Annotated in this window: 156 protein-coding genes and 2 riboswitches (1 of these 158 cut by a window edge); of the genes, 50 read left to right on the top strand and 106 right to left on the bottom strand. The window is 49.3% G+C overall.

Annotation, left to right across the window (positions count from 1 at the left end):
• From P2H89_RS27980 to P2H89_RS27905, 16 genes are all read right to left on the bottom strand, one after another.
• Positions 1–174, bottom strand: partial view of an SGNH/GDSL hydrolase family protein gene (locus tag P2H89_RS27980; RefSeq protein ID WP_275833374.1) — the start only. It extends 1,233 nt beyond the left edge of the window; the window shows 174 of its 1,407 coding nt (coding positions 1–174); it begins with the start codon at positions 172–174; its stop codon lies beyond the left edge, outside the window.
• A gap of 67 nt (positions 175–241) precedes the next feature.
• Entirely contained in the window at positions 242–1,339 is a 1,098-nt protein-coding gene (locus P2H89_RS27975; RefSeq protein WP_275833371.1) for a DUF5005 domain-containing protein, read from the bottom strand.
• A 16-nt stretch (positions 1,340–1,355) separates the two neighbouring features.
• Positions 1,356–4,391, bottom strand: a complete 3,036-nt coding sequence (locus tag P2H89_RS27970) for a TonB-dependent receptor (protein WP_275833369.1) — start codon at positions 4,389–4,391, stop codon at positions 1,356–1,358.
• Positions 4,392–4,416: 25 nt separating this feature from the next.
• Positions 4,417–6,123, bottom strand: coding sequence for a RagB/SusD family nutrient uptake outer membrane protein (locus P2H89_RS27965; RefSeq protein WP_275833367.1), 1,707 nt, complete (start codon positions 6,121–6,123; stop codon positions 4,417–4,419).
• A 12-nt stretch (positions 6,124–6,135) separates the two neighbouring features.
• Positions 6,136–9,276 (bottom strand): SusC/RagA family TonB-linked outer membrane protein, encoded by a 3,141-nt coding sequence (locus P2H89_RS27960; RefSeq protein WP_275833365.1) that lies wholly within the window; start codon positions 9,274–9,276, stop codon positions 6,136–6,138.
• 47 nt (positions 9,277–9,323) lie between these two features.
• Entirely contained in the window at positions 9,324–10,295 is a 972-nt protein-coding gene (locus P2H89_RS27955) for a DUF4961 domain-containing protein (protein ID WP_275833363.1), read from the bottom strand.
• A gap of 15 nt (positions 10,296–10,310) precedes the next feature.
• Positions 10,311–10,748: a DUF5004 domain-containing protein gene (locus P2H89_RS27950; protein ID WP_275833361.1), complete on the bottom strand. Its 438-nt coding sequence runs from the start codon at positions 10,746–10,748 to the stop codon at positions 10,311–10,313.
• Positions 10,749–10,771: 23 nt separating this feature from the next.
• The gene (locus P2H89_RS27945) at positions 10,772–12,463 is read right to left on the bottom strand and encodes a RagB/SusD family nutrient uptake outer membrane protein (RefSeq protein ID WP_275833359.1); all 1,692 of its coding nucleotides are present in this window, start codon (positions 12,461–12,463) and stop codon (positions 10,772–10,774) included.
• Positions 12,464–12,617: 154 nt separating this feature from the next.
• Positions 12,618–14,903 (bottom strand): GH92 family glycosyl hydrolase, encoded by a 2,286-nt coding sequence (locus tag P2H89_RS27940; RefSeq protein WP_275833357.1) that lies wholly within the window; start codon positions 14,901–14,903, stop codon positions 12,618–12,620.
• Between the two features lie 110 nt (positions 14,904–15,013).
• Positions 15,014–16,021: a FecR domain-containing protein gene (locus P2H89_RS27935; protein WP_275833355.1), complete on the bottom strand. Its 1,008-nt coding sequence runs from the start codon at positions 16,019–16,021 to the stop codon at positions 15,014–15,016.
• A 45-nt stretch (positions 16,022–16,066) separates the two neighbouring features.
• Positions 16,067–17,557 (bottom strand): RagB/SusD family nutrient uptake outer membrane protein, encoded by a 1,491-nt coding sequence (locus P2H89_RS27930; RefSeq protein WP_275833352.1) that lies wholly within the window; start codon positions 17,555–17,557, stop codon positions 16,067–16,069.
• Between the two features lie 9 nt (positions 17,558–17,566).
• On the bottom strand, positions 17,567–20,923 hold the full coding sequence (locus P2H89_RS27925; protein WP_275833350.1) for a TonB-dependent receptor: 3,357 nt from the start codon (positions 20,921–20,923) through the stop codon (positions 17,567–17,569).
• Positions 20,924–21,160: 237 nt separating this feature from the next.
• Positions 21,161–21,661, bottom strand: a complete 501-nt coding sequence (locus tag P2H89_RS27920; protein WP_275833348.1) for a DUF5063 domain-containing protein — start codon at positions 21,659–21,661, stop codon at positions 21,161–21,163.
• 62 nt (positions 21,662–21,723) lie between these two features.
• Entirely contained in the window at positions 21,724–22,107 is a 384-nt protein-coding gene (locus tag P2H89_RS27915) for a VOC family protein (RefSeq protein WP_275833346.1), read from the bottom strand.
• The gene (locus P2H89_RS27910) at positions 22,074–23,354 is read right to left on the bottom strand and encodes an erythromycin esterase family protein (RefSeq protein WP_275833344.1); all 1,281 of its coding nucleotides are present in this window, start codon (positions 23,352–23,354) and stop codon (positions 22,074–22,076) included. Before P2H89_RS27910 ends, P2H89_RS27915 begins: the two co-directional genes overlap by 34 nt.
• A 24-nt stretch (positions 23,355–23,378) precedes the next feature.
• Positions 23,379–24,893, bottom strand: a complete 1,515-nt coding sequence (locus tag P2H89_RS27905; protein WP_275833342.1) for an SMP-30/gluconolactonase/LRE family protein — start codon at positions 24,891–24,893, stop codon at positions 23,379–23,381.
• Positions 24,894–25,070: 177 nt separating this feature from the next.
• Here P2H89_RS27905 and P2H89_RS27900 point away from each other — a divergent pair, with 177 nt between their 5' ends.
• Complete coding sequence (locus P2H89_RS27900; protein ID WP_275833340.1) at positions 25,071–26,162, top strand: prolipoprotein diacylglyceryl transferase family protein; 1,092 nt, start codon at positions 25,071–25,073, stop codon at positions 26,160–26,162.
• A gap of 137 nt (positions 26,163–26,299) precedes the next feature.
• Here the strand turns inward: P2H89_RS27900 and P2H89_RS27895 are convergent, their stop codons facing one another.
• The 6 genes from P2H89_RS27895 to P2H89_RS27870 form a co-directional block, all read right to left on the bottom strand.
• Positions 26,300–27,919, bottom strand: coding sequence for a DUF5005 domain-containing protein (locus tag P2H89_RS27895; protein WP_275833338.1), 1,620 nt, complete (start codon positions 27,917–27,919; stop codon positions 26,300–26,302).
• A gap of 123 nt (positions 27,920–28,042) precedes the next feature.
• Positions 28,043–29,461: a DUF5005 domain-containing protein gene (locus P2H89_RS27890; RefSeq protein ID WP_275833336.1), complete on the bottom strand. Its 1,419-nt coding sequence runs from the start codon at positions 29,459–29,461 to the stop codon at positions 28,043–28,045.
• Positions 29,462–29,603: 142 nt separating this feature from the next.
• Positions 29,604–30,842, bottom strand: a complete 1,239-nt coding sequence (locus P2H89_RS27885) for a DUF2264 domain-containing protein (protein WP_275833334.1) — start codon at positions 30,840–30,842, stop codon at positions 29,604–29,606.
• Between the two features lie 36 nt (positions 30,843–30,878).
• A complete protein-coding gene (locus tag P2H89_RS27880; RefSeq protein ID WP_275833331.1) occupies positions 30,879–32,096 on the bottom strand; it encodes a glycoside hydrolase family 88 protein in 1,218 nt (405 codons plus the stop codon).
• Between the two features lie 75 nt (positions 32,097–32,171).
• Positions 32,172–33,518 (bottom strand): BNR repeat-containing protein, encoded by a 1,347-nt coding sequence (locus P2H89_RS27875; RefSeq protein WP_275833330.1) that lies wholly within the window; start codon positions 33,516–33,518, stop codon positions 32,172–32,174.
• 70 nt (positions 33,519–33,588) lie between these two features.
• Positions 33,589–34,050: a hypothetical protein gene (locus P2H89_RS27870; RefSeq protein ID WP_275833327.1), complete on the bottom strand. Its 462-nt coding sequence runs from the start codon at positions 34,048–34,050 to the stop codon at positions 33,589–33,591.
• Between the two features lie 258 nt (positions 34,051–34,308).
• Here P2H89_RS27870 and P2H89_RS27865 point away from each other — a divergent pair, with 258 nt between their 5' ends.
• The 6 genes from P2H89_RS27865 to P2H89_RS27840 all read left to right on the top strand — a co-directional run bounded on the left by P2H89_RS27865 (position 34,309) and on the right by P2H89_RS27840 (position 44,098).
• Positions 34,309–34,878, top strand: a complete 570-nt coding sequence (locus tag P2H89_RS27865) for a sigma-70 family RNA polymerase sigma factor (RefSeq protein ID WP_275833325.1) — start codon at positions 34,309–34,311, stop codon at positions 34,876–34,878.
• A gap of 118 nt (positions 34,879–34,996) precedes the next feature.
• Entirely contained in the window at positions 34,997–35,839 is an 843-nt protein-coding gene (locus P2H89_RS27860) for a FecR domain-containing protein (RefSeq protein WP_275833323.1), read from the top strand.
• A gap of 93 nt (positions 35,840–35,932) precedes the next feature.
• Positions 35,933–39,379, top strand: coding sequence for a SusC/RagA family TonB-linked outer membrane protein (locus tag P2H89_RS27855; RefSeq protein WP_275833320.1), 3,447 nt, complete (start codon positions 35,933–35,935; stop codon positions 39,377–39,379).
• Positions 39,380–39,391: 12 nt separating this feature from the next.
• The gene (locus tag P2H89_RS27850; protein WP_275833318.1) at positions 39,392–40,945 is read left to right on the top strand and encodes a SusD/RagB family nutrient-binding outer membrane lipoprotein; all 1,554 of its coding nucleotides are present in this window, start codon (positions 39,392–39,394) and stop codon (positions 40,943–40,945) included.
• 65 nt (positions 40,946–41,010) lie between these two features.
• Positions 41,011–42,534, top strand: coding sequence for a DUF5689 domain-containing protein (locus P2H89_RS27845; protein WP_275833316.1), 1,524 nt, complete (start codon positions 41,011–41,013; stop codon positions 42,532–42,534).
• Between the two features lie 82 nt (positions 42,535–42,616).
• Positions 42,617–44,098 (top strand): calcineurin-like phosphoesterase family protein, encoded by a 1,482-nt coding sequence (locus P2H89_RS27840; protein ID WP_275833314.1) that lies wholly within the window; start codon positions 42,617–42,619, stop codon positions 44,096–44,098.
• Between the two features lie 58 nt (positions 44,099–44,156).
• Here P2H89_RS27840 and uxuA read toward each other — a convergent pair whose 3' ends face one another.
• From uxuA to P2H89_RS27820, 4 genes are all read right to left on the bottom strand, one after another.
• Complete coding sequence (gene uxuA, locus P2H89_RS27835; RefSeq protein WP_275833312.1) at positions 44,157–45,308, bottom strand: mannonate dehydratase; 1,152 nt, start codon at positions 45,306–45,308, stop codon at positions 44,157–44,159.
• Between the two features lie 222 nt (positions 45,309–45,530).
• On the bottom strand, positions 45,531–47,147 hold the full coding sequence (locus P2H89_RS27830) for an endo-1,4-beta-xylanase (protein ID WP_275833310.1): 1,617 nt from the start codon (positions 47,145–47,147) through the stop codon (positions 45,531–45,533).
• A 28-nt stretch (positions 47,148–47,175) separates the two neighbouring features.
• Positions 47,176–48,999: a RagB/SusD family nutrient uptake outer membrane protein gene (locus P2H89_RS27825; RefSeq protein ID WP_275833307.1), complete on the bottom strand. Its 1,824-nt coding sequence runs from the start codon at positions 48,997–48,999 to the stop codon at positions 47,176–47,178.
• A gap of 21 nt (positions 49,000–49,020) precedes the next feature.
• Positions 49,021–52,218, bottom strand: coding sequence for a TonB-dependent receptor (locus P2H89_RS27820; RefSeq protein WP_275833305.1), 3,198 nt, complete (start codon positions 52,216–52,218; stop codon positions 49,021–49,023).
• Between the two features lie 546 nt (positions 52,219–52,764).
• Here P2H89_RS27820 and P2H89_RS27815 point away from each other — a divergent pair.
• The 6 genes from P2H89_RS27815 to P2H89_RS27790 all read left to right on the top strand — a co-directional run bounded on the left by P2H89_RS27815 (position 52,765) and on the right by P2H89_RS27790 (position 64,014).
• Positions 52,765–53,796, top strand: coding sequence for a LacI family DNA-binding transcriptional regulator (locus P2H89_RS27815; protein ID WP_275833303.1), 1,032 nt, complete (start codon positions 52,765–52,767; stop codon positions 53,794–53,796).
• 36 nt (positions 53,797–53,832) lie between these two features.
• Positions 53,833–55,980 carry an alpha-glucuronidase family glycosyl hydrolase gene (locus tag P2H89_RS27810; RefSeq protein WP_275833301.1) on the top strand — a complete coding sequence of 716 codons (2,148 nt, stop codon included), beginning with the start codon at positions 53,833–53,835 and terminating at the stop codon, positions 55,978–55,980.
• A gap of 105 nt (positions 55,981–56,085) precedes the next feature.
• Entirely contained in the window at positions 56,086–56,838 is a 753-nt protein-coding gene (locus P2H89_RS27805; RefSeq protein WP_275833299.1) for an SDR family oxidoreductase, read from the top strand.
• A 51-nt stretch (positions 56,839–56,889) separates the two neighbouring features.
• Positions 56,890–59,442, top strand: coding sequence for a glycosyl hydrolase 115 family protein (locus P2H89_RS27800; RefSeq protein ID WP_275833297.1), 2,553 nt, complete (start codon positions 56,890–56,892; stop codon positions 59,440–59,442).
• Positions 59,443–59,449: 7 nt separating this feature from the next.
• A complete protein-coding gene (locus P2H89_RS27795; RefSeq protein WP_275833294.1) occupies positions 59,450–61,471 on the top strand; it encodes a sialate O-acetylesterase in 2,022 nt (673 codons plus the stop codon).
• Positions 61,472–61,629: 158 nt separating this feature from the next.
• Positions 61,630–64,014 carry an endo-1,4-beta-xylanase gene (locus P2H89_RS27790; RefSeq protein ID WP_275833291.1) on the top strand — a complete coding sequence of 795 codons (2,385 nt, stop codon included), beginning with the start codon at positions 61,630–61,632 and terminating at the stop codon, positions 64,012–64,014.
• Between the two features lie 119 nt (positions 64,015–64,133).
• Here P2H89_RS27790 and P2H89_RS27785 read toward each other — a convergent pair whose 3' ends face one another.
• The 10 genes from P2H89_RS27785 to P2H89_RS27740 form a co-directional block, all read right to left on the bottom strand.
• Entirely contained in the window at positions 64,134–66,059 is a 1,926-nt protein-coding gene (locus tag P2H89_RS27785) for a glycoside hydrolase family 97 protein (protein ID WP_275833289.1), read from the bottom strand.
• Between the two features lie 201 nt (positions 66,060–66,260).
• Positions 66,261–69,455 (bottom strand): multidrug efflux RND transporter permease subunit, encoded by a 3,195-nt coding sequence (locus tag P2H89_RS27780; RefSeq protein ID WP_275833287.1) that lies wholly within the window; start codon positions 69,453–69,455, stop codon positions 66,261–66,263.
• Between the two features lie 55 nt (positions 69,456–69,510).
• Positions 69,511–70,671: an efflux RND transporter periplasmic adaptor subunit gene (locus P2H89_RS27775; protein WP_275833285.1), complete on the bottom strand. Its 1,161-nt coding sequence runs from the start codon at positions 70,669–70,671 to the stop codon at positions 69,511–69,513.
• An 18-nt stretch (positions 70,672–70,689) separates the two neighbouring features.
• Positions 70,690–72,042, bottom strand: coding sequence for a TolC family protein (locus tag P2H89_RS27770; RefSeq protein ID WP_275833283.1), 1,353 nt, complete (start codon positions 72,040–72,042; stop codon positions 70,690–70,692).
• A gap of 384 nt (positions 72,043–72,426) precedes the next feature.
• Complete coding sequence (locus tag P2H89_RS27765; RefSeq protein WP_275833281.1) at positions 72,427–74,088, bottom strand: ATP-binding protein; 1,662 nt, start codon at positions 74,086–74,088, stop codon at positions 72,427–72,429.
• A gap of 229 nt (positions 74,089–74,317) precedes the next feature.
• A complete protein-coding gene (locus P2H89_RS27760) occupies positions 74,318–75,301 on the bottom strand; it encodes an aldo/keto reductase (protein ID WP_275833279.1) in 984 nt (327 codons plus the stop codon).
• A gap of 249 nt (positions 75,302–75,550) precedes the next feature.
• Positions 75,551–76,675 (bottom strand): efflux RND transporter periplasmic adaptor subunit, encoded by a 1,125-nt coding sequence (locus P2H89_RS27755; protein ID WP_275833276.1) that lies wholly within the window; start codon positions 76,673–76,675, stop codon positions 75,551–75,553.
• Between the two features lie 27 nt (positions 76,676–76,702).
• Positions 76,703–79,921, bottom strand: coding sequence for an efflux RND transporter permease subunit (locus P2H89_RS27750; RefSeq protein WP_275833275.1), 3,219 nt, complete (start codon positions 79,919–79,921; stop codon positions 76,703–76,705).
• Between the two features lie 17 nt (positions 79,922–79,938).
• The gene (locus P2H89_RS27745; protein ID WP_275833273.1) at positions 79,939–81,336 is read right to left on the bottom strand and encodes a TolC family protein; all 1,398 of its coding nucleotides are present in this window, start codon (positions 81,334–81,336) and stop codon (positions 79,939–79,941) included.
• 145 nt (positions 81,337–81,481) lie between these two features.
• Positions 81,482–82,417: a helix-turn-helix domain-containing protein gene (locus P2H89_RS27740; protein ID WP_275833271.1), complete on the bottom strand. Its 936-nt coding sequence runs from the start codon at positions 82,415–82,417 to the stop codon at positions 81,482–81,484.
• Positions 82,418–82,612: 195 nt separating this feature from the next.
• Here P2H89_RS27740 and P2H89_RS27735 point away from each other — a divergent pair, with 195 nt between their 5' ends.
• Together P2H89_RS27735 and P2H89_RS27730 are read left to right on the top strand one after the other, a co-directional pair.
• Entirely contained in the window at positions 82,613–83,149 is a 537-nt protein-coding gene (locus tag P2H89_RS27735) for an AraC family transcriptional regulator (RefSeq protein ID WP_275833269.1), read from the top strand.
• Positions 83,150–83,293: 144 nt separating this feature from the next.
• On the top strand, positions 83,294–84,721 hold the full coding sequence (locus P2H89_RS27730) for a hypothetical protein (RefSeq protein ID WP_275833267.1): 1,428 nt from the start codon (positions 83,294–83,296) through the stop codon (positions 84,719–84,721).
• Positions 84,722–85,519: 798 nt separating this feature from the next.
• On the opposite strand, the gene P2H89_RS27725 is transcribed toward P2H89_RS27730, so the two are convergent.
• From P2H89_RS27725 to P2H89_RS27645, 17 genes are all read right to left on the bottom strand, one after another.
• Positions 85,520–87,442, bottom strand: a complete 1,923-nt coding sequence (locus P2H89_RS27725) for an STN and carboxypeptidase regulatory-like domain-containing protein (RefSeq protein ID WP_275833265.1) — start codon at positions 87,440–87,442, stop codon at positions 85,520–85,522.
• A 19-nt stretch (positions 87,443–87,461) separates the two neighbouring features.
• On the bottom strand, positions 87,462–88,445 hold the full coding sequence (locus tag P2H89_RS27720; protein ID WP_275833263.1) for a FecR domain-containing protein: 984 nt from the start codon (positions 88,443–88,445) through the stop codon (positions 87,462–87,464).
• An 11-nt stretch (positions 88,446–88,456) separates the two neighbouring features.
• A complete protein-coding gene (locus P2H89_RS27715) occupies positions 88,457–89,029 on the bottom strand; it encodes an RNA polymerase sigma-70 factor (protein WP_275833262.1) in 573 nt (190 codons plus the stop codon).
• Between the two features lie 194 nt (positions 89,030–89,223).
• Positions 89,224–89,778 carry an RteC domain-containing protein gene (locus P2H89_RS27710; protein WP_275833260.1) on the bottom strand — a complete coding sequence of 185 codons (555 nt, stop codon included), beginning with the start codon at positions 89,776–89,778 and terminating at the stop codon, positions 89,224–89,226.
• A 417-nt stretch (positions 89,779–90,195) separates the two neighbouring features.
• A riboswitch (SAM riboswitch) is annotated at positions 90,196–90,340 on the bottom strand.
• Between the two features lie 169 nt (positions 90,341–90,509).
• Positions 90,510–91,643, bottom strand: a complete 1,134-nt coding sequence (locus tag P2H89_RS27705; protein WP_275833257.1) for a helix-turn-helix domain-containing protein — start codon at positions 91,641–91,643, stop codon at positions 90,510–90,512.
• Between the two features lie 118 nt (positions 91,644–91,761).
• The gene (locus P2H89_RS27700) at positions 91,762–92,895 is read right to left on the bottom strand and encodes a helix-turn-helix domain-containing protein (RefSeq protein ID WP_275833255.1); all 1,134 of its coding nucleotides are present in this window, start codon (positions 92,893–92,895) and stop codon (positions 91,762–91,764) included.
• 250 nt (positions 92,896–93,145) lie between these two features.
• The gene (locus P2H89_RS27695; protein WP_275833253.1) at positions 93,146–94,279 is read right to left on the bottom strand and encodes a helix-turn-helix domain-containing protein; all 1,134 of its coding nucleotides are present in this window, start codon (positions 94,277–94,279) and stop codon (positions 93,146–93,148) included.
• A gap of 98 nt (positions 94,280–94,377) precedes the next feature.
• Entirely contained in the window at positions 94,378–94,911 is a 534-nt protein-coding gene (locus tag P2H89_RS27690) for a LytTR family DNA-binding domain-containing protein (RefSeq protein WP_275833251.1), read from the bottom strand.
• Between the two features lie 415 nt (positions 94,912–95,326).
• Positions 95,327–96,838 (bottom strand): RagB/SusD family nutrient uptake outer membrane protein, encoded by a 1,512-nt coding sequence (locus P2H89_RS27685; protein ID WP_275833250.1) that lies wholly within the window; start codon positions 96,836–96,838, stop codon positions 95,327–95,329.
• 22 nt (positions 96,839–96,860) lie between these two features.
• Complete coding sequence (locus tag P2H89_RS27680; RefSeq protein ID WP_275833247.1) at positions 96,861–99,977, bottom strand: TonB-dependent receptor; 3,117 nt, start codon at positions 99,975–99,977, stop codon at positions 96,861–96,863.
• A gap of 501 nt (positions 99,978–100,478) precedes the next feature.
• Positions 100,479–101,192, bottom strand: coding sequence for a hypothetical protein (locus tag P2H89_RS27675; RefSeq protein WP_275833245.1), 714 nt, complete (start codon positions 101,190–101,192; stop codon positions 100,479–100,481).
• Positions 101,193–101,385: 193 nt separating this feature from the next.
• Positions 101,386–103,515, bottom strand: a complete 2,130-nt coding sequence (locus tag P2H89_RS27670) for an alpha-ketoacid dehydrogenase subunit alpha/beta (RefSeq protein WP_275833244.1) — start codon at positions 103,513–103,515, stop codon at positions 101,386–101,388.
• Between the two features lie 85 nt (positions 103,516–103,600).
• The gene (locus P2H89_RS27665) at positions 103,601–104,212 is read right to left on the bottom strand and encodes a fumarylacetoacetate hydrolase family protein (protein WP_275833242.1); all 612 of its coding nucleotides are present in this window, start codon (positions 104,210–104,212) and stop codon (positions 103,601–103,603) included.
• A 145-nt stretch (positions 104,213–104,357) separates the two neighbouring features.
• The gene (gene pth, locus P2H89_RS27660) at positions 104,358–104,936 is read right to left on the bottom strand and encodes an aminoacyl-tRNA hydrolase (RefSeq protein WP_275833240.1); all 579 of its coding nucleotides are present in this window, start codon (positions 104,934–104,936) and stop codon (positions 104,358–104,360) included.
• Positions 104,937–105,061: 125 nt separating this feature from the next.
• On the bottom strand, positions 105,062–105,700 hold the full coding sequence (locus P2H89_RS27655) for a 50S ribosomal protein L25 (protein ID WP_275833238.1): 639 nt from the start codon (positions 105,698–105,700) through the stop codon (positions 105,062–105,064).
• A gap of 23 nt (positions 105,701–105,723) precedes the next feature.
• Complete coding sequence (locus P2H89_RS27650) at positions 105,724–106,662, bottom strand: ribose-phosphate pyrophosphokinase (protein WP_345799379.1); 939 nt, start codon at positions 106,660–106,662, stop codon at positions 105,724–105,726.
• A gap of 206 nt (positions 106,663–106,868) precedes the next feature.
• Positions 106,869–107,090 (bottom strand): hypothetical protein, encoded by a 222-nt coding sequence (locus P2H89_RS27645; protein WP_275833234.1) that lies wholly within the window; start codon positions 107,088–107,090, stop codon positions 106,869–106,871.
• A gap of 123 nt (positions 107,091–107,213) precedes the next feature.
• Here P2H89_RS27645 and radC point away from each other — a divergent pair, with 123 nt between their 5' ends.
• Complete coding sequence (radC, locus tag P2H89_RS27640; RefSeq protein WP_275833232.1) at positions 107,214–107,906, top strand: DNA repair protein RadC; 693 nt, start codon at positions 107,214–107,216, stop codon at positions 107,904–107,906.
• Between the two features lie 36 nt (positions 107,907–107,942).
• On the opposite strand, the gene P2H89_RS27635 is transcribed toward radC, so the two are convergent.
• The 11 genes from P2H89_RS27635 to P2H89_RS27585 all read right to left on the bottom strand — a co-directional run bounded on the left by P2H89_RS27635 (position 107,943) and on the right by P2H89_RS27585 (position 128,391).
• Complete coding sequence (locus P2H89_RS27635) at positions 107,943–108,257, bottom strand: DUF3467 domain-containing protein (protein WP_275833230.1); 315 nt, start codon at positions 108,255–108,257, stop codon at positions 107,943–107,945.
• A gap of 118 nt (positions 108,258–108,375) precedes the next feature.
• Positions 108,376–109,854 carry a SusD/RagB family nutrient-binding outer membrane lipoprotein gene (locus P2H89_RS27630; RefSeq protein ID WP_275833228.1) on the bottom strand — a complete coding sequence of 493 codons (1,479 nt, stop codon included), beginning with the start codon at positions 109,852–109,854 and terminating at the stop codon, positions 108,376–108,378.
• A 31-nt stretch (positions 109,855–109,885) separates the two neighbouring features.
• Positions 109,886–113,176, bottom strand: coding sequence for a SusC/RagA family TonB-linked outer membrane protein (locus P2H89_RS27625; protein WP_275833226.1), 3,291 nt, complete (start codon positions 113,174–113,176; stop codon positions 109,886–109,888).
• Positions 113,177–113,467: 291 nt separating this feature from the next.
• A complete protein-coding gene (locus P2H89_RS27620; RefSeq protein WP_275833224.1) occupies positions 113,468–114,139 on the bottom strand; it encodes a hypothetical protein in 672 nt (223 codons plus the stop codon).
• A 105-nt stretch (positions 114,140–114,244) separates the two neighbouring features.
• Positions 114,245–115,144 (bottom strand): DUF1735 domain-containing protein, encoded by a 900-nt coding sequence (locus P2H89_RS27615; protein ID WP_275833222.1) that lies wholly within the window; start codon positions 115,142–115,144, stop codon positions 114,245–114,247.
• Between the two features lie 17 nt (positions 115,145–115,161).
• Complete coding sequence (locus P2H89_RS27610; protein WP_275833220.1) at positions 115,162–116,730, bottom strand: SusD/RagB family nutrient-binding outer membrane lipoprotein; 1,569 nt, start codon at positions 116,728–116,730, stop codon at positions 115,162–115,164.
• Between the two features lie 100 nt (positions 116,731–116,830).
• Positions 116,831–119,974 (bottom strand): SusC/RagA family TonB-linked outer membrane protein, encoded by a 3,144-nt coding sequence (locus P2H89_RS27605; protein WP_275833218.1) that lies wholly within the window; start codon positions 119,972–119,974, stop codon positions 116,831–116,833.
• A 468-nt stretch (positions 119,975–120,442) separates the two neighbouring features.
• The gene (locus tag P2H89_RS27600; protein ID WP_275833216.1) at positions 120,443–121,933 is read right to left on the bottom strand and encodes a SusD/RagB family nutrient-binding outer membrane lipoprotein; all 1,491 of its coding nucleotides are present in this window, start codon (positions 121,931–121,933) and stop codon (positions 120,443–120,445) included.
• 19 nt (positions 121,934–121,952) lie between these two features.
• Complete coding sequence (locus P2H89_RS27595) at positions 121,953–125,093, bottom strand: SusC/RagA family TonB-linked outer membrane protein (protein WP_275833214.1); 3,141 nt, start codon at positions 125,091–125,093, stop codon at positions 121,953–121,955.
• Between the two features lie 392 nt (positions 125,094–125,485).
• Positions 125,486–127,546, bottom strand: a complete 2,061-nt coding sequence (locus P2H89_RS27590; protein ID WP_275833212.1) for a helix-hairpin-helix domain-containing protein — start codon at positions 127,544–127,546, stop codon at positions 125,486–125,488.
• Entirely contained in the window at positions 127,543–128,391 is an 849-nt protein-coding gene (locus P2H89_RS27585) for a hypothetical protein (RefSeq protein ID WP_275833210.1), read from the bottom strand. Before P2H89_RS27585 ends, P2H89_RS27590 begins: the two co-directional genes overlap by 4 nt.
• A 71-nt stretch (positions 128,392–128,462) precedes the next feature.
• On the opposite strand from P2H89_RS27585, the gene folD reads away from it, so the two are divergent.
• The 4 genes from folD to dprA all read left to right on the top strand — a co-directional run bounded on the left by folD (position 128,463) and on the right by dprA (position 133,682).
• Entirely contained in the window at positions 128,463–129,338 is an 876-nt protein-coding gene (gene folD / locus P2H89_RS27580; protein ID WP_275833208.1) for a bifunctional methylenetetrahydrofolate dehydrogenase/methenyltetrahydrofolate cyclohydrolase FolD, read from the top strand.
• Positions 129,339–129,456: 118 nt separating this feature from the next.
• Complete coding sequence (locus P2H89_RS27575) at positions 129,457–130,080, top strand: 7-carboxy-7-deazaguanine synthase QueE (protein WP_275833206.1); 624 nt, start codon at positions 129,457–129,459, stop codon at positions 130,078–130,080.
• Between the two features lie 103 nt (positions 130,081–130,183).
• Positions 130,184–132,103 (top strand): OmpA family protein, encoded by a 1,920-nt coding sequence (locus P2H89_RS27570; RefSeq protein ID WP_275833204.1) that lies wholly within the window; start codon positions 130,184–130,186, stop codon positions 132,101–132,103.
• 424 nt (positions 132,104–132,527) lie between these two features.
• Positions 132,528–133,682 (top strand): DNA-processing protein DprA, encoded by a 1,155-nt coding sequence (gene dprA, locus P2H89_RS27565; protein WP_275833202.1) that lies wholly within the window; start codon positions 132,528–132,530, stop codon positions 133,680–133,682.
• A gap of 9 nt (positions 133,683–133,691) precedes the next feature.
• Here dprA and P2H89_RS27560 read toward each other — a convergent pair whose 3' ends face one another.
• The gene (locus tag P2H89_RS27560) at positions 133,692–134,231 is read right to left on the bottom strand and encodes a hypothetical protein (RefSeq protein ID WP_275833200.1); all 540 of its coding nucleotides are present in this window, start codon (positions 134,229–134,231) and stop codon (positions 133,692–133,694) included.
• A 215-nt stretch (positions 134,232–134,446) separates the two neighbouring features.
• Between P2H89_RS27560 and guaB the strand changes: the two genes are divergently transcribed.
• From guaB to P2H89_RS27530, 6 genes are all read left to right on the top strand, one after another.
• The gene (gene guaB / locus P2H89_RS27555) at positions 134,447–135,943 is read left to right on the top strand and encodes an IMP dehydrogenase (protein ID WP_275833198.1); all 1,497 of its coding nucleotides are present in this window, start codon (positions 134,447–134,449) and stop codon (positions 135,941–135,943) included.
• 158 nt (positions 135,944–136,101) lie between these two features.
• Positions 136,102–137,256, top strand: a complete 1,155-nt coding sequence (locus tag P2H89_RS27550; protein ID WP_275833197.1) for a DUF4105 domain-containing protein — start codon at positions 136,102–136,104, stop codon at positions 137,254–137,256.
• An 86-nt stretch (positions 137,257–137,342) separates the two neighbouring features.
• Positions 137,343–138,149 (top strand): alpha/beta hydrolase, encoded by an 807-nt coding sequence (locus tag P2H89_RS27545; RefSeq protein ID WP_275833194.1) that lies wholly within the window; start codon positions 137,343–137,345, stop codon positions 138,147–138,149.
• 38 nt (positions 138,150–138,187) lie between these two features.
• The gene (locus tag P2H89_RS27540) at positions 138,188–140,854 is read left to right on the top strand and encodes a PKD domain-containing protein (protein WP_275833192.1); all 2,667 of its coding nucleotides are present in this window, start codon (positions 138,188–138,190) and stop codon (positions 140,852–140,854) included.
• A gap of 90 nt (positions 140,855–140,944) precedes the next feature.
• Positions 140,945–141,709: an SDR family NAD(P)-dependent oxidoreductase gene (locus tag P2H89_RS27535; protein WP_275833190.1), complete on the top strand. Its 765-nt coding sequence runs from the start codon at positions 140,945–140,947 to the stop codon at positions 141,707–141,709.
• Between the two features lie 127 nt (positions 141,710–141,836).
• Positions 141,837–142,346, top strand: a complete 510-nt coding sequence (locus P2H89_RS27530; RefSeq protein ID WP_275833188.1) for a hypothetical protein — start codon at positions 141,837–141,839, stop codon at positions 142,344–142,346.
• 171 nt (positions 142,347–142,517) lie between these two features.
• Here the strand turns inward: P2H89_RS27530 and P2H89_RS27525 are convergent, their stop codons facing one another.
• From P2H89_RS27525 to ruvA, 3 genes are all read right to left on the bottom strand, one after another.
• The gene (locus P2H89_RS27525) at positions 142,518–143,108 is read right to left on the bottom strand and encodes a porin family protein (RefSeq protein ID WP_275833186.1); all 591 of its coding nucleotides are present in this window, start codon (positions 143,106–143,108) and stop codon (positions 142,518–142,520) included.
• A gap of 153 nt (positions 143,109–143,261) precedes the next feature.
• A complete protein-coding gene (gene sprA, locus P2H89_RS27520) occupies positions 143,262–150,443 on the bottom strand; it encodes a cell surface protein SprA (RefSeq protein WP_275833183.1) in 7,182 nt (2,393 codons plus the stop codon).
• Between the two features lie 48 nt (positions 150,444–150,491).
• Positions 150,492–151,076, bottom strand: a complete 585-nt coding sequence (gene ruvA, locus P2H89_RS27515; protein ID WP_275833181.1) for a Holliday junction branch migration protein RuvA — start codon at positions 151,074–151,076, stop codon at positions 150,492–150,494.
• 436 nt (positions 151,077–151,512) lie between these two features.
• Between ruvA and P2H89_RS27510 the strand changes: the two genes are divergently transcribed.
• The 3 genes from P2H89_RS27510 to P2H89_RS27500 all read left to right on the top strand — a co-directional run bounded on the left by P2H89_RS27510 (position 151,513) and on the right by P2H89_RS27500 (position 154,285).
• Entirely contained in the window at positions 151,513–152,505 is a 993-nt protein-coding gene (locus P2H89_RS27510; RefSeq protein ID WP_275833179.1) for a beta-ketoacyl-ACP synthase III, read from the top strand.
• A gap of 67 nt (positions 152,506–152,572) precedes the next feature.
• Positions 152,573–153,793 carry a PLP-dependent aspartate aminotransferase family protein gene (locus tag P2H89_RS27505; protein WP_275833177.1) on the top strand — a complete coding sequence of 407 codons (1,221 nt, stop codon included), beginning with the start codon at positions 152,573–152,575 and terminating at the stop codon, positions 153,791–153,793.
• Positions 153,794–153,817: 24 nt separating this feature from the next.
• Positions 153,818–154,285: a GNAT family N-acetyltransferase gene (locus P2H89_RS27500; protein WP_275833175.1), complete on the top strand. Its 468-nt coding sequence runs from the start codon at positions 153,818–153,820 to the stop codon at positions 154,283–154,285.
• 32 nt (positions 154,286–154,317) lie between these two features.
• On the opposite strand, the gene P2H89_RS27495 is transcribed toward P2H89_RS27500, so the two are convergent.
• From P2H89_RS27495 to P2H89_RS27475, 5 genes are all read right to left on the bottom strand, one after another.
• Entirely contained in the window at positions 154,318–154,737 is a 420-nt protein-coding gene (locus P2H89_RS27495; RefSeq protein WP_275833173.1) for a hypothetical protein, read from the bottom strand.
• Between the two features lie 108 nt (positions 154,738–154,845).
• On the bottom strand, positions 154,846–155,736 hold the full coding sequence (gene fabD, locus P2H89_RS27490) for an ACP S-malonyltransferase (protein WP_275833171.1): 891 nt from the start codon (positions 155,734–155,736) through the stop codon (positions 154,846–154,848).
• 165 nt (positions 155,737–155,901) lie between these two features.
• Complete coding sequence (folE, locus tag P2H89_RS27485) at positions 155,902–156,498, bottom strand: GTP cyclohydrolase I FolE (protein ID WP_275833169.1); 597 nt, start codon at positions 156,496–156,498, stop codon at positions 155,902–155,904.
• A 45-nt stretch (positions 156,499–156,543) separates the two neighbouring features.
• The gene (locus P2H89_RS27480; protein WP_275833167.1) at positions 156,544–156,960 is read right to left on the bottom strand and encodes a 6-carboxytetrahydropterin synthase; all 417 of its coding nucleotides are present in this window, start codon (positions 156,958–156,960) and stop codon (positions 156,544–156,546) included.
• A gap of 63 nt (positions 156,961–157,023) precedes the next feature.
• A complete protein-coding gene (locus P2H89_RS27475) occupies positions 157,024–157,434 on the bottom strand; it encodes a 6-carboxytetrahydropterin synthase (protein ID WP_275833165.1) in 411 nt (136 codons plus the stop codon).
• 123 nt (positions 157,435–157,557) lie between these two features.
• Here P2H89_RS27475 and mqnB point away from each other — a divergent pair, with 123 nt between their 5' ends.
• Positions 157,558–158,211, top strand: coding sequence for a futalosine hydrolase (gene mqnB, locus P2H89_RS27470; protein WP_275833162.1), 654 nt, complete (start codon positions 157,558–157,560; stop codon positions 158,209–158,211).
• On the top strand, positions 158,208–159,038 hold the full coding sequence (locus tag P2H89_RS27465) for a 1,4-dihydroxy-6-naphthoate synthase (protein WP_275833160.1): 831 nt from the start codon (positions 158,208–158,210) through the stop codon (positions 159,036–159,038). The genes mqnB and P2H89_RS27465 overlap by 4 nt, the downstream gene beginning before the upstream one ends.
• 51 nt (positions 159,039–159,089) lie before the next feature.
• Here the strand turns inward: P2H89_RS27465 and P2H89_RS27460 are convergent, their stop codons facing one another.
• The 4 genes from P2H89_RS27460 to P2H89_RS27445 form a co-directional block, all read right to left on the bottom strand.
• Positions 159,090–160,406, bottom strand: coding sequence for a deoxyribodipyrimidine photo-lyase (locus P2H89_RS27460; protein ID WP_275833159.1), 1,317 nt, complete (start codon positions 160,404–160,406; stop codon positions 159,090–159,092).
• 151 nt (positions 160,407–160,557) lie between these two features.
• Positions 160,558–161,400 (bottom strand): aminotransferase class IV, encoded by an 843-nt coding sequence (locus P2H89_RS27455; RefSeq protein ID WP_275833157.1) that lies wholly within the window; start codon positions 161,398–161,400, stop codon positions 160,558–160,560.
• Between the two features lie 81 nt (positions 161,401–161,481).
• On the bottom strand, positions 161,482–162,150 hold the full coding sequence (locus P2H89_RS27450) for a response regulator transcription factor (protein WP_119053687.1): 669 nt from the start codon (positions 162,148–162,150) through the stop codon (positions 161,482–161,484).
• Positions 162,151–162,947: 797 nt separating this feature from the next.
• Positions 162,948–164,234: a T9SS type A sorting domain-containing protein gene (locus P2H89_RS27445; RefSeq protein ID WP_275833155.1), complete on the bottom strand. Its 1,287-nt coding sequence runs from the start codon at positions 164,232–164,234 to the stop codon at positions 162,948–162,950.
• A gap of 204 nt (positions 164,235–164,438) precedes the next feature.
• Here P2H89_RS27445 and P2H89_RS27440 point away from each other — a divergent pair, with 204 nt between their 5' ends.
• The 7 genes from P2H89_RS27440 to P2H89_RS27410 all read left to right on the top strand — a co-directional run bounded on the left by P2H89_RS27440 (position 164,439) and on the right by P2H89_RS27410 (position 169,504).
• Positions 164,439–164,969: a GNAT family N-acetyltransferase gene (locus tag P2H89_RS27440; RefSeq protein ID WP_275833153.1), complete on the top strand. Its 531-nt coding sequence runs from the start codon at positions 164,439–164,441 to the stop codon at positions 164,967–164,969.
• Between the two features lie 36 nt (positions 164,970–165,005).
• Positions 165,006–165,509: a hypothetical protein gene (locus tag P2H89_RS27435; protein WP_275833151.1), complete on the top strand. Its 504-nt coding sequence runs from the start codon at positions 165,006–165,008 to the stop codon at positions 165,507–165,509.
• 17 nt (positions 165,510–165,526) lie between these two features.
• Positions 165,527–166,060 carry a hypothetical protein gene (locus P2H89_RS27430; RefSeq protein WP_275833148.1) on the top strand — a complete coding sequence of 178 codons (534 nt, stop codon included), beginning with the start codon at positions 165,527–165,529 and terminating at the stop codon, positions 166,058–166,060.
• 67 nt (positions 166,061–166,127) lie between these two features.
• Positions 166,128–167,408 carry a replication-associated recombination protein A gene (locus P2H89_RS27425; protein WP_275833145.1) on the top strand — a complete coding sequence of 427 codons (1,281 nt, stop codon included), beginning with the start codon at positions 166,128–166,130 and terminating at the stop codon, positions 167,406–167,408.
• A 38-nt stretch (positions 167,409–167,446) separates the two neighbouring features.
• Entirely contained in the window at positions 167,447–167,908 is a 462-nt protein-coding gene (locus tag P2H89_RS27420; RefSeq protein ID WP_275833143.1) for a GNAT family N-acetyltransferase, read from the top strand.
• A gap of 149 nt (positions 167,909–168,057) precedes the next feature.
• On the top strand, positions 168,058–169,002 hold the full coding sequence (locus tag P2H89_RS27415) for a DUF6089 family protein (protein ID WP_275833141.1): 945 nt from the start codon (positions 168,058–168,060) through the stop codon (positions 169,000–169,002).
• Positions 169,003–169,093: 91 nt separating this feature from the next.
• Positions 169,094–169,504 carry a T9SS type A sorting domain-containing protein gene (locus P2H89_RS27410; RefSeq protein ID WP_275833138.1) on the top strand — a complete coding sequence of 137 codons (411 nt, stop codon included), beginning with the start codon at positions 169,094–169,096 and terminating at the stop codon, positions 169,502–169,504.
• 249 nt (positions 169,505–169,753) lie between these two features.
• On the opposite strand, the gene P2H89_RS27405 is transcribed toward P2H89_RS27410, so the two are convergent.
• Positions 169,754–170,278, bottom strand: coding sequence for a 5'(3')-deoxyribonucleotidase (locus P2H89_RS27405; protein WP_275833136.1), 525 nt, complete (start codon positions 170,276–170,278; stop codon positions 169,754–169,756).
• A gap of 93 nt (positions 170,279–170,371) precedes the next feature.
• Complete coding sequence (gene uvrA / locus P2H89_RS27400; RefSeq protein WP_275833134.1) at positions 170,372–173,257, bottom strand: excinuclease ABC subunit UvrA; 2,886 nt, start codon at positions 173,255–173,257, stop codon at positions 170,372–170,374.
• 165 nt (positions 173,258–173,422) lie between these two features.
• On the opposite strand from uvrA, the gene P2H89_RS27395 reads away from it, so the two are divergent.
• From P2H89_RS27395 to P2H89_RS27375, 5 genes are all read left to right on the top strand, one after another.
• Complete coding sequence (locus tag P2H89_RS27395) at positions 173,423–174,094, top strand: OmpA family protein (RefSeq protein WP_275833132.1); 672 nt, start codon at positions 173,423–173,425, stop codon at positions 174,092–174,094.
• Between the two features lie 49 nt (positions 174,095–174,143).
• Positions 174,144–174,809: a porin family protein gene (locus P2H89_RS27390; RefSeq protein ID WP_275833130.1), complete on the top strand. Its 666-nt coding sequence runs from the start codon at positions 174,144–174,146 to the stop codon at positions 174,807–174,809.
• A gap of 234 nt (positions 174,810–175,043) precedes the next feature.
• Positions 175,044–175,158, top strand: a riboswitch (SAM riboswitch).
• Between the two features lie 281 nt (positions 175,159–175,439).
• The gene (locus P2H89_RS27385) at positions 175,440–176,621 is read left to right on the top strand and encodes a PLP-dependent aspartate aminotransferase family protein (RefSeq protein ID WP_275833128.1); all 1,182 of its coding nucleotides are present in this window, start codon (positions 175,440–175,442) and stop codon (positions 176,619–176,621) included.
• Positions 176,622–176,652: 31 nt separating this feature from the next.
• Positions 176,653–177,105 carry a preQ(1) synthase gene (gene queF / locus P2H89_RS27380; protein WP_275833126.1) on the top strand — a complete coding sequence of 151 codons (453 nt, stop codon included), beginning with the start codon at positions 176,653–176,655 and terminating at the stop codon, positions 177,103–177,105.
• 87 nt (positions 177,106–177,192) lie between these two features.
• Entirely contained in the window at positions 177,193–178,449 is a 1,257-nt protein-coding gene (locus P2H89_RS27375) for a homoserine dehydrogenase (RefSeq protein WP_275833124.1), read from the top strand.
• Positions 178,450–178,553: 104 nt separating this feature from the next.
• On the opposite strand, the gene P2H89_RS27370 is transcribed toward P2H89_RS27375, so the two are convergent.
• From P2H89_RS27370 to thrA, 4 genes are all read right to left on the bottom strand, one after another.
• Positions 178,554–179,513: a DUF2167 domain-containing protein gene (locus tag P2H89_RS27370; protein ID WP_275833122.1), complete on the bottom strand. Its 960-nt coding sequence runs from the start codon at positions 179,511–179,513 to the stop codon at positions 178,554–178,556.
• Positions 179,514–179,608: 95 nt separating this feature from the next.
• On the bottom strand, positions 179,609–180,910 hold the full coding sequence (gene thrC / locus P2H89_RS27365; protein ID WP_275833119.1) for a threonine synthase: 1,302 nt from the start codon (positions 180,908–180,910) through the stop codon (positions 179,609–179,611).
• A gap of 38 nt (positions 180,911–180,948) precedes the next feature.
• Entirely contained in the window at positions 180,949–181,914 is a 966-nt protein-coding gene (locus P2H89_RS27360) for a homoserine kinase (RefSeq protein ID WP_275833117.1), read from the bottom strand.
• Positions 181,915–181,990: 76 nt separating this feature from the next.
• Positions 181,991–184,435 (bottom strand): bifunctional aspartate kinase/homoserine dehydrogenase I, encoded by a 2,445-nt coding sequence (thrA, locus tag P2H89_RS27355; protein WP_275833115.1) that lies wholly within the window; start codon positions 184,433–184,435, stop codon positions 181,991–181,993.
• A gap of 441 nt (positions 184,436–184,876) precedes the next feature.
• Here thrA and P2H89_RS27350 point away from each other — a divergent pair, with 441 nt between their 5' ends.
• Positions 184,877–187,456, top strand: coding sequence for a phosphoenolpyruvate carboxylase (locus P2H89_RS27350; protein ID WP_275833113.1), 2,580 nt, complete (start codon positions 184,877–184,879; stop codon positions 187,454–187,456).
• A 625-nt stretch (positions 187,457–188,081) separates the two neighbouring features.
• Here the strand turns inward: P2H89_RS27350 and P2H89_RS27345 are convergent.
• The 5 genes from P2H89_RS27345 to P2H89_RS27325 all read right to left on the bottom strand — a co-directional run bounded on the left by P2H89_RS27345 (position 188,082) and on the right by P2H89_RS27325 (position 198,423).
• Complete coding sequence (locus P2H89_RS27345; RefSeq protein ID WP_275833111.1) at positions 188,082–189,182, bottom strand: outer membrane beta-barrel protein; 1,101 nt, start codon at positions 189,180–189,182, stop codon at positions 188,082–188,084.
• 82 nt (positions 189,183–189,264) lie between these two features.
• A complete protein-coding gene (locus P2H89_RS27340) occupies positions 189,265–190,668 on the bottom strand; it encodes an ammonium transporter (RefSeq protein WP_275833109.1) in 1,404 nt (467 codons plus the stop codon).
• Positions 190,669–191,104: 436 nt separating this feature from the next.
• A complete protein-coding gene (locus P2H89_RS27335) occupies positions 191,105–192,610 on the bottom strand; it encodes a glutamate synthase subunit beta (protein ID WP_275833107.1) in 1,506 nt (501 codons plus the stop codon).
• A 45-nt stretch (positions 192,611–192,655) separates the two neighbouring features.
• Positions 192,656–197,179, bottom strand: coding sequence for a glutamate synthase large subunit (gene gltB / locus P2H89_RS27330; protein WP_275833105.1), 4,524 nt, complete (start codon positions 197,177–197,179; stop codon positions 192,656–192,658).
• 413 nt (positions 197,180–197,592) lie between these two features.
• Positions 197,593–198,423 (bottom strand): hypothetical protein, encoded by an 831-nt coding sequence (locus P2H89_RS27325; protein WP_275833103.1) that lies wholly within the window; start codon positions 198,421–198,423, stop codon positions 197,593–197,595.
• A 177-nt stretch (positions 198,424–198,600) separates the two neighbouring features.
• Here P2H89_RS27325 and P2H89_RS27320 point away from each other — a divergent pair, with 177 nt between their 5' ends.
• The 3 genes from P2H89_RS27320 to P2H89_RS27310 all read left to right on the top strand — a co-directional run bounded on the left by P2H89_RS27320 (position 198,601) and on the right by P2H89_RS27310 (position 202,143).
• Positions 198,601–200,049, top strand: a complete 1,449-nt coding sequence (locus P2H89_RS27320; protein ID WP_275833101.1) for a circularly permuted type 2 ATP-grasp protein — start codon at positions 198,601–198,603, stop codon at positions 200,047–200,049.
• A 69-nt stretch (positions 200,050–200,118) separates the two neighbouring features.
• Entirely contained in the window at positions 200,119–201,054 is a 936-nt protein-coding gene (locus tag P2H89_RS27315; protein ID WP_275833099.1) for an alpha-E domain-containing protein, read from the top strand.
• Between the two features lie 114 nt (positions 201,055–201,168).
• On the top strand, positions 201,169–202,143 hold the full coding sequence (locus P2H89_RS27310) for a transglutaminase family protein (protein ID WP_275833097.1): 975 nt from the start codon (positions 201,169–201,171) through the stop codon (positions 202,141–202,143).
• Positions 202,144–202,280: 137 nt separating this feature from the next.
• Here P2H89_RS27310 and ilvA read toward each other — a convergent pair whose 3' ends face one another.
• From ilvA to P2H89_RS27260, 10 genes are all read right to left on the bottom strand, one after another.
• Positions 202,281–203,537, bottom strand: a complete 1,257-nt coding sequence (ilvA, locus tag P2H89_RS27305; protein WP_275833095.1) for a threonine ammonia-lyase — start codon at positions 203,535–203,537, stop codon at positions 202,281–202,283.
• Positions 203,538–203,628: 91 nt separating this feature from the next.
• Positions 203,629–204,711 carry a ketol-acid reductoisomerase gene (ilvC, locus tag P2H89_RS27300; RefSeq protein ID WP_275833093.1) on the bottom strand — a complete coding sequence of 361 codons (1,083 nt, stop codon included), beginning with the start codon at positions 204,709–204,711 and terminating at the stop codon, positions 203,629–203,631.
• 80 nt (positions 204,712–204,791) lie between these two features.
• Positions 204,792–205,382 (bottom strand): acetolactate synthase small subunit, encoded by a 591-nt coding sequence (gene ilvN, locus P2H89_RS27295; protein WP_275833091.1) that lies wholly within the window; start codon positions 205,380–205,382, stop codon positions 204,792–204,794.
• 69 nt (positions 205,383–205,451) lie between these two features.
• Positions 205,452–207,194: a biosynthetic-type acetolactate synthase large subunit gene (gene ilvB, locus P2H89_RS27290; protein ID WP_275833089.1), complete on the bottom strand. Its 1,743-nt coding sequence runs from the start codon at positions 207,192–207,194 to the stop codon at positions 205,452–205,454.
• 80 nt (positions 207,195–207,274) lie between these two features.
• Positions 207,275–208,957 carry a dihydroxy-acid dehydratase gene (ilvD, locus tag P2H89_RS27285; protein ID WP_275833087.1) on the bottom strand — a complete coding sequence of 561 codons (1,683 nt, stop codon included), beginning with the start codon at positions 208,955–208,957 and terminating at the stop codon, positions 207,275–207,277.
• 42 nt (positions 208,958–208,999) lie between these two features.
• The gene (locus P2H89_RS27280; RefSeq protein ID WP_275833085.1) at positions 209,000–209,941 is read right to left on the bottom strand and encodes a branched-chain amino acid transaminase; all 942 of its coding nucleotides are present in this window, start codon (positions 209,939–209,941) and stop codon (positions 209,000–209,002) included.
• A gap of 363 nt (positions 209,942–210,304) precedes the next feature.
• Entirely contained in the window at positions 210,305–211,420 is a 1,116-nt protein-coding gene (gene leuB, locus P2H89_RS27275) for a 3-isopropylmalate dehydrogenase (protein WP_275833083.1), read from the bottom strand.
• 33 nt (positions 211,421–211,453) lie between these two features.
• Positions 211,454–212,050 (bottom strand): 3-isopropylmalate dehydratase small subunit, encoded by a 597-nt coding sequence (gene leuD / locus P2H89_RS27270; RefSeq protein WP_275833081.1) that lies wholly within the window; start codon positions 212,048–212,050, stop codon positions 211,454–211,456.
• 67 nt (positions 212,051–212,117) lie between these two features.
• The gene (gene leuC, locus P2H89_RS27265) at positions 212,118–213,515 is read right to left on the bottom strand and encodes a 3-isopropylmalate dehydratase large subunit (protein ID WP_275833080.1); all 1,398 of its coding nucleotides are present in this window, start codon (positions 213,513–213,515) and stop codon (positions 212,118–212,120) included.
• Positions 213,516–213,607: 92 nt separating this feature from the next.
• Entirely contained in the window at positions 213,608–214,780 is a 1,173-nt protein-coding gene (locus P2H89_RS27260) for a 2-isopropylmalate synthase (RefSeq protein ID WP_275833078.1), read from the bottom strand.
• A gap of 213 nt (positions 214,781–214,993) precedes the next feature.
• On the opposite strand from P2H89_RS27260, the gene P2H89_RS27255 reads away from it, so the two are divergent.
• Complete coding sequence (locus P2H89_RS27255) at positions 214,994–216,565, top strand: hypothetical protein (protein ID WP_275833076.1); 1,572 nt, start codon at positions 214,994–214,996, stop codon at positions 216,563–216,565.
• A gap of 481 nt (positions 216,566–217,046) precedes the next feature.
• On the opposite strand, the gene moeB is transcribed toward P2H89_RS27255, so the two are convergent.
• The 4 genes from moeB to P2H89_RS27235 form a co-directional block, all read right to left on the bottom strand.
• The gene (gene moeB, locus P2H89_RS27250; protein WP_275833074.1) at positions 217,047–218,210 is read right to left on the bottom strand and encodes a molybdopterin-synthase adenylyltransferase MoeB; all 1,164 of its coding nucleotides are present in this window, start codon (positions 218,208–218,210) and stop codon (positions 217,047–217,049) included.
• Positions 218,211–218,280: 70 nt separating this feature from the next.
• Positions 218,281–218,559 (bottom strand): MoaD/ThiS family protein, encoded by a 279-nt coding sequence (locus tag P2H89_RS27245; RefSeq protein WP_275833072.1) that lies wholly within the window; start codon positions 218,557–218,559, stop codon positions 218,281–218,283.
• 48 nt (positions 218,560–218,607) lie between these two features.
• Entirely contained in the window at positions 218,608–219,045 is a 438-nt protein-coding gene (locus P2H89_RS27240; RefSeq protein ID WP_275833070.1) for a M67 family metallopeptidase, read from the bottom strand.
• Position 219,046: 1 nt separating this feature from the next.
• Complete coding sequence (locus P2H89_RS27235; protein WP_275833068.1) at positions 219,047–219,985, bottom strand: cysteine synthase family protein; 939 nt, start codon at positions 219,983–219,985, stop codon at positions 219,047–219,049.
• 645 nt (positions 219,986–220,630) lie between these two features.
• Here P2H89_RS27235 and P2H89_RS27230 point away from each other — a divergent pair.
• Complete coding sequence (locus tag P2H89_RS27230) at positions 220,631–221,524, top strand: DNA glycosylase (protein WP_275833066.1); 894 nt, start codon at positions 220,631–220,633, stop codon at positions 221,522–221,524.
• A gap of 172 nt (positions 221,525–221,696) precedes the next feature.
• Here P2H89_RS27230 and P2H89_RS27225 read toward each other — a convergent pair whose 3' ends face one another.
• From P2H89_RS27225 to P2H89_RS27210, 4 genes are all read right to left on the bottom strand, one after another.
• Positions 221,697–223,043: an OmpA family protein gene (locus tag P2H89_RS27225; protein ID WP_275833065.1), complete on the bottom strand. Its 1,347-nt coding sequence runs from the start codon at positions 223,041–223,043 to the stop codon at positions 221,697–221,699.
• Between the two features lie 47 nt (positions 223,044–223,090).
• Positions 223,091–224,062: a type IX secretion system membrane protein PorP/SprF gene (locus P2H89_RS27220; RefSeq protein WP_275833063.1), complete on the bottom strand. Its 972-nt coding sequence runs from the start codon at positions 224,060–224,062 to the stop codon at positions 223,091–223,093.
• Positions 224,063–224,125: 63 nt separating this feature from the next.
• Positions 224,126–228,925: an Ig-like domain-containing protein gene (locus tag P2H89_RS27215; protein WP_275833061.1), complete on the bottom strand. Its 4,800-nt coding sequence runs from the start codon at positions 228,923–228,925 to the stop codon at positions 224,126–224,128.
• Between the two features lie 243 nt (positions 228,926–229,168).
• A complete protein-coding gene (locus P2H89_RS27210) occupies positions 229,169–229,294 on the bottom strand; it encodes a hypothetical protein (RefSeq protein ID WP_275833059.1) in 126 nt (41 codons plus the stop codon).
• Between the two features lie 835 nt (positions 229,295–230,129).
• Between P2H89_RS27210 and P2H89_RS27205 the strand changes: the two genes are divergently transcribed.
• Complete coding sequence (locus tag P2H89_RS27205) at positions 230,130–230,540, top strand: hypothetical protein (protein ID WP_275833057.1); 411 nt, start codon at positions 230,130–230,132, stop codon at positions 230,538–230,540.
• Positions 230,541–230,686 lie beyond the last annotated feature (146 nt).

Raw genomic sequence — 230,686 nt, 5'->3', positions numbered from 1 at the left:
ATACAACCATACATACGAGTGGTAATGGCCACCATCGGTGATGCTGTTGCCGACAAACACCACCCTATCGCCTGTCTTAAAGGGCGCTACCTGGGCTTTGGCTGCCATGGGCTGGGCCACCAGACCGCAGAGGGCAGTAAACGCCGCCAATGTCTTTTTATGGAAGTTTTTCATATGCATGCAAGTATGTAACCCAAAGGCATTAATACCGCTATCGAAGGTATCCGCCTGGTTGGCTTTTTTATTGAATGCCCAATTCTTTGAGGGGTACGCGGATGCCCTGCGGACGGTAATAATTGGGGTTGGCCCTTCCATCTACACAAAAGGGTACACATTTTCCATATCCATTGATGCAATAAGTGATGAGCAGTTCGTTGCTGCTGTTGAGGAATTGCGGATGGATGGCCGGTGTATAGAAGAACGGATAATGACCCTGCACGGTGTCGTTGATCGTCCAGATACGTTTGTTGACAGTAAAAGGACCAAAGGGCTTATCGGAGATAGCGGCGTATATTTCTTTGCCTCCGTCGCAATCGATGCTGAATTCAGTCGTGACCATCAGGAATTTGTTGCGTACCCGGGTAATATACATGGCCGTTGATGGCGCCTCACCGATGACGGCTGCTTTAGCTACCTCTTTGTTCCAGCCCTTTCCATCCCAGAACGTCCAGGCTGTGGATGGTGCATCCGCCCGAAAGCGGGCTACATACACATTGCTTTTGATGAAGGTTTGTTTGTTGCCCCAGGTATATACATAACCGTCCTTACTTTTCCAGGTACCCATGCCGAAGGCTATGCCGCCCATTTCGGGCAGGGTATCGTAATCGACTACCTTCACTTCGGGCAGTTTCAGTTTCATCATCATATCGCGACCGCCGCTTCCAAAATCAAGCGCGCCGGTTCCCTTCATTTCAATATTGGCGCCGTAAACATACAGGGTGTCGCCGTGCTGGTAGCCGTGACCCGGCCAGAGGAGGAACTTATTGTCGGGATGATTCTTAAAGAAGCTTCTCTTATTGGCGCCCAGTAAAGTACTCGTATGCCGCCAGTTCCAATCGCCTTTTGGCTGAAGCACGGCACAATTGCGCACCTGGAAGAGACAGGGCATGGTTCCGGTGGCCGCATCGTAATGGTCGATATAACTATCGCCCATCAACCACAGCACCCGGCCATCGGCCAACTGCACCGAATAAGCGCCATCGCTGGCGATCCATCCTTCGGCACGATTGAAAAAAGCAGTAAAGGCAGTGTCTTTGTAGACACTGCCTTGTTTGATCGCTTGCGCTTGGGAAACAATATGCTGTAGGGTCAGTAGTATGAATAGGACCGGTTTCTTCATGCCTCAAAGTTCTTGTTTATAACCCAATCTGTAAACCCAGGTTCAACACCCGCTGATTGAGGTACGAGTCGCCGATAGAGCCACTCGCCACTTCGGGATCCTGCTGGTATTTTTTGTAGTTGGTCCATGTAAACAGGTTATACCCGCTCACATAGAAACGCGCATTGTTCACTTTCAGCGGCAGCCACTTGTCGGGCAATTGGTAACTGAGTTCCACGGTTTTCAGGCGAACGTAATGCGCATCGATCAGCCAGAAATCCGATGGATAATTGCTGCCACTGTTCACGCTGCCGGCATCGGTAGTGAGACGTGGAAACGCGGGATTGATGGTATTATCGGGTGTCCAGCGTTGTAAGTGTATAGGCTGAAACTGACTTTTGAAGGGCTCGATACCACTGCCTACAATGCTGAAGCTATAGTCGTATGCTCCCTGGAAAAGTATGTTGGCCCCAAATCCCTTGTACCTTACGCCGAGGGTGAGGCCTACGTTGGTGGTATGCAGGTTAGGCTTGCCGATGGCCGTCATATCGTTTTGATCGATGACCATATCGCCATTGAGGTCTGCATATTTGAGATCGCCGGGCTTTACGGCACCGGTGATCGGCTTGGCGCTTTTGTTGATATCGGCTTCACTTTCGTAGAAGCCTACCCATTTATATCCAAATGGCTGGTTGATGGGGTGACCGGTGGCGGCCAGCCAGGGGTATCGCTGTGATGCTTCGTCCTTATATAGCACCTTATTCTTTGCATAGGAGAAGGTGGGGGTGATATTGAATTGCACATCGCCGATCTTATCCTGGTAAGTAGCGATCAGTTCCCATCCCCTGTTCTGCACGCGGCCAATATTGACCGGTGCAGTTCCTATACCTAATACATTGGGTATAGAACCGCGGTACACCAGCTGATCGACCCGGAGATCGCGGAAATGCTCGAGGGTAAAGGACAATTTATCATTCCACATGTTCACATCGATGGCGTAGTTCTGCGACCGCTTGATCTCCCAGGTCACGTTGCTGTTGCCCAGCATACCTTCACGAATGCCATTGGCGCCGCTGTGGGTTTCGCCAAATGAATACCCGCCACCATTATTGTACACCTGTTCGAAGATATACCGGTTGCCATATACGGCATCAGACCCCACCATGCCATAACCTGCACGGAACTTGAAGAGCTTGATGAAGGGTAATGCTTTTTCGAAGAAGGGCTCAGCAGCGAGGTTCCAGCCGGCAGATACAGCCGGAAACAACCCATACCGCTTGTCGCTCTGGAAACGATCGGACCCATTATAACCAATATTAACATCGAGTAGATACTTTCTCTGGAAGTTGTAGCCAGCCGAAAGGCTGTAGCCACGGAAGTTCTCCGGCACATTATTCTTGAAGGTGTAGCTGTTCTGGTTAAAGAGTATCATACTCTTTACCTGGTGATCACCGAATACGCGATCGTAATTGAGGATCGCCTGGATATTGACCCGCTTGTCGGAGATATCGCTCCCTGCACTCACCGCATAAGTAGGCATGCTGTAGCGGCCTCTGGGATCGATGGTATGCAGCTTCGTAACCGGGTCGTAGTGATAGCTGGGTGGCAGATCGCGCAACAGCCTGCGCCACACATCCCAGGTACTTGCGTAGGCAACCCGACCGGTTAAGGACAATCCACGGGTAATGGCATCCAGTTTCTGCGTACCACCCAACAGGATATTCAGGTCGTTTTGTTTGGTGCGGGTATAGCCCGAAAGCGCCAGTCGTGCATTGAGCGTTGGCAAACTCTCTTTGGTATTGTAGGCGTATGCATAGCTACCGTTCGGATTGATGATCGGGGCCGCATAGGGCGTTATTCGGTTGAAATCGTATAGCTCGCCCATGATATTGTTGGTATTGGGCGTGTTCACCATGCCGAAACGGCCAGTTACATCGAGGCGCAGGCTAAGCGTACGGGTAGCCTGGATATCGAGGTTGGTGCGAAAGTTGAAGCGGCGGAAGAAATAGTTGGTATTGAGGTTTTCACCACCGGCTTTCGAGAAATCGCGGATCGATCCGTTCTGCGTAAGGGCACCGAAGGAAGTGAAGTATTTAACTGTGCTGGTACCACCCGATATATCCACGTTGGTATTGGCCTGGAGCGAATTGGTCTTAAAGATCGCATCGTACCAGGTTACATCCGGATGCCCATATGGATCTTCACCATTCCTGAACAACTCCAGGTCTTGCTGGGTGAACTGCAATGGCAGCCCATCGTTGGCCCTGGCTTCATTGACCAGCGTAGCGGTTTGATAGGCATTGAGGAATTTAGGCTTGATGGTTGGCACCTGCACACCAGCTTCGGAGCGAACGTTAACCCGTGGGCGTCCGTTTTGTCCGCGGCGGGTGGTCACCACCAGTACACCGTTGGCGCCTTTGATACCATACACCGCCGTCGTAGAGGCATCTTTCAGGATGGAAATACTTTCTATCTCATTCACGTTGATCTGTGCCAGCTGCACATACGTGTATTCGATATCATCTACTATAATAAGCGGTTTGTTTCCATCGGCATTAAGCGAACTCACACCACGTATGAAATAATCGGCCGCATCACGACCAGGTTGTCCGGACCGCTGCTGCGAATAGAAGCCTGGCAAACGACCGGTAAGCGCATTTTGCACGTTGGCAGTAGGCACCAGCCTGATCTCTTCGGCTTTGATGGTGCTTACGGAACCGGTATTGGTGATCCGCTGCTTTTTGCCAAAGCCTACTACGATCACATCTTCCATCGAGCCACGGCTGGCCTGCAGTACAATTTCAACGGTATTGGTATTGCGTACGGACACCTCCTGCTCAACATAACCCACATTCGTGACCACAAGCATGTTGGATTTGCCCCGCAGGGTAATGCTAAAGCGGCCATCGGTACCGGCGGATACTCCATTGGAGCGCACATCCCTTTCGGTGATCGAAGCATTGGCAACGGGCCCGTTATCGTCTTTCACGATGCCGGTTATGGTTCGCTGCGCCAGCGTGATGACCGGCATAACGAGGATACCTATAATGAGCCCTATCGTTATTTTGTTCATATAGATCAATTAGTAGTGGTTGTAATTATTGCCAGCCGGGGTTTTGTTTCATTTGGGGGTTCTTGGCCACTTCATCGTACCGTACCGGATAGAGGTACATGGACGGTGCCTTGAATTTGGATTGCTGGATCGAAACGACGGTATAGGTCTTAGCTCCGGCACTCGACACATCGATGCGCATGCCATGCAAAGGACTGTTCATCACCTGCTCTGCTATCTTCCAACGGCGGATATCCCAGTAACGATGTTCTTCGAAAGCCAGTTCAACGCGACGCTCGTTGCGTATGATGGTCCGCATTTGTTCTTTGGTGAGGCCGGCAGCCAATTGGAAAGGCTTGAGACCTGCGCGCTGACGGACGGCCTGTACGGCATTGTACACATCCTGATCGGGCCCTGCATATTCATTCTGTGCTTCGGCGAAATTCAACAGTATCTCTGCATAGCGGAACAACAATACATTGTGCGACACATCGCTGTAAGCCGACTGCGCTTCATATTCACCCATAAACTTGCGCATATAGTATCCGCTGCGTGTTTGCTGCACATTGGTATTGGGCTTGTCAAGTCCGCCTTCGAAGGTTTGAATACTTCTGTTCAACCACGATGCTCCGTTGTAAAATATTGTGTAAGTAAGACGGGGGTCGCGATTGGCGTAAGGAAATGCAGGATCGTAACCAGATCCAGATTCCGTGATCGCCATTCCATTGCTCATAGGGAATGCATCTACCAGTTCCTGCGTGGGGCTGGTGCGGCCCTTGGCATTGGCTGCCGCGTAGCCGATGGGGCCATTGTCGGTCTCCACATTCTTATTTCTGCCGCCAACCTTGGCAAAGATCACTTCGCGGCTCTCGGCCTTGATGAACAGCTTTTTGAATTCTGTTTCCAGGGAGAACTTTCCATAAGTGATCAGCGCCTTATTGGCATCGGCTGCCAGCTTCCATCTTTCTGCATCGAAATTGGTATAACCTGTCAGCGTATTGCCTGTTTCGATGTTTTCCCCATTGTAGAGCGGACTGGCTGCATATAGCAGTGTGCGTGCTTTGAGCGCCAACGCCGCACCTTTGGTTACATACCCAAGTTTTGAATCTTCAATAGGGTCGGGCCACAAGCTGTCGGCAGCCTTGTCGCATTCCGCCACGATGTAGTTGACCGTTTCCTGAAAAGTATTCCTGGGCAAACTGACATTGTCATTGACCTGACGCACTTCATCGCCCATGAGAGGAACACCACCATATCGCTTCAACAGTTCGAAATAAGCAAGCGCACGCATAAACCTTGCTTCCGAACGCCAGGCCTTCTTGGCCGAACTGCCGTCGGGCATCTTGATATTGAGCGGTACCACATCAAACTTATTGAGGAAAAGGCTGGTCCTGCGTATCGTGTTGTAAGCGTTATTCCAACTATCGTCGGGATTCGTGAGCGAGGTGTAACTGCCGGTTGCCAGTCTTTGCACATCAGTAGCGCCGGTGGCGGATGAGATCGCGTCGTCAGCAGCCGCATCCAGCAGGTCACTCCCTACCCGGTTATAGCCGCCGGGCAACAATTTATAGACCTCCGCCAGGAAGCCCCTTGCCTTGGTGCCCAGCGAATCTTCCACATCCCACACATATTCTTCCGTGAATTGTTCCAACGGCACGTCTTCCCAGGTTTTTCTGCAACCGGAGGCCGCGGCCAGCACCAGCACGAATGCAGCCAGTGCTTTGAACGTATATTTTTTATTGTGGCAAACCATAGTTCGTTGTTCTTATAATTTGATATTGATACCGGTATTGATCACTTTTTGCATGGGATATTCTTTGCCGTTCACTTCGGGATCACCTCTTTCGAATTCGGCCCAGGTAAGCAGGTTCTGTGCATTGACAAAAACACGCACACCGCCCAGCTTGAGTCGTTTTGTCCAGCTATAGGGCAACGAGTACCCCAGTTCTATATTCTTGAGGCGGAGGTAATCGCCCGAATGTTGCCAGAAAGTAGATCCACCGAGATGGTTGTTGGGATTTAATCCGTAAGTAAGGCGTGGATAGGTGGCGGTGGCTGCATTTTCTGGTGTCCAGCGGCCGAGGTGGTGATTGTAAAGCGTACCATTACGGTTCATGGCGCCAAACTCGAACTCGGTCTCCCAGGAATTGAGGTACATGATCCTGTTTTGCACGCCCTGTAATAGCACGCTGAAGTTGAAGCCCTTGTATTGGAAACCGCCGGATATGCCGTAAAAGAACAAGGGCTTGTTGCCATCGATATTGGTTTCATCAAACTGATCGATGATGCCGTCCTGGTTAAGATCGCGGTATTTAATATCGCCGGGCTGCAGGGTATAGCCTGGCACCGTTGCTGAACTGGCCGCTTCTTCCTGTGTTTGAATAAGGCCGTCGGCAATATACCCGAAGGTAGCTCCCACTTTTTGACCAGTGCGTACATTCCAGTCGTACCGGCGCCCGATCTCGTCGCTGAAGAGTATCCTTGAATCGGCGAAGTTGGCATTCGCTGTGATATAGTAATTGAAGTCGCGCACATTGTCCTGCCAGGTCACGGTCAACTCCGTACCTGTGAATTTGTTGCGCCCGATGTTTTCGGCTGGGTAACCATTGCCCATCAGTGCAACACTGCGTCCACGTCCCTGCATCAGGTCATAATATTCATCGCGGTAATATTCAGCCGTTACCTGCAGGCGGTTCCGCAGTACGGCTACATCCAATCCGAAGTTCAGTTTGTGTGCCTTCTCAGGCTCAGCATTTACATTCACGAGCGGACGTTCATAGACGCCGTTTATCCCTACGTTGTTGACGCCCCATCCATAGCTCAGGAACTGATCCTGGTAGGCGGGCCTCCAGGTAAAGTAACCTACGTTAGCATTACCCGTTTGACCATAATTGGCGCGCAACTTAAAAGTGTTGAGCCAGGGAAGATTGTTCTTTACAAAATTCTCTTCTGCGATATTCCAACCGAGGCTGGCCGCATAAAATAAAAAGAAGCGGTTGCCTGGCTTGAACCGATCGTAACCACTATAAGTCAAAGCGCCTTCTACCAGGTATTTCTGGTCGAAGTTGTACGCTACTTTGCCGGCTACATTCGTGTATTTGGAAGGCAGATCGAAATTGTAGGTGGTTTGCAGCTGATCAAGCAGGGTAACGGCTTCAATGTTATGACGGCCAATTTGTTTATTATATCCCAGGGATGCCTGGTAAAACCAGGATTGGCCGCTGGAGGTGATGCTGAATTTATTATCCTGGTCGCTGATATTTCCATAGCGTACATAACTGGTATCGGCTCCGCTCACATTCATTTTGTATACCGGCGACAGCTTGCTGCGGTTTACCACCGAAGAGGTAAGCACCGACACGTTGGCCTTACCTTTAAAATAAAGCCCGGGCACCCAGTTATCGAGCTTGTAGGTAAGATCGACTGTGGAGAGGAGCTCCTTATCGTTGTTCAGGATATAACCTGAATTGGCCAGCTGTGCATAGAGATTGGTTTGATAGGTGGTGGAGCCGCCAAAGGTCTTATTCGGATTGAGTGCAGGATAGGCATTGTTGGGCAACAACAGCATGTTCTGGTAAATATTGAGATAGCCGGCGCCAGGCTGGTTACCATCCTGGATACGCCCGAAGATCTGCAGGGCGATATTCAGGTTCTTATTGAGGTCAACATCCACCTTGGTATTGATGAGGTAGCGTTTCAATTGCAGTTGTGTACTGTAAGAGTTGTTGCCACCTTCTTTGAACATACCCTGTTGATCGGTGTAATTGAGGTTGACCAGGTAGCGGGCTACGGATGAACCACCGGAGATATTGAGTGAATACCGGCTCAGCATGGAATGCTTGTCGATCAGTTCATCTTTCCAGCTCACGTTGGGATAGAGGTAAGGATCCTTATTGGCACGGTATCCTTCAAATTGCTCCTTGGTATAGATGGGCGATTGTCCGCTGTTGACCAATGCTTCATTCAGCAAATAGGCATACTGATACGCAGGCAGCGGATCCAGCAAGCCCAGCGGTGTTTGAACCCCGGTTTGCGCTGTTAGTGAAATATGCGGCGCACCCTGTAATGGCTTTTTTGTGGTAACGAGCAATACACCGCGCGAGCTTCGCTGCCCCAGCAGGATCGAAGACAACGCATCTTTCTGAACAGAGATGGATTCGATCGTTTCAGGATCGATGGCGTAGATATCGCGCTGAATACCGTCTATCACGGTAATGGGCGACTGGCCACGGAGCGACAATCCCATTTCATTATTATCGGAAGTACCGGTAGCACCTACGAGCGACTGGTTGGGTATATCGAACAATAATTCGCCCTGTGTGATACTTGCACCCGAAGTGGCGGCCCATCCGTTCCACTGTTTGGTATAGAGTCCGGCAAGGCGGCCGGGCAACGCATATGCATACAGAGAAGCCGGGGTGGTAGTAAGCTGGTCATTATAGATGGTGGCGGTGGCGCCCAACGCTGTTTTGACGTCCTTTTCGCCATACAATACCCGCATTTTACTGCCGGGTGTTTTACCTACGTACACGAGCGTGTCGGAAATCCCGTTGGCCGCAGCTCCCTGCAATGGCAATGGACGCGGCACCAGGCGAATGTTGGTTTGCGCTGCTGCGTTAATCTTTTGTTCGATCACCAAAAACGAGGGATGAGTTACTACAAGCACATTACCCGGCACGGCATTGATCTCATACAAGCCTTCGGGACCTGTGATGGTGTAGCTGCCTGTTTGCCGCACGGACACCCGGGCGCCTGCCAACGGATGCCCAAAATTGTCGAGCACCCTGCCTTTTATTTGCATTGCAGTATTGGCGGCCGATTTGTCCTGCGCCCACGTTGCCGCGGGAAGCATCAGGAGCAGGCAGCACCATACCTGTAAGATATTTTTACAATACCTGGCCAACATATTATTTGTTTTAGCGGAACTAATGATTGTGTTGAAGCGAACCTGTTTTACCGGCAGATGAATTTGAATACAAATGGATCGCCGGTATTGCCAAACTTAAAGACCTTGATCGTACCCGTTTTGTCGGTATAATAGTATTCCATCCTTTCGAGCGTCTGATTGTCCTGCAGGTTAAAAAACTTACGAGGCCAGAGATCCAGCTGCCATTTTTTACCCCCTAGCGGCACGAGCGCAGACGACGCATCCTGGCTGCACACTTCGATCACTTCATTATTCGTGGTCCAGGCTTTTGCACAAATGAATACTTTGTCGGCACCGCTGAGATTCGTAGCTATAGCGTCTTCATCGTACTTTATGGTGATGATATCATTATCGGTGGCCGAAGCAGGCTGGATGGCGCTGATCTGCGGACTGCAGAAATCGATGAGATCGCCGGCGCCATCGGTCACTTCAAAACAATCCGAAAACTGCTTACCGTAGAATTTGGATTCGCTGAGTTCCTGCTGGCTGGAGGCATTGAAGTATCCCAATTTAACACGAAGATTTTCAGGACCGGTCTTTACCTTGATCGTGACGACCGCATTGATCTCGGGCAGGTCGCTCATATCGTATGCCTGGTCGGACTGGAACACGACCCATTCCACATCGTTGATATAGTTGCCGCCAATACCTACCCGTTCCTGTATGGCTTCGGACCAAGGCTGGCTGGATCCTTTGGGTGTTGCATTAGCCGGTACCGGGCTCATGGTTCCGTTGCCGATGCCACTGGTATAGGTCATGCGCATATTGTTGCGTGCATCCCAGCTGCGGGGGGCCAGGAAGCCGATGACCATGCGGGATTGGGGCTGGCTCCAATAAGGATCCATCCACGCTTTCACCACGGCGGTGAGGGTGTCGCCCGCCTTAACGGAAGTGGGTTGTGTGAGGCCGCGTATTTCGATACAGTTGGCTACCACAATGGCTACCACCAACAGTAAGAATATGGTGCGCAGTCTTTTTTTGCGAAGCAGTCGTTTCATGATGGAGAGTTTATGCTATTGGGGCAGTGGTTCAAGTGTGTATTCATATTTACTGGAGGTGCAACCCGGACTGAATGTAAGAATGAGGCTGCGCTTCCCTTTTACGACCGGGTATTTAAATACCGGTTTGGTAGCATTTCCTCCCTCGGGCTGAAAAGTGAGCTCCAGGGGATACTGGGGATCATCGAAACGCCACTTGCCATTTTTATTCACAACAAAGGGTACCGGATCGGTAATGGTATAAGAGCTATCCTTGAAGTTGATGCGGAAAGCGGTAAAGTCAAAACGGCTTGTCATATCTTCTCCGTTACGCAGTGCTTTCACGATCTTCCAGCTTCCGGTAAGCGGTTTATTCGACTCTGTAAATACCAGTTCTTTTTCTTTTTGGCAGGCGGCCAGTACCAATATGGTAAGGGCGAGAACGGCCAATGATAGATTGATCCACTTTTTCATGGTGTTGTCTTTATGCGGTGCTTTTACCAACCAGGGTTTTGTAAGAGTTCGGGCGACTTGGACAGTTCCGACTGTCCCAATGGCCACAGGTACATAGCAGGGCGGAAGGTGTGCGGGCGTACAACAATGGTCTCGTAGGTGTACACCGATCCGTTCTTCGTGATCTGCGTGCCGTGCATAGCTTTATTGTCGGTTTGCTCGGCGATCTTCCAGCGACGCACATCCCAGAAACGATGTTCTTCAAAAGCCAGCTCAATACGACGCTCCTGCTGAATGGCCTTGCGCATTTCGTCTTTGGTGAGCCCGGCGGGCAATGTGAATGGAGTAAGCCCCGCCCGCTTGCGGATCGATTCTATAGCGGTATACACTTCAGCTGTAGGCCCATCTATTTCATTGGTAGCTTCGGCATAATTGAGTAGTATTTCTGCATAGCGGATGAGCGGGTAACATCTTTCGGTTTCACCGAAGTTGTTGGGCACAATGTCATCCTGCAACATCTTATTGATGTAAAAGCCTGTAGCCGTACCGACATAGATGCCATCCTGCGGTACACCAACGTAGGTGTAAGCAGCCTGTTTGGGGCCACTGTTGATCCATACCAGCGACTCGTTGTGGATGATGGTATAGTTGAAGCGCGGGTCGCGGTTAGCATAAGGATTGTTGGGATCGTATCCCGAAGCCGGGTCGGTGATGGCCAGTCCATTCTTCATGGGGAAGGCATCTGCCAGCTCTTTGGTGGGGTTGGCGCCATCGCCCGCACTGCGGCTGGGTGGCAACCACATGCCTTCCAGTTCCCGGTTCTTGGGACGCATGGCCTGGAATATATGTTCATCGTTCTTGCGTACGGTAAATACCTTATAGAATCCGAATCCCGGCGCTGCTGTAGGATCATCATGCAGCTTATACATGTTCAAATCCATTACCGCTTTCGCAGCATCGGCAGCCAGCCGCCAACGTTGCGGATCGGCCGACGGATAACCGGTAATCGAACGCAGTGGTTCTGTAGTGGCTACCTGTCCGCCATTGAAGAGCGGGCTGGCGGCATATAACAACACGCGCGCCTTCAAAGCACGGCTGGCGCCCGAAGTGATACGACCATAATTAAACGCGAATTGTGTAGGTGGCAGATCGGTCGTGGCGGCATCACACTCTGCAACGATGTATTTGATACAATCATCAAAGGTGTTTCTCACCACCTTGAAAGGCGTTTCGCCCGAGTAAATAGTATCTCCAATAAGCGGTACACCACCGTAGTGCTTTACCATATTGAAGTAATACCAGGCACGCAGAAAACGTGCTTCTGCCTTGGAGGTAACCTTAAGGGCTGGTGTAAGTGGTGTTTTGGGAAGGTTCTTAAAGAATACATTCACCCTGCGGATGTTGGCGTAGCCTGTATTCCAGGGGTCCTGCGATACAGAGTTGGCGTTGATGGACCCAACAGCCCATTGAATGTATTGACTGGAACTATTGGTGCCGGGACCTTCTGCTTCGTCGCAGGAAGCTTCGAGGCCGGCGCCACCAAACCGGAAGGGATTAAAGCTGAAGCCAACGTCGGAATAAATGCCGGTGAGGAATTCCATCGTACGGGCACTGTCGGCAAATACAGATTGCTCGGTGAGGTCGGTAGTGGCTGTCTTATCCAGAAAATCTCCTTTGTTGCAGGCCACAGCTCCGGCCAGCATAGCAACACAGGCAGCTAGTTTCATTTTTGTCATAAGCAAGCGATGATTCGTATTTGATAAGTCACCTTTAATTGTGTGGACCGCTATTGAGAATAGAAAAAACGACTTAAGTCAAGAAAAAGGGCATACTGGAAATGATGAGACGTTGTACCGCCGGTTGGCAGTGCAACGCCTCGTCATTGTACTTCTATTGCTTTGTAAGCGAAAAAGGTTTATCGGCTGCACCGACGCCCCTGCCGGTAGCGGGCTGGCTGCCCATTTCAAACAACAGATGGCCACCACCGGACAGATCGGAATAGGTGATATAATTCTTTGAGTAGGCAGCACCATTCAACGAGGCCGATTGGATATATACATTCTCCTTGTTATTATTCCTGGCTTCGATCACGAACTTCTTTCCATTCTCCATGGTAATGGTCGCTTTTGGGAAAACCGGGCTACCTAATACATATTGATCGGTGCCGGGACATACACTATAAATACCCAGGGCGCTCAATATATACCACGACGACATGCCTCCCTGATCCTCATCGCCCGGATAACCTTTCTCCGTAGCGTTGTACAGCTTGTCCATGACCTGGCGTACATGGTATTGGGTTTTCCAGGGCTGACCAGCATAGCTATAGAGATAAATCATGTGCTGAATAGGCTGGTTGCCGTGGGCATATTGTCCCATGCCAGACAGTACCATCTCTTTCATTTCATGGATCATGCCACCATAAGTACCATACTTTACCGTGTTGGGTGCTGTGAACACCGAATCGATCTTCGTGACGAACTTTTGATCGCCGCCCATCAGGTTGATCAATCCCTGCACATCATGAAACACCGACCAGGTATAATGCCAGGCATTGCCTTCGGTATAAGGACCACCCCATACGTAAGGATCGAAGTCGGGCTTCCAGTCTCCATTGTTCTGGCGGCCGCGCATGAAGCCAACGGAGGGGTCGTATACGTTGCGATAATTGTACATGGTGCGCGCAAAGATCTCTTCATAGAATTTATTGCCGGTCATGCGGGCAAGCTGCCAGGCGCAGAAATCATCGTATGCATATTCCAGTGTTTGTGCAGTTGAACCTTCGGATTCCGGATAAGGAACATAGCCAAGTTGCCAATAGGGCTTCCAGCCCGCACGGCCATTGGCGCCACCCCAAGGTCCTTTGTTCATCGACTCTTTGGCATAAGCCTTCAGCGCAGAATCGGGACTGAAGTTGCGGATACCCTTTACCCAGGCATCTGTAAGCAGGGAGATGGCATGATTGCCCAGCATACCACCGGTTTCGCCAGGGAACGACCAGGCTGGCAGCCAGCCGCATTGCTGCTGCGCATCGAGGAGGGCCTGCATATAACGACCCTGCATAGTGGGGTGCAATATATTGGTAAGGGGAAACTGAGAACGGAAGGTGTCCCAGAAGCCATTGTCGGTGTACATGTACCCTGCGTGCACCTTGCTATCGTAAGGGCTCCAGTAATAAGGTTTGCCTTCTTTGTCGTATTCGAAGAATTGCCGGCTGAACAGATTGGCGCGGAACAGGCAGCTATAGAATGTTGCCTTTTGCGCTTCCGTACCACCCTCTACCAATACACGATTGAGCAATTGGTTCCAGACGTTAGACGCGGCCAATTTGGTTTGCTCAAGTGTTTTATGGCTACCCAGTTCGCGCTGCCAGGTGATGGCCGCCTGCTCTGGACTGATATAAGAGGACGCTACACGCGCCTGCACCTTTACCCCTTTTTTAAATTGCAGGTAGGCCCCTACCCCTTTGCCTTCCGCTGTTAGTTGCGAAGGCTGTGTGGTATTGTCTTTATTCTCCCAGGTACCAAAAGCAGTAAAGGGTTGATCGAACTCAATGACAAAATAACTCTTGAACGATTCCGGCGCAAAGCGCTGGTTGTTGACATAACCGATGATCTTCCGCTCGGCCGGAATGATCGTTACCTGACTTTGCTTCGTATAGCCATCCAGTACCAGGAAGGCCTCTTTGCCGGCAGGAAAACTGAAACGCAGGTGAGCCCCTCTTTCGGTAGGCGACAACTCGGTCGTAATACCGTTATCGAACTTTACTTTATAATAGTGTGGCTTGCCGGTTTCGTTGGCGTGGGAAAAAGCAGCAGCTCGTTTATTTTCATCTACCACCAATTCATTGATCACGGGCATCAGGGAGAATACACCGTAATCGCTTACCCAGGGGCTACATTGGTGCGCCTGTTGAAAGCCACGGATAGTATTGACCGAGTACTGGTACTTCCAGCCTTCACCATTTTTACCGGTTTGCGCTGCCCAGGTATGCATGCCGTAGGGCAAGGCTGTAGTGGGATAAGTATTACCCCAACTCAATTCGTATTTGGAATCGGTGCCCTGTAAAGTGTTTACATATTGTACGAGATCGGCCTGCTGCGCAAAGGCTCTGTTTCCGAGGCAAGTGATCAATAGTAAGCGGCGCAGCCATGGTGTGCGTGGAAATTTAATCATACGTGGTTATAGTCACGTAAGGTGGTAGCAACCGCTATTGAAGAGACCACGAGGCAATCCTGCATTCATCAGCATTGCGAAGCACCTGGACAGCCCAAAGCAAGCCCCTGCTATTTGCACTTCTTCGTGCCGGTAATTATATATTGATTGGAAGTTCCGTCGCGGGTGATGGTACTGCCATTGGTGAGAGCGATCATTTCGAGGATATCTTTCAACTGAACCGTGGGTTCGAAGCTGGCAGTGACGGGACAATCCGCAATATCGGCATTCCTGAAAACGAAGGTAACTCCAAATTTGCGCTCGAGCCTTTTAGCTACTTCCCTAAACTGCATATCACGGAATACGAGCTGACCGGCAGACCAGGCCATGTAGTCGCCCGCAGCAATGGTATCCTGTTGAAAACTGCCATCTGCCCGGCAAATGATCCGTTGGTCGGGCAGCAGCTGTCCAAGCTCTTTGGTCGAATCACTGACCGATACCTTGCCCCGCCTTACCGTAACCGTAATATCTTTAGAAAGATCGTAAGCATCGATATTGAAGGCCGTACCCAACACGCGCGTTGTAATGCGGCCGGTATGCACTTCAAACGGTTTACCTTCCAGATGCGCCACATCGAAATAAGCTTCGCCTTCGAGCCATATTTCTCTTTTGCCGCTCGTAAAAGCCGTATCGAAGCGGATGGAGGAACCCGCGTTGAGCCAAACAGTCGATTGATCGGGCAGGTGTATTTCCTCTACATCGCTGGTCGTATTGTGTTGAGCCCATACCGCCGCAGTCACCTGCGGAGCTGCGGGCTTTTGATTAAAGAAATAAAATCCGCCGGCCGCCAGCAGCACCAACACTGCCGCCGCTACCAACCATTTGGAATAACTGCGGGCAGGCAATTCGTAAGCGGGTGTTACAGTCGCTTCCTGCTCCTGCTCTTCCTGCAAACGCCCTTCAATGTTTTGGAACAATTGCTTACCAAGCGCCTGCTTCTTTTCACCAGATAATTCGTTGGTAAAACCCTTTTCCTGGCCCTGCATTGCATACCATTCGTCGAGCTCCTGCTGTTCCTGCACAGAGGCGCGGCCGCTGAGTACCTTTTCTATCAAATGCTGTAAACGCTGTTTTTCCATGCAGGTATGTATTATCAAAACCTATGCAAAAGTATCCGAAGATGTCTATTTAAGCAAGGGGTTTTTCTGGACCTCGCTGAGCGGAATCGGCAGCCGCAGGTCCTGTTCCGTAAATGCTCTTACGTGATTGGGCGCCTGGTAGCCGATCAACTCCACGATCTTACCCGTTGAGGTATTCAATGCTTTACGCGTGCGCAGCATATCGTACCAGGTTTGCCACTCGAAACACAACTCCAAAAACCGTTCCTTCAATACCTCCGCTGAAGCTACCTGCACCGGTTTAGTACTGGCCGGGAAGGCCCTGTGCAACACCTGGTGATAGGCATCGACCGCGGTGGCATCGCTGGTTGTGCCACCATCCACCTGCGCTTTCGCCTCTGCGCACAGCAGCAAAACATCCGCATAACGGAGGTAAGAAAAGTTCAATCCCGCCTTTCCGGTCTGTTCTGCCAGATCGTCCCAATACTTGTAAATGAGCGGTCCGGGTAGTGTAATAATACTTGACGGTTTGTTGAATTCAGGATGACTGGTGTAAAAAAATACCCCTTCCTGCCGGCGCTTGTCGACAGCGGCAAAGGCATTGTAAAATTCTACCCGGGGCGCCAGTCCGCCGCCATAGGCCGGCTGAATGGTGATGGGCAGATCAGGGAACGGCATTAAATAAAAATGCAGGATGTTGCCAGCCGTTAACCGTTCGCGTTGCAACATGAAGATATGCTCACCGGTATTCTGCAGCGATTGCTGGCGGAGGTCGGCATAATCGGCAAACAGCGAAAAGGCTTTGCTGTCGATCACTTCCTTCGCTTTGGCATAAGCCAATTGGTAATGCGATGTTCCTTTTTGTAAGGGATAGCCAGCCATCGTGATGTACACTTTTGCCAGCAGCGACTTCACCGCGCCCATGGATACATGGCCCGAACCATCGGTCCAGGGAAGGCCCGACTGCTCGGCCCGCTGCAGATCGGACACTATCTGATCATATAGCTGAGCGATGGACGCTTTCGGAATACGCGTTTCACTGAGATCGGTGGTAGGCGTAGTTTTGAGGGGTATCTCACCATAGAGACGTACACCCATGAAGTAGTACCAGGCACGCAGGAAATACACTTCACCCAGATACTTGTTTTTGGCTGCTTCCGGCAGTATAGTGGTGCGTGTTAGATTATCAATGGCACTATTGCAATTCTCCAACGGATAATAGATCGCCTTCCACCAGTTCTCCACGAAATTATTGGCGGGGTCTACATAATCGAGCCGCAGGAACTGGTTATCTTCCAATCCCGACCCACGCAGGCGGGTACTGTAACCGGTAAGGTACTCCAGCATAAAGCAGGGGCTATTGGCTACGCCGATACCGGTAGAAAAAATATCATCGAGCCCGGCATAGGTGCCATTAACGGCCGCCCGCACCTGCCCTTCGGTGGCGTAGTATTTATCTGGACTGATGAACCCGGCCTTATCTTCCTCCAGGAACTTATGGCAACTGCTGGCTACCAGCATCACCACACTCCCTATTATGATTATCAATTGCCTCATCCGATCGCTTTAAAGGGTTACCTGTAATGTAAATGAAATTGTTTTCGCTTTGGGATACTGGTATACATCCACCCCCTGGTTGAGGTCGCCGTCGAAAGAGGTGGTTTCAGGATCGAATCCCTTGTATTTTGTGAACAGGAAATAGTTCTCTGCATTGACTCCGATGGTGCACTTTTCCATATGCAGCTTTCTCAACAAGGTGGGCTGCAATTCGTAATTGAGCGCCATATTTCTAACACGCACAAACGACCCATCTTCGATGTAATAATTATCCATTTCATTCTCGCCCCGGTCGGTTTGCAGCCGCAGTTGCGCCTGACTGGTTTGTTGATTTTCGGGCGTCCAACCATTTAAGATACCGCTATAGCTGTTTACGCTGGTGGTGGAGCTCTCCATGATGAACCGTGGAAAATTGGCGAGCTTATGGCCAAACATACCGCTTATGTCCACAAAAAGCGAGAAGGCACCTTTACTGAAGGTGTTGGTAAGATCGCATTGGTAGCGGGGCATTTTGCTGCCCAGGGGCACGCGATCACCGGCATCCTTCATACCATTGTTGTTGTTATCGGCCCATTTGATATCGCCGGGCTTGCGACCAAAGGCGGCCGCTTCCTGCGACTCTTTACTGCTCCAGGTACCGGTGCGGTAATAACCAAAGTATTGATCGATGGGCTGTCCTTCCTTGATGCGGCCCGCCCAGTTGTAAATGATATCGCCATTGAGGTGCAGCACCTTGGAACGGTTGAGGTAGAAATTAAAACCGGTTGTCCAACTGAATTTATTCCCCGTAATGTTCCGGCTGCGGATGCTGAGCTCGATGCCCTGGTTGCGGATGGAACCGATATTGTCATAGATGCCGGTAAAGCCGGTCGTTGAGGGCAGCTGTTTATTATACAGCAGGTCGGAAGTGAGTTTGCGATAAGCCTCGGCCGTGATCTGTATACGATCATTCAGGATACTGGCATCCACCCCTATATTCCACTGCTTGCCCCGCTCCCACTTAAGGTCCTTGTTCCCAGGGTTGGACAATACCACAGCAGGCTGCTGCTGACCATTAAACACCACCTGGGTAGGATTCAGTCGGGAAAGGGTGGCGTAATTTCCAATCTCCGAATTGCCGGTAACGCCCCAGCTTACCCGCAGTTTAAAATAATTAACGGTATTCAACAACGGAGCAAAGAACTTTTCGCCCGACAATAGCCAGGCCGCCCACACCGCCGGAAAGTAGCCATATTTGTTATTGGCCCCAAAGCGGGATGAGCCATCGACACGAAAGGAGGCGCCGGCCAGGTAGCGGCTATCGTAATCGTACTGAAGCCGGGTATAAAAAGAGTTCATTTGGTTTTGCTGACGATTCGATACCGGCCCCTGGGGTAATGTGCCCGCCTGCAGACTATTGTATCCAAAAAGGTCATCGAAAAAATTCTCGGAGCCGGCGAAGGTGCCTGTACCTACATTATAGTACCAGCTTGCTCCGACAACAGCATTCAATTTATGCTTACCGAAGCGGTCATTAAAAGTAAGGTAATCTTCATTGGTCCAGGCTCCTGCATTGCCATTCATTCTTTGCGCTACACCGTGCTGCACATCGGAGAAACCAAATACGCCGATTCCCGAGTAATAATTATTGTAGTTACCTCCCAATTGTCCACTGAAGCTGGTAACGAGATCGACCTTTTTACCCAGGTGGATGGTACCGGTCATATTGCCCATTACATAGGTTTGGCCCGTCACCGACTTCACATCATTGAGCAAGCGGTTAGGATTCTCCGACTGCTCGGCGCCGGGATAATCGCCCTTGCGCGACCAGGTACCATCACTGTACCGGGCGGGAATAAACGGCAGGTATTCATACATTTCACGAATGGCATTGAAGCCAAGGGCATTGAGGTCCACATTGCGCGATTGCAGTCCGCCTCCATTGATAATGGTCTTGAGGTGGAACCAGGGCTTAACATCCCAGCCTATATTGGCAAACAGGTTTATCTGCTGCAGATAGCTGTTTTCGAATATACCTTCCTGCTTTTTATACGACACACTCACAAGGCTGGTTAAATTGTCGCGGCCGCCGGTAAAGGTCAACCCTGTATTGGTAGAAAAGGCGGGGCGGGTAGCTTCTTTTTGCCAGTTTACATTGTAGCGGGGCGTACCATCTGCGTTAAAGAGTTCGGCCTTGCGGGAAAAATTATTGTTGGGGTCTTTATGTGGCGCGAGCCGGCCGGGCACATACGCGTATTGCCGCTCGATCATGTCAAGAGCGCCCTGCGCATCGAGCAGGTCGATCTCGCGGGCTAGCGTACCGACACTGATGCGGTTGGTGAAGATGATATTGGAACGGTTCTTTACGCCTTCTTTGGTGGTCATCAGGATAACGCCATTGCTGCCGCGCGAACCATAGATAGCTGCTGAAGCTGCGTCTTTCAATATATCGACGGACTGGATAATATTGGGATCGATGAGCATGGGATCAAGGCCTACAATGCCATCGAGTACAAACAACGGCGCATTGGAGGCGTTGATGGATCCGGTGCCCCTGATCTTAATGGTGGGACTGCTGCCGGGCTTACCGGAATTGAGCATGATGCTGGCGCCCGGAACTTTGCCTGCCATGGCTTCGACGATGTTGATTGACGCGGAACGTTCGTTGAGCTGCGCTGCCGACACGGTGGATATGGCAGTAGATAATTTCTTGCGTTGCAGGTTACCGTATCCAATGACGATGACCTCATTGAGCGCCTGGCGTTGGTTGGGGTTGAGCAGGATGGTCATGGGCCGGGGTTGCACGGCGATCACCCTGTTGGCGAAACCAACAGAACTGAGTTCGAGGCTATCGTTGCGGGTGGCATTGATCATGAAATTGCCCTGCTCGTTGGTAACGGTTGCCCGGTTGCTGCTTTTGACAGTAACAGTGACGCCGGGAAGCGGCTGCTGATTCACATCGATGATACGGCCGGTAACCAGGAAGGGGGCGTTGGGGTTTGCCTGGACCGGCTCTTCCTTTACGAGGATGAGGATATTGAGCCCCCGCTGGCGGAACTCGAGGCTGGCCGGTAGTAGTTCCTCCAGCGCCTCATCGACAGAGATCATACGCCGGTTGACAGACACGGTGCCGGCGGCTTTGAGTTCGGCCGGATTGTATACAAAGCGGAATTGTGTTTGGGATTCAATGTCTTGTAATATTTTGTCGAGCGGCTTGTTGCGGGCAGCCAGGTTAATGAGTACTTGTTGCAGCCGGGGTGTTTCCTGAGCAAAGGTTGGCCGGCCAAGGCAACAGGCAATCATCAGCAGGATCAGGTATGCAAAGGTCTTCCCGGAAAAGGCAGGAGGTGGTTGGGTAACAGCGCAGTCAGTCAGCTTATCCTTCATATGCAAGTCATTTGGCTACAACCGGTTGTTACCGGCATTCGGGTCGGCTCACAGGAGGAATGGTTAATGACGGGAGATAAGGTAAATGGGCGCCCAATATACATAAAGCTTTTAATCTGGTGGCGGTATATTCTGTGTAGTCACTCATGGCGTGGCCGCCTGCTATGGGAGTGGGAAAAAAGATCGTAATCGAAACGGGATATTCAAGCCCCTGTCCCGGGCGGAGCATTCGATGTATTAAGCGTGTGAATTGAGGGAGTGATGGATAATCTGGAGGGCGTCTATGCAATGTTGCCCCCAGTGGTGAGTATAATGGAACCGGAAGTACCAAACGGCGTATTCCCGGGCCAATGTATCAGAGGTATCGAAAAGGACCAGTCCGCGTTTGAGATCGAGGTAAATATCGCCCAGGTCATCTACCAGGTCGCCGGTGCCTATTTCTGTGGGGTTTACAAAATCGAGCGGGGTCAGGGTCACCCAGTAAGATTTTACGGGCACCCGGTCGCGGATCAATCGCAGCACCCTATCCAGGTGTATCTTATCATCCGTATGGCTCATATCCACCTCTCCCGGCGCTTCTATCTGCGGCAGATCGAGTCCGAACCGGTACAGCATCAGCAGGTCTTTTTGCACCGTGCGCAGGAACTGCCGGGGATTGTGGCCCTGATCGGTTTCGATAAAGGTGCAATAGGCCCGCGCAGTAGCTACAAAGTCCTTGATGGGTTGTGATGTGAGCATTCGATTGTTGTGGGTAAAACTGATGGATGAGAAGAATGTTTAGTAAAGAACAATGTAAAACCCTACCCCATCGAGTGCAGGTAAATATGATTTCCTTCCGAATCCTGCAGTGCAGCAAAATACCCCAGTTCCGGTGTAACCACTGTTTTGGGGAATATCACTTTACCGCCGGCTGCCTCCACCCGGTCTAATACCACCGAGAGGTCGGCTCCTGCATTGAGATAAACTTTGGCGCCTTTAGCAGTAGGCTCATATCCCTCGCCGGCCACGATGGCGCCGCCTACACCTCCACCCTGTTGGTCGTGCAGCAAAAAGCCCCTGTGGACAGGGCCCATTTGTGTTTCGGGCATTTCGTAATCAAATATCTTGCTGTAAAATGCTTTTGCCCTTTCGAAATCGGCAACCGGGATCTCTACCCAGTTGACGGCATTTTTAGGCATTTCCATAATGGCTGTTTTAATTGAATGGGAAATCTGGGAACTGCTGTATTAAAGATAATCAATCCTTTGCTTTGCAGAACAACCATTGACCTGCCAGCGGCTGGGGGAGCTAACATCAACCTTACTACAGTAAGTCCTGACTTTTCAAGGTAGCCTGGCGCAGAAACGCCGTTCACCAATATTACAGCATCAAAACTTTTATTGATCTCCATACGTTGTTTTTCCTTTCCCCAATGCCAGGTTGGTACCGGCTTACGGAAAAAAGGATCACTACTCTCTGCGAATGTTATTCTATAGCCGCTTTGCAGCATATATGCTTCCAATGAACCTTTTAAGGGAGGCTTAACAGCTATTACATTATTGGGATACAGGGCAGTTGATCCGTTGGCCATAAAAAGGCCTACGCTGTATAGCTGATCCTTAAAGTGATCTGTCAGCATTTTGCCCATAATTCGCCGGGGAGTTGTGGCGACCTTATCGATGTGCGTGTTGTGCGCCCAGATGATTATCTTCTCCTTTTTATACAGGTTATCCGCCAGCCAGATGATGTTGTCAGCCATACAATGATCTCGTTCTTCGCCTTTCGTGATGCCTGCATAATAATGGCTATTGACAGCCATCAGCTGATGTACCCATTGCTGCAAGGGCGAAAGCGGCATCTGCTCCATTTGTTTCGCTATCTGCGAATAGGCAGTAGAAAAACTATCACGCAATGAAAGGTAAAGTTTGGGATTGGTATAAGTTTCATCCACCCTCGTTTCAAGGTGATTGATGGCGGCAACCAAGGATGGTTGCGAAGCCATTGCTGCTTCATAAAACAATTTGGGGTAAGGAGATCGCACAAACTGCGGATCGAAGCCCCCTATCATCAGCCCTCGTTGTTGGGCATACCGGAACAAGGTTACGATGGTTTGCGTATGCCAGAAGGACTGCAACGATGCTTTTACCCGAAGTGCTGCTGAAGTATCTTTTGTAATCGGCAAATAACTACAGGCGGCCATGGGCGATTCGAACAACAGTACTTTGTATCCAAGTTTCTCCTGTAAGTATCGAACCAGCTCCACCTTCACCTGGCTGTATTGTTCTGTACCATGACTGCTTTCTCCCAGCATTACAATCCGCTTGCCTTGCAGGAGCGTATCGAGAAAGGAGAGTCCGCGAAACGATACTCCTGCTGCATCTATCTCCCGCAATGGTTGTGCAGCGGCAACCTCAACAAGTAAAGTACAGCAGATCAGGAGTAGTTTGCGCATGGACCTGAATATACAACCTATACACTATTTAAGGACAACTTTCCGGATGGCCAGGTTTTGCGCATCTGCCACCAGCAGCACATGATCTTTCGTCAACATCAACCCAACAGGTATATTGAAGGCCGCTTCGGTTCCAATACCATTGGCAAAGTCCGCTACCCCGCTGCCCGCCAGGGTGCTCACCACCTGTGCCGTACTGATCTTCCTGATGCGATGGTTATTTTGATCGGCAATGAAGAGCGTACCCTGTTCATCCACTGCAATGCCCGAAGGGTTCTTAAACCGGGCCTGATCGATGGTCCCTTCCTCGTAGCCACCCATATCTTTTCCCGCCACCAATATCACCTCTTTGTTTCCATCCACCTTAAATACCTTATGCCCATTTATGGACGACACAATCACCTCACCATTCTTCCCCAATGCCAGACGATAAGCAGAAGGCACCGCCACAGGTGTACCATTTTTACTCAGCGTAGTAACTCCCCCTGCAGGACTCACGATCCTGATATGGTTGTTGCCAAACTCAGCTACATATACATTACCCTGTTCATCAATGGCTACATCGGCCGGATGCGCAAACCGGGCCGCCTCTCCCGTTCCATCACTATTACCAATCTCTTTGCCTGCCAGTGTTGTCACATTCCCGTTTACATCGATCTTGCGAATGAGATGATTGGCCAGATCGGCTACGTATACGTTACCCTGCTTGTCGACGGCAATACCATCGGGGTCATTAAAACTGGCACCAGCTCCGTTGCCGTTCTGGTTGCCGGCGTCCTCACTTCCCGCTATCCATAGCACTGTACCATTGGCACTTATTTTTTTGATCTCGTTGCCATCCACCACATACACATTACCCTGTGCATCCATTTCTACATCTTTGATCTTACTGAAGCTGCTGGCACCGGGGCCACCCAATATCGTAGTCACCTCAGCAATCCAGTCGTAGGTAATATCCGTAGTACTGGTATAAAACTGCTCACCGATGCTGATGGTCAGCTTTCCGTCGCCGGCACGTTGCGGCATCGTAACCTCCAGTTTGTCAAATGCAGCCTGGGTTACCGTCGCAGCCTTTCCGTTGATCGTAACAATATTACCGGCCTTTACCGCCGAAAAACCGGCTCCCGTTATCACGATCGTTTCATCGCCTTTTGCGTGGCTTGTAAAAGCAGTAACCTTCAACGAAGCCTTGCTTTGCGTTAGGCGCACCACTTGCAGTTCCCTGCCAGTCTGAAATTCTTTGAAGGCCAACCGAAGTGTTCGTACATCCGCAGTAGTATTGGCCGTTACCAGCAATATCACCCGCGACTGGCCGGGGCCTCCCTCGCGGGTATCGGTCTGTAACCAATCGCCTCCGGCCGGCTTTTCAAGCTGCCAACTGGTATTGGAGCTCACCAGCAAGGTGTCGTAATAAGTCGTAGCCGGGCCAGATAGCTCCGTTTTGTTCACACTGATAAATGCCTCCTTTTCACGATTCTTTCTACAGGCTGTTATCAAAACCGCGCCGGCCATTGCGACAACTCCAATTGCTTGTTTCATTCTTCAAGGTTGTATGCTGCGCAAGGTAACAGGCAGAAAGCGACTCCCTTACCTCAAAGCGTGCCTATTGCCATTTTTGCTTCCCTAACCGTATTATTGATTACATCATTTTGAAAACCTTTATACGGGCAGCAGCCATCATATGGCGGTTAATCCGTATTCAAGTGACATGCCGGTATGTTTCCTGCCCTTTCGGACCTGGTTCGCTGGCTCACCGGCCTGGACATCCTGCTGCCATTACAAACTTTTGGCACCCTGATCGCTATTGCTTTTGGTGCAGCCTATTGGGCCTACCGGGAGGAATTGAAGCGCAAGGAACAGGAAGGATGGTTAAAGCCGATAGTACGGCTGACACGCCCCGGTACGTATACATGGTATACCATTGCGGGATACGCTTTACTCGCCGGATTGATGATTGCCAAGGGCATTGCAGCGCTGGTACATTATCGTTCTTTTGCTGCCCACCCTACACGCATCCTGTTTTCGGGTGTGGGATACTGGGGGGCGGGGCTACTGGCTGCCCTTGTTGCTGCGGCCTGCCTATTCTATAAGCAAAAGGAGGCGCGCCAAAAGCCCCCGATAAACGAAACGGTGCACCCCTATCAAATCATGCCTTCTATGTTATGGTGGTGCGGGATTGCCGGACTATTGGGTGCTGTACTTTTTCACAAGCTGGAACACCTGCCCGAGCTCGCGGCAGGCCCCTGGCAAAACTGGTTGGAGATAGACGGCTTTACTTACTATGGTGGTTTGCTGCCGGGCATTGCCGTAGCACTACTCATTGCCCGTCGCCACCGCATACCCATTATACACATGCTCGATATGGGAAGCCCCGCCATGTTACTGGCCTATGGCATCGGGCGTCTTGGCTGTCATTTGTCTGGTGATGGCGATTGGGGGATGATCAATAACTTACCCCAACCGGCAGCGCTTTCTTTTCTACCCTCCTGGACCTGGGCTTACCACTATCCCCAAAACGATCAGCCGGTGTTTCCTACCTCTCTGTATGAAGGATTGCTGGGTATTCTTCTGTTTGCCTTGTTGTGGTTGTTGCGCCGGCGCATCACCACGCCGGGCCGGCTTTTTGCCATTTATGCACTGCTCAATGGTACAGAACGGTTGTTGATGGAGCAGATCAAGATCAACCCGTTTGTGCTCTTCGGACTTACACAAGCTTCGCTGATCGCCTTGCTCTTTATCCTTACAGGTTTTGGATTCTTCGTTTATACACTAAAAGCGATCCGTAGTCCACAGGTCGTTTCTTCTTAAACAGGTTTAACGGAAGCCACGACAACAAGCATCATGGCTCCCGAACCTGGTTATCGATCATTAAACGGAATTACTGCGCTGATTTAACCTCTACTCATCAGCGGCACCTCAATCGGGTGACCTTCCTGCAGCAGTTATTATTTCCAATTATAAATACGTACGAAATAGGGCCGGTATTTATCGGCACTGCCGGGTGCATTGAAATTGTCCCAGAAACTGGTGGGATTGGTATTGTACGACAGCACGAGCTCACCTTCGCGCGAGAGTTCCTGGTGCAGGCTGGCATTGTAGGTAACCACATTGGTGATGGGAGGTTCTACATAGATGGTGCGTTTATTGGTCCACGGGCCTATCGGCGATGTAGCTTCATAGATGTACACGTCCTTACTGAGGTAGATATTGGGGTTTCGGGTAACGAAGTAATATTTGGTTCCTTCCTTGAATACATTAGGGATCGAAGCATTATCGGTCATGATGACACGGCTATCGGGCGTATTTTGCCATCCACTGTTGGTGTAGAACTGCCAGGTTCCCGTAAGATCATTGTTGGCCACACGAGCCACCTTCACGCCATTGCCATCACCACCATACATATAAGTATAGCCGTCGGCATCAGTAAGCAACCCGCCATCGTAGGTAGTGTTGCCAACAAACTTATTCTTGATCACCTGGGTAAGCGTCATATTGGGCAGGGAGAATACGGCTACATCAGTTCCCGGATGATCGAGACCTCCGCTGGTATTGTACACGAGGTGACTGAGCAGCATTTGCACCGTATTGTTCTTTACCTGTGCATCGCCGGGCCAATACAGCTCATGATCGTCATTGGATGGCAGATTATCATATTGCACCCAGGTTTGAGCATTCTTGCCGGTACCACTGTTCAGCTGTACAAAGCTCGAAAGTGACTTATTGTTTTGCAGGATACCGGCATTACGGCGGAAGGAATTGTTGTTGGCGTTCCTGTTGCGATTGGCATCTACATCGCCGAAGAAACTATCCTGGAATGTCCAGAGCACGTTGTTATTGGGCAGCAACAGTGAATAACATCCGTCACCGCCATTCCAGCCACTGAAGCGCGTGAGGTAATTGTTGTACTCGAGGTCGGTAAACACCTGGGCACCGCTCACCCATCCGTTATTGGCCTGGTAACTGCTGCGCGTATCGAGGGTAAAGATCCACTTCTGCGCATTGCTGCCGGTATAAGTTTCCTGGGTAATGGCTGTGCCACTACCGGTGGCGCCGTTGTGGTTGGTAACGGCCAGTCCGTTGCCGCGATTGATGATCTTGTAGGCACCGCTGCCTACATCTACAATACTCCACTGCTGCGCATTGGAAGTATTCCAGGTATACTGCTGCAGCTGGGTGCCGGATACCGTAGTACTGCCAGGCACATCCAGCACTTTACCACTGTAACCGTTTTGCAGGGAAAAGTATCCGCTGCCAATATCCTTCACTACCCACTTCTGGTTCTGAAATCCGAAATTGGCATATTGTACAACAGCTCCGCCGTTGGCAGTGGAGCTGGCGAATACTTCCATAGCATGACCGCTGAGCACATTGGTGATACTATAGAAGCCATTGGTACCGGGAGCGATCACCGCATTGGCGGCAGCCACAAAAGTTTGAGAAGCTGAAGAGGCTGGTGTAGATTGTTCCTGTTGAGGACCGGCCATTTTGATACAGCTGGCCAGACTGAGCATAGCGAGGAGGATACCCGTCAGGGAGCGACGGGCAGACAGCAATCGTCTTTTCATAATTGTAAAGTTTATATGGTTGGTAATTGAATACCTGTTTGTCACCACATCACCTTACTCCCCGGTTCGTGTTGCAAAGCTCATTGGCCGGAGTCGTTACCCTCCGGCCTGAGCCAATTCAACTTATTGCCAATTGAACACACGTACAAACCAGGGGCGGTACCTGTCGGCACTGCCGGGTTTATTAAAGTTGCTCCAGAAATCGCCCGGATTGATGTTGTAAGAGATCACCAGCTCCCCATGCCTCGACAAAGAATGATGCACTACTGCGTTGTAGGTGATAAACTCAGGCAGCTGATACTTTTCCGGTATCTGGTATAAAGTTCTTTGGTTGGTGAAGGGGCCTACCGGGCTACTGGCTTCCCAGATATCGATATTAAGCCCGTAGCAGGATGTTTGGGATACGAGGTAATATTTGCCGTTTCGTTCAAATACATTGGGCTGCGTGGCATTGGCAGTAAGGATAGATTTAAAGTCTTCGTTGGCCGGTATGGTCTTGGCCCAACCGGTTTTGGAATAGTACTCCCATTCGCCGGTGATATCATTGTTGGCAGCCCGTGCCACCAACACATCCGAACCGCAGATGGGGAACGAACGAGTGGTATACATATATGTATAGCCATCAGATCCCTTAAACAAGCTGGCATCGAATGGATGCTCACCGGTATAACGGTCCCGAACGATCTTTTTTACCTGCATATCCGGCAGAGAGAACACGACAGCATCGGTGGCTTTGTGGTGCAATACACCGGCTTCGTCCACCAGATGGCCCATCACCATTTGTACTTCGTTGCCCACTACCTGCGCAGGACCACCCCAGTACAATTCTTTATTGCCATCTTCAACGCCGGGCACGGTAACCCAGGTCTTGGCCTTACCATCGATGCCCAACGGATTTAATTGTATATAGGAGGCAGCGGTGGTAGAGTTACCTACCTGTATAAAGCCAGCGTTGCGAACGAATACGTTATCGATGCGGGAGCGGTCTTGCGTTACCTGTCCGAAAAAGCTATCCTGGAACGACCACACTACGTTGCCGTTGGGCAGCGGTATGGACACACAGCCATCGCCTCCATTCCAGCCGGAAAAACGTGTGAGATAGTTATTATATACTGTATCGTGGAATACCAGGAATTTCTCGTTCCACTTGCCGGTATTGGGTATCAGCACCAGGCTATCGTAGGTATTGTCGATCACTTTGATCTCCACCAGCCAGTTGCGGGTGGCACCATCCTGCGCGGTTACCTTATAGGTGAATTTATTATTATTGGTAGCAAAATTGACGGATTCGCCGGAGGCAGGAAAAATGGATGCTCCGTCAGAAACGGTGATCCTTGGTTTGATCGCCGTCATATCAGTACCCGTGGGCATGGTGAGCCTTACGCGGCTGGTATCGACGGTTCGGGTGATCTCTGTTTTTCCAATCTGGTTAGGTACGGTGAAGAAGAGGATCGCTTTTTCATGAGGCTGGTTGTTGAGGTCCTTTTTCTGGCATCCGGCCAATAGGATCACGCCCAGCAGTACTGGCAGCAGCAAACGCATAGCAGACATTAGTTTATTTACTTGATTAGAACACTAAAGTCACCCCTATGCCGGTCTACCGCCATACGGCCTCCAAAAAGGCCCACATAACAAAAGCCACCCCGCAAGAGGTGGCTTCGCTTATCGATAATGTTGAATATTCTTACTTTATTTCCACGGCATGATCGGCTTGCAGATCCTGACCATTCCACACTTTTACGGCGGTCCATGGCTCGGCTGGGGCGGCCCAGAAATCATCGGTTTCCGGCAGACCGAGCGGAAGGAAAATGAACGTACAGAGGTAAATGCTACCGGTGTTGATATATCCCTCCGACAATCCGGGTTGATGACCAGCCAACCCGATATTGAGCCAGCCATCTTTTGTGAATGTGGAAGGTGCTTCCAGTGTTTTCTTTACAACTGCCGTGAGTGCGCCTCTCACCTGGGCCGGCTTTAACTCCTGTGGCAATTGCTTGCGCAGGCTCATATCGGCCAGGTGATGGAAAGCACCGCCACGGTACGTGATAGAGCGTCCCGTAACCGGAAAACTTCCATCTGTATTGATCATCCGCTCCTGCAAAACAGCATAGCGCTTACTGATCTGATCGAACTTAGGCGCATACCAGTCATAGGCACGTGGATTGCGTTGTCTTAACACCGCCAGTATATTCCCAAGGTATGGCTGAATCACATAGCTATTGTAATAGTCCCAATGATATTGGGCACCATCAGAATAAACACCATCACCCACATACCAGTTGTTGGCAAACTCGCGGATACCATAGTCGATCCGCACCCCATCATACTCTATGCCATACTTGCAGAAAAAAGCTTCGATCATGCCCGAAAACAGTATCCAGTTATTGTAACCGGGAACGATGCTGCGGGTAGCTTTGAAAGCTGCTACCACATCTGCCTGCACTTTGGGCGACAAGTGTGCCCACAACCAGGGGCAGCGCACAAGACCGAGGGCCATAAAGGATGCATCTACGAGTGGCTGCCCGCCGGTAAAACGCATATAGTCTTTGCCGGCAGTATCGACCGCTTGTGCCACTCCTTTAACAGCCCAATCACGGTACTGCTGACGCAATGCTTTTTCTTCCGCATTGCCCGCTTCGCTTTCCATCCAGGGAGCAATACCCGCCAGTACCCGGCCAAATGCTTCGAGGTAGGCTACCTGCGCACGATTGCCTGCATTGTCTACTTTAGGCGAAAGAGTTACCGGCATGTTTTGCCGCAGGGTACCGGCTGCCAGATTCGACATTACGGGTCTGGCCACTTTATCGAGTTGCGCCAGCCAATAGGACCGGTCGTTGATGGGGGCAGGCTGCGCTTTCTTTGATTGCGATAATGCACCAAAGCCGCTCGCTAACATACCTATGACGATGAGATATTTTTTCATATGGTTCTTTTTGTGCTTGATGATTGAAATGCCAGACTATTTAGCCAGGTCTTTGTAGCGCTTCATCGCTTCTACATAATAATAATCCGCATAAGTAAGTGGCACATCTACTTCCGACTTGGCAGGCAGGTGACCAACACAATGTTCGATCAGGAAACCACCATTTGCACCGGGTGCTGCTTTATAGGCTGGCGATGACAGGGAACGCAACATCGCTTCCGCTACACCGAAATACTCTTTTGACTGGGCAGGTTCAACATAACCCTGCAACTCCAACAAAGCGGAAGCCATAATGGCAGCCGCCGATGCATCGCGCAGGGCATTGGGTAAACCCGGTGCATTGAAATCCCAATAAGGCACTTTATCCGCCGGCAGGTTGGGATGCGAGAGGATATAGCGGGCGATATGATTGGCCTGGTCGAGATATTGTTTGTCTTTGGTAGCGCGGTACATGACGGTAAAACCGTAGAGTCCCCAGGCTTGTCCGCGTGCCCAGGCCGATTCATCGGCCGCACCTTGTGCCGTACGCTTTTGCTGAACGGCGCCCGTTTCGGGATTGTAATTGATGACGTGGTAGGAACTGTAATCGGGGCGGAAATGATTCTTGATGGTGGTATTGGCGTGCGTAACCGCTATTTTATAATAGGAGGAGTCGCCGGTAGCTTCTGTTGCCCAGAAAAGCAGTTCGAGGTTCATCATATTATCGATGATCACCAGGAACTCGGGTTTCTTTGAATCCCACGACTTGATGCAGCCCACTTTCGGATCGAAACGGGTACAAAGCGATTTAGCGCTGTTGATCAATATCTCTTTATACTCCGGCTTTGGCTGCAACCGGTTGGCATTGCCAAAGCTGCAGAACATCATGAAACCAAGATCGTGCGTAGACTTATTGAATTGTTCCTTCTTCAGCGGCTCGAGGATACGCATAGCCTCTTTATAAAGCGCTTCATCCTTTGTTTGTTCAAACGTATATAACAAAGTGCCGGGATAGAAACCAGAGCACCACCAGCCCGATCCGCTGTATTCGTGTTTAGCGGTTGTGGGAAAATAGGTCTTGGGAAACTTATCGGCCGGCAGGTCTTTCATCAATATCTTATACTGTGCGCCGGCGTCGGCAAATCCTTTGTCGAATGACTGGGCCAATGCTTTGTCGGCCTTGCTGGTCGATTGCTTTTGTGTACCGCAGGCTACAGCAAAGACCAGGGTCGTGGCGGCAGCGCATTGTTTCCAGGATATTCTTTTTTTCATCATTGCGATCGTCTTGTTTTGTGTTGAGGGTATGTTTAGGTATAGTAAACAGGCAGCTGGCAAGTTACAGCAGAAGCCTTAGCGTTGGCGCACTGGCTTCCATTCTAATACCGAAATCGTTTGCGGAGGCAAATTGGCTTTCCCTTCTCCATCAACCTGTTCTACCCGTTGTACAAAAAGCTGCAATACCTTTTTCTGCTTCCACCATTCGGTATCATAGGTAGGTTCCCAGGAACCTACCGGTTCCGTGGTAAGGTCCTGGAGTTTCCATGCTCCTGAGGCCAGATCCTCAATGGTGGCAATGGATACCCTATCCTGCCTTTCCGCATCCCTGAACACCAGGGCGGCAGCTGTCATACGCCCCTGCTTCCACACCATGATCTGCGGACGAGAGATGGGAATACGTTTGGTACCGCCCCCTTTTAAGCTGAAGGGAGTTGTACGAAATGCGAGGTTACGATCATGCCAGCCGGCTTCATCATTGTATACAACGTGGTATTGAGGTATATCCGATCCCTCCTCGCGCCAGTAGGTAGCGATATAAGGATGGCCCTGCTCGTCGGCATACATGGAGGTTTGATTGATCAGCTCACTATTCTGCGGTATGCGGCAGGCATATTCGGCAGTGGCAGCCGTAATGGGCAACACATACTGTACCCCTTTCGAAGTTTCCCAGGTCTTTCCCCCATCTGTTGAACGGGCATAGGCCAGGTCGTGGTTGCTGGCTACATCGGGACTTTCGCGCCATACCCACGACACATGCAGGATACCTTTGGTATCGACGCACGCCTGCCAGTAAGCATTGCGCTGCGACTCACCATCGATGAGGTTATGATGAAGGGAGGTCCATTGTTTCGTTTTCCGGTCGTACCGGTTAATAACAAGGTTACCCTGGCCCGATTGCCCGTCGCGATACAGGAACAGCAGGTTCCCATCGGGTAACTGGTAGAATTCCGGATAACTTACGCGTTGCTCCGATTGACCGGTCATGGGCATTTTGTTGGTAAGCTCCAGCGAACCGGGCGCTACACTTTGGCAATAACGCAAAGGATGATTGTGGTGATCCCATGCCAGATGCAGGTATCCATCTCCATCCACCATGAGACTGATGGTATTGTGGGCATCTGTTACATTTCCTTTGTAAGGAGTGGTTTTCAACTGCCATTGCGCAGTTCCCTGTTTACGTTTTCCAAGTACCACAAACCCTTCCTGGTTGTAGAATGCCGTGTATTGCCAGTTCTTATGTGTTACCAGGGCATTTTTGCGGAATATGACCGTATTGACAGAATTACTGGCCCAGCCTTCGGCAATGGGAATGGTGCGAACAGGCTGCTGTGCAGGGGCAGCGATGGATAGACACAACAATACAAAAAATATCCCGGCTGCTCTGGCCGGGATAAAAGGGGATATATTAAGTTTAATCATGTTCACCGGCAAACTTTACAATCGCTAATGTAAGATTACCGGAGCAAATAAGTGTAATAAATACGATTTATCAACGATCGTCCAATGCATCGATCGCCTCCTGTACTTTCTCGCGGATCAGTGATTCGGAGATCTGGTCCATATCCACCCGCGTAGCATCCTCATAATTCCAGGCATTGTTCTTATGAATGAGCGTGCGCAGGGCGATCTTATCTTCCGATTCCATGGGTGAAAGCAGGAACATACAATAGTTCTGTCCGTCGAACCGGATATCGAGTGATATATTGGGATGTACCCGGTCCATCCGGTCTATCTGCTGTGCGGTGATGCCGTAGCGATTAAGGGACTGTACACATTTGCCGAAGGCGGGGGCGATGACCTGCTCCATTTTTTCGCGGAAGTGCTTCAGGAAAAGTGCCTTATCGGCCTCATTGCACATCACCTGTTTAGCCGCCGGTTCGTGCGATTGTTGTTCGAGGCGTTGCTGCTCAAGTCGTTTTCTCCGACAGGCTAAAAAGTCATCCCACAACATACATTCAGTTATTATTGGTTAAAAAAGGTGGAAAAGAAACCCACTGTGCTTTTCGCAGAGGATAGGGGAAAACCTACGCAATCGTTTGCAATTTCGTATGCCTTAAGTTACGCAATTTTTCTGACTTCAAAGAAGGTGCTTACAGCGCTCAAATGTCCCACTTTAGCTTGCAGAAACCTGCAACAATATAAAAACTTAAACATTTGGTAAAATACCTGCTGCCACATCGTTACATTTGGTAACTAAGTTTGCCGCCATATGAACTATCAGGAATTAACCCCCGATGAAGGGTCATTACTGTTGCAGTTGCGCGCGGGGGACATAACTGCTTTTGATGAGATATTCAACCGCTATGCCGGTCCGCTGCATACTTATATCAGTATGCGATTGAACGGATCGGAAGAAGCGGATGATGTTCTGCAGGAAGTATTTATCCGCCTGTGGAACAAGCGTACTGCTATCATTATTCATTCCTCTTTCCGTAATTACCTGTACACCATAGTTCAACACTGTATCAGCGACCATATCCGCGCATCGAAAAGAAGAAAATACATTCTGCGCGAAGAAATGCCCGACCAACAGGAGATCACACCGCTTCCCGATGAGCAATACCAATATAAACAGGTATATTATATATGGCGGGGCGCCATGGACACCCTTCCCGGGCAAATGCGCCGCATCTATGCCATGAAGATCGAAGAGCAACGTTCGGTCAAGGAGATCGCCGCCGAACTTCGCCTGAGTGAGCAGACCGTCAAGAACCAACTGCATACTGCCGGACAACGCATTGTGAAACTCCTCCGCCAGGTTCAGTTGTTCTTTCTGTAGTCTTACAGCATCCTCCATAACCTTTCCAATATGACCAAATCGTTAACTCCACGAATTTCTCCCAAAAGGTATAGTACCAGATTTTAACATCGAGCGTCTATTGATCAAAGACGTTTTCATGCCCCGTAAATCAAGACGAAACAAAACACCTTCAGACGATCAGCAATGGCAGCAGGCATGGGAACAGCCAGATGCTTTGGACCCAGCCCACAAGGAGCTCCTGCGTCACAATATCCATCAAAAACTGGCTCGCAGCCGGCAACAGAAAAAGCAACTATTTTATATAGGGCTAAGTGCCGCCGCTGCCATCCTGGTAGCCGTATTCTTTAAAATGCCGTGGTCGCAGCAGGAGCCGGTACAGGAAGCCTGGACAGAATTGCATTCAAACGACAGTGCCCGCCAGGTGACCCTGCAAGATGGCTCTGTACTTTGGCTGGCGCCCCGTTCCACGGTTCGCATTCATCCCGATTTCAGGATGGCCCGCAACACTGAACTCACAAGGGGAACGGTTTTCTTCAATATCGCTAAAGACAGTTTGCACCAATTTTCTATTTCGGTGAACAAGCATTCTGTAACAGTGCTGGGTACTCAATTCACGATCAACAAGATCGACTCCCAGGACATCCGTTTAACTGTCAAGGAGGGTAAGGTATCGTTGAAGAATAACAGCGGCCAACTATTGGTAACAACAGGCATGCAGGTACAAACAAGCGGGGGCAGAACCGGCAAGGTTGCCATGATCGATCCGCTTGTTGCAGACTGGTGGACGCGGTCCGAAATCAGGCTCTACGACATCTCCCTTGAAACCTTAATTCGTTGTATTGAATCGTATTATGGCGTGAAACTATCGACCAATCATATAGACCCGAAGATGAAAATAAGTTTGACCTGGAACTTGACAGTACCTCTAAATGACAACCTAAAGGTGTTGAATGCACTGACGGGATTTAATATCCACTAACATATCATAGAAACAACCAATCACAATGACGCTGCATCCACGGCTGGTGGAGCGGATAGCTAACTTATTGTCCTTACTGTAATGTACAAAAAAATGGAAAACGTAAAACGCAGAACACCATTCTATCTACTTGTGCTGCTTTTAACAGCAGGCATGTTGCATGCTCAGGCGCAAACAGCCGGGCTGCATTTCCGGCACGCGGCCAATAACCTGGCCCGGATCGCGGAAGACTTTGGCAAGCAGTTTAAAGTTCGGCTGGCTTATGCGAATGAAGAGCTTTCGGCCGTAAAGGTACCGGCAGCCAGCTTTGAAGCAGCTTCTATCGGCGAACTTCTAAACAAGGTACTGGCCCCGGGGCATTTCAAAGCGATCGTCAATGGCGATAGCTGGATCATCCGCAAGGACGAAACGCCCCGTACCCAGGCTACCATGACCTTGCGTGGCCTTATTCGTGAAGGTGACAATGCGGTACCCAGCGCTACCGTGATCATCAAGCAAAACGGTACGCCAACTGTGATCGCCGTGGCAGACGAGAACGGATCATTCAGCAAAAAGCTTCCTTTACTGGAGGGTACCGTTGAGATTTCGGCTGTCGGCTACTTGCCCGCCAGGAGGAAATTTTCTGCGTCTGAGCAGCAAAGCCTGAAGATCGATCTGACCAAAGACGAGCAACAAATGCAAAACGTGGTAGTAACAGCCCTCGGCATCAAACGTGCTGAAAGAGCATTGGGTTACGCCACTACAACTATAGAAGGCAAACAACTCACCGATGCAATGAGCGGCAACTGGACCGATGCCCTTTCTGGTAAAGTGGCGGGCTTGAATCTCGTTCGTTCAAACGGCGGTCCCGCCGGTTCAAACAAGATCATTTTGCGTGGAGAGAACAACCTGACCGGTAACAACGAAGCCCTCATTGTGGTAGATGGTGTGGTGATCAATCGCAGCGGCGGCGTTCGTACCGGTGTCGGCGGAGAATCAGCCTACGGCACCAGCAGCGAAAACATGCCTGCCGACTATGGCACCAGCCTCAACGACATCAACCCCGAAGATATTGAATCCGTAACCGTATTGAAAGGCCCCGGTGCGGCAGCCCTGTATGGACAGGATGCCGCCAACGGCGCCATCATCATTACCACCAAGGCCGGTAACAGCAAGAAAAAAGGATGGGGCGTTACCCTCAACTCGAATGTTAACTGGGAACAGGTGAACCGCTGGCCCGACTTGCAATTCGAATATGGTATCGGCCTCGATGGGCAGGCTGATTATGATTATGGCAAATCTGCCAACTCAACTTCGAGCTCCGCTTATGGCCCCCGCTTCGACGGCCAGATGTTCTATCAATACAACAATGGCTTGCAGGGGCGCGATACCGTCGCTACCCCCTGGGTTCCTTATAAGAACAAGATCCGCGAGTTCTTCGATGTAGGTAGTACCATTACCAATACGATCAGCGTAGATGGTGGTACCGATAAGACTACTGCGCGTTTCTCCGTAACCAACGTAACCAACAAATGGATCATCCCCAATACGGGATATAAGCGCAATACGATTTCTTTGTCGGTCAACTCCAAGATCAACGACCGCCTTCAGATCAGCTCCAGGATCAACTACACTAATAAATGGAGTGATAACCTGCCCGGCAGTGGATATGGCAACCAGTCGATCATGTACTGGTACATATTCTGGCAACCCAATGCCGACATTGACTGGCTGAAGAACTATTGGGTGAAAGGTCAAAACAATACCAAAATCTTCTACCCCTACAGTAGTTTCCCGGAAAACCCGTATGCTGTAGTGAATGAGTTCATCAACAGAACCAATCGCCATGGCGTAACCGGCAACGTGCAGGCTACTTACAATTTCACTAAAGAGCTGAGCCTGATGTTACGCACGTCGATGGACCTAGGTTACGACCAGCGTGCGCAAGAACGTCCTTATGATGCGGGTTCCAAATTCCCTTACGGTAGTTATCGCACGCAGAATATTTTCACCCTCGAAGCCAGTTCCGACTGGTTGCTGAAGTACAGCAAGCGTATCAATTCCGATTTTGATTTCTCCATCACCGGTGGTGGCAGTGCACTGCGCAACAACTATAACCGCGACGAAACACGCGCCGACTCGCTCACCAATCCAGGCGTATATTCATTTGCCAATGCAGCTGGCCCGCTCGTGACGCTGCCTTACAAGACGAAATTGTGGATCAACAGTTTCTACGGCGTATTTACAACATCTTTCCGTGACTACCTCTACCTCGATATCACCGGCCGACAGGACTGGAACAGTGCGCTGGCCACTCCCAAACGCACGACCAATGCAGGTTTCTTCTACCCCTCTGCCAACGTCAGTTTCGTAGCTTCGCAAGCTTTCAAGTTACCGAAGGATATCAACTTCCTGAAGCTCCGCTTCTCGGCTTCGAATGTAGGTAGCGGACAAACGATCCCTTACCGTACTTCTCTCAACTATCCCTCTGCCGGTAGCTTATACAATGGAGGATTAGAAAACAGCACTTCACTCAACAACCCTGACCTGAGGCCCCTGCGCACCATTACCTACGAAGGTGGTGTTGCTATGAAGATGTTCAAAGACAGGCTGGGTGTGGATGTAGCGGTATATTCCGGCTTTACCAAAGACCAGATCCTGTACCGGCAGCTGGACCGCTCTTCGGGTTATGCAACTGCTATCATCAACGTGGGTAAGGTTGCCAACCGCGGTGTGGAAGTAGCCCTGAATGGTACGCCTGTTGTCACCAAGAGTGGTTTCAAATGGAGCACCAATATCGTTTTCTCAGCGAACGAGAACACCGTTAAGGAATTACCCGATAGTTCGATCGTATTGCAAACCGGCCCTGTAGGTGGTGGACAGATCGTTGCCAAAGTAGGCGGCAGCATGGGTGACCTGTATGGTCGCGGCTATGTACGCTCCCCCGACGGCCAGATTGTGTACGACGCCTCTACCGGCGTGGCCCTGATCTCTCAGGATGTACAATACCTCGGAAATACGATCCCTAAATGGAAGGTTGGCTTTACCAACGATTTCACCTTCCAGCAATTTCATCTTGGGTTCCTGTTCGACGCCCAATACGGCGCGGTAGCACACTCCCTCATGCATTATAAACTTGCAGAACAAGGCAAACTCACCAAAACCTTACCAGGCCGTTATGCCGGCATCATCGGTAACGGTGTGATCCAAGGCACTGATGGCAAATACAGGAAGAACGATGTGATCTCGATGGACATCGACGAGTATTACCGTTCTCACTTTGGTGTGGACAATGCTGAAGGCAGCACTTTCCGTACTGATTACATCAAGTTCCGGGAAGCAAGACTGGATTATACGCTGAAGCCCTCCCTCGCAAAGAAACTGGGCATGCAGAAAGCCACGATCGGTGTATATGGCCGTAACCTGTTCATCTGGAGCGACTGGCCCATGTTTGACCCCGAATTTGGAACCCTGCAGGGCTCGGACATTGTTCAGGGCTTTGAGATCGCCCAGTTCCCTTCTACCCGTTCTTTTGGAGTAAACCTTGTTGTTGGATTTTAATTATTGAGAAACATGAAAACGAACTTCAATAAAATAATTATAGGAATTGTATTACTTGGTTTGGTACTCTCTGCCTGCACCAAGGATTTTACAGAGGTGAATTCGGACCCCAATAGCACACCGTCTGCCAAACCTCACCAATTGATGGCGCCTGCGCTGGTAGGCATTATGGGTTATAACCAGCTCCGAAACCGCAATTTCAACAATGAGCTGATGCAGGTAACGGTCGACATGGGCGATGGTGAAGGGAAGGTATTTCGCTATGACTATCGCTCTACCTGGGCCGATTATTTATACAATGGATGGTTCCTGGAAATGACCAATATCAAGGACATGTTAAGGATCGCAAAGGATACCCCAACACTGAATAAATCATACCAGGGTATTGCGCTGATCATGCAATCATGGGTTTACTCGCTGCTGACTGATACCTATGGCAATGTGCCTTATTTCTATTCCAACCAGGCAAAGGATTCGGCCAACTACGAACCAACATTCGACAGCCAGAAAGATATCTACCTGGATATCTTCAAGAAACTAGAGGAAGCCAACACTTTGCTGAATGGCGGACCGGCCATCGTAGGATCGAGCGATCCTGTTTACAATGGCGATGTTACAAAATGGCGCCGTTTCGGCAATTCGCTGTACCTGCGTTTATTGATCCGCCTATCGGGCAAAGCAGAAGTTGCTGATCAGTGCATTGCCAAGATCAAAGAGATCATAGAAACCAAAGCATCTACTTACCCCAAGATCTCCCGGAACGAAGAATCTGCGATCCTGCGCTGGACAGGTGTAGGTCCTTATGTTTCTCCGCTCATGACAGTGCGTGAGCAGGACTTCAGGGCTCCTTCTATGGCGAGCTTCTTCATCGACAACCTGACTGCCTGGAACGATCCGCGCATCAACATTCCAACGTATGGTACCGGCACCCCTACCAAGACCAACCGTTGGGCCATTGCACCCGCCAGCGGCGCTTTCGTAGGCATACCCAGCGGCTATACTCCCGGCCAATACACCAGCAAGAAAGCTTCGTTCTATTCCATCACCAATAACACAAATACAGGTCCCACCCTAATGAACGACCCGTTGACCGGTCAGATACTCAACCTTGCAGAAGTTGATTTTATGTGTGCCGAAGCGGTAGTAAAGGGTTGGGTGAGCGGATCGGCCAAGAACTATTACGACAGTGGTGCCTTGCACAGCATTCGCCTGTGGCTGCCGAACTGGCCCGATACCTCTACCAAGATCTATAATATCACGGATTACCTGACTGCGGCCGATATCGATTTCAACGAAGCCGGCACTGCAGAAGAAAAAATGGAACAGATCCACTTGCAAAAATATTATGCCTTATTCCTTTGCGATATGCAGCAATGGTTTGAGTATCGCCGCACCGGCCACCCGAACCTGCCCAAGGGACCAGGATTGAGGAACGGTGGTGTGATGCCTGCCCGGATGACCTATCCCGTGTCGGTGCAGTCGACAAACCCCACCAATTACAAGAAGGCGGTCGAAGCCCAGGGCCAGGACCTTATCTCCACCCAGGTATGGTGGCAGAAACCTTAGGAAAGAGCCGCAACATTGTAACGATTATTGATATTAAGTTTTGTAGTCTGTAATAAAACACAAAAATGAAAAAGATCATTTTATATACTACCCTTTTGCTGTCGGTGGCCGCTATGAGCGGGTGCAAAAAGGATAGCTATCCTGGCGGAGAGATAAGTCCATTTATCGCCCTGTACGACCTGCGGAATATTTACCGGGGCAAGGATGTAACACTCACAAAAGAAAACATGCTGGGCTCAACTACCATTACCGGTATGGTCGTTTCGGATCATTCGGGTGGCAACCTGCCCGAAGGGATCCTGGTGGTGCAAGACAAACGCCGCCTGGACCAATTGCGCGGCATTGCCATTCCCATCGGCGCTGAGGCAGCCAGCTACAAACCGGGCGACTCCGTAGTGATCTCTGTTGAAGGCAAGACGCTGTCGAGAGTCGATGGCATGTTGCAACTAAAAGGTGTAGAGCCCGCTTCAATTAAAAAAGTATCATCAGACAATCCCTATCTGGCCATGGTTGTTCAGGCCAACAGGATACTGGACAACCCCGACCAATACGAGTGTATCCTGGCGGCCATCGTGGAAGGAGGGTTCGATCCGCTGCCTTCACCCGGCGAAAAGTTATCGGGCGATAAACTGGTGAATGACGGCTATGGCAATATCACTTTGCATACGGAAGCAAAATCAGAAATCGCCGGCGTGGATGCCCCCGTTCTGGCTAACTTTTACGTTATTCCTTTCAACAAGTTGGATGGAGAAAGCAAACTGGTGCCCCAACTTAGGATGCGTACCAAAAAAGACCTGGACTTATTGAGTTCGGTGATCGAGATCCCCGCTGTGGTGATAACCGGCATCATGAGCGATGCCGACGGTGGTGACGGGAATTATGAGTATGTGCAGTTGATGGCTACAAAGGATATTGATTTCTCCGTAACACCATTCTCTGTAGTCACGACCAATAATGCCGGAGCTTCTGCTCCCGGCGGTTACCCGGCCAATGGATGGGCAACGGGTACGCAACGTACCTATAAGATTAACCTGAATTCAGGTACTGCTAAAAAGGGCACTTTCTTCTACGCTGGCGGTACCGGTAAAAAGATCAACGGTTCTGCTTCAACCAGCATCAGCACTTCCAACTGGGTGAAAGCTTACGACTATGTAGCCAAAGACGGTGAAGGATTTGGATCCAAAACAGGCGGTTGGCTGGCCAACAGCGGTAATGCCTGCGGCGTAGCCGTATTTGATGGTACCACCGTAACAGTCAATACCAAACCGGTAGATGCGCTGTTCATCTCAAGCGGCGGCAGTTTGTACACGCCCACTCCTACTCCACAGGGATATAGGATACCCAACAATGATTGGTATAGGATTAAGCATCCCATAACGAAGGTAGAGCAACCTTACTACCGGCAGGGTAGTAATACACAGTTTCTTCCTTATCCTGCAGGACAGGGATACTTCTACCTGCTGGGTGGTGAGTACAACCTGAAGCTGGGCCGCTGGACAAAGGCCAGAACCACTTCCACCATATTGTTGTCGAGAACTTCGGTACTCACCGACATCGAGGGCGAGGGTTCTTTCAGAATTAAAGAATAATTGACACATCATCTTCCGGCATTCGAAGGAAAGCTACTTACTTCGGATGCCGGAATTTATTTCATACTACAACCAGATAATCATGCTCAACAGAAGAAGCTTCCTGAAAAACTTCGGACTCGCAGGCGCTGCTTTCACTACACCTGCTGCTATTGCTCATGCTGCACCAATTTCCTACAACACCGGACTGGTCATTAAAGGCCGCGTACAAAGCAATGGCAATGGCATTGCCGGCGTAGCAGTAACCGATGGGTACACCGTTACCACGACCGATAAAAAAGGCAACTATTCCATCAACGCGCATTCGGCGGCAGAATTTGTTTATATCAGTATCCCCGCTGGACATGCATTTCCCAACGAGAAAGGCATCGCACAGTTCTACCAACCTATTACCAGCAAAGAAGGTTCGGTGAAGGCAGACTTCACCCTGGAGAAACTTGCTGCCGATGATACCAAACACCAGTTTGTTGTATGGGCAGATACGCAGATCATTTCTGAAAAAGACGGCGAACTCCTCAAGAAAGAATCGGCGCCCGACCTGAAGCAACTCGTAGCCAGCTATCCCCAGGGAAGCCTGTTTCATGGTATCGGATGTGGCGACTTAGTGTGGGATCACTTTGAACTGTTCGATGATTACAAAGAAGCGGTAGGCATTAGCGGTGTACCCTTCTTCAATGTGATCGGCAACCACGATATGGACATCGATGGCGGCTCGGATGATGTATCGGCAAAGACCTTCAAGAAACAGTTTGGCCCCACTTACTATTCCTTCAACAGAGGAAAGGTCCACTACATTGTACTCGACAATGTATTCTTCATCGGCACAGCCAAGAAATACATTGGTTACCTAACCGAAGCCCAGTTGAGCTGGCTGGCGCAGGACCTGGCACTGGTGAAGCCCGGCTCTACCGTGGTAGTAGGCAACCACATCCCCACTGATACCGGCAACCAGCGTCGCAACAAACTGACCGAAGAAGCGATCGGCGGCACAGTAGCCAACAGGAATCAACTGTACAAATTATTGAAGCCCTATAAAGTGCACATCATGTCGGGCCACACCCACGTTAACGAGAAATGGGAGAAGGACAACATGATCGAGCACGTGCATGGTACCGTTTGCGGCGCCTGGTGGACAGGCCCCATCTGCAGCGACGGAACACCCAATGGCTATGGCGTGTATGAGGTAGATGGCGACGATATCAAATGGTATTACAAATCGACCGGTAAAGAAAAAGACCATCAGCTACGCGTATATAAAAAAGGTAAACTGGCCAATGCACCGGATGAAGTGGTAGCCAACGTATGGAACTGGGATCCCAAATGGAAGATCGAATGGTGGGAAGATGACCAGGCAAAGGGACTCATGGAACAAAGGGTTGAGTTTGATCCCTGGTCTGTTGAATTGCACGGCGGGCCACAGCTACCGAAGAAACACAAGTTCGTGGAGCCTACCCTGACTGACCACCTCTTCTTTGCCAAACCATCAGCGGCGGCTAAGAAGATCACCGTACAAGCAACCGACAGGTTCGGCAACGTGTTCAAAGAAACCATTCAGTTGGTATAAAATAAAACGGGTGGGCCGCTGGTGGGCCACCCGTTTTGCTTTTAACCCCCAGCCCCAATTACTCCACCATACCCTTACTGATTCCCAATTCCAATCCCCGCAACTCCGCCAACCCACGCAAACGGCCGATGGCCGAATAACCAGGATAGGTTTTCTTATGCAGGTCGTCGAGCATCTGATGACCATGGTCGGGGCGCATGGGGATCGACACCCCCCTTCGCTGCATGATGTTCAATGCTTCCTTCACGATCTCGTACATATCCGTATCGCCGGCCAGGTGATCCGCCTCATAAAAATTCCCTGCTGAATCCCGCTTTGTATTACGTAAATGCAGAAAATGTACCTGGTCGCCGAATTGCTGCAACATACGCAGCACATCATTATCGGCCCGCGCCCCATAAGAACCAGTGCAAAAGCAAAGCCCGTTGGCAGGTGACGGTGCTGCTGCCAGCAGGTCCCGCGCATCCTTTTCGGTGCTTACTATACGTGGCAATCCAAGTATGGAATAAGGAGGATCATCCGGATGAATGGCCAGCTTCAATCCACACTCCTCCGCCACCGGCACCACCTTATGCAGGAAATAATACAAATGCTGCTTTAGCCGCTGTGCATCGATGCCTTCATACGTCTTAAGCGCGGTCAATACCTGCCCGGGGGTAAACGCATCATCACTACCCGGAAGTCCCAGCATCGTATTCTTAAACAAAGTTGCTCTGGCCGCATCGTCCATACTATCGAACTTTGCTTTGGCTTTTTGGATGTCGGTATCCGAATAATCTTTTTCAGCACCAGGCCTTTTCAACAGAAACAGGTCGAACGCAACAAAAGCCGCCCGTTCGAAATACAAAGCACTGCTTCTGTCGGGCATTTCATAATTGACGTCTGTACGCATCCAATCGAGGATCGGCATAAAATTATAGGTCACCACCTTCAGTCCGCAGGCAGCCACATTCCTCAAACTCACCTGGTAGTTCTCGATGTATTGCTGATAATTGCCTGTCTGCTTTTTGATGTCTTCGTGAACCGGCAGACTCTCAATGACTGTCCAGCTCATGCCCACTGCTTCGATCAGAGCTTTTCGTGCATTGATCTCCCCGACGGTCCATACTTCCCCTACCGGTATATGGTGCAAAGCGGTCACTACGCCCGTACAACCAGCCTGCCTGATATCCCATAAACTCACCGGGTCATTGGGACCGAACCATCGCATTGTTTGCTCCATTAAGATCATATCGTCGAACATTTATTGAGGGAGTTGCCAAGAGGTCCCTCTATTGAAAATTGATTACCGGTACAAAATAAAGGAAGGACGAAGTTAATCATCCTTCCCTTGGTGCATTAATCTGAACCCATGTGTAACGAGAACCTGTTGCTATCATTCGGGGCCGGCGGCCAACCCATCTAAAAACCAGCCAGGTTGCGCCAATCCGGACTATTGTCCCTTCAATGCCTTCAGCACGCCACCGTAGGCCTTCTTCTTATTGTAGTCATTGTCGTACAACAGCGGGAATTCTTTGCCACTATTGTACAGCCAGCTGTTCTTGTCGTTGATACCCCAGATGGTAATACCAGCCCGCTGTGCCGCAGGGATGTACTTGATGTACGATTTCACGACATACTCATACATCTGCGCCTGGTATCCTGCCAGTTCGGGTGTGAGGGCGGTAGCTGAGCTGCTTTGCATCACTTTCACATCCAGCTCCGATACACGGATCTTCAGGCCGGTGGCCGCGAGTTTCCTGAACATATTGTCGATACCGGCATAGCTCATATTGGTGCGGCCAATGTGCATTTGCGTACCGATGCCATCGATCTTCGCGCCCTTGCCTTTGAGCTCGGCCACATACTTGATCAGCGAATCAAGCTTGGCCCCGTTGGTTTCGAGATTATACTCATTGATGTACAGGTCGGCAGTAGGGTCGGCCGCCTTCGCCAGGTTGAAGGCCTTCAACGCAAAATCTCTTCCCAGATAGTTCGACCAAACCAATACATCGCTGCCTGTGGTGGTGGTATTGCCATTGTCGCGGATCGCCACCGGATTGTCGGCAAAAGGCTCATTTACTACATCCCAGGCCTTCACCTTGTTCTTGTACCGGCCTACCAGGGTATTTATAAAATCTGCCATGGCGATATCGAGTTTAGCTACAATCGCTGGTCCGCCTGGCGGCACAATTACTTCCTTAAAGCTAGCATCGTCTATATAGAACGTATTGGCCGATTCACCGGCATCGAACAGGAACCTTGTTTGATTCGAATTGGCTGTGATGGTCCAGGATATCTGTGCATAGGTAGTCCCAATCGTTTGATTACCCTGGTACTGGGCATTGCCATTGTTTTCATCCTGCGTCGACAAGCGGATGATACCACCCGCGCTGGCAGCCCTTGCCCAATAAGAGAACATGTATTGCTTACCCGGTACGGTAGGAACGAGGATACTGGCAATTTGCACCCGCCATTGGCTACCGGGGTAACCGATGGGATTATTGATCTTCATCGCGCTGGTTCCCGTACGTACTTCACCCGTCGCCGCAGTAGACGTTACGGTGGTTGTACCGGCAGGATTACCGGTATTGAAAGTGCTCCAGCCGGTTAACCCATTCTCGAATCCCGGATTACCCAGGTTCTCAACAGCAGCGGGAACTGTAATGCCCGAAAAATTCTTCAGGTAAGTAGCATTCTGGTTTTGATGCCATACCAGTGTATGCCCAAATATGCTGACGTTACCCAGGGCAGCTACCATCGCATCCGGCCTTGTAAAATCGAAGGTCCCATTGTCTTTCACCACCGCGCCGTGCTTCATTTCATAACCGAAGGTCACGATATCGAAATCACGTTTGGTGATCTCTGCAAACTTAGGCTCGGCAGTCAGTGGGGTATAGTTGACAGCCGTACCGATGGGAAAGTCGTTCGTAGCGTCCTTGAGCGGCGCTTCTGTATCCGTATAGTTGCCGGTATTCAAAATGCCTACCTCGGGAGTCTTGGTGCAGGAACTTCCTCCTATGGCAGCAATGGTTAGGAGTACCAGGGCTGATTTATATGTATTGTTCATAAACAGTTTTTTGAATGGAGTTCATGGTTTAATAACCCGGATTTTGGTATTTACCCTTATCGGCATCGGTCACCCTATCCAGCTGTTCTCTCGGAATAGGCCTCAATTCATGTTTGTTTGCGGTGATCTTCGGAGCGGCATCTGTGTTGTATAACTTTGCCCGCTCGATCAATTTACCCCGCGCGGCAAGATCTGGCCAGCGGATGCTTTCCCCACAAAGCTCTCTCGTACGTTCGTCGAGGATATAATCGAGCGTTACCTGGTTGGCATCGGTTAATTTGATCACATTGTACCTATTGGTAACTTCTGCAGGAGCTAAACCCGGGCGGTATGCCGCACGCAACTTGAGGATATTGATAAAGTCCATCGCCTGGGCTTTATTGTTGAGGATCATGCCCGCTTCGGCTGCCATCAGGTAAGTTTCACTCAGCTTCGCCACCACGAATGGACGCGAACCGGGGTTATTGGCGAGGCCCTTTCCGGGATCTTCATACTTGCTGAGACTGGGGTACATGTTGGAAGTAACGAGATCACTTTGATCTACCGAACCACCTACAAAGTAGAACTCCCGCGGAGCAATCACCCGGTATGGTTTCAGGCGCGGGCCTGCAGGCACGATACCGTTCAGAGAATCAGCTATACGGTTGCTCAGCGCCATCACAAAACCAGTGTCGGTATTGGCCGTGAAACCACCTCCTGTTACAGATGCTATATATACCGTACGGAACGATCCTTCATAACGGCTGTCATTGAACTTATCGGCAAACGCTACATTGAATAACCAGGGTGTGGGGCACATCCGGCGGATAGGACGGCCATATTGCACGGTTCTGGTGTTGACGGGTTTGGTACCCGACTGGATCGTCGGAGACCGTACCGAAGTATAGTCGCCGCAGAAATCATTGGCAGCATCAACACCCTTACCGCCACCAATGGTATTGGGTGGGTCACCTACTTCATCTGCTGCAAAATTGCCCGGTATACGTTCTATAGAGAGTAAGATCTCGCTATTGTAGTCATTATTGGGCTTGTGTACATCCGCGTAATTTGCTTGCAGGGCTACGCCATACTTCGCCTGGTTGTTGATGAGCTCCATGGCGGCATCGTAAGCACTCTTCGTATCGGTAGGTTGTTTGGCTGCCGAATATGACCTGTGCAGGTACGCCTTGGCCAGCATATGGAAAGCTGCCGACTTGGAGAGCTTGAACGCATCTGCGGGTCTTTTGTCGGGCAGGTTCTGTGTAGCAAAAGTGAAGTCTTCGAGGATCAGTTGGTAATCCTTTACAAAGATCTCAGCTGTCGGTAAACGGTTGAAGCCCTGGAATGGCTTCTGGTTGAACTTCAGATCGCCGCTACCCAGATCCAGCGGTACAGCTCCAAAATACTGTACCAGGTTGAAATAATACAAACCGCGCAAAAACCTGATCTCGCCAAGCAGTGTATTTTTCGCTGCATCGGGAATCGCTACATCCTTTGCATACTCAACGAGCCCGTTGGCAAGGTTGATATTGTTGAAACTTCTGTTCCAGGGTGTCAGGATAGCACCGGATGTATTATCCATGCTGTAATCGCACAGCGTATACAGGTCACTGCCTACCTGCCTTCTTACCTCACCTCCCATGCTCCACTCATCCGTACCGGCACAACCGATATTAACGGCTCCCTCGGGACCATACAGGAACCGCATACCAGAATACAGGGCATAGACCCCATTCTGAAAACCGGAAGGCGTTTTAAAATAATCCACTGTAAAAACAGTATACGGCTGTTCTTCCAGCTTCTTGCTGCATCGTGGCAGCAGCATGACCAGGGCGGTCAGCGCAACGATGAAGAATTTATTACGAGACTTCATGATCATAAGAATTTATTAGTACTAAAACGATAAGTTTACTCCAAGGGTGAACGTTCTGCGGGGAGGCGTGCTTAAGCCTACCACCAGGGCGCCATTGCCCCGGTCATTTTGACGCAGGTTGTTCAATACACCACCTACCCCGCGGTCGCCGGAGGCAGTTGCCTGCGGATCGAGCCCTGTTTTATCGAAGTAGGGAGAATACAGGATACCTACGTTGTCAATCGTAAAGTACAAGCGGGCACCCTGCACATTCATTCGTTTCAACAGGTCTTTACCAAAGGTGTATCCCAGGTTGATGCTCCTGATGCGCACATAGCTGGCATCGTAATAGCCCAGTGTACGCCAGGTATCGCCGCTGGTAGTGGCCTGCGGAATGGGGAACCAGTTGGTGGGATTGTTGGGTGTCCAGTAATCCACCTTGATCGCATTCCTTCTGCCATCGAGAATGCTGATATAGGAAGCCAGCGGCTGGTGTACCTGGCTTACTAGTAAACCGCCAAACCTGGCAGTAATAACGGCCGACAGATCGAATCCTTTGTAGGAGAAACGGTTGGTGATGCCTCCCTGGAAGTCGGCGTCCATGTCACCAATGACGTGGCGGTCATATGTTGTGTTGATAACACCATCGGGTTTGCCATTGGGACCACTATAGTCAAGTATTTTCAACTGACCAGGAGAGCTACCGGCAGCAGCAGCCTGCTCAGCCTCCTCCAGTTGCCAAACACCCAGCTTCTTGAAATCGTACAAGGCGGTCATCGACTGACCAACAAACAGCTGACTGCCGATATCCTGCGTAACATTATCGCTGATCTTTACCAGCTTGTTATTGTTCCAGAAGAAGTTAAGGTCTACACTCCAGTTGAAACCCGACCGGGAATTAATCACATCGGCAGAAGCAGCGAACTCAAATCCCTTGTTCTCCATCTCGCCGATATTGGTAGCAAAACCACCAGCCACACCCGATGTTACAGGCAGGTTCACATTGTACAGGATATCATTGGTCTTCGAGATATAATACTCCATCGAACCGGTAATGCGGTTGTTCAACAAGCCGAAGTCAACACCGATATTGGTGGTGCTGGTGAACTCCCACGAGAGGTTTGGGTTAGGCAGCGTAACTACATTGTAGCCGGTAACGATGGTGGGACCAAAGTTGTAACGGGTTATGTTACCGCCCGTGTTACCCGCTGGCAATCCATTGGAGTTGTTCACCAACCCTTTGGAATCATAGGGATTGATGGCCTGGTTGGAGGTTCTGCCCCAGCCTACGCGTAATTTGAGTAAAGAGAGTTGCTTCACGTTTTGCAGGAACGATTCTTCCGACAACATCCAGCCTGCAGAAACCGCCGGATAGTTGAACCATTGGTTACCCGGTGCCAGCCTGGATGAGCCGTCCCTTCTGAAAGTAGCGGTAAGCAGGTAACGGTCTTTGTAGGCGTAGTTCAATCGCGCCATATAAGAGATCAAAGCCCAGCGTGATTCTGCACCACCAACAGAGGTATTCTGCGAATTCACCGGCGTAGACAAAGCGAGGTTATAGAACTTCACGAAATCTTCGGTGATAGAGTCCTTCTGGATAAAATTGCTGAAACTCTGTGATTCCTGCACACTGTACAAACCCGTAAAATTGATCTTGTGATCACCGATCGTCTTGTCATAGTACAACAGGTTCTCCAGCGTATAACCCCAGGCTTCTCCGTTAGCTACGCGCGCCAGGTTACCCTGTGAAGGACGGAAATAGCTGGGTCGTCCGGCTGCTGTATCGTCATGATTCCGGAACTGACCGCCAAACTCCTGCGCAAAGCTCAAGCCCACATTGATGCGGTATTTCAATCCTTTGATGAACTCATATTCTGCATAGAGGGAGTTAAATGTGCGGATACGTCTTACGCGATCGTCCCAGGTTTTGTCGCCTTTCAGCAACAGGGGGTTGTACACACCGGCATTGTTATCATCCACGTTCGAGTTGGGCAGCAGGTAAACACTCCCATCGGCCTTATAGGCAGGCATCAACGGGCTGTTGGCCAGCATGCGGAAGATCGCCGATCCGGAAACGAATTGCGATCCACGTGCATAGCTCATCGAGTTCATGGTATTCAAACCCGCCTTTAAGCGTTTACCGACCTTAAAGTCGATGGTGGCGCGCAAAGAGCCGCGGGTAAAGTCTTCGCCCGGCATCAGGGTTGTTTCTTTATAATAACCTCCGCCGAGTGAATAAGAGTTGCCATCGCGGCCACCCAGAATGCTGATGTTGTGATTGGTGCGCATGGAGTTCTCGTACATGAGATCCTGCCAATCGGTATTACGGCCCAGGCTGATGCCGTTCTGCTCTTCGGGCAGGTAACCGGTAGCCCAGCTCGATGCATTACGCATGGCCTGGTATTCCTGCGCATTGTATACCGGAAATTTATTGGTAGCTGAACCTATACCATAGTAACCATTATAGGAAAGGCGGGTCTCCCCGGTACGGCCCTTTTTGGTGGTGAGCAGGATAACGCCGTTGGCGCCCCTGGAGCCGTAGATGGCCGTGGAAGAAGCGTCTTTTAAGATATCGACAGAAGCCACGTCATCCGGGTTGATATCATTGAGGTTTCCATCCCAGGGAATACCATCCAGTACATAGAGCGGCTCGTTGAGGCCGCTGATGGAGCGCGTACCGCGGATGCGGATCTGCGCACCGGCGCCTGGCTGATTTCCTACCTGTTGTATTTCCAGGCCGGCAGCCCTGCCTATGAGCGCCTGTTGAATATTGGGAACCGGCACATCACGCAGGGCTTTTTCACTCACGTTCACCGTGGCGCCGGTTACATCTCTTTTTCTTTGCGTACCATAACCTACTACTACCACTTCGCCAAGGTCGGTCGTAGCAGCCAGTGAAACGTTCAGGGTGGTTTGACCATTAACAGCCACTTCCCTGGCTGCAAAGCCAACGGATGAGATCACCAGGGTCCCGTTGGACGCTACCGTGATCTCAAAATTACCCAGATCGTCACTGCTGGTTCCTACCGTGCTGCCCTTAACGGTAACGGAAGCACGTGGAACGGGTTGTGCGCCGGGCCCGGTGATACGGCCTTTAACGCGGATGTCAGTTTGTGCATACACTGGAACGGCCAGCGTGATGGCAGCCAGCACAGACAGTACGATCGCTATCACCTTTCCCGGATACAGCCGGGAAGAGACAGCCATTTTGTGAAGATGGTGCGTAACCAAAAATGTCATAAAAAATCGTTTTAAAAAATGAAAGAGCCGTAGCCAACTCTAATTGAACATTGATCCCGGATGCGATCGGGCGAACATTGGATCGTGAGCCTATTATGCTCCACATTCACCAGGTACGAAGCGCCGGTAAGGTCCCGGCTGTGCAGGAAACGGACTATACAGCGCCTTTTCGGGACGCCATATTATTAGCAGAAAACGTTGATCGGGGAACGGGCTGCAAGCCTCCGGAAGGGGCCTGCATCACAAAAAGCCTGACTGCGCACAAAATCTCACAAAAATGATGGGAAAAGACTGCCCGGAGCGAGGGGAAAAATAGAACGGGAAACAGTCGCCTGAAGCTATCGGCATAGCCTGAAAGCCTTATCAGTTCTGGTTTTGGCTGCATATAAACAATCGTTTTTTAGGGTTATGGCAAGTATGCAGTTACACGTTTACTAGGCTAATATCGAACTATTTTCCTAAAATTGTAACCGATTACATAAATATTTTAAAAAAAATATTGCTTAGCTTTACCTACAGCTACTTACAGCGATGTAAACGATTGTAATGGAAAAGGAGAAAGAAGTTACTATATACGACCTTGCCCGCAAGCTGAATATCTCGATAGCGACCGTAAGCCGCGCGCTGAAGGATGACCCCGTAGTGAGCAAAAAGACCAAGAAGAAGATATTCGATCTCGCGGAAGAAATGGGCTACCGTTCCAACCATTTTGCCCGCAACCTGCGCAACCAGCGTACCGATACCATCGGCGTTATTGTTCCCCGCCTCAACAGTTATTTCATGAGCACAGTGATCGCAGGTATCGAAAATGTGGCCAATAACGAAGGCTATAACCTCATCATCAGCCAGTCGTCCGAATCGGCGCAGAAAGAAATGAACAGCGCCAAAACGATGTTCAACAACCGCGTGGATGGATTGCTCGTTTCATTGGCCTATGATACGGAAGACATTTCACACTTCGACACCTTCTACCGTAAAAATATCCCCATCATATTCTTCGACCGGGTAGCCGAAAAGGATATGTGCACCAATGTACTCATCGACAACCGGAAAGCCGCCTACGAAGCAACGAGGCATCTTGCTCAGGAGGGTTGCAGGCGCATCGCCCATATTACAGCCACGCCAAAGCGTAACGTATATATAGAACGTCTGGAGGGATACAAGAAAGCGCTGGCAGAATTCGACCTGCCTTTCTCCGACGACCTGCTCATCATCGGCAACCTGAGCCAGGAAGCCGGCACGCTGGCCGCGGAGAAGATACTGGCTATGGATCCCCGGCCCGATGGCGTATTCGTAGCCAACGACAACTGCGCCGTAGGCTGTATGCTCGCCTTAAAACAGGCCGGCATCAGGATACCCGAGGATATAGCGTTTGTAGGGTTCAACAATGACCCTGTATCGAAGGTCGTGGAGCCCAACCTTACCACCATCAATTACCCCGGTTATGAGATGGGAGAAGTAGCCGCCCGCAACCTCATCAACCACCTGAATGGAATAGCCACTATTACAGCTACCAATACCATACTCCTGCGCTCGGAACTGATCGTGCGGGGTTCTTCCAAAAAATCAAAAACCTGACGATAGCCCATCCAACACTCAACGACAAAGCCCCATATGAAAAGAACGAGCTGTACACTACTGCTTTTATTGTTATTCCACTGCCTGCTGGCAGAAGACGGGTATCGCTTGTGGCTTCGTTACGATAAGATCGACAATAATTCCCTGCTGCAACAATACCAGTCAGCCATCCGGTCAGTACATATCGCCGGCAACAGTCCGGTGCTGATGAACGCCCGCAAGGAACTCCTTACAGGCTTGCAGGGCCTGCTGGACACGCGGATCTCAGACAAAACATCCCTGGAAACCGGCACGCTGCTGGTAGCTACCTACAATAACCATGAAACGATCCGGTCCCTGATTGATCAAAAAGACCTGAACACGCTCGGCAACGAAGGATTTATCATCCGTACCGTAAACAGCCAGCAAAAAAAAATGCTGATCATCACCGCCAACGACGATGCCGGCTTGCTCTATGGCGTATTTCATTTGTTGCGGCTCATGCAAACCCGGCAACCCATTCAACAATTATCCATCACTACAGCCCCCGCCATTCAGCACCGGCTGCTGAATCACTGGGATAACCTCAACCGTACGGTAGAACGCGGCTATGCCGGTTCTTCTATCTGGGACTGGCACCGCTTGCCCGGATACCTCGATCCCCGTTACACCGACTACGCACGCGCCAATGCCTCCATCGGCATCAACGGCACGGTGCTCACCAACGTAAATGCGAATGCCCGCATCCTCAGCAAAGAATACCTGGAAAAAGTAGCCGCCCTGGCCAACGTGTTCCGGGCTTATCATATCAAAGTATACCTCACCGCCCGCTTTAGCGCACCCGTGGAATTAGGTGGCCTAAAAACAGCCGATCCGCTCGATCCGCAGGTCCAGGACTGGTGGAAGAAAAAAGCGGCAGAGATCTACTCCTACGTGCCCGATTTCGGCGGCTTCCTGGTAAAAGCCAATTCGGAAGGACAGCCCGGACCGCAGAATTACAACCGCACCCACGCCGACGGCGCCAACATGCTGGCCGATGCCGTTGCCCCACATGGCGGTATCGTAATGTGGCGCGCTTTCGTATACAGCAGCGAAAAACCCGACGACCGCTTCAAGCAGGCATACGATGAATTCAAACCGCTGGACGGAAAGTTCAGAAAGAATGTAGTGGTGCAGGTCAAGAATGGACCTATAGACTTTCAGCCACGCGAACCATTCCATCCCTTGTTTGGCGCCATGCCGGCCACGCCACTGATGATGGAATTCCAGATCACCCAGGAATACCTCGGATTTGCCACCAATCTCGTATACCTGGCTCCGCTCTTTAAAGAATGCCTCGATAGCGACACGTATGCAAAAGGCAAAGGCACAACCGTGGCTAAAATAGTCAACGGCTCCATCGATAACCATTCCCTGTCCGGCATCGCCGGTGTATCGAATATCGGCAACGACATCAACTGGTGCGGACATCCATTCGCCCAGTCAAACTGGTATGCCTTTGGACGCCTCGCCTGGACTCCCTCGCTTGATGCCGCACAGATCGCCAATGAATGGATACGGCAAACGTTTAGCAACAACCCATCATTTGTCAACCCTGTACAGGAATTCATGCTGGCATCGCGGGAGAACACGGTACAATACATGACACCGCTGGGCCTTCATCATATCATGGGCAATAGCCATCATTACGGCCCCGCCCCCTGGACCAATCACGCCCAGCGAGCCGATTGGGACCCTGTATACTATCACAAGGCAGACACTACCGGTATTGGATTCAACAGAACTACCACCGGCAGCAATGCCCTCGCCCAGTATTTCCCGGAAGTGAGGCGCCAATATGAAACGCTTTCCAGTTGCCCCGATGATTACCTGTTGTGGTTTCACCGCGTACCCTGGAGCTACCGCCTGTCGTCGGGCAAAACCGTGTGGCAGGCTCTGTGCGCACAATACTATGCAGGGGTGGATGCTGTAAGAAGGATGCAGCAAACCTGGAACGGATTGGAAACTTACGTCGATGCCGAAAGGTATAACCAGGTGAAACAATTGATGGCCATGCAGGAGCAGGAAGCAGTATGGTGGCGCAATGCCTGCCTGCTGTATTTCCAAACCTATTCGCGCATGCCCCTGCCGGATGGGTATGAGCCCCCCAACCAAACCCTGGAGTACTATATGAACCTGCGGTTCCCGTTTGCTCCGGGTATTTAAAGAAAGGAAGAAAAATGATACGATAAGACGAAAGGTTGAAGGCCACGATAAACGATTCACCTGTTTGAATCACGATCTTCGCAAAAAAGAAATACAAAACGACCCATGCAATCAACCAACCAACAGAAGATAGCTATAGTAACCGGCGGAGGATCTGGTATAGGATTGGCCATAGCACAAAAGTTTGTCGAGAACGAGATCCTGACGATCATCGTAGGCCGCGATCCGCAAAAGCTAACCCAGGCAAAGGAGAAACTGGGCAACCTGTGCGTCCCCATATCCTGCGACCTTACCAACCTGGCCGCCATACCCAAACTGGTACAGCAGATACTCAAAGAGCATGGCCGCATCGATATCCTGGTCAACAATGCAGGCATCAACATGAAGAAGGAATTCACGGAAGTATCGGATGAAGATTTCCAACGCATTATACAAACCAATGTAACGGCCGTATTCGCCTTGTCGAGGGAAGTGGTGAAATACATGATGAGCAATGGCGGCGGTTCGATCATCAATATCAGCTCGATGGCCTCTCAGTATGGCATCCCCAAAGTGATCGCCTATACAGCTTCCAAATCGGCCATCGAAGGCATGACCAAAGCAATGGCAGTAGAACTATCGCCCAAGGGCATCCGGGTGAACTGTATAGCCCCTGGTTTCATCGCCACCGACATGTCGGCCAAAGCACTCAATGATGACCCTGAACGGAAACACAAGGCCCTCGACCGTACGCCCATGGGCGAACTCGGCACCCCGGCGGATATTGGCGATGCAGCCGTGTTCCTGGCATCAGATGCAGCACGCTACATCACGGGCGTCATACTCCCGGTAGATGGCGGCAATTCCATCGGGTTTTAAGGAGAGCGCCGGCAAAGGCGCAACAGCTCCCGGTGCTACCAACGATTACATATGAAAAAGCTGATACTGTTACTGTGGCTCACGGCAGCCGCCATGGTTCCTGCATTTACGCAAAACTTCATTACCGGTAAGCCGGTTGCCAACTCATTTCCTATTGCAGACAGCAAAAGCATCACTGCCATTTATGTCGACATCAACGATGATGAACTGGTACAAAAGGCTGCGACGCTCCTGTGCGACGATATCGAACGCGTCACCAGCCGCCGGCCATCGCTGATCAACACGCTTCCCGCAAGTGCCGCGCAACTCATTGTAATCGGGTCGCTCGGTAAATCAACGATTATACAACAGCTGACCGCATCACAACAGATCAAGACAAGCGACCTCTCAGGCAAGTGGGAAGCCTACCGCTGGCAACTGATCAAAACACCTGCACCGGGCATCCGTCGTGCGCTGGTTATTACCGGCAGCGACCGCCGCGGCGCAGCTTACGGCACGCTCGAACTATCCAAACAAATAGGCGTATCGCCTTGGTATTGGTGGGCCGACGTACCGGTACAGAAACGTTCTACTTTATACCTGACTAACACCAATTATTCCGCCAACGCCCCGGCCATCAAATACCGCGGCATCTTCATCAACGACGAAGCGCCCGCCCTTTCCGGCTGGAGCAAGGAAAAGTTTGGCGGCTTCAACCACCAATTCTATGAGAAAGTATTTGAGCTGATGCTGCGCCTCAAAGCCAATTACCTGTGGCCCGCCATGTGGGGCAATGCCTTCTACGACGACGACAGCCTCAACATCAAAATGGCCGACACCTATGGCATCGTGATCGGCACCTCGCACCACGAACCGCTCATGCGCGCTCACGATGAATGGCGGCGTTATGGTACCGGCAAATGGAATTACGACAGCAACCAGGTTAGGCTGCAACAATTCTGGCGCACCGGCATGCAGCGCGCCACCAATGAAAAGATCGTCAGCGTCGGCATGCGCGGAGATGGCGATGAACCCATGAGCCGGGAAACCGCTACCGCCCTGCTCGAAAGGATTGTAAAAGAGCAGCGAAACATCATTGAAGAAGTAACCCAACAACCTGCCAGCGAAACTCCCCAGCTATGGGCCCTGTATAAAGAAGTGCAGGATTACTACGACAAAGGAATGCGTGTGCCCGATGATGTAACCCTCCTGCTCTGCGACGACAACTGGGGCAATATCCGCCGCCTGCCTAAACCCGATGAAAATCCCCGTAAAGGAGGTTATGGCATCTATTATCATTTCGACTACGTAGGCGGACCGCGCAATTACAAATGGATCAACACCAATGCCATCTCCCGCGTATGGGAACAGATGCACCTGGCCTGGGAGTATAAGGCCCGCGAGATATGGATCGTGAATGTAGGCGACATCAAACCCATGGAGTTTCCCATCTCCTTCTTCCTCGACTATGCCTGGGATCCTACAGCCATTGGGCCGGCAGACCTGCAGCGCTACACGGAAAAATGGGCCGCACAACAATTCGGAGCCACCCAGGCGAAGTCCATCGCAGACATTATATCGAAGTACACCAAATACAATAGCCGGCGCAAGCCCGAACTGCTGGATGCCAATACCTACCACTTCGACCATTATGACGAAGCCGGCCGCGTAACCAGGGCTTACGACGAACTGTTGAAAAAAGCAACCCAGATCAATCAGCAATTACCCGCCCGATACCGCGACGCTTACTTTCAATTGGTACTGCACCCCGTTAAAGCCAGCAGCAACTTATACAATCTGTACCACGCTATTGCAGAAAACAACAAAGCTCACCGCAACCAAAATCACTCGCTGGTAGCCAGAACGGCAAAAGAAGCCGATCAATATTACCTGCAGGACTCTCTTATTACCCGGGAATACCATACGCTCCACCACGCCAAATGGAACCATATGATGAGCCAAACGCATATCGGGTATACCTACTGGCAGCAACCACCATTTAACAACATGCCGGCTGTATATAGAGTTGACCCCGACAATTCGACTTTTTCTTCTTCCATACTGCCTGCAGCTACTACCCATAAAGAGCACTCCAATACTACTTTCCATGCACCAGACGACTATGTTTCTATTGAAGCCGCTCACTATACCAAAGCTGTCAATGCCCATGGGATTACCTGGACCGTATTACCCGACCATGGCAAAACGGGTGATGCTGTCACCACCTTTCCGGTAACAGCGTCCATCCAACAGTTAACCACCAATAGTCCTCATCTTCAGTATGAGTTTAAGACAACGATTAATGGACCTGCTACGGTAAACGCCTACTTCTCGCCTACCCTTAATATTCAGAACGCGCCAGAGGGTTTGCAATATGCCATCTCCATCGACGATGAAACACCACAAGTGATCAGTCTCAATAAAGAAGATAGCAACGTGCGGACCTGGGAACAATGGGTCGCCAACAACATCATCATAAAAACCTCCACCCACAAAACCCTGCAACCTGGCAAACACGTGCTGAAGTATTGGATGGTGAGTCCGGCTGTAGTATTGCAAAAGTTGGTGATCGACCTTGGAGGAGCGAAGGAGAGTTATTTAGGTCCGCCCGAAACACGCAGATAATATACGTATGAAAAAAACTACTGTCATTCAGGATACCAAATCGATCACCCCGCAACATCAGTTGCAAACTACCATTGAAGCCGCTAAGCCACGTGGAAGCCAGGGTTATGTCCTTGCGATACTGACATTGTTCATCCTCACAGCACTGAGCTCTACAGCACAGCTTAAGCTACCGCGCCTCGTGAGCGATGGCATGGTATTGCAACGCGACAAGCCGGTAAAAATATGGGGCTGGGCAACCGCCGGAGAAAAAGTCACCGTGCGGTTCAACAACAAGGTTTATTATACTACCACCAACGAAGCAGGCCAGTGGCAACTCCTGGTGCAGCCCACCAAATCCGGTGGACCCTATACTATGGAGATATCAGCCACCAACACAATCACCCTCAACAATATCCTGATGGGCGATGTATGGGTATGTTCCGGTCAATCGAATATGGACCTGCCCATGGCACGCGTAGCCTGGAAGTATCCGGAAGAGATGGCCAACGCCGGCAATCCGCAGATCAGACAGTTCCTCATTGCCACACGGTATAATTTTCAGGCGCCACAAGATGACCTGCCGGGCGGAGCCTGGGAGGCGTTGACGAAGGAAAGTATTGGCCGTTTCACGGCCGCTGGTTATTTCTTCGCCAAAAGCCTGTACGAAAAATACCAGGTGCCTATCGGACTCATTAAGGCGCCCGTAGGCGGCTCACCAGTAGAAGCCTGGCTCAGCGAAGAAGCGTTGCAGGCATTTCCGGCGCAACTCAGCGTGGCGCAAAAATGGAAAGACGACAACCTCGTAAAACAAACCATGCAGCGCGACCGAGAAACGGATATCAACTGGTATACAAAAGTATGGCAGGGCGACGCCGGCCTCCACGAAAGCAACCCCTGGTACGCCGCGGCCTACGACGATGCACAATGGCCTACGATGAATATTCCGGGCTATTGGGATGAGCAGGGATACCGGAACATTTATGGTACCATGTGGTTCCGCAAATCGATCGAAGTACCGGCCAGCATGGCCGGCAAACCAGCCAAACTCCTACTCGGCACCATGATCAACCGGGACTCTGTTTACATCAATGGCCTATTTGTGGGTACTACCGGCTACCAATACCCACCCCGGCGGTACGAAGTGCCAGCCGGTATATTAAAGGCTGGTAATAATACTATCACCATCCGGTTGTTCAATAGTTCGGGCCGGGGAGGTTTCACCAAAGACAAAGATTATCTGCTCGCAACACCCGGCGACACCATTCAACTCACCGGCGCCTGGAAATACAAACAGGGCGCATCCGCCGAAGCGATGGCAGGCTCTACCACCTTCCAATATCAACCCGGCGGCCTGTTTAATGGTATGATAGCCCCCATCACTCCATACGCCATAAAAGGGGTGATCTGGTACCAGGGCGAAGCCAATGCCTCCCGGGCCAAAGAATACCAGCAGCTCTTCCCGGCCCTGATCAGCAACTGGCGGCAACAATGGCAGCAGGGAGACTTTTCTTTCCTCTATGTTCAACTCGCCAATTTCATGGCCACCAAACCACAGCCTGCGGAGAGTCAGTGGGCCGAACTGCGCGAAGCACAACTGCAATCACTCTCAGTACCCAATACAGCCATGGCAGTGATCATCGATGCGGGAGAATGGAACGATATCCACCCGCTCAATAAAAAGGCCGTAGGACAAAGATTATCCCTGGCGGCCCAGCGCGTCGCTTATGGCAACAAGAAACTGGTTTATTCCGGACCGCTATACCAGTCTATGCAAATAGAAGGGAATAAGGTCAGGATCATATTCAACAACACGGGCAGCGGACTGATCGCGAAAGACGGCAAACCATTACAACAGTTTGCCATTGCCGGTGCCGATAAAAAGTTTGTGTGGGCTAATGCTACGATCAAAGGCAAAGAGGTCATCGTATGGAGCGATGCTGTAGCAAACCCGGTAGCCGTGCGTTATGCCTGGGCCGATAACCCGGAAGGCGCCAACCTGTACAACAAAGAAGGCCTGCCTGCTTCACCGTTCAGGGCGGGTGAGTAAGACGTTCACGCCCAATCCTGGAAGGCCTTCAATGCACGCGGGTCAAAGTCGGGGCGTTGCACCGACAAGTACGACTGGTCCCCAGGGCCAGCGAATAACACGTTGACGATCATGTACAACCTTGAACACACCATTTTTTACCAATAAATCGTTCCTCCATGAAGTCGTCCCTTATCTGCTTCCTGGTAGCCTGGCTGCTCTCGGCCAACACCTATGCGCAAACACGCCGGCTTTCTTATGCTGATAGTGTGCGCATAGACAGTATCAAAAAATTAACGCAGCTTGATTACAACCGCACACTGCAATCACTGAACATTACCACTGTTCGTCGCGGCCCCTCCGGCAACCCACAAGCTCCCGATGCTGCCAATACCGACGAATCGAAAGCCTCTCCCTATACCTCCCTGCCCGACCCGCTACTACTGAACAACGGACAGCCAGTAACCGATGCTGCCATCTGGTGGAGCAAACGCCGCCCCGAACTCGTTGAACTATTCGACCGCGAAGTATATGGCCGCACACCCGCCAGCACCCCAACCGTTCAATGGGAGGTGGTAGAAACCATCCGCGAACAGCAGGGAGCATTTGCAGCCATCACTAAAAAGCTGATTGGCCATGTAGACAACAGCGCCTTTCCATCCATCAAGGTAGATATTCAACTTACACTTAGCATCCCCGCTGATGCTAAAGGCCCCGTACCCGTGGTCATGGAATTTGGCTGGCAGCTACCGCCGGATGTTGCGCCGCCCCGCGATACCTCCAGGAACGCACCAGCCAGCTGGCAGGAACAACTATTGGCCAAAGGCTGGGGTTATGCCGTCATCATACCCACCAGCTACCAGGCCGACAATGGTGCAGGATTAACACAAGGCATCATCGGACTCGTCAACAAAGGGCAGCCCCGCAAACCGGACGATTGGGGTACCCTCAAAGCCTGGGCCTGGGGCGCCAGTCGTGCACTCGATTATTTCGAAACAAACAGGTCAATAGATGCAAAACATGTAGCCATAGAAGGATTATCGAGGTATGGCAAAGCCGCCCTGGTAACCATGGCCTACGATCACCGCTTTGCCGTTGGCTGCATCAGTTCATCCGGCGCAGGCGGCGCCAAGATACTCCGTCGTGTATTTGGAGAACAGGTAGAGAACCTCGCGTCTTCCGGAGAATATCATTGGTTTGCCGGGAACTTTATCCGGTATGCAGGTCCGTTAACACCGAACGACCTGCCGGTAGATGCCCACGAACTCATTGCCCTTTGTGCACCCCGCCCCGTGTTCATCAGCTCGGGTTCACCGCAGGTAGAAGGCAATTGGATCGATGCCAAAGGCATGTTCCTCGGCGCCGCTCATGCAGGACCTGTTTACACTTTACTGGGAAAAAGATCCCTTGGCACTACCCAAATGCCGCCACTCGAAACGGGCCTGCTCGATGGCGAACTCGCCTTCCGGCAACATGCCGGCGGCCACACTACCGGACCCAACTGGCTTTTCTTCATTCAATTTGCCAGTCGCTATATGGGAACTAACACCGCCAGCAATACGAAAGGATTGAAAGATTACTACAACAACTACTTCCCTATAGGCGTAGCCGTATCGGCCAGGGCGCTCAAAACCGACGAAGCAGATTTGATATTACACCAATTCAATAGCCTCACTGCCGAGAATGCCATGAAGATGGGCCCCATTCATCCACGCGAAAAAGAATACAACTGGAAAGATGCCGACTCTATCGCCGCATTTGCCAAACGCCATGGCCTAAAATTACGCGGTCATACTTTGTGCTGGCACAACCAAACACCCACCTGGCTCTTCGTAGATGCCGATGGAAAAGCAGTCAGCAAAGAAGTATTACTGCAACGGCTCAAAGACCATATCAATACCATCGTAAGCAGGTACAAAGGCACCGTCTATGCGTGGGATGTCGTGAACGAGGTCATATCCGACAAGCCGGGCGAATACTTACGTCCATCACCCTGGCTGCAGATAGCCGGAGAAGAATACATCACCAAAGCCTTTCAATGGGCGCATGAAGCCGATCCTGCAGCACAACTATTCTACAATGATTACAACGAGATCAGCAGTGATAAAAGAGCAAAGATCATCCGGCTCATCCGGTCACTGCAACAAAAAGGCATACCTATACATGGCATCGGCCTGCAGGGCCATTGGGCTACCAACGAACCATCCAAAGAACAACTCGACAGCACCCTAAAGGATTTTGCCTCCCTCGGGCTGCCATTACAAATCACCGAGCTCGACATATCGGTGTATCCCAAAGAACATAACGCCCGCGCCAGAAAGCCCGAAGACGCCAACAGCGATTTCACCGCCGACCGCGAACAGGCACAGGTAGCGAAGTACAGCATGATCTTCGAACTATTCAGGAAGTATGCAAAACATATCACCAGTGTCACCTTCTGGAATATATCCGACCGGCATAGCTGGCTCGATAATTTCCCGGTTACCGGCAGAAAGGACTACCCTCTTCTGTTCGACCGCAACGGGCAACCTAAAAAAGCCTTTGAAGCAGTGACGAACTTTTGAGCACTCTTAAGCCATACCAGTTAAAGGTTAACCAATAGATTCACACGAGCGCTCAAACGCTTACCAAAAAAAGAAAGGCCCCGCAAGGGGCCTTCTTCATTAATACCTATAGAAAGATCTTATTCAAATACCATTACAAAACCTCCTTGTGGTAACATTTCTACTGTGGTTGCAACACTCGCCACCAAGTCCTTTTGCTGAAAAGAAAGCGGTTCACTGCCATCGGTGATCAGCGTTCCCTTTTTTCCACGAAGGAAGCCAAGGTTGAGATCGATCTTCTTTGCAGTAGCTTCTCCATTGAGGCCGGCTACATACCATTTATTGCCAGCCCTCCTGGCCACCACATAAAGCTTACCAGGAAAGCCATCGAGGAACTTCACATCATCCCAGTGCGTTGGCAACACCTGCAGAAATGATTTCACATAACCGGGTACATGCCCCATCCCCTCCGGCGTTTCGGCAAAATGCTGAATGCCCGACAGGAATGCCACCGACAAAGCCAGCTCAAAGCCGCTGGTAGTCTTTCTTTCAATATTAGGGATCTTGTATAAACACATCGGCGTAAAATCCATCGGGTCAAAAGCATTGCGCGTAAACGGCAACACGGTGCAATGATTCGCCGCTGCATTGGCATCCTGCTGACCGAAGGTGATCATCTCAAAACCCTTCACCGCTTCCATACTCATCAGGTGCGGGTAGGTGCGCTGCCAGCCGCGTGGCAAAGTGGCGCCATGGAAATTCACCAGCAGCTTATATCGTGCCGCATCATCGAGAATGCTTGTATAATACTCCATCATCGAACGGCCATCGCCGGCAAAGAAATCGATCTTCACACCTTTGATGCCCATGCCTTGCAAACGACTGAAAACAGCCTCCCGCGCTTCACGCGTCAACAGCTCACTCTTCGGATGATACTTCGTGGTATTCCAATCGCCCGAAGAATTGTACCACACGATCAAGCCCACATTCTTCGAGTTGGCATATTGAGCCAGCTCCTTCATCTTATCATAACCGATGCGGGTATCCCAGTCAACATCCACCAGGCAATACTGCCAGTGCATATCCGCTGCATAATCGATAAACCGTTTCTGCACATCATACACAACAGAATTGTCTTTCAGCAAAGCCCAGCTCCACGAAGCTTTGCCCGGCTTCACAAAGGCAGCATCTATTTTCACGGCAGGTTTGGCCAGGTCCGTGCCCAGCGTGGATTCAGTTACAGCTGCCAGACTGCCGATCGTAATGATGCGCCAGGGCGAATACCAGGGCAATTCCGACTCGGGCAGAAAACCTTTACCCGTAAATACCTCACGCGGATCGGGGAAATTGATGGCATATTCACCATTGGGCGAAGTACCCTTCAAATTGGTAGCACAGTAAGCACCATCTACCGCCGCTTCCGTCAGCAACAACCAGGTATCCTGCTTCTTAAACAAAGCCGGGTAGATCCAGCCTGCCTTGGTAGGCGATGCAGTCGCAGGCGATATACCTTGCCTATAATGCTCCTCATAGCTGGGGAAAGTATGCTCCCACCCACCCTGTGCATCCTGCTTGGGCTGCAACCAGGCCTGCACTTCATTGCCCAGGGCCCAGGATGTATACTCGGCTGTAATGGTTTTCTTATCAGAAGAAGCACCCGGAAAATAATAGCGGAATGCCACGCCATCATTCGACACCTGGAAGATGAGATCCATTTTGTTACCGGATGCATTCTGCAAATGAATGGCTCCTTTATTGGCAGTATAAGCTATACGGCTTTTCTTCGCGTTGACCATCGTATAACTATCTTTCACCAGCACTACTTTATCAACACCCGCGAAGCGCAGATCGCTGCTAAACGATTCATCCCGACGGTCAACGCCCAGTCTGGAGGATGCGATCAACTCTTTTCCTTTATACTGCACGTGATACCAGGCATGCCCATCTGTAACACCAGTAGTAACGCGTATCTGATTGTCGGGACTCGAAATAGCGGCCGTCTTTTGTTGGGCAAAAGCAGCAGATGCGCTGCAAAGCAGGATCAGGCAAAATAATCGTAATCTCATATAGCTGTATTTTCAATAATGGCAGGTTGGGTTGCCAGTCAATAAGCCCAGAAAGATATATTATTATTGTCAATTCTACACTATTTAACCCCAAAACAAAACAGGAAGGGTGGAAGCCCTTCCTGTTCGTCAGTTCCGGCCCGGCCGGAGCTAAAAGCATGATCACCTTTTCATCAGGCGATCAGCCGTTTATATTCTTTATCAGCTTTCGCCGGTCGCAATATTCTTATCCACCTCTTCTACCAACTGCTGACTGTCCCTTAACTTCTTCAGCTTGTTGCCATAAGCAATCTTGGTAATGAGCACGAACAACACCGGCACCACAAAGATGGCCAGCGTGGTCGCAGCCAGCATACCGCCAAACACCGTCCAGCCGATCGTATTACGCGATACCGACGCTGCACCTGTTGCAAAGGCCAGCGGCAACACCCCTAGGATGAAGGCCAGCGAGGTCATCACGATCGGTCGGAGACGCAATTGAACCGCCTGCAAGGTAGCGTGCACCACGTCGATGCCCCTGTCTACCCGCTCTTTGGCAAACTCCACGATCAGGATGGCGTTCTTCGCCGCCAAACCGATCAGCGTGATCATACCAATTTGTGCATAGATATTGTTCGACAACCTGGGAATCAATACCAGCGTCAGGATAGATCCAAACAAACCGATCGGTACCGCAAACAATACCGAGAACGGGATCGACCAGCTCTCGTACAGGGCAGCAAGGAAGAGGAACACGAACACGATCGAGATGGCAAAGATGGTGGTGGTAGCATCACCCGCCTTGATCTCCTCACGGCTCATACCCGAAAACTCGTACGAGTAACCCACTGGCAATACCTGGGCCGCCACTTCACGCAGTGCCTGGATGGCCTGACCACTACTATAACCCGCTTTGGGTGAACCATTAAATTCAATGGAACGATAAATATTATAGTGCGAGATCACCGCCGGGTTTTCCACCAGCCTCGAGCTCACCAGTGAATTCAGCGGGATCATATTACCCTGACTATTGCGTACATAATAGTTCTGGAAATCATTCACCGAAGTACGGAAACTACTGTCGGCCATCGCCATCACGCGGAAGTTACGGCCATACAGGTTGAAGTCGTTCACGTAACTACTACCCAGCAGCGTCGACATCGTTGCATATACATCCGATACCAGTACGCCCAGTCGCTTCGCCTTCTCTTTATCTACATCTACCTGGTAGCTCGGCGTTTTGGTAGAGAAGAAGGTATAGGCGACACCAATTTCCGGACGCTGCATCAGCGCACCCCAGAACCTTTGTCCCACCTTTTCAAACTCCTGGATATTGTCCGTACTGGTCGTTTGTTGCAACTCGAAGGTGAAACCCGAAGTTTGACCCAGACCGGGGATCGCTGGGGGAGCGATCGGCAGGATACGCGCTTCTTTGATATCGCCCGTCCGCTTCCGAATCTCGGCTATGATACCTTCCAGTTGCATCCCTTTCTCCTTCCGGTCATCCCAGGGATCGAGACTCACGAACATGGTACCCGAGTTGGACTTGAACGAGAAGTTGATGATGTTCAAACCAGCCAAACCACCCACGATGCGCACACCGGGAATAGCCTGTACCCTGGCCATTACATCTTTCAGCATAGCCACGCTACGCGTAGTGGAAGTACCTTCCGGCATTTCATAGGTCACATACAAGCGGCCTTCATCTTCCGTTGGAATAAAGCCCGTAGGTTTCGACCTGAACATATAGAACAAGCCTACGAACAAACAGATCATCATGATCACTACATAAGGCGAGGCCTTGATCCACTTACCTACACCTCTTGTATACGAACTGGTGATGCGGCCAAAAACACGGTTGAACCAAGCGAAGAATTTCTCAAGGATATTCTTTCTGGCCCCCTCCTCTTTCGAAGGTTTCAGCATGATGGTACACAAGGCCGGCGTAAGTGACAGGGCCACAAAGGCCGATATCACCACCGACACCGCAATGGTGATCGCAAACTGCTGATACAAGCGCCCTACGATACCCGGAATAAACCCTACCGGAACAAACACCGCGGCAAGGATCAGGGCGATCGCTACTACCGGGCCCGAGATATCGGCCATCGCTTTCTGCGTGGCCTCTTTCGGCGATAGCTTTTCATGGTCGATATAATGTTGAACCGCTTCCACCACCACAATGGCGTCATCCACCACGATACCAATGGCCAGTACGAACGCGAACAGAGTAAGCGTATTGATCGTAAAATCGAAAGGCAGGAAGAAAATGAAGGTACCGATCAGCGAAACCGGGATCGCCAGTACAGGGATCAACGTAGCGCGCCAGTTCTGGAGGAACAGGAATACCACGATCACCACCAGGATCAACGCTTCCACCAGGGTATGCATTACCTCACTGATAGACACTTTCACCACCGAGATCGTCTCCAGGGGCACAGCGTAGTCAACATCTTTGGGGAATTGCTTTTTAAGCTCTGCCAGGGTTTTCTGCAAACCATCCCAGGTATCGATCGCATTGGCGCCCGGCGCCTGGTAGATGAGGATGAACGCAGCCGACTTTCCGTCTACAAAGGCATTATTGCCATAGTCAAACTTACCCAACTCCACACGTGCCACGTCCTTTAAATGCACGATGCTCCCATCTGCCGGACGCGTACGCACCACGATCTGCTCAAATTGAGCAACCGTGTTGATACGGCTATTGGTCAGTACACTGTATTCAAAAGCCTGTAAATTGGGCTGCGGGTTACCACCAATGGTACCGGCAGCTGCCTGCAGGTTTTGTTCGGAAAGTGAACTCAACACCTCGGAAGTGGTCATATTGAGCGCTGCCAGCTTCTTGGGATCGAGCCAGATACGCATACCAAAATCATCACCGCGGGTTACGATATCACCCACCCCTTTTACACGCAACAAGGCATCCTTAATATAAATATTGGCATAGTTGCCGAGAAACACCGGGCTTCGGGTGCCATTGGGCGAATAGAGCGCCAGCGCCACCATGATGCTGGGATTGCGTTTCCGTACGGTAAGTCCCAACCGCTTTACCGCATCGGGCAAAGTAGGTTCTGCCACACTCACCCGGTTCTGTACATCGAGCGTAGCTATATTGATATCAGTACCTACTTCGAAGTTCACGGTAATGCTGCTCTGTCCGCTACTGGTACTGTTACTGTTGATGAAGGTCATACCCGGCGTACCATTCACCTGTGTTTCGATGGCCGTGGTAGTGGTTTGCTCCACCGTCTGCGCATCGGCCCCGGTAAAGATGCCCGATATGGAAACCGTGGGCGGCGTAATATCCGGGTACTGTGCGATCGGCAGGGCATTCATCGAGATCAAACCCACCAGCACGATCACGATCGATATTACTATGGCCGTTACCGGGCGTTTTATAAAAGTATCTGCTATCATTAGTTATCTTCTTTATTGGTCCTCAGTTCAAATAATACGCGCTGTAAACCTTTGCTTATTTCTTAGCGGGTGCGCCACCGGCCGCAGGAGCCCCGGGTTGCTGTGGCGGAGCCGTTGTGATCTTCGATCCTTCACGCAGGTTTTGTACACCCTGCACCACGATCGTTTCACCGGCCTGCAAACCGTCGCGGATAATCACATCCGTTCCTATCTGGCGGCCCAGTGCCACTTTACGTTGCGTAACCTTGCTGCTATCACCTTCCACATACACGAAGAAATCGCCCAATTGCTCGGTAACTGCTTTATAAGGTATCACTACCGATTGAGTGGCAGAAGCATTCTTCACCCGTACTGTTGTCGTCATGCCCGAACGGAGCAGGTGTTGGGGATTGGGGAATACCAGCCTGGCTTTGATATTGCCGGTTTGCGGATCAACGGCTCTGTCGATCATACTGATGGAACCTGGTATGGGATATACTTCTTTGCCGAAGGCAATGGTGAACAAGGAATCCTTAGGTTTGGCTTTGCCCATCTGCAACTGACTGTAGCGATACAACTCCTGTTGATTGACCGCAAAGTCGACCGCGATCGGATCGTCGGACGATACGGTATTCAACACCGTGGTACCGGCATAAATAGGGCCGCCCACCTTTACCTGCGAGATACCGATGGTACCGTCGAACGGCGCCAGGATAGACGTATACCGTACATTGGTTTGCACCGCACGGATATTGGCCTTGGCAGCTTCTACCTGCTTTTTAGCCGCTTCAAGCGCAGCATCCGCATTATCGACCTGCTGTTTGGCGATCGCATCCTGCTTGTCGAGCTCATGGTAGCGATCTGCATCTTTTTGCGCCTTGATCAGGTTGGCTTCCTGTACGGCGAGGTTCGCCTGCGCCTGTTGATAGGTAGCCTCGTAAGCCTGCGGATCGATGGTGTACAGGCGTTGTCCTTTCTTTACCCGGTCGCCATCTTTGAAAAAGACCCCTGTTACATAACCGTTAACCTGGGCACGCAATTCAACCTCGTTGAGCGCGGTAACGGTGCCGGGGTATTCATCGAAATAAACGGCATCGGTAGTCGTCACTTTAGTAGTGGTTACCGGAACGGCCTGCGGCGCCATCGCGCCGGGTTGCTGTTGATTACCGCCACCACAGGAGGCCATAGCCGCCAGGCAACTTACGCTTGTATAATATCCTATCCTTTTGAACAACATATGCTGAGATGTTTGAGATTAATAATTGATTTGCCCCAATGCCTTTTGAACATCGATCTTGGCCGATAACAACAGGTTCAGTGCATTGAAATAATTGATGCGCGCAGTGCGCAGGTCCGACTCGGCCGTGATAACTTCCAGGTACGTTTTTACACCATTGCGGTACTGCAGGTTGATGACATCATACACCTCCTTCGCCAGTTCCATATTCTCCTTCAATGCCAGGTAAACCGCCAGGCTCCCTTTGTATTGGGCCAATGCCTGTGCATATTCCGAGTTGATCGAGTTCTTTAAGCCGATCTCCTGCCAGTTGATCGATTTGAGGTCCCACTCAGCCTGCTGGATATTATATTTACGTTTACCGCCCTGAAACAGGGGTAACGATAACGTGAGGCCCGCAAAAGAGTTGGGATAGTTGGTATTGTACAACTTGCTGAACGAATCGTTCTGAAAGTTGAAATTGTAAGCGCCCGTTGCATACACATTCGGCAGGTAGGCCCACTTATTATACTTCACATTCGCTTCCTGTAATCTGCGTTGGGTTTGCAACAATTGAAATTCGATACGACTGGTATAACTTACCTGTTGCGTCGTGTCGAGCGGAATCTCCTTTTCCATTTGCAGGGTATCGTAAATGATGTCGATGGGCTCGCTGATGGGATACCCCATTAAAGCCTTTAGGTATTCGCGCCTCGCCTTCAAAGCCTCTTCCTGCCCCTTCAACAATCCTTTGGCATTGTTCAAAGCGATGGTGGCCCTTTTGTAGTCCGTCTTATCCGCCACACCCGCATTGTACTGCGCGGTCGCATCTTTCAGACTCCGCTCCAGGCGCAGGATATCTTCGTTCGACACCCTGATCTGCTGCTCGCTCGTAAGCACATCATAAAACGCCTTGGCTACATTCACGGCCACATCGATCTTGGTATTGGCGGTAGATTGCTTCGCCAGCAACCGTACATCCTTTGCCGTACGGCTGGCCAGCATGACATCACGGTTGAAAAGATTTTGCGTTGCCTGGAACTGTAGGGAGGATGTATTGTTCACCCCGAGTTTCCTGGCCTCGCCGCCGATCACGGCCGTTTGCACTTCGAAATTGTGCTGCAACAGGTAATTGAAATTCAGTTGCGGATACCACTCGGCCAGCTTACTCCGGATCTGGGCCTCGGTGGTTTGCTCATCGATCAGCGATTGCTGTATCAATGGTTGCCGTCGGATCGCGTACTGAATTACATTTTCCAGTGTTGCGTTCTGCAGAATGCTGTCGCCGCTCTGTTGCTGTGCCGGCAACAGGAATGGCATGGACAAAGCCAATAGGCTTGCCAGGAGGATCTTCTTCTTTTGAGAAAGCCTTTCTTTATTTAAGTTGCTCATATTGCACTTTTATTTTCGAATAAACCGGAACCTGCAAAATAGATTGCATAGATGATCTGGGCTGCTTTTGTTTAAAAGCAGGGATGACAGGGGCGTCAATCCTGGATAATACCTGCCTGAGAGTTGCAGGGACTTTTCCTGAGATGGTGCAAAATTATTAAAGAGCATCGTAACCTTGGAATTAATTTTACGCATTTGCACTTTAATTTGTTTGGTTACAATATTTTATTAAAGGGCGAACCAATTTTGCAACACGTTGTATAAGACGCTTTCCTGCCAACGAAATGCAAATTTGTCCCCCTTAGTGGCACCAAACAATGGCCAGATTCAGGGATATGTAGTCAATATCAGGGTATAGAACAGCCTTATCGCTGGTTCAACAATTTACAGGCTTACCGGCTGCCGGGATGGCTGCGGTTTCAGGTCCTCCGACTGCAAAGGCATTTCCGCGATCGTAAAATAAAATGTACTGCCCTGCCCGGGAACAGAGTCCACCCAGATGGAACCACCATGCAGCTCCACGATCTTTTTACAATGCGCCAGGCCAATACCCGACCCTTCGTAGTCCTGCCGCGTATGCAGCCTTTGGAAGATGATGAAGATGCGGTCCTGGTAGCCCGGATCCATGCCGATACCATTGTCTTTGACGGAGAATTTCCAGCTGGCCTTGTCCGCCTGTACATCAATATGGATAACAGGCGCCACGCCGGCCCGGCGGAATTTTATGGAGTTACTGATGAGGTTTTGGAATAACAGCTTCAATTCGGTGGGCAGCGCATGCACTACAGGCAATTCCCCTACGGTAATGACGGCTTTGCTTTCCTGGATCACCGTATCGAGATCAGCCTTCACTTCTGCCAGCAGGTTGTTGCAGTGCACCGGCACAAAAAGTTTTTCGCGACCGATCCTCGAATAGTCGAGCAGGTCTTTGATCAACGTTTTCATGCGCTCGGCCGATTGGGCAATATAATCGAGGTATTTGTCGGCATGATCATCCAGTCGTCCTTTGTATTGTTTACGCAGCGCTTCCACAAAACCGGTGGTGGTACGCAAGGGTTCCTGCAGATCGTGAGAAGCCACATAGGCAAACTGCTCCAGCTCCTTGTTCTTTCGTTCGAGCTCAGCCGTACGGTGCTGCACTTTACGCTCCAGCGTCACATTGGTTTCCTGGATCACTTCGGTCATCCGCTCCAGCTCGGCCGTCATCTTATTGAAATCATTCGCCAGCTTGCCGATCTCGTCATTTGAAAAAGATTGCGCACGGCTACTCAGATCGCCCTGCGTAACGGCCTGTGCAGATCGTAATATTTCATCCAGCCCTTTTTGAATATTACGGCTCACCCAAAACGCAAGCCCCAGCCCCGTTAGCTCTACCGTAAGTGCGATAAAGAAAAGTATCTTCAGCACCAGGTTTTCCAACCAGCGCGACCCCTCCCCCATGGTATAAGAGAATTTATCTTCGAAGGGCGTTATTTTCCTGTTGAGCGGATCGATCTCGGCCAGGATGGCCTGTATGCGTTCGTCCGACGGATTGACACTATTGATCTCCTGATGCAATTGGTCGCCAATAACAATAAAGCCGGGTACCAGGCTGTCGGCCGCCGTCCAGGCGCCAATGGCTTTGTTGATATACCGGTTCTTGTGAAAACGGCGAAACAACGTGATCATGCCATCCACGTCATCTGGATGGTTGCGGCCAGCAATCAATCCCTCGCGTGTAATCTCATTATCGGGTTCTGGCTTCTGCATCTCTACCAGGGCACGGTGGTCGCCCAATGGTACTTTCATGAATTCCTGGAACTGCACGTAGTCGCTGTCATTGCGGGTACGACCGTACTTGAGCAACTGGTACATGGCGTCCTTCTGGGCCTTCGACCATAAGCCTTCGCCATTTACATAGGCGCGTACCGAAGAAAGTGTATTGATGGAGAAAAAAAGCGCGCACAGTTCAATCGCGATCAGGAGGGCCATGATGCCCACGGTGAAATACAGTTTCTTTTTGATCGAGACATCCCTTATCCGGCGGACAATGGAGATTCCTTTCATGTTGAGTGATTTAGGCGTGCAGCTATATCAGACCCCAAACCGTACATGCGCGCCACAGGCAGCACTAATAGTAGAAATGTACGAATATTTTAGTGAATGAGTTGCTGCAAAAAACGGCCGGTCAACAGCTGCCCGGTAAGGCAGCCATCGACCGGCCGCTAAATTAGATCACGCAACGTCAACTTGCAAAACGATACGCTATACATCTACCCCATACCGTCAAAGCACCTTAGTGATTGACCAGCTTCATCGCACCTTCGCTATACCGTTCACCCGCAGTGGGGTATTTCTTCAACAGTTCTTCCACCGCCTGCAGATCAGCAGCAGTCAGCACCACCTCCACAGCACCTGCATTCTCTTCGAGGTATTTGCGTTTCTTGGTACCGGGTATCGGAATAATATCATCACCCTGTGCCAGTACCCAGGCCAGCGCCAGTTGTGCCGGCGTAATGTTCTTCGCCTGGGCCAGACCGGCAAATTCCGCCACCATCTTTTGATTATCTTCCCAATTGCCTTCCTTAAACCGGGGCAGTGTTCTGCGGAAATCGTCGGCAGCCAGTTGCTCCGTGCCCTGCATGGTGGCCGTGATCAGGCCACGCCCCAGCGGACTATAAGGCACCAGCGTAATACCCAGCTCTCGCACCACAGGCAGTATTTCCTTTTCCACTCCGCGGGTCACTACTGCGTACTCACTTTGCAGGGCAGCAATGGGGTGCACCGCATGGGCCTTGCGAATGGAAGCAGCAGAGGCTTCAGACAAACCGAGGTAACGCATTTTGCCTTCCTTCACCAGCTGAGCCATAGCGCCCACCATCTCCTCTACCGGTACGTTCGGATCAACGCGGTGCGCATAATACAGATCGATCGTATCGATCTTCAGGCGCTTCAAACTGGCTTCTACTGCCGTTTTCAAATGCGCTACCGATCCGTCGAAATAAGTGGAACCATCTTCGCGTTGACGGAAACCAAATTTAGTGGCGATAAATACCTTATCCCGGTTGGGCACCAGGACCTTCGAGATCAACTCTTCATTCTTACCGACCGCGTACATATCTGCCGTATCCCAGAAATTGATACCCAGATCGAGCGCGCGGTGCAGGGTAGCGATCGATTCGTTATCGTCTACCGGGCCATACGCAAAGCTCATGCCCATGCAACCCAAACCAACAGCCGAAAGCTGTTCTCCTGTTTTTCCTAAAGGTCTATACTTCATAGCTAAGTAATTTATACCCTAAAGGTACAGCTAAGCACCGGGGCATTTTTACACAGATCAAACCATTCCTTATGAAATTCAAACAGCGCTGCAACTTGCCGCTCAGCACACCAAACCGACCGCAGCGTTTCGACCGGCGCCCCCTCTACCCCAAAAAAACAGCCGCCGGATGCCCGGCAGCTGATCACAGATAACCTTTATGTTGCAGAGCTGGCTTACATAAACCACACTTCCAGCCCTCCTTCTCCTTTAATATCCCGCCACGGTCTTAACATTTTTCAAGTCCGAACCATCGCGCACTTCTTCGCTGGCCTTCTTCACCAACTGATCGCCGGGCTGCAGCTTATCACTGAACACCTCGATCTTCCCGCCCGTTTCACGCCCCTTCTTCACATCCACCCACTCGGCTTTGTTGTTCACCACTCTTACTACAAACAATCTTTCGGGCGAATTGACCAGGGCCGATTTAGGCACGATCAAGGTACTGTCCTTCGCCGGGAAAGGGATCTTCACCTCGGCAATCATACCCGGCAGTAATCTCTTGCTGTTATTGTCCACATCGATCTCGATGCGCTCCGAGCGCAGCCTTGTATCCAATGCACCGGCCTGGCGGTTCACCGTACCCTTGAACAGTTCATTGGGCATTGACTTCACCGTAAACTCCACGGGATGTTTTGCATCCAGGTATCCCGTATAAGCTTCGGGCACAGCCACTACCAGTCTCAGCTTTTTTTGCGCCTGCAAGGTGAACATTGGAAATTCCGATCCTTTGCCCGAAGGTCCCACATAACCACCCAGGTTGGCATTACGTGCACTGATCACCCCATCAAACGGCGCCCTGATCTCGAGATAACCCTGCAGCACCGTGATCTCGCGATGCGCAGCGCGGGCAGCATCCAGCTGCGCGAGGTCCGAGTTCTTGCGGGCCGCCGCCTGGTCCAGATCATTCTGCGAAATAGTACCCGGCGTTTTGCTCGTTTCATACAGGCGGTCGTATTGCGACTTGCTCGCGGTATAGATCGCTTCCTGTGCTTTCAACCTCGACTCAGCAGCCGCCAGCCTTGAATTGAGTTCCGGTGCTTCCAGCGATGCCAGCAGTTGACCTGTCTTCACTTCCGAACCAACATCCACAAACAGTTTGCGTACAAAACTATTTTCCTTCGCATACAGATCCACCTGTTGCCAGGCGATCAGTTCTGCCGGTGTTTGAAAAGCAGTAGATAGTTTGTCCTTCTGCAGCGCAAAAGCCTCCACCACGGGTGGAGCCACGGCAGCAGCCGGTTCCCCTTTCTTCTCTCCGTGAGAAGAATTACAGGCCGTGTTCACCAATCCGTAGCCTGCCAGTAAAAAGAGCACTATATGTTTTGATGTCATATGCATTGTATAAAAGAACCCGTTTATTTATTCGCCAACATAGAATTTACTTTCCTTATCCTCGGGATCGAGCGATACCGACGCCGTCGAAGCCTTACCCTGCATCCAGGCAAATACCAGCGGCAGCATCAGCAAGGTAGCAAAAGTAGAAGCGATCAGCCCACCGATCACCGCACGCGCCAGTGGCGATACCTGGTCGCCCGCTTCGCCCAAACCGGCTGCCATAGGCACCATGCCCACCACCATCGCCACACTCGTCATCAGGATGGGGCGCAAACGCAAAGCCGCCGCTTCCCGCGCACTTTGCAGTGCATTGCCATTGTGCTTACGCAACTGCTCTGCATTCGTGATCAGCAATACGGCATTGGCGATTGACACCCCTACCGACATGATGATGCCCATATACGATTGCAGGTTGAGCGTTGAGCCCGTAGCCAGCAACATCAGCAAAGCACCCAGCAATACAGCCGGCACCGTAGTCAACACCACCGCCGATACCTTGAACGACTGGAAGTTGGCCGCCAGCATCAGGAAGATCACCACGATCGCCACGAGCAAACCTGTTTGCAAACTATCGAGGGTTTCCGTAAGCACCTGCCCCAAGCCAATGGGCTCTACCGTGAGGCCCCGCGGCAACTCGCCCAGCGAAGCGATCGCCGCTTTCACATCAACCGTCGCAACACCAAGATCTTTATCCATCAGGTTGGCCGTTACCGAAACGATCGGCATGGCGCCCAGGTTATCATTTTGTCCGTAAGTAGTATCCGTTTCAATCGTTGCCACATCGCTCAATAACGGCCTCGGCGCATTTCGCAATACCGGAATTTCACCGATGCTGTTGATGCTGGCCATCTTGCTTTCCGGGATCTGCACCTGCACGTTATAACTTAAACCAGCTTTTTCATCGAGCCACACGTTCTTTTCTGTATAGCGCGAAGAAGAAGTAGAAGCAACCACCGAGCGGGAGATATCCGACATATCAACACCCAGCTGTGCCGCCTTGATACGATCAATATTGATATTAAGGGCAGGATAACGAATAGGTTGTGCGATCTGGATATCGCGCAGGTAAGAGATCTGCGCCAACTTATCCATGATCTTGTGCGCATAAGCTTCATTGAGTTTCTTATTACGGCCTGCAATGCGCACTTCTACCGGTGTAGGTGAACCCTGACTCAATATCTTATCAGTAAGTTCGATCGGCTCGAACGACAATTTCACTTCGGGCATGGCCTTCGCCACTTCTGTACGCAGCTTCTCTTTGAGCTCGTCCATGTTCACCTTATAATGCTCCTGCAAAGCTACCTGTAATACGGCTTCATGCGGACCACCGGTAAACAAATAGATAGGCGCAATGGAGAATTGGGCCGGGTGCTGACCCACAAATGCCGAGCTGATCGCAATATTATCTTTCCCAACAAGCGTATCCAGTATGTGCAGCATGCGTACCACTTTTTCTTCGGTACGTTCGATACGCATACCTTCCGGCGCTTTCAGGCGCACCTGGAATTGTGCACCATTCACCTTGGGCAACACATCGCGCCCGATATTCGACAGCAACAATACCACCGCACCAATGGCAAGTACCAGGTAAACCCCTACCACCACCTTGCGGAAACGCAGCAGCCTGTCGAGGAAACGCATGAAGCGGGCCCGGAACTTTTCAAACCGGGTGAGTTTTCCATCACTATTGGTATCGGTTCGCTCGGCCATCGCTGCTTTCAACTCCCAGTCGTCCTGGTGAGCACCAGCTACCGCATGCACCTTCTTGTGCGATTTCATGATCCAGTTGGCCATGATGGGTACGAAGGTCTGCGACAGGAAATAAGAGACGATCATCGAAAAGCCGATCGCCAGCGACAAGGGCAGGAAGAGCGAACCCGGAATGCCCTGCATGGTAAACGCCGGTGCAAACACCGCCAGGATACAGAACAGGATCAACAGCTTTGGAAACGCAATTTCCTTACACGCATCCCAGATGGCCTTGGCCTTCGGCTTGCCCATATCGAGGTGCTGGTGAATATTTTCTATCGTTACCGTCGATTCATCGACGAGGATACCAATAGCCAGTGACAGACCGCTGAGGGTCATGATATTGATGGTTTGTCCAAACAGTTGCAGGAACAACACACCGGCAATGATGGAGGTAGGGATCGTGAGGATCACGATCAACGCGCCCCGCGCATCGCCCAGGAACATCAATACCATCAGGCCTGTAAGGATAGCGCCGATGGCGCCTTCACTCAACAGACTCTTCACCGCATTCATTACATAAACAGACTGGTCAAACTCATACGACAGTTTCACATCTTCGGGCAGCTGTGCCTGAAAGGTTGGCAGGGCCGCTTTCAGCTTCTGCACCACTTCCCAGGTAGAAGCGTCCGACGATTTGGCGATGCTCACATATACCGAGCGCTTGCCGTTCACCAGGGCATAACCCATGGTGATATCGGCGCCATCTTCTACCGTGGCCACATCGCGCAGGTACAGGTTTTGTACGCCGCCTTTATACAAAGGAATATTTTCAAAGTCTTTTACACTCTTGATCACCGTATTGGCCGGTGTGAGGTAATTATAATCACCCACCCGTACATTACCACCCGGCGATATCTGGTTGTTGAGGCGCAGGGCTTCCACCAACTGATCGGGCGTTAGCTGATGCGAACGAAGTAATTCGGGATCGGCCTTGATCACAATGGTACGGATATTGCCACCAAAGGGAGGCGAGCCGATAAGGCCGGGAATGGACGTGAAAGCGCTGCGCACATACACGTTGGCCATATCCATCAGTTCGTTGTTGGTACGCGAGGGACTGCTTAGCACCAGCTGACCAACCGGCAGTGTAGATGCATCGAAGCGAATGATAAAAGGAGGTTGAGATCCCGGCGGAAAGATGGCCTGCGCCCGGTTACAAAAGGCGCCCAGTTCGGCAGCCGCCTGCGCCATATTGGTACTGGGGTAAAAAGTGATCTTCATGAGGGTAAGCCCCTGTGCGTTCTTTGTCTCGATCGACTTGATACCATTCACATACAAGAGAATATTGATGTACTGCTTGCCGAAGAAGGCCTCCATTTGAGAGGGTGTATAACCACCAAAGGGGTGCGAAACATAGATCACCGGCAGGTTCATCTGCGGAAATATATCGACCTTGATCGTGCGTACAGCGCCAATGCCAAAGAACAAGAGCCCTGCTACCAATACCAGGATGGAGATAGGTTTCCTTAAAGCTGTTCTGATCAATCCCATGACTACGAAAGGTTCAGTTAAAACTCATTAATAAATAAAGCGAAATCACCTGAGGCAGCTGCTTTCAGCAAGAGCGCCTGCCATACATTGTTATAGGTAATAGCCCGATCGGTCTCGGCACGGTTCAACGCATACAGGGCCTGCGTAACATCTACCATATTCGTCAACCCATTCTTATACAACACCGATTTCTGCAGAAAAGCATCGGAAGCAGCTTTCACCTGCACCGGTACTTCCCGGTAATTATCGAGCGCATTTTTGATCTTGTTGTCCGACAAAGCCAGCTGCGCTTTCAATCGCTGATCGGTGAGTTCATATTCTTCTTTGAGCGCCTGCGAGATGAACTTCTGTGAAGTGACCTGCTGCTGCACGCGCAAGGGTGTTGTAAGATTCCAGATCATGCCCACCCCAAAGAGGTAGTTGGCGCGCACCGGATCGATGCCCTTTAAATAACTCCGGGAAAATTTATTCAGGTCATTGATACCATATTCCGGATCGAAGCCAGAGCCGCGCCCCTGGAAAACACCAAACAGGGTGAACGTGGGATAGCTGAGGGTTTTGAAATATTTAGCCTGTTCATTGCTGAGGTCGATCCTGCGTTGATAAAAGGCCAGCAAGGGATGCACCTGTTTGCTGCTGCCCGAATCGTACAGGGCCGTCGGTATCCTGGCTACGAATACCGAATCGAGTGTAAAGACCTGGTGCTGTACACCCATCAGTATCGCGAGTTGGTTGGCCTGCTCCTGTTCATAATCCCGCGCCCGCGTCAACACGATGCGCGCATTGGAAACCTCTGCATTGGCAAGCGACGAATCGACACCGGCATTGAGACCATTCTTTACGCGGGTGGTTACGATGCCCTGCAGCGCCACCGCGCGGTCGAGGTTGTTTTGCCAGGACTGTGTGAGTCGCTGCGCTGCCAGCAGGTTGAGATAAGCTGCCGCTACCCGCACTTCATGCTGAAACTGCTCCTGCACCAGGTCGCTCTCGTCGCGCGCTACCACGGCCTGCGCCGTTTTGATCTTTTCACGCGCCCGGCCAAAGGAATAAAAATCCCAGTTGATATTGGTAAGATACAGCGCACCGAATGCGGCATTCCAATTTTGATCGGCCAGTGGTTGCCCCGAAGAGGCGGTACCCAGGCCGCGGAATCCGTATAACGGCCCTGTTTGGCCGTTCACCGTTCCATAGTCATGCTGGAACGAAACACTGAGATCGGGATAATATTCTTTCACACTTTGTTTCACAGAAGCTTTGGAAGCACTTACATAACTCGCCTTTGCCTTGATGGCATTGTAGTTCTGCAAGCCGGTTTGCACCGCTTCCTTAAGGGTTAGCACCTGCGCCTGAGCGACGGTAGTACCGAAAACAATAGCTATGATCCCTGATAAGGGAAGAGAAAATTTCTTTAACATGCTGAGCGAATGAATGAATGGCATTCCTTTTTTGATGTCCTTAACCTCGGGCAAGCGCGTTAGTGCGAGAGTTTTATTAAGCAGGTAAAATTACCTGCTGTCATAGGTACAGGCATTATAGATTTCAAACAAATAACTATAAAATTCAAACAACCGCTCCGCGGAAGGTGCGGGGCGTTTGCAAGGTTTGTTTCTTGAAGAAGTTATTGAAGTAAGCGGGATACTCAAAGCCCAGGCTGTAAGCGATCTCCGACACATTCCAATTGGTATGCATCAGCAGTGCCTTGGCTTCCTTCACGATACGATCGGCAATATGCTCGGTGGTCGTTTTGCCGGTCATCTCTTTCACTACCCGGTTGAGGTGATTGGCATGCACCGAGAGGTGCAGCGCATAATCGCCGGCCGTTTTTAATCGCAGCACATGATCGGGCGAATCGATGGGGAACTGCCTTTCGAGCAATTCAACGAACAAAGCAACTATTCTTGAAGAAGCATTGGTATGTTGAAAATAACAGTCGGCCGGTTTCGACTTCAACGCTTCATGAATGATCAGGTTCACATAATTGCGCAGCAGGTCGTACTTATGAATATACTCCGAGGCAAGCTCTACCTGCATTTTAGCAAATATATCATAGAGAAAATCGACCTGTTGCGGCGTCACGAAATAAATGGGATCGCCACCGATCTTGAACAGGGGCGATTCCATGATGCCTTCGCTGCGCTGCTGCGTACGATCGGCAAACTGCTGATCGAAGAGACAGAAATAACCATCCTGTTGCGGCGATGAAGCCTCCCAGGCATACGGGATCGTCGGGTTGGAAAACAACAGGGCCGGCCGGTCGATCCTGATACCTTTATCCGCATAGTACAACATGCCTTCACCGATAATGAGGGAGATCTTGTAAAAATCGCGTCTGTTGTAGGGGGAATAAGTTTTGCAGCCGTATTCACCACGCTTGTACACATTCAGGTGTCCGAGCTCCTGTCGTTGCTGATGTTTATCATAGATCACACAACTGGCGTCGGCCGCCGGTGCGCCAAGCCTTTTATAGAATTCGCTGATGGATTCCGCCTTGCCCATTCTGTGAAATTATGAAAATCAAACAATGGCCAGATTAAAATGTTTATAAAATTAGACGGATGCCCCGCACCCTGCGACAAACAGCGGGCGCTTTTCGACGGTTGTCATTCAGTAGCATCGCTGACCGGCAGATAGTTGCAGGCCGCTTAACAAGTGGTTAACGAAAGCAAAAGCATAATTACTACATTGCACCCGATGGAACTTTATATCAGGAACATGGTATGTAACCGCTGCATCATGATCGTGCGGCAAACATTGGAAGAAACAGGATTGCACCCATTGAACATAAAACTCGGCGAAGTAGAACTGGCGGAAGCGCCTGCAGCGCCGGTACTCGACACCCTGAAGTCGAAATTGGAGGCCCTCGGTTTTGAGCTGCTCGATAACCAGCGGCAAAAGACCATCGAACAGATCAAGTCAACCATTCAGCGACTGATCGGCCAGGCCGATCTGGAAGACAACCATAAATTCTCTGCCCTCTTGTCGGATGCGTTACAAAAAGAATACTCCTACCTCAGCAAATTGTTTTCGGAAGTGGAAGGCATCACCATAGAGAAATATGTCATCAACGAAAAAATAGAGAAGGTAAAAGAATTGATGATCTACGACAAACTTTCGCTGAATGATATTGCTTTCAAAATGGGTTATAGCAGTGTGGCCCACTTATCGGCCCAGTTTAAAAAAGTAACCGGTTTCACGCCTTCGGCCTTCCGCCAATTAAAAGAAGATTAAAGGTTGCAGTCGTACGGTTAGGTCCCATCTTAGAATTATATAACTCTCCTTCCGAAAGATGTAACAGGCGGGCAGCAAGCTGGCAATAGTTTTGTGCCATCATCAACCGGTGCGGTAAAGGCCGCACCCACAAAACTGATCAATATGTCAAGAGTATTCATCACCCTTCTTGCACACCTGCTTACCGGCGCAACCGCGTTTGCTCAACACGAACACCATACAACAGATACAATAAAACCGAAGGCTGCCCAACATCAGCACGATACACCCGCGCAAAAGAAACAATCGGCTCGTCAGCAACGGGCTGGCATGGATCATATGGCTCATGGTGCACAGCATGACTCTGCCACGCACCCCACGCCGCCGATGAGCCACGCTTTTTCGCTCAACCTGCCCATGAACCGCAACGGATCGGGCACCGGCTGGTTGCCCGATGCATCGCCCATGTATGGCGCCATGTTGCATGCGAAGAAATGGATGTACATGATCCACGGCAGTGTGTTCCTCCGTTACAACAAACAGGATATCGGCAATAAAGGAGTTCGTGGCGGAGAGAAATGGGATGCGCCCAACTGGCTGATGGCAATGGGGCAGCGCAAAGTAGGCAACCGCGGGCTCTTCCGCTTCAGCGCCATGCTTTCGTTCGATGCACCGATTGCCGGCGGCTCCGGTTATCCGCTGTTGTTTCAGTCGGGCGAGTCCTGGAAAGGGCAACCTCTGGTCGACCGGCAACACCCGCACGATCTTTTCTCTGAACTATCTGTCGGATACACGCATAGCATTTCGAAGAACATAGACGTATTTGGATATTTCGGTTATCCCGGCGAGCCGGCCCTTGGCTCGGTAGCGTTCATGCACCGGCCCTCGGCCCTGCCCAATCCCGATGCACCGCTCAGTCACCACTGGAACGATGGCACGCACATTACATTTGGCGTAGCCACGCTGGGTGTGCGCCTGGGTAAGTTTAAAATTGAAGGTTCTTCCTTTACCGGTCGCGAGCCCGATGAGGACCGATACAATTTCGATAAAGCCCGTTTCGATTCCTGGAGCGGCCGTCTTTCGTACAACCCTACCGCCAACTGGGCCTTACAGGTATCTCATGGATATATCAAAAGCCCGGAGGCCCTGCACGACGACGAGGATGTGCACCGCACCACGGCTTCTGCTGTGTATAGCCTGCCTTTGCAGAAGGATCGTTTCCTGAATGTGACCACCTTGTGGGGTGTTAACAAAACAGCAGGACACGATGGAGAGCATGCGGTATTGGTAGAAGGCGCTTTGCAATTGAAGAAGCTGGCCCTGTACAGCCGTTATGAATGGGTACAAAAATCGACCGAAGAGCTGCACCTCGATGAGTCAGAATTTGGCCACGATGCCATATTTCCGGTCCACGCATTCACCGCTGGTCTCAACTACCAACTCCTGGTCCTGGGGCCGGTTAACATTGCTGCGGGTGGACACCTGAGCTTCTACCGGCCTGCAAAGGATTTAGAAGTGCTTTACGGCCGCAATCCGGTGGGCGGTCAGCTCTACCTTCGTTTTTATCCCAAGCTGATGAAAATGGGCCGCTAATGGCCTTAAACGCGATGAAGGATTTTGCCCAAACTGATTCGCCCTGCCGTTGCGGGGCTTTTCTTTGCGGCTGATGCCGGCAACATGGGTTGCACTTCTCCGCATATTGTCTGCATATTGCCTGCACATTGCCTGAAAGGCCTGTTCTTTCATTGACAATATGTTGGCTCTATGCAGGCCATGTGCAGGCTATGGGGCGCGGATTCAATACCCTTGGTCTATGGTTGGGCCGCCCCAGGCAGGCCGTTAGCATGCAAAACCCTGTGGCAGAGGGACTACTGTAAAGCTCTCCCGGTAATAGACTACCCACCTGTAAAGTTTTTTCAGTACAAGACACGAAAACTTGTATAGTTATTTTAGCAAAGGACATCGTGCTTCATTCGCTCCTCGCTCGTAAACCGTTATGTCCTTGTTCGGTATTTGTTCGCTTCTTATTCGTACCTCCTTCGGTATTTTACGGTGATTTACCAATGAAATACCGAACAAATACCGAACAAGGACCGAAGAAAATAATAATAAAACCCCTCTCAGGCACGTCGAAAAAACCGGCAACAGGTGAGATTGTTTAGGAATGACTAAACATCGGGAGCCGAAGATTAAACAGCGACAATGGTCGTGCTGAATGCGGCGAACCTGCCAGCATCCAGAAAACAAACCCGGGCTAAGACCCGCGCTGAATCCACGAACATCACAGAGCCTGGCCGACCAAAATGGCGGTCTGGCCAGGGCCTCTTGTCAGAACCAGTCAGGCCATCCGGGCCTTCACCAGGCAAACCAAAAATTCCAGAAAACTTAGAATTAGAACAAGTGCATACCCACTGTGAAGCCCGACCATACGGCCAGGTTCTTTCCTTTGTCGAGCGAGCGGATATTTTGTTTGTAACCCGTGAATTTGGTCTCCTGATCGGAGTAATAGAGTGACACCGACGGACCAGCGTAGATCGAAAACCATTTGGCCAGCTTGAGATGCACGTGCGCCTCCAGCCGCGTTAGCAGGTTGAGGTAGTCCCAACTGCCCAGGTATACATGCTGCGTAGTAGCTTCTATATTGAGTGCCAGCTTTCTGTTGAACTTCCTTTCGTGTCCTAAACCATATCCGAAGGTGTAGGCCTTTTCGTCTTTGGTAGGTTCTACACCCGCCAGCAGAATGCTATACAATTTGGAATTGCCCGTTTTGAAAGCCGCGTTGAACGGAAACTCCTCGTTACCATACAACGCCAGCTTATGATATCCTTTGAAGATGATGTTGACCAACCCGATACTGTAGCCGTCGGAAGTATCGGCGATATTGATCAACCCGATCTGCACGCCCGACAGCTTTTTGGTATAGTTGATAATGCTCGCAATTTGCGCGCCTTTTACCTCCCCCAGGTTTACGTTCAGCAGACCGGCTACCTGGGCACCCCGCATATTCTTGAAGTTGGCATTGACCACCCCGGCAATCTGCGCTCCATTGAACGACCGGCTGTTTACGTTGAATATGCCGCCCACTTGCGCACCCGTAGTACCGCTATTGGTATAGTTGCCTATACCACCAGCCTGTACGCCATTCAATCTGCCACCCACGTGGTTGTAGATGCCGCCCAATTGCGCGCCCGTAAAGTTTCTCCGCACGTGGTTGGATATACCACTGCCCTGCACCCCGTTCACACTATCCATGACCGTATTGTGAATACCTGCTAATTGCACGCCCGTCATGCGCCCGCCTACCACATTAAACCAGCCGGCGAACTGTACCCAGCGAACATCTTTGTTGTCGATATTGAACCAGCCACCGAGCTCTACCCCATTCACCCCGCCCGAGTAGCCGCCCCATACGTTGAGCGACACATTGTTGATCACCTGGCTATTGAGCGGACCGTTCGTACTGAGGCCGGGCAGCAGCGATAGCTGGTAGGGACGCACAGTGAAGAATTTCTTCATGTTGATGGCCTGCACCTTTTGCCAGGTGGACAGGAACCATCGGCCGATATTCGTTTTGTCGACCATGGCCGAATCGGCTTTGCGATATGTATAGATCCAGTGTGTACTATCGGCCTTGCGCACGGCCACCACGATCGAATCGGGCACCTCGAAGGTATACGGTGTAATGGTGATAGTCTTGTCCGACACTTCCACCGGCATGATGGCAATCGACATCTGCTGGTTGTATTTGGGTTGCACAGCGATGGTGGTATCGAGGTACAGATCTTTGCTCACTGTAAGGGATGCCCGGCTGTACCGGCTCTTCAGTTTCAGTTTGAAATAGCCCTGCCCATCACTCATCGCGGAAGCCAGCTGACTTTTTTCATAGATACTGGCATGGGGGATCGTTTCGCCCGTTTGATCGTCCAGGATATAACCGCTGATGAAGTAATATTTCTCTTCCGTCTCCGTACGGCTGGTAACAGCCGGTATTTTGATCGGCGTTTTACGGAGGATGATATAATTGCCGCTCTCACGGTATTCATACCCGTTGGGAAACAATTGCTCCATCACCTGCTTTACAGTCTTGTTATAAACAGTAAGCGTAACGAGGCTATCCCCCTTGATGATATTGCTGTTGTAGGAGAAATAGAAATTGGCCTTGTTACTCAGTATCTCCAGCACCTGATCCAGTTGCTGACGGTTCACGACAAAGGAAACGTTTCGGCCAAGGATGCTCTGTGCGGTAGAGGCGGTGGAAAACAATAAAAGAATAGTGAGTAAGGCGGCGCTTACCAATCCTGCTAACTGCTTCATAACTTAATGTGTAGTATAACTATTTCAACACGATCGTGGAATTGGTACGTTCAATGGTGCAACCAAATGTTTCCTGGAGTACGACTAGTATCTGATCCAGCGACTGATTGTGAAAAGTAGTAGAGAGTGGCTGCTGTGCCAGCTCTTTCGATCCAATAACAATATTGGCATCGTAAGCTTCATTGATCACTTTCACTACTTTCCAAAGGGGTGTTTTATCGCAAACGAAGGTTTTGTCGCGGTAATACCTGTACAGGTCGTCGGTGTTTTGTTCTTTGTTGAGGGTTGAATCGGGATCGGCTACGATCACCTTTTCCTTTGGCGTAAGGGCAATGGTTTCGTGGCCATTGCTTACCAGCACCGTACCGGTTTCAACGATCACTTCTGTTTGGCGGCCCGTGGTCTTGATGTTGAAAGAAGTACCGGTTACTGTAACTGTGATGCCATTCACCTCCACCACAAAGGGTTTCTTTTTGTCGGGTACGATGCTGAAGAAAGCCTCGCCTTTCAGGGCTACGGTTCTTTTCTTTTCATTGTAGCCACCGGCATAGCTGAGGGAGGAATGGCGGTTGAGGGTGATCACCGATCCATCGGGCAAGGTATCGACCTGGGCGATTTCCGCGGCCGCCAGCACTACCGGCGTTTTTCCAAGGCGCCCAAAATAGTAGATCATGGCCACTATGCCCACCAGGCCCGCCAGGATGGCGGCCACCTGCCAGCTGCTCGTGCGCCTGTTCATAGTGCGCACGATACCGCGCGACGGCGTTCCATCTTCGATCACCCGTTGCTGAAAACGCTGCCACGCCATTTCTTCATCTACGCTGCTGGTGGCAGCAAGCTCGCGGCTGCGGTCCCAGATCAACTTAAAGTGATCGAAATACCGCTGGTTGCCAGGAGTGGCCCTGATCCAGGATTCCACCGTTCTGCTTTCGTGCAGCGTGGTTTCCTGCAGCAGGTATTTTACCAGCAGGTCATCGTTCATATCGTGTACATGTTCTTTCAATCTTTACGGGTTTACAGGTTTAACAGGGACAGGATCAGAAACGGTAAAAAATCGATCAGTTTCAATCGCATCAACTTAAGGGCCTTCCCCATCTGGTTTTCTACCGTCTTGATGGATAAGCCCAGGCGGTCGGCGATCTCCTGGTATTTCAATTCTTCGAACCGGCTCATCTGAAATATGGTGCGGCACTGTTCGGGCAACTCCTGCAAGGCGGTACGCAAACGCGCTTCCAGCTCACCCAGCAAAACTTTCTTCTCGGCGTTATCGGCTTGTTGATTCATGCGCGCTGTTGCATAGGACTGGTAGGCGGTTTTGACCTTGAGGTGCTTGATGTAATTGAGACTTTCGTGGTACACAGCGCGGTACAGGTAGGCAGTCAGGGAGGTTTGAATATTGAGATGCGCCTTGCGTTCCCAGATCTTGTAGAACACGTTTTGCACCATCTCTTCGGCCATGATATCATCCTTAACGATCGTGCAGGCATACGCATGCAGGTTCTTAAAATGCGATTTAAAAACATCCTCAAAAAGAGTCGTGCCGCTCTCAGTCCTTAGCTGAATGCTGCCCGTATCGTTAACTGCCATTCGAACGGTTTGATATCTGCCTCCAAATATAACTGCTTCTCCCAATTGCGCTTTATTAATTGACAACCGGCGGGAAGCTTACCCCTATGCGGGGCACGAAATACGGCAATAAAAAGGGTTCATGAAGCTGCCCCCTGCATCCATTACATTATCTGTAGGTTAAATATCAATACACTACGATCGAAGTGACGCCACTAATTAGTCATGCGCTGCAGCTGCCGCTGTACGTATTCCATATACCGTTCGCGGGCAATGATGGACGCTACCAGGTGGTCGTGCGACGTAGTGGCTTCGGGGGCAATATCGTAGGCCTTGGCGGCAGGCACCAGCGTAGGATCGTTGTTGGCGCGTACAAAGTAAATGGTGTCCATTTCGGTAAGACCTGCCTTATAATATTTATAGAACGTTTCATGTTCGGCAAAAAAGCGCCGGGCCAGCTGTAGTTCATTTTGCCAGAAACGGTTGATATCACGGGCATCGTCATCGGGCAGAAACAGGGCAGCCTTGTATACGAGGGCATAGTATTCGATGAGGCCGGTAAATTTGGGCTTGATGGTCTTGAAGAACCAGGCTTCTTCGGCTTCACTTTGAAACCGGTAGGTGTGTAGTAGGGTCTGAAGCTTTTTCCAGTTCATTTCGCAGGTGCGAAAAGCACATTCGATCTGCTCTTTCTCGGATGTATGCTGTTGCCTGCATTGCTCCATTTCGGAAAGCATTGCATCGTACAGGCGTTGGCATTGATCTTTCATAGACGGTCCAGGGGGTTATAGGGATTTTGAATAAACGGGTTTCAAAAAAAAGCAGGGAAAGTAAAAACAATCCCTGGTTAACCAAAAGGTCACATGAGAAAATCTACTATTTGAAACAAAGGTTACTGTCAATTTTTAGTTCTTCCTGCTTTTGCCCGTGTCCCATCCCGGCTTAACCGGGATAAGGACAAAGCGGACATTGACATATAAGAAGAAACAAAACCCTCCTGAATGTTCCCGGAAAACCATGGGCGAAGCATTACTGCAAAGCCTGGTAGCTGATCGGGAAGTTTTTTAAAATGGTTACTGAATGATTCCTGAAGTGTGGGCAAAAAAATAGCTCACCTGCAAATAAGCCAGGTGAGCCTGAAAATATTTATACAATGCCAATGGCAGTGCCTTTCAAAGCTGTACACAGACTTATCTACCTCCACCTTTCGATGGAGCAGGAATTGGCACCTTCATCCTCAGCATCATGCACAATGTCTATACAGCATGAAACATAAGAAGGGTTGCCAAGGCGTCATCGGGCCCGTTTTCCCTCAGCCTTTCTTGATAAGCAACACATAAAAAAGAACGTAGCAAATATATAGAATCCATCTGTTTAAACAGAAATAGAATGTGTAAATATTTTGCCAAGGGATAAGAAAAAGTCAGAAAACCGGAAATCTACGCCACAGAACTGTCATAATTGCCTTATATCAAATGCGTAGCCGTTACATATCCCGGCCTTACTGGAGGCTTGCATCCGCAGCTTCATCCGTAAGGCGCCGCATTTTGTATTGGGAAGGAGTAGTTCCTGTAAACTTCTTAAAGGCTTTGTTGAACGATACCTTGTTATTGAAGCCGGTATCGAGGGCGATGGATTCGATCTTGCTCTCGTCGCCGCCCGCCAGCAGACGGGTAGCTTCTTCAATACGCAGTTTGTTGACGAAGTCGGGAAAGCTAACGCCCATTCGTTCATTGAGCACCTGCGATAAATGGTGCACGGTGGTGTTTAAACGGTCAGCAACCCCCTTGAGCTTGAGGTCGCGCTGCAGGTAGAACTTCTCCGCACCAACCAACGCCATCAACTGCTCTCGGATACTGTTGGCGGTATCGTCATCGAGTGAAGAATAGCGGTATTTTTCAGCCTGTTCAACCGGCAAGTCCATCCTCACCGGCGCCACCTGGTGTGCATGCTGCACATTGAGGTAAGCAATGGCATAGATACCGACAGTAGAAAACAGCTTTATCAATATGGCAATGTAGAGGGAGATCTCAAAGGGTACAAAAAACCAGAGTATGGCCCTGATGAGCTGCACACCAAAGTACGTTGCAAAGAATAACAATATCCAGCGCAGGTATTGCCGGGTCTTTTGACTCCGTTGCGCCATGGTACCCCATTGAGAAAACTTATAGAACTTGTAAAAACAAACACAGGTTATGGTCAGGACATACACAAGTCCAACCCATCCAAATTCCCCAAGACTTGCGCCATCCCTGTTGGGGTCGGCATAAAACACCACCATCAGCCCTGCAAAGAAGGCGGTGGGCAACCAGTACAGCCAGGCCATCGGGGGACTGGCCGGCAATCCAAAGCAGGTCCTTACATACATCAACAGCAAGGTGACACAGGCGGTACCCAGCCCCCAACCGGTCACGATGCCTGGAAATAAAGGATGGGTATTAATCGCTTTGGTATAGATGGCGATGAAGTAAAACAAGGACAAGGAAAAGGCCAGCACGATCAAACTCAGCAATCTATTCTGTTGCCGGTTGCTTTTATGACGCCACAACACAATTGACAAAAAGACGCCCTGCGCCCCCGCCATCAAAAAAAGCCACTTGAAAAAGTCGGGCAATATGAACATTGAATCCTTCATACACTCAATACTAACAATGCTGCCAGAAAATATTTGCCAGGCGATAATATTCAGAATGACGATCAGGTGCCTACCCGTCAAATACAATTTTTTATTCACCTGCGTTCAGGGGAAGTCTTCAATGGTGGTGCGCATCGATAGCTGCATCTGCCAGGTGCTGTATTTTGTATTGGGAGGGCGTAGTGCCTGTAAACTTTTTAAAGGCTTTGTTGAACGATACCTTGTTGTTGAAACCGGTGTCGAGGGCAATGGATTCTATCTTGCTGTCGTCGCCAGCGGCCAGCAGGCGGGCAGCTTCCTCAATTCGCAGTTTGTTGACGAAGTCGGAGAAACTTATGCCCATCCGCTCATTAAGTACCTGCGACAGGTGATGCACCGAGGTATTCAACCGGTCGGCCACCTCCTTGAGCTTGAGGTCGCGCTGCAGATAGATCTTCTCCGCTCCTACCAACGCCATCAACTGCTCACGGATACTGTTGGCCATATCTTCATCGAGCGAAGAGAAGCGGTATTTTTCAGCCTGCTCAACCGGCAACGCCATCATCACCGGCGCCACCTGGTGCGCATGCTGCACATTGAGGTAGGCAATCACATAAATGGCAACGGACGTGATCAGCTTTACCGACACCGATACATACAATGCAACTACAAAGGGTACAAAATACCATAGGGAAAAGGTAATAAGCTGCAACACACAATAAGAAGCATACATCGACAAAACCCATTTCAGGTACAGTTTTGTTTTCTGACTTTGCTGGGCAATCGTACTCCACCGGGAAAACTTACTGAACCTGAGGCAACATAAAATAGTAATACTGATAAAATAGAGCAGCCCTATCCAGCCAAGCAGCGCGTAATCTTCCCCATTGCGTTTTGGATTCGTATAATAAACGATCGCCAGCCCGACAAAAAAAGCGGTAGGCAACCAGTATAACCAGGCCATTCGCGGATGGGCGGGTAAACCGAAGCAGGTGCGCAGGTACATTAACAACAAGGTGGCGCCTGCCGTACCGATAATCCATCCCGACATGGTGCCGGGATATAGCGGATGAGAATAAATTGCTTTAGTATAAGTAGCAATGAAATAGAACAGACCCAATGAAAAGGTCAGCAATATCAAACTCAGCAATTTGTTCTGTTGCCGGTTACTCTTTTGACGCCACAACACAATGGATAATATGATCCCCTGGGCTCCCGCCATCCAAAAAAGCCACTTGAAAAAGTCGGGCAATATGAACATTGAATCAGTCATTCACACAATACTAATAATGCTGCCAGATAATGTTTGCACAACAATATTAGCCAGAATGACGATCATGTGCCAACCGGTCAATTAATTTTTTACTAAAATTAATCCCGGGGTCCTTTTTTGTCATTACCCATACGGATGACACGGTGACAATCACCTCAGTTTTATGGAGTTGCGAGATCACGGTAAGTTTGCGGCTAAACCATCGGCAATGGCGCAAAGACAGAAAGGAGATGCTTTAACTTTCTATTGCTCAATTGAGGTTGGCATCGACCCCCGAAACAGTGTGGTGCTGCGTTTTGTATTGGGAGGGAGTAAGTCCCGTAAACTTTTTGAAGGCTTTGTTGAACGACACTTTGTTGTTGAAACCGGTATCGAGGGCAATGGATTCGATCTTGCTGTCGTCGCCGCCTGCCAGCAGGCGGGTAGCTTCTTCGATGCGCAGCTTGTTGACGAAGTCGGGGAAGCTTATACCCATCCGCTCATTGAGTACCTGCGATAAATGATGCACGGTGGTATTTAATCGGTCGGCCACATCCTTGAGCTTGAGGTCGCGCTGCAGGTAGATCTTCTCTGCCCCTACCAACGCCATCAACTGTTCACGAATACTGTTGGCGGTATCTTCATCGAGCGAAGAGAAGCGGTATTTTTCTGCCTGTTCAACCGGCAACGCCATCATTACCGGCGCCACCTGGTGCGCATTCTGCACATTCAGGTAAGCGATGGCATAGATACCAAGCGTAGTAAACAGCTTTACCGCAATTGAAATGTATAGCGAAGCCTCGAAAGAAATAAAATCCCACAGCGAAAAGCTAACGATCTGCATGCCTGAGTAGGTCGCGAAAAAGGCCAGCACCCAACGAAGGTATTGTTTGGTTTTCTGGCTCTGTATTGCCATGGTTCCCCACCTGGAGAATTGACGGAACCTGTAATAGCAAAGCCCGGTCATAAAAACAACATAGGCAACACCAAGTCTTCCCCAATTGCCATAACGCCCCCCCTCCCTTTCGGGATGTGCATAATGCATTACCAATATTACCAGGAAGAAAGCTGTGGGAATCCAGTACAACCAGGCCCTTGGTGGATGGGCCGGTAGCCCAAAACAGGTACGTACATACATCAGCAATAAGACAACGCCAGTAGTTCCGAATACCCAGCCCGATACCACGCCGGGATACAGGGGATGGAAAAAGACCTCCTTAGTATATGTACCTATAAAAAAGAATACTGCATAAGAATAGATCAGCACGATCAGACTCAGCAGCCTGTTTTGCTTACGGTTGCTTTTATGGCGCCAGAGTACCAGCGATAGAATAACTCCCTGGGCCCCCGCCATTAGGAAAAGCCACTTGAAAAAACCGGGCAAAATAAACATCGAATCAGTCATACCCACAATACTAATATGCTACCAGATAATGTTTGCGCAGCAATATTAGCCAGAATGACGCTAAAGTTCTAACCCGCTTTCAAGAATTTTTCTTAAAGTTATTCGCCCAGCCAAACCTTGAAATTGTTAACACGCTCCCGGCTGATGATAATTTCCTCGCCAACATTGGGCTGTATTTCCACCTTCAGTTTGCCGTTGAACCAAACGAGTATTTTAGTAATTGCGCTGTGACTGATAATATATTTCCGGCTAGCCCTGAAGAACATATCGGGCGATATCATTTCCTCGATCTCCGTGATGGTAAAGGGCACCACATAATCGCGGTTATCATTTGTTTTTACGAAACAGATCTTCTCTTTGGAATAAAAATACCTGACCTCTGTTACGGGCAGTGAAATGAACTGATGGCCTTTGCGGATCAGGAATCGGTTGCGGTAAACGGGTCCGGCTGGTTTGGGTTGATCGGGGTTCAGTAATTGAAGCAACTCCTGTAGTTGCGCTGTGAGTTGAGCGCTTGAGGTGGGCTGCTCCTGGCGGGGAAATAAAGATGCTACGATCGCTTCTTCCTCATGTCGTAATGTCACGGTTTGCATAGTGCTTTTGTTGATGGTTGCTGAAGTAATGTTGCTCATGTCTTGCGTTTTTCTTGACCCACCAAAGTTCCAAATTTGACTATCAAACCCCACTTTTTGGCCCCTGAATCCCGTAAAGCCTTATAAAGATTCACCCGATTCCCGGGTTTACTATGATTTTTTACTTCATTACATCATAACCATGTAAAAACCCGACGATTATTGATTTCGCTGTCCTTGTTTAGACCCGCAGTCAATAGCTGATCAATGTCGCTTTTTTACGTCGGCTCGGTGCACAAAAACGATGTTTGAGCATCGGATTAGGTCGGTCTGGCAAAGTTTCTGGTGACAAAATGACTTTTCTCACAAAAAAAAGCAGGCGGTAAATACCACCTGCCTTTCCATGAGACTTGCTATTACCCTACGATGTTGAAAGTAAAGCACCCAATTTGAGCTCTCGGGCATAGCTTTTTCATCATCCGTTTTGGTCGGTCGCCGGGTTGAGTTTCTTGTTCGAGTCGAATTCTTTTTGCGGGATCTTCATGATAAACCGGTTGTCATTGGCGGGAATAGTGAAGCGATAGGCAGCCGGATGATTACCTGTACGAACGAGTGGTAGTTGTCGCCTTTTTACATCCAGGTAATCCAGGCCCAGCTCGCCATAGAACTCCTTACGTCGTTCGAGCAATATTTCGGTAATGAGCGCGGCGCCCGTATTGCCGGAAGCTGTTGCCGAAGCATCCCTGCTTTTTTGAACAGCCAGCAAAGGCACGCCCGCATCTGCTTCATTCAATTCGGCTTTGGCCTCCGCTTCTACCAGGTACATTTCCGCCACGCGGATCATGGGCAGCGCCTCGTTGAAAAAAGTCGCCTTCAGCGGCACCACCTCGCCGGTAATCAGTTCCACTTCCTCCGCAATGGCGCTACCAAACTTATTGGTCGAAAAACGCTGGGCGCTGTTCGGATTGCCGCTGGTGAGAAAAAACAGGTTGCGCACGTCGGTGGGTGCAAAACTGGCCACGAGGGAAGAGTTCACAAACAAGTTATCGTAGCCATTGCCGGTTTTCTCGTAAAAGGAACTGGGTGTACCATAATATAATGACTGCCCGCCGATATCCGTCGCCTGCGGAAATCCCCAGATCACTTCGGGCGAACCCAGATCACTGAAACCATTGGCATAAGAGGCTGCATCGAGTGAGTAGCCCGCCCTCGCTTTCTGTGCTGCATTCTTCGCATCGGCCCAGCGTCGCTGCTCGAGGTAAATGCGGGCGGCCATACCCCAGGCCACATTTATATTGATATCACTCTTCACCAGGCGTCCGGTGCCCAACGATTGGGTAGCAAATTCAATATCGGCATTGATGAGGTCATATACTTCTTTAATGGTACCTCTTGGTTTGCCCTCGTTCTCCAACCCGGTGGGTTCGGTATACAATGGAACGCCCGGCGCATTGGCGTCTTTGGCAATCGTGTGCTGAAACTCGCGGATAAGATCGAAATAGAACCAGGCGCGTATGGCCCTGGCTTCGGCCTCCAGCAATTTCTTATCGGCAGCCGGCAAGGTGCTTGCCGTTACCCCCTTTATTATTACGTTGGCCTGGTTGATGTGTTCATAAAAGAAACCCCAGGTAAAGATGGTTCGCCGGTAAGTAGGCTCCCGGTTTTCGTGCCGGTAATCGAATTGATAGAACCCGCCGGGATTGATGATATCGGTTCCTTTATTGATGCGCGCCAGGTTGATCGAATTGTAACCCCAGGTATCGGTAGCGCCACCGGCTGTATTGTCCAGGTTCGACCACTGCCTGCGCATATTGCGGTAGATACCCGAAAAATACGAACGCACGCCGCTCACCGATTTAAAGACATCGTCTTCAGATACTGCATCCGTTGGTTTGGGATCGGTGATGAATTCTTTTTTACAACCACTGCCGGTAACTACAGCCAGCAACAGCGCACCTATATATAATAATGATAATTGTCGTTTCATAAACATTCGTTTTAGTCGTTCCTTAGAAAGTAAGTTCCAGTCCGGCAGAAATGATCTTGAACACCGATGACTGAGGACGGGAATTGCCATCCACGTCGGTCTCCGGATCCGATCCTTTCTTCAGTTTACTCCAGGTGCCGATGTTATCGGCCTGTACATAGAACCTGGAACTCTTGATGACCTTTTGCTGCCTGTCGGGATTGAAAGTAAAACCGAGGGTGATGTTGCGCAACCTTACATAGTCGCCGTCATAGAGATACTTTGACGACCGTTGGTTGATATCGGTATTGTTCAGATCGATCCGTGGCACATCGGTCACATCACCCGCTTTTTGCCACCTGCCGAGCATGTCGGTATGCAGCTGATCACCAAAGCCTGCGGTAAAACCATGCATCAGGTTACTGTATTCTCCATCATAGATCTTGCCGCCAAGGGCAAAGTTGATGAGCATACTGAAGTCGAAACTCTTAAAGGTGAGCGTATTGGTCCAGCCACCCGTTACCTTGGGAATGGCCGTACCCATATAATACCGCGAAGCTTCTGCATACGTGTTCACGATATTCTTTTTGCCGGTGGGGTTGCCATTGTTGTCGAGCTCATCGGCAAACCATTGCGGTTTGCCGTTGGTGGGGTCTACCCCAGCCCATTCCTGGATATAGAAATCATAGAACGACCGGCCTACTTCGAGTTGATAAGGGCCGGAAAGCACTTTTTCCTGTGGCAGCTTTTTAATGGTGTTCTTCACGAAAGAAGCATTGATGATCGAGTTCCACTCGAAGTTCTTTTTGGCCAGTACACGGGCATTGATCGTAAACTCTACGCCGGCATTGACAACGGTACCGATATTGTAATCGATGGAGGGAATACCGCCCGAAAAGACCAGCGGTTTGGTGAACAGCAGATCGATGGATGATTTCCGGAAGTAATCGATGCTACCATTGATCCTGTTCTTCCAGATACCGAAGTCGACCCCGATATCCAGGTTGCCCTGCTTTTCCCAGCGTACATCGGCATTGGCCAGTTGATCGAGGTAGATGCCCGGATTGTTGAGGTTATCGTAGCCCCCGCTGAACGTGCTGAGGTAAGGGAAATAACTGGTGAGCCGGTTGTTGCCTACCTCGCCATAGCTCGCTCTCAGCTTGAGGAAATTGATGAAAGAAATATTCTTCACGAATTCCTCTTCACTGAGGAGCCAGGAAACACCACCCGCCGGGAAGAAGCCCCACTGATTGCCCGGTGCAAAGCGCGACGATCCATCCCACCGCACGGTGAGCTCGGCAAAGTATTTACCCTTGAAATCGTACTTCACACGTCCCAGGTAACTGTTAAGAGTTTCTGTGGTAGTGCCGCTGGTGAGGGCTTCGGTGGTAGCAGCCGTACTGAACTCGGTTAACCCTGCAAAGGGAAACGCGATCTTGCGGCCTCCCAATGTCTTCAACTCATATTTATAGGCTTCGGTACTCGCCATCACATCGATGGTATGGAAGCCAATGGAGCGATTGTAGCTGAGCATATTGTTCCAGGTCCAGGAAGTCGTATTGTCGTTCTGCCGGCGGGCACGTCCGCCTACATTCTGTCCGTTACCAAATTCGGGCGTTTCATAGCTCAACGACTCGAACAGGTACTTATCGATCCCGAAACTGCTCCTGAACTTGAGCCCTTTGGCCAGCCTGATATCGGCGTAGGTGTTGAGATTGGTCTGGTAACGTTTACGCGATTCGGTGTTGACGAGTGTGGTAGCCACCAGGTTCGAAGGTTGCAGCGAATTGCGGTTCACGTTCACCGTTCTGCTGGCGTCGGGACTGCCAAAATCATAGATCGGTTTGCCTTGTGCATCCAGCAGCTCCTCCCCGTTCTCGCCCCGTTTGTAAACCGGGTAGATGGACGACATGGTGCGGATGTATTGAATAACGTTCTCGAAATTACCGCCTGCCTGGTCGGGATAGTTCTGGTCGGAGAAAACCACCGCGGTGCGGGCGCCGATCTCGAGCCAGTCCTTCAGGTTGTTCGTATAATTGAACCGTGCACTGATGCGGTTGAATTTGGAGGTGATGACATATCCCTCCTGGGTAAGATAACCCGCTGAACAGAAATAACGCGATTGATCACCGCCACCTGCAACCGACAGGTTTACATCGCGCCGCAGCGCATTGGTGCGGGTAAGCTCTTTACTCCAGTCGGTATTCCACAACAGGTTGGTGCCTGGAATGAGTTTACCATCGGTACCTACCGGCTTGGGTACACCGAAAGGATTGTACTTGATCTCCCCGATCAGATCGTCGGTAGCTTGCTGTGCCGGGTTGGGCACGGCATTATCGACATACAGGTTGCGGAGTGCTTCCCAACCCAGCTCGAACATTTGCTGCGAGTTGACGAAATTGTATTCGGGCAGGGCGCGCGAAGCCACGCCAAAGCTGGCGCCTGCTGAGATGGAGGGCGCCATCCCTTTACGTCCTCTTTTGGTATTGATGAGTATTACCCCGGCTGCAGCCCGGGAACCATACAAGGCAGTGGCCGTACCATCTTTCAATACACTGAAATTCTCGATGTCGTTGGGGTTGATCATATTCAGGTTGCCATCGAATGGAATGCCATCAAGCACCAGCAGCGGTTCGGCATTGGCATTGAGCGAAGCAATACCCCGGATGCGTATCTGCGGGTTATCACCCGGCTGGCCGGAATTGTTCACCACCAGCACGCCGGCGGCGGTGCCCTGCAATGCCTGGCCAACAGTCGTTACCTGCTGGCGTTTAATAGCTTTATCATCCACTATAGCGATGGAACTGGTCACTTCACGCTTGCGTTGGGTGCCATACGCCACGACTACTACTTCATCGAGTTTCTTTTCCTCCGTAGAAAGCGTTACGTTGAGGGTGTTGCTGCGGCCGATATTTACTTCTTCCACCGCATGACCCACAAACGAGAAAACCAGTATACGTGCATTGGAAGGTACCGTAAGGGAATAATCGCCATTGTCGGCAGTTTGAGTACCGGTAGAAGAGTTTTTGATCGTAACTGAAACGCCGGCCAGTCCGGTACCTGCTTTGTCGGTTACTTTGCCGGTGATGGTTCTCGATTGAGCCTGCACAACGGCTGCCATGCATAGCAACCATATCGCAATGAGTAAAGATCGTCTCATAACAGTATAGCTTTGTTTGCACCAAAGCTATCCAGATAGCCCAGCCTGTTAGCACGTTATTACATGTCGCGTTAACAGGCTTGATAAGTACGGCGAAACGGGATGCGTATTGTTCGCGGGTTGTAGCAACAGATCGGCTTTCGGCGTCAATGATGAATGGTAAATAAGTATTGTTCAGCAGAAGCATGGTGCGATGAGCAAAGCAGCGGGCGAACTATATGCCATAATTTCCCATGACAATTATTTGCGATCATGTTATCAAGGTCACAATAAAAAGAAGACTAATCATTTGCACTGATAATGCGACATCAGTTTATCATGTATCTAAATCTTCCACTATTTAAAAGGGAAATGCAGCGGATGGATGGAACCGTTAAAAAAAAAGCAGGTGGTAGAAACCACCTGCGAGTCACATGAGAAAAATTCTATTACCGCAACTGTTTTTAATGATCCAGGGATGAGTTGCGATAGGCATATACCGGAAAATCCCCGGAGTAAGTTTTATCCTTCGGCCTTTTGCCGAACGATCTTGGAATAATGTAATGGCTGTTTGTGCAGGATATCCAGCAACAATTCGAAGATGTCGGCATCCCTGAAATTGTAGCGGAATTCTGTTTCCTTCACATGTAGGTAAAGGGTGTTTCCATTAAGGCCCCTGAACTTGACCAGCCGGGCTTTCAGCATACCCCAGAAGAGGTCGATCTCATCGATGTGTGATCTTCCCCGTACATTTCCATTGAGGCCCGCCTGCAGTCGCAGCAGACGCACATTGTTGAAGTCGGCGATCCCGTTGTACACATGCAGGTGATGCCGCTGCAACAACTCTTCATCGGCTTCTACCCTGCCTTTCAGCCAGTCGTACAACCAACTGGTTTCAACACAGGGCATCTTGTCGGTGAAAATGTGCTCTTCCTTCTTGAAAATGCCGTAGAATGCTTTCTTACCCGTGAGTCCATTGCTTTCGGGGCTATGCCCAATCCCGTGCTCCATGGGGAGGAAGGCTACGTCACCATTCCGGTAACGTAAGGGATTCTTTTCTTCGCAAAACCTGGCAATGTGGGTGCGAATCAATTTAAAATAGGCGTTCACCGTGATCCGGCTTATACCGGAGATGTTTGCTATTTGCGTAGCGGTGAGGTCTTCGCAAAACAGTTTCAATAGCTCCCTCACTTTCCGTTCGGAAAGGTGGGCGCCTTTAAGGTATTTGTTTTTCATGGCGCTAGCTGGGTGTTAAGTACGATACTCTACGTAAATAAGACAATTTTTAGTATATCCAGTTTGTTAAATTATTATAAGCGGCCAATGCAGGGGATGTATGCAACCATTGCGAAACCTACTTATCATGTGTAACCAACTAAATGGGTAGATTAAGGACAATTGTCATGGTAACGTAAACTCATTTTTCGTGCTAAAACAATAGCAGCCTGCTTATAGCAGCTTTTACTTTTTCAGAATTAGGCAATGCAGCCTGTTCGAGCTGCATGTTCATGGGTATGGCTGGAATGTTGATACAGCCTGTTATTTCTACGGGGGCGTCGAGTGATTGAAAACAATTGCGGGCAATACGGCCGGCCAGTGCTTCTGCAAAAGAATTCTGTTGTTGCTCTTCTGTCAGCACAAGACATTTACCGTGCCTGGCCACGGTTTCGTATACCAGCTTTTCATCTAATGGGTACAGTGTACGCAAATCTACAACCTCCACCTGACCGGGAAAATATTTCGCTGCTGCTTTGGCCCAATACACGCCCATTCCATACGTAATGATGCAACAGGATTCGCCGTTACGGACGGCGCTTTCACTGGCCTGCAATACAACATTGCCTTTGCCAAACGGCAGGATATAATCCCGGGAGGGTTCAGTGGTCTTTGCGTCTTCAGTGCCGGGAACTTTACTCCAGTAAAGCCCTTTGTGTTCTAACATGATCACAGGATTGGGGTCCAGGAAGGCTGCTTTCATCAGCCCTTTCATGTCGGCCGCGTTGGATGGATAGGCGATCTTCAGTCCTTTGATGGAAAGCAGGGTAGTTTCTACACTGCCGCTATGGTAAGGACCTCCGCCGCCATATGCTCCGATCGGTACGCGGATAACCGTTTGTACCGGAAACTTTCCACAGCTAAGGTAACATGATTTGGAGATTTCCGTAACAAGTTGATTAAAACCGGGGTAAATATAATCAGCAAACTGCACCTCTACGATGGGCTTCAACCCTACAGCACTCATACCTACCGTAGAACCAATGATATAGGCCTCCTGGATGGCCGTATTGAAAACGCGGTGGTCGCCAAATTGCTCCGCCAGGGTAGCCGCTTCGCGGAATACCCCGCCAAGCCGGCGGCCAACATCCTGGCCGTACAGGATCGCTTCCGGATACTCTTCCATGATCTCCCGGATCGCAAAGAGTGCAGCATCAACCATCATGATCTTACTACCGCCCTGGGCTCCTGTGGCAGCCTGGGGGCCATTTACCGCCTCCTCAGGCCCTCCAATAACTGCAGCGGCCCCGTTCCGGTTGCCCTGCTCCTTCACCACCGGCGTTGGGGCAAAGACGAAATCCTGCACCATATCCGGAGAAGGCTCCGGAGCAGCCTGTGCCTGCCCAAACTGGGCAGCTACAGCAGCCCGCGCATCCTGCTCTATTTGCAGCAATTGCGGCTCCCTATACCCTCTCGCCTGCAATACCTGCCGCAGCCTGGGTACCGGGTCGTTGGCCAGGTGCTGCTCCCAATCGGTTGCCGAGCGGTAAAACTCTTTTCGCACACCGCTGGTATGGTGGCCCAGCAGCGGAACTTTGGCCTGCACCAGGTAAGGAGTACGGTGTTGCCGTACGTATTGCACCACGCGGCGCATATTATCAAAGCTTTCTTCGAAATTACTGCCATCAATACGTACCCGCTCCAAACCGGGAAACCCGGCGGCATAGTCATAAGCATCCATTACACGCGCTTCCTGCGCACTCACGCTGATGCCCCACTGATTATCCTGCACGAGGTAAATAATAGGCAGCCTTTTCAATACAGCAAACTGGAATGCCTCACTGACTTCCCCCTCGGTAACACTGGCATCGCCCAGCGAGCAGATCACCACCGGCAGTTCGCCGTTAGGACCTTTCTGCAACCTGTCGGAGAGGTGCTTTTCAATGTGTTGAATACCCTGTGCGAGTCCGGTAGTAGGGATTACCTGCATACCGGTAGCACTGCTTTGGTGAATGATACCGGGTTTGTCCTTGCCACGGTAATTGGGATGGGAATAATACTCTCTGCCACCTGTAAACGGATCGTCGGCCTTCGCCAGCAATTGAAGCATGAGCTGGTAGGGCGTAAAACCCAAACCCAGCAATAAACTTTCATCGCGGTAATAGGGACTCACATAATCGCAGGGAAGTAATTGAAAAGCGGTCGACAGTTGTATGGCTTCATGGCCACGAGAGGTGGAATGAACATACTTACAAACGGTACGGTTGGCCTCATACGTTTGGGCCATAGCCCCGGCCGTACACATCAGGCCATAGGCTTTGAGTAAAACATCGGAATGGATCATGGCAAGCAAACAAAGTATGGAAAATAGTAAAAAAGCCATTCCGTTGTCACGAAATGGCTTTTTTCTTTATAATGTAATCAACTCATTACTTGATTTCTAAACTCATCAGGCTGTCATCTTCAATAAATCCTTCCAGTTCATCACCTACTACACATTCGCCCACCCCTGCCGGAGTACCGGTAAACACCAGGTCGCCGATATTCACCGAGAAGTAATTGGAGATATAAGCCACTACTTTATCGAAGTTGTTGAGCATCAGGCTGGAATTGCCCTGTTGCACCAACTCCTTGTTCTTATACAGGCAAAAGTTGATATCCTTTTTGTTCTTGATATTCTGCAGCGGGATCCATTTGCCAATAACAGCCGAGTTGTCCCACGCCTTGGCTTTTTCCCAGGGCAGGCCTTTTTCTTTCAGCTCGTTTTGTATGTCGCGTGCAGTAAAATCAATGCCTACGGTTACTGCATCATAGTATTTGCTGGCAAAACGGTCCTGGATATATTTTCCATTCTTGGATATACGCAATACCAATTCGCATTCGTAATGCAATTCGTTGGTGAACTCAGGATAGTAAAACGGTGTGTGTGCTTGCAATAAAGCACTCTTGGGTTTCATAAATATGATAGGTTCGTCCGGAACCTCATTACCCAATTCTTTTGCGTGAGCCACATAGTTACGGCCAACACAGAAAATTTTCATACTCAACAAAGGGTTTAACTGAGATAATTGTTTTCAAGTTTCATAGCCTGGAAAGGCAGGGGGTACAGGTTCACAGGAATATTAGATACTAATCTTAATCCCCGAAAGGATAATTAAGGCGAAAATAAAGATTGAAATTAACAAATCATAGTGGAAACTCCAATTTATTCGCTTCATTCATAGTCCTTTCGATACCAATAGTAGCAAAGCTTTCAATGATCTCGACAGATTTTTCAACCTTTTGTTTCACTACCGGGATTTCATTTTCAGCCCATCTTCCCAATACAAAATCAACCTGGCGACCTTTCGGATAATTATTTCCGATTCCAAACCGCAAACGGGGATATTGATCAGTGAGAAGTGATTCCTGGATACTTTTTAAACCATTGTGCCCTGCATCGCTACCAGAACCGCGCAAACGCAGCTTGGCCAGCGTTAGGGCTAAATCATCTACAATAACCAACAGGTTGTTTAACGAGATCTTTTCCTTATCCATCCAATACTTAACAGCTTTACCACTCAGGTTCATGTAAGTGGTCGGCTTGATAATTATCAATTGCCTGCCCTTCCATTTCACTTCGGCCACCTCGGCGAGGCGGTCGACCCGGAAAGCGCCGCCATGCTTGGCAGCGAGGGCCTCGGCAACATCAAACCCAATATTATGGCGGGTATGCACATAATCTGCTCCGATATTACCCAAACCAATGACCAGGAACTTAGACATGGAAAAAGTAGTTAAAATAAGCTGTACTGCCTATACTCACATCGTGGTATTCTTTGGAATACCGGAAGGAAAAAAAAAGCCCGGAAAGGATACCGGGCTTTATGAATATGTTCAACTTTACATGATTACTTCTTCGCGGCCGGTTTCGCAGCAGCAGCAGGAGCAGCAGCCTTGGTAGCAGGAGCTTTAGCAGCAGGTGCTGTAGCTTCTTCCTGTTTCAGCTGACGTGTCATTACTACGGAAGCGATAGGAATACGGGGCGAGTTGAGGATCTCGTATCCTGGGGCAACCACATCTTCCACACGGATATTTCCGTTCAGTTCCAGCGAAGTAAGGTCTACTTCAATGTTCTCTTTCAGGAACTTGGGAAGGGTTTTGATCTTCAGCGACTTGATCTTCGTGATCAGCTTACCACCCGCTTTAACACCGGCAGAAGTACCAACGAATTTCAAAGGAATAGTAGCGATAACAGGCTTGTCAGCTACGAGTTCCAAAAAGTCGATGTGAGCGAGGCTGTCATCTACCTTGTCAAACTGAATGTCCTTCAGGATGCACTGGTAAGATTTGCCATCTACCTTGATGTCTGCTAATAAGAATTCAGGCGTGTAAACCAGCGTTTTGAAAGCCAGCACAGGAGCAGAAAAACTGATCTCCGTAGCGCCGCCATAAATTACACTGGGTACCTGACCCTGAGAGCGGAGTTGGCGGGCGGCTTTCTTCCCGGTTCCGGTCCTCAGTTGGCCTTCAATTGTAATTGACTTCATTTGTATTTAAATTTAAAATTTCCTTAGTTATTTCTCCGCTGGCTATGGATAAACAAGCCAGTGATACTTCTGTTCTCGTAGGCATTGCGGATCGCTACAGCAAACAGCTCAGCAACACTCAACACTTTGATCTTCGATATCTTTTGCCTCAACGGGATCGTATCGCACACCACCAGTTCTTCCAGCACACTATTCTCGATATTCGAGTAAGCGTTACCACTTAAAACCGGGTGTGTACACAAGGCGCGAACGCTTCTGGCTCCCTTGTCTTTCAGCAAACCAGCCGATTTGGCCAGGGTGCCGCCCGTGTCGCAGATATCATCGATAAGAACTACATCCCTGCCGGCTACATCACCGATCACCACCATGCTCGCAATTTCATTCGCACGCTTACGATGTTTGTCGCAAATCACCATTTCAGCATTGAAATAGGAAGCGATTTCACGAATCCTGTTGGCGCTACCCACGTCAGGGGCCGCAAAGGTAAGGTTTTCAAGCTGAAGTTGCTGAATGTAAGGGATAAATATCGCCGAGCTATCGAGATGGTCTACCGGAATATCGAAATAGCCCTGAATTTGCGGAGCGTGTAAGTCCATGGTAATCACCCTGTCGGCCCCGGCTGCCACCAACATATTGGCGATCATTTTGGAACCGATGGCCACCCGTGGTTTGTCTTTACGGTCCTGGCGGGCATATCCATAATAAGGGATCACGGCCACGACCTTATAGGCCGAAGCCCGGCGGGCCGCATCGATCATCAGCAACAATTCCAATAAGTTCTCAGCCGGCGCAAAGGTGCTTTGAATGAGAAAAACCATGTCGCCCCGGATGCTTTCCTGGAAAACAGGCTGAATTTCCCCATCACTAAACTTTGAAATTGTAATTTTTCCTAATGTAATCCCGTATTTTCGGGCGATCTTTTCAGCCAGGTACTGTGATCCAGTACCGGAGAATACCTTGATGGAAGTTTGCATACACGTAAATGTGCGGCGAAGATATAACGAAGGAAAGGGATTTAATAGAGACCCGTTAGGAAATATTTTCCCCTTGCGGCATTTGTAAAAAGCATATCCTGAAACCACCATTTACCCCTAAGGGCTGTAGTTTCAGGATATCCCGGAACCAGGGCCACCAGGCGGCAGCCGCGGCAGTATGTATTGACTTACAATTATTTGGTAACCGTCAGCAGCACTTGTTTGCCCGGACTTACAGGCATTTGCTGGTGACTGGGCGATTCGCTTTTACGAACGATCGATGTCTTGGGGTTCACTACATGGAAAATGGCCGAACAGATAAAGATGGAAAAGGCCAGCGCCACGCAATACATGCCTATGCAGAAGAGGAATGGCTGGTAGCCCCCGATTGCTAAAAAAGTAGTTTTCCGTTTCATGGGATCCTGGATTAAGTTTTCAATAAAGTTTGGATTTCTTTAACAATAACGACAGACAGGCAAGCTTATTACCCACTGTGGATTACTATTACAGGGGGGAAAATTAACAGATACTTTTAATTCATGCAAGCGAAAAATTACCCCATTAAAGATTGGGACAAGGAGGATCAGCCAAGGGAAAAGTTCCTTAGGAAAAACCCTATGGATCTCAGCAATGCAGAACTGCTGGCGATCCTGTTCACCAATGGGCATATCGGCATATCTGCAGTGGGGCTGGGCCAGGAATTGATGCGGCTGGCCAACAACAATCTCAATAACCTGTTCAAGCTCAATGCTGTAGACATGACGCAGATCCGTGGCATCGGAGAAGCCAAGGCGGCCATCATCATGGCGGCCTTCGAATTGGGCAGGCGCCGGCATGCGCTCGAGTCGTTTGACCGGTCGATCGTCACCAGTAGTCAGGATGTGGCCAATTACATGCGCACCCTGTTGCGGGATAAATATTCGGAGGTATTTGCCGTCCTGTACCTTAGCGTTTCCAACCGGGTAAAACACTTCGCCATTATCAGCGAGGGAGGCATGACGGCTACCATCGCCGATCCACGGCTCATTATCAAAAAGGCATTGGAGGTAAATGCCATCAACCTGATCCTTTGTCACAACCACCCTTCGGGCAGCCTGCAGCCCAGCGCCGCCGATCAGCTGCTTACGCGTAAGATCAAGGAGGCTGCGAAACTGTTCGACATCTCTGTACTGGATCACCTCATCGTTAGTGAAGAAGGTTATTTCAGCTTTGCGGATGAAGCCATGTTGTAGCGTTCATATTGTGAAACACGCTGGCCTATAAAGGCATCAGGCCTGGGCAGTAGGACCGCCGAAGTTCAAGGGAAGCTGTACTTCCTCGAGGTCTTGAATTTTACCGTTAAGTGATTCAAAACGGTTAACATTTTCCGTGAGGGCTTTCATGAAACGCTTGGCGTGCTGTGGCGTTAGAATAATGCGCGACTTAACCCGGCTTTTGGGAGTGCCAGGCATCACATTCACGAAATCGATCACAAACTCAGCATGCGAATGAGTAATGATAGCCAGGTTAGCGTACATACCTTCTGCTATTTCTTCACTGATCTCAATATTAAGTTGATTCGGTTGCTGACTTTGGTTATCCATGCTTAAACATATTAAGGCCGGTAAAATTACCACCAATTCCTTAATACGCCTATTTTCTCTTGACATTAAAAAAGGACTGCCCTTTGGAGGCAGTCCTTTTACTTATGAGAAGTTGAGATTATTTAACCCACCACATCTTGGCGTAATTGTCGTCTTTGCCACCGAGATCGGTTACTGCTTTGTCGTAATTCGTCTTGTTCAGGGAAGACTCAGTGGTCGGATATCCGATCCGCAATGGAATACCACGCGGATCCACCGCATCCTGGGCAGCTGTCAACTTGGGGAAACCAGTCCTGCGCCAATCGTTCCAGGCCTCCCAGCTATTCAGGTAAGCATGCACCCATTTCTCCGTGATGATCTTTTCCTGTCCGGTAGCTGATGAATAGACTACTTCAGGGAGTGCTATATAAGTGTCATAGGCTGTCTGATCAAATACACCATATTGTTGCCAGGAAGCCTTTATAGCGTCCTTATACAGGGTTTCTGCTGTCGCGTCGTCTGGTGCGCCTCCATATCCCAGCTTGGCTGCTTCTGCCCGGCAAAACAATACCTGTGCATAGGTAAAAATAGGCATCGCCGAACCCTGGCCCCTAAAATAAGAACCTATACGACTAAATGCCGATGGTATATTAACGGCAGCACTCCTGCCATAAGGCAATCCTACGACCTTGCCGCCCAACACCTCTCCGTAGATGGGCAAACGGGGATCATTCTTGGGGGTCATATAATTCGTCATCGTTGTGCTGATGGCATAGTCGTTCCGGTTACTCACGGAATAGTTGTTGTACCAGGGATTGTAGTTGTTGGGGTCACCCGCAACAAATTTGTACAAGATATTCTGAGCATTGCTAGTTATCACACCTGCCGAAATGGCCGCAGCAAACTCTGTCTTCCCTTTCGCAGGATCGGCTTTGGAAAGGCGCAGTGCCATAATCATCCTGGTGGTATTGGCAAAACGTTTCCAGGCAGCCATATCCCCATCAAACAAAATGTCGCCCGTAACACCTGCCTCCCCTTCCTTGATTTGTGCCACGGCTTCAGAAAGCTCTTTGAAAAGGCCTGTGTAAATATCCTGCTGTTTGTCGTACGTAGGCGAAAAAGCCTGGGCTCCCTTTAAAGCATTGGAATAAGGGATGTCGCCCCAGCGATCGGTCATCAGGAGGAAAAAGTAGGCTTTCAGGATCCTGGCCACAGCAATCTGGTTGTCCTTGGCTCCATTGAGACTGGGGGTTGCCGATACGTTGCCTTCATTATTGTAATTGATGATCGTTTGAAGATTATATAAGGGCCCATTCAGATTGGATGGGGGGGTAACGGCGCCCGATCCGGCATACCAGGCCGTAAATGTCTGGTTTCTGTCATTGTAAAGGGATGGCCCGGGATATGGACCTTCTGCCAGATGTTGAACATAAAGCGCAGCAAGTCTGCTTCCGGCGATATTGCCCATTGTTAAATCGGGAAAGGCCTGTAAAGAGTTCGTCAGCAAATTCTTCGTTGCAGCACTTAGCAATTGAGTTGGATCGACATTTGTGTCTCCGAATTTATTACATCCTGCCACAAGCAGGGATACACTTATTATTCCGATTATTTTTTTCATTTCAAATACATTAAGGTTCTTTCGAAAATGGTTAGAAGCTTACACGTAGGTTGGCGCCAATCTGCCTGGTAGCAGATAATTGACCGCCTTCACGATAGAATACCTCCAGTTCGGAAGGATCTACGCCATATTTCTTCGAATTAGCCCAGATCAGCCAGGCATTCTGAACGATGATTCCGAAATTGACGCTCTTGGCAATCCCCAACTTTTGGATTATCCTTGTTGGGAGACTATAGCCAAAACGAACCTCCCTAAGCTTAATGTAAGAAGCATCTAACAGTACATTGCTTGCATCCATTTGGCGAGCGGTGTACCAAAAACCTCTTGCAGTAATATATCGGTTGTTGGGAGTTCCTTTACCATCATTGAATACGCCTGGTATGAGAATACCACCTTTGCCAGTGTTGCCACCGTCAAATGTCCAGGTTCCGGGATAGTCTCTCCAGTCATTTCCTTTGTCGTTAACGCCAACTGTTTCTTCCGACAAACCAGCGCCCGTATTGAAGTTCCTGGTTTCGGAATAAAACAGACCGCCGCTTTGATAGTCGATCGAGAAAGTCAGGTCGAAGTTCTTATACCGCATCGCGTTGAACATACCACCGGTCCATTTCGGCAACACCTGGCCAATATCTTTGTTGGTCTCATACTCCGGCATACCAGTAGAACTCTTAGTGCCGCTGGTACTTTGATTGTAATTGATCAGGGTTTTCCCTGTAGCAGGATCAGTTTTCCATTTACGACCCACGTACATACCCCATTCTTTACCTACACGGTGCTCCAGGCGTGTATCATACCGGTTTGTGGCATACAGGTAAGTATTGAGTCCGGGATAAAGCTCTTCGACCATATTTGTATTTCTTGCCCAGTTGAGGCTAACCTCCCAACTGAAATCCTTTGAAGCAACAGGTGAGCCGCTAAGTGAGATCTCAATCCCCTTGCTAACGATCTTTCCTGCGTTGATCTGCACAGATGAAAACCCGCTCGCCGGCGAAACATCCACCGGCAGGATCTGATTGGTATTGTTGTTTTGATACACTGCTACGTCCAGTCCTATGCGGTTAAAAAATCTTAATTCAACACCTGCTTCATAGGCACTTGTCAAAGATGGTTTTACCGGAATATCTCCGCCTCTTAAGCGGTCGCCGATAGCCACTGAGAAGTTACTACCATAAAAAGAACCGATATTGATAGCAGTGTTCAATTCATGCGGATTGAGATCGGAACCAACAGAAGCATACGAAAGGCGCAACTTACCAAAGGTCACCACGTTTGTAATACCCGAAGTCTTCAACAGCTCGGTAAACACGAAGCTGGAGCTTATGGATGGATATAAATAGGAGTTGTCTGATTCGGGCAGTGCGGAAGACCAATCATTACGCAAAGTACCTTCCAGGAATACTACATCATCATATCCAACAGACACCTTACCATAAATGCTGTTCACGCGCTTTTTTGAGTAAGAACGGAGCGCTGTTGGCTTTGCAATGGAAGCGCGGATATCAAAATAGTTGGGAGAACTAAGGCCACCTGCAGTAGCTTCTGAGAGCTGACTGAAATACTCCTGACGAATATTACCTCCCACCAAACCATCGACGGAGATCACACCAAATTTATTTCTGTAGTTTAGATTGGTCTCATAGTTCATTTCCCGATAGTTATTCTGCAGAATTTCGTAGGCATCAAGGTTCAATCCACCGGTAGCTGTTTTGAAATCATTTTGATTGCTATAACTGTTCATCCTTGCATAAGACTGCAGGTTGAAGTGATTATTGAACTTAATGTTCAGACCAACATTACCAACCAACCGATTGTTCCGTTGCGTGCCGTAGTTCTCATTCACCACGAAGTACGGGTTATCCCAGTATTGGGGAACACTATAATCGGCGAAATTCCCCGTGTTATTTGGGTCTCCAATATTCCAGGAGTTAAGGCTGCCGTCAGGCTGCCGGTATTGTTTCATCCGATCAATATCCAATTGCCGTTGAAACCACTGGTTGAAGTTCTGTTGAATGTTCAGACCATCCAGCCTGTAGCCTTCCAGTGGTTTACCCTTTGTATTGGAAGTAGTATAGGTAAGATCGGTAGAGACCACCATGTATTTGCCTACATCCACCGAACCGTTGATACCAAATTGATTCTGGTCCCTTTTCGAATTGGGAATAACAAGGGTTCTGTTTTGATTGCCATATGTTGCCCGGAAGTTATACCCTTCTCCCCCACTATAAAAACTGACAGAGTTATTCAGGTTAACGCCGGTGCGAAAGAAGTTCTTAACGTTATCCGCTTGAGCTGTCATGGGTACAAGCTGGCCAAATTCGGCTCCGGGATACCAGGAGTAATACGGACGATAAAGAGAACCATCAATCTTAGGGCCCCAGCTTTCATCGGCACCATATTCCAGCATCCGTTGTCCTTCAAAAGGAGCCCAGGATGCAGGATGCCCTTTCGATGGGCGATAGTGGAAAATGTAATATCCCTGGTCATCCAAAAAATCGGGGCCTGTCCAGCCCGACGGATTTAATGATTTTTTGGTAGCGTAGTTTGAAGAATATCCACCAGCATACTGGTTTTGATAAGGAGGAATAATGGCAAGCCTTTCCGCCGTCACACCAAGGTTTACATCCACGCCGCTTACCTTTTTACGAGTGCCCTTCTTCATCGTAATGATAACGGCGCCATTAGCGGCACGTTGTCCATACAATGCTGTAGCAGCAGGTCCTTTCAACACGGAAATGTTTTCCACGTTATCCATAATCACCGCCGATTGGTTAGTAATGGTACCGTCCACGACAAAAATAGGCGACTGTGGACCGAGACCTGTAACACCCCGGATCAGGATCTCCGCATTGTCGTACGTGGAACTGGGTGAACCGACCAGTTGAACGCCAGCGACTTTGCCCGCAAGTGAAGAACTCACATCCAGCGATTTGGCAACGGTTAAATTCTCTCCCTTTACTTCCTGTACAGCATAACCCAACGCTTTCTTCTCTCTCCTGATGCCCATGGCCGTTACCACCACTTCATCCATGGCGCTCACCCGCTCTACGCGGGCAGAGATGACATCACCCGTGCCAACGGTTATTTCAGCAGGCTTCATGCCAACCGCTGTAATGACCAATACATCTCCGGTGGCTGCATTGATCCTGAAGCCACCATTTTCATCGGAAGTAACGCCAACTTTGGAACTTTTAACAACAACAGATGCAAACGGAACGGGGCTTCCTAAGACATCTGTAATGCGGCCTGTGACAGACCTCGTTTGTGACAGTGTGGGCAATGCAAGGCATGCCAGCACTGCAAGCAGTGATAGAAATTTTCTCATGTGACAGTTAATTTTGGTTTGAACTTATTAAATATAAGAAAATATCATGCCTTTTACAAAATTTTAACAACAAATACTTGCCAATGTGAGAAACGCTACTTGAATCTGCATCTTCGATAAAGACACCGTTAGATATCACTATGCCGGCTTGCAAAAAGCCGCACTTCGACTAATGCGATCGGAAACGCGATCCTCTCAAACCCACATCAGTCCTGCCTTCCAGGGCAGGTTAAAAACAAAAGCCCCTGCCGGAACGGACCGGCAGGGGCAATAGAAGAATTTCTATACTAACTACTTCAACTGTGTATTGCAGTAAGCAACCAGCCTGATCAGATCATCCGGATTGCCGAAATCAATATTATTCTCTTTAATATAGTTCTTTATAACCTCGTTGTCTTTAAGTGGAAATACCTTCAACAACTGTTTCTCGTTGTTCGCTTTATAAAAACTGTTCCCTCTTTTGAGCCAGTATTGACTGAGCACATCCACCTTGTAATTTAACTGATTCGGGCGGCTAACATAAGCAGGCGCCACCGCACTATTGGCATTGTCGCTGACACCACGCTTAGTACCTTCCTTGTTGGTAGAAGCAACGATCGGTTTCCGCTTGTTAATATAGGTGGCGAACAGCCCAATGGTAGAGTTTTCCAACACTTCGTAGAAAGTAGATTCAAAGGGAACAAATTTCCGGTTGGCCATGATGATGGAGTCGACATCCGCATGATTGGTAACAGTCATGATCTGACCATTGCTTTTGAATACGACGTTTTTTGTCTCTGTGTCGTAATTCAAGTCAGCTTCCTGAACAGCTCCATTCTTCAAAAAAACCTTTCCCGCATAAAATTTGGAGAGCAGGAATGTATTGAGCAAAGTTTTCTCGACCGTAACAACCTGGGCAAACAAACTATAAGGTGTCGCAGCGAGTAATACGAGTAGTAAGGCCAGCAGGCTACATTTTCTCATAGACAACGATTTAAAAAGTTTAGAGAAGAGGTTCATATAAAAAAAAGAGACCAGCTATTCAAAAATAGCTGGTCTCAATATTAAGCAATTAACCTGATATAACAATTAACGTGGACGCACATACACCAGTGTATCCGTTGCCAGCCTCGCAGAAGGACCCGCACCCCAGGTAAAGGATACGTAGAAAGCCTTTTCTGCAGGAACATAACGGCAATTGTAACCGGGAGCATTGATCGCACCACCGTCACTGGACACATCAACCGAATTATCTCCGTTAACGGTTAGGATCGGATTTCCAATGCCTACGCCGGTGTTATCAGCCCAAACCTGCAATTCGCCAAACTGAACCTTGTTACCGCCTACAGTAACCAGGTCCATGCCCTCTGCACGATTACGGGTGCCCGTCTTGGCAGGATCACCAGCCCTTAAAGAATACAACCTCAGTGAGTAGTGACCATCGTAGATATTACGCAAGCCGAAGGAGTAAACAGCTTTACCCCAGTTTACACTGATGTTGCCTTTAGAGGCAGAAGTGATCTTGATCGGCAAACCATAGCTCTTCGAGAAATCAAAGGTCGGTGTATAGGTAACCTTAACAGGCACCTGTACCATCCGCGTACCTTTTTTAATCACTGCGGAAGTCGGCATTGAATACAAAGTCGTGGGAGGAGCTTCATAATGCGCTCCGTTGGTGGTATTATAATATGCCATCAGATCGTTGTCCAATCCCAGGTTTACAGTGATATCTTCAGGAGCATCCTGAGCACCGGAATAGCTTACGTTCACATTGAAAGTGGACGATTCGCCTGGTTTCAGCGTCCCAAGGTCAGAGTAAAAGCCGGGGAACTGAGATTTTGCAACAGCCAGGTTATTACCGGTGTTAGCCAGTGCGATCGTGCTTTGCGCAGTCTCCGGGTCAACGTTCATGGTAGCCTCCTTCAAACAGCCAGTCAGGCTGAAGGCGAGGGACGAGAACAACAATGTCTTTATTGTGAGATGTTTCATCTTAAAGTTTTTAAAAGTTACTTAGCCCAGAAAATCAAAGAAGTGAAAGGTGAAATGTTCTTGGGAACATTCGTCGTGTTGTAAGAACCTTCGGAAGTTGGATACAAGATCCGTGTAGGGAGCCTGTCAGGTCTTGTGCTCTCCGACGCAGTCGACGCAAAAGTTTGTGATCCTGTTGCACCAGCTGTGTTCAACAGTGTAGGATAACCTGTTCTTCTGTATTCGTTCCAGGCTTCCTCGCCATTCACGAAGTTGAGGGCAATGTACTTCTGGGTAATAATAGCTTCTATCTTCTTTGCTTCATCCGTAGCCAGGTCAAAGTTTACAAGGGGGCTGGCAATGTTATCTGTTACGTAAGCTGTAGCATCTGCAACAGGCGTTTTGCCGGCAGCGAGGGTGCCATCAGGAAGTTGGTACAGGTAAGTGTAAGAAGCCTCGATTCCTTTATTGAACAACGCCTTGGCGTCACCAGTAATTATGTTACGAACCACTGCTTCAGCTTGCAGGAAATAACTTTCCGCTGCTGTGATGATCGGCATGCTCGCTTCGGGGCCTTTCAACACACCCGTTGCATTACCGGCAGAAGTGCCGGTTCTGTTGGTGCTGGGATACCAGAAGCTGCCACCAGGGCTGGCGATTACGCTGGTATTTTCATAACCAAGACGGTTGTGAGCCGCGCTGGGGAACTGGTAGTAAATAGCCGCTCCGCGTTTGGAATCAGACAATCTCGTACCGTTGTACATTGAATAAATGAACGTATTAGGCATCCAGGATTTGCTGCCATCGGAACCTGTGTAAGAGAAGCCCCAGGTGTTCCACTTGGGATTCTGCCTGTTGTTATCCCTTCTGTAACCAGGATTGATAGTTGCATCAGCAGTCAGGAAACCTGCGTTGTCGAAAGTGCTGTTGGAGAAAGTCACTTTACCTCTCGCACGGATCAAAATGCGAAGTTTCAGTGTATTGGCAAATTGCTTCCATCTTTTCATATCAGCATGGAACATTACGTCCGCAGTAGCACTCAATTCACGGATACCAGGCGTGGTGGGAGCAGCATTGATGTCGGCAATCGCCTTGTCAAGCTGATCGGCCAGATCTTTGTAGATCACCTTGGCATCGGTATAAGCAGGAGACAATTTTCCAAGCCCTTTCAACGCTTCTTCATAGGGAACATCGTTGTAAGCGTCTACCAGCAACTGGAAGCCGTGCACTTTCATGATACGGGCAACGGCATTGTAATACTTCATGCCTGGAATAGTATCCGTAGGAGCCAGGATAGCCTGATAATCTTCCAGCATATCATAAGTGCCAGACCAACGGGCTGAGTTGTCGTTAGTCGAAAAGTTGTAGGTGATAGCCGTACCAAAACCGCCGTATCCACCTGCATTCGCTGAATAACCTACCAGCTGCGAACCGTAAGAGTTAAATCCGTTCAACACAGATGCAGTCGTGGTGAGCGCATTGGGAAGGATCAGCACCGGCGTCGCAGTGGTCGCCTTATTGGGGTTCTCGTTTATATCAAAGTACTTCTTACAGGATGTGCCCAGGGTCACACTTCCCATAATAGCTATTATAAGCGCTTTTTTCATACTGTTTTGTTTATACGCTCCTGCCGGCCACTCTTCACTTGCTTAAACCATGAACTATTGGAGGCAGGAACAGTCTCTGAAATGTTAACTGAAAATGATGTTAGAATTTGAAAGACAAGGTAGCTCCATAGTAACGTGAAGGAGGCGTTTGTCCCAAACCAGTAAGACCAATACCATTGCTGTCGTTACCTGCATCACTGTATTCAGGGTCGGTATAGTAGTTATCGCGAGCCATGAACAACAACAGGTTACGTGCCTGAACACTGATATTGATACCTTTGAAGCCTCTGATCTTTCTTACGATGTTAGCAGGTACACTGTAAGTAACCGCCAATTCACGCAATTTCCAGAAATCAGCAGAGGTAACATAGTTCGAAGAAACGTCCCTGTTGATACCATCAGACCAGAAGCCTGCGTTACCATTGGGAGTTCTCACCATGTATTCAGTATTGGGGATGTAGCTGCCGGGTTTAGCAGGATCTTCTACAACTGAGTTGGGGAATACAAATCTTTCACGGTTGTAGATGGCTGTTCTGTATCCGGTACCAGCCCAATCCAGTTCAGATCCCATTGCATTGTAGACCTGCGCACCACCACGATACTCCCACAGCATGGAGAAAGTAAAGTTCTTATAGGTAACCGACGCATCGAGGCTCAGCCTATTCTTGTAAGCGGAATTGCCAAGAATAGAGATAGTATCAGACTTGGTTGGCAAACCAGTAAGACGATCTACGATAACACGACCGCCAGCATCACGCTTGTAGTCGAAGCCCATGATCACAGGGAAAGTCTGACCGGCAACAGCATAAGAACCAGGTCCGTCTGCACCGTAAGTAGCCAGGGCCAAACGGGGAAGATCCGCATTGATGAAATTAACCTTATTGTCAAGGTAGGTGTAGTTACCACCAACAGTTACAGTAAAGTCATTTGTCTTGATGGGCGTATAGTGAGCAGTAGCCTCAAGACCACGGCTTTGCGTTTGACCTGTATTCGTTCTCAGACCAGAAAAACCACTGGCACTTGAAATACGGGTATTTACGGTTTGATCATCTGTTTTGCTATCGTACCAGGTAACATTCGAAGTGAAGCGGTCTTTGAAAAGGTTCAATTCAAAACCAAATTCATAGCTGCCAGTCAACTCTGGTTTCAATTCGGGCGCAACCAGGGTGTTGTCTACTGTATAACCAGCAAGTGTTCCGTAAGGGAAACCATTTGCATTACTGCTATAAGTAGGAACCAGGGAATAAGCTCCGAAATTGCCGCCCAGGTTAACCTGACCAACCTTAGACCAACCAGCACGAAGTTTCAGGTAGCTGATCGCTTCTGAACTCTTGATGAAATCAAGGGCATCGCTGGCAACGAAAGAAACGTCAACCGAAGGATACATGAAAGAACGGTTGTTGCTGTTAAGAATTGACACCCAGTCATTTCTTAAAGTACCATGCAGGAAGAGGTAATTCCTGAAACCTACACGGAAGTCACCGTACATACCGATTTGACGTGCTTTGAAATTCGACTCACTGGCATCAGGAGTACCAACGCCATAAGAAACGTTGTACAAACCGGGGATTACCAGACCACTTGCACCAACATTTACGAATTTAGCTTCGTCCTGACGCCATTGACCGCCACCGATCAATTTGAAGTCAAACTCACCAACTTCATGGGTGTACTGAGCAAATACGTCACTGAGCAACTGAGTAGTATAGCTGCTACCATCAGACACTGAACCAGGAATATCGGCCTTTGAGCTTTGATCAGTATGCTTGGCATATTCAGTATACAGGAACTCACCTACAGTATTCTTGTTCGAATAGTTCCTGGTCACAACACCCTGACGGGCAACGATGTCCAGGTTCTTTAAAGGACTGTACTTGATTTCCAGGCTACCAGTCAAATAGTCATTCCGCTGCTTGGAACGATAGTTATCAGCACTGAAATAAGGGTTCTGATACCAGGGGTTATAGAAACCATTGGGGTTTGCGAATTTATCTGTGCGCCAGTTTTTGTATTTGGTGATATCAACGTTTGAAGGCATGTTCAACATGTTGGCATACATGCTACCTGTTTGGGTAGTGATATCGTACCTGTTTTGAATATACGCTACGGCATAAGTTGCCATGATATTCTTACCCACTTTGCGGGTACCGTTTACACGGAGTGAAGAACGATTGAATTTGTCGCCGGGAGTAGTTCCGGTTACTGAAGCATATTGACCAGAAAGGTAGAAAGTAGACACATCATCACCTGCAGACAAAGAGAAGTCTGTTTGGTTAGTAACACCTTTCTCCCAGAAATCAAAGTGACCTGGGTTGTAAGCATAGATCGCAGAATCCTGAGATCCATCTTCGAGGAAATCACCTAAAGGTCTTTTGGTGCCATCAAACTCGGGACCATAAGACTGGTTTTCCAGATACGAGAAGAAAGGCTTGCCATTAGCATCAGTACCATAAGTACTACCACCAGCGCCATACTTCTTCTGTATTTTAGGATAGAAAGCAACTTCCTGAACTGTAACCGTGTTGCTCAATCCAACTGAAATAACACCTTTTTTACCTTTCTTGGTAGTTATAACCACCGCACCGTTGGAAGCTTGTGAACCATACAGGGCAGCAGCACCAGATCCGTTCAGAACTACAACGTCCTCAACGTCTTCAGGATTCAGGTTACCCAGGATGTCATTTGGCACAATCACGTTGTCCAACACCACCAACGCCTGGTTGTTACCAGTCAAAGAACGCTGACCACGCAGGATCAAACGGTAGTTGGGGTTTACACCACCACCGGTTGCGTTGATCTGCAAACCAGCTACTTTACCTTGCAAACCACCTGCAACTGATACAGATTTACCAGCTACCAGTGATTCAGCCTTGATCGTCGTAGTGGCAGTACCAATTTCTTTCCGCTTGGATTTAATACCACCAGCGGTTACGATAACTTCTTCCATCACCTTGTCAGTGCTGGAAAGCGAAACCGTTAAATTAGCCTGATTCTGAACTTTGAGCGTGATGGGAGTGAAGCTGATCGCTGAAACTACCAGAACATCGCCTGGTTTTGCGGTAATCTTGAAATTACCATCTGAATCAGCAACAGTTGCAACGTCGGAACCTTTGATAACAATGGAGGCATTAGGGACTGGTTGCTTGTCTTTGTCAACCACTTTACCGGTGTATTGTTTCGACTGCGCATAGGACAGCGTAGCAAAACACACCAGCACTGCGAGCAGTGATAGGAGTTTACTCATGTGACTGTTAGTTTTTTATAAGTCCGCTAAAATAGAGGAACTTTTGAATCAAAAAAAAAAATGTTAAAAAACCGTGAAGGAATAGACAAAGGGACTTTTGAAAGTGCTGCAACCTTCTATAAAAATTTCTAAAAGCATTAAATATCAATCAGATCTAATACGTTTTAGCAAGGGATTAAACACTGTTCTTCAATGGGTTTTATCACAATTCCGGCACCTTTACAAGGCACGAAAAGACTGTTTCAGCCACTGCTATTCTCCAACAATACCTGAATACCCTTACCGCAATAACAATTTTCGATTACACGCAGATAATATTTGACTGCCCCGCGGGCAAGTATCAAATGTGCCCATCATCCACCTATTCCTGTTTTTTCCGCCCCCCACTCCCATCAACCCACAAAAAAAAGCCGGCCGTGGAGAACCACGCCGGCTGATTACAGTCACAAAAGAAATAAATAGTTACAATTAAGGCTTTTCAACCCAGGTCTTGGTAGTCAGTTCATCTGCCCCTTGACGTTGGATCACAGTATTGTAATTCGCAGTATTCAAATCGCGCTCAGTAGTAGGATATGCCTGACGGCGGGGGATCTGTCCACCCGATACAGGAGCTGCATCCTTTGCAGGCGTCAACACCGGAAAACCAGTCCTTCTCCACTCAGCCCAGGCTTCATAACCGTTACCGAGGTAACTGGCGATCCACTTTTGGTTTTGAATGGTTTCAACAGCTTTCGCTGCATTGTAGGCAACAGCCGGTTGAGCAATATAGGTCGCATAAGAAGCGCCAACGCCAAACTGCTCCAGTGAAGCCTTGATGCCCGCCAGGTAAAAAGTTTCAGCAGCAGCTTCACCACCACCGATCCAACCCAGGTGCGCGGCTTCAGCCTTCGCAAACTGGATTTGAGCATAAGTAGTTACAGCAGCCTTCGACCCTTGCAAACGAAATGTTCTTCCAATCAGAGAAATGGTACCGGGAGCATCAACCGTACCGGCAGAAACACCATTGGGCACGGTCTTCAAACCATAGGGCATGCCCACATAAGTACCTGCAGAAGTAAGATCGGCAAAAACAGGTAAACGTGGATCGCTCAATGACTTCAGCTTATTCACCATCGTTTCGCTGATAGCGTAATCATAGCGCTTGCCAATATTATAGTTATTATACCAGGGGTTCTGGTTGTTGGCATCGGCCAGGTATTGATAAAATACATTGTGGCTATTGCCAGCAAGGCCACCTGCAGTGGAGGCATCGGCAAATTCAGCCTTACCCGTAGTGGGGTCAGCAATAGACAAGCGCAGACCAATGATCATGCGGATCGAATTGGCCCACTCTTTCCACCAACCCATATCACCACCCAGCAGGATGTCGCCGGTAGGACCCGCGCCATTGTCGATCTGAGCAATGGCTTCTTTCAGTTCTTTCAACAGAGCCTGGTAAACCACTTTCTGCTCATCGAACTCAGGAGTAATATCCTCAACGCCCTGGAAAGCGGCAGAATAAGGAATATCGCCCCAGCGATCAGTCATTTGCATAAAGATGTGGGCTTTCAAGATACGGGCCGCCGCCAGCTGATTGGCATTGGAACCACCAGCTAAAACATAAGGCTTGCTCTTCGTCTCAGCATTAGAATTGAGCTTGATGATCGTTTGCAGATCATTCAAAGGACCATTATAAAGACCGTTGTAGTCAAAAATACGGCTGGTGTACAAGGAGGCAGTAGTGTAGATCACCTCCGAGATATGCTGCACATACAACAAAGGATCGGCAGCAGTTACAGCGCCGGTTCCGCTGCTTAAGCTGGAACGCATGGCACTGGTCAGTAACAAAGCGGTATTGGGGTCCGATGGATTGTTCGGATCCACATTCATATCGCCAAAGTCTCCCGGCTTACTGCACGAAGTCACAACCGTAGCGACCAGTAAGCAGGAGGTGATATATTTTACAAAAGTTGATTTCATAATACTCTTTTTTGAAAGATTAGAATTGCAGCTTCAGGTTAAAACCGAGGGTACGGGTGCCAGGCAACTGACCCGAGTCCATCCAGGGAGTTTGCAGCTGAGAAGGATCAATTCCTTTCACAGTACTGTAGATCAACCAGGGGTTTTGAGCGATGACAGAGAAATTGGCATTTTGAATATTCAACTTCTGATACCAACGCTTGGGCAGGTTATAACCGAGTCTTACTTCACGCAGCTTTACGAAAGTGGCATCGTATACCCATTCTTCCCAGAGAGAAGAAAGCACTGTTTCATAGTAATCTTTGGTCTCGATATAAACATTGTTCGTTTTACCATCGGATGCACGAACACCATCTACACGAACACCACCACCGTCGTCAACAGCATCACGTTTTGGATTTCCCTTGTCGTTATTGCCAACAGTGAGTTGAGACAGACCTGAACCTGCATTGATCATGCTGGTCAAAGACATCAGCTTACCACCTTTCTGGAAGTCGATAGAGAACCCGAGGGTGAAATTCTTATAAGTAACTTCATTGAACACACCACCGGTAAAGTCGGGCAGAATAGAACCCAGCTCCTTGTTCTGCTCCAGTAAAGGAATACCTTCATCATCTACCAGGATCTGGCCAGACTCGTTACGCTTGTAACCAGTACCGATCAGCATACCATAGGTTTCACCTACACGGGCATTCACACTGATACCAGGAGTACCAACGAAACCAAAAGAAGAACCTAAACCGGCAGGGTTAACAGCCAGGTTTTTGCTTTCGCCGTAGAGAGACTTAACCTCATTGCGGTTGTAACCGAAGTTGATATCGATATCCCAGCTAAGGTCTTTCGTCCTTACAGGAGTACCACCCAGATTGATCTCAATACCGTGGTTAGCGATATTACCCGCATTTACGAGCGCAGCGCTATACCCAGTGGTGCTGGGGATCGTCAGGTTCAGGATCTGATCCTTGGTCTCACGGCTGTAATAGTTGAAGTCAAAACGGATACGGTTACGCAGGAAGCGAAGCTCAGTACCAACCTCGTAGGCAGTAGACAAAGCTGGCTTCAGGGTATTGTTGGGGATCGTGTTGGGAACCGACAATGTTGGATAAGTATCATAAGGAGTACCTACCGTATAAGTCTGGTATACGTTGTAAGCAGCCAGATCAGATCCAACACGCGCCACAGACGCCCTCAGTTTACCAAAGCTCAGGATATCGTTCTGGGGAAGCAGCTCTGTAAACACAAAAGAAGAAGCAACACCACCATAGAGGTAAGAGTTGTTCGAAATGGGAAGGGCCGAAGACCAGTCGTTACGCGTGTTCAGATCCAGGAACAGGAAGTTCCTCCAACCCAAAGACACGTATCCGTAAGCAGATCTTACCTCGCTGCGCGTTAAAGTATTGTTGGTAGTAGGTCTGTTCTTCGAAGCTGCTATATTATAATAGTTAGGGATCGTTAAACCACCCGCCGTTGCTTCGTTAACATAATTGCTGTAGTTGGAACGTTTTTCAGCATAAGCACCAGCACGCAGAGAAAGATCACCAAATTCGTTATCGTACTCCACGCTACCCACAAAGTTCAGCTCGCGGGTATTGTTCTGGTAAGTGCGGAAGGCATCCAGGTTCAAAGTACCCGAAGCTACCCTGCTGTCGAAGTTCTGATTGTATACATCAGCACGGGCCAGCACCGTAGCTTTCAAATGAGAGTTGAATTTGTACGTACCGCCAATGTTACCATAAATACGTTGACGTTTGTTGTTGCTGATATTCTCATACACCTCCGTATAGGGGTTATCCCAGAACTTCGGGCTCAGGTCACGGGGGCCGTTTACGTTCCAGGAAGTATAAGAGCCGTCAGTTCTCTTGTACCTTTTCAGCTTGTCCATTTCCAGGTTACGCTGAAACCACTGGTTGAAAGAACCAGCCGTTTGCGTGCCATAACCTTCTGTGGGCACGTTGAACAGGAATTCATATACATAGTTGATATTCGTATTCAGAGAAAACTTCTTGGTCAGGTCAATAGAGTTGTTGATCGACAGCCAGTTCTTGGTTTGGCGGCTGTTGGGGCTCACACCAGTCCTCGACAGGTTAGTGAAAGAAACACGGGTGTTGGAATTGTCGGTAACCTTTGAAAAAGCAACGTTGGTATTGTAAGCCACGCCTGTTTCATAAAAGTCACGAATATTGTCTTTTTGCGCAACGAATGGCTTCAGCTTGGCATAGTCAGGATCTTCAGGATCCCAGGAATACCAGGGAGCATATAAAGTACCATCCATTTTAGGACCCCAGCTTTCATCAGCAAAATAGTCATAGTACTTTGCACCATCCATAGCAGCCAACGCTGGCGCATCTTTGGAAGGGTCGTATTTGAAAGTGTACCAGTCCTGGTAGTAACCACCACCATATTCATTTTGATACTTAGGCAGCGTAGCTACCCGCTCAAAAGTGGTGCTTTGGTTGAACTCAAGACCAATACCAGCATTCTTCTTGCCCTTCTTGGTAGTGATCACAATAACACCTTCCGAACCACGCTGACCATAAAGAGCGGTAGCAGCAGGTCCTTTCAAAACAGATACAGACTCTACATCGTCCATGTTCACATCACGACCATCGGTGGGCACACCATTAATAACATACAATGGGTTACCGGTTCCGAGGGTATTTACACCGCGGATACGTACGGTAGAAGTACCAAACTTGGCACCCGAACCACCGAGTATCTGCACACCAGCCACACGGCCAGCCAGCGCAGTATTCAGGTCGGTTTGCTTGGTTTGCATCAGTTTGTCACCCTGAATGTCCTGTACAGCTACACCCACAGCTCTTTTGGATTTGGTAACGCCCATGGCGGTTACCACCACTTCCTGCATGGCGCCACTGCTTTGAAGTACAGCATTCAATGTGCTACCTGAACCAACTGGCACTTCTTTTGCACCATAGCCGGTAGCAGTGATCACTAACACAGCACCATCTTGAACATTAATGGAAAATTTCCCGGAAGCGTCAGCAGCAGCACCAATATCGGTGCCTTTGACCTTGATTGTAGCAAAAGGGATGGGATCACCTTTGCTGTCGTTTACCTGGCCGGTCAGGGGACGCGATTGACCGAAAGCCATAACAGCGCACGTCACCAGCGCTGTAAACAGCGATAGAATCTTTCTCATGTGTTAATTAAATTATTAAATACAATTTGGTTGTGACCCGAAGGAATATTGATGTGACTGTAACGAGGTCATACAATTTAGATTCCTTCCATTTTCGGAAAATAAGGCGATGCAATTAAATGAATCATGATCGATTTAAGGATTCCTTAACGCACATTTAACGAGCTTTTAATCCAACTTAACGCTCAATTAACACGGATTAGCAACCGAAAACTACAACCCATGACTGCTACTTACATATCAACCGTTGCAAGCAGCTCTATATTATTCAATCTTTAACATATGATACCAGAAAAGGCAGTGTATCATCTGTAAAAGATTTTTGCTTACTATAACTGTTCAGAACACACTCTGTAGCTAAAAACGACATTAATTTGTTTTTAATCTTTTTGCTAACGGCTAGTTAACAACACCTGGATCCTGAACTCCGTTTTCTGTTTTGTTGTCATCGACTCTAAACCGCTTCCAGTAACAACCTCCTCCGGAAACAGGAACTGCCCTACCCTCCAGGCGATCACACAACCAAACTTCGGTGACCGTTTCCCATAAAACAGCGACGAACAATTATAGCGGCCGTTAACATAATACCGCCACCCTTTGCCACTGAAAGCAGGAATGGAAAAATAAAAAGGTACATCCTGTTCATAAGCATAGATGCGTGAATCATACCCCGCCGTTTCAAAGAACTGAATGCGCAGGTTACCCGAAAAAGGTGTTGGAGGATCGTAGAACAACTCAGTGAAAGCAGAGAATCCCTTTTCAGCGTTGGCGCCAGGCGATGAACGAAACCAAACCAGTTCAACACGACTCCTTATTAATATAGGTGTGCTCGCCTGGAATTGCCATTGGGTTCTCCAGTTTTGCCGCGAAGTCAAAGCAACAGGTTTCAGCACGCCTTCCCCGTCATCATTAACCGGCTTTTGTTCATAACGGTAGCGGCTCAACAATTCAACTTGCTTATTGGGTTTGTACAAAAGCTGCAGCAGGTAATCACATCCATTCCCCGGCGCATTGACACGATATTTCAACCAGGGAAACCGAAAAAGATCGGCATAAGCATCCAGTTGCCATACAGGAGCAGGCCTTAACGACAAGCCCATGAACAAACCCTCCTCATTACCAGGCAGGTAATTTTCAGTAAAAGCATTCCCTTGCACCGTTTGGAATCGCTTATCGATGCGGCGGTACAATAAGGAAAGATCCACCTTCCTGTCAACACTCGTCATTACCCCCTGCACAAATGCTTTATGCAGTTGATGATCGGCCGCGGCTTCGCCAAAAAGATGGAGGTTCTTATAAGTAAAGGCATAATCAACGCTATAATTACTCCATCGCCTGCCGGTGATGGCATACCTGTCATACAACGCAGTGGGCAAGGCAAATCCTTTCGAGAAACGGTATTGTACGGTATTGATACCAATATGCCATAGGCGTTGGCTGTACTTGATAGTGCCCCCCGCTGTTAGCCGCTCTACATTATGGCGGTCAGCCAATTCCGCCAATGTTCGGTGATAGCCAGTCGTTATAAGCGAAGTAATACTGTCATTGACCAGGTTGGCGTCCAACTTTCGTACGGAGGCAAAACCCGTAGCCTCCCATTGACCGGTCTGCAAAGTGACGCCCGCCCCCCGGTGAAAGAAATACTCTCCCGCTGCACTATAGGGTCTCAAAACCGGCCCTTGCCGTTTAACCTGGATGACCGCCGAACTTTTTTTAAATGCCAGACTTTGCCAGTGGATCAACCCCTGCCCCATATTCACTGTAAAATCGCCTAAGGCCAGGCACTTGATGGCTTTGAGGTTGCGCAGATAGAGATGAAAGGAATAAAAGTCAAATCCACCCCGATCTCCTTTTTTTAAGAATGGTTCGCCTGCATCCTTGTCGGCCGTCAGACCATACTGCACCCGGTTACCGTAGCTATAGCGATAGCGGACAAATAATCGAAACGGATCACCAACATAGTGACTGCCGCCGGGAGTAGTAGGCACATCATAACCTTTTGTACGTTCCAGGATGCGTGAAGTACGCAACAAAATAGCATGATCGCCGCCAAACAAACGTTTACCCCAGGTAGCCTCAGTAACATCACCAGCGTTCACCACTACGAAAGGCAATACCTGCCGGATGGTTTCCAGGTTCCAGCCGGGCACAGCCTGCAATTCCTGCACACTCACCAGCTTGCCAAGTAACTTTCTATAGCGCAGCAGTGCATCTATCTGCAAAGCATGGAGCATCGGCAGTAGTTCCAACTCCTCCCGGCTCGCCCTATTGAGGTTTAAGGGATGCTTCCGAAACGATTCCAGCTGCTGCCACGCGCCGTCGTCTTCCGGCGACAGCTCGGTCATTTCCGCCTGGTTTTCCAATTGTTGCTCTGGCTGCGAAACCGGCACCTGCGCATAGGTGAAGCAACCTGCACCAGCAAGCGCCCACAAGAGTAAGATAGCCACTTTCATTCGGTGCGTTCTTTACCGGTATTAAAGATCAGGAGCAGGCCCGGGGTGAAACCTAATTGAGGATGATAACTGCCGGTTATATCGGTTCGCATGTTCTTCCAGGCCCATCCCACACTCATCCACGGCGAAGCAGTGGCAGTAGCCAAACCGGCGCGCACAAATAACTTTCCATCCAGCGCATACTGCAGGCCGGCTAACACAGTAACATCTTTATCTTCCTGCTTAATGACATCAAAGCTCAGCAGCACTTTCTCCGACACCTCATACCCCATGCCCATCTTATAGACCCAGGCCATTTTCTCCTGGCTCTGCTTGCCGTACTTACCACCATAGGGATTGAACACGTGAACACCCACATGCACCTGCCGGGTCATATGCCAGATAGTGCCCACCTCAACAACTAAGGTCCCATCACTTCCATAATCGGCCGCCCGGACCATAGCATAGTTCATCTGCATGCCAATATCAACCTGCCCCAGCTGCATACCGTAAGCAATACCCACCTGCGATTCATTATACTCGCCCGAACCCAGGTAAGTGGCACTGACACCCCACCCACCACGACCGGTCGGCACACCTATCACCGCCTGGAAGTTGGATAACTTATCCTGCATAAACCTTCGTTCGCCATACACGCCCCCACCAGCCCGGGGTAGCCGGGAAAGGGCAGCCTGGTTGGCAGACCCTGAAAAAACATCCACAAAATGATGACTATAAGCTCCCATTCCCATAAACTGGGCCGCCTGAGGATATCGTAAGGATTGGGAATAGGCCAGTAAATTGGCAAAACAACAGCAGACGGATAATAATGCCCCGAAGGACGTCGATAAGCGTTGGTTTTTCAAGTAATTAGTTTTGGAAAGGAAAAACTAACGTAAAAATTTACCAAACAGATTACCAATATTACCTTTGCGCCATGCAAATTTTAGACGGGAAGCTTGTTTCACAGGCTACAAAAGATGAACTGCGCCTGAATGTAGGTCAGTTAAGGACAGAAGGCAAAAAAATACCCCACCTGGCCGCAGTATTGGTCGGTAACAACGGCGCCAGCGAAACCTACGTTGCTTCCAAAGTAAAGACCTGCGAAGAAATAGGCTTCAAATCCACCCTCATCCGCCTCGATGATGATATCAGCGAGTTCAAACTGCTCAACGTCATCGCCGAGCTCAACGCCGATCCCGATATTGACGGCATCCTGGTGCAACTCCCGCTCCCCAAGCATATTTCCGACGAAGAAGTGATCAACGCCATCGATCCCTCCAAGGATGTCGATGGTTTTCACCCGGTAAGTGTAGGAAAATTGGTGCAGGGACTTCCATCATTCATTTCTGCTACCCCGCACGGCATCATGCTGATGCTGGAACATTATAAGATCGACACCAAAGGCAAACATGCCGTAGTGATCGGCCGCAGCAATATCGTTGGCCGCCCCATGAGCATCCTGTTGAGTGCAAACACCAACCCGGGCAACTGCACGGTGACCCTGTGTCACTCACAAACAAAGAATCTGAAGGAACTGTGCTTGCAGGCTGACATTATAGTAGCTGCCCTGGGCAAACCAGAATTCCTCACGGCCGATATGGTCAAGGAAGGAGCCATCGTGATCGATGTAGGTATTACCCGTGTGGCCGATGCGGCCAAAAAAAGTGGCTATAGCATCAAAGGCGATGTAGATTTTGCCAACGTGGCACCCAAATGTAGCTACATTACCCCCGTTCCGGGTGGAGTAGGTCCAATGACCATCGCAGCACTGATGAAGAACACCTACGCAGCCTGCGCCGCCAAGAATTAAAGCGATCAAACCCATATTGAGCCTATTGTTTTGTAACGCGCAAAACAATAGGCTTTTTTAATAGGGGCAGCCGCCATGCCCTCCCGCTACTCCCCGTATTTTCGTAAATTTGCCGATTATGGAAACAAGTGCAGTACCGGCCGTGATCAGCTTACCCGTCATGGAATCCTTTTATACCATCCAGGGAGAAGGATACTATCAGGGCAAAGCCGCCTATTTTATCCGCCTCGGTGGTTGTGATGTCGGTTGCGTATGGTGCGATGTGAAAGATAGCTGGGATGCCTCCAAACATCCCCTGCAAACCATCGATGAAATGGTAAACGCCGCCGCCGCCTTCCCCGGCCGGATGGCAGTGATAACCGGCGGAGAACCCCTGATGCACAATCTCGATGCCCTCACAGTCGCATTGCATGAAGCTGGTTTTCAAACAAATATAGAAACATCAGGCTCCTCTCCCCTCAGCGGAGAATGGGATTGGATCTGCCTCTCGCCCAAAAAATTCAAGTTCCCCCTGCCCGAAATACTGCCGGTTGCCCACGAACTGAAAGTGGTGATCTTTAACAAAAGCGATTTCGCCTGGGCCGAGAAATATGCAGCATTGGTAAACCCCTGCTGTAAATTATACCTGGCGCCCGAATGGGATAAGTCGAAAGAAATGACCCCGCTGATCATTGAATACATTAAAGAAAATCCTCAATGGGAACTGTCGCTCCAGATCCATAAGTATATCAACGTACCTTAGAATAAACCCCTGCCTTTTACGTTTTTAACAATTGGATACTATCTTACAGCAACGAATTATCGTCTGGAAAGAAAGACCGTCTGAAACAACAAAAAAGGTTAGCATGGGAATCAAGCGTTACTTTACCGTACTGTTAGTCATCATTGCCCCTATATGCGTAATGGCGCAGCAATATGATCCTGCTAAAGTAAGCAAGAAAGCTGCCGACCTGTACGAAAAAGCCCTTTCCAAAGCCCAGGAAGACGACTTCAAAGGAGGCATCAAATTGTTGAAAGATGCCGTGAAGATAGATCCCCGCTTTCTCGATGCCTACCTGTCTATCGCCGGTATGTACGGCGAAATGAAAGACTACCCCGGCGCCATCGAGAACTACCAGAAAGCAAAAGAGATCGATGCAGACTATTTCAGGGACTATAACCTTCCCTACTCCATCAACCTGGCCGGTAAAGGGGAGTTTGAAAAGGCACTGGCGGCGGTAACGGAGTTTCTCACCATCCCCAACCTCAATGACAAAAGCCGCAAGGCTGGTGAATTCCGCCAGAAAAGCTATCAATTCGCCATCGAATACGCCAAACAAAAACAGCTGTCCGAATACAAGTTCGAACCCCAGAACCTGGGCGACAGCATCAACTCGGTAGTATCGGAATACTATCCAGCCCTCACCATCGATGGCAGTGAACTGATCATCACCCGCCGGGTGAAACACTACAATGAAGACTTTTTTGGCGCTCATCGCATCGATGGAAAATGGTCGAAAGCAAAACCGCTCGACGGCGACATCAATACCGACGCCAACGAAGGAGCGCAGGCCATATCTCAGGATGGGCAATGGCTCGTTTTTACCGGCTGCAATTTCCGCGAAGGCTTTGGCAGTTGCGATCTCTACATATCCTACAATACACTCGATGGCTGGAGTGCTCCCGTCAACCTCGGACCGCGCGTAAACAGCGAGAGCTGGGACTCAGCCCCCACCCTATCACCCGACAAGCGCGATCTCTACTTTGCCAGCAGCCGCAGTGGTGGTTACGGAGGCAGTGATATCTACGTAAGCCACTACCTGCCCAACGGGCAATGGAGCGAAGCTGCGAACCTCGGCCCCGAAGTCAATACTGCCGGAAACGAAAGCTGTCCCTTCATACACGCCGATAATCAAACACTTTATTTCACCTCGAATGGTCATCTCGGATATGGTGGCGACGATCTCTTCCTGAGCAAAAAAGGACCCAATAACACTTGGGGCAAGGCAACCAACCTCGGTTATCCCATCAACACCATCGAGAACGAAGGCAGCCTCATCATAGCCGCCGATGGTAAAACTGCTTATTATGCAAGCGACCGAAGTGACAGCCGGGGCGGCCTCGATATATATACATTCGAATTGCGCAACGATGTGCGCCCCGCACGCACCCTTTGGGTAAAAGGAAAGGTATACGATAAGAAGACCAGCAAAGGACTTCCATCAGCCATCGAACTGACCGACCTGGCCAGCCAGGAAGTGGTTAGCAAGGTACAGACCGATGAAACCGGCAACTACCTCGTTACATTGCCCATCGGTAAAGACTATGCGTTCAACGTAAATCGCAAAGGGTACCTCTTCTTTTCCGACAATTTCTCACTCAGCCAGAAAGCGCCCGATTCCACGTACCATATAGACATACCCCTGCAACCGCTGGAAGCCAATGCCTCCATCGTGTTGAAGAATATATTCTTCGATTCAAAACAATTCGACCTCAAACCCGAATCGACCTCCGAGCTCGACAAACTGTTTGTTTTGCTGCGGGATAACCCAACGATCAAGATCCAGATCGGCGGACATACCGATAACGTAGGTAAACCCGAGGACAACCTGGTGCTGTCCAACAACCGTGCACAGTCTGTAGTTAAATACCTCACCGGCAAAGGCATCAATCCCCAACGCCTCTCCTTTAAAGGATTTGGAGCAACCATGCCGGTAGCTGATAATGCAACTGAAGAAGGACGCGCACAAAACAGACGCACCGAGATGAAAGTGATCAGCAATTAAGCGTTTCCACCACAAACCTCATTATTTACCCATGTCAGGTTATGTCATGACATAACCTGACATGGCATTACACACGGCTTCATAACCTTGGCAGCCCTATTGAAATAAACTAGGTTTGAGTAGCGAACGAGGAAGTAGGACTTTGTTCAAGGCGTAAACCAGCTATTAAGTAGATCGTTAAACATGGTTGAAGACGTCGACCCTACCGGCTCCCAGGCGCTCCCGTACCCGACCCGTACCGCTCCCGTACCGGTCTCGAACAAATAGCACAACTGCTGAAACGTAGCCTTTTTCACTAAGAACGGCAGGGCAGCTGGTGCCCATCCGCGATCATTGAAACCGGCATCAGCAACCGCATACAACAAAACCTGAACAAACAGGGCCCTCGTGCTGCATATTTCATATTGAAAAAAAATCTATTTTCATGGTCATAGTTCATGCCATGAAAAACGAACTGCAATACCAGCTTGCCATCGCCAGTGTACAACATATTGGCCCTATACATGCCAAAACCCTCGCCGAACAATTCGGATCGGCCACAGCCATATTCAAAGCCAGTACAGCACAATTGGAGAGGGTGGAAGGAATTGGCCCAATGCGGGCAGCTGCCATCAGGTCATTCGATGCCTTCCACGAACTGGAGAAAGAAATGCGCTTCATTGAAAAATTCAATATCCGCCCCCTCTTTCTCACTGATCCGCAATACCCGCAAAGGCTCTTGAACTGCTGCGATGCCCCCACCCTGTTGTATTACAAAGGCGAGGCCGATCTAAACAGCTCCCGCATTCTATCGATCATTGGCACCCGAAGCAACACGGAATATGGAAAATACCTCACAGAAAACCTGGTGAAAGAACTCGCTCCTTATGAGGTATTGATTATAAGCGGTCTGGCATTCGGTATAGATGCACTGGCCCACAAAGCTGCGCTCAAAAATCAATTGCCAACAGTTGGCGTGTTGGCACATGGCCTCGACACCCTGTATCCATCACAACACAAGCAACTGGCCAGGGAAATGGTCGCCGAAGGCGGTGGATTACTTACGGAGTTCATGAGTGAAACCAAACCCGATAAGCACAATTTCCCCGCACGCAATCGCATTGTGGCCGGGATGAGCGACGCCATCATAGTAGTAGAAACGGGCGTCAAAGGTGGTAGTATGATCACCGCCGAACTGGCCAATAGCTACAACAAAGATGTATTCGCCTTCCCCGGCAAAACAACCGACCCCAAAAGTGCCGGCGCCAATGAACTCATCAGGAGCAACAAAGCGATGCTGATCACCGAAGCACAGCAGCTCATCAACATCATGGGCTGGGCCAATCACCCGAAAAAAGCACCCGTACAGCAACAACTGTACATAACACTCAATCCGGCAGAACAGCAACTCGCCAACCTGCTGTCACAAAAAGAAATGGTGCACATCGATGAGCTTAACCTGCGGAGCGGGCTTAGCAGCAGCACCATCGCAGCGGCATTATTGAACCTCGAATTACAGGGCGTGATACAAAACCTGCCCGGCAAAAGATACAAACTGCTGGCATCGATCAGCATGAATGAATCATCCTACCAGCCATAAACAAATAAACTATTGCCCGATATTGAAATACCTGCAAACAGCAGCATAATCGTTCACATCAATTGGTAACCCGGCGCCAGGAATTTGGCGGCCACCGGCAGCGACGACAGAAGCGGGAGCAATGATCACCCGTACCTTCCTCCAGGTAACCTGCGTGGGGTATACAGTACCATCCGCCTTAGTTGTGCGTATACCCAATGTGTATGCACTAACAGGGCTGGTTGAAGATTGGTAGACGAAGAAGCGGGTTTCATAGGTACTCGCGGGGCCCGAACCAGGAATTGGATACCAGGCAGTAGCTGCTTCCGTGGAAGGATTATAGTACACCAGAATCAAACTCGAATCAACTTTCCCCTGAGACAAATTGCTCAATAAAAGATTAAGGGATCCTGTAAAAGTTTGTTGACCGAAATTATACAGGGCCACATCCGCATTCCCTTTGGTTCCCGCAGGTCCGGCCGGTCCTTCAGGGCCAGTGTCGCCTTTCTTACAGCCAGCAACAAGGGAAATCGAAAACAAAACAAGCAACAAGACATTTGCATTTTTCATGTACGACATAGTAGGGGTTATGAATTGAAGCGCAAAAGTTGACGAAATGGCGCACCCGAACAATACCCTATATGTGTTATTCTACTGCAACGCTTGCATTAACAAATTTCTAACTTTATTGTTTTGAAATCGCTCAATCCCTTTGTGAGTAAGGCTTTGGCTGAAATTTGAAAAAATCTTTTGGAGCATATTGTGCTGTTACCCTACCTTTGCACATGGCAACAAGAAATACCTCTCTAAGGACAAATTCCCCCAGTTCAAGTAAGTTTTTTGGCGATGGTTTAACGTTCGATGACGTTTTACTGGTCCCTGCCTATTCGCAAGTACTGCCCCGCGAAGTGGATATCCGCACCAAACTCACCAAAAACATTACGCTCAATGTACCCCTGCTTTCTTCAGCAATGGATACCGTTACCGAAGCCAACCTGGCCATCGCATTGGCCCGTGAAGGCGGTTTGGGCATCCTGCACAAGAACATGAGCATTGAAAAACAGGTAGAGCAGGTACGCAAAGTAAAGCGTAGCGAAAGTGGACTGATCCTCGATCCCATTACCCTTCATGAAGATGCCACCATCGGCGATGCACTTCGCCTCATGAAAGAGAATAAGATCGGTGGTATACCCATTGTCAACGGTGCAAAAAAACTCGTTGGTATCCTCACCAACCGCGACCTCCGGTTCGAAACACACCCCGGCCGCAAGATCAGTGAAGTGATGACCAAACAGCTGATCACCGCACCCGAAGGAACCGACATGAAAAAAGCCGGTCAGATCCTTAGCCAGCACAGAATTGAAAAACTTCCCGTGATCAGAAAAGATGGAACACTCATCGGTCTGGTCACCTACCGTGATATCATACAACTGAAAAGCTACCCCAACGCAGTGAAAGATGGCTACGGCCGCTTACTCACCGGCGCAGCATTGGGCATCACCCGCGATCTGCTCGACAGGGCATCTGCATTACAGCAAATAGGTGTTGACATCGTTTGCCTGGATAGCGCACACGGCCATAGCAAAGGCGTAATCGAAGCCTTGAAAGCGGTAAAGAAAAACTTCAAGAAACTACAGGTAATAGCAGGTAATATCGGCACCGCTGCAGGCGCCAAAGCATTGGCCGAAGCGGGCGCCGATGCCGTAAAAGTAGGTATCGGACCCGGCTCTATCTGCACCACCCGCATCGTAGCGGGAGCAGGTATGCCGCAGATCACGGCTATCATGGAAGCAGCCTCTGTATTGCACAAAAAAGGTATCCCCCTCATTGCAGATGGTGGTATCCGTTACACCGGTGATATGGTAAAAGCCCTCGCCGCAGGCGCCAACATCGTCATGATGGGAAGCGTATTCGCAGGAACAGAAGAAAGCCCCGGCGAAACCATCATCTATGAAGGAAGAAAGTTCAAACAATACCGCGGTATGGGTTCCATCGGAGCCATGAGCCAGGGCAGCGGCGACCGCTACTTCCAGGACGTAGAAGACGACGTGAAGAAATTCGTACCGGAAGGGATAGAAGGCCGGGTAGCATTCAAAGGCAACCTCAGCGAGATCGTTTACCAGTATGTGGGAGGCCTCCGCTCCGGAATGGGTTACTGCGGCGCCAAAGACATCAAGGCCCTGCAACAGGCCCAGTTCGTTCGCATCACCAACGCTGGTATGAAAGAAAGCCACGCACACGATATCGAGATCACCAAAGAAGCGCCTAACTACAGCAGGTAATAACGCTTACAAATTATAATACGGGCTATGAGCAGCCAACCGCCATCTCCAAAGAGCGGAAGCACTCATAGCCCGTTTTCTGTTTAATCGGTGTTACCCTTTGCCCCACCCTTTGAACATTGCCCCTTCTTTCACTATCTTTCGGGAAATTAAGGTCCATGCAAATTGTTCGGGTTGTAGTAGCATTTATCGTATTCATTTCAATAGGGATCAAAGCCCATTCCCAAACCGATACCTGCAACCTGCGCATCAGTTTACTCACCTGCAGCCCCGGCGAAGAACTCTACTCCACCTTCGGCCATACCGCCGTTCGCGTAACAGATTCCTCCACCGGAATGGACATGGTATTCAACTACGGCACCTTCGACGACAGCGACCCTAATTTCTACCTCAATTTCACCAAGGGCCTCATGAACTATGCGCTCTCGGCTTATCCCTTTGCTGATTTTGTGTATGAATACCAGTCAGAGCACAGAGGAGTCGTTGAACAGGTATTGTCATTGTCCTGCGCAGAAAAGAACAAGCTTTTCAACGCACTCCGTGAAAATGCACAGGAAAAGAATCGCTTTTATGGCTATTACTTCCATACCGATAACTGCACCACCAGGGCCCGCGATATCATTCGCCGCAATACCGATAACCCGGTAAATTTTAGAAACATATTACCCGCAAACACACCCAGCTATCGCGACCTCATACACAGTTATCTCGATAAAGGACATCAACCCTGGAGTAAGTTCGGGATCGATATCCTGCTGGGCAGCAACCTCGACAAAAAGCTCAGCAACGAGCAGGCCATGTTCCTGCCCGATTACCTCCTGAAGGCATTCGACAGCGCCACTGCCGACAATAAACCATTGGTGGGCGCAACAGCAACAATACTTCCAACACCGCCTTCTACCGAAACCGGCAGTTGGTTCACCCCCTTTGTATTGTTTGCAGCACTGTTTGTGATCGTCGCGCTGCTCTCCTTCTCCAAATCAACAACAGCCACCCGCCTCGTCAGAGGTTTTGATGTCGTGTTCTTCCTCTTGCTGGGATTACTCGGCCTGCTGCTGGCAACCCTTTGGATCATTCGCGTGGACGATGTGTGCCGCAGCAACTGGAACCTGCTCTGGTCGCTCCCCACCCACCTGCCCGTTGTATTTGTCATGAACCGGGGAAAGCAATGGGTAAAAACCTACTTTAAGGCAGTAGCCATAATAACCATTTTACTGGCAGGCACCTGGTTTGTATTACCCCAAACACTCAACCCCGCCATCGCCCCCATCCTGGCCATCATCCTGGTAAGGGCCTGGTGCCGTCGGAAATAACCCTCACTCCGGCAGCTTCAAGGAGTAGTTGATCGAATTGCAGGAATACCCTGCAATGAATTACCTATCTTTAAAAAGACTATAGTATGGCAGCAACTGAGAAGTTCATAGACATCGACGGCCACGCATTATTTTACCGGGTTACCGGAAACGGCACCCCCGTAATATTGCTGCATGGATTTGCCGAAGACAATACCATCTGGCAGCATCAAACGGCCGCCCTCGAATCGCAATACCAGTTGATCATACCCGACCTGCCCGGCAGCGGCCGCTCCGGCGCCACCGCCGATATGAGCATGGAGGGACTGGCCCAATCCGTAAAGGAGATCCTGACAGCAGAATTGCCCGAAGAACAGCAGGTGATCATGATAGGCCACAGTATGGGAGGTTATGTAACCCTGGCCTTTGCCGAAATGTATCCTGAAAAGCTGAAGGCGATCGGCCTTTTCCACTCCACCGCCTATGCAGATAGCGAGGAGAAAAAGACCACCCGGCAAAAAGGCATCGAATTCATGTTGCAGCACGGAGGCGCCCTTTTCATCCAGCAAACCACGCCCAATATGTTTGCCCCTGCCTTCAAAAAGGACCAGCCTGCTGTGGTACAGGAAATAGTTGACCGGTACTCCAACTTTTCAACCGAATCGCTCGTACAATATTACAAGTCCATGATGGCCAGGCCCGACCGGACCGACGTATTAAGAAAATCCACCAATCCTGTGTTATTCATTGCAGGCGAATATGATACGGCAATACCTAAGGAACACACGATGCAACAGAGTTACCTGCCAAGCTTGTCATACATTCACCTGCTGAAGGAATCCGGCCATATGGGCATGCTCGAAGAACCGGAGAAAAGCAATCAGCTACTGATCGGATTCCTCGCAAACGCTTGAGTTTTTTCACTAAACTGCTATAGGGAGCAGGTTATTACATGAAGAAATTCTTACTAATATCTTTATTTATATCCTGCCTTATCCAGCCCCTCTATGCGGCGCATGTAAGGGGCGGTGAAATGTACTATGTATACGACAGCGTCAACTCCACCCCCACCATGGCCCGGTATATCGTTACCCTCAAACTGTACATCGATTGTAACTCCCAGGGCGGACAGGTGGAAGGCACTGCCCCCTTTACCGTATTCGACCGGTCAACCAATGCCCAGATCAGGAACATCATAGTAGACCTCACCAAGGATGAAAGGATCACCTACGATCCCAGCTCCAACCCCTGTATATCCAACCCTCCCAGCGATGTATGCTACCGGTTGCGATATTTTACCACCACTATCGACCTGCCCGTTTCTGCCGCCGGATATACGATCACCTATCAACGCTGCTGCCGTATCGAGAATATCCAGAACATGCCCAATCGCAGCAACGATTACGGCGCCACTTACATGTGCACCATACCCGGCACAGTCAACGGCGTTACCAAACCAGCATACAAGAACTCCAGTCCGCAGTTCAATCCGCACGATGCGGTAGCCATCTGTTATGGCTCAAACTTTACATTCGACTTCTCTGCCAATGATCCCGATGGAGATTCTGTAGTATATCGCCTTTGCAATGCCTACAATGGCGGAGGCCCCGGCAGTGCCAGCCCCAATTGTTATACCTGTGCACAGCCCAACCCGGCAGCTCCTCCGCCCTATAATTCCATTCCCTACCGGTCACCTTACAGCGGATCCAATCCATTGGGCATCGATGTCGAAATCAATCCCAGGACTGGTCTGTTATCAGGAATAGCCCCCAGCACAGAAGGCCAATATGTAGTAACCGCCTGCGCTTATGAATACCGCGACAAAGTGTTGATCAACATACACCGCAAAGACATTCACATCCGCGTATCGGATTGCATACCATTGAAAGCCCTGTTGAAACCAGATTATCATTATTGCGACGACTTCATGGTTACCTTCCGCAACGAACAGGTGAACCCAGCCAACTCCATGTACATCTGGAGCTATGGCGATGGCACCAAATCCGACACCACCATGGATGTTGAAGGCCGCATGATGCACAAGTTCCGCGATACCGGCACCTATGTCATAAAACTTAAAGTGATCCTGGCCGGTCAATGCGTAGACTCTACCACTACCCTCGCCAAGGTGTATCCCGGGTTCTTTCCCAATTTCAGCATCACGGGTACCTGCGTATTAAAGCCCATTCAGTTCAATGACCTTACTACCTCCCAATGGGGTTACTCAAATAAATGGACCTGGAACTTTGGCGATGAAACCACCATTGGCGACACATCGCACAGCAAAGCACCATCCTGGCAATACAGCAGCATCGGCCAAAAACCGGTCACTCTCATCGTCGAAAGTAACAATGGCTGTATCGATACGCTGACCCTGAATGCAGATGTACGCGATAAGCCACCGATAACACTGGCTTTCAAGGATACCCTCATCTGCAGCAACCAAAATGTACAGGACACCCTGCAGCTCCATGCTTCGGGCAATGGCATATTCACCTGGTCGCCACAGAACAGGATCACAAGGGCCAACACGCCCGACCCATTGGTGTTTCCACAAACCACCACTACCTATAAAGTGCAGCTCGATGAGAACGGCTGCGTAAGTGAGGACTTCGTACGTGTTCGGGTAGTGGGTTTCGTTACACTCGATGCCGGCCCCAACGACACCATTTGCTTATCCGATACCTTGCAATTACTGCCGGCTACCGATGGGCTCAAATTCACCTGGACCTCCAACCCATCGCCCAGCCCCATCAATGATATACATGCCAAAAATCCATTGGTAGCACCCACCGATCAATTTACTACCTACTCGGTATTGGCAGAGATCGGTAAGTGTTCGGCCCGCGACAACCTGCAGGTAAAGACCGTTCCCTACCCCACTGCAAAGGCCGGGGACGACGCGATCATCTGTTATGATGATACGACCAGGTTAAATGCCTCTATGATTGGCTACACCTTCCAGTGGTCCCCCTTCAATACGCTCAGCGACCGCACCGTATTGGATCCCTTCGCCTATCCTCGGATCACCACCGACTATGTCCTCACTGTTCGGGATACCCTGGGATGCCCCAAACCAAAACGTGATACGGTAAGAGTAATCGTCAGGGATGAATTGTTTGCCTTTGCAGGCAACGATACTGCAGTAGTCATCAATGAACCACTGCACCTCAATGGCAGAGGCGCCGACTTTTACGAATGGACCCCTAGCCTCTATCTCAACCGCAATGATATATCCAATCCCATAGCCAACCTGCCCGTCAACCACCAATACCAGTTGCGCGTGTACACGGCAGAGGGATGTTTTGACCTGGATACGATCAATATCCGGGTATTCCACACCAGTCCGGAAATATTTGTGCCCAATGCATTCAGGCCCGATGGAAATCAAAACAATTTACTGCGCCCACTGCCCGTGGGTATCACCCGGATAGAATACTTCCGCGTCTACAACCGCTGGGGACAGATGGTTTTCCAAACCGTACAACACGGAGCAGGCTGGGATGGAAAACTGGGCGGCAAACCGCAGGATTCGGGCATGTATGTTTGGGAAGTAAGAGGAAAAGATTTCACCGGCAAAACAGTCGTCAAGAAAGGGGTGGCCTACCTGCTGCGTTGAGAACCTGCCAACATCGCCGGCATCAGTCACGCACCAGCCCTCATAACTCGCTTCTTTGTAGTAGCTTGCAGCCACTAAAATTACCATCGCATGTCGTCACCAATAGCGTTGATCACGGGGGCTACCTCCGGTTTTGGAAAAGCCATCGCCATCAAGTTTGCCTCCAATAGGTATAATCTGGTCATTACAGGCCGTCGTGCAGAAAGACTGCAGGAACTGAAGGACACACTTACCTCCACCTATGGCGTGGAAGTAATAGCCCTCTCATTCGACGTACGTAGCAAAAAGGCCGCATTCGATGCCATCGATCAACTGCCGGCCGCCTGGAAGGCGATAGATGTGTTGGTAAACAATGCCGGATTGGCACTGGGAAGAGACTATTTTGACGAAGCCTCGATCGAAGATTGGGATACCATGATCGATACCAACGTCAAAGGCCTCTTGTACATGAGCAAGGCCGTGATCCCCAGCATGATAGAACGCAGACAGGGGCACATCATCAATATCGGCTCCACAGCCGGCAAAGAAGTGTATGAAAAAGGGAACACTTATTGCGCTACCAAGTATGCAGTGAATGCCTTGTCACAGGCCATGCGTATCGACCTGCTGCGTCACCGCATCAAGGTTACCGTCATACATCCCGGTGCAGCAGATACCGAGTTTTCCAACGTACGCTTTAAAGGTGATGGCGATCAGGCAAAGAAAGTGTACGAAGGCTATGATCCATTAACGGCAGGCGACGTGGCCGATGTTGTGTATTACACCACAACTTTGCCAGCCCACGTATGCATAAACGACCTGGTAATGACTTGTACGGCACAGGCCAATTCGATGTATCTGTTTAAGGATCACTAATTAAGACATTGATTTACAGGCAATCTACTAGCAGCCGGTGAAAATAGCGGGAAGGATTGTGATTTCTGGATGATTTGAGTATTTTTGATTCGAATCGTAATCCACATCCCTAAAAAAACCGTTCGTTATGGTTAAGACCTTACGTAAGACCATACTACCCGTCTTACTCCTTTTATTCTCCAACGCATTATTGGCGCAAGACGTCATCAAACAGCAAAGCTGTGAAGGTGGCAATCCCTATCAACAAACAGTCGACAGTCTCAAACAAGTGTACGCATCCCAGGGCTTCACCGTATTACGCGAAGCATCCATGATGATGGAAAGCGAGTTTGAAATGCCGATCGTGATGCCAATGAACCAGGGCACCGGATACCAGTTTGTATTCATTGGCGACCCTACCTCCCGACTGTATGAAGTTCGTATGTACGACTGGAACGAAAAGCAGGTTGTGTACAAACGGAACCAGTGGGGTGATATTGATGGGAATATTATTACCTACAACTATGTGCCGCAGTTTACAGAGTACCACATGATCAAGCCGGTACAGATCAACAAGAAGAAGAAGAAACTTTGCGGTTATGTGATGCTGCTGAAGAAGAGCGGCACCGGTGAACCCGAAGCGCGTAGCACACGCTAATAATAACATTAAACAAGCAGCTTATCGAACATATTTACTATTGATGACAGCAAATGGCGGGGACCCTAAACAGGCCCCCGCTTTTATTTCAACCATCGGGCTTTGAGTGAAGGAGCGCCATACTGTAGACGGAGGCGCTAATTGTTTTCGTAAGCAAGCAATAAATCTTTGTTATTTCTTCTTGTTGTTGTTGAACAGGGTATAGAACAAGCTCACCTGGATAACGCCGTTCTTGAAATCTGGATCAATGTCCTGAGAATCGAAGTCACCTACTTTCGAAATACCGGCAGTATAACGGGCACCGATACCTAGCCCCATATTACTATGGAAGCCCAGGCCACCGGCAATAGAAACATCGGTACTCTTGGCAAAATCATCGATCTGCATGTCATCTGTTTTTTCGCTTACCTTGAAACCGAACTGAGGACCAGCTTCGAGGTAGAAACCGCCCGTAAAACGGTATTTCAGCAACACAGGCACGTTCACATAACTCACCTTCAGGTTTTGTTCGTTGCCGGCATTTTCCAGCTTGGCACCCTGCGTGGAGAACAACACTTCAGGTTGTATGGCGAAGTTGTCACCCAAAAAGAAAGTAACGAAACCGCCGGCGTGAAAGCCAACCAGCGCTTTATTATCAAGATCCTTAAAATCGCCCCCGGTAAAATTGCTCACGTTGACACCTCCCTTAATACCCAGTTGGAAGGTCTGCGCAAAGCCCGTAACACTTGTCAGTATCAACGCAGCAAGGATTAACTTTTTCATACTCATTTTTTTTGTGAATACATTTTTGTTCAGGACCAGCCGATAGTGGCTACCCAATGGCCTCTGCAATTCTCATACTTGTGGAGAAGAAGAAACAAAAAAAGAGCCGTGCAGTGGTTACTGCGCGGCTCTTGATAAGTAAGTCATTGGTATTTACTGGGCAAGTGAGATACGTATCTGAACACCTGCCTTTGTATTCGTGTTGGGAGGCGAAGTCGAAATCTTGGGTATCACCCGCCGTTGATCAAAGTAAAATTTGATATTAACACGGTTACTCACCACATAATCGATCGTTGGGTTGATGGTGATCACCTTTTGTCCGGCTGTTGGCAAAGCCTGCGTTTGATCGAGCCTGCTATTGGAAGTGATATCATCACGGATGCTGAAATCAAGTCTGAAGCTGGCATCGTTATCGAGCGGCTTACCCTTCCATTTGATGAAAGAGAAAAGACCGCGCTTGCGGAAACCGGCGCCGATCTCGAACTCGGTAGAGCGCGCTTCACTCAACTGGAAGTCGATAAGGCTCAAGCTCAGCGTTCTTGATTTCTTGAAACCAAAACGGGCAGTAACCTGGTTGGTGAATTGCATATCGAAATCGATCAACGGTTCAAACCTTTCATCGATCGAAATATTCGGCACCAGGAAATAAGGCACAAAGTTGCCCGAGGTAGAATCATAGAAGCCAGGATAGTTATAAGCGTACGGATCCTGGTACAGCAACGCCGAGTTATAGCTGTTCATACTCAGGTGGCTATTGTATCGGTGCGACATGCTGAAGCTGGAGAAGATCTTCTCAAGCCCGGAAATACGCGTCAATCCGGTGTATGTTATAGCCCAGTTGGGTTTGGGCAGGTAACCCGAGAAAGGATTGGAGCGGATATTGGAATTGCTCTGTTTGAGCAACGATACACTCATCGGGTCCTTACCGGTATAAGCCGCAATAAAGGCTGGCACCAACACATCCTGTGCATAGCGGTTATAACCATAATAGTAACCGTCGGCCTGTATCTTCTGGGCATCGGGCAATTGTTGCCAATAAGGGTTCTGCTCTGCCAGGCGCTTCGACAGAATGATCCGGTTGCTTTCAAAGGTCTTGAACGTTTCAGAAACCTCTGTTGGGCTCGTCGGGGTGAAGAGCGTCCTGAAAGCGATCCAGGTAACGCTGAAGCTACCCGCCGTATAAGGTGCCAGGCGCGAAAAATGCAGGCCGGTACCCGTAGTATCTTTGTACAACTCACGGTAGTTCTTACCGAATTGTTTATCGAGATTGATATCGATCATCAGATCGCGGATCGGCTGCAGCTGTGCGGTAATAGCGATCTTCTGCGAATAGTCCTGCATGTTCTGGAAGTTGAACAGCGAATCGGAAGTTAACCACCCCTTCTTGGCCATGGTATTGATAAAGGTCGTATCGGGCTGCTTACCGAATACGAATCCCAAACCGGGCGCCATCGACTTGAAGTTCATACCAAAATGCTGTGTGCTATCGGTATAGCCGAAGATATTCGCACTCGCATTCTCCGTATACTGGATCTGCATACGCTTGAACATGGTCAGGAACCGGCCGGCAAATTTCATTCCGCCGCCCAGGTGCAATGGTTCGTTGGGATCACGTTTTACCTTTTGCTTTTTGCCACTGGTATCTCTTTTGTTGGCATTGGGGTCGGGCGCCGCCGGACCATTGGTACTCTCTTCATCAAAGGCCCTTAGTAGTCTCGACTTACTATACAAGCGCGTAAAATCAAACTCGGCAGTCAATCCCTTTTGTTGCGTATTGGAGATCGTATTACCGAGGTTACGGGCAATCAGCGAGGCACCGATCCAGTTAAAGGAAGCTACGTAGTTGGCACGTAGCGTGGTCCAATCCAATGCCGGGATCTTATTGATCGGCACCGTGTACGAGAAATTAGCCGTTTGCATATAAGCAATGGTACGGCCACCTTTCCACAGGTTATCCCACATACGCTTCTTGCCTTCCTTGTTCAGCCTACCGCTGTCTTCATCGATCCAGGCCTTATTGGTAGCTGTGAAGTCGATGTTGAACGATTTGGTAAGATCCCAACGAAGGTTATAGATACGATCAAAAGTGAAATATTTATCGAAAGTCTCGGGCAACGTTCCTTTGGGCTCACCCACATTGCGCGGACGGAAGGCGCCGAACTGACGGTTGATATCCGCCCGGAAGCCCAGCAACGACGGCAGCGGGTTGATGTTGAAATCCCTGACCAGTGCCAACCACGGCGACTTTGATTTGAACAGACGTTTGGCAGGTTCCCAATACTTGGGCGTAGAGGAATAATTGTATCCCAGTCCCGCACGATGACGCTCCACCGCATTGTTTTCGATCAACGGGTTATGTTGTTCTTCTTTATAGTAGGAGTAGCTTACATCGATGTTCTCGATGCTCCATAATTGTTGCTTCTTACCCGTCGTGTTGATCTTCTTCACATTGGTGAAGTTGACCGACTTGATGGTCCGCACATCTACCGCATCATTGCGGATGGAGTCCTTCTGCTCGCCGGGCGCCGCCTTCACCTTATCCTTGAGTTGAATATCGAGGTCGTAAGGATCGTATTGAGGTGAACTCACTGTTTTGGAATAGCTCGCGTAGAACGGAATAGAGATACCTGCTTTTTGCGGCAGCAATTTACCCAACTCGAGCTGGGTAGCTACATCAAACTGTGTAAAGTCTTCGCGCGAGCGCTCGTTGATCTTCTGCTCGAGCGTACCAAAACCCTGGCTATGAGCGCTTCCCGAAATGTATAGAGTTCCGAGGTCCGATAGTTTAAAGTCGATCCGGCCGGTAGCAGCCCAGGCGCCTTTCTCATTGAGTTCACTCAGGCGAAGCTCGTTGATCCACACTTCGGTGCAGGCATTGTTGTGGCGGCGGTTCTCAACCCCCACAAACATCACACGTACCTCACCCAGGTTCGGATTACCCAACAGGGCATATTCCTTACCGTCAGCATCCACCTGCCTGAAATAGGTGCCGTTGTTGCTGATATTGTTTCGCACCACTTTCAGCTTGATCAGGCGCTGCAGCTCCAGGTCAAGTTCGTTCTGAGAAGGCCAGATGAGCTCATCGTCCTTGGTGTACCAGGGCGATATCTTTAATGGGATCTTGACCTCATAATAGTTATTGATCAGGTCGTTACCCAAACGGATCACACCGTAAAGTTCACCATCCTTGATATCGGTACTGGAGTTCACCGCCTCCGCATGCAAGTACATTTGCAGGCGGCCATACTGGCGCAGGTCGAGGTTCATGGTCTTGAACACACCCCTAGAATCTTTCAGGGGTAGCCCGCAGATCTGCATGCTCAACGACTGCTCGTTCATCAACACATTCACGTTGTTGTTACTCAATTGTTGCTGACGAACTACGCCGGGAGGTGTTCTATAAGGAATAGGTTCGCGGGAGGCATTCTCCTCGATATTTACTGCCAGTTGTTTGAAGGTAGTTGGCGAGTTGTCGGGAATGGGCACATACTGGCCGGCAGTATCCAGCTCATAATTGAAACGCCTCCATTGGTTGCGCACCAGTTCAAGCTTGGCAAAACGCAGTACTACAGAGTCCGTAAAACCAGTAAGATACATCCGGATAAAACGGATCGATTTGAAATCGGGAATATTACCCACCTTATTCTGGTATTCGGAGATCGGTATGCGGAAGAGGTACCAGGTTTCAGGCTTTCCGCCGCTGGGCGTGAAGCCAATACTGTCAGTAATGAAGTTACGGCCCACCTGGAACTCGCTTCTTTTAAGATCAACTTTATACTCAAAGTATTCTTCCAGTTCATTAAGGGTATTATCCCGGTTGAATTCTTCCTGGTCGGGATAAAGGGTGAAGGCACTCACAAACTCGGAGCCTGAATTGGCCACCGGCGAGTTGCCCTGCGGACTATTGATCTGCTTGTAACGGCCAAGTATCCCCGTTTTGGTTTCGTCATAGTCCTGATCACGATAGTTCAGGAAGTTGTCATTTGCAGGATCCTGGATAGCTTTTTGGTAAATGGCAGAGTTTACACCAAAAGTGCCAGCCAGCCTGTTCAGGTATTCCTGGAACTTCCTGCGTTCGGCATCGTCATCCAAACCATCGAAGCCAGCATCCTGCAAGGGACGATCGGCAGGGTCGTTACTGAAAGCCGAAGTAACCTGAATGGGGTTGGCAGGCACTTTGCCCCATTTGGTCGTGGAGTCTTCGAGTGCTTTGGTAACAGCACCGCTGATACCGTTCTCGAAGAAACGCTTGCCGTCTTTCAATACATCTTCCGATATATTACCGAGGTTGAAATACAATTCGCCACCGCTGCTCGTGGGGTTGGTGAGATAAGGATCCTGCAGCCAGAATTCAATGAACTCGACGTTGCCGGTCTCGAAGTCAACCTGGTCGATGCCGCGCATGATACCACCCCATCTCTTTTCGGGATTCAGCAGCTTTCCATTCGCAGTTACTTTCTGAGCGTCGAAATTATAGGGCCCTTTATCGGTAGGATAATAAGCCATATCGAAAGTCACCAATTGTGCCTGCCCCAGATCGGGTGTACGATTGGGATATATCTGCGTCACCGTAATGGGGCGAACGCGCGGATCATTGAAATCCTCGTACCCCCTCACCGGGTTATTGGGTGCTCTTTTATCCTGCAGTACTGGTTCAATATTATACCAGGCGATCTTGGCGCGGTTGTAACCATAAGGCAAAGAGTCGCGGTATTCCGCTTCCGGGAATAGGCCATTGCCCGCAGGCGTTGACGCCAGGCCCCAGTTCACCAGGGGGAAACGCAGATCGATGGCATTGCGGGCGCCCTCGAAATCATCGATAAAGATCAAACCACTTTTACCCTCGCCAATTTGTTTGGGGTGACCGGGCTTCAGATAAGCAGCCTCACCATAGGCGGTGATCGTACTCATCTCAGTAGCATTATAGAAAGGTAGTTTATCGAGCCAGCGTGTCAGCTTGGGAGCTTCTGTGCGGTAGTTAAAGTCGAGCCCATACATGGTGTTCTTGATGGGATCGTCGTTGTAAGCCGTTTTGGTATAGAAAGGTCGTTCAGCAAGGCGCACCACGGTACCACCGATCTGTAAAGACTCGCGGGCAGTATTCTTCGCCATATAGTCGAGCCGCAGCCCCATAAAACTTCGCTGCTGAATCCCAAACCCCGCGTTGTTCTCGAACTGAACATTGATGGGCAGTCCGGAACTGAGAATGGCCTGGTTGATGATCTTCACCGTGCCGAGGCTATAGTCTACTACGAAGTCTACATTTTCCCTCAAAACCTGGCCACCCGCCATTACCGACACCGAGCCCTGCGGCACGTTAAAGGCGCCTAGCTGTATTTCGGAGGCAGAACTTCCTTTCGCGGTACCCTGAATGATGTAGCGGTCGAGGTTGGCGTATGTCTTGGCTATTTCTTTAATAGTATCATATAACGGGTAGTACACATATTTATCCCGGATGTCCTGCGAACTGGACGGGAAAGCCTGCTTGGCAAGGTCTTCACCAAAAGGTTCCAGGAATGGAAAGATGATACGGGCCTGCTGCGACATGACCGTAAATCCTTCAATATAATCAAAGACCCCATCGGGTAATGGGTCGTTCCGGGCATTGAGCCGGTCGAGGTTGAGCACCGTGATCAGGGGAACACCCGATTTATCACCCTCTGGCAGGAAACGCTTTTTACCAAGGCTGGGTTGTTCATACAACACGTTCAGCTTGAAATCGCCCGGTTGAATGCTCGACAGGTAGCTACCGTCGGGAGATTTCAAAGAGTATACGTTCTTCATCATCAGTTGCCACAAAGGAAGGTTGGTGCGCTGCGAGGTCGCCTTTAACAACTTAAGGAACAATACTTTTTGAGTACCGGAAACATTGGTGGTAGTATCGGGTGTCACGTCCTGTGAAAACTCACCCACCTGGTAGATCTTTCCGTTGTATTGATATTGAAAGGCTACACCCAGCACTTCGTCGGGCTGCAGGGGTTGACTTAACGACAAAAACCCTACCTGAGGGTTGAAGTAAAAATCAGTGGGGTTCAGCTTACGGGCAAAGGTCTTTTCAAAGTCCTGTACCGCCCTCAGTCCCATCGAATTCAGCTTGCCGGTAACGGACGAGGAATTACGGCTGGCAGGGTCCGACCACAATCGCTGATAAAGGTCATTTACTTTGTTATCGGGCAATCCGTTGGGCGTTGGCGTACCCGGGCCAATATTCCCATTAAAGGGTTTCGGCTCGCCAAGGTCCATCAAACCAACGATATCCCTGGTTTCTGTGGTCGATCCGTTCCGGTTGGTTACCCATACTTCCACCCGCAGGATCTGCACCTGGGAGGTAACGACCGGCAGTTTGGACATGGCCGTATTGAAGTTGTCCTTGAAGTATTGGGCCATCAAAAAGTGCCTGTTCTCTTCATAATCATTGGCCTTGAACTCGAACGACATGCTGGACGAACCACCCTGTACGCCAATGGACTGGCGTTGTGAGCGTTGATTGGCCAGCACACCTGTTACGAACAGCTTGCCGAATTGCAGCTGCGTTTTGATACCAAAAAGCTGTTGTGCGCCCGGTATCAGCGAGCCTTTTGAAGAGAAAGCAATATTGCCCGCTTCGATGCGCTTAATGATCTCATCGTCGGTGCCGGTATAGTCTAGTTTCAGCTGGTTCTCGAAGTCGAAGTTGGCGAGGGTATTATAGTTGATGGGCAGTTTCAGCTTGTCGCCGATATTCCCGATCACGCTCAGGTTGGCGTTCATGTCGAAATCGAAACCACCATTGCGGCGGGCTCTTTCGGGAAGCGCCGGGTTCTTGATATTCTGCCCCTGATAGCCGGCCAGGATATTTACCTCACCCTGCGGCCTGATCTCGACCTTACCGTTGCCGAAGATGCGGTTGAACAGGTTATCGGTGACCGACAATTTGGGCTGAATCAGTTTCTTATTCAGGCTGCTAAGGATATTGGAGCGCTTCTTAAAATAATCCTGCTCCATTTTCTTCGATTGCAGGGCCATGAATTCGTCGAAAGTAAGATAGGTGGGCTTCCGGTAATAGAAGCTGCCAATCTTCTCAATAATATAATATTGCCTGGTCTTAGGATCGTAAATAACTGAATCACTAATGTTTACAGGATCTTTCAGGTCGAAGGAAGTCCTTGTCGGATTGGAAAATTTATCTCCCCTACGATCATGAATGGGATACTTGAGCGTGTCTGTTGCAGAACGCTGTTGGGTTGGCTGAGCAGGTGCAGGTTGCTGGAAACCCAGTGCTGACGAACAGCACAGGACAAACAAGGCAGCACTACAAAAGGCCGTTAAGCTAATGTGGTTGAATTTGCGGACCAATCTTTTTTCTCCAAGAATTAGTAAGGTAGAATTCCGTTTGCGATAGGCTTAGAGTGTTTTTAACGCTTTCTTGATTATGTCTTCTACAACGGCGAGGTCCGGCTGTGCTTTGAGGGCTTTCTGAACAGCTTGTTCACCGGCTGCACGGGGGATACCCAGTGCTATCAGAGCATTTAACGCATCCTGTTCCAACGTATTGTTTTTCAGTGTGGGAATATTTGCATCCAGAGCGGTTTTGCTTATTTTATCCCTCAGTTCCAGCACGATACGTTCTGCAGATTTGCGACCAATACCTTTGATACTTTCCAACTGTTTGGTGTTACCATTGGCGATGGCCCTGACAATTTCGTCAGGCTTCAACGAAGACAACATCATCCTTGCGGTTGCTGCACCTACTCCCGATACGCTGATCAGCATCAGGAAGAGCTCCTTTTCAGCTACCTCCGAGAAGCCAAACAATATGTGCGCATCCTCACGAATATGCAGGTACGTATACAGCATCCCTTTATCATGCTCCTGAATAGCGGAATAGGTATTCAAACTGATCAACAGTTCGTAACCCACACCATGGGCTTCCACATGCACTACAGTAGGAGTCTTGTACACGAAATTGCCTCGTATAAACGCAATCATGGCTGCGAAAATAGGGAATTAAAGTATAATGTCGTTTTCGGTTTTCACATTATCGTTTTGGTATACAGGCCCCTTGGATGGCCTGCGCAGCCGGATAACAGAAGAACAGCTACCCTTGTCAAAGCCTGTGCCAAGGCCCGGAGAAAACCTTTTTCGGGCATCACAATTCCGTAAATAAGGCAACAGCAAAGCTAAACTTGTTGTTGTTAAGATAATATGACACCCGTAGCCGGTCAGCCTGCTCCTCCTATCAGCAGGCGATTAGTGACAACCCTAATGACCTCACTGGCTTTTCCCAGGAGCAGTCGATGCTGGCGATCCTCCCCTGTTAACGGCTTCCGGGCTCACCGCCTGAATTCCAGACTATTGACTCTTTTTCCTAATTTTGCCACCTCTTGAATGTACTTATTCAATATCTAAAGCGATAAATAGTAGCATGAGTCAAAAAATCACGGCTGCCATCACTGCGGTGGGTGGCTATGTTCCCGAAGACAGGCTGACGAATTTCGACCTGGAAAAGATGGTAGAGACCAATGATGAGTGGATCCGTACCCGCACTGGCATCAGCGAGCGGAGAATATTGAAAGGCGAAGGACTGGCTACTTCAGATATGGTAGTTCCAGCAGTGAGAGAACTGTGTGCAAAAAGAGGGATCGACCCTTCCGAGATCGATGCCATGATCGTTGGCACCGTTACGCCCGATATGATGTTCCCTTCTACCGCCAACCTGGCCTGCCATAAACTGGGCGCCAAAAATGCGTGGGGGTTTGATCTGCTGGCTGCCTGCTCAGGCTTCCTGTATTCACTCACTACCGGCGCAGCGTTGGTAGAAAGCGGCCGCTACAAAAAAGTAGTAGTGGTAGGCGCCGACAAAATGAGTTCTATCGTAAACTATAATGACCGCGCCACCTGTATCATATTTGGCGACGGCGCCGGCGCCGTATTGCTGGAACCCAGCACAGATGGCATGGGTATCCAGGACAGCATCCTGCGCAGCGATGGCTCGGGCGGCAACTACCTGCATATGAAAGGCGGTGGTTCACTGCGTCCCGCATCTGCAGAAACTGTGGCCAACAATGAGCACTACGCCTACCAGGAAGGACAGGCAGTATTCAAATTTGCCGTCAAGGGGATGGCCGATGTAAGTGCCGAACTGCTCGAGCGCAACAACCTCACCGGTAACGATATCTCCTGGCTGGTACCACACCAGGCCAACAAACGGATCATCGATGCAACAGCCGATCGTATGGGCCTTTCGCACGACAAAGTAATGCTGAACATTCAGCGCTACGGGAATACAACTGCCGCCACCATTCCCCTCTGCTTGTGGGAGTGGGAGAAGCAATTGAACAAGGGCGAGAATATCGTGCTGGCCGCTTTCGGCGGGGGCTTTACCTGGGGCGCTACCCTGGTGAAATGGGCTTATTAAGGCTGCTTACTCCTGGCGTTGATTAAACCAGTCGCCGGCACGCCACAACACTGACAAAACTATTTCCATGCCTGATCAACAACTACCCTATTCGGGTTTTGGCTCACTGGCCATTCATGCAGGCCATGAACAAGACCCGAGGTATGCACACCTCACGCCTATCTATGCCACCTCGACCTTTGTTTACGACGAAGCCGAGCAGGGCATGCGCCGCTTCAGCGGCGAAGAAAAAGGATACATCTATTCACGCTGGGGCAACCCAACGATGGATGAGGCAGCCAGCAAGATCGCCGCCATGGAGGGCTTTGCCCTCGCCAACGGACAGCCGCTTCCTGTAAAAGGATACCTGCAGTCGTCCGGCATGGCCGCCATCAGTGCACTGTTCATGAGTACGTTGAAGACAGGCGACAAAATACTTTCACACTATTCGCTGTACGGCGGATCGCAGGAACTGATGGACCGCCTGATGCCTGATTTCGGTATCAGCGCCATCATTGCCGACCTGCGCGATCCCGATAAAGCCGAGGCGGCATTGAAGGCCGATCCGGCGATCAGGATGATCTACATCGAAACGCCTGCCAATCCGACCTTACAGTGTGTAGATATCGAGGCACTCACGCAACTCGGCAAACGATACGGCAAGATCATTGCCTGCGACAATACATTCGCTACCCCCTACCTGCAGCAGCCCTTTAAGTACGGCGTTGACTTTGTGATCCACTCCACCACCAAGTTCCTGAACGGACATGGCACTTCTATCGGTGGCGTGTTCCTGGGCAGGGATATTGAATTCATGGAAGGCAAAGCCTATAAGGTGCACAAAATGCTCGGCGGCAACAGCAATCCATTCGATGCCTTCCTGTTGATCAATGGCATGAAGACCCTGGAAGTAAGAATGGACCGACATTGCTTCAATGCCATGGAAGTCGCGAAGTTCTTCGAAGGACATAAATCGGTAGCCAGGGTAAATTATACCGGCCTGGCCTCCCACCCCGACCAGGCCATAACAGCGCGGCAAATGCGGCATCCAGGCGCTATGCTGAGCATTGAACTGAAAGGTGGTTTGCAGGCAGGCATCCAAATGATGAACCGCCTCAGGATGTGCACCCGCACTGTATCACTCGGTACCTGCGATACATTGATGTGCCATCCCGCTTCGATGACCCATTACAGTGTGCCCAGGGAAAAACGGGAACAATACGGCATTACCGACGGCCTCATCCGCATCAGCGTAGGCATGGAGAACATTGAAGACATCATTGCCGATATCAACCAGGCTTTACAATAACTCACCGACCAACAAGGATATAAAATGAGCATCACCATCAGAAGAGCTGTCAAAGAAGATTGTCCGCGGTTAATGGAATTGATCCAGGAGCTGGCAGAATTTGAAAAAGCGCCCGATGAGGTGACCGTGCAGATGGAACATTTCGTGGAAAGCGGCTTTGGACCCAACCCCGTATGGTGGGCTTTTGTCGCGGAAACGGAGGCTACTGCTGGTCAGCCCGCCATTATTCATGGGTTCGCTTTATATTATATCCGTTATTCAACCTGGAAGGGCCAGCGCATTTATCTCGAAGACTTGTTGGTGAGCGAAGCCATGCGCGGCCAGGGACTTGGCAAATTATTGTTCGAACGCGTACTGCAGGAAGCCAAAGAAGGCAACTACAGCGGCATGGTGTGGCAGGTACTTGACTGGAACGAACCGGCGATCAATTTTTATAAAAAATACAATGCCGCCTTCGATGGCGGATGGATGAACTGCGCCATCAGCTTTTAATTGGCAGGCTTCACGCCCCTGCATGGAAGTGATTATTGAATGCGCACGAAGGTGATCTCCTCCGGCAGCGATTTGCGATCGTAAAAACGCTTTATAGTGATCGTTTTGCAATCATGTCCCCATTTGTAAGGATAGGGAATATAGTTCCTGTACAGGGCGGAGACCATGTTGTGGAGATATAAGTTCCCGTTCTCATAATAATAACCATAAATAGTGCTGTAAATGCGCGGATACTGGGTGCTCACGGCGGGGTCCATGAACGGCCGTGCATTGAACTCAACGATCGGGTTATCGTGTATTTTGAAGTCGGAGGGAGTATTAAAATCGAGGGTATCGAGGCGCTGGCTTTTTTCAACCCAAACGCCGGAGGTTGGCGGTTTACAGGAGTCGTCGTCTTTATCGCAGGCAGTTAACAATGACGCCACCAATAGGATAAGTAAAAGCGGTCTCATGTGCAGGGAGTTTCAGGCTTTGACCATGTAGCTGAAAACATCGTTGCAGCTGCTCCCTTTTTTTGATGAAGACCGCCTTTACCGTTATTTAGAATACATTACACGTTACTAGTCAACGTTTTCTGTCTCTACTTTTTTATCAATCTTATTGATGAGCCCTTGCAAAACTTTGCCGGGGCCTACTTCCGTGAACCGGTAAGCGCCATCGGCGATCATCGCTTGTACGCTTTGCGTCCAGCGAACAGCTCCTGTGAGCTGGTCGATCAGGTTCTTTTTGATCTCTTCCTTATTGATCACCGCTTTGGCTGCCACATTCTGGTAGATCGGACAGGTGGGGTTGTAGAAAGTGATCGATTCGATCGCATTCTTCAATTCTTCACGGGCCGGCTCCATAAGAGGTGAATGGAAAGCACCGCTAACCGGTAATACCAATGCTCTTTTCGCGCCGGCTGCTTTCATGCGCTCTACAGCTATTTCAATGCCTTTTACAGATCCGCTGATCACCAACTGACCGGGGCAGTTATAGTTGGCAGGAACTACGACCTCTCCGGTTTCGGCCTGGATGGCCGCACAAACCTCTTCAACCTTGGCATCATCGAGCGCCAGCACGGCCGCCATGGTAGATGGTGTAAGTTCGCATGCCTTCTGCATGGCCTGTGCCCGTACGCTGACCAGCTTGAGGCCATCCTCGAAACTGAGTGCACCGCTGGCTACCAATGCAGAGAATTCTCCCAACGAATGACCAGCCATCATATCGGGACGACCGGCATCTATACCTTTAAAGGCTATCACGGAGTGGAGAAATACAGCAGGCTGTGTAACCTTGGTTTGTTTCAACGCTTCTTCCGTTCCTTCAAACATCACATCTGAAATACGGAAGCCCAATATTTCATTGGCCTGCTCAAACAACTTTTTTGCAAATACACTGAGGCGGTAAAGGTCCTTTCCCATTCCCGGAAACTGCGAACCCTGACCAGGAAATACGTAAGCATGCATCATATTAAGCTATAGAGGTTTAGACGAACAAAAATGCCACAAAGACTTTAACTAACCAAAAGTCCAACGTTTTATTGTTCTACTGCGAACTTTTGCTTTAATATTAACGTCATCGTAATTTATTCTTCTACGATGCGTTGCCCGTAGCAACGTTTAGGAGCTATTTATTTAATGCAGATCAGAAGATATCAATTTCATAAACTCGCTGCGGGTTTCATTCTTTTCGAATTCGCCCCAGAAGGCCGATGTAGTTGTTACTGAGTTTTGCTTTGCAACGCCACGCATCATCATACACAAATGAGAGGCTTCAATAACAACCGCTACACCCAGGGGTTGAAGGGTTTCCTTGATAGCATCCCTGATCTGTGTGGTTAAACGTTCCTGCACCTGCAACCTGCGCGAATACACATCTACCACACGGGCTAATTTGCTCAACCCTGTAATGTATCCATTGGGGATATAGGCAACATGCGCCTTCCCGTAAAACGGCAGCATATGATGCTCACACATGCTATAGAGCTCTATATCCTTTACCACGATCATTTCACTCACCGATTCATGGAACTTGGCAGAGTTGAGGATGGCATGTGCATCCTGGCCATACCCTTGTGTCATGAACTGCATTGCCTTAGCGATCCGCTCGGGCGTTTTTGCGAGACCTTCCCGGTTGGGATCTTCACCGAGCAATGCCAGGGCATTGCGATAGTTCTCCATCAATCCGGTGGTGGTCTTCTCATCGTATTCTTCTGTTCTAATATATGCCATACTATACTATTTCTGGTTTCGAATATCGTTTGCAGGTATTGCCGGTTATACTACGGGGTACTCTACAAAATTCCTTTCCGTTTCATACAATCTCACCTGCAAATCGAACTTTGCATCAATCCGGGGCCTCAGCAGATCATAGATCACCACACAAATATTTTCAGCAGTAGGGTTGAGTGTTTTGAAGAAAGGGGTATCGAGGTTCAGGTTCTTGTGGTCCAGCTGCTCCAGCACTTCTTCCTTGATAAGGTCGCTGAGGAGTTTAAGGTCCATAACATAGCCGGTAACGGGGTCGGGCTCACCCACCAGCTTTACTACCACTTCGTAATTGTGTCCGTGAAAATTAGGATTGTTGCACTTCCCGAACACTTCATCATTCTTCGCCATGTCCCACGCAGGATTGTAGAGACGATGGGCTGCATTAAAATGTTCTTTCCGGTATACCGCTACTTTCTTGTTCATCGTTTAAATTACTAAAATAACATTAGTCGGCTTGGGCAATTGTCGGGTTGACGACAAATTAGCTCAATCGCCAAAATATTCCACGAATATCCGTGGCGTTTCATAGAGCTTGATACAGTGTAACCGTACAGTTGCAGGCAGGTGGGGTTGTAATTGTTGCCAGATCGCGATGGCCAGGTTTTCAGTTGAGCACATCTTACCCTGCATGAAATCGACATCGAGGTTCAGGTTCTTGTGATCGAGCTTATCGAGTACGTACTTTTCGATAAGCTTGCTCAGCGCCTTTACATCGTACAGAAATCCGGTATCTGGGTCAGGATCGCCTTTAATGGTAACCAGCAGCTCATAGTTGTGGCCATGCCAGTGTTCATTGGCGCACTTACCAAATACGGCTTCATTCTTTTCCTTGGTCCACGTGGGATTATACAGCTTATGCGCTGCATTAAAATGTTCAACTCGGGTGAGATACACCATATTCCTCCGTTATCAATTCAAAAAAGGACAGTAATAAGAATCCCGGGTAACCAGCGGCACCCGGGGCTTCATAAAATCAGGCGCAAAGGTAATATATGATAGGGATTTCAGGATATTTGCACCATGCATATCCTGTTAGTAGCCGCTACAACCTTTGAAATACAACCAGTTACAGACTATATACAGCAGCATTCCAATTCGATACATCCCCACGCTGTAAGCATTCTGGTGGCCGGTATCGGCAGTATGGCCACCACTTATCACCTCACCAGGCAAATTGCAGGCAACAAGCCCGACTTTATCATCCAGGCAGGAATCGGCGGTAGTTTTTCGCCGCACTTTCAGCCCGGAAGGGTGGTATTGGTGGATGCTGAAATGATCGGAGATCTGGGCGTAGAAGAAGGAGGCCATTTCAAGGACCTATTCGATATGGGCCTGCAGCAGGATGAGCCGGGAACTACCAATGCCCGCTGGCTAAAGAACCCCCATGTATCGAACTGGGAGGGATTGGGCCTGGCGCTGGTACGTGGCATTACTGTAAATGAAATAACGACCGATCCATTAAGGATAAAGCATTTTCAACAAAATACCCCCGCAACTGTTGAATCGATGGAAGGTGCCGCGCTTCACTATGTGTGTCTCCGGGAAAATATCCCTTTTATGCAGATCAGGGCCGTTTCGAACATGGTAGGTGTGCGGGATAAGCAACAATGGAAAATGAAAGAGGCCATTGTTGCGCTCAATGAACAGTTGATCAATATTATTAAGACATTATGAAACTTAGTATAGGCTTTTCTCCCTGTCCGAATGATACTTTCATATTCGATGCCCTGGTAAATAAAAAGATCGACACCGGCGATGTTGAGGTGGAAGTTATATTGGAAGATGTGCAGACCCTCAACGAGTGGGCCCTGCAAGGCAAACTGGATATTACCAAGATCAGCTACGGAGTATTGCCACTGGTATTAAAAGAGTATATCGTACTGCCTGCAGGAGGTGCACTGGGCAAAGGGGTAGGTCCTTTGCTGATCACCCAACAAAATGGCATCACTGCCGATGCCGTATACAATAGCACCATTGCAATTCCCGGCGAACACACTACGGCACATATGTTATTCTCACTGGCATTCCCCGATGCGGGCAAGAAACAGTTTACCCTTTTTTCAAAGATCGAAGATGCTGTTATTGACGCCACCGTGGATGCCGGAGTGATCATTCATGAGAATAGGTTCACCTACCAGGACAAAGGACTCGTGAAGCTGATGGATCTTGGAGAGTACTGGGAAACACAAACCGGAAGCCCGATACCGCTTGGCGGCATCGTCATGAAACGAACCCTGGGCACTCCGCTGCAGCAAAAAGTGAATACCCTCATACGTGCCAGTGTTGAATTCGCGTTCGCAAACTATCCGCTGATCACTGAATATGTAAAGCTACATTCGCAGGAGATGAGTGAGTCCGTCATGCGCCAGCACATCGACCTGTATGTAAATAATTATTCTATCGATCTTGGCGAGGAAGGACGCTCCGCAGTAGGCCAGTTTCTCGACATCTATGCACGTTTGCACAACACAACAGTGTCGAAAGACGCAGTGTTCCTGTGATACAGATTATCCTCCGGTGTTATTAAACTATAGCGAAGCCAGGTCGGCCATTTATTTTTTCAGGGCTTTGGCATAGGTCTCCAGGCAACGTTTACGCGCCAGGTCGTGCTCAACGATCGGACGTGGATAGGTTAGTTCTTCAAGTTCCGGCACCCATTTGCGGATATACTTCAAATCGGGATCAAATTTCTGCGTTTGCAGGTGGGGATTAAAAACGCGGAAATAGGGAGCTGCATCGCAACCACTACCCGCAGCCCATTGCCAGCCACCGTTGTTGGCAGCCAGGTCAAAATCGAGCAGCTTTAGTGCAAAGTAGGCTTCGCCCCAGCGCCAGTCGATGAGGAGGTGTTTGGCGAGAAAGGAAGCAACGATCATCCGTACGCGGTTGTGCATGAAGCCTGTTTCATTAAGCTCGCGCATACCCGCGTCTACGATCGGGTACCCGGTTTGTCCTGTGCACCACCGCTCAAACTCTTGCTCATTGTTTCTCCACCTGATGTGTTCATATTCAGGCTTAAAGGCCTTCCCCTCCCCTACCTGTGGAAAATGCCAGAGTATCATATGGTAGAAATCGCGCCAGATGAGTTCATTCAGAAAGGTTTCGCTGGAGCCGGATGCTTTTTGCGCGAGTTTACGGATGCTAACTGTACCAAAACGCAGATGTACACCAAGTTTCGAGGTACCATGAATGGCAGGATAATCCCGTTGTTCCTTGTATTTCTTCAACAACTCCTCACGCAAAGTTTTGGGCGGAAAAGGCTGTTGGGTTTCTTCAAACCCCATCGAGTTTAGTGAGGGAATTCGCTTTGGTGCTTGCTGATAGAAACGCTGATGATACTTCTTTACCGGATAGCTCTTCAGGTAAAAATCCTTCAGGGCAGCTTTCCAGCGACGGCTGTAAGGCGTGAAAACCGTGTAGGGCCTTCCATCGTCTTTGACCACTTCGCCTTTCTCGAATATCACCTGGTCTTTGTAAGTATGAAAGGATACCTGCCGATCATTCAACAACCGGCGGATGGATTCATCCCTTTTCTGCGCATAGGGTTCGTAGTCGTGATTGGTATACACGCTTTGTATGGAATGTTCCTCCAGTAATTCATTAAAGACCTGATCGGGAATACCGTAGTAAACTTCGAGGGTACTACCCAACTTCCCGAGTTGCTCCTGCATCTCCAGCAAGGCTCCGCGGATAAACTCCACCCTGCGATCAGCTTTGTCCTCAAGCTGATCGAGAATATTTCGATCGAAAATGAAGAGGGGGATCACCGGTATCCCGGCTTTGAGCGCATGATAAAGGCCCGCATTGTCATCGAGGCGCAGGTCGCGGCGAAACCAGAATATGTTGACAGGAGTACTTTTATGAGACATGGCAGTCAAGATACCTACAAAGCAGCTGCCTCTTTCATTTGTGAAGGTCCGTTTAATGACCAATGGTGAATACTTAAACACGCAGGCCTCGCTTTTGTCCGCTCCATCCATCATGAGAGGTTGCTTTAGTCAGGGGAACCCTGCCTTCGGATTAGCTCCACAGTGGCTGAACGAAGCTGTTAAAAACAGTTGTCGCCACTTTATTGGTATAGGAGCTATCACGATACCTCCCCACCCATTTAATGCCCTGGATGGCATTGGTCAGGAACACTTCATCGGCCTGGGCAAGCGTTTGAAGCGTGAGCACATCTTCCTTAACGCCAGTTGGCCCGTGAGCCATGCTTTCTATCAGGTGGCGCCGCATAACACCTGCTATTCCCCCCTCTGATAAAGGGGGCGTAAACAGGTCGCCGTTCTTTACCCAAAATACATTTGCAATAGTAGCATCGCATATTCGGCTATGCGTATTGAGCAGTAAACAGTCGTTGAGCCTGTTCTCTTTGGCGTGTACGGCTGCGAGGGCATAAGGGAGATAATTGTTGGATTTGATATTCGCGAGTATATCCACCGGTTTGTGCACCTGATCATAAATATCGATGTGGAGCCCATTTTCATTAAGTTGACGTGGTGGGTCGAGTGGCCAGGCTTCGATGATCAGGTTGGGCTGGTGGTTTTCCGGATCGTAGAGGCCGCCACTACCCCGCACGATATTGAGTCGGATCCTCGCCGCCGTTTCTATTTTCATTTTGCGGCAAAGCTCCAAAACGGCGGCCTCGAGATGTGCCGGGGTAAAGAGAACGGGCAGTTGAAAACGAAGCAGCTGCAGGCCGGCAAAAAGCCGTTCGAAATGATAGGTTTCCAAAACGATCTGCCCCTTAACCACCCGCATGGTTTCAAAAAGACCGTCGCCATATCGAAGGCCCCGGTTATCCGCCGACACCAGCGGTGTACCTGCCGGCAGAATTTTATCATTATAATAGATATAGCTATTCATAACAAAAGCCGGCGGGCTTCCCCAACCGGCTGTAAGATATTATATTTTTTCACCCATCGAAGGCAATTCCCCCCTCAGGCTTTATTGTGGCTGATCGATGATCCCGTTCTTTACGGCATACATTACCAGGCCCGCCATGGATTTGGCGCCTGTCTTTGTTTTAAGCTTATCCCGAATTGCCTCTACCGTGCGCGGGCTGATCTCTACGATATCGGCAATCTCCTTGGTGGTCTTTTCCTCGCACATCAGCTTCAAAACCCTGGTTTCTTTGTCGGACAGGTTAACTTCCTGCGGGCTGGCCAAATCGGTGCGCTTGGTCCTAAGCCCTGTCAACAATGCTTTATTCGTGAGCTCATTGAAGAAAAACTCCTGTTCGTAACAGGTTTTGATGGCCTGGTAAATAGTCTCTGAATCGGAGTTCTTCGTGAGATAGGAGTTGGCCCCTATTTCCATGAGCTTGCTGATCATGGAGTGGTCGTTGTGCATGGAAAGAATGATCACCTTCGCATCGGGCCTCACTTTCCTGATCTCCGGAAGGGTTTGAATACCGTCCATGATCGGCATTTGGATATCCAATAATATAACGTCTGGTTCGATGTGTTTGAGCAGGTTGAGCAGCTGCATTCCATTGTCTGCCTCGGCAATCAACTCCACGTCCCTCTTGGAGGAGAGGGATGTTTTAACCCCTGCCCGGAATAGGGCATGGTCGTCGGCTATAGCCACTTTGATCACCTTGTCGATGTTTTTCATTCGGGTTGTATTTTAAAAATATAAGGGGTACGCTTCATTCAGCGAACAAAATGCGACTTTTTCGTGAGAAATACTATAGGATATTTACGAAATTATACTAATTACTAATATAGTCGAAACTATTTTCAATTAGAACATTTACGATGCTGCAATAAGTGGTTTTCCTTGTTTTCATAGGTTTATTACGATGAGATTAGTAAAAACTGAAATGTTAAAATGAAGCATTAGTTCGCTTGTCCACATACTTATCCACATTTATTTTTGCTTTAGAAGTTGATTGACGAGGATTAGCAACCTCAGACCATCCAATGTCCTTTAAATTACCGTCCAGAAAGAATTCTAATATTCTATGAAGCCAGCTAAAATCCAATGTCAGTCAACTTTCTTTTTCCGTGCACCCGGTACCTTGTAACCCATACCTAAACAATAAGGCGATCACACCCTTTGAAAACAATTACCTTTTTGTGTATCTCTGAATGCCAATAGCGATAACTTGCCAATCGACCCTGTCTGAATCCATTCCTTTGAAATTGATCCTTTTTAGTCCAGGTAATCCGGGAAAAACCAACTTGGTTAGCGAGCCCCGTGATTAAATTTTTTTGCGTGAAAAAGGCGATGCTGAGAAGTGTCGCCTTTTTGTATTTCGTTTAGCCCCGGCGGCAACCAACCGGCAGCGCCGGGCATAAGAAAACCGGATAAGCCGATATCATAGTTGAGTAAGCGGTTATCCGGTTTCTAAATAAGGTAGATTTTATACTATATATCGAAGAATTTAAGGTTCTTAAATAGATGCTGGTTTATTGAACGAGGATCCGTTTGCGCTCTACAATTTCACCTTTTCCATTACGGATGGCGATCATATAGATACCAGCAGCACGGCTGGCAGGCAGGTCCAATTGCAGTGAATTCAAACCTGTTTGCACTGCAAATGTTTTTCTCGTCAGCAATACTCCCTGGCCGTTGTATACCGCGAACTGATAATTCTCGGCAGCCGGCGCATCCAGGTTGATGGGTATTTGCCTGGAAACGAGCGTCGGCATGTTTATGCTCAGCAAGCCTCCGGGTTGGTTCATAGCGATGATACGCGAGAATCCAACACTGCCACCTGTTGCTACCTGCACCAGGCGATAGTACGCTTTACCAGTGGCTCCTGATTTATCCATATAATGGTAGCTGCGAACTCCTTCCTCGGCCTCGGTTTTGCCTACGTTTTCCCAATTAGATCCATCGGGGCTTCTTTGAACGGCAAAATGTTGTATGTCCTGTTCATTAGATACCACCCAATTGAGGTTAACTCCTTCACTAACCATTTTACCGGTAAACGAAGTGATCTGTACGGGTAACGTAATGAGTCCCGATTCGAAGAAAGACTTGAAATAGATACAGGTATGTCTTACATCGGAGCTTGTTTTTGTAGAGATCGAACCATTCCGGTAAATGATGGTGCCAACGTTGGTAAAGTTCATCTGGAACATATACTTCGTTGCATTCGTATCGATATTGGGCACCGTTAATACGGTACCAATGGCATGAGAGTTTACACCATCGAATGATACGTTCAGCAATGTGTTGGGGTCTACCGCATAAGCTCCCGGGGTAGAGGCTACGATAAATTCCTTTAGTTTACTTCCATCACCATCAATATCGATTGCAGTGATAGACAAACAGGGAAGTATCGTATCGGTATTCGTACCAGCCTTTTTAAAAACGATCTTCCAATCAAGGTAAGACGTTCCGCTGGCGCCTGCCGTAACGTAAGGCTGCCAGGCATCGTAATAACCCTGAGAGGTATTATCCATATCGTTCAGGCCGGCACCGCCAACAAGCGCCATTATCTGAATGGTGGCGTCTACACCGGTTGTAACATTGGAGAATTTATACACTGCCCCTACCTGGCGGGCTGTTCCACTCATTAACTTGGGAGAAACAAACGTCATGGATGGATAATGACATTGTGCTGTGGCCGCAGAAGGCATAAGCATCGACGCTGCAAGTATGATGCAGGTCAGTCCTGTGATACGGCTGATCCAGTCGCGCCAGGACACAATTCGGATTTTGAAATCATAGGTACAGTTAGGATACATAGGGTTGAATTTAACACGGAATCTGGGACAAGGATAGAAAAAAACATTTACTAATGAAAGCAAAAGTTGATAATTGTTAACAACTCTTTCTTTTTATTTGAACAACTGATTCATAATTACCTGTTGTTTAATATCTAATACAATTAATTACAATAGCTATGACAAAAAAACATATTCGCTCAAGACATTAATATCTTTATTCATATGCTAACCTGCATCGACGACCGGAATCACCTTTCGCTTCCTTTCATACAGCATCTGTATGAAACCTCTTTCCCTTTATCTGAAAGGAGAACCTGGGACAAGGTGGTGGAGCTTATCGACCATCATCCCATGCAACTGCTGGCCATCAACGACGATGCATTGCTCATCGGTTTTGCAATCCTATGGCAAGCGGGCGATTGGAAGTACCTTGAACACTTTGCCATTGATCCGTCTTTAAGAGGAAAACATTATGGAAGCCGGGTAATTCAACTTATTATCGAAACTTCCCGCCGCCGGTTGGTGCTGGAAGTAGAACCCCCAACCGATGAATTCAGCAAACGGCGGATAGGCTTTTATGAGAGGAACGGCTTTATACTAGCCCCCTTTGTTTATGAACAGCCTCCCTATAGAAAAGGAGAACCAGCGATTCCCATGTGCCTCATGAGCATGCCGGCGATCATTCATTCGGCAGAGATGGATATCACAGCAAAGGCAATTCTGCAAACGGTCTATGCGCCATTTTGGACCTAGGCCACATTGTGCCTTTGTTTTTTTATATTGTGGTCTATGAATGGTTTGCCCCTGCACTGGAAGTTATTTCGTATATTATGTATCATACAACTGATCCTGGTGATCTATTCGCTGGCCATTAACACCGGCCGGCTATTTGATCACGTAGATACGATCAGTGACCTGATCAGTGTTGTGTGCTATCTGTTGGTTTCCTTTTTCCTGTTCCAGGGATTATCCATCCTCCATGATAACTATCCTAACAATCCCTTGACACTGAAACAAAAAAGGCGATTCAATATTTTTTTCCTGATCAACTTCCTGCTGATCGCATTCCTTTTTGCGAAAACAGTACAGATGTGGCGGATCCTGCCGCTGATCAACCTACAGACGCTGGTACGCAACAGCTTACTGTTCACCCTAATCTTTTATATATTACAATCCATCGTTGTATTTTTCTTTCACCTGCTTTTCCTGTTTGGCATGTACCAGCTGCGCAAGCAGATCTATGAGAATACCATAAACGAGTGGTATCATCAGTTTGACCAACAAGATTCTTAACCCAGTTACCCCTGCACATGATGTTACCGTTACGATGGAAAATATTCAGGCTCCTCAGTTACCTGCACATGGCGCTTACTACTTTGATCGCCGCCCTGGCGGTAATAGGCCTATCCGAATCGAGGTTCAATTTCAGGTCGTTCGAAGATGTAGCGGCATTGATTCTCCTGATCTTGTTTCCCACCACTTTGCTGGCGAACAGCAGCGTTAATATATTGATCCTCGAAAGATATTACCCTGATAGAGTACCAGGTAAAAGGCTACGAGGCTTTTCTATCGCACTGTTTATCCTTGCGCTGCTATCAATAGTTGCCGCTGTTACAGGCGCCATTGCCGCTTTTGTAGCCTTGTTATCCCGCGAGAGCGGCAGTATGGGCCGAGACCTCATAGGATATCTTGTAGCGGCTGCCATTGCCCTCATCGGATTGACCGGTGTGTACATTCTCTGGTTCCAGGTTTCGCTCAGAAAAGCGATCCGCCGTAATCATGAAATGGCCCTGGATAGCTTTCTGGATGACGAAGAATCTGGCAATGAGATCCCACTCAGGTAATCTGTTGGAGCTGCATCCTCTCCTGTAAGAATATTGCCCTTTTTTTGAATTTCCTTACCTTGTCGGCATGAAAAGCACATTGCCGCCATTGGCTGAGAGAATGCGTCCGGAAACGCTGGACGAACTGGTGGGACAGGAACATCTTGCCGGCAAAGGAAGTATTTTACGTACCGCGATCGAACAGGGGAAAGTTCCTTCGATGATCTTGTGGGGACCGCCGGGTACAGGCAAAACAACAATTGCGAATATAATTGCCCACACTTTAAAAGCGCCCTTTTTTACGTTAAGCGCCATCAGTTCGGGCGTCAAGGATGTTCGGGAAGCCATAGAAACTGCAAAGGCCTTGCAAAAAGGCATTCTTTTCATTGATGAGATACACAGATTTAACAAAGGCCAGCAGGATGCACTACTAGCAGCCGTTGAGAAAGGGATCATTACGCTGATCGGTGCTACTACAGAGAACCCGTCGTTTGAAGTAAATAGCGCTTTGCTCAGCCGAAGCCAGGTGTATGTATTAAAGGCGCTTGACGAAGCAGACCTGATCACTTTACTAGAGCAGGCCATGCAAAGAGATGATGTGCTTGCCCAAAAGAAGATCGAACTGGTAGAAACAGCCGCACTCATCAATATTTCAGGTGGCGACGCTCGTAAGTTATTGAACCTGTTCGAACTGGTGGTTGACACGCTCAGTTCAAAAACAGAAAGCGCCCCTATCCGGATCACAGACGAGACTGTGATGAGCATTGCCCAACAGCGAATTGCTATCTATGATAAAAGTGGCGAACAGCATTATGATATCATTTCAGCCTTCATCAAGTCTATCAGAGGCAGCGACCCTAATGCGGCTGTATATTGGCTGGCCAGGATGATTGAAGGCGGTGAAGATGTAAAATTCATTGCACGCCGTTTGGTAATACTCGCCAGTGAAGACATAGGCAATGCCAACCCTACTGCTTTGGTGATGGCTAATACCACTTTTGACGCCGTCACGAAGATCGGCTACCCCGAATCGAGGATCATCTTATCACAATGTGCTGTGTACCTGGCATCATCGGCGAAGAGCAACGCATCCTATGCGGCGATCAATGCGGCCCTTGCTGCTGTAAAACAGCATGGTGATCTTCCTGTTCCTCTTCATATCCGTAACGCCCCTACCAGGCTGATGAAGAACCTTGGTTACGGCAAAGACTACCAGTATTCGCACAGCTATGACAATAACTTCTCCAGTCAGGAATACCTTCCTGCTGCGCTGGCCGGCACTAAATTCTATGATCCGGGCCGTAATGCAAGGGAAGAGGAATTACGCCGCTACCTAAAAGGATTGTGGAAGGATAAATATGGATATTAACAGCAAACAATCAATCATCTCTTTTTCTAAGTGTTACTATGAATAGCTCTATCAACTGGACCTGCAAGTCTTTTAATGAATTAACCACACAAGAACTTTATGTGTTGCTACAATTGCGGAGCGAAGTTTTTGTAGTAGAGCAAAACTGTGCTTTCCAGGATATGGACAATAAGGATCAAAAGTCCATGCACCTGATGGGATGGCAAAACGACCTGCTGGCTGCTTACACGCGACTGGTTCCGGCCGGCGTATCCTACGAAGAAATGTCCATTGGCCGGGTGGTAACCTCTCCCAAAATGAGAAAATCGGGCGCCGGCCGCCAGTTGATGCAAAAATCCATCGAAAGCTGCTACCAGCTTTTTGGCCAGGGGCCCATTCGCATCGGAGCACAACTGTACCTTCAGAGGTTTTATGAATCCTTTGGTTTTCAACAATCCAGCGAAGTTTATCTGGAAGATGGCATCGAGCATATCGAAATGTTACTAGTTGAATCACGTTAATCCCGCTATAGGAATTCCCCTATACTCATATATTTTTTCCACGCCGCACACAAAAAAGAAATATTTCTTCGTTTCCTTGTAAGGAAATTCAGCGCCTATTATTTTAGACGCCGGATCCCAGACCATCTGAAAACTAAATCTGATATTCCATGAAACAGTATCTACACGCTTCTGTGCGGAAGTGTTGTGCACTAACGCTTATTGTCCTTTCGGCAAACTACACTTCGTTTAGCCAAATTAGTGAAAGCACTTCCTATTGGGAAATAGGCATGACAATGGGGCCCGGAAATGCCCTCACCGACGTTCAAGGTGCACAGGGTAAAGGGCAAACCTTTCTTAAAGACAACAATTTCAAGCAGACGAAATTTATGTGGGGTGGTTACCTTGGCTATTCACCCAAACCTTATGTAAACTTTCGTTTGGCCTTCAACTTCGGCACCCTGGAAGCAGACGATGCCAAGATCAAATCGAAGGGTGGAATGGAAGACACAAGGAAAAATCGTAACTCCAACTTCCGCACCAAGATAAAAGAATTGATGTTGCTGGCGGAAATATACCCCACTACTTTAATTGAAAATGATCCTGAAGATACCTGGTTGAAACTGAGGCCTTATGTGGTAGCTGGTATCGGTGTGTTCAAGTTTAATCCTCAGGGACAGCTAAACGCCAATACCTGGGTAGACCTGCAACCACTGCATACAGAAGGCCAGGGCTTTCCCCAGTATGCCGACAGAAAGCCTTACAAGCTCACCCAGATCAATCTTCCCGTAGGTGCCGGTGTAAAATATTTCATCACGGAAAATACGCACGTATCCCTTGAAGTATTGCACAGGATCTTAAGGACCGACTATCTTGATGACGTTAGCACGGAATACATAAACCCAGCAGATTTTCAAGGAAATCTCGATCCGAAGCTTATCGGAACTGCCACCGCCATGGCCAATAAGTCGATTGGCGGAATCTATAAGCCCGGTGACAAACGCGGTACAAAAACCAACAACGACGCCTACTATACCTTCAACATCAAGGTTGGCTTTCGTTTAGGTAATGGTGACCGTTACGGCACGTCGACACGTTGCCCGATCAGGTTCTAATGAAACTGATGTAGTTGTTCCGTTATATAGCATTTGTTGATCCGTACCCCTTTTTTGAAAACTATCCGCCTTTTTAACCAAAGGTCACCCTATGTTGAGAACTAATCCAGAGAGCAATCTACGTGGATATTCCATGTCCTTACTGGCCATTGGAATGTTTGCTTTGTGCTTTGGTAGTAATGCAGCTACTGTTGCATCACCCCATACACGAGTCTCGCAGCCGGCAGACACCATCCTGGTTCAAAAGCTACTGAATACCAGAAAACATAAGATCAAATTGACGCCGAGCGTTAACAACCAGGTGCTGTTCTTCAGCGTCAACGGTGAAGACGGCAGGCTGTATCAGTTATACTTATTTGATGTAGAAGGAAAGTTGGTGAAGCGTATAAACATCCGAAACAAAGAAACCACCGTTCTTAACAATATGGGAAAAGGGAGTTACCTGTATGAAATATTCAGTGAAGACGAGCGCATCGAGAATGGACAGGTTTTCATTCGATAGCCCCGCTACAAAATGGCAAATTGTTTTTCCGAAATAATCACCAATAAGCAGCAGGGAAATTAGTAAGATCCAAATATCCGGTTGAGTCAAAAAACCGATCCGTTCCCTATAAGTTCCCAAGTACCCTGATAAAAAAGATTTTATTGATCACTCCCTGCACCCGCTTATTGGAACACACGAATTAATGCTGGTCAACCCAGTATCCTCCGACCGCCGGCTATGAGTAATGGCCGGCGGTCTGTATTTATCCTATTTAAGGAATAATTTTTCGGCATCGGCCCAACTGCCCAGGCGTTCATATTCTGTTTCTAAAAGATTGTGAGGCGTCGTATAAAGCAGTTTCTTGCCCGGAAAATGAACAAGGTTGCGTGTATGGTCATCGATCATATAATCGCCGTAAACCAGTCGTTTATCGCCGCACAATGTGATCTGCCTCCAGCTGAAGAAGGGAAAATGCTCCTGAAGCCAGTCGTACTTATCTTTTAAGGAATTGGGAAACTCCATCGCGGCCGAAACAATGAATATTTCATATTTCTGGTTCATTTCTTTCAGCACTTCCACGCTATCCTTCATCACCGGCAGGTTCCTGAAAAAGCCGGGCGCCTTCAACCTGTCCCACACCAGTTGGTGATGCTCTTCGGGAAATCCTTTAATCCAGGAACCGGCCATCTTGCTGTAATCCACTTTGTTTCCGTATTGACTTTCGTACCAAGTGATCATATCACCCATTGGATCGGCGATCACTTCATCCATGTCGATAATTACTCTTTCCATTGCAGTATTATTTTTTAACGCCACGAGCTGCAGATACCGTTAAAAGTATATCGATGACTTTTACCAGTGCCTGCAGCCCGCAACACTTATTGATTATTTCAATTCTTCTTTCAGGAATTTCCCGGTATGACTTTCCTTTACTTTCAAAAGATCCTCCGGTGTTCCTTCGAATAGGATTTTTCCACCCCCATCACCTCCTTCGGGACCCAGGTCGATCAAATGGTCGGCAACCTTGATCACATCCATATTGTGCTCTATCACGAGTACTGTATTACCCCGGTCGACCAGTTTATAAAGAACATCCAGCAGGTGCTGTATATCTTCAAAATGGAGTCCTGTAGTAGGCTCATCCAGTATATAAAAGGTTTTACCGGTATCCTTCTTGGACAGTTCTGTTGCCAGCTTCACCCGTTGCGCCTCACCCCCGCTGAGCGTTACTGCACTTTGACCAAGTGTAATATATCCAAGACCCACTTCTTCCAGCACCTTTATCTTACGGTATATGTAGGGTACGTTCTGAAAGAACTCTACCGCATCCTCGACGGTCATATCCAATACATCACTGATCGACTTCCCTTTGTAACGGATCTCGAGGGTTTCCCGGTTATATCGTTTGCCCTGGCATTTTTCGCAATGCACATATACATCGGGCAGGAAGTTCATTTCAATAACACGCATACCGCCCCCTTCGCAAACATCGCAACGACCGCTTTTAACATTGAAGGAGAAGCGGCCTGCATTGTAGCCCCTGATCTTTGCTTCCGGAACAGATGCAAACAATGTTCGTATATCGGTAAAAAAGCCGCAGTAAGTGGCCGGGTTGCTCCGCGGGGTACGGCCAATGGGCGACTGATCGATCTCGATCACCTTATCGATATGTTCGAGGCCTTTAATGCTTTTATACTCCAGCGGGTTCATTTTGGAGTTGTAAGCATGTTTACTCAAAATCGGATACAGGGTTTCGTTGATCAGGGTTGATTTTCCGCTGCCGCTGACGCCTGTAACGACAATGAACTTACCGAGCGGGAATTTGGTATCTACATTTTTCAGGTTGTTGCCTTTAGCTCCCTTGATCTCCAGAAACTTCCCATTGCCTTTGCGACGCTCTTTGGGAACAACGATGGCACGGTGCCCATTGATATAGGAAGAGGTGAGCGTATCCAGCTTCAGCAAGGCAGTAGGATCACCTTGTGCCACTACCCTGCCACCATGAAAACCTGCTTTAGGGCCTATATCGACCAGGTGATCGGCGGCGAGCATAATATCTTTATCGTGCTCCACGACCAATACGCTGTTACCGATATTGCGCAGATTCTTCAACGCCTCGATGAGCCGCTGGTTATCGCGTTGGTGCAAACCGATACTCGGCTCATCCAATATATAGGTAATACCTTGTAACTGTGAACCGATCTGCGTGGCCAGCCTGATGCGCTGAGACTCACCGCCACTCAGCGTACGGGATGCCCGGTTGAGCGTAAGGTAATTGAGACCCACATCGAGCAGAAATTGCAGCCGCTCACGGATCTCTTTCAACACATCTTTGGCAATGGCATTCTGTTTAGTACTCAGGCGACTTTCAATGCCGGTGAACCATTTCATCAATTTATCGAGGTTGAGCTCGCTCAACTCGGAGATATTCTTTTCATCGACCTTGAACCAGAGGCTTTCCTTTTTAAGGCGGGCTCCATCGCAGGAGCTACAAACCCTGAGTTCCATGAACTGCTCCACCCAATCTCTTAGAGCATCGGTATTGCCTCCGGCAAACCAGCGTTTAAGCTGTGGTATCACACCTTCGTATTCAGTTTGGTACAGAGGGCCGCCCGTGGCCGTTTCATCAAAATCGACTTGCTCCTCTTCTTCAGGGGGTGTTTCGGCACCATACAATACCAGGTTCAATGACTTCTTCGGCAGGTCTTTTATTGGTGCATCGAGGCTAAACTTATTCTTTTTTGCCAGTTGCTGTACCTGCTTGAATACATGCGCATCGCGTTCGGCTCCCAGTGGCGCGATGGCGCCTTCATTGATCGAGAGGTTCTTATCGGGCATGATCGCTTCCAGGCTGATCTGGTACACGTTGCCGAGCCCTTTACAAACCGGACAAGCACCATACGGACTATTAAAAGAGAAGGTATTCGGAGATGGCTCTTCGTAGCTGATACCACTGTCTTCACACATCAACAACTTGGAGTATTGTATAACTTTATCGTCATTCACCTGCAGGAACATGAGGTCTTTACCCACCTGCAGGGCCTTCTGTACACTTTGGGCGAGGCGTACCCGCATATCATCGGTAACGGGTAACCGGTCGATGACCACTTCGATGTCATGGATCTTATACCGGTCGACCTGCATTTTGGGTACGAGGTCTTTGATCTCTCCATCGATCCTGGCTTTGAGGTACCCTTTTTTGCGGATGTCTTCGAAGAGCTCCCGGTAATGACCTTTACGCCCACGTATCAGCGGCGCCAATACGGTGATCTTCTTCGCCCTGTATTTTTTATAGACATTATCGACGATCTCTTCTTCACTGAACTTCACCATTTTTTTGCCCGTGTTGAAACTATAGGCCTCCCCTACCCTTGCATACAACAGGCGCATGAAGTCGTACACCTCCGTAATCGTCCCTACTGTTGAACGGGGGTTTTTGTTGGTGGTCTTCTGCTCGATGGAAATTACGGGTGACAAACCGGTGATCTTATCGACTTCGGGTCTTTCCATATCGCCAATAAACTGGCGGGCGTAGGCTCCGAAGCTTTCCATATACCTTCGCTGCCCTTCGGCATAAATGGTATCGAAGGCGAGTGATGATTTACCACTGCCACTGATACCCGTAATTACCACCAGCTTATTTTTGGGAATACTAATGTCAATATTCTTGAGATTATGTACCCGGGCTCCATACACTTCTATCGCATCGTTAGATGCTTTGCTGCCGGATTGTCCGTTGTCTACCGGCACTGCCTTTTTAACTTTCGCCATATTAATTTTTGGGAAGGGTCAAAGATAAGAACAAATGCCAGACCGAATGGTTGACCCGCAATTGAGGATTTTCTTTCTCATTTTCAGGCAGATATGGCAGTTTTGGGCATTGTGGTATAAAGTTTGAAAGGGGTGATCTGGATTACTTTAAATAAAAATCTAGTTATGAAACCACTTCAGAACACCCTCACAGCAATCGTAGCCGCCGCTATGTTATTGGGCGGATGTAAGAGTATGAACAAATCACAAAAAGGAGCCGTCATCGGTACTGCAGGCGGAGCAGCGGTTGGAGCCGTTGTAGGAAAGGTAGCAGGTAATACAGCATTGGGAGCCATTATTGGCGCCGCCGTTGGTGGCGTAAGTGGCACCCTTATTGGTAAGAAAATGGACAAACAGGCGCGGGAGATCGAGAACAGGGTTCCTGGTGCCAAGGTGGAGCGTGTAGGTGAAGGAATTGTAGTGGAATTCAGCGACAAGATCCTGTTTGGCTTTGACAAATCTGATCTCTCGGCAAGTGCTGAAACCAATCTTGATAAGCTGGTACAGGTGTTGAAGGAATATCCCGATACCAATATCGAGATCCAGGGACATACCGACAGCAAAGGCGCTGATGCATATAACCAGGGATTGTCGGACAGAAGGGCTTCTGCTGTGGCTGCTTATTTGCGCGGACGTGGTGTCGCTTCTTCAAGGGTCACCACCAAGGGATATGGTGAAACTGCCCCCGTAGCCTCGAATGATACCGAAGAAGGACGTGCACAAAACCGACGCGTAAACTTCCTGATCACCGCCAACGATAAAATGAAACAAGAGGCTAAAAAAGAAGCCGGCAACTAATACTCCTCATTTTACCGATGAAGAGCATTTTTAACAAAATCAATAGCAAATGAAAACTAAGCTTATCGCACTTATCTCTGCTTGTCTGTTAGGAAGTTTTATTACTCATGCCCAATCGAAGAAAGCCGCAGGCGGTTCTACTTTCGGTATCCGCGCTGGTGTGAATTTTCAAAACCTGAATGGTGAAGCTGCCGGCAGGGACCTGAATAACAAGATCAAGACAGGGTTTAATGCTGGCATTAATGTAGAAGTGCCATTGGCCGACGAGTTCTACCTTCAACCGGGCCTGTTGTTCACCTCAAAAGGAGCAAAGGCAGATGACAATGACAACACAAAATGGAATATCAACTACCTTGAACTTCCAATCAATTTCGTGTTTAAGCCGATTTTGGGAAACGGCAATCTGTTATTGGGCGCCGGTCCATATCTTGGATACGCCCTTGGAGGTAAAATCAAGTCAGATGACGGCGACATTGACCTGGAATTTGACAGTGAGCTAACCGGAGCAGAAATTCTTAAAGCGCCGTACACCGTCCGCAGATTCGATTTTGGTGGCAACCTATTGGTAGGCTACGAATTCAGCAGCAAGCTCTCTGCTCAACTCAATGCCCAGTTAGGCCTGGCCAACATCAATCCTAAAATTGATGGTGTAGATAAGAAAGATAACCATACCCAAAATACCGGCTTCGGTATTTCTCTGGGCTACAGGTTCTGATTTCATCTTCGACCATCTTATATAGCAGGCTGCCCGTATGGGCAGCCTTTTCTTTTAAAGTACCGTAGGCGGTGAGACGATCATTTGCACTGGCCATAAATCTTGCTAACCAAATCATACTTAAGCTTTTGGGCCTGGCATTCAATTCGTCCGGCAGACATAAACCCGTTCTTTTCGAAAAGAAATTTGGAAATTTATTCGCCCGTTATATCTTTGCACCAGTTCTTTAAACATCTCTTATCAAGAAAGGCTGAGGGAAATGGCCCGATGAAGCCTTGACAACCTGTCTGCGCGCAAGCGAGATAAGGTGCCACGTCCAGCTCCAATGCAAATTGGAGACAGATAAGTCAGATCAATAGCTTCTATAATACTGTTACAACATATTTGAAAAGCTCTTCTGACTCATCGGAAGAGCTTTTTTGTTTTGGTACTTACCCAAAGGGGTTGGCCTGCAACACCTGCACGATCAGCAGGCAACGCACCGGCCTACCGGTTAAGGAACCACTCCGCAAAATCTCTTCCGAAGAACTTTCTCTTGATAAGTGCTGTCGCAGAACACTGTCTATTCAACACATTTAACATCGTTCGTACGATCTCTGCCGAGACGGAAGGAAAAAAAAACTGTTTATCATGCAAGCGACAACACAACTCATTCACAGCATTCCGGTAGATCCATTAACAGGCGCTATTTCTGTACCCATTTATCAAACCTCCACCTTTGTCCAGGAAGCCCCGGGCGTTAACAAGGGTTATGACTATGCCCGCAGTGGCAATCCCACACGTGCTACGCTGGAAAGCCTGCTGGCGAAACTGGAAGGCGGAGAAGTTGGATTAGCATTCAGTAGCGGTCTGGCCGCCATCGATGCCGTTGCCAAGTTATTGAAAGCCGGTGACGAGATCATTGCCGTTGATGACATTTACGGAGGCGCCTACCGTTTGTTTACGCAGGTATATCAGCAATTTGGGATCAAGATCAACTTTGTCGATACTTCGAACCCCGAGAATGTCTTCAACGCTATTACTCCTCAAACAAAGCTGATCTGGCTCGAAACACCGACCAACCCTACCCTGAAGATCTCGGATATTGAAGCTATTGCCAGGATCGCCAAAGCACACAATTGCCTGCTTTGCGTAGACAATACCTTCGCTACCCCCGCCCTGCAAAAGCCATTGCTGCTCGGTGCAGACATAGTGGTGCATTCCGTGACCAAATACCTGGGAGGCCATAGCGACCTGATCGCCGGTGCGATCGTAGCGAAAGACAAAGCTGTTGGCGACCGCCTTAAATTCATCCAGAATGCCTGTGGCGCCATCCTCGGCCCCTTCGACAGCTGGCTGGTGATACGTGGAATAGAGACCCTTCACCTGCGTTTACGCCAACATTGCGCAACCGCTTTGGAAGTGGCAAAATTCCTGGAAGATCATCCCGCAGTAGACAAGGTTTACTATCCCGGTCTTTCTACTCATCCAAACCATGAGATTGCTAAAAAGCAGTCCAAAGGTTTTGGTGGAATTGTTTCCTTTAGTCTCAAAAACGACACGGCAGAAGCGGCAAGTGCTTTTGCCACTTCTACCGATCTGTTCAAGCTGGCAGAAAGCCTGGGCGGCATTAAGAGTTTGATCAGCCATCCGGCGACCATGACCCACAAATCTATTCCCGCGGAGAAACGCAGGGCAGCAGGCGTATCGGACAGCCTGCTCCGTTTAAGCATTGGCCTGGAGGAAGCTGAAGACCTTATCCAGGACCTTCAAACTGCTCTGGACAAAAGCCTGCAACACGCATCTATCACTTTGGATAAAACCCTGGCATAACACTCTTAGGAATATTTCAATAAAACCAACTATGGCCACCGAAACTGTTAAAGAACCTGTAAAGACTTATAAAGACATCGACAGCAAACTACTGGTAGCGATCCCGAATCCTACCAGGCAGGCATATGAGATCAAGATAAAGATCCCGGAATTTACTTTTCTTGGTGTAAAGGAGCAGCCGGATTTCGCGGTCATATACCTTACATTCTACCCTAAGGACAAGATCATCGAACTGAAATCTTTCAAACATTATGTATTTCAGTTGCGCAACATCGTAGTGTCTTATGAACGCCTCATAAACATTATTTATGATGATCTGTTAAAGGTATACGATCCCGAGCGGCTCAGGCTGGTAATGATCTGTAACCCACGCGGTGGCATCAGCTCCAAGCTCACCATCGATTCGGACTGGAAGAGCCGGGGCGGCCAGGAAAAGTTCAATGACTGGCAAAGCATCGAGGATGAATGGTCAGTTTCTATGTAACACGAAATACGGGCGATTGCCGGTGCAATAAAGACAACAACAACAACAATTAACAGTTCAGGAACATAAAAAAAATCGCAATAGTAAATGGAAGCTCACAAACAGTTGACAATCGGATTATTCGGATTTGGCGTAGTGGGTGAAGGTTTGTACAAGGTGTTGCAACAAACTCCTTCACTGAAGGCCACCATCAAGAAAGTGTGTATCAAAAACCCCGGCAAGAAAAGAGAAGCGCCAGCTGATCTGTTCACCACGGATAAGGATCTGCTACTGAATGATCCCGAGATCAACGTGATCGTTGAGGTGATCAATGAATCAGTGCCCGCTTTTGATATCGTCTCTACCGCCTTGAAAAATGGGAAGGACGTGGTGAGTGCGAGCAAAAAGATGATCGCAGAAAACCTGCCCGAGCTGCTGGGCCTTCAACAGAAAACCGGCCGCTCTCTGCTTTATGAAGCCGCAGCCTGCGCTTCTATCCCGGTGATCCGTAATCTCGAGGAATATTACGATAACGATCTGCTGCACTCGATCAAAGCGATCGTTAACGGATCGACGAACTTTATTCTTACGAAAATGTTCGAAGATAAGCTTGGTTACCAGGAAGCGGTATTACTGGCTCAACAATTGGGTTTTGCAGAAACCGACCCTTCGCTGGATGTTGAAGGATACGATGCGGTGAACAAATGGGCCTTCCTGCTTACGCATGCTTATGGTATTGTAGAAAGCACGGACAATATCGTTTTCAATGGTATTCAAAATATTCAGGGCAGCGATGCCTCTGTTGCCGCAGAAAAGCACTTCGACATCAAGCTGGTAGCTCAGGCGAAAAAGCTGCAGAATGGCAAGGTAGCTGCCTTTGTACTACCCCAGTTCATTAAACACGACGACCACCTGGCATTCGTCAAGAATGAATACAATGGTGTGGTGATTGAAAGCGGGTTTGCCGACAAGCAATTCTTTTATGGAAAAGGCGCCGGCAGCTTCCCCACGGCTTCTGCTGTGTTGAGCGACCTTTCGGCCCTCCGCTATCAATACAAGTACGAATACAAAAAATTGTATCACCACGTTCCCCAGGAACTCACGACCGACTTCTATGTACGGGCGTATGTGAGTTTCGACGACTGGAAGTACATCCCCAAGGATAGGTTTGAGTGGATCGAGGAATGGCATGCCGAAACCGACAGGAAGTACCTGGTAGGCGTTTTGCCTTTCAAAGAATTACGCGATACCAGCTGGTGGAAGGAAAACAATACCTCACTCATTCTCTCTCCCGAAGCGATCATTGAAGATGTAGAGATCCGTAAGTTGAAGAAGAAAAGTCTTGAACTGGCGGGTATCATCTAAGCATAAAGTCTTTTGTTCGTCTGTTTTTTGTTGTTGTATTTGCATGAAATACAAAGCCCTCTTACTTTAGCAAGAGGGCTTCTTTATTTGTTGCCGGTGAAGGCTTATGCGTTGTTGTTTTCTTCAGGCTTTTCGGTATTCTCCACAGAAATAGGCTCCGGTTCCGGCTCCGTTTCTGTATTCTTTTTACGCTTGAATAATTTTACGATAAAGCCGCCGGCTGCTACAAACCCCAAAGCGATCAATTTCCAGAACTTGAGGAAGAAAGCAGCCACTCCTACTTTGGCGAGCACCTTACCGGCCACGAGGCCGCCGATGGTCCAGGCCGCCACCTGGTCAATCTTGGGATCGAAATCCTTGTAAGCATTTCCTTCGGTGAAGGTCGCCATATGCATCACCTGGTCGATGTCTTTCTTAACAATTGACAGTTCGCCCATGGAAGCTACGGCATTGAGCGAGAGTACGCCTTTGCGACCCAGTATGCGCACGTCGTAGTTTAGGGTATTCACTGCAGCATCTGCTCCAAACCTTAATTCTTTGGCCCAATGCAATACTTTGTTATCCTTATCGTAAAATGGCTTTTGCGCCCAGCCCACCATATGAATGGGTTCATAGCCTTCCTTCACCCTTTCTTTGTTTTCCTCTACTTCACCTTCCTGGAATCCCTTTAACATATCATCATAGTCGATCTCATCGGCATCTTCATCCTTAACGAAACCCATGGCATCGTAGGTAACTACAAACGCATAGCTGCTATCACTGAATGGATCGCCATTTTCCGGGAAGATCATTCCATCGATGCCCTCCCTGGGGGGATTGCCCCAGATATCCGAAATAATAAATTTGCTTTGAGCGGCATTGAGGTATTTAAACCCTTTCGGCACATTGAGTTTTGCTACTCCATTGGGCAGCGTAATAACTCCTGTTTCATACTTAAGGGTCGAATTGATCGAATCGGCAAACTGCTGATACTTCTCACGCATCAGTTTGAGTGAATCTTCATCACCGGCATAGAGCACATGGATCGCCATCATGGCGAACACTAATAAAAGGTACTTTTTCATGTTGGAGAGTTGGGGTTTATGGGCACAAATAACCATTTTTTCCCCGAACAAGAAAACTTTTAGATGCCCATCTTAGGGAATATCCGTTACCGGTACTAATACCTCTCCTGCAAATACGCTCTTAATGCCTCATAATCAGACTCAATTATCCGGCTCTGTTTAACCTTGTGCACAATGGCCTGTACGGCTTCGGGTAACGGCACGGGCGCTCCGATTACAGGTTCCACGACATCGTAGAACTTCACGGGGTGGGCCGTTTCGAGGAACATGCCCTTTTGACCCGGGTGGCTGTCCAGGTATCGCTGCAAGCCAAGGTAACCTACAGCTCCGTGCGGATCGGCCAGGTAGCGGTATCGATCATAGACCTCCTTAATGGTCGTCCTGGTTTCTTCGTCGGAAATGCTAAAACTGCTGAGTACATTGGTAAGGTTGCCAAATTCGTGGTTGAACAACTCCAATATGCGTACGAAATTGCTGGGATTGCCAACGTCCATAGCGTTTGACAAAGTCGGCACCGCTTTCTGCGCCTGGTATTGCCCCGAATGCAGGTACTGTGTTACCACATCGTTGACATTGCAGGCTGCTACAAAATGGCTTACCGGAAGTCCGCTGCGGTGGGCCAGCAAACCGGCACAGATATTTCCAAAATTGCCGCTGGGCACACAGATGACCGGTGGATTTTCCTTATCCTTCCATTGCTTCCAGGCCAGTGCATAATAGAACTGCTGCGGCAACCAACGTGCAACGTTGATGGAGTTTGCAGAAGTGAGAAATATCCTGGAGGTAAGCGACTCATCGACAAAGGCCTGCTTAACCATTTGCTGGCAATCGTCGAAACTTCCTTTTACTTCCAGGGCATGTATGTTTTTACCGAGAGTGGTGAGCTGTTTTTCCTGTACCGAACTTACTTTTCCGGATGGATATAAAATAACCACCTCCACGCCCGGCACATTGTAAAATCCATGGGCCACTGCCCCGCCCGTATCGCCCGAGGTGGCCACCAGCACCACTACCCGCTCGCTTCGCTCACGGGCAAAATACCCCAGGCACCGGCTCATGAACCTGGCACCCACATCTTTGAAAGCAAGGGTAGGTCCATGAAACAATTCAAGTGAGTAAGTATCATCCTTCACCTGCACCAGGGGTATGTGGAAATTGATGGTTTCGGCAACGATTCGCTGCAATTCATCATCGGGCATGGCGCCTGCTACATAGGGATTGATGAACCTGAAAGCGATCTCTTCATTGCTGAACTGATCAATATTTTTAAAGAAGGCAGGGTCTATGACTGGGATCTGTTCCGGGAAATAGAGTCCTTTATCGGGCGCCTGTCCGCGAATAGTTGCTTCCTTGAAATCAACGTCGGGCGATTGTCTGTTCAAGCTGTAATAGCGCATGTCGTTCCTGTGTTGTTGCGTTGGTTAATTGATCCGGATTACTCCGCGTCCATAACTTTTACTCCATCGTAACTGATGGTGGTTACATAGGTCTTGAAGTCGATGCCCAATTTGACATACACTTCGGTCATTACATATTCTACCTGCTGTGCGGTACTTTCTTCCCTGCTGAGCATGAATATGGAAGGGCCCGATCCGGATATGCCTCCACCCAGTGCACCCGCTTCTTTACTATACTTCTTCACTTCATCAAAGCCTGGTATGAGCATACTGCGCACGGGTTCAATGATCACATCTTCGAGCGAGCGGCCAATAAGCCCATAATCGTTCTTGAGGAAGCCGGTCACCAACCCGGCGATATTACCCCATTGCTTGATAGCATTTTTAAGCTGTACTTCCTTGCGCAAGATCTGCCGTGCATCGGAGGTACGCACTTCAATTTGCGGATGCACCACGGTTACATATAAAGGCGGCGCGGTGAGCTGAACGATATCGAGGGGAAAGATGGACCGGATGAGGGTGATGCCTCCGTAAATAGCAGGCGCAATGTTATCGGCATGTTTTACCCCACTGGCGACCTTTTCACCGTTCATCGCAAACCGCACCAGGTCTTCATTACTGAAAGGATTTCCCAATAAATGGTTGGCCGCCACCACTACGCCGGCCGAACTGGCAGCGCTGGAGCCGAGCCCCGATCCGGGCTTAATGCGCTTGTCGATGGTGATATCGAAACCAAATGGGGTATTCGCCTCTTCCAGCAGGGCCAGCAATGCCGCGCCGGCCACGTTCTTTTCCGGCTCTACCGGCAGTTGATAGCCATCACTATGCTGAATGGTGATGCCCGGCTCTTCCCGCAGCTTAACCCCCATCAAGTCCTGTGGTTTGTGCAGGGCCATGCCCAGTACATCGAAACCACACACGAGGTTGGCCACGGTGGCGGGAGCAAATACCTTGACGGCTTTTCCTGCTTCCACTTTATGATCTTTGATCAATTGTGCTTTCATCTTTTCGGTTTATTATCGTGAACGCCTGCTCACAGTTCCTGCTACGCTGATTTGATTTAGTGTCGGGGGCGGAACTTTAATGTGCCGCCCGGAGGATATCGGCAAATACGCCAGAGGCGGTTACTTCGGCTCCTGCTCCAGCGCCCTTTACCACCAGGGGTTGTTCGGCATACCGGTTGGTATAGAACAATACCACGTTGTCTTTTCCATATAAGTGATATAAATCGTGCTGGGGATCGATGTGCTGTAAGCCAACTGCCGCTTTACCGTTTTCGTATTTGGCAACAAACTTTAGCTTCTTGCCTGCTTTTACCGCCTGCTGATAAAGTGCTGCAAAATGCTCTTCCTGCTTTGCCATTTCCGCATAAAAGTCATTCACGCTACCTGTCATACAGGAAGGCGGCATAAAAGAATTATTGGTGATGTCGTCCATTTCAAGACGTTCGCCGCTTTCCCGGGCCAGGATCATGATCTTACGCATCACATCGGTACCACTGAGATCCAGGCGGGGATCAGGTTCGGTATATCCTTCATCCTGCGCCTGCTTTACAACATCGGCAAAGCTCTTTTCGCCATTATAGTTATTGAACACAAAGTTGAGGGTTCCGCTGAGTACTGCTTCTATCCTGTTCACTACATCACCGCTGCGCATCAGGTCATTCAGGGTACCTATTACAGGAAGGCCGGCGCCTACATTGGTCTCGAACAGGAAAGAGGCGTTGAACTCGCGGGCCAGGTCTTTCAGCTTTTTGTAGTAGGAATAGGCAGATGAACAAGCTACTTTATTACAAGCCACTACCGATATGCTCTTTTCAAGGAGGCGTGCATAGACCTGTGCCACCTGGTCGTTGGCGGTAACATCGACAAATACAGCATTGCGGAGGTTTTTTGACCGGATGATATCGATGAATTTATCGAGCTCCATAGCATCGCCCTGTTCCAGCAATTTTTTCCAGTTCGCCAGGTTGATCCCTTCATCATTGAACACCATTTTACGGCTGTTCGCGATACCCACGATCCTTACCTGCAACCGCAACTGCTCTTGCAGGTAAGCCTGCTGCTGCTGCAATTGCGATAATAGCTTGCTTCCCACATTACCTGCACCGGCAATGAACAGGTTCACCTGCTTATAGGTAGTTTCAAAGAATTCTTCGTGCAATACGTTGATCGCCTTTTTCACATCGGCAGCGGCAATCACTGCCGAGATATTGCGTTCTGATGATCCTTGTGCAATAGCCCGTATGTTGACACCATTGCGACCGATGGCACCAAACATTTTTCCACTCACGCCCGGGTGGCTCTTCATATTGTCACCCACCAGCGCTACGATCGAAAGGCCTGATTCAACTACGAGGGGATCTACTTTCCCGGTTTCGATCTCGTACGAGAAAGCGTTATCGACAACCACTTTTGCGTCTTTTGCGTAGGCCTCATCGATACCCACACAAATGGAATGCTCCGATGAGCCCTGGGTAATGAGGATCACGTTGATCTGTTCGCCGGCAAGCGCTTCAAACAAACGCCTGGAAAAGCCGGGGATACCGACCATACCGCTCCCTTCAAGGCTTAACAGCGCGATCTTGTTAATGCTGGTGATACCGCGGATATTATTGCCATTTCTTTTGGTTACATCATTTTCTATGACGGTTCCATGAGCTTCGGGCTCAAAGGTATTCTTGATCCATACAGGAATACTTTTCTTCATGACCGGTTGCACGGTGGGTGGGTAGATCACTTTGGCGCCGAAGTGAGAAAGCTCCATAGCTTCCTGGTAGGAGATATGGGGTAATACTTTGGCGTTGGCTACGAGCCGTGGATCGGCAGTCATCATACCGCTTACATCAGTCCAGATCTCGAGTACTTTGGCATCGAGGGCACCGGCGAGGATGGCGGCAGTATAGTCAGAGCCACCGCGTCCAAGGGTAGTAGTAAGGCCGGCCGCATTGGAGGCAATGAAACCCGGAAATACCAGGAGGTTTTCTTTTGTTTCAGCGAAGTAGGTCCGGATATTGAAATCGGTAACCGAAAAATCCACAGCCGCATACCCATGGTTATCGTCGGTGATGATCAGCTCCCGTGCATCTTTCCATACTGCCTCTACACCTGCTGCCTTCAACCTGGCGGCAACGATCTGTGAGGAGATCAGTTCACCGAAACTTACGACCCTATCGCGGGTCCGGTCCGACAGTTCGCCGAGGAGGAATACCCCGTTGCAAATATCTTCTATCTCGTTGCAGCGTTGTTTTACCCAGCTCAGGATGCTGCTTTGTTTGGCTACCGGCACCAATACTTTTACAGCTTCTATATGGCGTTGCTCGATGGCTGCCAGCACATCTTTATAAGATTCATCGGCCGCAGCGGCCAGGGCGCCGGCTTTCAGCAGTAGGTCAGTAACGCCACCGAAGGCGGAGACCACAACAGCCGTTCTATCGCGCTGTATAGCTTGTTGAAGAATGGCTACTACTTTATTGATGTTGTCGGCGTTGGCTACTGAGGTTCCACCGAACTTTAAGACCTGCATATCGTGTATGATTAGTTGTGTGTAAGTAATTGATAGATAGACAATATCCCTCCCGGGTAAGATCAGCTAAAAGCCCAATTGGTAATATGGAAATGTACAACCCTTAGCGGGTTGTCGTAATAGTGGTTGTTGTTGTAGCCGTGGAAGCTACAGCGGAGGAAGATGAAATAATATGGTGTTGTTGAAGTACCACTACTTTAGGATGGTCAAATATACAAAAGAAATCGAAAACAAGTGTTAGTTTATTAAAAAATGTCTATTGACTATGTAGAGTAATGCAACCAGCCCGGAATGGCGGTGCTACACGATTTTGCAGGTCTCTTAATGCATCCTGTATTGTTCTGTTTTTGTCTTCTTGATTTTTCATCGTACTTTCATTCCCCATTTGTGTTGCTGCTTGTTATATGTAATCAATTGATTATTGCCAAAAATACATTCCATATGGACCACCAGTCGACGAGAGGACTGCAGCAATTCAAGAACTTTGTAGGTATCAAGTTCCAACTTTACAACAGCCTTTTTACTTCCCTTCCATTTCATCGTATCGAGAAAACAGGTATCCTGTTATCCCTGCTATTAAATAATTGTGAAGAAGGGTATAAACATAAGCTGAGCCCCACCCAGATCATCGAGGAGTTTTTCGAGAAGCATACGCCTTACCAAAAAGACCAGGACCGGTGCGACCTCCTGTTCCGCTTTATTCAATATGTAGAGCGCCAGGTGGTTTTGTTCGATGCCCTCGAAGATGCTTCGTTCCGCGAAGTACAGGACATGAACGGCATCGGCACGTTGAAATACCTCGAATCGGCTGTGATCCAGGAGAATGCCCAGGAACAACTGGCCGAGAAGCTGAAAGACTTCTCTATACGGCTGGTACTTACCGCCCACCCTACTCAATTTTATCCCGGTTCGGTATTGGGTATCATCAACGACCTGGCGAAGGCCCTGGCCGACAACAATACCAGCCAGATTAATATGTACTTGCAGCAGTTGGGCAAAACGCCCTTCTTCAAAAAGCAGAAGCCCACTCCGTATGATGAGGCGGTGAGCCTGGTATGGTACCTCGAGAACGTATTTTACCCTGCGGCAGGCCGCATCGTAAGTTTCCTGAAGAACCAGTTTCCGCAGGCGGTGCCCGACAACAACCCTATTATTACCATGGGCTTCTGGCCCGGCGGCGACCGCGACGGCAATCCATTTGTAACTGCGGATACCACTTTAAAAGTGGCCGACCTGCTCCGTGGCAGCATTATTAAATGCTACTACCTGGATGTGCGGCGTTTGAAGCGCCGACTCACTTTTAAAGGCATCGACACCATCCTGGCCGACCTGGAAAAACAGCTGTACGATAACATCTTCATCCCAGGCCAAAAAACGGCCCTTTCGAAAGAAGGCATCCTGACTGAGCTATACAAGATCAGGGAGATACTTACCTATCAGCATAACGGACTGTTCCAGCACCTGGTGGAAAACCTCATCAATAAGATACAGGTATTCGGTCTCCACTTCGCTTCGCTGGATGTAAGACAGGATAGCTCGGTCCACAAAACCGTGCTGGATGCTGTTGGCAGCAAGGAAAAGCTGTTACCTGATAATTACGACTCACTTTCTGAAGAAGAGAAGATCAAAGTACTCACTTCTATCAAGAAAACTACTCATCCTGAGCTGTACGAAGAAGGAGTGATACGGGATACCCTGCAAAGCATTACGACCATCCGGAATATCCAGGAATATAACGGCCCCGAAGGATCGAACAGGTATATCATCAGCCAGTGCAACAGCGCCCTGAATATAATGGAGGTATTTGGTCTGTTCCTGCTGAATGGCTGGACGAAGGAATCCATGAACATCGACATTGTGCCGTTGTTCGAGACCATCGACGACCTGAAAAATGCTGCGGGTGTTATGGAATCGTTGTACAAGAATGAAATTTACCGTGACCACCTGAAGCGCCGTAACAAACGTCAAACGATCATGCTCGGCTTCTCGGACGGCACCAAAGATGGTGGCTACCTGATGGCCAACTGGAGCATCTACAAAGCCAAAGAAGAGCTGACCAGGATATCGCGCAATTACGAGATCGATGTGGTGTTCTTTGACGGCCGTGGTGGTCCTCCCGCTCGTGGCGGTGGCAAAACCCATAAGTTCTACGCCTCGATGGGCAACAATATCTCGAACAAGGAAATTCAACTGACCATCCAGGGGCAAACAGTGAGCTCCAATTTTGGCACCATCGATTCCGCTCAGTTCAACATCGAACAATTGTTGAATGCCGGCATATCCAACTCTGTTCTTTCGGCGAAGGAGAAGACCCTGGAGGGAGATGATGAAGCGCTGCTGATGGAATTGGCCGATGAAAGCCTTAAAGCCTATACAACGCTTAAAAACCATCCCGATTTCCTGAATTACTTATCGCATATCAGTCCGCTGAAGTTTTACAGCGAAACCAATATCGGCAGCCGGCCCGCCAAACGCGGCAGCTCGTCGAAACTGGCCCTGAAAGACCTGCGGGCGATCCCCTTCGTAGGCGCCTGGAGCCAGTTGAAGCAAAACGTGACCGGCTATTATGGGGTGGGTATGGCACTGCAGGCATTGGACAGAAAAGGTAAACTGCCCGCCATCAAGCAACTGTATAGACAGTCGCAGTTCTTCAAGACCCTGATCGACAACTGCGAGATGGCGATGCGGAAATGTTTCTTCCCCCTTACAGAGTACCTGGCCAATGATGCACGCTATGGCGAGATATGGAACATGATCTTCCAGGAATATGAACTCACCAAGAAGTATATCTTCCAGCTTTCGGGCAAAAACGAACTGATGTTCGATTACCCCGTTGAGCAATTGTCGATCCAGGTTCGTGAGCGCATCGTATTACCATTGACCACGATCCAGCAATATGCAATGGCGCGCATCCGCGAACTGGAGGAGCAACAAGCCCCAGCCGGCCATAAAGATATCTTCGAAAAGCTGGTGATCCGTTGTTCGTTTGGCATCATCAATGCCGGCCGGAACTCGGCGTAATACCGGCTCTCTCACGCAATTATTAACTTCACAATTCATTGAATACAACCCGGGCCGACCAAAAAATGGTCGGCCCGGAGTATTTTAGGACTGCAATGGTCAGTTTCCCCAAAAAGGAATAGCCCGCCGGAAGCGGGCTATTCCTTTTTGGGCTTCGGCAGGAACCGGCGGCGTACACGCCTTGATTCGCCTCTTAAAAACCTGCCATTTTAGGGTCATCCTAGGGTCATCCTAGGGTTTTCTTAGGGTTATCCCAGGGTCATGATAGGGTTAAATCCCTGGCAACACCCTATAATGACCCTAAGTTGCCCCTGGGACCAGCGGACCCGGGCAGTCTATCCAGGCTCGAAATTCCCTGCTGCTGGCCAACCAGAAAGCCCGATAAAACAGGAAGGGCCGACCATATGGTCAGCCCTGCTATTTTAGAGTGTCGTCCTTTGCAAAAAAGCGAGACACCGGTTGCCCGGTGCCCCTCATTCTTAACAAAACAACACTAAACTCCTATGTGACTGTAAATTGAAATTGTAGTAAACAAGTGATCGTTGATGATGTTTCCTACAGTTCTGTGTTGCTGTATCTTGAATAAAAGCAATGAAAGTACCAGGCTTTTATACGCTATGTTAACTTAGAAATGATAAGTGAGTGCCAACAGGAAGCTTCCTGAAGACTTGGTGGCAGCTCCGTCTTTTTTGTAAAACACGGGAGTGCCGGTACCATCAACATCATCCTTTGCATTATCGAACCTGAACTCTGGAATGATGGTCAGGTTGTCGATACGGAAATTCGCAGAGATTGTCGGCACTACAAAGCTTGTTCCCAGACCATCTACACCCAGCACATTTTTCTTGTTATCGAAGTATTCGGTGCGCAGAGTAAGACCAGCCCAGGTGGCAGGATCATAATTCAGGTAAAGCGCTGCACCTTTCCAGCTTTCAGAATCGCCCCATTTACCATCTCCACCTTTAGCGCTTCTTGATTGAAGGCTGCCGTTTACACCGAGGCTGAATTTATCGGTTGCAGCATAGGTAGCCACTACATCATACTGATTCAGACGGGCTTCATCCGTATACTTTCCGCCCTGGTAGTTGAAGAATGCTTTCAACTTGCCGTCTTTAGTACCAGTAGAGAATTGACCGATGAACATTTTGGGTGCAGCACTGGCACTCTTGAAATCGGTGGGATTCGTGATACCTACCATGAAGGCGCTGGTACCACCGAGGCTGATGTCGGCCTTTACGCCTGTGTGGAAGAAGGGTCCGTACGAGAACAGGTAACTCATGCTGTAGTTCCTGTTGAGGTAGGCATCGAGCACTTCGTAACCAACGTGGGTGCCCCAGCTACCAACTGTGAATTTTACCTTATCGGAAACCGCGTAAGTTAGGTACAACTGCTTGATCAATACTGTCGATTTATCGTCGGCGCTGGCTTGTTCGTTGTAAGAGAACTCCTGGGCCCTCTTTCCAAAGCCGATATCGGCTACCATGCCTACTTTCCCGATACTGTGCTCGGCCTTGATAGTGGCCATGCCCAGTTCGAAGGAATTGTGTGAGTTGGTGAAGCTGGTTTTATTATTATATGGAGATTCTTTATAATTATTGAATCCATAGCGATAATACACATCAGCAGAGCCAGTCAGGGAAAAATTTGATTTTTTAGTTGAGTCTTGAGCGAGCGCACACGTTGAGCAGGCCACTCCTATGGCCAATACAGAGATTTTTCTTAACATTGCTAAAGATTTTAAGTGTTAAAAGGAAGGGTACGGCGGAATGAGCTTGTGTCAGAAGCTTATTTAGATGCTGTACCTTTTCTTATAAACCGTGCTCCACGAGTTTATCTTCCATTTTTCCATTGTCATGCACCAGCAGGGTACCTTGCAGATACTTCTCGTTGTGTTGAGTTGCATCCAGTCCAAGCTCTTCTTCTTCAGATGAAACACGCAGTGGGAGTATGAAATTGATGAATTTGAAGATCACGAATGATACGGTAAAGCTGTAAGCTACTACGATCGCCATGGCTTTCAATTGTGTCAGGAAGAAAGCGGGGTTACCGTAGAACAGACCCTGAGGACCGTCTTTGATACCGTGTGCCAGTTGGTTGGCAAAAATACCAGTCATCAACATACCTACCATACCACCGATACCGTGGCAAGGGAATACGTCGAGGGTATCATCGAGGGTAGATTTTTGCTTGATTCCTACAGCGATGTTGGAAATGAGCGCACCTACTACACCGATGATGATACTTTGAGGGATACCTACGAAACCGGCAGCAGGCGTGATAGCCACTAAACCTACTACAGCTCCGATACAGAAACCAAGTACAGAAGGTTTCTTTCCTTTCAGCACATCAAAGAACATCCAGGCCAAACCAGCAGCTGCAGCAGCAGTGTTGGTTGTACCGAGGGCGTTTACTGCGAGCGGAGAGGCGCCAACTGCAGAACCAGCATTGAAACCGAACCAACCGAACCAGAGTAAACCAGTACCAATCAATACATAAGGTACGTTTGCTGGTGGAATTTCTTTATTGTCCTGGTGTACTTTACGGCGCTTCAGCACCAATGCACCTGCAAGGGCAGCACAACCAGCTGTAATGTGTACCACGGTACCACCGGCAAAATCCCATGCTCCCATTTTAGCCAGGAAACCTTCTGGATGCCAGGACCAGTGTGCTACAGGAGCATACACGAGCAGGCTGAAAAGTACAATGAACAGAATATAAGAAGTGAAGCGAATACGTTCTGCTACCGCACCCACTACGAGACCTGGGGTGATGATAGCGAACATGAGCTGAAACAAGGCAAACAATGAAAGGGGAATAGAAGTGGCTAATGGCCAGGCGGGTCCGCCTTTTACCCCTTTAAAGAACAAGTAAGTGGAAGGGTTTCCGATGAATCCACCGATGGATTCACCAAAGCTTAAACTGAAACCGACTGCGATCCACAGCACACCTACTACTCCGGCAGCTACCACGCTCTTGATCATGGTAGAGATCACGTTTTTGCGATGCACCATGCCACCATAGAAGAAAGCCAGGCCAGGCGTCATCAGGAAGACCAGGGCTGCTGAAACGAGCACCCAGGCGATGTCTGCTGTACTGTATTGGGTTTCTGTGGGGCCGGGAACGTAATCGGCTTCGGGAGTAACGAACATGGCTACGAGGGCCACGACGAGAAGGACAAGAAACGGAGCGACCGTCTTAAGGCTCAATTTCATACCAGTTGATTTTAGTTGTTAAATTAAGAATGAGTTGTATGTGTTATTCTAAATCTAAATTAGCATTTTTTTGCCTGTTTTTGTTCACTCGTCACATATACGATTAATTACAATATTTATATTTCGGTGAAGTTTTGGTGCCGAAACAATTAACACACCTGTATCATAGAGAATATCAAATCTGGAAAGAAAAAAGCTGCCCATTTTGGACAGCTTCTAAAAATTATTTTTTTCAACAGTGTATCAAGAATGCGTTTTCATTGGAGAAATGGGCAAAAAACTACGCATGTTTAATTAAATTTCCAGCACCCTGCTTGTTTTTGCAACCAACCATTGGCTTTTTGCTAAAAAATATACATATAACAAAAAAGCCACCTCCATTCGGAGCGTGGCTTTTCGGCACTTTATACAGTCTTTAGAACGATGAACTGTTTTCTTAAACAGCCATGATAATGTTCTGGTCTTTGCTTTCCAGAAGCGAAACCCCGCCGGAAAGGAATTCATCGACTTTTCGGGCACATTCGCGTCCTTCACTGATGGCCCAAACTACCAGGCTTTGACCGCGGCGCACGTCGCCGGCCGCAAAGATCTTCTGGATATTGGTTTGGTACGACCTTTCAGCGGCCCGCACATTGCCCCGTTCGTCCAGTTCAACACCCAGCTCGTTGATCAAGCCGTCATGTTGCGGATGAACGAAGCCCATCGCCAGGAGCGCCAGTTCGCAAGGGAGTTCCCGCTCGCTGCCTTCCACTTCCACAAATTGGGCTGGACGGCCATCTTCGGTGATCTTCCACTCCAGGTCAACTACCTTCAGGGCTTTCAGATTCCCGTTTTTGTCACCGATGAATGACTTTGTTGCAATCGCCCAGTGACGTTGTGCGCCTTCTTCGTGAGAGGAAGATACCTTAAGGGTCATGGGGTATGTAGGCCAGGGCATGAAGGTGGTTCTGCCTTCCGGTGGTTTGGGCAGCAACTCGAATTGAGTTACCGATAATGCACCATGACGGTTGGAGGTACCTACGCAGTCGCTGCCGGTATCACCACCACCAATCACGATCACATTTTTGCCATTGGCCAGAATATCTTCGGAGAATATATTGCTTTCGATAGCTGCATTGGCCAGCGGGTCTAATCCGGCATTACGCTTATTCTGTTGCTTGAGGAAGGTCATCGCATAATGCACTCCCTTCAATTCGCGGCCGGGAACCGGCAGATCTCTTGGCACGGTTGAACCACCTGCCAATACGATCGCATGGTATTCGCGCAGCAGATCATTAATGCTCACATTCACACCCACGTTGGCATTGCACTTAAAAGTGATACCTTCTTCTTCCATTAATTTGATACGGCGATCGATCACCCATTTTTCCAGCTTGAAATCGGGGATACCATAACGAAGCAAACCACCCGGAGCATCATCTCTCTCAAATACCGTTACAGTGTGGCCAGCATAGTTCAGCTGCGCTGCCGCCGCCAATCCTGCAGGCCCCGATCCTACCACAGCTATTTTCTTACCGCTACGTACATTAGGGCGCCTTGGTTGTACAAATCCTTTATCAAAGGCAATCTCAATGATATGCTTCTCGATCTCTTCAATAGCTACTGCAGGCTGATTGATACCCAGCACACAAGCGCTTTCGCAAGGCGCAGGACATATGCGACCGGTAAATTCCGGGAAGTTATTGGTTGATGTAAGAATATCATACGCTTCTTCCCAGCTCTTGCGGTATACCGCATCATTGAACTCGGGAATAACGTTGCCCAGAGGGCATCCGCTGTGGCAGAAAGGCACACCGCAATTCATGCAGCGGGCACTTTGCTGGTTCAGCTTTTCTTCGCTGTATCTTTCTACAAATTCGTTGTAGTTCTTCACACGATCCTGCACCGGCAATTTACCGGGTAACTCTCTCGTAAACTCTAAAAAACCCGATGGCTTACCCATTGTATTTTATAGTTTAGTATTGTTAGTCTTAGTTTTTCTGTCCAATTACTTTACCTGCGCAGGAACTTTCTTCGCCTGCAACACTTTCTTGTAGTCTGAAGGGAATACTTTCACGAAGTTCTTCTGTTGATTTTCGAAATCATCCAATACGAACTTGGCTACTGTACTGCCTGTATACGCAAAGTGCTTCATGATCATATCCTGCAGCACTTTTGCATCTTCAGCATCTACGGGATCGAGGTCGACCATTTCCTTGTTGCAACGATCGGCGAACTGGCCCTTCACGTCATATACGTAGGCAATACCACCGCTCATACCGGCTGCAAAGTTGCGGCCTGTTTCACCGAGGATAACCACCGTACCACCGGTCATGTATTCACAACCATGGTCGCCGGTTCCTTCGGTAACCACCTTCGCACCTGAGTTACGCACGCAGAAGCGTTCGCCGGCTTTACCGCGGATGTAGGCTTCACCGGATGTGGCGCCATAGAAGGCCACGTTACCGATGATGATGTTTTCCTCAGGCACATAAGAAGCCTGCTTGGGCGGATACACGATGAGTTTAGCACCACTCAAGCCTTTGCCGAAGTAGTCGTTTGCATCTCCTTCGAGTTCGAGGGTAACGCCATTCGTATTGAACGCTCCAAAACTCTGACCGGCTGTACCGGTAAGGTTGAAGTGAATGGTATCATCGGGCAGTCCGGCCGCCTTGTATTTCTTGGTAATCTCGTTGGACAGAATAGTACCCAGGGTTCTGTCGGTATTCTTCACCGCAAAGGAAGCAGCAACGCGCTCCTGCTTTTCGATGGCGGGTTTGGCTGCTTCGAGCAACTGCCAGTCGAGCACCGCATCCAATGCATGATCCTGCTGCTCCTGGTTGTATAACCCGGTGTAGAGGGATGCAGGCTCTTTGTACAATACTGGTGAAAGATCGAGCTTGCTGTATTTCCAATGCTTGATATCGTCTCTCATTTCGAGCGTATCGACCTGACCGATCATTTCATTAACAGTCTTGAATCCGAGTTCGGCCATGATCTCGCGCAGGTCCTGCGTAATGTATTTGAAGAAGTTAACCACGTGGTCGGCATCACCCGAGAAGCGCTTGCGCAGTTCAGGGTCCTGAGTTGCCACACCTACCGGGCAGGTATTGAGGTGACACTTACGCATCATGATACAACCTTCTACCACGAGAGCTGCAGTTGCAACACCCCATTCTTCGGCACCGAGTAAAGCTGCTATCGCGATGTCCTTACCAGTCTTCATCTGACCGTCGGCCTGCAATACGATACGGCTGCGGAGCTTATTCTTCACCAGGGTCTGGTGTGCTTCTGCAAGACCCAGTTCCCAGGGCAAACCGGCATGCTTGATCGAGCTGATGGGAGATGCACCGGTTCCACCATCGAAACCGGAGATCAATACCACATCGGCCTTGGCTTTCGCCACACCGGCAGCGATGGTACCAACACCTGCTTTAGACACCAGCTTCACGTTGATGCGGGCTGCACGGTTGGCATTCTTCAGGTCGAAGATCAATTGTGCCAGGTCTTCGATCGAATAAATATCGTGGTGGGGAGGCGGAGAGATAAGACCTACACCGGGGGTGGAGTGCCTTGTCTTTCCGATCCAATCGTCTACTTTATGACCGGGCAGCTGACCACCTTCGCCAGGCTTGGCTCCCTGCGCCATCTTGATCTGCAGCTCGTCGGCTTCAGTAAGGTAGTAGCTGGTTACGCCGAAACGAGCAGAAGCTACCTGCTTGATGGAACTGCGCATAGTGTCGCCGTTTGCCATCTTTTCGTAACGTCTTTCATCTTCACCACCCTCACCGGTATTGCTTTTACCACCGAGGCGGTTCATGGCAATAGCCAGTGTGGTATGCGCTTCCCAGGAGATTGACCCGAAGGACATAGCTCCCGTAGCAAACCTTTTATAGATATTTTCTGCTGGTTCTACCTCATCGATGGAGATAGCGGGTCTGTTGCGTTTGAAACGGAACAAACTTCTCAACGTGCAGGCTTTTTCGCCCTGGTCGTTGACCAGCTTCGTGTATTTCTTAAATGTGTTGTAATCGCCCATCCGCGTCGAATACTGCAGCAGGTGGATGGTTTGCGGATTGAACAGGTGGAATTCACCTTTGCGCTTCCACTGATATACACCACCAACCGGCAGGCGGTTAACGGGTACATCTTTGCGGGCGAAGGCAAACTGGTGCTTGGCCAGTGTTTCCTTGGCGATCTCATCGAGGCCCATGCCTTCAATACGGGAGGTGGCGCCGGTGAAGTACTTGTCCACCACATCTTTGTTGAGGCCGATGATCTCGAGGATCTGCGCACCCTGGTAAGATTGCAGGGTGGAGATACCCATTTTCGAGAACACTTTCAGCAATCCTTCGTTCACCGCCTTGATGTAGTTCTTCTTCAGGTAATCTACTTCAAGCGCCGTTTCCAGCTTACCAGTCAGCTTCATGTCGCGGATCGACGACAGGGCGAGGTAAGGGTTGATTGCTGTGGCGCCAAAGGCGAGCAAACAAGCGAAATGGTGCACTTCCCAGATATCACCCGCTTCCACAACGATGCCTACCTGACCACGCAATCCTTTACGGATGAGGTGGTGGTGTACAGCGGCGGTGGCGAGGAGTGATGGGATGGGTGCGTGATCGGAGTCGACGGCCCTGTCTTGCAGGATGAGCACTTCAAATCCATCGACGGCCGCATCTACCGCATAGCGGCATATACGATCGAGCGCTGCTTTGAGGGATCCCGGCTTGCCATCCGCACGGAAATAACACTGAAGTGTTTTGGCCTGGAAGATACCCGTATCGATGCTACGGATGCTTTCCAGCTCGTGGTTGGTGAGTACCGGGTGTTTTAGTGCCACGGTGTGGCAGCTCAGCGGATCTTCTTCGAGCAGGTTGCCATTGTTACCAACGAAAGTTGCCAGCGACATCACCATTCTTTCACGAATAGGGTCGATGGGCGGGTTGGTAACCTGGGCAAACAGCTGTTTGAAATAACTGCTGAGGTGCTGTGGCTGATCGCTCAAAACAGCGAGCGGCGTGTCGGTTCCCATAGATCCTATCGGCTCTTTGCCGTCGAGGGCCATGGGGGCAATAATCGTATCGAGGTCTTCTGTGGAATAGCCGAATGCTTTCTGGTATTTGAACACCTGATCATGCTCGAGGTGGGTGAACATAACCCTTGGTTCGGGCAGTTCATTGAGCCTGATCTTGTATTTATTAAGCCATTCTGCATAGGGCTTTTGAGAACAAATGTTGCGTTTCAATTCACCATCACTGATGATGCGGCCCTGCTCCATATCCACGACAAACATTTTGCCGGGCTGCAGACGACCTTTTTCTTTGATCAGTGTGGGGTGAATAGGCAATACACCGGTTTCGGATGCCATGATCACACGATCGTCGGTGGTTACACAGTAACGGGAAGGACGCAAGCCGTTCCGGTCGAGTGTAGCGCCAATGATCTTACCGTCGGTGAAAGAGATAGAAGCCGGTCCATCCCAAGGTTCCATCATCGATGCGTGGAACTCATAGAAAGCCTTTTTCACCGGGTCCATATCCTCATTACCATCCCAGGCCTCAGGTATTAGCATCATCATTACATGGGGTAATGAGCGGCCTGTGAGGGCTAATAATTCTATTACATTGTCGAGGCAGGCAGAGTCGGACTGTCCTTCAAATACGATGGGCAGCAACATTTCCATTTCCTCTTTGGTAAAATAGGGAGAAGCAAATCCGGGTTCGCTGGTTTTGAGCCAGTTCAGGTTACCCTGCAGGGTGTTGATCTCACCATTGTGGGCAATGAAACGGAAAGGCTGGGCCAGCTTCCAGGAAGGGAACGTGTTGGTGGCAAAGCGGGAATGCACCAGGCCAAAGGCACTCACCACGCGCTTGTTGCTGAGGTCGGGGAAGTATCCACGCACCTGCATACTGGTGAGCTGTCCTTTATAAACAACAGTTTTATAAGACATAGAGGCGATGTAAAAGCCTATGCTGTCTTTCTTAACTGTATTGATAATTGTATGGCTGGCATAATTGCGCAGCAGGAACAATTTGCGCTCGAATTCATCAGGGTTGATAATATGGTCGGGACAGGCTATGAACACCTGCTCCATTTCGGGTTCAACGCTTAACGCAGTAGCCCCAATGCCATCAGGATTTACCGGCACCTTTCTGTAGGCTAGTATTTCCAGTCCCAGCTTTTCGGCTGTACGGTTAAAAATGTCACGGCACTCTTCGCGCAAGCGGATTTCGCGGGGGAAAAAGATGACCCCTACGCCATAACGGCCAAAAGGAGGCAACGGCACGCCCAGCTTGATACACTCATCGAAGAAGAATTCGTGCGGCGTTTGGATCATGATACCAGCCCCATCGCCCGTATTGCTTTCGCAACCGCAGGCTCCACGGTGTTCCATGTTCTCCAATACAGTAAGTGCGTCGGAAATGTGTTGATGAGATTTGTGGCCTTTGATGTTTGCTACGAATCCAATTCCACATGCATCGCGTTCAAAAGAGGGATGATAAAGACCCTGAAGACCCTGTTTGCTTGCCATGAAAAGAAGCTTTGATTTGAAAATTTTCAATAAAACCCACTATTCTCATAGGAATTTTCAATATGGCAGCAAGCAACGCTTTAAAAATACAATAAAAACAGGGAAAAACCGTAGATATATGCAATTATTTTCCACACTAACAGGTGTAAGTTCATTAAGAAAATGTTACCCAAATCTTAAATATTTATGATTTTGGGCAAATACCGGACATTCTTTCAAATTCCTAAGAGAAATATATGAATGTGCTGGCTCACGCTACTAAACAACGACACCATTTTTGGCATTTCAAGATACATTGAAATAAATACAATTTGACTAGGTAAGGGTAAAAAATTAAGGCTACCCCTTCAATTCATTAAAAAAAGTCGCCACTTCGATCCGAAGTGGCGACTTTTCATCCTTAAATTCTACTTCTACTTGTTATAGGAATGTGAAAACTGAACGGCCAGGCCGCCGGGAGCCCCCACCACCACGATGATCAAACCATTATTCCACTCCTTATTACCCACTTCCTGCACAAAAGGCAAAAATGCGGTACTGTTATTAATAAAGCGGTCGGAGGTATAGCAGCCACTGGTGCAATCCCAGATCTGCTCGGCCACTTTTGCATTGGCGCCCCCCGTAAGCCGGTTGTTCGCATACCGCTCAATATAGAAATGGTTCCATTTTGCTTCGCCCACCTCCACATCAAAATGAGGATTGGATGCATCGATGGGCACACTGACCGAGATCCCCTCCGCAACGTAACGAAAGAAAGCATAGGATTTCCAGGCATCGGTAATAGATCCTGTGGGTGCATTGAGCGTAATGCTGTTTTTGATACCACCCGTTGGAACAACAAATGCTTTCTCCTGCTTGTAACGGCGGCCACCACTCGCATTGAAGCGGGCAAAGACGTACATTTCGGCTGTCCAGCTACCGGCAGACAGGTCTTCTATATAAAAACTTAGTGTGCCGGCCTTTTTCTCAAAACGTTTAAAGGTCTGCTGCGCCGAGCCCGCCTTCTTCAATATTACAAATGCCGAGTCGACAAGGCTTTGATCGATGGACCCCGAAACAAACGAAACCACCAGTTCTTTGTCGCCCGTTTCTTCACCTGGTTTGTCCTTATCCTTCCTACAGGCAATAAGACCGAGAAGCATTATTCCTACGATCATTAGATTCTTTACCCCGTTAAAATAGGAGAAACCATTTCCGCGGCTGGTAGTTCCGGCGGTCACTACCGTTCCAATTGTTGCATTCATGACTATATTATTTATTATGGACTGTTGACAGCGAAATAAGACCAATCGTTGTTAAGGAAATGTGTCATGATATCAAAACCACATGAACATGTGAGGAGTAAACGGTTTTCCTTATATTTGGAATAGGTCAACGAATCTGCTACGATCTTCTTGCCATTCCTAACCAAAGCCCCTGCTATGCTTACGAACGAGCTATTGAATGGCTATTGCCCCGATGCTAATACCTGGGATGAAATGTATGCAACCGGCTCCGTACGCCAACAATACAGCGGCGTCGTCGACTTCCTCCAACACCTGAGCGTGGAGGAGCTCGGCAAAAAAGAAGAACAGGCCAAGCGACTGTTCATGACCCAGGGCATCACCTTCACCGTATATAATAGTGGAGAAGGCATTGAAAAGATCTTCCCCTTCGATATCATTCCCCGCATTATCACCGCTTCCGAATGGGGCTATATCGAAAAAGGCATCCAGCAACGGTTAAAAGCCCTCAACCTGTTCCTGAAGGATATTTACCACGAGCAGTTCATCATCAAGGACGGATTGGTTCCGCTCTCCATTATATATAGCTGCCCGCACTTTCTGCGCGAAATGGTGCGCTTTCCTGTTCCCTATGATATATATGTACATATCGCCGGCATCGATTTGATCAGGGACAATGACGGCACCTTTTATGTGTTGGAAGATAACCTGCGTACGCCCAGTGGGGTAAGTTATATGCTGGAGAACCGCGAGATCACCAAGCGGATCTTCCCCGACCTGCTGCCGCTGATGAACGTACGCAGCGTGATGGAGTATCCCAATATTCTCCACAAGAACCTCGTATCACTGGCGCCCCGGCAAAACAGCAACCCTACCGTGGTGCTGCTGTCGCCAGGTATCTATAATTCTGCTTACTTTGAACATACTACACTCGCCCGTATGATGGGCATCGAACTGGTGGAAGGGCGCGACCTCGTAGTCGACAACCACCGGGTGTATATGAAAACAACAGCCGGCCTGCAGCAGGTAGATGTGATTTATCGTCGCGTGGACGATGAATTCCTGGATCCGCTTGTCTTCAATGCCACCAGCGCCCTCGGCGTTTCGGGCATCATGAGCGCCTACCGCAAGGGCAATGTGGCCATCGTCAATGCAGTTGGCAACGGCGTAGCCGACGACAAAGCGATCTATTCTTATGTACCGGCCATGATAAGGTACTACCTAAACGAGGAACCACTCTTAAAGAATGTACCTACCTACCAACTGGGCAATGTGGAAGAGCAGGAATATGTCTTCAAGAATATGAACAAGATGGTTATTAAGAAGACCAATGAAAGCGGCGGCTATGGTATGCTGATGGGTCACAGTGCATCCGACAAGGAGATCAATGATTTTCAGACGGCCATCCTCAAAGACCCACGGCAGTTCATCGCCCAGCCAACCATCAGTTTATCTTCCGCCCCTTGCTATATGAATGGCAAGCTCCAACCACGCCGGGTCGATCTGCGGCCTTATGCTTTGTGCGGCCCCAATGGCATTCGCATTGTACCGGGAGGATTGACGCGGGTAGCGCTGCGCGAAGGCTCCCTGGTCGTGAATTCCTCGCAGGGAGGGGGCAGTAAAGATACCTGGGTACTGGCTGTATAGTTGGGTCGCCTGCACCACAAGTAGTACCACCCAATGCTAATGATCTTTGTTAACCGCTAATTTACTTTCATGCTTAGTAGAGTTGCCGATAGCTTATTCTGGATGAACCGGTATATGGAAAGGACCGATGGCATATTACGGATGCTTAAAACCAATTACGCCCTTTCACAAGACGAGCTTCAATATTTTTCCTGGCAGCCTGTATTAAAGATCTTTACCTATCTATCGGAAGAGGAAGCTGCAGCCATTGCCTGCCAGGGGCGAACCGTACTACAATATATGGTGTCGGATAAAGAGAACCCAAATTCTGTATTGAACATTGTAACGCAGGCGCGGGAGAATGCGCGCAGTGTACAGGATCATACTACCAAGGAGCTCTGGCAATGTCTCAATGACTTCTATCATACCGTACGCGATGAGCAATTGCTTGAGTGGCTTTACAAGGAAGACCCTATTACCGCACTCGATATTTTGATCAAGCAGGGCCTGTTGTTCTATGGCACGTCGGATATAACGATGGCCAGGGGCGAAGGATACTCCTTTATGAATATCGGCCGCTTCCTGGAACGGGCCATCCAAAGCGCCGATATCCTCGATGTAAAGTTCAGCGACAGCAAATTCGATTTCTCCAACGTGACCGATACGACCTACTGGAGATACTTATTGCTGTCCATCTCCGGTTATGAACTTTATCTCCGGAATTATTCGGGCGGATTTGAGGCCCGCCGGGTGGTTGAACAGATTGTACTCAACAACCATTTTCCCCGGTCGGTCATGTACTCCATAGACCAGATGAGCCGCTACTTTGAAAGACTTAAGAGCGAACAAACCACTTCTGCCTATAATAGTATCGATTTCATGATCGGCAGGGTAAAAAGCCGGGTGCGCTATTCTACCCCCGAATCCATTATGCAACAGGGGCTGCACGAGTTCCTGACTGGCGTGAAGAACGACCTTTACGCCATCGGCACAGCACTCAGTCAACACTATTTTGCGTATACCTGATCAGCACAAGGCAGCCCTATTTAACAGGCGACCCATTCCAAATCTTTTTGAACTTTATCCCCTATTTAACAGCTATTTTTGACCCACGCATCTTTAGAAAACAGCTTGTAGTTCATGCCAAAATTTAAGATTCATCATATAACCCGGTACTGCTATGAAGTGCCGGTGGTGGACAGCGCCAACCAGATCATGTTATTCCCGCTTGAAGATGATTGTCAGGATGTATTGAGACATGAACTGATCATCACCGGTGAGCCGGTCATTGACCTGTACCTGGATTATTATGGCAACAAGGTTGGTTCTTTCATGTACACACCTTCTCACAAAGAGCTGGTGATCGATGCCAGGATGGAGATCGTAACCCATAAACGGGAACTGCCTGCCGACAATACTCCTAAGGAAGAGCAATGGAGCAACCTGTTGTCACTGACCTATCAAATACCCTATATCGATTTCCTGAAGCAGGAAAAATTCAATGCACTGCCTGAAGTGCAGGCTATAGCCAATGCGGCGGAAAGCAGGCAGGTATCGGTACTGGAAGCGGCCAACCTATTGAATGATTATGTCTACAAGAATTTCAAGTACATACAAGGCGTTACCTCTGTAGAAACAACGCTCGATGAGATCTGGCAACTGAAGGCCGGCGTTTGCCAGGACTTTGCCCATATCCTGCTGGCCATGTTGCGCATGATCGACATCCCCGCCCGTTATGTAAGCGGCTATGTTTGCCCAAATAGAAATGGCATGCGCGGTGAAGGCGCCACCCATGCCTGGGTAGAGGCCTATATCCCTTTTTATGGATGGCTGGGCTTTGACCCCACCAACAATTGCATCGCCAATGAACTGCACGTTCGGCTGGCCGTGGGAAGAAGCTTTTCCGATTGTTCTCCGGTAAAAGGAACCTATAAGGGAACTGCCAACCACCGTCTCGATGTGGGAGTTTCTGTTTCGTACGAAGACGGAATCACCCAAAACGATACTGCCACCATACTTACACCGCAACCTGCAGCCCCCACCAATGGGCAGCCCCAAAATAGCTGGCGGCAGCATATGGAAATGATACAACAACAGCAACAACAACAGCAATAACGACATTACACAAAACAACCAACTCAACTGCTTGCACAAATGAAAATGCCCGGGCTTCTTAAGCACCGGGCAACTTTTTTTATGGAGTTTTTCTGTTGGGAGCGCTTACCCGCCAAACAGGTTATAGCTGCACACTCTTACACCAGGTACCCAAACAGGTTATCGTCCTTATTGAGCTCTGTATAATTGATGTTGTAATTCTTCATATTGGTTATCAGTACCTCATAGTCTTCCCGCGACTGCAGCTCCACCCCTACCAGTGCAGGGCCTTTTTCCTTGTTGTGCTTTTGCATGTACTCGAATCGGGTGATATCATCATTGGGACCCAGTACATGATTTACAAATTCTTTGAGGGCGCCCGGCCTTTGTGCAAAGCGCACCAGGAAATAATGTTTTAACCCTTCGTACTGCAGGCTGCGTTCTTTGATCTCCTGCATACGATCGATATCATTATTACTGCCGCTTACCACGCAAACAACGGTCTTGCCTTTGATCTCTTCGGCGTATTGATCAAGGGCTGCAATAGACAGCGCACCCGCAGGCTCTACAACAATTGCATCCTCATTGTATAATTTCAGGATCGTTGAACAGATCTTTCCTTCCGGAACCAGTTGCATATCATCCAGCACTTCGCGACAAATGGAGAAGGTGATGTCTCCTACCCTTTTCACAGCGGCGCCGTCTACAAAACGTTCAATATTATCGAGGGTAACGGGGTGCCCCGCCTCGAGTGCCTTCTTCATAGAAGGTGCGCCCTCGGGCTCCAGGCCAATGATCTTGGTACGGGGAGAATAAGTTTTGAAATAAGACCCGATACCGGCAGAAAGACCTCCGCCGCCTACGGGAATAAATATGTAGTCAATGTCGGACTGCTCTTCGAGGATCTCTACAGCCACTGTTGCCTGCCCTTCGATGATCTTGAGGTCATCGAACGGAGGGATAAAGGTCATGCCATTTTTTTCGGTGAATGCTTTGGCAGCAACTGCACAATCATCGAAGGTATCTCCTACGAGTACTACTTCGATGAGGTCATCACCAAACATTTTTGTCTGCTTTACTTTCTGGTTGGGTGTAATGATCGGCATAAACACCACCCCTTTCACCCCCAGCTTTTTGCAGGAATAGGCAAATCCCTGCGCATGGTTACCGGCACTCGCACACACCACGCCTTTCTGCAGTTGCTCAACGGGCAGACTGCTCATCATATTAAAGGCGCCGCGCAATTTGTAGGAACGAACCACCTGAAGATCTTCCCGCTTGAGGTAAACATTACAATGGTATTTGCGGGAGAGGTTGACGTTGAGCATTAAAGGGGTCTTGTTGACCACCTTCTTAAGCCGGAGGGCTGCTTTGTGAAATTCCAGTTCAGTAGTATGGGGCACAGGTAAACTCATGATACTTTTGGTGATTTGCAGAGGTGTGCAGAGACACAAAGGCGCAAAGAGAAACAGATGAACTTTGCGCCTTCGGTGTCTTGCAGTAATATTAGTGGGCTGCGCCAGCGGCTTGCTTAGCAGGTGCTGCCTGATTTTCAGGACGCAGACTTCTTACAGTCTTACCAGCTTGCCACATTTCGCTTTCGCGGAGTTCTTTCAGCTCCAGTTCCAGCTTCTCACGGTAATCGGCCTGGCTGTTGGAATCGATAGAACGTTGGCTTTCCTTACCGGTAGCAACACTTTCATACAATTCTGTGAATACAGGCAATGTAGCGTCACGGAACTTCTTCCACCAGTCGAGCGCACCGCGCTGGGCAGTAGTAGAACAGTTGGCATACATCCAGTCCATACCGTTTTCGGCTACCAGTGGCATCAGCGACTGAGTCAGCTCTTCTACGGTTTCGTTGAATGCTTCAGAAGGAGTATGTCCTTTCTTGCGCAGTACTTCGTACTGAGCAGCGAAGATACCCTGGATAGCACCCATCAAAGTTCCTCTTTCGCCAGTGAGGTCAGAGTATACTTCTTTCTTGAAATCGGTTTCGAACAGGTAACCGCTACCTACGGCAATACCGAGGGCAACAACTCTTTCCTTTGCCTTACCGGTTGCATCCTGGAAGATAGCGTAGCTGCTGTTCAGGCCACGACCTTGCAGGAACATACGGCGCAGTGAAGTACCCGAACCTTTGGGGGCAACCAGGAACACGTCCACATCCTTTGGAGGAACGATGCCAGTTTGCTCGTTGAAGGTGATACCAAAGCCATGAGAGAAATACAGGGCTTTACCAGGTGTCAGGTGTTTTTGTACAGTGGGCCACAGTTGGATCTGGGCAGCATCGCTCAGCAGGTAACAGATGATGGTACCGCGTTGCAGCGCTTCTTCTATTTCGAACAAAGTTTCGCCGGGAACGAAGCCGTCGCGTACTGCTTTATCCCAGGTCTTGGAGTTCTTACGCTGACCAACGATCACGTTGATACCGTTATCTTTTTGGTTCAGTGCCTGACCAGGACCTTGAACGCCGTAGCCGATTACTGCTACAGTTTCGTTTTTCAATACAGCTTGCGCTTTGGCCAGTGGGAACTCTTCACGGGTTACTACGTTTTCTTCCACACCGCCGAAATTTAACTTTGCCATCTTGTAATGTTTATGGTTTTTAGTTTTTTGTTTGCTGTTGGGTGACCAACGGGTTCTACTATATGATTGTTGAGGATTGACTACATGGTGAATACTTCATCCTGCTTATCCAGGAATTCATTCTCGATCACTTCTTCGCTGGGCTCGGCCTGCTCGAACTCCTTCAGCTTTTCGTGAAAGCCACTGCTCGCTTTGATGATCGCTACCCGGCCGCTACGAACGAACTCGATCAGTCCATATGGCTCCAGTACCGCGATCAGCTTATCGGTTTCTTCACGCTGACCAGTTGTTTCAAATACGGTGTAATCTTTACGGATCACTACCGCACGGGCGCCATATTCACGCAGCAACCTTTCTACCTTCACCTTTTCGGCGATGGTATCAGTAGGCACTTTGTACATGGCCAGTTCCTGCCAAACGATCTCTTCGTTGGTATTGTAATATGCTTTCAACACCTCCACCTGCTTTTCGATCTGGCGGGCGAGTTTCCTTACAACGTCTTCCGTTTCGTGGATCACGATGGTGAAGCGGTGTATGCCTTCCACTTCGCTGGGAGAAGTATTCAGGCTTTCAATATTGATCTTGCGGCGTGAGAACATGATGGCGATGCGGTTCAGCAAACCGATCTGGTTCTCCGTATATACCGTTACTGTAAATTCCTGTTTTGACATCACTGTGTGTTTTTGATTGAGTGGCGGACCTACGGCTTAAAATAACGGCCGTTATCCGGTTTGTCCATTTTATTTCAGCCTGATCTCTGCTACGCTGGAACCCTGGGGCACCATCGGGAATACGTTGTTTTCTTTTCCAACCATCACCTCGAGCAGGAAGGCTCCTTTGTGATCGAGCATTTGCTTTACAGCGGCCTGCAGGTCTTTCCTTTCGGAAACACTGTTGCCGGCAATGCCATATCCTTTGGCTACCTGTACAAAATCGGGGCTGGTAATGTCAACGAACGAATAACGTTTGTCGTGGAAGAGCTGCTGCCACTGACGCACCATGCCCAGGAACTGGTTGTTGAGAATGAGGATCTTTACATCTACTTCACTTTGCATGATGGTACCCAATTCCTGGAGGGTCATCTGGAAACCACCATCGCCGATAACGGCTATTACAGTACGGTCGGGAGCTCCGAATTTGGCGCCGATAGCAGCGGGCAATGCAAAGCCCATGGTACCGAGACCACCGGAGGTAATGTTGCTTCTTGATTTGGTGAACTTCGCGTAGCGGCAGGCTACCATCTGGTGCTGACCTACGTCGGTAACGATAACATGATCGCCACCGGTGTATTCATTGATCACCCGGATCACCTCACCCATGGTCAGTTGCTCGGACGAAGGGTTGAGCTCTGGTTGTATACAGGCCTCTTCTTCCTGTTGCTGGAAGTCGCGGAAACGCTGCAACCACTGCGGGTATACTTTCTGCTCGATCAGCTGGGTGAGCAAAGGCAGGGTGTCCTTACAATCGCCCCAAACAGGTACGGCCGACTTTACGTTCTTGTCGATCTCAGCCGGGTCGATATCGAGGTGAATCACCTTCGCCTGCTTAGCATATTTATCGAGCCTGCCGGTAACGCGGTCATCGAAACGCATACCAACAGCGATGAGTACATCACATTCGTTGGTCAATACGTTCGGTCCATAGTTACCATGCATACCCAACATACCTACCGCCAGGGGGTGATCGGTTTGAAGGGCACTTTCGCCCATGATCGTCCAGGCTGTAGGGATACCAGCTTTTTCAATGAACTTCTTAAACTCATTTTCTGCATTCCCGAGAATTACGCCCTGACCGAAGATCACGAATGGTTTTTCCGCTTCATTGATCAGCTTCGCAGCCTGCTCAACGTATTCTTTACGCACGTTGGGCTTGGGGCGATAGCTGCGGATATGGTTACATTTCTCATAACCGGAATAATCGAACTTCTGCAGCTGGGCATTCTTGGTAATATCGATCAATACAGGGCCGGGCCTTCCGCTCCTGGCGATGTAAAAAGCTTTCGCGAGCACAGCCGGTATCTCGGTGGCATCCGTTACCTGGTAGTTCCATTTGGTAACCGGGGTAGTGATGTTGATCACATCGGTTTCCTGGAAGGCATCGGTACCCAGCAGATGAGCAAATACCTGGCCAGTGATGGCTACGAGTGGGGTACTATCAATCATGGCGTCTGCCAGTCCGGTCACCAGGTTGGTAGCACCAGGACCGCTGGTTGCGAAAACCACACCCGTGCGGCCCGAGGTACGGGCATATCCCTGCGCAGCATGAATACCACCCTGCTCATGACGGACCAGTATGTGTTTCAGTTTTGTCTGGTAATCATACAACGCATCATAGATCGGCATGATGGCGCCGCCGGGATAACCAAAAATGGTTTCCACGCCCTCGGCCAGGAAAGCTTCCAGCACCGCCTCAGAACCACTGAGGTTGGTTGCGTTGCTCTGGGCCAGGATCTTTTTGGGCGCCACTTCGATTGTACTGCTCATATAAGTTCGTTTAAGATTCTTGTTATAATGGTCAATGTGTGTTCCGCTTTATATTGCTATGGCGAAACGATGTTTATAGTTTAGTTCTCATCGGTTACGCATCCTTCAGAAGCATCCTTTACGCTCTTCGCGTATTTGTACAGGAGCCCTTTGGTTACTTTCAGAGCTGGTTGCTGCCACTTGGCTTTGCGCTCTGCCAGTATATTGTCAGCCACTTTCAACTGAATGGTGTTTTTAGTGGCATCCAGTTCAATAACGTCACCATCCTGCACGTGAGCGATCAAACCGCCTTCGTATGCTTCGGGAGTAATATGCCCCACGACGAAACCGTGGGTACCGCCACTGAACCGACCGTCGGTGATCAGCGCGATGCTTTTACCCAAACCAGCACCGATGATGGCAGAGGTTGGCTTCAGCATCTCGGGCATACCGGGCGCTCCCTTGGGGCCTACATTACGGATCACGACTACATCACCGGCCTTGATCTTACCGGAGTTGATACCTGCAATGAGTTCGAACTCTCCGTCGAATACACGGGCGGGGCCTTCGAAACGTTCGCCTTCTTTACCACTGATCTTGGCTACGCTGCCTTTTTCGGCGAGGTTACCATACAGGATCTGCAGGTGACCGGTAGCTTTGATCGGTGTTTCGAGGGGCAGGATGATCTTTTGCTGATCGAAGTCGAGGTCTTTCGCTGCTTCGAGGTTTTCTGCCAGCGTTTTACCGGTTACGGTAAGGCAATCGCCATGCAGCAATCCTTTCTTCAACAGGTATTTCATTACAGCAGGGATGCCGCCATACTGGTGCAGGTCCTGCATCAGGTATTTACCGCTGGGCTTGAAGTCGGCCAGCACAGGTATCCTGTTGCTGATGGCCTGGAAGTCATCCTGCGTGAGCGGTACATCTACACTCTTCGCCATCGCGATGAGATGCAGTACCGCATTGGTGCTTCCGCCGAGGATCATGATGGTAACGATGGCATTTTCAAATGCCTTCTTCGTCATGATGTCGCGCGGCTTGATATCTTTTTCGAGCAGCAGGCGGATCGCTCTGCCAGCTTCGAGACATTCTTTTTGTTTTTCTTCGCTGAGGGCGGGGTTGGAAGAAGAGTACGGCAAGCTCATACCCAAGGCTTCAATAGCAGAAGCCATAGTGTTGGCTGTATACATACCACCGCAGGCGCCAGCGCCGGGGCAGGAATGCTTTACGATGCCTTTGAAGTCTTCATCCGAAAGATTGCCGGCAATCTTCTGACCGAGTGCTTCAAAAGAAGAAACGATGTTCAGATCCTGTCCTTTGTAGTGACCGGGGGCAATCGTACCACCGTACACCATGATCGCAGGACGGTTAAGGCGGCCCATAGCGATCACCGAGCCGGGCATGTTCTTATCGCAACCGGGCAGGGCAATTACGCCATCATAATATTGTGCACCACAAACGGCTTCGATAGAGTCCGCGATGATATCGCGACTTACCAGCGAGTAACGCATACCATCAGTACCATTGCTCATACCGTCGCTTACGCCAATGGTGTTAAAGATCAGTCCAACGAGGTCATTATCCCATACACCCTGCTTTACGATCTTAGCCAGATCGTTGAGGTGCATGTTACAGGTGTTACCATCATATCCCATGCTCACGACACCTACCTGTGCTTTTTTCAGGTCTTCATCGGTAAGCCCGATCCCGTATAGCATGGCCTGTGCAGCAGGCTGTGTCACATCCTGCGTAATCGTCTTCGAATACTTGTTTAACTCTTTCATACTGATCCTTGAATGAACTATAGTTTAATTGTTTTGTGCTTCTTATCTGCCTGCAATCGCCTCTCTGCTCTTCAATCCCTTGCCTCCATCGAGTCGTTCGTGAGCCAGGTCTTGTTCAGTTACCCGGTCCTTATAGGCCTGTTGCAAAACTTTACCCAGGCTTTTGTTCCAATCGAGCGGGAATTTCGTCTCATCGATAGATTCCCATCCGATCACTTCTGCAGCTGTACCACAGAAGAAAGCGGAATCGGCTTGTTTCAGGTCTTCGATGGTGGACTGCTTTTCTTCTACCGCAATGTGCAATTCCTTACACAGTTCGATGATCGTTGCCCTGGTGATACCCGGTAATATATTGCCGAGTGCCGGAGTATACAGCTTGCCATCTTTTTCATAGAACATATTGGCGCCGGGACCTTCTGCTATGAAGCCGTTCATATCCGTCAGCAGCGCTTCATCGTATCCTTTTGCTTTGGCATCCTGACTGGCCAGGATCGAGTTCACATAGTGACCGCAGGCTTTGGCTTCGATCTTAAAGCCCGCAGGGTTGGGACGTTGAAAAGGCGACACCATTACACGCAGCAACTTATCACCCAGGAACTTGCCCATCTCCCATACTTCGATCACGATATGCGATTCGGCATTGAGGTTGAAGCTCATGTTTGCCGGTCCGTACACCAGTGGCCTGATGTATGCATCCTGGAGGTTGTTGCGTTGCAACACCTCATAGGTAGCATTGATGAGGTCCACATCGTGCCAGGAATAAGGCATATTGAGCGCTTCGGCCGATTTGCGAAGACGGTCATAATGCTCCCATGCTTTAAAGATCTTCGTGTTGCCATCGACCGTTCTGTACGATCGGATGCCTTCAAATACACCTAAGCCGTAATGCAAGGTTTGTCCGTATAGGTCAACCTTTGCCTCTGATGCTTTTACATACTTCCCATTGAGATAGACAATGGTGTTCTCATTGTAATAGGATGCCATAATTCATTAATTTTTGTAAGGACAGCGGGTTTAAAACAAAAAAGAAACCCGCCTCTTTGGGAGGCGGGTCGCTTAGTATTTTTAACTTATTAAATTATACGTTAAACACCACCTCCGTTTGCAGCAGGAATAATAATGACCACGACCACCACAATAATTATTGCGGCTACGACAGTGATGACATTACTTGTTCTGCTTTTAAACATATGAGGAATGATGCACTGCGAATATACACCCCCTGTTTCAAAAAAAGAACTACAGCAAGCAACTTTATTTTGTGTACCTGGCTACTGCACTCATTATTATTATACAGCACCAGCTTTGCAACACTTCACTTTATTGAATGATCACCAGGCAGTTCTCCTAGATGATCGTCGACTTTCTCAACTCGATATTGGCCTTGTTCACTCCATCCGGTATTCTGTTCGCTACATAGTCACAGATCAACTCACCGATCGTGGAAGTGAAATAGAAATTAATAGGATCGATGTCCTTGGTAACAAATCCGTTCTGCAGTGTCCATTCAACGGCTTCCCGTACCAGGGCCGCTTCTTTGGTCATGCCTAGATAATCGAGTAACATGGCTGCAGACAGTATCGATCCCAATGGATTGGCAATATCCTTGCCAGCCGCCTGCGGATAAGAACCATGGATGGGCTCGAACAGCGCCGATCCGTTACCAACCGATGCAGAAGGCAGTAAACCCAGCGAACCGCTGATCACACTGGCCTCATCACTGATGATATCTCCAAACATATTCTCCGTGAGGATCACATCGAATTGCTTGGGGTTAAGGATGATCTGCATGGCAGCATTGTCTACAAACAGGAAGTCTACAGCAACGTCGGGATATTGGGCAGCTAATTCCTGAACTACTTTGCGCCAAAGCCTGGATGTTTCCAATACATTCGCCTTATCTACCAACGTAAGTTTTTTGCGGCGTTGCTGAGCCGACCTGAATGCAAGGTGCGATACCCTTTCGATCTCATCGCGGGTATACACACAATCGTCAGAGGCTCGGGTCTTTTCTTCGTTCACTTCTTTTTTACCGAAGTAGATACCACCGGTAAGTTCACGGAAGATCACAAAGTCGACCCCTTCAATATTCTTGGCTTTCAAGGGGGATAGGTGCTGCAAGGCAGGATACGTGGTTACGGGACGTATATTGGCAAACAATTGTAACGACTTGCGGATCTTCAGTAATCCCTGCTCGGGCCGCACTTTGGCCGAGGGATCGTTGTCGTATTTCGGATGACCGATGGCGCCAAACAGGATCGCGTCGCTGTTGAGGGCTGCTTCGATCGTTTCATCCGGTAAGGGATTGCCGGTTTTTTCGATCGCATCGGCTCCCATGAGGCAGTACTTGTAATGAAAGGTATGACCAAATTGTTCTCCGATGGCATTCATCACCTTGACCGACTGCCTGGTAACTTCCGGTCCGATGCCATCACCTTCAATTACAACAATATTTTTTTCCATGTAGTGTTTTGTTTTCGGGATTAGGATAACTGTTTAAGGGCGGGCCGTTTCAAAAGCCTCTATTTCATTGCGCATGCTCAACAGGTAGTCGATATCATCGTACCCATTCAGCAGGCAGGTCTTTTTATAACTGTTGATCTCAAAAGATTCCTGTGCGCCGGTAGCAACGATGGTGATCGTTTGTTGCTCCAGGTTCACTTCGATGGCAGTTTCCGGATCCCTGGCAACTGCTTCGAACAGTTGCGCCAGGAAGCTTTCGCTTACCTGTACGGGCAACAGAAAATTGTTCAGTGAGTTGTTGCGGAAGATGTCGGCAAAGAAACTGCTCACCACTACATCAAAACCTGCATCCTTAATGGCCCAGGCAGCATGTTCGCGCGAGGAGCCACAACCGAAATTGCGGGCAGCAACCATGATCTTACCCTTGTAAGCAGGGTTGTTCATCACGAAATCTTCCTTGGGCTGCTGTTCATCATCATTATTAAAGCGCCAGTCGCGAAAGAGGTTCTTGCCAAATCCATCACGGCTGGTAGCCTTGAGGAAGCGGGCAGGAATGATCTGATCGGTATCGATGTTCTCGATATTGACCGGAACGACCGTTGAATTAATAATGTTTATGCTCTTGCTCATGTTTATCATTTGAGCTGTGGGCTACATCGTCAGGATACTATCCCGGCGATACAGCCCTCAGCCTGCTTTATAAATAATCCCTTACATCTGCTATTTCGCCGGTGATGGCTGCCACAGCTGCCGTGAGCGGGCTGGCCAGCAGGGTCCTCGCGTTCTGCCCTTGTCTGCCTTCAAAATTCCGGTTGGAGGTAGAGATGCAATACTTACCGGCAGGTATCTTGTCTTCGTTCATCGCCAGGCAGGCCGAGCAGCCGGGTTGACGAAGCTGGAATCCTGCTTCTTCGAATACTTTATCGATGCCTTCGGCGATCGCCTGCTTTTCGACCTGTTTGGAACCGGGCACGATCCATACCTGTACGCCATCGGCTTTCTTACGGCCTTTCACGAAAGAGGCTACCAGGCGAAGGTCTTCGATGCGGCTGTTGGTACAGCTGCCTATAAATACATAATCCACTTTCTTTCCCTTGATCACGGTGCCGGGTTGCAGCCCCATATAGTTGAGCGATTTCAGGAAGGAAGGCTTTTCTTTTTCTTCTACTTCGTTTTCGGCGGGGATGCGTGCAGTAACGCCCATGCCCATGCCGGGATTGGTGCCGTAGGTGATCATCGGCTCAATGTCGGCGGCATTCAGGTTGATCTCTTTATCGAAGGTGGCGTCGGCATCGGAGTACAATTCTTTCCAGGCTGCGAGCTTTCTTTCCCACTTGGCAGCACCTGGTGCAAAGAGACGCCCTTTGATATAATCAAAGGTGATGTCGTCGGGAGCGATCATACCGCCACGGGCGCCCATTTCTATACTCATATTGCAAATGGTCATGCGGGCTTCCATGCTGAGGGCGCGGATGGCCGAACCGGCAAACTCGACAAAGTAACCGGTAGCACCGCTGGCAGATATCTGCGCGATGATATAGAGTATGATGTCTTTCGATACTACACCTTTATTCAATGACCCTTCCACGTTGATGCGCATGAGCTTTGGCTTGCTTTGCATCAGGCATTGGGTAGCCATTACCATTTCCACTTCGCTGGTGCCGATGCCGAAGGCAATGGAACCGAAGGCGCCGTGGGTAGAAGTGTGGCTATCGCCGCACACGATGGTCATGCCGGGTTGGGTAATGCCCAGTTCGGGCCCTATAACATGCACAATGCCCTGGAACGGGTGTCCAAGGCCATATAATTCGATGTCGTGTTTCTTACAATTTTCGATGAGTTGCTGCACCTGGTTGCGGGAGAGTTCATCTTTGATGGGGAGGTGCTGCTGGAGGGTGGGCACATTGTGATCGGCGGTGGCTACTACCTGTTGCGGACGGAGCACTTTCATTCCTCGCTGCTCGAGTCCCTTGAAGGCTTGCGGGCTGGTCACTTCATGGATAAAATGCTTATCGATATACAACACCGCAGGCCCGCCATCAATCTGCCTGACGACGTGCTTCTCCCAGATCTTATCGAATAATGTCTTTCCCATTTCTTTTTGTGCTTTTCCAGCTTGAATGAAAGCGTGGCGCAGAAGCGCCACGCGTAAACAAAAACTACATGATTATGAGAAAATACTGCTCACTATGCTACAATGGCCTTTGCCTGGTATTGGTTAGCCAGGCCCTGCAGATCTTCATCTCCAACTTCTTTCTTCTTATCGGCCACTTTCAGGAATTGTTCGTACAGAACATCGATATCGTTACGGTTATACATGAAACCCAGTTTCTGGAAACGGTGCGCCAGGGCACTGCGTCCGCTACGTGCCGTCAACACGATCTTGCTGCCATCGGCCCCTACTTCTTCGGGGTTGATGATCTCGTAGGTCTGCGCATCTTTCAGGAATCCATCCTGGTGAATGCCCGACGAATGCGAGAAGGCGTTGGCGCCCACGATGGCTTTATTGGGCTGAACCGGCATACGCATGGTATCTGATACCAGGCGGCTAAGCGGGTTGAGTTGCTTTGCATGGATATCGGTATAGAAACCAAGGGTGCTTTGGTGCTGCTTGATCACCATCACCACTTCTTCGAGCGAGGTGTTACCAGCTCTTTCACCGAGACCATTGATGGTACACTCGATCTGGCGGGCGCCTGCGATCACACCGGCGATGGAGTTGGCAGTAGCCAGACCCAGGTCGTTGTGGCAATGACAGGAAAGCACGGCCTTATCGATATTGGGAACATTGTTTACCAGGTACGCGATCTTTTCGCCATACTGGTGCGGCAGGCAATAACCGGTAGTATCCGGGATGTTGACTGTTGTAGCACCGGCTGCGATCACCGTTTCTACCACCCTTGCCAGGTAGGAGTTCTCGGTGCGGCCTGCATCTTCTGCATAGAACTCCACGTCGTCGGTGAAGTTGCGGGCCCATTTTACGGCCTGCGCAGCACGCTCGAGGATCTCCTCGCGGGTAGAATTAAACTTTGATTTAATATGAAAGTCGGAGGTGCCGATACCAGTATGTATCCGCCTGCGTTTGGCACTTTTTAAAGCCTCGGCAGCGACCTCGATGTCTTTTTGCACCGCACGGCTCAATCCGCAGATGACAGCATTCTTGATGACCTTACCAATCTCATTAACACTTTGGAAATCGCCAGGTGATGAGATGGGAAAACCAGCTTCGATGATATCAACTCCCAGTGCTTCGAGCGCCAACGCTATTTCAATCTTTTCCGTAGTATTCAACTTACATCCGGGAACTTGTTCCCCATCGCGTAAAGTGGTGTCAAAAATGAAGACCTTTTGTCCTGGCATAATAATTTTTGAAGAAGGGTAATAAGATAAAGGAGCAGGCTGCCTAATTTTGTGTTGCTTGCTGAGAAATCCATTAAACAACCTGCGTTACCGAAATTATCTGTGTTTCCCCAGTAAGGGAAATCAAAATTGTGAGTAATTTACACTGCTTAACCCTCGGCTGATAATACATAAATATTTGAATATCAACAGGTTTAACGTTTATTAAATACGATGCCCAATCGCTCAACCGATGCTCTTTTTCAGTTGATCCATAGCCTGGAAAAGTCAGAAAAAAGGAATTTCAAGCTGTATGTACAACGCAACTCCTCGAGTGAGGAACTGAAGGTGGTACAGTTGTTTGATGCGTTGGATAAGATGGAGGAGTATGACGAAGCTTTGTTGCTGCGGAAAAATGAGAGTATCAAGAAACAGCAGCTTTCCAATATTAAGGCCCACCTGTACAAACAGATCTTATCCAGTCTTCGCCTCCTGAAGGACGACAGCAATATCGATATCCAGCTCCACGAACAGATGGACTATGCCCGCATCCTGTACAACAAAGGGCTGTATCTCCAAAGCCTGAAGGTGCTGGACAAAATGAAAGAAACGGCCAAAGCCCATAACCAGGTTACCTATTTGTTGCAGGTCCTGTTTTTCGAAAAAAAGATCGAAGCCCTGCACATTACCCGCAGTATGCAGGACCGTGCCGAAAGGCTTACCAATGAGGTAGATGAAGTGAATACGAAGCTGGTGAATACCGGCAAACTATCCAACCTTTCGCTGTTGCTGTATAGCTGGTACATCAAGAATGGGCATGCCCGCAATGAGAAGGACGAGATCGCGCTGCGGCAGTTCTTCGACGAGCATTTTCCTGCAGGCGGTGAAGACGTTAAAGGATTTTACGAGAAACTGTATCTCTACCAGAGTTACTGCTGGTACGCTTTCATCCGCCAGGACCTGCTGCAGTATTACCGGTACACGCAGAAATGGGTAGAGCTGTTTGAAAAGGAACCTTTTATGATGGAGGTGGAGACCGCTCACTTCATCAAGGGCATGCACAACCTGTTGAGCGCCCATTTCGACCTGCAGAATTACCAGAAATTCAATGATACCTTGGCCAAGTTCGAAGCCTTTGCTGCTTCCGATGTGGCCAATGCCAACGATAATAGCCGCATCCAGACCTTTGTATACCTGCAGATCGCCAAGATGAACAAGCACTTCATGGAAGGCACGTTCACCGAAGGGCTGACCCTGGTACCGCAAACAGAGGAAAAGCTCAAAGAATACTATCTCTACCTCGACAGGCACCGCATCCTGGTGTTCTACTACAAGATCGCCTCTCTGTACTTTGGCAGCGGCCATTACGAGCAGGCTATCGACTACCTCAATAAGATCATCAACTGGAAGGTTGACCTGCGTACCGACCTGCAGTGTTACTCGCGCCTGCTGCACCTGATCGCGCATTATGAGCTGGGTAATTTCGACCTGCTCGAGTACCTGTTCAAATCGGTATACCGCTTTATGGCCAAGATGGAGAACCTGAGTGTGGTAGAGGAAGAGATCTTCCGGTTCTTGCGCCGCTCGTTCCATGTATCGCCCAAGCAGCTGAAAGGCGAGTTTGAGAAACTGTTGAACAAGCTGAAGCAGCACGAAAGGAACCGCTTTGAAACACGTGCCTTCATGTACCTCGACATCATTTCCTGGCTCGAAAGCAAGATGGACAATACGCCGGTGCAAAACGTGATCCGCCAGAAGTACCTCAATGCGGTAAAACACAAGGCAACAGAATTTAAAGGAGAATAAGGCCGAGGGGCCTTAAGAGATAGCCAAGGGGCTGCCGGGTGAACCGGCAGCCCCTTGGCGTTTGGAACAGTTAAGGCTGAACGGAGGCCGGGCATTCTCGCTGGTTTAGCCGGTCAGGAGTCGCGGTTTATAGGCGTGTAGTTCACTGAGAACGGCACTGACATTCACTACAAACCGCACTGGGGTTCACTAAACAGTGCCTTTCGACTTATAACGCAGTGCTGTTGAGGGCGTATATCCAGTACAGTATCAGTGAGTTACATGGCTATCGCACATAAATGCCGCTTGAACTCAGTGCCATTATCGACAAAAAAAGCCCTGGACAGTTATGCCCAAGGCTTTGATAATCATTTATTAGTGAGACTATTCGTCGCTGAAGCGAACGGCTTTTCCGGAAAAACCGTGGTTAGCCACCGATTGTACCAGGTTGCCAGCAAGGTTGATTTGGCAGGTCACGGGCTTCGGGGCAGACACCTCTTTCTTAGTACTTCGTTAGCTCGGGCTGTACCTCGTCGATATACCCCAGGATGCCTCCTTTGAGGTTGTACAGATTGGTAAACCCAAACTTCTCTTCCAATTCACGAATAGCTTTGGCGCTACGGCCACCCATCTTACAATGCACCACTACTTTGGTATCGCGATTGAACTTAGCGGCATTGTCGGCCACAGTAGCCAGCGGGATCAGTTCGGCGCCAATGTTCACAATATCGTATTCGTGCGGCTCACGTACATCGATGAGCTGAAAGGCTTCGCCTTTTACCTGCCAGTCGTAGAGTTCTTTGGCTGTGATCTCTTTGATGGGTTTCTCAACTGCTTTCACACCGCAGAACTGTTCGTAATCGATCAGCGCTGTGATAGACGGATTCTTTCCGTTGAGCGGATTATCGTCGCGGCGGGAGATGTTGAACGTGCGGCTCTCGAATGTGAGCGCATCGAAGATATAGAACCTGCCGGCCAGCGGCTCCCCTACCCCGGTGATCACTTTGATCACTTCGAGTGCTTGCAGGCTGCCGATGATGCCGGGCAATACGCCAAGTACACCACCTTCTGCGCAACTGGGCACCAGGCCTGGTGGCGGCGGTGTGGGATACAGATCACGGTAGTTGGGACCCAATACACCGTCTTTGTTGGTATAGTTGAATACGGCTACCTGGCCTTCGAACTGGAAGATGGAGGCGTATATATTGGGCTTGCCCAGCAATACAGCTGCATCATTGACCAGGTAACGGGTGGGGAAATTATCGGTTCCATCTGCCACCAGGTCATAATCTTTCAGAATGTCGAGCGCATTCTGCGAAGTGAGCTGGGTATTGTGCAGGATGATATTGATGTGCGGATTGAGTGCCAGCAGGCGCGCTTTGGCAGCTTCTACTTTGGGTTTCCCTACGGATTCCACACCAAACAATATCTGGCGCTGAAGATTACTGTCGTCGACCACATCGAAATCTACGATACCGATTGTACCTACCCCGGCAGCTGCCAGGTACAACAAGGCAGGACTGCCCAACCCGCCAGAGCCAACGATCAACACTTTGGCGGCCTTAAGTTTTTGCTGGGCTTCGAGTCCAAATTCGGGTATGATGATATGCCTGTTGTAACGGGCCAGTTCTTCTTTGGAAAAGGTTATGGTGGAATGTGTGCTCATTGTTTCATGATTGAATGATGAATGTATGCATGCGGCAGCCATAGGGTTAATGGTGCGGATGGCAGGCCACTCAGGCTATACCACCGGCGATAGCAGGCACAATGCTGATCACTGTATCTGACTGCACAGGTGTTTTCTCTTGTTGCAGGTTACGGATATCATCGTTACCGACGAAGATGTTGACGAATGACCGGATCTGCCCTTTATCATCGAGCAGATGCTTCTTTAGTTCCGGAAAGTTAAGCGTTAATTCGCTAACGGTATTTTCTATGGTATCGGCTTGTATGTTGAGACGTGCCGTGTTGTTGGTGAATTTTCGTAATGGTGTGGGAATGATTACTGTTGCCATGATCGTTGATGTTGTTTATTGTTGATGAAATGATTCTTTACTGTATGTTCAGGCGCCGGTGGTCAGTTCAGCGGCTCCTACTGTTTCTTCGTCGAATTGTGAATCGTCATTAAGGCGCCAGGACCTGATGGGGCCAACGCGACCTTCCAATACCGAGATAATGACATAAGAAAAAAACGGCTGTGCGGCGACCCGGTCATGTTCTGATGGTATGGCCGGATGATTGGGATGCGAATGGTATACGCCCAACAGCAGCAGGTTTTGCTCTTCGGCAAATTGCTCGGCTTTCATATAATCCAATGGAGCGATCACGAAGCGGCGGCGTTTATCACCTTCCTTTGCGTTGATGACAACCTGTATGTTGCTGATGGTCCGGTTGCCGGCCGCATCTTCTTCGCCGAATAAGAAACCGCAGCATTCATCGGGAAAAGCCTGTACCGCATCCTGTAACATTAATTCCTTTGCTGTAGGTAGAATGGTGATCATCTCAAAGTAGTTTTTTAATTACTTCACTGTATTTGTCGGCATTATCGGGGAATACGGTAACGATGTTGCCGGCATCGATTCGCTCAGCCACCTTGATGGCGCCGGCGAGATTGGCCGCTGCCGAGGGACTTAACAGCAGACCTTCATATTGGTAAGCGGCCTTCAATATTTCATAGGCCTCTTCGGTACCTACTTCGAGGTTCTCATCGGCCACGGTGGTGTCGTAAATAGTGGGCACTACGGCTGTTTCCATATGCTTCCAGCCTTCCATGCCATGCAGTGGATTATCGGGCTGCAATGAGGTAAGGTGTATGCCGGGTATCAACTCACGGAGTCGCCTGCCTGTACCAACAAATGTGCCGCTGGTACCCAGGCCGGTCACGAAATGCGTGATGGCGGGCAGATCTTTGACGATCTCGAATGCCGTACCATTATAATGAGCTTTCCAATTGTTATCGTTCTTGTATTGGTCGGCGTAGAAATATTTATCGGGATTGGCGGCTGCCAGTTCTTTTGCTACGGCCTGTGCGCCGTCGGTGCCTTCGTATTTTGAAGTGAAAATGATTTCGGCGCCCAGCGATTGCAGTATCTCCTTTCTTTCTTTTGAAGCATTTTCGGGCAGGCAAAGGGTAACGGGCACCTGTAACTTATGACCCACCGCTGCATAGGCGATGCCGGTATTGCCGCTGGTAGCATCGAGCAGTATCTTATCGCGGCCAAGCAACCCCAGCTCTATGGCCGACCGGAAGATATTGTATCCAGCCCTTGCTTTTACACTGCCCGACAGCTGCTTCCACTCCTGCTTGGCATATATAGTTACGTTGGGTTTGGCAAAGAGTTTGGTGATCCGGTATAAAGGTGTATTGCCTATTTGATTACCCAGCAAGCGGGCATCCTCCAGTAACCTTTCATCAATAACAGTTGATGTTAGGATTTGCATCGGTTCAGTATTACGGTTAGTGTTCAATGCGACTTGAACGGTATAAAATAAAAAAAGCCCCACACGACGGTGGAGCCTATAATATGTTGAATATTAAATATTCAGCTGTTACCAATGGCTATCGCCCACCCCAATAACCCTGGTGTGTTGACAACAACAGCAACAACAATTTTTATGTGGGTTATGGAATGTCATTTGGTCTAAACGATTTATCTGTACAAATATAAAGGGATTTATCCGATAATTCCTACAGGCGATGTAGACTAATTTTGTTAAAGTGCTTTAAACCCAGCTCTGGCGGCCGTTTTGATGCGAACAGGTGTCGCCTGCAGCTGAATACTTACAAACGTTGGCTTTGTAGATGTTTGTGGGCAGGCAAACATTGGAGGCAGGTGGGCGGGCGCAGAAACCATAAAGAAAAATACACGGCAAGGAAGTTGAATGAGTAAGATCTAAGATAACCACGCAAATCGGATACGAGCCTGTGCGCGAAGTTACAAACATGGATGGCGTTGTGCTGTAAGACTATACAAGAGACGAAGGATGTGTGCTGGAAAGCCCAATGTCTTGGCAGTTGCCAATGTGTTGCAACCGGGCCGCAAGAATCGGGTGGGCAGGTGTTGACCCGTGGCGTACTTTTGGCGGATGAATCCCTTGCTGATACCGAAACCATCCCTGTTCAGTTTTGAGGAATGCCTGTGGTTCCTCAACCGCAACTACGACGATTGCCTGCATGTTATTGAACCCGGGAAACTATCCAAAGCCATTTGTATAAATGAGCAAAACGTTGGCTTCAGCCTGGAAGCCAATGAAAGCCATCTTATCCTGACCATGGAATCGGACAATGGCAGCCCGGCGCTTCAGCAAGCCTTGCAACAATATATTATCGAGTGGTTCGATCTGGAACGCGACATCAGCCCCTTTTATCAATTGCTGGGTAAACACAAACGGCTCTCATACATGGTGCAAGATTATGCAGGCTTCCGTCTCATCGGCATTCATGATCTCTACGAAGCCTTGTGCTGGAGCATCATCGGCCAGCAGATCAACCTTACTTTCGCCTATACCCTCAAACGAAGGCTGGTAGAACATTTCGGCACCACGCTAGAATCGGGCCGGCACACACTGCATATTTTCCCCAAACCGGCAGTATTGCAACACGTTACGGTTGAGCAGCTCCGCAACCTGCAATTCTCTACCCGAAAGGCCGAGTACCTGATACACCTTTCCCAATTGTTTGCCGACGGATCGGTGAGCCGGTCAACTCTTGAACAATGCAAGTCGTATGAAGAACAGGTAGCCCTGCTCACCAACATCAGGGGCATTGGCGTGTGGACCGCCAACTATGCACTCATGAAGTCGCTCAAGCAAATGCAGGCCATTCCCCATGGCGATGTTGGGTTACTGAACGCACTGCTGAACCACCAGTTGATCGATGACAAAAAAGACCTTAGCAAGATGGCCCCCTTGTTCAAAAAGTTCAAGGGCTGGGAAAGCTACCTGGTCTTTTACCTGTGGCGGAGCTTAAGTCATGATTAGCGGTCGAAATACGGAAAGGTGGACCAGTCGGCAGCGGGATCATTGTGTGGGCAGCAGGGATCTATGTGGGTGCCGGCAAGCGCAACCAAGTCTAAAAATTTTTTTCGGGTGGTACAAAAACAAAGAGGGATCCATGCAGATCCCCCTTCTATGTTAAACCTAAACTGTGTCTTTATTCTTTGTCGTGCACTATCAGTTCCACCCTTCGGTTGAGCCATGCATTGGCCTGGGTATTTTCAGCAACCGGGTATTCTTTTCCGTAATAGCTTACAATCATCCGCTCGGCCGGCACTCCTCTGCTGTTCATATAGTCGAAGGCCATTTGGGCACGGCGCATCGAGAGGTAATTGTTGTATTCGGTTGACCCCACATTGTCCGTGTAACCCTTCACTTCCACTACCTTCTTCGGATCTCGTTTCAACTGGGCAATCACCTTATCGACCGTTGCAAAGGCCCTTGAGGTCAGCGAGTAGTCTTTATAGTAGAAGTAGATGATGAACTTCAGGGCCGGCTTGCCATTGATGGTATCGACCTGGAAGTCGATCAGGTCAAATGCCTGGGGCGTTTTGCCTCCGGCAATGGAGTCGCCAAAGTCGCTTTGCCCATTCTGCCGGTCTTTGCCCCAGTTCTTACTGTTGTTACCGTTCGGGGAGCCGTTTTGATTTCCATTAGCAAATCCATCCTGGTCACCGTTGGCATTGTTGCCATTCGGATTGTTGCTATTACCATTATTATTTCCATTGGCATTGCCAGCACGGGCATTTAACAGGGAGTCGACATTTACATTAATATAGAAGTTGTTGACGATCGATTGTCCATTGGTCTTTGTGGTATCAGACTTTTTAGCCAGCAGGCTGTCCTGCGCTTTCTTCATAGAATCGAGGGCTGCCTGTTCGGATGCCGCTTTGTCTTTATCCGACTTCTTCTTCTTTTTATTATTAATGGCAAGGTACATACCCACCGAATACATGATCGTATTGGAGATATTCTTGCTTACAGAGTAGCCGTAAGCCGCCTGGCCCAGCACCATGATCTTTTTGGAGGTGAACTTCAACCCCACTCCCATCGGAACACTGGTGTAGGAGGAGTCATTGATCAGGTTATTGATACCAGCGGATATAAAAGGCTGCAGGCGATACCGGTGACTTAATAAGTGATAATACAAGGTGGCGTTGAGCAGGTTATAGGTCTGCTTTTCGGTGGTACCGATCATGCGGTCTTTGCTGGCAACGTGCCCATAAGCAAGCCCCACATCGACACTGAATGACAGGCGACCGGCTATATTCTTATAGGCAGATGCTGCGAAAGATGCGTTGATCTTATCCATGATCGGGAGTTCATTGGCGTTGCTGAGGAACCCCAGCTTATTTTTTTCCAGCATACCAAACTCCTGCACCTGGAATTTACAGAGGGGTGATATAAACCATCTGTTATCCCATTCTCTTGCGACCTCCTGCGCCAGGATGCCTTTTGCAGCCAGCAGCAGGCACACCGCCAAACAGACTAATACCTTTTTCATTGGTTATTGATTTTTCAAGGGTTATTGCATAGGTATCGGGAGATGTTTTAGAAATCGAGTCTTACAGCTAATTCCAATCCATTTCGTTTTATGCCTGATGCACTGATGCCTGAGATATTGATGTCATAACATATTCCAAGTATCAGTTTCATATATCTTAATTCAATATTCGGTACCAGAGCGTCTTCATACCGATAACCCAGCCCCAGCCCTACCGCAGTGCCGGGCATTTGTTTGATGGGCGTTGAGTAGGTTCCGTTGAAGAAGTGCTTGTAGGCCCTTCCCTGCCAGTTCATTGCCGCATAGAATCCACATTCGTCATCATCGATACCTGTTGCGAACTTATACCCCCCCTGGACACCCCAGGCCTGCGGGAGGCGAAACTCCTTCGATTTTGCCTGGTCGGTAAAGGGTTTGTTGATATGCATGACCGATGCGCCCACATACCACTTATTAAACGCAGAATTATTGAAAACTGAGATGCCGGCGTTCAGATTAAAATAGCCGTACGACCATCCGCTGGCAAACCGGTCGGCACTGGCCATTCCATCGACCGGCCCGTACTTGTCGTACTGGTCGCCAAAAAAGGACCCACCGTTGATGTTCAGGTTACTCCGGTAGTAAACGCCCTGGAAACCGATGGCGGCATAGGTCTCGTTCTTCGAAATAGGCACCGCGTACGAAACACCGAGTAATCCCAGGGTGTTGTTGAGGATACCCTGGTTCGATTTATCGGAGGCAGCGCCTGCACTGGCACTGAAATATCCGCCGCTGTTGGGGGCTTCTTTTTTGGCCCTCGACAGGATAGGCATATCGACCATGGCACTGATACTATTGTAGGCGATCTGCCCGCCGTACTGAACGTTTCGATAGTTCAGCTTTAAGCCGTTTTGTTTATCGGTCTTGAGGGACTGGTTGTACCAGATGGCCATGTCCTGCACACGGGAGAAGTTGATCTCCTGTGCAGAAACGATCCCTGCCAATAAAACGCCGCATGTTAGTAACCAAATTGATTTCATTTGGCCGTGGTTTTAAATTGTATATCGGATAGTAGCTTTCATATAACCGTTATTTTCCTGGTGTTATCGTACCAGGGAGATCATGCCCCTGCGCACCACCTTCTTCTTGTCCCTGTCGACCCCTTCCGCGATCCAGAGGTAAGTCTCTACGGGCTGCAGTACGCCTTTAAACCTTCCGTCCCATCCTGCGTTGGGATCTTTGGTCGTGAACAGGAGGTTACCCCACCTGTTGTAGATGCTGAAATAATGGAAGGTGGTAAGTCCCACAACAATGGGCTTAGCCACATCATTATTACCATCATTATTCGGTGTAAACACCTTCGGCACGTATATATCTACAGGTACGAAGCGCAGCTTGGCGGGACTGCCAAACGTTATCGGCTTATCACCAACTTTAGCTGTCACTGATACAGACCCGGCCGTCTTACTTGCCAACAGGATGGTAGCATCGCCATTGACATCGGTGAGCACCGGCTGTACGGTGAGAACAGTTGCATCGCCAGATTCTATGCGGAAGAATACCTCCTTCAACGCCAGCGGCGATCCATTGGCATCTACCACATGTGCTTTGACGCTGTTGGTCTCATTACCATCTGCAATCGCATTGTTGGTGATAACAACCAGCTTGGTTTCAGGATTTGTCACATCCGGATCGGTGGTGAATGTTACCGACGCTGGGCTACCGTTTACGATATCTGCTCCGTCTACTTTTGCAGTGATCTCAACGACGCCACCGACGGTACTGGTCAAGGTAATGACGACCTCGCCTTTGGCATCGGTGGTGAAAGGACCGGTTTCCACGATGGTCGCGGAACCGGTGGCAATCGCAAATGTTACTACGGCGCCCGGAACAGGGTTATCATTAAAGTCTACCACGTGGGCTTTGACGCTATTGGTGGCAACACCATTGGCGCTGGCGTTATTGGTGACTACGATCAGTTCTGTTTCCTTTTTAGTGGGTTCGGGTTTACCGGCCACAAAGGTTACGGTGGCCGGACTTCCGTTCTTAATAGACGTTCCGTTTACGGTGGCTATTATTTTCACTTTACCGGCTACGGTGCTGTTCAGTGTGATCACCGCATCGCCGTTGGCGTCCGTAAGGATCGGGTTGGTCTCAACGATATTAGCTGTGCCCGATTCGATCGAGAATACGATGACTGCGTCCTTCACCGGGTGACCGGCGGCGTCTGCGATATGTGCTTTCACGCTGTTCAAGGCCGTACCATTGGCTTCGGCATTGTCGGTTACCACACTCAGGAGTGTGGCCGCATTATCGACGGAAGGATCACCGACCACAAACTCGACCTCGGCCGGGCTGCCATAATTAATCTTCAGCGGATTGGGGCCCAGGATCGTGGCTTCCACCTGTACGATGCCTACCACTGCACTGTGCAGTTCTATGATAGCATCCCCATTGGCATCCGTCACTACCGGGTTGGGTAATTTGATGGTAGCTGTACCATTCAGTATCGAGAACTGAACGGGCGCCCCCACAACGGGGTTTCCGTTAATATCGGCCACATGCGCTTTCACACTGGTGAATGCGATATCATCGGCCGGTGCCTTTTTGATCACCGGATCTATACGGGTAGCGAGATTGGTATTGCTTGGTTTGCCTGACACAAAGATCACCGTAGCGGGACTACCGTTCACGATCGGGTCTATTCCCACTGTTGCCACTACATCCACTTCTCCGGCTACGTTGCTGAAGAGTGTAATGACCACATCCCCATTTGCATCGGTGGTTAGGGTTACCGGCCCACTGAATGTGGCAGTACCCCGGTTGATGGCAAAGGTTACAGTAGCATTCGGCACGGGATTACCCTGTGCATCTTCAATGTGTGCCTGCACTTCATTGAGTGCTACGCCATCAGCTTCCGCGCCCGTCACTTTTACGATCAAACGGGTAGCGGGATTGGTGGTAGCCGGTTTATCGACCGTAAACTCTACATCCACTTTGCCGCCTGGAGCGGGATTGAGTATCACTACCCCATTTACTTTGGCGGTAACGGATACGATGCCCACCACCGTGCTGTTGAGCGTAATAATGGCGTCGCCATTGTCGTCGGTTATGACTGGATTGGTTTCTACAATATTGGCTGCACCCGATAGGAAGAATTCCACACTGGCTCCCTTTACAGGATTTCCGTTTGCATCGACGATATGTGCTTTTACGCTGGTTACAGCAGTTCCGTTAGCGGGGGCGGCCGGTATCACGACACTCAGGGTCGTTAACGGATTGGACGGCTCCGGCACATCGGATACGAACGTAGCAATTGCGGGGCTGCCGTTCACGATGGCCACTCCATTGACGGTGGCGGTAATATTTACTTTACCGGCTACCGTGCTGCTGAGGGTGACGGTTACATCGCCGTTATCGTCGGTGGTCAATGTGGGCGGGCTGGTAAAGGTAGCGGTACCCGATGCACGGGTGAACTTTATCAGTGCATCCTTTACCGGATTACCCAGGGCATCTACCACATGGACTTTTACTATATTGATGGCCAGGCCGTTTGCCAGGGCAAGATCCTGCGTAACTACGATATAAGTTCCGGGATTATTAACAGCTGGCACATCGGCGATGAACTCCACTTCCTGTGGACTTCCATTGGTGATCGGTTGACCTTCTACGGTGGCCTTGATCATTACTTTCCCGATAAGCGGACTTTTAATTTTGATGAAGGCGTCACCATTGTCGTCAGTGAAAACCTCACCCGTAACGGGGACAAGTGTTGCCGAAGCGGCGGCAGTACCACCGTCGATGACAAATACCACTTTGGCATTCTTCACAGGATTACCATTGGCATCCACTACATGGGCTTTCACACTAGCCAGGTCAATATTATTGGCAACAGCCTGTGGGTCATCGGGCAGCAGGGTTGTTTGGGGATGGGTGGTGCTGGGCACATCCGCCACAAAAGTGGCTATGGCCGGACTTCCATTCACAATAGTCACACCATTGACTGTTGCAGTGATATTTACTTTGCCCGCTACCGTGCTATTCAGGGTAACTGTAGCTTCTCCATTATCATCTGTTGTGAGTGTGGGGGGACTGGTGAAAGTAGCCGTTCCGCTAACGCGGGTAAACTTGATCAATGCATCTTTTACCGGATTACCCAGGGCATCTACCACATGCACTTTTATGACATTAACAGCCACGCCGTTTGCCAGTGCATTATCCTGCGAAACCACAATATAAGTCCCCGGATTATTCACTGCAGGCACATCGGCCACGAATTCCACTTCCTGGGGGCTGCCGGTGAGAATAGGCTGGCCGTTAACAGTGGCAATAATTTGTACGGTACCGATGAGCGGGCTCTTGATCTTAATGATCGCATCGCCATTTGCATCGGTATACACCTCGCCATTTACCGAAGTGAGGGTAGCCGAGCCACTGGCGGTACCACCACTGATACTGAAGGTTACTTTTGTATTTTTTACCGGGTTGCCATTGGCGTCGACCACATGGGCCTTTACGCCCGCGAGATCTGTATTATTGGCAATTGCCTGTGCGTCATCGGGCAACAGGGCCGTCAACGGGTTGGACGTTGAGGGTACATCAGGTACGAACCATATTTTGGCCGGACTTCCATTAATAATATCCACTCCATTAACCTTGGCCACGATCAATACTGTATCAGCAACCGTGCTGACGATCCTGATGGCCGCCAATCCACTCGGATTGGTGATTACTGTGGAGCTTCCAAGAAATGATCCAACACCACTATAAATGAAAAACTCGACTGAAGCATTGTTAACGGCATTACCATTAGCGTCTCTGATGCGGGCGGTAACGATATCACTGGCTGTATTGTTGGCAATGGCTCCGTTGGCCATCACCAGCAACCCTGTGAATTGGTTTGCGACGCTCGGCACATCGGCGAGGAAGGATACTCCAACAGGACTTCCCGAAATCACCGATCCATTGACCAGCGCTCTGATCTTAACGTTTCCGGCAACGGTACTACTAAGGGTAATGATAGCATTACCGGCAGCATCGGTAGCTACCGGATTGGGTATGGTAAAAGTGGCAGTACCACTTACAATTTCAAATGTAACATTGGCCCCGGAAACAGGGTTTCCGTTGGCATCCACCAGATGGGCCTTTACGCTATTGGTTGCTACACCATTGGCCGTCCTGTTATTATCGACAACGGTTAGTAATGTAAGTGGATTGGAGGTGGAAGGGTCATCGGCGACAAACTGAACGGTGGCCGGCCTGCCATTGACGATCTCAACGCCATTGACCTTTGCCGTGATCGTTACCGTTCCAGCTACTGTACTTACCAACTGCAGGTAAGCATTGCCAGCGGCGTCCGTCTTGATTTTGAGGGGTCCTTTATTAGTGGCAACACCTGATGCGATGGTAAAATCAACTTCTGCGTCCTTTATCGGGTTGCCATACTTATCTGTGATGTGTGCATATACTTCGTTTATGGCGGTATTATTTGCCTTGGCGCCGGTAATGATGTCGTCGAGGTAGGTGGTGGTGACGGTTACATCGGGAGGGGGAGCTTTGAAATAGGTCATAGCCTTTTTCTTAAAGGCAATACCATTCACTTTGGCTTCTACTTGCCGGTCACCGGGAATAATTGAGCCGAACGAATAAGTAAAAGAGCCGCTGGGGCCTGTCCAATCACCTCCACTCACCGTACCAACAAAGATGGCAACGAAGGCACCTGCAACAGGATTACCGAATTCATCCACTACAGTGGCGGTAACTGTATTTTGCTCGATACCGTTGGCGAGCGAACTATCCTTTACTACAATGATTTTTGTGCCTGGATGGTTGATATCCGGCACACCAGGCGGGCGACCTTTGCCCGGTTCAAATGCAGAAGCACCTGTGTGTAAGCCTAACATACACACAAGCATTGCAAGAAATCCCGTTAGTAGTTGCCTGATACGGGGTTCCCTCAATGAAAATAGAGGGTGGTTGGGTTCTGATGCAGTAGCCATACGGTATAGAGTTTAGTCAATATCAAAATCTGTTACCCAGCCCATCCAGCCAATGCGGAAGAGCTACGGAATCCGTTACCGGCAGTACCGGTAAGTAACGATTAGGTTATTGATTACAGGGAAAATGATGCGTGAAATACTACCCTGTCAACGACGCGCCTTGTCACCAACGGGTTGATCGCCGTTGTGCTGCGTGCACTCTTCGAGACAGTTCAATAACACCTGGTAAATAATAGGCTTGAGTGGCCTGAATTGTGTAGGGGTTAGGTTCATGGAATTGGTTTTAAAATGATTTTACTATACGGTTTTAGGATCGATATTGGATTATATTAAAAATGCTTTGCGCATAAAGTTATACTTGTTTCTGAAATAAGAAAATACCTGTTGATACATTCATATTTCCCCTATATATAAGCTTATAACTTGTATTAAGACGATAAATTGTATCGTTTTGGGAATTTATTTCAGTTTGGGTATAAATACGTGTAATCCGCGCCTGTAGCGTCCTTTTTTGGGAATGAAATGTTGAGAATTATCAAAACAATCCCTGCGCGCGAATCTTCACGTTTTTCTATACACGACAATTGACAACAGGAATGATGCAGACGATGCATCGATCCCGCCAGTTTGCTCCGGTATCTACACTTTTCCCGTAACGCCCGAAGGGGTTGCCCATTTATGCCTCAACATGCCCTCGCCGATCAAACATATGGTGATTCTCCCTATTCATCGTTGGGCCTGTTGCAGTTGCTAAGAAAGGGCTTGTAATATGTCCTAATTGTTAAGAAATGTGCAAAGAACAGTTGTTTTCAGGCTTTTTTAAGGGCTCAAATACAGGTTGGGCATCATGGTGCTTTTTCCTGAAAACCCGCCCCCATGGCCGCTTTCAACTTTTACTACGGAGCTTTACGATACTGAAACCGGCCTTTTTTTGGTTTTGGCGGCGGGAAATGAGGTTATATGTTTGCATCATGAATTAAAGAGAACGTCAGTCTGGCGTTGGTCTTCAGGAGTTTTCCCCCTCCTTTTTCTCTTCTACATTGCATGCCCGGTTGCCCATCCATACGAAGCTTTCAATACTGTTTTTAAAAACTTTAAATAATACTTTATGAAATCGATGATGAGAAATTACGGCATTGTGGCAATCGCCCTGGTAGCTTTTACTTTAGCCTTTTCTACCACTACTTTGGCTAACAACGAAAAAGAAAAATCTGCTACAGCTATAGAACTCAAGTTCATTGGTCACTACGAAAACCAACCTGTTTTCCAACTGAACCTGAACAAGAAAGAAGAAGACGAGTATACCATCACCTTCCGCGATGACTTTGGCAACGTGTTGTACAGCACAAAGGTGAAAGGTACCAGCATCTCTAAAAAGTTTATGCTGAACACCGAAGAGATAGGCGACAACGTGTTGAATGTAGAAGTTAAGGCCAAGAAGAACAGCCAGGCTGAAGTGTACAAGATCAACAGGAATCGCAGTTATGTTGAAGAAACTGTTGTAAGCAAGATCAAGTAATTTACAGGCAGCTTACCTACAAAAGGAAGAGGGTGTCTCAAAATTATGAGGCACCCTTTTTCCTTTTATGACGTTGTGTGGAGTTTATCTGTGGGGATCTTTGGGGGGGACGGAAGTTTAGGTGGAGTGACCACTAACTCAAGTCT

Source organism: Paraflavitalea sp. CAU 1676 (assembly GCF_029223285.1).
GTDB lineage: Bacteria > Bacteroidota > Bacteroidia > Chitinophagales > Chitinophagaceae > Paraflavitalea.
The sequence above is the reverse complement of the archived record's forward strand: the minus strand, read 5'-3'. Positions and strand labels throughout refer to the sequence as shown.

Excerpts from the sequence above, each read along its gene's own strand:
- P2H89_RS27215 (WP_275833061.1), bottom strand. The coding sequence starts at position 228,925 with ATGTTAGGCTTACACACAGGTGCTTCTGCATTTGAACCGGGCAAAGGT.
- P2H89_RS27315 (WP_275833099.1), top strand. The coding sequence starts at position 200,119 with ATGCTTAGTAGAGTTGCCGATAGCTTATTCTGGATGAACCGGTATATG.
- P2H89_RS27225 (WP_275833065.1), bottom strand. The coding sequence starts at position 223,043 with ATGAAAAAGGTATTAGTCTGTTTGGCGGTGTGCCTGCTGCTGGCTGCA.
- P2H89_RS27935 (WP_275833355.1), bottom strand. The coding sequence starts at position 16,021 with ATGGAAAAACAGCGTTTACAGCATTTGATAGAAAAGGTACTCAGCGGC.
- P2H89_RS27670 (WP_275833244.1), bottom strand. The coding sequence starts at position 103,515 with ATGATCCATTCCGATGTTTTACTCAAAGCCTATGGCCTGATGTGTACG.
- P2H89_RS27950 (WP_275833361.1), bottom strand. The coding sequence starts at position 10,748 with ATGAAAAAGTGGATCAATCTATCATTGGCCGTTCTCGCCCTTACCATA.
- P2H89_RS27710 (WP_275833260.1), bottom strand. The coding sequence starts at position 89,778 with ATGAAAGATCAATGCCAACGCCTGTACGATGCAATGCTTTCCGAAATG.
- P2H89_RS27810 (WP_275833301.1), top strand. The coding sequence starts at position 53,833 with ATGAAAAGAACGAGCTGTACACTACTGCTTTTATTGTTATTCCACTGC.
- P2H89_RS27745 (WP_275833273.1), bottom strand. The coding sequence starts at position 81,336 with ATGTTAAAGAAATTTTCTCTTCCCTTATCAGGGATCATAGCTATTGTT.
- P2H89_RS27940 (WP_275833357.1), bottom strand. The coding sequence starts at position 14,903 with ATGATTAAATTTCCACGCACACCATGGCTGCGCCGCTTACTATTGATC.
- P2H89_RS27830 (WP_275833310.1), bottom strand. The coding sequence starts at position 47,147 with ATGAACAATACATATAAATCAGCCCTGGTACTCCTAACCATTGCTGCC.
- leuD (WP_275833081.1), bottom strand. The coding sequence starts at position 212,050 with ATGAGCAAGAGCATAAACATTATTAATTCAACGGTCGTTCCGGTCAAT.
- P2H89_RS27790 (WP_275833291.1), top strand. The coding sequence starts at position 61,630 with ATGAAGTCGTCCCTTATCTGCTTCCTGGTAGCCTGGCTGCTCTCGGCC.
- mqnB (WP_275833162.1), top strand. The coding sequence starts at position 157,558 with ATGCATATCCTGTTAGTAGCCGCTACAACCTTTGAAATACAACCAGTT.
- P2H89_RS27620 (WP_275833224.1), bottom strand. The coding sequence starts at position 114,139 with ATGAGAAAATGTAGCCTGCTGGCCTTACTACTCGTATTACTCGCTGCG.
- P2H89_RS27755 (WP_275833276.1), bottom strand. The coding sequence starts at position 76,675 with ATGACATCAAAACATATAGTGCTCTTTTTACTGGCAGGCTACGGATTG.
- P2H89_RS27920 (WP_275833348.1), bottom strand. The coding sequence starts at position 21,661 with ATGCTCACATCACAACCCATCAAGGACTTTGTAGCTACTGCGCGGGCC.
- P2H89_RS27820 (WP_275833305.1), bottom strand. The coding sequence starts at position 52,218 with ATGACATTTTTGGTTACGCACCATCTTCACAAAATGGCTGTCTCTTCC.
- P2H89_RS27815 (WP_275833303.1), top strand. The coding sequence starts at position 52,765 with ATGGAAAAGGAGAAAGAAGTTACTATATACGACCTTGCCCGCAAGCTG.
- P2H89_RS27435 (WP_275833151.1), top strand. The coding sequence starts at position 165,006 with ATGAATGGTTTGCCCCTGCACTGGAAGTTATTTCGTATATTATGTATC.
- P2H89_RS27240 (WP_275833070.1), bottom strand. The coding sequence starts at position 219,045 with ATGATCACCATTCTACCTACAGCAAAGGAATTAATGTTACAGGATGCG.
- P2H89_RS27410 (WP_275833138.1), top strand. The coding sequence starts at position 169,094 with ATGTTGAGAACTAATCCAGAGAGCAATCTACGTGGATATTCCATGTCC.
- P2H89_RS27405 (WP_275833136.1), bottom strand. The coding sequence starts at position 170,278 with ATGGAAAGAGTAATTATCGACATGGATGAAGTGATCGCCGATCCAATG.
- P2H89_RS27310 (WP_275833097.1), top strand. The coding sequence starts at position 201,169 with ATGCCAAAATTTAAGATTCATCATATAACCCGGTACTGCTATGAAGTG.
- P2H89_RS27625 (WP_275833226.1), bottom strand. The coding sequence starts at position 113,176 with ATGAGAAAATTTCTATCACTGCTTGCAGTGCTGGCATGCCTTGCATTG.
- ilvA (WP_275833095.1), bottom strand. The coding sequence starts at position 203,537 with ATGAGTTTACCTGTGCCCCATACTACTGAACTGGAATTTCACAAAGCA.
- P2H89_RS27905 (WP_275833342.1), bottom strand. The coding sequence starts at position 24,893 with ATGAAACAAGCAATTGGAGTTGTCGCAATGGCCGGCGCGGTTTTGATA.
- P2H89_RS27360 (WP_275833117.1), bottom strand. The coding sequence starts at position 181,914 with ATGAAAGCACAATTGATCAAAGATCATAAAGTGGAAGCAGGAAAAGCC.
- ilvN (WP_275833091.1), bottom strand. The coding sequence starts at position 205,382 with ATGTCAAAACAGGAATTTACAGTAACGGTATATACGGAGAACCAGATC.
- P2H89_RS27370 (WP_275833122.1), bottom strand. The coding sequence starts at position 179,513 with ATGAAAAAGTACCTTTTATTAGTGTTCGCCATGATGGCGATCCATGTG.
- P2H89_RS27915 (WP_275833346.1), bottom strand. The coding sequence starts at position 22,107 with ATGGAAATGCCTAAAAATGCCGTCAACTGGGTAGAGATCCCGGTTGCC.
- P2H89_RS27530 (WP_275833188.1), top strand. The coding sequence starts at position 141,837 with ATGGTTAAGACCTTACGTAAGACCATACTACCCGTCTTACTCCTTTTA.
- P2H89_RS27785 (WP_275833289.1), bottom strand. The coding sequence starts at position 66,059 with ATGAGATTACGATTATTTTGCCTGATCCTGCTTTGCAGCGCATCTGCT.
- P2H89_RS27775 (WP_275833285.1), bottom strand. The coding sequence starts at position 70,671 with ATGTTGTTCAAAAGGATAGGATATTATACAAGCGTAAGTTGCCTGGCG.
- P2H89_RS27700 (WP_275833255.1), bottom strand. The coding sequence starts at position 92,895 with ATGACTGATTCAATGTTCATATTGCCCGACTTTTTCAAGTGGCTTTTT.
- P2H89_RS27655 (WP_275833238.1), bottom strand. The coding sequence starts at position 105,700 with ATGAAGTCAATTACAATTGAAGGCCAACTGAGGACCGGAACCGGGAAG.
- P2H89_RS27320 (WP_275833101.1), top strand. The coding sequence starts at position 198,601 with ATGCTTACGAACGAGCTATTGAATGGCTATTGCCCCGATGCTAATACC.
- P2H89_RS27445 (WP_275833155.1), bottom strand. The coding sequence starts at position 164,234 with ATGTATCCTAACTGTACCTATGATTTCAAAATCCGAATTGTGTCCTGG.
- P2H89_RS27545 (WP_275833194.1), top strand. The coding sequence starts at position 137,343 with ATGGCAGCAACTGAGAAGTTCATAGACATCGACGGCCACGCATTATTT.
- P2H89_RS27570 (WP_275833204.1), top strand. The coding sequence starts at position 130,184 with ATGGGAATCAAGCGTTACTTTACCGTACTGTTAGTCATCATTGCCCCT.
- P2H89_RS27850 (WP_275833318.1), top strand. The coding sequence starts at position 39,392 with ATGAAAACGAACTTCAATAAAATAATTATAGGAATTGTATTACTTGGT.
- P2H89_RS27925 (WP_275833350.1), bottom strand. The coding sequence starts at position 20,923 with ATGAAGGATAAGCTGACTGACTGCGCTGTTACCCAACCACCTCCTGCC.
- P2H89_RS27635 (WP_275833230.1), bottom strand. The coding sequence starts at position 108,257 with ATGGATAACCAAAGTCAGCAACCGAATCAACTTAATATTGAGATCAGT.
- folD (WP_275833208.1), top strand. The coding sequence starts at position 128,463 with ATGCAAATTTTAGACGGGAAGCTTGTTTCACAGGCTACAAAAGATGAA.
- P2H89_RS27450 (WP_119053687.1), bottom strand. The coding sequence starts at position 162,150 with ATGAAAAACATCGACAAGGTGATCAAAGTGGCTATAGCCGACGACCAT.
- P2H89_RS27395 (WP_275833132.1), top strand. The coding sequence starts at position 173,423 with ATGAAACCACTTCAGAACACCCTCACAGCAATCGTAGCCGCCGCTATG.
- P2H89_RS27340 (WP_275833109.1), bottom strand. The coding sequence starts at position 190,668 with ATGAAATTGAGCCTTAAGACGGTCGCTCCGTTTCTTGTCCTTCTCGTC.
- P2H89_RS27230 (WP_275833066.1), top strand. The coding sequence starts at position 220,631 with ATGAATCCCTTGCTGATACCGAAACCATCCCTGTTCAGTTTTGAGGAA.
- P2H89_RS27645 (WP_275833234.1), bottom strand. The coding sequence starts at position 107,090 with ATGAAACGGAAAACTACTTTTTTAGCAATCGGGGGCTACCAGCCATTC.
- P2H89_RS27205 (WP_275833057.1), top strand. The coding sequence starts at position 230,130 with ATGAAATCGATGATGAGAAATTACGGCATTGTGGCAATCGCCCTGGTA.
- P2H89_RS27375 (WP_275833124.1), top strand. The coding sequence starts at position 177,193 with ATGGAAGCTCACAAACAGTTGACAATCGGATTATTCGGATTTGGCGTA.
- leuC (WP_275833080.1), bottom strand. The coding sequence starts at position 213,515 with ATGGGAAAGACATTATTCGATAAGATCTGGGAGAAGCACGTCGTCAGG.
- P2H89_RS27760 (WP_275833279.1), bottom strand. The coding sequence starts at position 75,301 with ATGAAGTATAGACCTTTAGGAAAAACAGGAGAACAGCTTTCGGCTGTT.
- P2H89_RS27500 (WP_275833175.1), top strand. The coding sequence starts at position 153,818 with ATGAGCATCACCATCAGAAGAGCTGTCAAAGAAGATTGTCCGCGGTTA.
- P2H89_RS27220 (WP_275833063.1), bottom strand. The coding sequence starts at position 224,062 with ATGAAATCAATTTGGTTACTAACATGCGGCGTTTTATTGGCAGGGATC.
- P2H89_RS27460 (WP_275833159.1), bottom strand. The coding sequence starts at position 160,406 with ATGTCTCATAAAAGTACTCCTGTCAACATATTCTGGTTTCGCCGCGAC.
- P2H89_RS27795 (WP_275833294.1), top strand. The coding sequence starts at position 59,450 with ATGAAAAAAACTACTGTCATTCAGGATACCAAATCGATCACCCCGCAA.
- P2H89_RS27695 (WP_275833253.1), bottom strand. The coding sequence starts at position 94,279 with ATGACTGATTCGATGTTTATTTTGCCCGGTTTTTTCAAGTGGCTTTTC.
- P2H89_RS27845 (WP_275833316.1), top strand. The coding sequence starts at position 41,011 with ATGAAAAAGATCATTTTATATACTACCCTTTTGCTGTCGGTGGCCGCT.
- P2H89_RS27965 (WP_275833367.1), bottom strand. The coding sequence starts at position 6,123 with ATGGTTTGCCACAATAAAAAATATACGTTCAAAGCACTGGCTGCATTC.
- P2H89_RS27930 (WP_275833352.1), bottom strand. The coding sequence starts at position 17,557 with ATGAGGCAATTGATAATCATAATAGGGAGTGTGGTGATGCTGGTAGCC.
- P2H89_RS27895 (WP_275833338.1), bottom strand. The coding sequence starts at position 27,919 with ATGAAAAGACGATTGCTGTCTGCCCGTCGCTCCCTGACGGGTATCCTC.
- P2H89_RS27325 (WP_275833103.1), bottom strand. The coding sequence starts at position 198,423 with ATGAATGCAACAATTGGAACGGTAGTGACCGCCGGAACTACCAGCCGC.
- P2H89_RS27735 (WP_275833269.1), top strand. The coding sequence starts at position 82,613 with ATGGAACTTTATATCAGGAACATGGTATGTAACCGCTGCATCATGATC.
- P2H89_RS27525 (WP_275833186.1), bottom strand. The coding sequence starts at position 143,108 with ATGAAAAAGTTAATCCTTGCTGCGTTGATACTGACAAGTGTTACGGGC.
- ilvB (WP_275833089.1), bottom strand. The coding sequence starts at position 207,194 with ATGAGCAGTACAATCGAAGTGGCGCCCAAAAAGATCCTGGCCCAGAGC.
- P2H89_RS27750 (WP_275833275.1), bottom strand. The coding sequence starts at position 79,921 with ATGGGATTGATCAGAACAGCTTTAAGGAAACCTATCTCCATCCTGGTA.
- P2H89_RS27345 (WP_275833111.1), bottom strand. The coding sequence starts at position 189,182 with ATGTTAAGAAAAATCTCTGTATTGGCCATAGGAGTGGCCTGCTCAACG.
- P2H89_RS27575 (WP_275833206.1), top strand. The coding sequence starts at position 129,457 with ATGGAAACAAGTGCAGTACCGGCCGTGATCAGCTTACCCGTCATGGAA.
- P2H89_RS27600 (WP_275833216.1), bottom strand. The coding sequence starts at position 121,933 with ATGAAATCAACTTTTGTAAAATATATCACCTCCTGCTTACTGGTCGCT.
- P2H89_RS27335 (WP_275833107.1), bottom strand. The coding sequence starts at position 192,610 with ATGGGTAAGCCATCGGGTTTTTTAGAGTTTACGAGAGAGTTACCCGGT.
- P2H89_RS27680 (WP_275833247.1), bottom strand. The coding sequence starts at position 99,977 with ATGAGACGATCTTTACTCATTGCGATATGGTTGCTATGCATGGCAGCC.
- P2H89_RS27975 (WP_275833371.1), bottom strand. The coding sequence starts at position 1,339 with ATGAAGAAACCGGTCCTATTCATACTACTGACCCTACAGCATATTGTT.
- P2H89_RS27715 (WP_275833262.1), bottom strand. The coding sequence starts at position 89,029 with ATGGCAGTTAACGATACGGGCAGCATTCAGCTAAGGACTGAGAGCGGC.
- P2H89_RS27960 (WP_275833365.1), bottom strand. The coding sequence starts at position 9,276 with ATGTTGGCCAGGTATTGTAAAAATATCTTACAGGTATGGTGCTGCCTG.
- P2H89_RS27690 (WP_275833251.1), bottom strand. The coding sequence starts at position 94,911 with ATGAGCAACATTACTTCAGCAACCATCAACAAAAGCACTATGCAAACC.
- P2H89_RS27550 (WP_275833197.1), top strand. The coding sequence starts at position 136,102 with ATGCAAATTGTTCGGGTTGTAGTAGCATTTATCGTATTCATTTCAATA.
- P2H89_RS27455 (WP_275833157.1), bottom strand. The coding sequence starts at position 161,400 with ATGAATAGCTATATCTATTATAATGATAAAATTCTGCCGGCAGGTACA.
- ilvD (WP_275833087.1), bottom strand. The coding sequence starts at position 208,957 with ATGAAAGAGTTAAACAAGTATTCGAAGACGATTACGCAGGATGTGACA.
- P2H89_RS27535 (WP_275833190.1), top strand. The coding sequence starts at position 140,945 with ATGTCGTCACCAATAGCGTTGATCACGGGGGCTACCTCCGGTTTTGGA.
- moeB (WP_275833074.1), bottom strand. The coding sequence starts at position 218,210 with ATGAGCACACATTCCACCATAACCTTTTCCAAAGAAGAACTGGCCCGT.
- P2H89_RS27910 (WP_275833344.1), bottom strand. The coding sequence starts at position 23,354 with ATGCGCAAACTACTCCTGATCTGCTGTACTTTACTTGTTGAGGTTGCC.
- P2H89_RS27610 (WP_275833220.1), bottom strand. The coding sequence starts at position 116,730 with ATGAAAAAAGCGCTTATAATAGCTATTATGGGAAGTGTGACCCTGGGC.
- P2H89_RS27730 (WP_275833267.1), top strand. The coding sequence starts at position 83,294 with ATGTCAAGAGTATTCATCACCCTTCTTGCACACCTGCTTACCGGCGCA.
- pth (WP_275833240.1), bottom strand. The coding sequence starts at position 104,936 with ATGTCTAAGTTCCTGGTCATTGGTTTGGGTAATATCGGAGCAGATTAT.
- P2H89_RS27425 (WP_275833145.1), top strand. The coding sequence starts at position 166,128 with ATGAAAAGCACATTGCCGCCATTGGCTGAGAGAATGCGTCCGGAAACG.
- P2H89_RS27465 (WP_275833160.1), top strand. The coding sequence starts at position 158,208 with ATGAAACTTAGTATAGGCTTTTCTCCCTGTCCGAATGATACTTTCATA.
- P2H89_RS27590 (WP_275833212.1), bottom strand. The coding sequence starts at position 127,546 with ATGAAAGTGGCTATCTTACTCTTGTGGGCGCTTGCTGGTGCAGGTTGC.
- thrC (WP_275833119.1), bottom strand. The coding sequence starts at position 180,910 with ATGCGCTATTACAGCTTGAACAGACAATCGCCCGACGTTGATTTCAAG.
- folE (WP_275833169.1), bottom strand. The coding sequence starts at position 156,498 with ATGGCATATATTAGAACAGAAGAATACGATGAGAAGACCACCACCGGA.
- P2H89_RS27260 (WP_275833078.1), bottom strand. The coding sequence starts at position 214,780 with ATGCCAGGACAAAAGGTCTTCATTTTTGACACCACTTTACGCGATGGG.
- P2H89_RS27865 (WP_275833325.1), top strand. The coding sequence starts at position 34,309 with ATGAACTATCAGGAATTAACCCCCGATGAAGGGTCATTACTGTTGCAG.
- P2H89_RS27630 (WP_275833228.1), bottom strand. The coding sequence starts at position 109,854 with ATGAAAAAAATAATCGGAATAATAAGTGTATCCCTGCTTGTGGCAGGA.
- queF (WP_275833126.1), top strand. The coding sequence starts at position 176,653 with ATGGCCACCGAAACTGTTAAAGAACCTGTAAAGACTTATAAAGACATC.
- P2H89_RS27280 (WP_275833085.1), bottom strand. The coding sequence starts at position 209,941 with ATGGCATCCTATTACAATGAGAACACCATTGTCTATCTCAATGGGAAG.
- P2H89_RS27245 (WP_275833072.1), bottom strand. The coding sequence starts at position 218,559 with ATGGCAACAGTAATCATTCCCACACCATTACGAAAATTCACCAACAAC.
- P2H89_RS27725 (WP_275833265.1), bottom strand. The coding sequence starts at position 87,442 with ATGAAGCAGTTAGCAGGATTGGTAAGCGCCGCCTTACTCACTATTCTT.
- P2H89_RS27615 (WP_275833222.1), bottom strand. The coding sequence starts at position 115,144 with ATGAAACATCTCACAATAAAGACATTGTTGTTCTCGTCCCTCGCCTTC.
- P2H89_RS27970 (WP_275833369.1), bottom strand. The coding sequence starts at position 4,391 with ATGAACAAAATAACGATAGGGCTCATTATAGGTATCCTCGTTATGCCG.
- P2H89_RS27350 (WP_275833113.1), top strand. The coding sequence starts at position 184,877 with ATGGACCACCAGTCGACGAGAGGACTGCAGCAATTCAAGAACTTTGTA.
- P2H89_RS27740 (WP_275833271.1), bottom strand. The coding sequence starts at position 82,417 with ATGGGCAAGGCGGAATCCATCAGCGAATTCTATAAAAGGCTTGGCGCA.
- P2H89_RS27900 (WP_275833340.1), top strand. The coding sequence starts at position 25,071 with ATGTTTCCTGCCCTTTCGGACCTGGTTCGCTGGCTCACCGGCCTGGAC.
- P2H89_RS27875 (WP_275833330.1), bottom strand. The coding sequence starts at position 33,518 with ATGATTAAACTTAATATATCCCCTTTTATCCCGGCCAGAGCAGCCGGG.
- P2H89_RS27840 (WP_275833314.1), top strand. The coding sequence starts at position 42,617 with ATGCTCAACAGAAGAAGCTTCCTGAAAAACTTCGGACTCGCAGGCGCT.
- P2H89_RS27825 (WP_275833307.1), bottom strand. The coding sequence starts at position 48,999 with ATGAAGTCTCGTAATAAATTCTTCATCGTTGCGCTGACCGCCCTGGTC.
- fabD (WP_275833171.1), bottom strand. The coding sequence starts at position 155,736 with ATGATGCATGCTTACGTATTTCCTGGTCAGGGTTCGCAGTTTCCGGGA.
- P2H89_RS27705 (WP_275833257.1), bottom strand. The coding sequence starts at position 91,643 with ATGAAGGATTCAATGTTCATATTGCCCGACTTTTTCAAGTGGCTTTTT.
- P2H89_RS27605 (WP_275833218.1), bottom strand. The coding sequence starts at position 119,974 with ATGAGTAAACTCCTATCACTGCTCGCAGTGCTGGTGTGTTTTGCTACG.
- P2H89_RS27390 (WP_275833130.1), top strand. The coding sequence starts at position 174,144 with ATGAAAACTAAGCTTATCGCACTTATCTCTGCTTGTCTGTTAGGAAGT.
- gltB (WP_275833105.1), bottom strand. The coding sequence starts at position 197,179 with ATGGCAAGCAAACAGGGTCTTCAGGGTCTTTATCATCCCTCTTTTGAA.
- P2H89_RS27495 (WP_275833173.1), bottom strand. The coding sequence starts at position 154,737 with ATGAGACCGCTTTTACTTATCCTATTGGTGGCGTCATTGTTAACTGCC.
- P2H89_RS27505 (WP_275833177.1), top strand. The coding sequence starts at position 152,573 with ATGCCTGATCAACAACTACCCTATTCGGGTTTTGGCTCACTGGCCATT.
- uvrA (WP_275833134.1), bottom strand. The coding sequence starts at position 173,257 with ATGGCGAAAGTTAAAAAGGCAGTGCCGGTAGACAACGGACAATCCGGC.
- P2H89_RS27385 (WP_275833128.1), top strand. The coding sequence starts at position 175,440 with ATGCAAGCGACAACACAACTCATTCACAGCATTCCGGTAGATCCATTA.
- P2H89_RS27665 (WP_275833242.1), bottom strand. The coding sequence starts at position 104,212 with ATGAAAATTTTCTGTGTTGGCCGTAACTATGTGGCTCACGCAAAAGAA.
- P2H89_RS27885 (WP_275833334.1), bottom strand. The coding sequence starts at position 30,842 with ATGAAAAAATATCTCATCGTCATAGGTATGTTAGCGAGCGGCTTTGGT.
- P2H89_RS27880 (WP_275833331.1), bottom strand. The coding sequence starts at position 32,096 with ATGATGAAAAAAAGAATATCCTGGAAACAATGCGCTGCCGCCACGACC.
- P2H89_RS27440 (WP_275833153.1), top strand. The coding sequence starts at position 164,439 with ATGCTAACCTGCATCGACGACCGGAATCACCTTTCGCTTCCTTTCATA.
- P2H89_RS27860 (WP_275833323.1), top strand. The coding sequence starts at position 34,997 with ATGCCCCGTAAATCAAGACGAAACAAAACACCTTCAGACGATCAGCAA.
- ruvA (WP_275833181.1), bottom strand. The coding sequence starts at position 151,076 with ATGATTGCGTTTATACGAGGCAATTTCGTGTACAAGACTCCTACTGTA.
- P2H89_RS27765 (WP_275833281.1), bottom strand. The coding sequence starts at position 74,088 with ATGAAAGGAATCTCCATTGTCCGCCGGATAAGGGATGTCTCGATCAAA.
- P2H89_RS27255 (WP_275833076.1), top strand. The coding sequence starts at position 214,994 with ATGCCCAATCGCTCAACCGATGCTCTTTTTCAGTTGATCCATAGCCTG.
- P2H89_RS27675 (WP_275833245.1), bottom strand. The coding sequence starts at position 101,192 with ATGAAAAACAAATACCTTAAAGGCGCCCACCTTTCCGAACGGAAAGTG.
- thrA (WP_275833115.1), bottom strand. The coding sequence starts at position 184,435 with ATGCAGGTCTTAAAGTTCGGTGGAACCTCAGTAGCCAACGCCGACAAC.
- P2H89_RS27955 (WP_275833363.1), bottom strand. The coding sequence starts at position 10,295 with ATGAAACGACTGCTTCGCAAAAAAAGACTGCGCACCATATTCTTACTG.
- P2H89_RS27890 (WP_275833336.1), bottom strand. The coding sequence starts at position 29,461 with ATGCGTTTGCTGCTGCCAGTACTGCTGGGCGTGATCCTATTGGCCGGA.
- P2H89_RS27685 (WP_275833250.1), bottom strand. The coding sequence starts at position 96,838 with ATGAAACGACAATTATCATTATTATATATAGGTGCGCTGTTGCTGGCT.
- P2H89_RS27510 (WP_275833179.1), top strand. The coding sequence starts at position 151,513 with ATGAGTCAAAAAATCACGGCTGCCATCACTGCGGTGGGTGGCTATGTT.
- dprA (WP_275833202.1), top strand. The coding sequence starts at position 132,528 with ATGGTCATAGTTCATGCCATGAAAAACGAACTGCAATACCAGCTTGCC.
- P2H89_RS27945 (WP_275833359.1), bottom strand. The coding sequence starts at position 12,463 with ATGACAAAAATGAAACTAGCTGCCTGTGTTGCTATGCTGGCCGGAGCT.
- leuB (WP_275833083.1), bottom strand. The coding sequence starts at position 211,420 with ATGGAAAAAAATATTGTTGTAATTGAAGGTGATGGCATCGGACCGGAA.
- P2H89_RS27560 (WP_275833200.1), bottom strand. The coding sequence starts at position 134,231 with ATGAAAAATGCAAATGTCTTGTTGCTTGTTTTGTTTTCGATTTCCCTT.
- P2H89_RS27540 (WP_275833192.1), top strand. The coding sequence starts at position 138,188 with ATGAAGAAATTCTTACTAATATCTTTATTTATATCCTGCCTTATCCAG.
- P2H89_RS27805 (WP_275833299.1), top strand. The coding sequence starts at position 56,086 with ATGCAATCAACCAACCAACAGAAGATAGCTATAGTAACCGGCGGAGGA.
- P2H89_RS27415 (WP_275833141.1), top strand. The coding sequence starts at position 168,058 with ATGAAACAGTATCTACACGCTTCTGTGCGGAAGTGTTGTGCACTAACG.
- P2H89_RS27480 (WP_275833167.1), bottom strand. The coding sequence starts at position 156,960 with ATGAACAAGAAAGTAGCGGTATACCGGAAAGAACATTTTAATGCAGCC.
- P2H89_RS27595 (WP_275833214.1), bottom strand. The coding sequence starts at position 125,093 with ATGAGAAAGATTCTATCGCTGTTTACAGCGCTGGTGACGTGCGCTGTT.
- P2H89_RS27855 (WP_275833320.1), top strand. The coding sequence starts at position 35,933 with ATGGAAAACGTAAAACGCAGAACACCATTCTATCTACTTGTGCTGCTT.
- P2H89_RS27780 (WP_275833287.1), bottom strand. The coding sequence starts at position 69,455 with ATGATAGCAGATACTTTTATAAAACGCCCGGTAACGGCCATAGTAATA.
- P2H89_RS27210 (WP_275833059.1), bottom strand. The coding sequence starts at position 229,294 with ATGAACCTAACCCCTACACAATTCAGGCCACTCAAGCCTATTATTTAC.
- P2H89_RS27770 (WP_275833283.1), bottom strand. The coding sequence starts at position 72,042 with ATGAGCAACTTAAATAAAGAAAGGCTTTCTCAAAAGAAGAAGATCCTC.
- P2H89_RS27420 (WP_275833143.1), top strand. The coding sequence starts at position 167,447 with ATGAATAGCTCTATCAACTGGACCTGCAAGTCTTTTAATGAATTAACC.
- P2H89_RS27235 (WP_275833068.1), bottom strand. The coding sequence starts at position 219,985 with ATGCAAATCCTAACATCAACTGTTATTGATGAAAGGTTACTGGAGGAT.
- ilvC (WP_275833093.1), bottom strand. The coding sequence starts at position 204,711 with ATGGCAAAGTTAAATTTCGGCGGTGTGGAAGAAAACGTAGTAACCCGT.
- P2H89_RS27800 (WP_275833297.1), top strand. The coding sequence starts at position 56,890 with ATGAAAAAGCTGATACTGTTACTGTGGCTCACGGCAGCCGCCATGGTT.
- radC (WP_275833232.1), top strand. The coding sequence starts at position 107,214 with ATGCAAGCGAAAAATTACCCCATTAAAGATTGGGACAAGGAGGATCAG.
- guaB (WP_275833198.1), top strand. The coding sequence starts at position 134,447 with ATGGCAACAAGAAATACCTCTCTAAGGACAAATTCCCCCAGTTCAAGT.
- P2H89_RS27870 (WP_275833327.1), bottom strand. The coding sequence starts at position 34,050 with ATGTTGTGGGATGACTTTTTAGCCTGTCGGAGAAAACGACTTGAGCAG.
- uxuA (WP_275833312.1), bottom strand. The coding sequence starts at position 45,308 with ATGCGATGGTTCGGTCCCAATGACCCGGTGAGTTTATGGGATATCAGG.
- P2H89_RS27430 (WP_275833148.1), top strand. The coding sequence starts at position 165,527 with ATGATGTTACCGTTACGATGGAAAATATTCAGGCTCCTCAGTTACCTG.
- P2H89_RS27475 (WP_275833165.1), bottom strand. The coding sequence starts at position 157,434 with ATGGTGTATCTCACCCGAGTTGAACATTTTAATGCAGCGCATAAGCTG.